The organism is Acidovorax sp. GW458-11-26-14-TSB4, assembly GCF_059423865.1.
In genome coordinates, this window is the sequence record NZ_JBWKYR010000006.1 from 69,162 (window position 1) to 292,737 (window position 223,576).

At 67.5% G+C, this 223,576-nt stretch carries 209 protein-coding genes, 4 tRNA genes and 6 pseudogenes (1 of these 219 running past the window's edge); 127 read left to right on the plus strand and 92 right to left on the minus strand.

Translation table 11 applies throughout. The features are described from left to right. Nucleotides 1-3 precede the first annotated feature (3 nt). The 9 genes from AC07X5_RS14580 to paoC all read left to right on the plus strand — a co-directional run bounded on the left by AC07X5_RS14580 (nt 4) and on the right by paoC (nt 6,200). Nucleotides 4-79, plus strand: a tRNA-Ala gene (locus tag AC07X5_RS14580). A gap of 28 nt (nt 80-107) precedes the next feature. After that, nucleotides 108-183: transfer RNA gene (locus AC07X5_RS14585), tRNA-Glu, on the plus strand. Between the two features lie 51 nt (nt 184-234). After that, nucleotides 235-311: transfer RNA gene (locus AC07X5_RS14590), tRNA-Asp, on the plus strand. Between the two features lie 498 nt (nt 312-809). Beyond that, nucleotides 810-1,445 (plus strand): YbhB/YbcL family Raf kinase inhibitor-like protein, encoded by a 636-nt coding sequence (locus AC07X5_RS14595; RefSeq protein WP_494770739.1) that lies wholly within the window; start codon nt 810-812, stop codon nt 1,443-1,445. 29 nt (nt 1,446-1,474) lie between these two features. Continuing rightward, nucleotides 1,475-2,122, plus strand: a complete 648-nt coding sequence (locus AC07X5_RS14600) for a hypothetical protein (RefSeq protein WP_494770740.1) — start codon at nt 1,475-1,477, stop codon at nt 2,120-2,122. Then, on the plus strand, nt 2,107-2,226 hold the full coding sequence (locus AC07X5_RS14605; protein ID WP_494770741.1) for a helix-turn-helix transcriptional regulator: 120 nt from the start codon (nt 2,107-2,109) through the stop codon (nt 2,224-2,226). Before AC07X5_RS14600 ends, AC07X5_RS14605 begins: the two co-directional genes overlap by 16 nt. 159 nt (nt 2,227-2,385) lie before the next feature. After that, nucleotides 2,386-3,042: an aldehyde dehydrogenase iron-sulfur subunit PaoA gene (gene paoA, locus AC07X5_RS14610; protein ID WP_494770742.1), complete on the plus strand. Its 657-nt coding sequence runs from the start codon at nt 2,386-2,388 to the stop codon at nt 3,040-3,042. Next, entirely contained in the window at nt 3,039-3,989 is a 951-nt protein-coding gene (locus AC07X5_RS14615; RefSeq protein WP_494770743.1) for an FAD binding domain-containing protein, read from the plus strand. Before paoA ends, AC07X5_RS14615 begins: the two co-directional genes overlap by 4 nt. Before the next feature lie 3 nt (nt 3,990-3,992). After that, entirely contained in the window at nt 3,993-6,200 is a 2,208-nt protein-coding gene (gene paoC / locus AC07X5_RS14620) for an aldehyde oxidoreductase molybdenum-binding subunit PaoC (protein ID WP_494770744.1), read from the plus strand. A 3-nt stretch (nt 6,201-6,203) separates the two neighbouring features. Here the strand turns inward: paoC and AC07X5_RS14625 are convergent, their stop codons facing one another. Both AC07X5_RS14625 and map read right to left on the minus strand, forming a co-directional pair. Then, the gene (locus tag AC07X5_RS14625; protein WP_494770957.1) at nt 6,204-8,795 is read right to left on the minus strand and encodes a [protein-PII] uridylyltransferase; all 2,592 of its coding nucleotides are present in this window, start codon (nt 8,793-8,795) and stop codon (nt 6,204-6,206) included. 81 nt (nt 8,796-8,876) lie between these two features. Further along, on the minus strand, nt 8,877-9,692 hold the full coding sequence (gene map / locus AC07X5_RS14630; protein WP_409962899.1) for a type I methionyl aminopeptidase: 816 nt from the start codon (nt 9,690-9,692) through the stop codon (nt 8,877-8,879). 414 nt (nt 9,693-10,106) lie between these two features. On the opposite strand from map, the gene purL reads away from it, so the two are divergent. Beyond that, a complete protein-coding gene (purL, locus tag AC07X5_RS14635) occupies nt 10,107-14,102 on the plus strand; it encodes a phosphoribosylformylglycinamidine synthase (protein ID WP_494770745.1) in 3,996 nt (1,331 codons plus the stop codon). Nucleotides 14,103-14,179: 77 nt separating this feature from the next. On the opposite strand, the gene AC07X5_RS14640 is transcribed toward purL, so the two are convergent. After that, on the minus strand, nt 14,180-14,884 hold the full coding sequence (locus AC07X5_RS14640; RefSeq protein ID WP_494770746.1) for a class I SAM-dependent methyltransferase: 705 nt from the start codon (nt 14,882-14,884) through the stop codon (nt 14,180-14,182). Nucleotides 14,885-15,090: 206 nt separating this feature from the next. Here AC07X5_RS14640 and AC07X5_RS14645 point away from each other — a divergent pair, with 206 nt between their 5' ends. Then, the gene (locus AC07X5_RS14645) at nt 15,091-16,083 is read left to right on the plus strand and encodes a DUF808 domain-containing protein (RefSeq protein WP_494770747.1); all 993 of its coding nucleotides are present in this window, start codon (nt 15,091-15,093) and stop codon (nt 16,081-16,083) included. Nucleotides 16,084-16,389: 306 nt separating this feature from the next. Next, nucleotides 16,390-17,004 (plus strand): OmpW/AlkL family protein, encoded by a 615-nt coding sequence (locus tag AC07X5_RS14650; RefSeq protein WP_494770748.1) that lies wholly within the window; start codon nt 16,390-16,392, stop codon nt 17,002-17,004. Here the strand turns inward: AC07X5_RS14650 and AC07X5_RS14655 are convergent. From AC07X5_RS14655 to AC07X5_RS14665, 3 genes are all read right to left on the minus strand, one after another. Then, a complete protein-coding gene (locus tag AC07X5_RS14655) occupies nt 16,992-17,627 on the minus strand; it encodes a LysE family translocator (protein ID WP_409957447.1) in 636 nt (211 codons plus the stop codon). The genes AC07X5_RS14650 and AC07X5_RS14655 overlap by 13 nt on opposite strands. Further along, entirely contained in the window at nt 17,624-17,875 is a 252-nt protein-coding gene (locus AC07X5_RS14660) for a DUF1272 domain-containing protein (protein WP_409957448.1), read from the minus strand. The genes AC07X5_RS14655 and AC07X5_RS14660 overlap by 4 nt, the downstream gene beginning before the upstream one ends. A gap of 107 nt (nt 17,876-17,982) precedes the next feature. Beyond that, a complete protein-coding gene (locus AC07X5_RS14665) occupies nt 17,983-19,053 on the minus strand; it encodes a metal-dependent hydrolase (protein WP_494770749.1) in 1,071 nt (356 codons plus the stop codon). Nucleotides 19,054-19,263: 210 nt separating this feature from the next. Here AC07X5_RS14665 and egtD point away from each other — a divergent pair, with 210 nt between their 5' ends. Together egtD and egtB are read left to right on the plus strand one after the other, a co-directional pair. Continuing rightward, entirely contained in the window at nt 19,264-20,367 is a 1,104-nt protein-coding gene (egtD, locus tag AC07X5_RS14670) for an L-histidine N(alpha)-methyltransferase (protein ID WP_494770750.1), read from the plus strand. 82 nt (nt 20,368-20,449) lie between these two features. Next, nucleotides 20,450-21,703 (plus strand): ergothioneine biosynthesis protein EgtB, encoded by a 1,254-nt coding sequence (gene egtB, locus AC07X5_RS14675; protein WP_494770751.1) that lies wholly within the window; start codon nt 20,450-20,452, stop codon nt 21,701-21,703. A gap of 22 nt (nt 21,704-21,725) precedes the next feature. Here egtB and AC07X5_RS14680 read toward each other — a convergent pair whose 3' ends face one another. Together AC07X5_RS14680 and AC07X5_RS14685 are read right to left on the minus strand one after the other, a co-directional pair. Continuing rightward, nucleotides 21,726-23,009, minus strand: a complete 1,284-nt coding sequence (locus AC07X5_RS14680; RefSeq protein WP_494770752.1) for an O-acetylhomoserine aminocarboxypropyltransferase/cysteine synthase family protein — start codon at nt 23,007-23,009, stop codon at nt 21,726-21,728. A 150-nt stretch (nt 23,010-23,159) separates the two neighbouring features. Continuing rightward, nucleotides 23,160-25,163 (minus strand): peptidase U32 family protein, encoded by a 2,004-nt coding sequence (locus AC07X5_RS14685; protein WP_494770753.1) that lies wholly within the window; start codon nt 25,161-25,163, stop codon nt 23,160-23,162. A gap of 256 nt (nt 25,164-25,419) precedes the next feature. Here AC07X5_RS14685 and AC07X5_RS14690 point away from each other — a divergent pair, with 256 nt between their 5' ends. Continuing rightward, on the plus strand, nt 25,420-26,493 hold the full coding sequence (locus AC07X5_RS14690; RefSeq protein WP_494770958.1) for a branched-chain amino acid ABC transporter substrate-binding protein: 1,074 nt from the start codon (nt 25,420-25,422) through the stop codon (nt 26,491-26,493). A gap of 18 nt (nt 26,494-26,511) precedes the next feature. Here AC07X5_RS14690 and AC07X5_RS14695 read toward each other — a convergent pair whose 3' ends face one another. The 3 genes from AC07X5_RS14695 to AC07X5_RS14705 are packed head-to-tail and all read right to left on the minus strand — an operon-like array spanning nt 26,512 to nt 29,662. Next, on the minus strand, nt 26,512-26,937 hold the full coding sequence (locus AC07X5_RS14695; protein ID WP_494770754.1) for a DUF3703 domain-containing protein: 426 nt from the start codon (nt 26,935-26,937) through the stop codon (nt 26,512-26,514). After that, the gene (locus tag AC07X5_RS14700) at nt 26,904-27,494 is read right to left on the minus strand and encodes an Rv1443c family protein (protein WP_494770755.1); all 591 of its coding nucleotides are present in this window, start codon (nt 27,492-27,494) and stop codon (nt 26,904-26,906) included. The genes AC07X5_RS14695 and AC07X5_RS14700 overlap by 34 nt, the downstream gene beginning before the upstream one ends. Then, complete coding sequence (locus AC07X5_RS14705; RefSeq protein WP_494770756.1) at nt 27,491-29,662, minus strand: heavy metal translocating P-type ATPase; 2,172 nt, start codon at nt 29,660-29,662, stop codon at nt 27,491-27,493. Before AC07X5_RS14705 ends, AC07X5_RS14700 begins: the two co-directional genes overlap by 4 nt. Before the next feature lie 79 nt (nt 29,663-29,741). Between AC07X5_RS14705 and AC07X5_RS14710 the strand changes: the two genes are divergently transcribed. The 4 genes and pseudogenes from AC07X5_RS14710 (at nt 29,742) to AC07X5_RS14725 (ending at nt 32,825) form a co-directional block, all read left to right on the plus strand. Then, nucleotides 29,742-30,203, plus strand: coding sequence for a MerR family transcriptional regulator (locus tag AC07X5_RS14710; RefSeq protein WP_494770757.1), 462 nt, complete (start codon nt 29,742-29,744; stop codon nt 30,201-30,203). Between the two features lie 35 nt (nt 30,204-30,238). After that, on the plus strand, nt 30,239-30,844 hold the full coding sequence (locus AC07X5_RS14715; protein ID WP_494770758.1) for a TetR/AcrR family transcriptional regulator: 606 nt from the start codon (nt 30,239-30,241) through the stop codon (nt 30,842-30,844). Between the two features lie 84 nt (nt 30,845-30,928). Beyond that, entirely contained in the window at nt 30,929-31,930 is a 1,002-nt protein-coding gene (locus AC07X5_RS14720; RefSeq protein ID WP_494770759.1) for an NADP-dependent oxidoreductase, read from the plus strand. A gap of 134 nt (nt 31,931-32,064) precedes the next feature. Beyond that, a pseudogene (locus tag AC07X5_RS14725) lies at nt 32,065-32,825 on the plus strand (SDR family oxidoreductase). Between the two features lie 24 nt (nt 32,826-32,849). Here the strand turns inward: AC07X5_RS14725 and AC07X5_RS14730 are convergent. Continuing rightward, the gene (locus AC07X5_RS14730; protein ID WP_494770760.1) at nt 32,850-33,311 is read right to left on the minus strand and encodes a winged helix-turn-helix transcriptional regulator; all 462 of its coding nucleotides are present in this window, start codon (nt 33,309-33,311) and stop codon (nt 32,850-32,852) included. A gap of 123 nt (nt 33,312-33,434) precedes the next feature. Between AC07X5_RS14730 and AC07X5_RS14735 the strand changes: the two genes are divergently transcribed. The 5 genes from AC07X5_RS14735 to AC07X5_RS14755 all read left to right on the plus strand — a co-directional run bounded on the left by AC07X5_RS14735 (nt 33,435) and on the right by AC07X5_RS14755 (nt 37,542). Next, the gene (locus AC07X5_RS14735; RefSeq protein WP_492231203.1) at nt 33,435-34,169 is read left to right on the plus strand and encodes an SDR family oxidoreductase; all 735 of its coding nucleotides are present in this window, start codon (nt 33,435-33,437) and stop codon (nt 34,167-34,169) included. Between the two features lie 39 nt (nt 34,170-34,208). Further along, the gene (locus AC07X5_RS14740) at nt 34,209-34,823 is read left to right on the plus strand and encodes a 2-hydroxychromene-2-carboxylate isomerase (protein WP_494770761.1); all 615 of its coding nucleotides are present in this window, start codon (nt 34,209-34,211) and stop codon (nt 34,821-34,823) included. A 197-nt stretch (nt 34,824-35,020) separates the two neighbouring features. Then, a complete protein-coding gene (locus AC07X5_RS14745; protein WP_494770959.1) occupies nt 35,021-35,821 on the plus strand; it encodes an MlaE family ABC transporter permease in 801 nt (266 codons plus the stop codon). A gap of 24 nt (nt 35,822-35,845) precedes the next feature. Further along, entirely contained in the window at nt 35,846-36,862 is a 1,017-nt protein-coding gene (locus tag AC07X5_RS14750) for an MlaD family protein (RefSeq protein ID WP_494770762.1), read from the plus strand. After that, nucleotides 36,859-37,542, plus strand: coding sequence for a hypothetical protein (locus AC07X5_RS14755; protein WP_494770763.1), 684 nt, complete (start codon nt 36,859-36,861; stop codon nt 37,540-37,542). Before AC07X5_RS14750 ends, AC07X5_RS14755 begins: the two co-directional genes overlap by 4 nt. On the opposite strand, the gene AC07X5_RS14760 is transcribed toward AC07X5_RS14755, so the two are convergent. Next, nucleotides 37,528-38,886: an arsenic transporter gene (locus AC07X5_RS14760; RefSeq protein WP_494770764.1), complete on the minus strand. Its 1,359-nt coding sequence runs from the start codon at nt 38,884-38,886 to the stop codon at nt 37,528-37,530. The two genes, AC07X5_RS14755 and AC07X5_RS14760, sit on opposite strands and share 15 nt — an antisense overlap. Before the next feature lie 42 nt (nt 38,887-38,928). On the opposite strand from AC07X5_RS14760, the gene arsC reads away from it, so the two are divergent. The 6 genes from arsC (at nt 38,929) to AC07X5_RS14790 (ending at nt 42,984) form a co-directional block, all read left to right on the plus strand. Then, the gene (arsC, locus tag AC07X5_RS14765) at nt 38,929-39,360 is read left to right on the plus strand and encodes an arsenate reductase (glutaredoxin) (RefSeq protein WP_494770765.1); all 432 of its coding nucleotides are present in this window, start codon (nt 38,929-38,931) and stop codon (nt 39,358-39,360) included. A 48-nt stretch (nt 39,361-39,408) separates the two neighbouring features. Further along, nucleotides 39,409-39,786 (plus strand): ArsR/SmtB family transcription factor, encoded by a 378-nt coding sequence (locus AC07X5_RS14770; RefSeq protein WP_494770766.1) that lies wholly within the window; start codon nt 39,409-39,411, stop codon nt 39,784-39,786. Between the two features lie 110 nt (nt 39,787-39,896). After that, on the plus strand, nt 39,897-40,394 hold the full coding sequence (locus tag AC07X5_RS14775; RefSeq protein WP_494770767.1) for an arsenate reductase ArsC: 498 nt from the start codon (nt 39,897-39,899) through the stop codon (nt 40,392-40,394). Between the two features lie 38 nt (nt 40,395-40,432). Further along, the gene (locus AC07X5_RS14780) at nt 40,433-40,927 is read left to right on the plus strand and encodes an arsenate reductase ArsC (protein WP_494770768.1); all 495 of its coding nucleotides are present in this window, start codon (nt 40,433-40,435) and stop codon (nt 40,925-40,927) included. 55 nt (nt 40,928-40,982) lie between these two features. Beyond that, on the plus strand, nt 40,983-41,780 hold the full coding sequence (arsH, locus tag AC07X5_RS14785) for an arsenical resistance protein ArsH (protein WP_494770769.1): 798 nt from the start codon (nt 40,983-40,985) through the stop codon (nt 41,778-41,780). A 25-nt stretch (nt 41,781-41,805) separates the two neighbouring features. Continuing rightward, complete coding sequence (locus tag AC07X5_RS14790) at nt 41,806-42,984, plus strand: MFS transporter (protein ID WP_409963522.1); 1,179 nt, start codon at nt 41,806-41,808, stop codon at nt 42,982-42,984. On the opposite strand, the gene AC07X5_RS14795 is transcribed toward AC07X5_RS14790, so the two are convergent. From AC07X5_RS14795 to AC07X5_RS14805, 3 genes are all read right to left on the minus strand, one after another. Further along, a complete protein-coding gene (locus tag AC07X5_RS14795) occupies nt 42,981-43,382 on the minus strand; it encodes a VOC family protein (protein WP_494770770.1) in 402 nt (133 codons plus the stop codon). The two genes, AC07X5_RS14790 and AC07X5_RS14795, sit on opposite strands and share 4 nt — an antisense overlap. A gap of 90 nt (nt 43,383-43,472) precedes the next feature. Further along, nucleotides 43,473-43,841, minus strand: a complete 369-nt coding sequence (locus AC07X5_RS14800; RefSeq protein WP_494770771.1) for a hypothetical protein — start codon at nt 43,839-43,841, stop codon at nt 43,473-43,475. A gap of 300 nt (nt 43,842-44,141) precedes the next feature. Continuing rightward, the gene (locus tag AC07X5_RS14805) at nt 44,142-44,324 is read right to left on the minus strand and encodes a hypothetical protein (RefSeq protein WP_409963518.1); all 183 of its coding nucleotides are present in this window, start codon (nt 44,322-44,324) and stop codon (nt 44,142-44,144) included. A 473-nt stretch (nt 44,325-44,797) separates the two neighbouring features. Between AC07X5_RS14805 and AC07X5_RS14810 the strand changes: the two genes are divergently transcribed. After that, complete coding sequence (locus AC07X5_RS14810) at nt 44,798-45,811, plus strand: hypothetical protein (RefSeq protein ID WP_409963516.1); 1,014 nt, start codon at nt 44,798-44,800, stop codon at nt 45,809-45,811. Here the strand turns inward: AC07X5_RS14810 and AC07X5_RS14815 are convergent. The 3 genes from AC07X5_RS14815 to AC07X5_RS14825 all read right to left on the minus strand — a co-directional run bounded on the left by AC07X5_RS14815 (nt 45,796) and on the right by AC07X5_RS14825 (nt 49,077). Then, nucleotides 45,796-46,290: a Fur family transcriptional regulator gene (locus AC07X5_RS14815; protein WP_494770772.1), complete on the minus strand. Its 495-nt coding sequence runs from the start codon at nt 46,288-46,290 to the stop codon at nt 45,796-45,798. The genes AC07X5_RS14810 and AC07X5_RS14815 overlap by 16 nt on opposite strands. 144 nt (nt 46,291-46,434) lie before the next feature. Beyond that, entirely contained in the window at nt 46,435-46,692 is a 258-nt protein-coding gene (hemP, locus tag AC07X5_RS14820; RefSeq protein WP_494770773.1) for a hemin uptake protein HemP, read from the minus strand. A gap of 162 nt (nt 46,693-46,854) precedes the next feature. Continuing rightward, nucleotides 46,855-49,077: a putative bifunctional diguanylate cyclase/phosphodiesterase gene (locus tag AC07X5_RS14825; RefSeq protein ID WP_494770774.1), complete on the minus strand. Its 2,223-nt coding sequence runs from the start codon at nt 49,075-49,077 to the stop codon at nt 46,855-46,857. 297 nt (nt 49,078-49,374) lie between these two features. Between AC07X5_RS14825 and AC07X5_RS14830 the strand changes: the two genes are divergently transcribed. Continuing rightward, the gene (locus AC07X5_RS14830) at nt 49,375-50,481 is read left to right on the plus strand and encodes a YihY/virulence factor BrkB family protein (protein ID WP_494770775.1); all 1,107 of its coding nucleotides are present in this window, start codon (nt 49,375-49,377) and stop codon (nt 50,479-50,481) included. Here AC07X5_RS14830 and treF read toward each other — a convergent pair. The 3 genes from treF to AC07X5_RS14845 form a co-directional block, all read right to left on the minus strand. Then, nucleotides 50,467-52,119: an alpha,alpha-trehalase TreF gene (gene treF / locus AC07X5_RS14835; protein ID WP_494770776.1), complete on the minus strand. Its 1,653-nt coding sequence runs from the start codon at nt 52,117-52,119 to the stop codon at nt 50,467-50,469. The genes AC07X5_RS14830 and treF overlap by 15 nt on opposite strands. Before the next feature lie 78 nt (nt 52,120-52,197). Then, nucleotides 52,198-53,052, minus strand: a complete 855-nt coding sequence (locus AC07X5_RS14840; protein WP_494770777.1) for a glucose 1-dehydrogenase — start codon at nt 53,050-53,052, stop codon at nt 52,198-52,200. A 101-nt stretch (nt 53,053-53,153) separates the two neighbouring features. Then, on the minus strand, nt 53,154-53,651 hold the full coding sequence (locus AC07X5_RS14845; protein WP_409963502.1) for a hemerythrin domain-containing protein: 498 nt from the start codon (nt 53,649-53,651) through the stop codon (nt 53,154-53,156). 350 nt (nt 53,652-54,001) lie between these two features. Here AC07X5_RS14845 and AC07X5_RS14850 point away from each other — a divergent pair, with 350 nt between their 5' ends. Both AC07X5_RS14850 and AC07X5_RS14855 read left to right on the plus strand, forming a co-directional pair. Then, a complete protein-coding gene (locus AC07X5_RS14850; protein ID WP_409963500.1) occupies nt 54,002-54,553 on the plus strand; it encodes an ATP-dependent Clp protease proteolytic subunit in 552 nt (183 codons plus the stop codon). A 139-nt stretch (nt 54,554-54,692) separates the two neighbouring features. Beyond that, on the plus strand, nt 54,693-54,917 hold the full coding sequence (locus tag AC07X5_RS14855; protein ID WP_494770778.1) for a hypothetical protein: 225 nt from the start codon (nt 54,693-54,695) through the stop codon (nt 54,915-54,917). Nucleotides 54,918-55,048: 131 nt separating this feature from the next. Here the strand turns inward: AC07X5_RS14855 and rbp are convergent, their stop codons facing one another. Then, nucleotides 55,049-55,402, minus strand: a complete 354-nt coding sequence (rbp, locus tag AC07X5_RS14860; protein ID WP_409963496.1) for an RNA-binding regulator — start codon at nt 55,400-55,402, stop codon at nt 55,049-55,051. A 117-nt stretch (nt 55,403-55,519) separates the two neighbouring features. Then, nucleotides 55,520-55,729, minus strand: a complete 210-nt coding sequence (locus tag AC07X5_RS14865) for a hypothetical protein (RefSeq protein ID WP_409963494.1) — start codon at nt 55,727-55,729, stop codon at nt 55,520-55,522. Between the two features lie 492 nt (nt 55,730-56,221). Between AC07X5_RS14865 and AC07X5_RS14870 the strand changes: the two genes are divergently transcribed. Genes AC07X5_RS14870 through AC07X5_RS14895 form a run of 6 tightly spaced genes read left to right on the plus strand, consistent with a single transcriptional unit; the run spans nt 56,222 to nt 61,673 of the window. Continuing rightward, complete coding sequence (locus AC07X5_RS14870) at nt 56,222-57,073, plus strand: STAS domain-containing protein (protein ID WP_409963490.1); 852 nt, start codon at nt 56,222-56,224, stop codon at nt 57,071-57,073. Nucleotides 57,074-57,085: 12 nt separating this feature from the next. Then, entirely contained in the window at nt 57,086-57,460 is a 375-nt protein-coding gene (locus tag AC07X5_RS14875; protein ID WP_409963488.1) for an STAS domain-containing protein, read from the plus strand. Continuing rightward, nucleotides 57,450-57,854 (plus strand): anti-sigma regulatory factor, encoded by a 405-nt coding sequence (locus AC07X5_RS14880; protein WP_494770779.1) that lies wholly within the window; start codon nt 57,450-57,452, stop codon nt 57,852-57,854. The genes AC07X5_RS14875 and AC07X5_RS14880 overlap by 11 nt, the downstream gene beginning before the upstream one ends. Nucleotides 57,855-57,883: 29 nt before the next feature. Next, nucleotides 57,884-58,858, plus strand: a complete 975-nt coding sequence (locus AC07X5_RS14885) for an ATP-binding protein (RefSeq protein ID WP_494770780.1) — start codon at nt 57,884-57,886, stop codon at nt 58,856-58,858. A gap of 4 nt (nt 58,859-58,862) precedes the next feature. Further along, nucleotides 58,863-59,720, plus strand: coding sequence for a sensor histidine kinase (locus tag AC07X5_RS14890; protein WP_494770781.1), 858 nt, complete (start codon nt 58,863-58,865; stop codon nt 59,718-59,720). Nucleotides 59,721-59,723: 3 nt separating this feature from the next. Further along, complete coding sequence (locus AC07X5_RS14895; RefSeq protein ID WP_494770782.1) at nt 59,724-61,673, plus strand: hybrid sensor histidine kinase/response regulator; 1,950 nt, start codon at nt 59,724-59,726, stop codon at nt 61,671-61,673. Nucleotides 61,674-61,682: 9 nt separating this feature from the next. On the opposite strand, the gene AC07X5_RS14900 is transcribed toward AC07X5_RS14895, so the two are convergent. The 4 genes from AC07X5_RS14900 to AC07X5_RS14915 all read right to left on the minus strand — a co-directional run bounded on the left by AC07X5_RS14900 (nt 61,683) and on the right by AC07X5_RS14915 (nt 65,704). Further along, on the minus strand, nt 61,683-63,104 hold the full coding sequence (locus tag AC07X5_RS14900) for a patatin-like phospholipase family protein (protein ID WP_494770783.1): 1,422 nt from the start codon (nt 63,102-63,104) through the stop codon (nt 61,683-61,685). A gap of 133 nt (nt 63,105-63,237) precedes the next feature. Next, nucleotides 63,238-63,855, minus strand: a complete 618-nt coding sequence (locus AC07X5_RS14905; RefSeq protein WP_494770784.1) for an SAM-dependent methyltransferase — start codon at nt 63,853-63,855, stop codon at nt 63,238-63,240. After that, entirely contained in the window at nt 63,852-64,646 is a 795-nt protein-coding gene (locus AC07X5_RS14910; protein ID WP_494770785.1) for a PIG-L deacetylase family protein, read from the minus strand. The genes AC07X5_RS14905 and AC07X5_RS14910 overlap by 4 nt, the downstream gene beginning before the upstream one ends. Beyond that, on the minus strand, nt 64,634-65,704 hold the full coding sequence (locus AC07X5_RS14915; RefSeq protein WP_494770786.1) for an acyl-CoA dehydrogenase family protein: 1,071 nt from the start codon (nt 65,702-65,704) through the stop codon (nt 64,634-64,636). Before AC07X5_RS14915 ends, AC07X5_RS14910 begins: the two co-directional genes overlap by 13 nt. Before the next feature lie 222 nt (nt 65,705-65,926). Between AC07X5_RS14915 and AC07X5_RS14920 the strand changes: the two genes are divergently transcribed. From AC07X5_RS14920 to AC07X5_RS14940, 5 genes are all read left to right on the plus strand, one after another. After that, complete coding sequence (locus AC07X5_RS14920; protein ID WP_494770787.1) at nt 65,927-66,169, plus strand: hypothetical protein; 243 nt, start codon at nt 65,927-65,929, stop codon at nt 66,167-66,169. Nucleotides 66,170-66,197: 28 nt separating this feature from the next. Continuing rightward, complete coding sequence (locus AC07X5_RS14925) at nt 66,198-66,875, plus strand: glycosyltransferase family 2 protein (RefSeq protein WP_494770788.1); 678 nt, start codon at nt 66,198-66,200, stop codon at nt 66,873-66,875. 23 nt (nt 66,876-66,898) lie between these two features. Beyond that, nucleotides 66,899-67,156 carry a hypothetical protein gene (locus AC07X5_RS14930; RefSeq protein ID WP_494770789.1) on the plus strand — a complete coding sequence of 86 codons (258 nt, stop codon included), beginning with the start codon at nt 66,899-66,901 and terminating at the stop codon, nt 67,154-67,156. Between the two features lie 165 nt (nt 67,157-67,321). After that, entirely contained in the window at nt 67,322-67,534 is a 213-nt protein-coding gene (locus AC07X5_RS14935) for a hypothetical protein (RefSeq protein WP_494770790.1), read from the plus strand. Nucleotides 67,535-67,717: 183 nt separating this feature from the next. After that, nucleotides 67,718-67,978: a hypothetical protein gene (locus tag AC07X5_RS14940; RefSeq protein ID WP_409962332.1), complete on the plus strand. Its 261-nt coding sequence runs from the start codon at nt 67,718-67,720 to the stop codon at nt 67,976-67,978. Nucleotides 67,979-68,008: 30 nt separating this feature from the next. Here the strand turns inward: AC07X5_RS14940 and AC07X5_RS14945 are convergent, their stop codons facing one another. The 5 genes from AC07X5_RS14945 to kaiC are packed head-to-tail and all read right to left on the minus strand — an operon-like array spanning nt 68,009 to nt 73,805. Next, the gene (locus AC07X5_RS14945; RefSeq protein WP_494770791.1) at nt 68,009-68,992 is read right to left on the minus strand and encodes an acyl-CoA dehydrogenase family protein; all 984 of its coding nucleotides are present in this window, start codon (nt 68,990-68,992) and stop codon (nt 68,009-68,011) included. A gap of 44 nt (nt 68,993-69,036) precedes the next feature. Further along, nucleotides 69,037-71,346, minus strand: coding sequence for an ATP-binding protein (locus tag AC07X5_RS14950; RefSeq protein ID WP_494770792.1), 2,310 nt, complete (start codon nt 71,344-71,346; stop codon nt 69,037-69,039). Then, entirely contained in the window at nt 71,343-71,684 is a 342-nt protein-coding gene (locus AC07X5_RS14955; RefSeq protein ID WP_494770793.1) for a circadian clock KaiB family protein, read from the minus strand. Before AC07X5_RS14955 ends, AC07X5_RS14950 begins: the two co-directional genes overlap by 4 nt. Before the next feature lie 5 nt (nt 71,685-71,689). Then, nucleotides 71,690-72,040, minus strand: coding sequence for a circadian clock KaiB family protein (locus AC07X5_RS14960; protein WP_494770794.1), 351 nt, complete (start codon nt 72,038-72,040; stop codon nt 71,690-71,692). Nucleotides 72,041-72,044: 4 nt separating this feature from the next. Continuing rightward, a complete protein-coding gene (gene kaiC, locus AC07X5_RS14965) occupies nt 72,045-73,805 on the minus strand; it encodes a circadian clock protein KaiC (RefSeq protein WP_494770795.1) in 1,761 nt (586 codons plus the stop codon). A gap of 324 nt (nt 73,806-74,129) precedes the next feature. Between kaiC and AC07X5_RS14970 the strand changes: the two genes are divergently transcribed. The 5 genes from AC07X5_RS14970 (at nt 74,130) to AC07X5_RS14990 (ending at nt 79,050) form a co-directional block, all read left to right on the plus strand. Further along, nucleotides 74,130-74,522 carry a hypothetical protein gene (locus AC07X5_RS14970; RefSeq protein ID WP_409962986.1) on the plus strand — a complete coding sequence of 131 codons (393 nt, stop codon included), beginning with the start codon at nt 74,130-74,132 and terminating at the stop codon, nt 74,520-74,522. Between the two features lie 118 nt (nt 74,523-74,640). Continuing rightward, entirely contained in the window at nt 74,641-74,820 is a 180-nt protein-coding gene (locus tag AC07X5_RS14975) for a DUF3606 domain-containing protein (RefSeq protein ID WP_409962988.1), read from the plus strand. A gap of 13 nt (nt 74,821-74,833) precedes the next feature. After that, a complete protein-coding gene (ku, locus tag AC07X5_RS14980; RefSeq protein WP_494770796.1) occupies nt 74,834-75,817 on the plus strand; it encodes a non-homologous end joining protein Ku in 984 nt (327 codons plus the stop codon). 21 nt (nt 75,818-75,838) lie between these two features. After that, nucleotides 75,839-78,367 (plus strand): DNA ligase D, encoded by a 2,529-nt coding sequence (gene ligD / locus AC07X5_RS14985; RefSeq protein ID WP_494770797.1) that lies wholly within the window; start codon nt 75,839-75,841, stop codon nt 78,365-78,367. 50 nt (nt 78,368-78,417) lie between these two features. Next, a complete protein-coding gene (locus AC07X5_RS14990) occupies nt 78,418-79,050 on the plus strand; it encodes a response regulator (RefSeq protein WP_007857152.1) in 633 nt (210 codons plus the stop codon). Nucleotides 79,051-79,117: 67 nt separating this feature from the next. On the opposite strand, the gene AC07X5_RS14995 is transcribed toward AC07X5_RS14990, so the two are convergent. Then, a complete protein-coding gene (locus AC07X5_RS14995; protein ID WP_409962994.1) occupies nt 79,118-79,339 on the minus strand; it encodes a hypothetical protein in 222 nt (73 codons plus the stop codon). 268 nt (nt 79,340-79,607) lie between these two features. Between AC07X5_RS14995 and AC07X5_RS15000 the strand changes: the two genes are divergently transcribed. The 9 genes from AC07X5_RS15000 to AC07X5_RS15040 all read left to right on the plus strand — a co-directional run bounded on the left by AC07X5_RS15000 (nt 79,608) and on the right by AC07X5_RS15040 (nt 90,455). Next, entirely contained in the window at nt 79,608-79,820 is a 213-nt protein-coding gene (locus tag AC07X5_RS15000) for a hypothetical protein (protein ID WP_494770798.1), read from the plus strand. A gap of 149 nt (nt 79,821-79,969) precedes the next feature. After that, complete coding sequence (locus AC07X5_RS15005; protein WP_494770799.1) at nt 79,970-80,398, plus strand: hypothetical protein; 429 nt, start codon at nt 79,970-79,972, stop codon at nt 80,396-80,398. Nucleotides 80,399-80,548: 150 nt separating this feature from the next. Then, entirely contained in the window at nt 80,549-81,937 is a 1,389-nt protein-coding gene (locus tag AC07X5_RS15010) for an iron-containing redox enzyme family protein (protein WP_494770800.1), read from the plus strand. Between the two features lie 83 nt (nt 81,938-82,020). Then, nucleotides 82,021-82,860, plus strand: a complete 840-nt coding sequence (locus tag AC07X5_RS15015; RefSeq protein WP_494770801.1) for a hypothetical protein — start codon at nt 82,021-82,023, stop codon at nt 82,858-82,860. Beyond that, complete coding sequence (locus AC07X5_RS15020; protein WP_494770802.1) at nt 82,857-83,648, plus strand: DUF72 domain-containing protein; 792 nt, start codon at nt 82,857-82,859, stop codon at nt 83,646-83,648. Before AC07X5_RS15015 ends, AC07X5_RS15020 begins: the two co-directional genes overlap by 4 nt. A 159-nt stretch (nt 83,649-83,807) precedes the next feature. Beyond that, complete coding sequence (locus AC07X5_RS15025; protein WP_494770803.1) at nt 83,808-84,293, plus strand: CZB domain-containing protein; 486 nt, start codon at nt 83,808-83,810, stop codon at nt 84,291-84,293. A 312-nt stretch (nt 84,294-84,605) separates the two neighbouring features. After that, on the plus strand, nt 84,606-85,409 hold the full coding sequence (locus AC07X5_RS15030) for an SDR family NAD(P)-dependent oxidoreductase (RefSeq protein WP_494770804.1): 804 nt from the start codon (nt 84,606-84,608) through the stop codon (nt 85,407-85,409). Between the two features lie 80 nt (nt 85,410-85,489). After that, complete coding sequence (locus AC07X5_RS15035) at nt 85,490-88,147, plus strand: excinuclease ABC subunit UvrA (RefSeq protein ID WP_494770805.1); 2,658 nt, start codon at nt 85,490-85,492, stop codon at nt 88,145-88,147. Nucleotides 88,148-88,367: 220 nt separating this feature from the next. Further along, complete coding sequence (locus tag AC07X5_RS15040) at nt 88,368-90,455, plus strand: hybrid sensor histidine kinase/response regulator family protein (RefSeq protein WP_494770806.1); 2,088 nt, start codon at nt 88,368-88,370, stop codon at nt 90,453-90,455. Nucleotides 90,456-90,467: 12 nt separating this feature from the next. On the opposite strand, the gene AC07X5_RS15045 is transcribed toward AC07X5_RS15040, so the two are convergent. Further along, nucleotides 90,468-91,370 carry a LysR family transcriptional regulator gene (locus tag AC07X5_RS15045; protein ID WP_494770807.1) on the minus strand — a complete coding sequence of 301 codons (903 nt, stop codon included), beginning with the start codon at nt 91,368-91,370 and terminating at the stop codon, nt 90,468-90,470. A 133-nt stretch (nt 91,371-91,503) separates the two neighbouring features. Here AC07X5_RS15045 and AC07X5_RS15050 point away from each other — a divergent pair, with 133 nt between their 5' ends. From AC07X5_RS15050 to AC07X5_RS15065, 4 genes are all read left to right on the plus strand, one after another. After that, the gene (locus AC07X5_RS15050) at nt 91,504-92,148 is read left to right on the plus strand and encodes an FMN-dependent NADH-azoreductase (RefSeq protein ID WP_494770808.1); all 645 of its coding nucleotides are present in this window, start codon (nt 91,504-91,506) and stop codon (nt 92,146-92,148) included. Next, nucleotides 92,145-93,005, plus strand: a complete 861-nt coding sequence (locus tag AC07X5_RS15055; protein WP_494770809.1) for a fumarylacetoacetate hydrolase family protein — start codon at nt 92,145-92,147, stop codon at nt 93,003-93,005. The genes AC07X5_RS15050 and AC07X5_RS15055 overlap by 4 nt, the downstream gene beginning before the upstream one ends. A gap of 16 nt (nt 93,006-93,021) precedes the next feature. Next, entirely contained in the window at nt 93,022-93,615 is a 594-nt protein-coding gene (locus AC07X5_RS15060) for a VOC family protein (protein WP_494770810.1), read from the plus strand. Nucleotides 93,616-94,069: 454 nt separating this feature from the next. Next, nucleotides 94,070-95,149 carry a mechanosensitive ion channel family protein gene (locus AC07X5_RS15065; protein WP_494770811.1) on the plus strand — a complete coding sequence of 360 codons (1,080 nt, stop codon included), beginning with the start codon at nt 94,070-94,072 and terminating at the stop codon, nt 95,147-95,149. 9 nt (nt 95,150-95,158) lie between these two features. On the opposite strand, the gene AC07X5_RS15070 is transcribed toward AC07X5_RS15065, so the two are convergent. The 3 genes from AC07X5_RS15070 to AC07X5_RS15080 are packed head-to-tail and all read right to left on the minus strand — an operon-like array spanning nt 95,159 to nt 98,025. Then, a complete protein-coding gene (locus tag AC07X5_RS15070) occupies nt 95,159-96,106 on the minus strand; it encodes a VOC family protein (protein ID WP_494770812.1) in 948 nt (315 codons plus the stop codon). Between the two features lie 35 nt (nt 96,107-96,141). Then, nucleotides 96,142-97,119 carry a tripartite tricarboxylate transporter substrate binding protein gene (locus tag AC07X5_RS15075; protein WP_494770813.1) on the minus strand — a complete coding sequence of 326 codons (978 nt, stop codon included), beginning with the start codon at nt 97,117-97,119 and terminating at the stop codon, nt 96,142-96,144. 36 nt (nt 97,120-97,155) lie between these two features. Beyond that, nucleotides 97,156-98,025 carry a fumarylacetoacetate hydrolase family protein gene (locus AC07X5_RS15080; protein ID WP_494770814.1) on the minus strand — a complete coding sequence of 290 codons (870 nt, stop codon included), beginning with the start codon at nt 98,023-98,025 and terminating at the stop codon, nt 97,156-97,158. A 112-nt stretch (nt 98,026-98,137) separates the two neighbouring features. On the opposite strand from AC07X5_RS15080, the gene AC07X5_RS15085 reads away from it, so the two are divergent. After that, the gene (locus AC07X5_RS15085; protein ID WP_494770815.1) at nt 98,138-98,881 is read left to right on the plus strand and encodes a GntR family transcriptional regulator; all 744 of its coding nucleotides are present in this window, start codon (nt 98,138-98,140) and stop codon (nt 98,879-98,881) included. 176 nt (nt 98,882-99,057) lie between these two features. Here the strand turns inward: AC07X5_RS15085 and AC07X5_RS15090 are convergent, their stop codons facing one another. Continuing rightward, complete coding sequence (locus AC07X5_RS15090) at nt 99,058-99,633, minus strand: flavin reductase family protein (protein WP_494770816.1); 576 nt, start codon at nt 99,631-99,633, stop codon at nt 99,058-99,060. 57 nt (nt 99,634-99,690) lie between these two features. Further along, on the minus strand, nt 99,691-100,038 hold the full coding sequence (locus AC07X5_RS15095; protein ID WP_494770817.1) for a helix-turn-helix domain-containing protein: 348 nt from the start codon (nt 100,036-100,038) through the stop codon (nt 99,691-99,693). Between AC07X5_RS15095 and AC07X5_RS15100 the strand changes: the two are divergent. Next, nucleotides 99,940-100,152 (plus strand): annotated as a pseudogene (locus tag AC07X5_RS15100) (acyl-CoA dehydrogenase family protein); the annotation flags it as partial. The gene AC07X5_RS15095 and the pseudogene AC07X5_RS15100 overlap by 99 nt on opposite strands. Before the next feature lie 180 nt (nt 100,153-100,332). Next, nucleotides 100,333-101,349 (plus strand): sensor domain-containing diguanylate cyclase, encoded by a 1,017-nt coding sequence (locus AC07X5_RS15105; RefSeq protein ID WP_494770818.1) that lies wholly within the window; start codon nt 100,333-100,335, stop codon nt 101,347-101,349. 35 nt (nt 101,350-101,384) lie between these two features. Here the strand turns inward: AC07X5_RS15105 and AC07X5_RS15110 are convergent, their stop codons facing one another. From AC07X5_RS15110 to AC07X5_RS15135, 6 genes are all read right to left on the minus strand, one after another. After that, nucleotides 101,385-102,464 (minus strand): alpha/beta hydrolase family protein, encoded by a 1,080-nt coding sequence (locus AC07X5_RS15110; protein ID WP_494770819.1) that lies wholly within the window; start codon nt 102,462-102,464, stop codon nt 101,385-101,387. Nucleotides 102,465-102,657: 193 nt separating this feature from the next. Further along, the gene (locus AC07X5_RS15115) at nt 102,658-103,611 is read right to left on the minus strand and encodes a LysR substrate-binding domain-containing protein (RefSeq protein WP_494770820.1); all 954 of its coding nucleotides are present in this window, start codon (nt 103,609-103,611) and stop codon (nt 102,658-102,660) included. Between the two features lie 91 nt (nt 103,612-103,702). Continuing rightward, nucleotides 103,703-105,265, minus strand: a complete 1,563-nt coding sequence (locus tag AC07X5_RS15120; RefSeq protein ID WP_494770821.1) for a tannase/feruloyl esterase family alpha/beta hydrolase — start codon at nt 105,263-105,265, stop codon at nt 103,703-103,705. Nucleotides 105,266-105,276: 11 nt separating this feature from the next. Continuing rightward, nucleotides 105,277-106,716, minus strand: a complete 1,440-nt coding sequence (locus AC07X5_RS15125) for an FAD-binding oxidoreductase (protein ID WP_494770822.1) — start codon at nt 106,714-106,716, stop codon at nt 105,277-105,279. A 53-nt stretch (nt 106,717-106,769) separates the two neighbouring features. Then, the gene (locus AC07X5_RS15130) at nt 106,770-108,089 is read right to left on the minus strand and encodes an MFS transporter (protein WP_494770823.1); all 1,320 of its coding nucleotides are present in this window, start codon (nt 108,087-108,089) and stop codon (nt 106,770-106,772) included. A gap of 228 nt (nt 108,090-108,317) precedes the next feature. Continuing rightward, nucleotides 108,318-108,740, minus strand: coding sequence for a hypothetical protein (locus AC07X5_RS15135; RefSeq protein ID WP_494770824.1), 423 nt, complete (start codon nt 108,738-108,740; stop codon nt 108,318-108,320). Between AC07X5_RS15135 and AC07X5_RS15140 the strand changes: the two genes are divergently transcribed. Beyond that, nucleotides 108,712-109,158: an SDR family NAD(P)-dependent oxidoreductase gene (locus AC07X5_RS15140; RefSeq protein WP_494770825.1), complete on the plus strand. Its 447-nt coding sequence runs from the start codon at nt 108,712-108,714 to the stop codon at nt 109,156-109,158. The two genes, AC07X5_RS15135 and AC07X5_RS15140, sit on opposite strands and share 29 nt — an antisense overlap. Nucleotides 109,159-109,651: 493 nt before the next feature. Further along, entirely contained in the window at nt 109,652-122,515 is a 12,864-nt protein-coding gene (locus tag AC07X5_RS15145; protein WP_494770826.1) for an Ig-like domain-containing protein, read from the plus strand. 59 nt (nt 122,516-122,574) lie between these two features. On the opposite strand, the gene AC07X5_RS15150 is transcribed toward AC07X5_RS15145, so the two are convergent. The 3 genes from AC07X5_RS15150 to AC07X5_RS15160 all read right to left on the minus strand — a co-directional run bounded on the left by AC07X5_RS15150 (nt 122,575) and on the right by AC07X5_RS15160 (nt 124,219). Beyond that, nucleotides 122,575-122,664, minus strand: a tRNA-Ser gene (locus tag AC07X5_RS15150). 104 nt (nt 122,665-122,768) lie between these two features. Further along, the gene (locus AC07X5_RS15155; RefSeq protein ID WP_494770827.1) at nt 122,769-123,686 is read right to left on the minus strand and encodes an SPFH domain-containing protein; all 918 of its coding nucleotides are present in this window, start codon (nt 123,684-123,686) and stop codon (nt 122,769-122,771) included. Nucleotides 123,687-123,793: 107 nt separating this feature from the next. Continuing rightward, a complete protein-coding gene (locus AC07X5_RS15160) occupies nt 123,794-124,219 on the minus strand; it encodes an NfeD family protein (protein ID WP_409955857.1) in 426 nt (141 codons plus the stop codon). Between the two features lie 185 nt (nt 124,220-124,404). Here AC07X5_RS15160 and AC07X5_RS15165 point away from each other — a divergent pair, with 185 nt between their 5' ends. From AC07X5_RS15165 to AC07X5_RS15195, 7 genes are all read left to right on the plus strand, one after another. Continuing rightward, nucleotides 124,405-126,786: an Orn/Lys/Arg family decarboxylase gene (locus tag AC07X5_RS15165; RefSeq protein ID WP_494770828.1), complete on the plus strand. Its 2,382-nt coding sequence runs from the start codon at nt 124,405-124,407 to the stop codon at nt 126,784-126,786. A gap of 205 nt (nt 126,787-126,991) precedes the next feature. Further along, nucleotides 126,992-127,558 (plus strand): fasciclin domain-containing protein, encoded by a 567-nt coding sequence (locus AC07X5_RS15170; protein ID WP_494770829.1) that lies wholly within the window; start codon nt 126,992-126,994, stop codon nt 127,556-127,558. 241 nt (nt 127,559-127,799) lie between these two features. Continuing rightward, on the plus strand, nt 127,800-128,183 hold the full coding sequence (gene cutA, locus AC07X5_RS15175; protein WP_409955851.1) for a divalent-cation tolerance protein CutA: 384 nt from the start codon (nt 127,800-127,802) through the stop codon (nt 128,181-128,183). Between the two features lie 204 nt (nt 128,184-128,387). Next, the gene (locus tag AC07X5_RS15180; RefSeq protein WP_494770830.1) at nt 128,388-130,901 is read left to right on the plus strand and encodes a TonB-dependent siderophore receptor; all 2,514 of its coding nucleotides are present in this window, start codon (nt 128,388-128,390) and stop codon (nt 130,899-130,901) included. A gap of 71 nt (nt 130,902-130,972) precedes the next feature. Continuing rightward, nucleotides 130,973-132,172 carry a PepSY-associated TM helix domain-containing protein gene (locus AC07X5_RS15185; protein ID WP_494770831.1) on the plus strand — a complete coding sequence of 400 codons (1,200 nt, stop codon included), beginning with the start codon at nt 130,973-130,975 and terminating at the stop codon, nt 132,170-132,172. Between the two features lie 491 nt (nt 132,173-132,663). Beyond that, nucleotides 132,664-133,212, plus strand: a complete 549-nt coding sequence (locus AC07X5_RS15190) for a hypothetical protein (RefSeq protein ID WP_494770832.1) — start codon at nt 132,664-132,666, stop codon at nt 133,210-133,212. 126 nt (nt 133,213-133,338) lie between these two features. Then, nucleotides 133,339-134,445 (plus strand): TonB-dependent siderophore receptor, encoded by a 1,107-nt coding sequence (locus AC07X5_RS15195; protein WP_494770833.1) that lies wholly within the window; start codon nt 133,339-133,341, stop codon nt 134,443-134,445. A 12-nt stretch (nt 134,446-134,457) separates the two neighbouring features. Here the strand turns inward: AC07X5_RS15195 and AC07X5_RS15200 are convergent, their stop codons facing one another. Continuing rightward, a complete protein-coding gene (locus tag AC07X5_RS15200; protein WP_494770834.1) occupies nt 134,458-136,074 on the minus strand; it encodes a tannase/feruloyl esterase family alpha/beta hydrolase in 1,617 nt (538 codons plus the stop codon). Nucleotides 136,075-136,207: 133 nt separating this feature from the next. Further along, nucleotides 136,208-137,263, minus strand: coding sequence for a helix-turn-helix transcriptional regulator (locus AC07X5_RS15205; RefSeq protein ID WP_494770835.1), 1,056 nt, complete (start codon nt 137,261-137,263; stop codon nt 136,208-136,210). Between the two features lie 193 nt (nt 137,264-137,456). On the opposite strand from AC07X5_RS15205, the gene AC07X5_RS15210 reads away from it, so the two are divergent. From AC07X5_RS15210 to AC07X5_RS15225, 4 genes and pseudogenes are all read left to right on the plus strand, one after another. Continuing rightward, on the plus strand, nt 137,457-137,849 hold the full coding sequence (locus AC07X5_RS15210) for a hypothetical protein (RefSeq protein WP_494770836.1): 393 nt from the start codon (nt 137,457-137,459) through the stop codon (nt 137,847-137,849). Between the two features lie 62 nt (nt 137,850-137,911). Continuing rightward, nucleotides 137,912-138,049 (plus strand): annotated as a pseudogene (locus tag AC07X5_RS15215) (HTH domain-containing protein); the annotation flags it as partial. A 276-nt stretch (nt 138,050-138,325) separates the two neighbouring features. Then, on the plus strand, nt 138,326-138,904 hold the full coding sequence (locus AC07X5_RS15220; RefSeq protein WP_494770837.1) for a helix-turn-helix transcriptional regulator: 579 nt from the start codon (nt 138,326-138,328) through the stop codon (nt 138,902-138,904). A 38-nt stretch (nt 138,905-138,942) separates the two neighbouring features. Next, a complete protein-coding gene (locus AC07X5_RS15225; RefSeq protein WP_409957993.1) occupies nt 138,943-139,338 on the plus strand; it encodes a VOC family protein in 396 nt (131 codons plus the stop codon). Nucleotides 139,339-139,372: 34 nt separating this feature from the next. On the opposite strand, the gene AC07X5_RS15230 is transcribed toward AC07X5_RS15225, so the two are convergent. Then, the gene (locus AC07X5_RS15230) at nt 139,373-139,774 is read right to left on the minus strand and encodes a DUF1398 domain-containing protein (protein ID WP_409957995.1); all 402 of its coding nucleotides are present in this window, start codon (nt 139,772-139,774) and stop codon (nt 139,373-139,375) included. A 28-nt stretch (nt 139,775-139,802) separates the two neighbouring features. Then, the gene (locus AC07X5_RS15235) at nt 139,803-140,279 is read right to left on the minus strand and encodes a MarR family winged helix-turn-helix transcriptional regulator (RefSeq protein WP_409957997.1); all 477 of its coding nucleotides are present in this window, start codon (nt 140,277-140,279) and stop codon (nt 139,803-139,805) included. A gap of 89 nt (nt 140,280-140,368) precedes the next feature. On the opposite strand from AC07X5_RS15235, the gene AC07X5_RS15240 reads away from it, so the two are divergent. From AC07X5_RS15240 to AC07X5_RS15255, 4 genes are all read left to right on the plus strand, one after another. After that, nucleotides 140,369-141,637: a helix-turn-helix domain-containing protein gene (locus AC07X5_RS15240; RefSeq protein ID WP_494770838.1), complete on the plus strand. Its 1,269-nt coding sequence runs from the start codon at nt 140,369-140,371 to the stop codon at nt 141,635-141,637. Nucleotides 141,638-141,683: 46 nt separating this feature from the next. Continuing rightward, a complete protein-coding gene (locus tag AC07X5_RS15245) occupies nt 141,684-142,385 on the plus strand; it encodes a Vgb family protein (protein ID WP_494770839.1) in 702 nt (233 codons plus the stop codon). A 130-nt stretch (nt 142,386-142,515) separates the two neighbouring features. Then, complete coding sequence (locus AC07X5_RS15250) at nt 142,516-143,340, plus strand: DUF899 domain-containing protein (protein WP_494770840.1); 825 nt, start codon at nt 142,516-142,518, stop codon at nt 143,338-143,340. Nucleotides 143,341-143,353: 13 nt separating this feature from the next. Next, entirely contained in the window at nt 143,354-143,881 is a 528-nt protein-coding gene (locus AC07X5_RS15255) for a hypothetical protein (RefSeq protein WP_494770841.1), read from the plus strand. Between the two features lie 3 nt (nt 143,882-143,884). On the opposite strand, the gene AC07X5_RS15260 is transcribed toward AC07X5_RS15255, so the two are convergent. Continuing rightward, nucleotides 143,885-144,805 carry a LysR substrate-binding domain-containing protein gene (locus AC07X5_RS15260; protein ID WP_494770842.1) on the minus strand — a complete coding sequence of 307 codons (921 nt, stop codon included), beginning with the start codon at nt 144,803-144,805 and terminating at the stop codon, nt 143,885-143,887. A gap of 106 nt (nt 144,806-144,911) precedes the next feature. Here AC07X5_RS15260 and AC07X5_RS15265 point away from each other — a divergent pair, with 106 nt between their 5' ends. Next, nucleotides 144,912-146,141: an MFS transporter gene (locus tag AC07X5_RS15265; RefSeq protein WP_494770843.1), complete on the plus strand. Its 1,230-nt coding sequence runs from the start codon at nt 144,912-144,914 to the stop codon at nt 146,139-146,141. Between the two features lies 1 nt (nt 146,142). Here AC07X5_RS15265 and AC07X5_RS15270 read toward each other — a convergent pair whose 3' ends face one another. Together AC07X5_RS15270 and AC07X5_RS15275 are read right to left on the minus strand one after the other, a co-directional pair. Continuing rightward, nucleotides 146,143-147,000: a pirin family protein gene (locus AC07X5_RS15270; protein ID WP_494770844.1), complete on the minus strand. Its 858-nt coding sequence runs from the start codon at nt 146,998-147,000 to the stop codon at nt 146,143-146,145. Then, nucleotides 146,997-147,584 carry an NADPH-dependent FMN reductase gene (locus AC07X5_RS15275; protein WP_494770845.1) on the minus strand — a complete coding sequence of 196 codons (588 nt, stop codon included), beginning with the start codon at nt 147,582-147,584 and terminating at the stop codon, nt 146,997-146,999. Before AC07X5_RS15275 ends, AC07X5_RS15270 begins: the two co-directional genes overlap by 4 nt. A 129-nt stretch (nt 147,585-147,713) precedes the next feature. On the opposite strand from AC07X5_RS15275, the gene AC07X5_RS15280 reads away from it, so the two are divergent. Then, nucleotides 147,714-148,664, plus strand: coding sequence for a LysR family transcriptional regulator (locus AC07X5_RS15280; protein WP_494770846.1), 951 nt, complete (start codon nt 147,714-147,716; stop codon nt 148,662-148,664). A 23-nt stretch (nt 148,665-148,687) separates the two neighbouring features. Here AC07X5_RS15280 and AC07X5_RS15285 read toward each other — a convergent pair whose 3' ends face one another. The 5 genes from AC07X5_RS15285 to AC07X5_RS15305 all read right to left on the minus strand — a co-directional run bounded on the left by AC07X5_RS15285 (nt 148,688) and on the right by AC07X5_RS15305 (nt 151,752). Continuing rightward, nucleotides 148,688-148,837, minus strand: coding sequence for a hypothetical protein (locus tag AC07X5_RS15285; protein ID WP_494770847.1), 150 nt, complete (start codon nt 148,835-148,837; stop codon nt 148,688-148,690). A 46-nt stretch (nt 148,838-148,883) separates the two neighbouring features. Then, entirely contained in the window at nt 148,884-149,153 is a 270-nt protein-coding gene (locus tag AC07X5_RS15290) for a hypothetical protein (protein ID WP_494770848.1), read from the minus strand. A 119-nt stretch (nt 149,154-149,272) separates the two neighbouring features. Beyond that, nucleotides 149,273-150,241, minus strand: coding sequence for a porin (locus AC07X5_RS15295; protein ID WP_409958019.1), 969 nt, complete (start codon nt 150,239-150,241; stop codon nt 149,273-149,275). 444 nt (nt 150,242-150,685) lie between these two features. Next, entirely contained in the window at nt 150,686-151,243 is a 558-nt protein-coding gene (locus AC07X5_RS15300) for a tetratricopeptide repeat protein (RefSeq protein WP_494770849.1), read from the minus strand. A 116-nt stretch (nt 151,244-151,359) separates the two neighbouring features. Continuing rightward, on the minus strand, nt 151,360-151,752 hold the full coding sequence (locus tag AC07X5_RS15305; RefSeq protein WP_409958023.1) for a RidA family protein: 393 nt from the start codon (nt 151,750-151,752) through the stop codon (nt 151,360-151,362). Between the two features lie 115 nt (nt 151,753-151,867). Between AC07X5_RS15305 and AC07X5_RS15310 the strand changes: the two genes are divergently transcribed. Then, on the plus strand, nt 151,868-152,791 hold the full coding sequence (locus tag AC07X5_RS15310) for a LysR family transcriptional regulator (protein ID WP_494770850.1): 924 nt from the start codon (nt 151,868-151,870) through the stop codon (nt 152,789-152,791). 22 nt (nt 152,792-152,813) lie between these two features. Here the strand turns inward: AC07X5_RS15310 and AC07X5_RS15315 are convergent, their stop codons facing one another. Continuing rightward, nucleotides 152,814-153,044, minus strand: coding sequence for a hypothetical protein (locus AC07X5_RS15315; protein WP_409958027.1), 231 nt, complete (start codon nt 153,042-153,044; stop codon nt 152,814-152,816). A 407-nt stretch (nt 153,045-153,451) separates the two neighbouring features. Here AC07X5_RS15315 and AC07X5_RS15320 point away from each other — a divergent pair, with 407 nt between their 5' ends. Next, nucleotides 153,452-154,993 (plus strand): hypothetical protein, encoded by a 1,542-nt coding sequence (locus AC07X5_RS15320; RefSeq protein WP_494770851.1) that lies wholly within the window; start codon nt 153,452-153,454, stop codon nt 154,991-154,993. A 108-nt stretch (nt 154,994-155,101) separates the two neighbouring features. Here AC07X5_RS15320 and AC07X5_RS15325 read toward each other — a convergent pair whose 3' ends face one another. Then, complete coding sequence (locus tag AC07X5_RS15325) at nt 155,102-155,560, minus strand: Rrf2 family transcriptional regulator (RefSeq protein WP_494770852.1); 459 nt, start codon at nt 155,558-155,560, stop codon at nt 155,102-155,104. Between the two features lie 104 nt (nt 155,561-155,664). On the opposite strand from AC07X5_RS15325, the pseudogene AC07X5_RS15330 reads away from it, so the two are divergent. From AC07X5_RS15330 to AC07X5_RS15340, 3 genes and pseudogenes are all read left to right on the plus strand, one after another. Beyond that, nucleotides 155,665-156,562: pseudogene (locus AC07X5_RS15330) on the plus strand (NAD(P)/FAD-dependent oxidoreductase). A gap of 137 nt (nt 156,563-156,699) precedes the next feature. Next, nucleotides 156,700-157,155, plus strand: a complete 456-nt coding sequence (locus AC07X5_RS15335) for a fasciclin domain-containing protein (RefSeq protein ID WP_409958035.1) — start codon at nt 156,700-156,702, stop codon at nt 157,153-157,155. A 130-nt stretch (nt 157,156-157,285) separates the two neighbouring features. Continuing rightward, a complete protein-coding gene (locus tag AC07X5_RS15340; RefSeq protein ID WP_494770853.1) occupies nt 157,286-158,224 on the plus strand; it encodes a fasciclin domain-containing protein in 939 nt (312 codons plus the stop codon). Nucleotides 158,225-158,346: 122 nt separating this feature from the next. Here the strand turns inward: AC07X5_RS15340 and AC07X5_RS15345 are convergent, their stop codons facing one another. Further along, on the minus strand, nt 158,347-159,267 hold the full coding sequence (locus AC07X5_RS15345) for an SDR family NAD(P)-dependent oxidoreductase (protein WP_494770854.1): 921 nt from the start codon (nt 159,265-159,267) through the stop codon (nt 158,347-158,349). 160 nt (nt 159,268-159,427) lie between these two features. Between AC07X5_RS15345 and AC07X5_RS15350 the strand changes: the two genes are divergently transcribed. From AC07X5_RS15350 to AC07X5_RS15375, 6 genes are all read left to right on the plus strand, one after another. Next, nucleotides 159,428-160,345 carry a LysR family transcriptional regulator gene (locus AC07X5_RS15350; protein ID WP_494770855.1) on the plus strand — a complete coding sequence of 306 codons (918 nt, stop codon included), beginning with the start codon at nt 159,428-159,430 and terminating at the stop codon, nt 160,343-160,345. An 81-nt stretch (nt 160,346-160,426) separates the two neighbouring features. After that, on the plus strand, nt 160,427-161,005 hold the full coding sequence (locus AC07X5_RS15355) for a lipocalin family protein (protein WP_494770856.1): 579 nt from the start codon (nt 160,427-160,429) through the stop codon (nt 161,003-161,005). After that, on the plus strand, nt 161,002-162,024 hold the full coding sequence (locus AC07X5_RS15360) for an NAD(P)/FAD-dependent oxidoreductase (protein WP_494770857.1): 1,023 nt from the start codon (nt 161,002-161,004) through the stop codon (nt 162,022-162,024). Before AC07X5_RS15355 ends, AC07X5_RS15360 begins: the two co-directional genes overlap by 4 nt. A gap of 27 nt (nt 162,025-162,051) precedes the next feature. Continuing rightward, nucleotides 162,052-162,210 (plus strand): DUF2256 domain-containing protein, encoded by a 159-nt coding sequence (locus AC07X5_RS15365; protein ID WP_305743180.1) that lies wholly within the window; start codon nt 162,052-162,054, stop codon nt 162,208-162,210. Continuing rightward, nucleotides 162,207-163,556 carry a DASH family cryptochrome gene (locus AC07X5_RS15370; RefSeq protein ID WP_494770858.1) on the plus strand — a complete coding sequence of 450 codons (1,350 nt, stop codon included), beginning with the start codon at nt 162,207-162,209 and terminating at the stop codon, nt 163,554-163,556. The genes AC07X5_RS15365 and AC07X5_RS15370 overlap by 4 nt, the downstream gene beginning before the upstream one ends. A 2-nt stretch (nt 163,557-163,558) precedes the next feature. After that, nucleotides 163,559-165,097: a cryptochrome/photolyase family protein gene (locus AC07X5_RS15375; protein WP_494770960.1), complete on the plus strand. Its 1,539-nt coding sequence runs from the start codon at nt 163,559-163,561 to the stop codon at nt 165,095-165,097. A gap of 149 nt (nt 165,098-165,246) precedes the next feature. Here the strand turns inward: AC07X5_RS15375 and AC07X5_RS15380 are convergent, their stop codons facing one another. Next, the gene (locus tag AC07X5_RS15380) at nt 165,247-165,942 is read right to left on the minus strand and encodes a chlorite dismutase family protein (protein WP_494770859.1); all 696 of its coding nucleotides are present in this window, start codon (nt 165,940-165,942) and stop codon (nt 165,247-165,249) included. Between the two features lie 65 nt (nt 165,943-166,007). After that, nucleotides 166,008-166,652, minus strand: a complete 645-nt coding sequence (locus AC07X5_RS15385; RefSeq protein ID WP_494770860.1) for a TetR/AcrR family transcriptional regulator — start codon at nt 166,650-166,652, stop codon at nt 166,008-166,010. Between the two features lie 77 nt (nt 166,653-166,729). Here AC07X5_RS15385 and AC07X5_RS15390 point away from each other — a divergent pair, with 77 nt between their 5' ends. Further along, nucleotides 166,730-167,842: an aldo/keto reductase gene (locus AC07X5_RS15390; protein WP_494770861.1), complete on the plus strand. Its 1,113-nt coding sequence runs from the start codon at nt 166,730-166,732 to the stop codon at nt 167,840-167,842. A 19-nt stretch (nt 167,843-167,861) separates the two neighbouring features. On the opposite strand, the gene AC07X5_RS15395 is transcribed toward AC07X5_RS15390, so the two are convergent. Next, nucleotides 167,862-168,752 (minus strand): LysR family transcriptional regulator, encoded by an 891-nt coding sequence (locus tag AC07X5_RS15395; protein ID WP_494770862.1) that lies wholly within the window; start codon nt 168,750-168,752, stop codon nt 167,862-167,864. A gap of 122 nt (nt 168,753-168,874) precedes the next feature. Between AC07X5_RS15395 and AC07X5_RS15400 the strand changes: the two genes are divergently transcribed. The 5 genes from AC07X5_RS15400 to AC07X5_RS15420 all read left to right on the plus strand — a co-directional run bounded on the left by AC07X5_RS15400 (nt 168,875) and on the right by AC07X5_RS15420 (nt 173,170). Next, nucleotides 168,875-170,329: an MFS transporter gene (locus AC07X5_RS15400; RefSeq protein ID WP_494770863.1), complete on the plus strand. Its 1,455-nt coding sequence runs from the start codon at nt 168,875-168,877 to the stop codon at nt 170,327-170,329. Between the two features lie 34 nt (nt 170,330-170,363). After that, the gene (locus AC07X5_RS15405; protein WP_494770864.1) at nt 170,364-170,852 is read left to right on the plus strand and encodes a hypothetical protein; all 489 of its coding nucleotides are present in this window, start codon (nt 170,364-170,366) and stop codon (nt 170,850-170,852) included. After that, nucleotides 170,788-171,087: a copper-binding protein gene (locus tag AC07X5_RS15410; protein WP_494770865.1), complete on the plus strand. Its 300-nt coding sequence runs from the start codon at nt 170,788-170,790 to the stop codon at nt 171,085-171,087. Before AC07X5_RS15405 ends, AC07X5_RS15410 begins: the two co-directional genes overlap by 65 nt. A gap of 227 nt (nt 171,088-171,314) precedes the next feature. Beyond that, nucleotides 171,315-172,406: a sensor domain-containing diguanylate cyclase gene (locus AC07X5_RS15415; protein WP_494770866.1), complete on the plus strand. Its 1,092-nt coding sequence runs from the start codon at nt 171,315-171,317 to the stop codon at nt 172,404-172,406. After that, complete coding sequence (locus tag AC07X5_RS15420; RefSeq protein WP_494770867.1) at nt 172,406-173,170, plus strand: CPBP family intramembrane glutamic endopeptidase; 765 nt, start codon at nt 172,406-172,408, stop codon at nt 173,168-173,170. Before AC07X5_RS15415 ends, AC07X5_RS15420 begins: the two co-directional genes overlap by 1 nt. A 9-nt stretch (nt 173,171-173,179) precedes the next feature. Here the strand turns inward: AC07X5_RS15420 and AC07X5_RS15425 are convergent, their stop codons facing one another. After that, entirely contained in the window at nt 173,180-173,623 is a 444-nt protein-coding gene (locus tag AC07X5_RS15425) for a hypothetical protein (RefSeq protein ID WP_409958068.1), read from the minus strand. 197 nt (nt 173,624-173,820) lie between these two features. Between AC07X5_RS15425 and AC07X5_RS15430 the strand changes: the two genes are divergently transcribed. Both AC07X5_RS15430 and gor read left to right on the plus strand, forming a co-directional pair. Continuing rightward, nucleotides 173,821-175,485: an ankyrin repeat domain-containing protein gene (locus AC07X5_RS15430; protein ID WP_494770868.1), complete on the plus strand. Its 1,665-nt coding sequence runs from the start codon at nt 173,821-173,823 to the stop codon at nt 175,483-175,485. 107 nt (nt 175,486-175,592) lie between these two features. Next, complete coding sequence (gene gor, locus AC07X5_RS15435) at nt 175,593-176,987, plus strand: glutathione-disulfide reductase (RefSeq protein WP_494770961.1); 1,395 nt, start codon at nt 175,593-175,595, stop codon at nt 176,985-176,987. A gap of 25 nt (nt 176,988-177,012) precedes the next feature. Here gor and AC07X5_RS15440 read toward each other — a convergent pair whose 3' ends face one another. The 4 genes from AC07X5_RS15440 to AC07X5_RS15455 form a co-directional block, all read right to left on the minus strand. Further along, a complete protein-coding gene (locus AC07X5_RS15440; RefSeq protein ID WP_494770869.1) occupies nt 177,013-178,431 on the minus strand; it encodes a hypothetical protein in 1,419 nt (472 codons plus the stop codon). A 275-nt stretch (nt 178,432-178,706) separates the two neighbouring features. After that, on the minus strand, nt 178,707-179,201 hold the full coding sequence (locus AC07X5_RS15445) for a type III secretion system chaperone (protein WP_494770870.1): 495 nt from the start codon (nt 179,199-179,201) through the stop codon (nt 178,707-178,709). A gap of 293 nt (nt 179,202-179,494) precedes the next feature. Next, nucleotides 179,495-180,319, minus strand: a complete 825-nt coding sequence (locus tag AC07X5_RS15450; RefSeq protein ID WP_494770871.1) for an EAL domain-containing protein — start codon at nt 180,317-180,319, stop codon at nt 179,495-179,497. Nucleotides 180,320-180,433: 114 nt separating this feature from the next. Then, nucleotides 180,434-180,814 (minus strand): tautomerase family protein, encoded by a 381-nt coding sequence (locus AC07X5_RS15455; RefSeq protein WP_494770872.1) that lies wholly within the window; start codon nt 180,812-180,814, stop codon nt 180,434-180,436. Nucleotides 180,815-180,900: 86 nt separating this feature from the next. Between AC07X5_RS15455 and AC07X5_RS15460 the strand changes: the two genes are divergently transcribed. From AC07X5_RS15460 to AC07X5_RS15485, 6 genes are all read left to right on the plus strand, one after another. Then, nucleotides 180,901-181,827, plus strand: coding sequence for a LysR family transcriptional regulator (locus tag AC07X5_RS15460; RefSeq protein ID WP_494770873.1), 927 nt, complete (start codon nt 180,901-180,903; stop codon nt 181,825-181,827). Between the two features lie 94 nt (nt 181,828-181,921). Continuing rightward, complete coding sequence (locus AC07X5_RS15465; RefSeq protein ID WP_494770874.1) at nt 181,922-182,335, plus strand: hypothetical protein; 414 nt, start codon at nt 181,922-181,924, stop codon at nt 182,333-182,335. Between the two features lie 10 nt (nt 182,336-182,345). Further along, nucleotides 182,346-182,555 carry a hypothetical protein gene (locus AC07X5_RS15470; RefSeq protein ID WP_494770875.1) on the plus strand — a complete coding sequence of 70 codons (210 nt, stop codon included), beginning with the start codon at nt 182,346-182,348 and terminating at the stop codon, nt 182,553-182,555. Nucleotides 182,556-183,199: 644 nt separating this feature from the next. Then, nucleotides 183,200-183,769 carry a hypothetical protein gene (locus AC07X5_RS15475; RefSeq protein WP_494770876.1) on the plus strand — a complete coding sequence of 190 codons (570 nt, stop codon included), beginning with the start codon at nt 183,200-183,202 and terminating at the stop codon, nt 183,767-183,769. 582 nt (nt 183,770-184,351) lie between these two features. Further along, nucleotides 184,352-184,762, plus strand: coding sequence for a hypothetical protein (locus AC07X5_RS15480; protein ID WP_494770877.1), 411 nt, complete (start codon nt 184,352-184,354; stop codon nt 184,760-184,762). Between the two features lie 227 nt (nt 184,763-184,989). Beyond that, nucleotides 184,990-185,319, plus strand: a complete 330-nt coding sequence (locus AC07X5_RS15485; protein ID WP_494770878.1) for a 1-deoxy-D-xylulose-5-phosphate synthase — start codon at nt 184,990-184,992, stop codon at nt 185,317-185,319. Between the two features lie 62 nt (nt 185,320-185,381). On the opposite strand, the gene AC07X5_RS15490 is transcribed toward AC07X5_RS15485, so the two are convergent. Genes AC07X5_RS15490 through AC07X5_RS15515 form a run of 6 tightly spaced genes read right to left on the minus strand, consistent with a single transcriptional unit; the run spans nt 185,382 to nt 191,324 of the window. After that, the gene (locus AC07X5_RS15490; protein ID WP_494770879.1) at nt 185,382-186,317 is read right to left on the minus strand and encodes a DUF6910 family protein; all 936 of its coding nucleotides are present in this window, start codon (nt 186,315-186,317) and stop codon (nt 185,382-185,384) included. A gap of 37 nt (nt 186,318-186,354) precedes the next feature. Further along, nucleotides 186,355-187,197, minus strand: a complete 843-nt coding sequence (locus AC07X5_RS15495) for an IclR family transcriptional regulator (RefSeq protein ID WP_494770880.1) — start codon at nt 187,195-187,197, stop codon at nt 186,355-186,357. 41 nt (nt 187,198-187,238) lie between these two features. Then, entirely contained in the window at nt 187,239-188,024 is a 786-nt protein-coding gene (locus AC07X5_RS15500) for an enoyl-CoA hydratase/isomerase family protein (RefSeq protein WP_494770881.1), read from the minus strand. Further along, on the minus strand, nt 188,021-188,992 hold the full coding sequence (locus tag AC07X5_RS15505; RefSeq protein WP_494770882.1) for a tripartite tricarboxylate transporter substrate binding protein: 972 nt from the start codon (nt 188,990-188,992) through the stop codon (nt 188,021-188,023). The genes AC07X5_RS15500 and AC07X5_RS15505 overlap by 4 nt, the downstream gene beginning before the upstream one ends. Beyond that, the gene (locus AC07X5_RS15510; RefSeq protein WP_494770883.1) at nt 188,989-190,545 is read right to left on the minus strand and encodes an AMP-binding protein; all 1,557 of its coding nucleotides are present in this window, start codon (nt 190,543-190,545) and stop codon (nt 188,989-188,991) included. The genes AC07X5_RS15505 and AC07X5_RS15510 overlap by 4 nt, the downstream gene beginning before the upstream one ends. Further along, entirely contained in the window at nt 190,542-191,324 is a 783-nt protein-coding gene (locus AC07X5_RS15515) for an enoyl-CoA hydratase/isomerase family protein (protein WP_494770884.1), read from the minus strand. Before AC07X5_RS15515 ends, AC07X5_RS15510 begins: the two co-directional genes overlap by 4 nt. A gap of 512 nt (nt 191,325-191,836) precedes the next feature. On the opposite strand from AC07X5_RS15515, the gene AC07X5_RS15520 reads away from it, so the two are divergent. The 6 genes from AC07X5_RS15520 (at nt 191,837) to AC07X5_RS15545 (ending at nt 197,921) form a co-directional block, all read left to right on the plus strand. Then, nucleotides 191,837-192,040, plus strand: coding sequence for a hypothetical protein (locus AC07X5_RS15520; RefSeq protein ID WP_494770885.1), 204 nt, complete (start codon nt 191,837-191,839; stop codon nt 192,038-192,040). Between the two features lie 14 nt (nt 192,041-192,054). Then, the gene (locus AC07X5_RS15525) at nt 192,055-192,285 is read left to right on the plus strand and encodes a hypothetical protein (RefSeq protein ID WP_494770886.1); all 231 of its coding nucleotides are present in this window, start codon (nt 192,055-192,057) and stop codon (nt 192,283-192,285) included. A gap of 199 nt (nt 192,286-192,484) precedes the next feature. Next, nucleotides 192,485-192,721, plus strand: coding sequence for a hypothetical protein (locus AC07X5_RS15530; RefSeq protein WP_494770887.1), 237 nt, complete (start codon nt 192,485-192,487; stop codon nt 192,719-192,721). A 100-nt stretch (nt 192,722-192,821) separates the two neighbouring features. Then, entirely contained in the window at nt 192,822-193,244 is a 423-nt protein-coding gene (locus AC07X5_RS15535; RefSeq protein WP_494770888.1) for a DUF1810 domain-containing protein, read from the plus strand. A gap of 187 nt (nt 193,245-193,431) precedes the next feature. After that, nucleotides 193,432-195,669: an ATP-binding protein gene (locus AC07X5_RS15540; RefSeq protein WP_494770889.1), complete on the plus strand. Its 2,238-nt coding sequence runs from the start codon at nt 193,432-193,434 to the stop codon at nt 195,667-195,669. Next, nucleotides 195,666-197,921, plus strand: a complete 2,256-nt coding sequence (locus tag AC07X5_RS15545; protein WP_494770890.1) for an EAL domain-containing response regulator — start codon at nt 195,666-195,668, stop codon at nt 197,919-197,921. The genes AC07X5_RS15540 and AC07X5_RS15545 overlap by 4 nt, the downstream gene beginning before the upstream one ends. A gap of 7 nt (nt 197,922-197,928) precedes the next feature. Here AC07X5_RS15545 and AC07X5_RS15550 read toward each other — a convergent pair whose 3' ends face one another. Beyond that, on the minus strand, nt 197,929-198,843 hold the full coding sequence (locus AC07X5_RS15550; RefSeq protein ID WP_494770891.1) for a LysR family transcriptional regulator: 915 nt from the start codon (nt 198,841-198,843) through the stop codon (nt 197,929-197,931). A gap of 138 nt (nt 198,844-198,981) precedes the next feature. Here AC07X5_RS15550 and AC07X5_RS15555 point away from each other — a divergent pair, with 138 nt between their 5' ends. Continuing rightward, nucleotides 198,982-200,115: an alkene reductase gene (locus AC07X5_RS15555; RefSeq protein WP_494770892.1), complete on the plus strand. Its 1,134-nt coding sequence runs from the start codon at nt 198,982-198,984 to the stop codon at nt 200,113-200,115. Between the two features lie 53 nt (nt 200,116-200,168). After that, nucleotides 200,169-201,197, plus strand: a complete 1,029-nt coding sequence (locus AC07X5_RS15560; protein WP_494770893.1) for a zinc-binding alcohol dehydrogenase family protein — start codon at nt 200,169-200,171, stop codon at nt 201,195-201,197. A gap of 37 nt (nt 201,198-201,234) precedes the next feature. Here the strand turns inward: AC07X5_RS15560 and AC07X5_RS15565 are convergent, their stop codons facing one another. Together AC07X5_RS15565 and AC07X5_RS15570 are read right to left on the minus strand one after the other, a co-directional pair. Continuing rightward, the gene (locus AC07X5_RS15565; RefSeq protein WP_494770894.1) at nt 201,235-201,576 is read right to left on the minus strand and encodes a type II toxin-antitoxin system RelE/ParE family toxin; all 342 of its coding nucleotides are present in this window, start codon (nt 201,574-201,576) and stop codon (nt 201,235-201,237) included. Next, a complete protein-coding gene (locus AC07X5_RS15570; protein WP_494770895.1) occupies nt 201,573-201,809 on the minus strand; it encodes a type II toxin-antitoxin system ParD family antitoxin in 237 nt (78 codons plus the stop codon). The genes AC07X5_RS15565 and AC07X5_RS15570 overlap by 4 nt, the downstream gene beginning before the upstream one ends. Before the next feature lie 409 nt (nt 201,810-202,218). On the opposite strand from AC07X5_RS15570, the gene AC07X5_RS15575 reads away from it, so the two are divergent. Continuing rightward, on the plus strand, nt 202,219-202,740 hold the full coding sequence (locus AC07X5_RS15575; RefSeq protein WP_494770896.1) for a DUF1801 domain-containing protein: 522 nt from the start codon (nt 202,219-202,221) through the stop codon (nt 202,738-202,740). Nucleotides 202,741-203,181: 441 nt separating this feature from the next. Here the strand turns inward: AC07X5_RS15575 and AC07X5_RS15580 are convergent, their stop codons facing one another. From AC07X5_RS15580 to AC07X5_RS15595, 4 genes are all read right to left on the minus strand, one after another. Further along, complete coding sequence (locus tag AC07X5_RS15580) at nt 203,182-203,628, minus strand: DUF6691 family protein (RefSeq protein WP_494770897.1); 447 nt, start codon at nt 203,626-203,628, stop codon at nt 203,182-203,184. A 15-nt stretch (nt 203,629-203,643) separates the two neighbouring features. Then, nucleotides 203,644-204,093 (minus strand): YeeE/YedE family protein, encoded by a 450-nt coding sequence (locus AC07X5_RS15585; protein WP_494770898.1) that lies wholly within the window; start codon nt 204,091-204,093, stop codon nt 203,644-203,646. After that, complete coding sequence (locus AC07X5_RS15590) at nt 204,093-204,425, minus strand: ArsR/SmtB family transcription factor (RefSeq protein ID WP_494770899.1); 333 nt, start codon at nt 204,423-204,425, stop codon at nt 204,093-204,095. Before AC07X5_RS15590 ends, AC07X5_RS15585 begins: the two co-directional genes overlap by 1 nt. Before the next feature lie 116 nt (nt 204,426-204,541). Next, nucleotides 204,542-205,150: a TetR/AcrR family transcriptional regulator gene (locus AC07X5_RS15595; protein ID WP_494770900.1), complete on the minus strand. Its 609-nt coding sequence runs from the start codon at nt 205,148-205,150 to the stop codon at nt 204,542-204,544. 88 nt (nt 205,151-205,238) lie between these two features. Here AC07X5_RS15595 and AC07X5_RS15600 point away from each other — a divergent pair, with 88 nt between their 5' ends. Continuing rightward, on the plus strand, nt 205,239-206,297 hold the full coding sequence (locus tag AC07X5_RS15600) for a saccharopine dehydrogenase NADP-binding domain-containing protein (RefSeq protein WP_494770901.1): 1,059 nt from the start codon (nt 205,239-205,241) through the stop codon (nt 206,295-206,297). 46 nt (nt 206,298-206,343) lie between these two features. On the opposite strand, the gene AC07X5_RS15605 is transcribed toward AC07X5_RS15600, so the two are convergent. Next, entirely contained in the window at nt 206,344-207,075 is a 732-nt protein-coding gene (locus tag AC07X5_RS15605; protein WP_494770902.1) for a hypothetical protein, read from the minus strand. Nucleotides 207,076-207,403: 328 nt separating this feature from the next. Here AC07X5_RS15605 and AC07X5_RS15610 point away from each other — a divergent pair, with 328 nt between their 5' ends. After that, a complete protein-coding gene (locus tag AC07X5_RS15610; protein ID WP_494770962.1) occupies nt 207,404-208,594 on the plus strand; it encodes a hypothetical protein in 1,191 nt (396 codons plus the stop codon). A gap of 69 nt (nt 208,595-208,663) precedes the next feature. Here the strand turns inward: AC07X5_RS15610 and AC07X5_RS15615 are convergent, their stop codons facing one another. From AC07X5_RS15615 to AC07X5_RS15630, 4 genes are all read right to left on the minus strand, one after another. Further along, a complete protein-coding gene (locus AC07X5_RS15615; protein ID WP_494770903.1) occupies nt 208,664-213,184 on the minus strand; it encodes a beta strand repeat-containing protein in 4,521 nt (1,506 codons plus the stop codon). A gap of 330 nt (nt 213,185-213,514) precedes the next feature. Further along, a complete protein-coding gene (locus AC07X5_RS15620) occupies nt 213,515-214,189 on the minus strand; it encodes an NADPH-dependent F420 reductase (RefSeq protein WP_494770904.1) in 675 nt (224 codons plus the stop codon). Then, nucleotides 214,186-215,160: an SDR family NAD(P)-dependent oxidoreductase gene (locus tag AC07X5_RS15625; RefSeq protein WP_494770905.1), complete on the minus strand. Its 975-nt coding sequence runs from the start codon at nt 215,158-215,160 to the stop codon at nt 214,186-214,188. The genes AC07X5_RS15620 and AC07X5_RS15625 overlap by 4 nt, the downstream gene beginning before the upstream one ends. A gap of 11 nt (nt 215,161-215,171) precedes the next feature. Next, complete coding sequence (locus AC07X5_RS15630) at nt 215,172-215,930, minus strand: SDR family NAD(P)-dependent oxidoreductase (RefSeq protein WP_494770906.1); 759 nt, start codon at nt 215,928-215,930, stop codon at nt 215,172-215,174. Between the two features lie 157 nt (nt 215,931-216,087). Here AC07X5_RS15630 and AC07X5_RS15635 point away from each other — a divergent pair, with 157 nt between their 5' ends. Continuing rightward, entirely contained in the window at nt 216,088-216,687 is a 600-nt protein-coding gene (locus tag AC07X5_RS15635) for a TetR/AcrR family transcriptional regulator (RefSeq protein ID WP_494770907.1), read from the plus strand. A 6-nt stretch (nt 216,688-216,693) separates the two neighbouring features. On the opposite strand, the pseudogene AC07X5_RS15640 reads toward AC07X5_RS15635, so the two are convergent. Next, a pseudogene (locus tag AC07X5_RS15640) lies at nt 216,694-217,329 on the minus strand (LysE family translocator). 153 nt (nt 217,330-217,482) lie between these two features. Between AC07X5_RS15640 and AC07X5_RS15645 the strand changes: the two are divergent. The 3 genes and pseudogenes from AC07X5_RS15645 to AC07X5_RS15655 form a co-directional block, all read left to right on the plus strand. Further along, nucleotides 217,483-218,079, plus strand: coding sequence for a GNAT family N-acetyltransferase (locus AC07X5_RS15645; RefSeq protein WP_494770908.1), 597 nt, complete (start codon nt 217,483-217,485; stop codon nt 218,077-218,079). A 138-nt stretch (nt 218,080-218,217) separates the two neighbouring features. Beyond that, nucleotides 218,218-219,027, plus strand: a complete 810-nt coding sequence (locus AC07X5_RS15650) for a hypothetical protein (RefSeq protein ID WP_409961917.1) — start codon at nt 218,218-218,220, stop codon at nt 219,025-219,027. Nucleotides 219,028-219,217: 190 nt separating this feature from the next. Then, nucleotides 219,218-219,514: pseudogene (locus tag AC07X5_RS15655) on the plus strand (diguanylate cyclase domain-containing protein); the annotation flags it as partial. A gap of 36 nt (nt 219,515-219,550) precedes the next feature. On the opposite strand, the gene AC07X5_RS15660 reads toward AC07X5_RS15655, so the two are convergent. After that, the gene (locus AC07X5_RS15660) at nt 219,551-220,588 is read right to left on the minus strand and encodes a P1 family peptidase (protein WP_494770909.1); all 1,038 of its coding nucleotides are present in this window, start codon (nt 220,586-220,588) and stop codon (nt 219,551-219,553) included. A gap of 171 nt (nt 220,589-220,759) precedes the next feature. Here AC07X5_RS15660 and AC07X5_RS15665 point away from each other — a divergent pair, with 171 nt between their 5' ends. Together AC07X5_RS15665 and AC07X5_RS15670 are read left to right on the plus strand one after the other, a co-directional pair. Continuing rightward, nucleotides 220,760-223,393, plus strand: coding sequence for an RCC1 domain-containing protein (locus AC07X5_RS15665; protein ID WP_494770910.1), 2,634 nt, complete (start codon nt 220,760-220,762; stop codon nt 223,391-223,393). Between the two features lie 51 nt (nt 223,394-223,444). Next, nucleotides 223,445-223,576: the beginning of a hypothetical protein gene (locus AC07X5_RS15670; RefSeq protein ID WP_494770911.1), read on the plus strand. 387 nt of this gene lie beyond the right edge of the window; 132 of the gene's 519 nt are visible here — the first part of the coding sequence; the start codon lies at nt 223,445-223,447; its stop codon lies off the right edge, out of view.

Genomic DNA, 223,576 nt, shown 5'->3' on the forward strand with positions numbered 1-223,576 from the left:
CGTGGGGGTATAGCTCAGCTGGGAGAGCGCTTGCATGGCATGCAAGAGGTCATCGGTTCGATCCCGTTTACCTCCACCACGTTTTTTTCGGTTAGTTCCAAGGTTTTGACCCTATCGTCTAGAGGCCTAGGACATCACCCTTTCACGGTGAGTACCGGGGTTCGAATCCCCGTAGGGTCGCCAAGTTGTAGCGCTTGGCCTGTGTTGAAAAATGCAGGCGAAAGCTATCTACCAGGAGTGGTAGTTCAGTTGGTTAGAATACCGGCCTGTCACGCCGGGGGTCGCGGGTTCGAGTCCCGTCCACTCCGCCATTATGAAAGCCGATGCAAATTTCTGATTTGCATCGGCTTTTTCATTGGTCATTTTGATTTGCATGCAAGCGCGGACAAATGCGTGCGGCGTTTTTGCATGTGCAATCAGGGAGGGCCGCGTACCAGCGTCCAACACCGTTCTTGCGTCCGGACGGCTGCCGGTACCATCACTGCGCATGCAATGGCTTGCTTCCGTTTATCGCTGCCTGACTGGTTGATGTGGCAGGGGTCGCCTGCCATCGGGTACATCCCTCCAGACGGCTGGGCTTGGGGGCCTTCCTACCTCCGCCCACAGCCCATGTCGCCGTCCAAGTGTTCGACGTGCAGCGCCTGTACCGATACGACATGCCAAGAGCCCTCAGATCGACGCGTTTGGTGGCCAGTTTGATCGGATGAGGAACCCGTGCCGACTGGCCTGTCCCTAGAATCCCGATGCGTTCCGGTGCCTGCCGGTCACCGGATTCCTCTTCACTGCCAACCTCCAAGGATGGGATCACCATGCAACTCACCAGCCACAGCTTCAAAGACGGCCAGGCCATTCCGGGCGAATTTGCCTTTGCCGTCCCCGATGCCGCATCGCATGTCGCGCTGTCGGCCAACCGCAATCCGCACCTCGAGTGGAGCGGCGCGCCCGAGGGCACGCAGTCGTTCGTCGTGGTCTGCCATGACCCCGATGTACCCAGCCGGGGCGACGACGTGAACCAGGAAGGCCGTGAGGTGCCTGCCGCGCTGCCACGTGTGGACTTCTTCCACTGGCTGCTGCTCGACATTCCGGCAGGCACCACGCAAATCGCAGCGGGTGCGCAGTCGAGCGCCGTCACGCCCCGTGGCAAGAGCGGCCCTGCGGCACCCGGCGGCCTGCGCCATGGCATCAACGACTACACCGGCTGGTTCGCGGGCGACGAGCAGATGAAGGGCGACTACTACGGCTATGACGGCCCCTGCCCACCGTGGAACGACACCCTGGTGCACCACTACGTCTTTACGGTGTATGCGCTGGCCGCACCCACCCTGGTCGTGCAGGGGCCGTTGAACGGTGCGAATGTGCGTGCCGCCCTGGCCTCTGCACCCGTGCTGGCGCAGGCCAGCCTGACCGGTCTCTACAGCCTCAACCCCGCGGTACCTGCCGTCTGAGTGCCAGGGGCGCCTTGCCGCCTGCTGCCATGGCGGGCGGCGGCGCGAATCTGGCTTGGTCCCTGCCCGCGGGTGCTCCGGTGTGGCGGCACGGCCTGTGCGGTCTGGCCCAGCCCCGCCTGGAGCCGCCGCAGCACACGCCGCGTTTCCTGTTCCATGAAGCGACGCTGGTGCTGGCCGTGGCCGGACGGTTGCAGCTGGAAGATGGCAGCAGTGGCAGTGCGGTGGTGGCGGAGTCTCCCACCTCGCTGCCGCTCGTCCAGCCGGCCACCTGCGCAGAGCTGGTGAAGACACCGGGTGGTGCAGAGCAGCGCTTTCGTTCCGTGCTGCTCACGCTGTCGGCGGACTCGCCGGACGCCTTTCACCGCATCCGGCCGCCGGCCGAGGTGGAGGCCGCGGCTGCCCCGGCCTTCAGGCAGATGCCGTGGGACGAAGACCTCGCCGCGAGCCTGCGGCATGTGGTGGGCGGCGCGGCCAATGTGCGCATCAGCGACGAGCGCCTGCGCTACCGCCTGATGGACCTGCTGGCCGCCTTGGCGGAGCATGGCCATCTCTTCAGGGCCGAACGCCAGGGCACATCGGGGCGCTTGCGCACCTTGATCGGCGAGGCCACAACGCGCAGGAGCATGTGCGCGTCGATGTTCTGCTGGTCGACATCCGCATGCACCACGCCCTGATGCTGGTGCAGACCACGTCGTGGAGCGTTCCGCGCATTGCGCCGGCCTGCGGGTACCAGTCCCGGGCAGGCTGTGCCGAGCGCTTCCGTGCGCGTTTCGGCTAGCTGCCTTCGGCGGTTCACTAGGGTTTTCCCTCGCTGCGCCTGCTTTGCCGGTGGGGAGGGCTGCGGGCAATCGTCCTACGTGGATTCAGGACGCTGCCGCCATGGCTCGGCATGCGCGTGCGCCCACCATGGACCGATCCGCCCCCACAGGACAACACCATGAATCCAGCGACTGCACTGCCGGCGATCTCCCGGCGCGACCTGCTGATCGCCGGCGCTGCCACCAGCGCCGCAACGGCAACCCCAACTGCCAGTGCCCAGGTGCCGGCGACGCCGCAGCCACCCGGCGTGACTTTTCCCATCCCGGTCGCCAAGGTCACGTTCATCGTGAACAGCCAGCCGCGCGAGCTGGAGCTGGACACGCGCACGACCTTGCTGGATGCGCTGCGCGAACACCTGCAGCTCACGGGCACCAAGAAAGGCTGCGACCATGGCCAGTGCGGTGCCTGCACCGTCATCGCCGATGGCCGGCGCATCAATGCCTGCCTGACCCTGGCCGTGATGCACGAGGGTGCGCAGATCACCACCGTGGAAGGCCTGGGCACGCCGCGCAACCTGCACCCCCTGCAGGCGGCCTTTGTGAAGCACGACGGCTACCAGTGCGGCTACTGCACGCCGGGGCAGATCTGTTCGGCCGTGGGCGTGCTCGACGAGATCCGCAAAGGAATCCCCAGCCATGTGAGCGCCGACCTCACGGCGCGGCCGCTGCTGTCGGCCGAAGAACTGCGCGAGCGCATGAGCGGCAACATCTGCCGCTGCGGCGCCTATTCCAACATCGTGGATGCCATCACCGAAGTGGCGGGAGCAAGAACATGAGGCCCTTTACCTACGAACGGGCGCAGTCGCCCGCCGAAGCCGCTGCCGCCGTGGAGCGGGTGCCGGGTGCCAAGTTCATCGCGGGCGGCACCAACCTGCTGGACCTGATGAAGCTGCAGATCGAGAACCCCGTGCACCTGGTGGACGTGAATGCCTTGCAGCTTGACAAGGTGGAGCCTGCGCTCGACGGTGGCCTGCGCATCGGTGCCCTGGTGCGCAACACCGACCTGGCCGCGCACGAACGCATCCGGCGGGACTACGCCGTGCTCTCGCGTGCCCTGCTGGCGGGCGCCTCGGGTCAACTGCGCAACAAGGCCACCACGGCGGGCAACCTGCTGCAGCGCACACGCTGCCCGTATTTCTACGACACCCACATGCCCTGCAACAAGCGCCAGCCCGGCAGCGGCTGCAGCGCCATCGGCGGTGTCACGCGCCAGCATGCGGTGGTCGGCACCAGCCCGGCCTGCATCGCCACGCACCCGAGCGACATGGCCGTGGCTTTGCGTGTGCTCGACGCCAAGGTGGAAACGGTGCGCGGCGATGGCCGCACGCGCGTGATACCGATTGCAGACTTCCACCGCCTGCCCGGCACCACGCCGCAGGTCGAGACGGTGCTGGCCCCGGGGGAGCTCATCACTGCCGTGACCCTGCCCCGGCCCGTGGGTGGCACGCACCTCTACCGCAAGGTGCGCGACCGCGCCTCGTATGCGTTTGCGCTGGTCTCGGTGGCGGCCATCGTGCAGCGCAATGGCACGGGGCGCATCGCGCTGGGTGGCGTGGCCCACAAGCCCTGGCGCGTGGAGGCGGCAGAGGCCGAGCTGCCCAATGGCGCCAAGGCCACTGCGGCCAGGCTCCTGGCTGGCGCCCAGCCGGGGCACGACAACGCCTTCAAGCTGGCGCTGGCCGAGCGCACCATCGCCGCCGTGCTGGCGCAAGCCAGGAGCTGAAGCATGAAATTCGACACCCCCGCCACCACCAACCCCATCGACCAATTGCGCTTCATCGGCCAAGCCACGGACCGCATCGACGGGCCCATGAAGACCAGCGGCACGGCCCCTTACGCCTACGAGCGCCACGACGCAGTCGCCCGCCCTGCCTATGGCGTGGTGGTCGGCGCCGCCATTGCCAAGGGCCGCATCGAGTCCATGGACCTGCGCGCCGCGCAGGGTGCGCCTGGCGTGATCGCCATTGTCACCGCCAAAACGGCGGGTGCCCTGGGCAAGGGCCAGTTCAACACCGCCCATCTGCTTGCCGGCCCCGAGGTGCAGCACTACCACCAGGCCGTGGCCCTGGTCGTGGCCCACACCTTCGAGCAGGCGCGGGCGGCTGCGCAGCTGGTGAAGGTGCAGTACGTGCGCACGCCGGGCCAGTTCGACCTGGCTGCGGCCCGCCATGGGGCGCAGAAACCGCCCGAGCAGGACGGATCGCCGGCCGACACCCGCAAGGGCCAGTTCGACAAGGCCTTCGATGCCGCGCCCGTGCAGCACGATGCCACCTACACCACGCCCGACCAGTCGCACGCGATGATGGAGCCGCATGCCACCACGGCGGCGTGGAATGGCGACAAACTCACCGTCTGGACCGCCAACCAGATGGTCAACTGGAGCGTGGGCGACCTGGCCAAGACCCTCGGTATCCCCAAGGAAAACGTGCGCCTGGTCTCGCCCTTCGTGGGCGGTGGCTTTGGCGGCAAACTCTTCATCCGGGCCGATGTGCTGCTGGCCGCGTTGGGGGCCAAGGCGGCGCGCCAGCCCGTGAAGGTGGCGCTGCAGCGGGCTTTGATTGCCAACAACACCACGCACCGGCCCGCGACCATCCAGCGCATCCGCATCGGTGCCGCGAAGAACGGCCGGATCAGCGCCATTGCGCACGAAAGCTGGTCGGGCGACCTGCCCGAGGGCAAGCCCGAGACGGCCGTGAACCAGACGCGACTGCTCTACGCCGGTGCCCACCGCCTGACCGCCACGCGCCTGGCCGTGCTCGACCTGCCCGAAGGCAATGCGATGCGGGCCCCGGGCGAGGCTCCCGGCATGATGGCGCTGGAGATCGCCATGGACGAGATGGCGATCAAACTGGGCATCGACCCGGTGGAGTTCCGCTTGATCAACGACACCCAGGTCGACCCCGAAAATCCCGAGCGCCGGTTTTCGCAAAGGCAACTGGTGGAATGCCTGCGCACCGGAGCCGAGCGCTTTGGCTGGGGCCAGCGCCGGGCGGAGCCCGGCCAGGTGCGCGATGGCCGCTGGCTCGTGGGCATGGGCGTGGCGGCGGCGTTTCGCAACAACCTGGTGATGAAGTCGGGCGCGCGCGTGCGGCTCAGCCAGCGCGGCACGGTCACGGTGGAGACCGACATGACCGACATCGGCACCGGTTCGTACACCATCATCGCCCAGACCGCGGCCGAGATGCTGGGCGTGCCGGTCAACAAGGTCATGGTGCGCCTGGGGGATTCGGCCTTTCCCGTGTCGGCTGGCTCGGGCGGGCAGTGGGGCGGCAACTCGTCCACCGCGGGTGTGTATGCAGCCTGCGTGAAGCTGCGCGAAGCCATCGCCCAGAAGCTGGGCCTGCCGTCCGAAACAGCCCAATTCGCCGATGGCATGGTGCGCGCGGGCGAGCGCTCCGTGCCTCTGGCAGAGGCGGCCGCCGAGGGCGAACTGGTGGTGGAAGACACCATGGAGTATGGCGACCTGCAGAAGAAATTCCAGCAGTCCACCTTCGGTGCCCACTTCGTCGAGGTGGGGGTGGACGTGGCCACGGGCGAGATCCGCGTGCGCCGCATGCTGGCCGTGTGCGCGGCGGGCCGCATCCTCAACCCCAAGACGGCGCGCAGCCAGGTCATCGGCGCCATGACCATGGGGGTGGGCGCCGCGCTCATGGAAGATCTGGCCGTGGACAAGCGCCAAGGCTTCTTCGTGAACCACGACCTGGCCAGCTACGAGGTGCCGGTGCATGCCGACATTCCGCACCAGGAGGTGGTCTTCCTGGACGAGACCGATCCCACTTCCTCGCCCATGAAGGCCAAGGGCGTGGGCGAGCTGGGTCTGTGCGGCGTGGGCGCGGCCATTGCCAACGCCGTGTTCAACGCCATGGGCGCGCGCGTGCGCGACTATCCGGTCACGCTGGACAAGCTGCTCGACAAGCTGCCGCCCATGCCTTGACCGTCATGACGAGAGTTCTTTGAGGAGTTCTGTCTCGATCTGGATCTGCCGCGCGTTGTTTTGCAGCTCGGGTCCCTGCACCAGAAAGGTGTCTTCCACCCGCTCACCCAGGGTGCTGACCTTGGCCAGTTGCACGCTCAGGTGGTGCTGGGCCAGCACGCGGGCCACCAGGTAGAGCAGGCCGGCGCGGTCGCTGGCCGAGATCGCCAGCAGCCAGCGCTGGGCCTTTTCGTCCGGGCGCAGGGTGACGCGCGGCGCAAACGGGAAGCTCTTGACCCGGCGCGAGACGCGCTTGCGCGTGGGCTCGGGCAGGGGGCCGCCTTCCTCGATCACGCGCACCAGGTCGCTCTCCACCATGTGGGTCAGCTCGCGGTAGTGGCCGGCCTGGTCATCGGCCACGATCTGGAAGGTGTCGAGCGCATGCTGGTTGTTGGCCGTGTGCACGCGCGCGTCCAGGATGCTGAAGCCTGCGCGGTCGAAATAGCCGCAGATGCGTGCGAACAGGTCTTCCTGATCGGGGGCGTAGACCATTACCTGCAGGCCATCGCCGGCCAGTGACTGGCGCGCGCGCACCACGGGCTTCGGTGCGCCCACGTGGCGCGACAGGTGGCGCGTGTGCCAGGCGATGTCGGCCGCCTCGTGGCGCATGAAGTAGCTCACGTCCAGCGTGGCCCACAGCGCCTTGTGGGCTTCGAAGGGCAGGGCGCTCAGGGCCAGCAGCACCAGGGCCTCGCGCTTCCTGGCCTCGACCTCGGCCGCGGCATCGGGTGCCCGCCCGCCCAGGGCGCGCAGCGTGGCGCGGTACAGGTCTTCCAGCAGCTTGCCTTTCCAGGCGTTCCACACCTTGGGGCTGGTGCCGCGGATGTCGGCCACCGTCAGCAGGTACAGAGCCGTCAGGTAGCGCTCGTTGCCCACGCGCCTGGCGAAGGCGGCGATCACGTCGGGGTCGCTCAGGTCTTCCTTCTGCGCGATGCGGCTCATGGCCAGGTGCTCGGTCACCAGGAATTCGACGAGTGCGGCGTCCTCGCGCTCCACCTTGTGCTGGCGGCAAAAACGCCGCACTTCCATGGCGCCGATCTGCGAATGGTCGCCGCCCCGGCCCTTGCCGATGTCGTGGAACAGTGCCGCCAGGTACAGGAGCCAGGGCTTGTCCCAGCCGCCGGCCAGCTGCGAGCAGAAGGGGTACTCGTGCGCATGCTCGGCCATGAAGAAGCGGCGCACATTGCGCAGCACCATCAGGATGTGCTGGTCCACCGTGTAGACGTGGAACAGGTCGTGCTGCATCTGCCCCACGATGCCGCGGAACGCCCACAGGTAGCGCCCCAGCACCGAGGTCTGGTTCATGAGCCGCATGGCATGCGTGATGCCGGCCGGCTGCTGCAGGATGCGCATGAATGCGGCGCGGTTCACCGGGTCGCTGCGGAAGGCCCCGTCCATCACGCTGCGGGCGTTGTACAGCGCCCGCAGCGTGCGCGCCGACAGGTCCTTGAGCCCCACCGTGGTCTGGTAGAGCAGAAAGGTCTCCAGGATGGCGTGCGGGTCCTTGAGGTACAGGTCGTCGCTGGCCACCTCGATCAGGCCGGATTTCTCGAAGAAGCGCTCGTTGATGGGGCGGGGCTCGTGCGCCGAGGGGTTGAGTGCTTCCTCGATGTTGAGCAGCAGGATCTGGCTGAGCTGCGAGACCGCCTTGGCCGCCCAGTAGTAGCGGCGCATCATGGCCTCGCTGGCGCGCATGGGCAGGCGCGAGCCGTCGGGCGCCTGCGAGCGGTAGCCAAAGGACTCGGCCACGGCGGTCTGCAGGTCGAACACCAGCCGGTCTTCATGCCTGCCGGCCGCCGCGTGCAGGCGCGCGCGGATCAGGCACAGCACGGCCTCGTTGCGCTCGATCTGGCGCACCTCGAAGGCCGTGGCCATGCCGTTGGCGGCCAGCTCCTTCCAGGTGCTGCCCAGGCCCGCGGCGCGGGCCACCCACAAAATCATCTGCAGGTCGCGCAGGCCGCCGGGCGACTCCTTGCAGTTGGGCTCCAGCGAATAGGGAGTGTTCTCGTACTTGTTGTGGCGCTGGCGCATCTCCAGCGTCTTGGCGACCAGGAAGGCCTGCGGGTCCATCTGCGCGCGGTACTGTTCCTGGAACCGGGCGAAAAGTTCGGTGCTGCCGCAGATTTGCCTTGCTTCGAGCAGCGAGGTCTGTACCGTCACGTCGGCGGCCGCCTCGGCCAGGCATTCGGCAATGGTGCGCACGCTGGAGCCGATCTCCAGCCCCGCGTCCCAGCAGCTGCCGATGAAGCCTTCGAGCTGCGCGCGCAGCACGCTGCAGCCATCGGCCGCGCGGTCGTCTGGCAGCAGCAGCAGCACGTCCACGTCGGAGTAGGGAAACAGCTGGTCGCGGCCGAAGCCGCCCACGGCCACCAGCGCCAGGTCGGGCGGCAGCTCGGCGCGCTGCCACAGCTGCTGCAGCAATTCACCCGCGAGGGTGGAGAGCTTGCGCAGCAGCACCCGGATGCCGCGCGTGGACGCACCCGTGGCCTGGATGGAGGCCATCAGGGCCGCCTTGTCGCGGCGGTAGGCGTCCCGCAGGGCGTGGATTTCGGTCATGGACGGAGAGAGCGATGCAGTCGATGTGGCCATGCAGTGTTCCACGCAAAAGTCGTGCGCAGCGGGTTTCCCGCTGGCTTTTTATGTCTTTGTGGAAGTCACAAAGGACGGCAGTGGCGGCGAGCCGGCCGAGATGGTCATCACCTCGTAGCCGGTTTCGGTGACCAGCACCGTGTGCTCCCACTGGGCCGAGAGGCTGTGGTCCTTGGTCACGATGGTCCAGCCGTCGTTGCCGTGTTCCTTCACCTCGCGGCGGCCGGCGTTGATCATGGGCTCGATGGTGAACACCATGCCGGGCTTGAGCTCTTCGAGCGTACCGGGCTTGCCGTAGTGCAGCACCTGGGGCTCTTCGTGGAAGCGCTGGCCGATGCCGTGACCGCAGAACTCGCGCACGACGGAAAAACCGTGGCCCTCGGCAAACTTCTGGATCGCGTGGCCGATGTCGCCCAGGTGGGCGCCGGGCTTGACCTGCACGATGCCGTGCCACATGGCATCGAAAGTCATGGCGCACAGGCGCTTGGCGGCGATGGATGCCTCGCCGATGAGGTACATGCGGCTGTTGTCGCCGTACCAGCCGTCCTTGGTGATCACGGTGACGTCCACGTTCACGATGTCGCCCTTCTTCAGGGGCTTGTCGTTGGGGATGCCATGGCACACCACATGGTTCACCGAGGTGCACAGCGACGCGGGGTAGGGCGGGTAGCCCGGGGGCTGGTAGCCCACCGTGGCCGAGATGGTGCCCTGCTGGGCCATGCATTCGGCGGCCAGCCGGTCGATCTCGTTCGTGGTGATGCCGGGTTTGATGTGGGGGGCGATGTAGTCCAGCACTTCAGACGCCAGGCGGCACGCCACGCGCATGCCCTCGATGTCCTGTGCACTTTTGATGTTGATCGTCATAGGGGGATTATCCCATTGCGGTGAAGAACCTGTTCACGATCTCGCAGGGGATCGCGTTGGAGCGCAATCGGGATGAGTGGATGCTTCGGGGGCGCCGCATGGGCTCATGCCCATGCAAGCAGCCGGGGCGTCCAATCGCCCGATTTCGCTCCAACCCGAAGGGCAGTGGCCTTGGCGGGCGGTCTGCGGCGTTGCGGCGCTTGTTGATAGCGGGGCTATCAACTGCGCACCGCGCCTAGCATCCCATCCCGCCAAGGCCGCTGCGCGACCCCTGGGAGATCGTGAACAGGTTCTGACGCTGCATGCGCTTGCACACGGCCGGTTAAAATGGGAGGCTAACCGCTGCCTGCGCAGACTTTTTACGGGGCGGCGGTTGTGCCCACGTACCCCTCACACCCCCAACAGGCCGCTACCGTGACCTTGCACATGACCACGCTGGCGGGCGGCAACGCCCTCAGCACCTTCCGCGCCCAGCAACTCCAGCCCGCCCTCGAGGCCATCCACCCCAAGATCACCGGCATCGCTGCGCGCTTCGTGCACCTGGTTGCCACCGATACGGCTCCCTCGGCGGCCGATCAGGAGCGCCTGGCCGCCCTGCTGACCTACGGCGACCCCTACGCCGGGCCGGACAGCGGCGCCGTCATCGTCGTCACCCCGCGCCTGGGAACGCTGTCGCCCTGGGCCTCCAAGGCCACCGACATCGCTCGCAACTGCGGCATCGCCATCCGCCGCGTGGAGCGCATCACCGAATACCGCGTTTCCCTCAAACCCGGCCTGCTGGGCGGCACGCCCGAGCTGAATGCCGAGCAGGTGGCCCAGGTCGCCGCGCTGCTGCACGACCGCATGACCGAATCGGTGGTGGCCGACCGCAGCGGCGCCGCTGCCCTGTTCACCGAGCTGCAGCCCGCGCCCATGGAGCATGTGGATCTGCTGGGCGGCGGCCGCGCCGCGCTGGAGGCGGCCAACACCCGCTTCGGCCTGGCGCTGGCCGAGGACGAGATCGAATACCTGGTCAACGCCTTCACCGGCCTGGCGCGCAACCCGAGCGACGTCGAGCTGATGATGTTCGCCCAGGCCAACAGCGAGCACTGCCGCCACAAGATCTTCAACGCCGAGTTCACCATCGACGGCGTGGCGCAGGACAAGAGCCTGTTCGGCATGATCCGCAACACCCATCAGTTGGCGCCCCAGCACACGGTGATCGCGTATTCGGACAACGCCTCGGTGATGGAAGGCCACCAGGTCGAGCGCTTCATCGCCCGCATGGGCGAGGCCGGTGCGCCCGGCTATGCCAAGAGCGAGGCCACCCAGCACGTGCTGATGAAGGTGGAAACGCACAACCACCCCACGGCGATCTCGCCCTTCCCCGGTGCCTCCACCGGCGCGGGCGGCGAGATCCGTGACGAAGGCGCCACAGGCCGCGGCTCCAAGCCCAAGGCCGGCCTGACGGGCTTCACCGTGTCCAAGCTCTGGGGCAGCGAAGTGGGCAAGCCCGAGCACATCGCCAGCCCGCTGCAGATCATGGTCGAAGGCCCCCTGGGCGGCGCGGCGTTCAATAACGAATTCGGCCGTCCCAATCTGGCGGGCTACTTTCGCGAGTACGAGCAGAACGTCGGTGGCGTGCAGCGCGGCTACCACAAGCCCATCATGATCGCGGGCGGCGTGGGCGTGATCGACGCAGGCCTGACCAAGAAGATCGAATTCCCCGCTGGCTCGCTGCTGATCCAGCTGGGTGGCCCCGGCATGCGCATCGGCATGGGCGGCAGCGCGGCCAGCTCCATGGCCACCGGCACCAATGCGGCCGAGCTCGACTTCGACTCCGTGCAGCGCGGCAACCCCGAGATCGAGCGCCGCGCACAGGAAGTCATCAACCACTGCTGGGCGCAGGGCGACGCCAACCCCATCCTGGCCATCCACGACGTGGGCGCGGGCGGCCTGTCCAACGCCTTCCCCGAGCTGACCAACGACGCCGGCCGCGGTGCACGCTTCGACCTGCGCGCCGTGCCCCTCGAAGAATCGGGCATGGCGCCCAAGGAAATCTGGAGCAACGAGAGCCAGGAACGCTACGTGCTGGCCATCGCCCCCGGTTCGCTGGCCCAGTTCCAGGCCTTCTGCGAGCGCGAGCGCTGCCCCTTCGCCGTGATCGGCACCGCCACCGAAGAGCGCCAGTTGGTGCTGGACGACACGGCCGTGGCCGGCGGCGACCAGAAGCTGCCCGTGGACATGCCCATGAACGTGCTTCTGGGCAAGCCGCCCAAGATGCACCGCGACGTGGCCACCGTAGAGCGCGAGTTCGCGCCCATGGACCTCACGGGCGTGCCCCTGCAAAAGGCCGTGATCGACGTGCTGGCCCACCCCACGGTGGCCTCCAAGCGCTTTCTCATCACCATCGGCGACCGCACGGTGGGCGGCCTGTCGCACCGCGACCAGATGGTCGGCCCCTGGCAGGTGCCAGTGGCCGACTGCGCCGTGACCCTGGCCGACTACAAGGGCTTTGCCGGCGAGGCCATGAGCATGGGCGAGCGCACGCCGCTGGCCGCCATCAATGCTCCCGCCTCGGGCCGCATGGCCGTGGCCGAGGCCATCACCAACCTGCTGGCCGCGCCCATCGAGCTGCCGCGCGTCAAGCTCAGCGCCAACTGGATGGCCGCCTGCGGCGAGCCCGGTGAAGACGCGGCGCTCTACGCCACGGTGAAGGCCGTGGGCATGGAACTGTGCCCGGCGCTGGGTGTCTCCATCCCCGTGGGCAAGGATTCGCTGTCCATGCGCACCCAGTGGAAGGACGAGGGCGCGACCAAGAAAGTCACTTCGCCCGTGAGCCTGATCGTGAGCGCCTTCGCCTCGCTGGCCGACGTGCGCGGCACGCTCACCCCGCAGCTCAATGCGACCGAGGAAGACACCACCCTGGTGCTGATCGACCTGGGCAAGGGCCAGAGCCGCATGGGCGGCAGCATCCTGGGCCAGACGCTGGAGCAAAGCGGCGACACGGTACCCGACCTGGACGACCCGCAGGACCTGGTGAACCTGGTCAACGCCGTGAATGCGCTGCGCGCCAAGGGCCAGATCCTGGCCTACCACGACCGCAGCGACGGCGGCCTGCTGGCCGCTGCCGCCGAAATGGCCTTTGCCGGCCATGTGGGCGTTGCGCTCAACGTGGACCTGCTGGTCACCGAAGGCGACGGCATCAGCGACAGCCGCATGGAAACCGGCGACGCCAAGAACTGGGCCAGCCAGGTCAGCGCCCGCCGCGAGGAACTCACGCTCAAGGCCTTGTTCAACGAGGAGCTGGGCGTGCTGCTGCAGGTGCGCACGTCGGAGCGCAACGAAGTGATGCAGCTGCTGCGTGAGCACCACCTGTCGCGCTTCAGCCACTTCGTGGGCAAGACGCGTCCGGCCTCGTCGACCATCGACGCGGGCAAGGGCGAGCTGCAGGTCTGGCGCGATGCCAAGGCCGTTTTCAGCGCGCCCCTGTCCGACCTGCACCAGGTGTGGGATGCCGTGAGCTGGAAGATCTGCCAGCAGCGCGACAACCCTGCCAATGCCGATGCCGAGCACGCCGCTGCCGGCGCCCCGGCCGACCCGGGCATGCACGTGCACCTGACATTCGACACGGCCGACAACGTGGCCGCGCCGTACATCAACCTCGCGCGCCCCAAGGTCGCCATCCTGCGTGAGCAGGGCGTGAACTCGCACATCGAGATGGCCTACGCCTTCACCGAAGCGGGTTTCGAGGCCTACGATGTGCACATGACCGACCTGCAGACCGGCCGTGCCCAGCTGGCCGACTTCAAGGGCGTGGTCGCCTGCGGTGGATTCAGCTATGGCGACACGCTGGGTGCCGGCATCGGCTGGGCGCGCAGCATCACCTTCAACCCGGTGCTGGCCGCGCAGTTCCAGGGCTTCTTCGGCCGCGCGGACACCTTCGGCCTGGGCGTATGCAACGGCTGCCAGATGTTTGCCGAGCTGGCCGACATCATCCCCGGCGCGCAGGACTGGCCGCGCTTCACCACCAACCAGAGCGAGCGTTTCGAGGCCCGCCTGTCGATGGTGGAGGTGCTGGAATCGCCCAGCCTGTTCCTGCAGGGCATGGCCGGCAGCCGCCTGCCGATCGCCGTGGCGCACGGCGAGGGCTATGCCAACTTCCGCTACCGCGGCAATGCCGACAAGGCCATCGCCGCCATGCGCTTCGTGGACAACCATGGCGCGGCGACCGAGCAGTACCCCTTCAACCCCAACGGCAGCGCTGCCGGCCTCACGGCCGTGACCACGGCCGACGGCCGCTTCACGGCCATGATGCCGCACCCCGAGCGCGTGTTCCGCAACGTGCAGATGAGCTGGACCAGCGGCGACCGGAGCCAGCTGAGCCCGTGGATGCGAATCTGGCGCAATGCGCGGAAATGGGTGGGGTGACGGTGTCGGGATTGCCACCGCGGTGGCAATGAAGATCCAACGGGGCTTCGGCCCCGTTTTTCATGGACGGTGAGAACCTACCGGGCGAGATCAGGCCGCTGGTACACCAGCAGCCGGCCCTTGTAGGCGGGGCGGTCGTCCAGGGCCGGGTGGTCCAGGCGTTCTTCCACCACCTCGAAGCGGTGCACGGCCATCTGCCTGTGGAAGGAGCGGCGGTTGCCGCGGTCGGGGTCCACGATCCAGATCTGTGCGCCCACCTCGGCATGGCGGTCGATGAAGCCGGCCAGTGTGGCGCGTGCGTCGCGTTCGTAGAGCACGTCGCTGCCCATGATCAGGTCGAAGCGGCCGCTCACGGTGCTGGCAGCGGGGCCGTCGCCTTCGGGGCCTTGCGGTGGATTCCAGTGCCCGGCACGGTACTTCATGGGCGGCAGTGCGTTCAGCCGCAGGTTTTCGAGCAGAAAGCGGTCCGCCAGCGGATGGCCGTCGCTGGCGGTGATGTCCATGCCGCGCCGGTGGCACACCAGGCTGGCCAGGCCCAGGCCGCAGCCGATCTCCAGCACGCGCTCGCCAGCCTGCAGCGGCCGGGTGGCCATGCGCTCGGCCAATTGCTCGCCCGAGGGCCACAGCAGGCCGAACAACGGCCACAGGGCGGACGAGATGCCCAGCCGCTCCGCCTCGCCCAGGGGGTCGGAGAACTGCTGTTTGTCGAGCAGCGAACGGATGGTGAGGTTGGCGGCGCCGGCAATGGCGACGCTGTCTTGCTTGGTGAGGTAGCCTGGCATGGCTCGGGCGAGAAGCCCGTTGTCAAGGGACCCCAAAAGGTTGGTGGTGTGGGCGCCGAGTATGCGCCTTTTGCCAAAGCCACGGCGGGCCGCATCCTCTGCAAGGCCTTTGCGGCGCCGTGCGGTGGCCCCTGGCAGCGTGTGGAATTGACCCAGGTCATTGCTATAGTCGGCGCTTTGACCGAAACACCACCCAAGGACATCCCATGGCCGCTGGCAGCCTTCTAGCCCTGTTGGACGATATCGCCACCATCCTCGACGACGTCGCCCTCATGACCAAGGTGGCGGCCAAGAAGAGTGCCGCCATGGCCGACGACGTGTCGGTCATGACCAAGGTGGCCGCACAGAAGACGGCGGGCGTGCTGGGTGATGACCTGGCGCTCAACGCCCAGCAGGTCACCGGCGTGCGCGCCGAGCGGGAGATCCCCGTGGTCTGGGCCGTCGCCAAGGGCTCCATGGTCAACAAGGCCATCCTGGTGCCGGCGGCGCTGCTGATCAGCGCCTTCGCCCCCTGGGCCGTCACGCCGCTGCTGATGATCGGCGGCGCCTTCCTGTGCTTCGAGGGCTTCGAGAAGATCGCCCACAAGTTCCTGCACAGCGAGAGCAAGGACGAGGCCGAGCACGAAAGCCGTGCCCAGGCCAATGCCAACCCGGCCGTGGACCTGGTGGCCATGGAAAAGGACAAGATCAAGGGCGCCGTGCGCACCGACTTCATCCTGTCGGCAGAAATCATCGCCATCACGCTGGGCACGGTGGCGACGGCCTCGTTTGCGCAGCAGGTGGCCGTGCTGGTGGGCATTGCCGCGATCATGACGGTGGGGGTGTATGGCCTGGTGGCGGGCATCGTCAAGCTCGACGACCTGGGCCTGTGGCTCAACAACAAGCGCAGCGCCGTGGCCAAGGCACTGGGCACGGGCATCGTCAATGCGGCCCCCTGGCTCATGAAATTTTTGTCCATTGCCGGCACGGCCGCGATGTTCCTGGTGGGCGGCGGCATCCTGGTGCACGGCATTCCGGCGCTGCACCATGCCGTGGAAGGGGCGGGCGCTGCAGCCGGCACCTGGCCTGCGGGCGCTCTTTGGGGCGGGCTGATCTCCAATCTGCTGAATGCGGTGGTGGGCATCGTCGCGGGTGGCCTGGTGGTGGCCGTGGTGACCGTCGTGCAAAAAATGCGTGGCAAGGGCGCGACCGCGCACTGAAGTGAAGCACCCCCTGAGGCGCTGCGCGCCTTCACCCCTCTCTCGACTCGCTACGCGATTCGGGAGGGGGACGCCCCCAGCGCGGCGGGGCGGACCTTGCGCGGGGGCGCTGGCTTAGGCCGCGCCAGTTTCATGCGCCGCGGGTGACGCACAGATTGTTGATCCGGATCGAAGCCTGGGCGCTGGGTCGGTGGCGCGCCGCGCCAGCGGTGCCGATGGTTGATCTGTGGCAAGGCGCATCGGCGCGCGCGGGGGCCCAATGCCTGCACGGGGGTCGTCCCCGTTCAACCGCATCGAATCGCTTCCATGAACAACAACAAGCTGCTGAAACTGGCCCTGGTGGCCGCCTGTGCGCTGGCATCCGGCGCCACCATGGCACAAGGCGTACAAGACGCCAACGGCCCCTGGCTGGTGCGTGCCCGCGCCGTGCACCTGGACAGCGCCAACAAGGACACCACCGGCCTGGGCCTGTCGATTAACGACAAGGTGATTCCCGAAGTCGATGTCTCCTACTTCTTCACCAGGAACATCGCCGCCGAACTGGTCCTGACCGTGCCGCAGAAGCACGACGTGCGCGCCAGCACGCTCGGCGGCAAGATCGGCACCCTCAAGCACCTGCCGCCCTCGCTGCTGCTGCAGTACCACTTCGATGCCCCCGGCTTCAAGCCCTATGTGGGCGCTGGCCTGAACTACACACGCTTCTCCAGCGTGCACCTGCCCGCCGGCGTGGGCATCGACAAGAACAGCTGGGGCGCAGCGCTGCAGGTGGGCATGGACATTCCGCTGGCCAAGAATCTGTACCTGAACGTGGACGTGAAGAAGGTCTATATCCAGACCGATGTGTCTGCGGGCGGTGTGAAGGCGGGCACTTTCAAGGTCGATCCCGTTCTCTTCGGTATCGGCCTGGGCTACAGGTTCTGAGCGCTGCGGCGGTAAAACGCCAACGAGCCGGCGAGGGCCAGCAGTGCCCCGCCGCAGCACCGGTCCAGCCAGACCACAGCGCTGCGGCGCAGCAGTTGTACGGCCTTGGCGCCGGTGATGGCATAGGCCAGCATCACCGCGAAATCCAGCCCCGCAAACACGACTGCAATCGCCGCGTACTGCGGCCACTGCGGCGCGCTGGCATCGATGAACTGCGGCAGCAGGGCCGAGCAGAACAGATAGCCCTTGGGGTTGGTCACCGCGACCAGGAAGGACTTGGCGAAGATGCTGCGGGCCGTCGCGCCCTCGGCACCGCCGGCCTGCGACAGGTCCAGCCCGCCCTGCGAGCGCAGCAGGCGCAGCCCCAGCCACGCCAGGTAGGCGGCGCCCACCCATTTGACGACCGAGAACCAGAACTCCGAGGCCGCGAGCAGCGCGCCCAGGCCCAGCGCCACGGCGCCCACCAGCACGAAATCGGACGCCACCGCACCCAGCATGCCCGGCAGCGAACGCCGCACACCGTAGCGCGAGCCATTGGCCAGCGCCAGCAGCACCGTGGGCCCCGGGGTGGCAATGGCCACCAAGGCGACCAGGGAGAAGACGAAGAGGGTAGTAGCGTTCATGCCAGCACCGGCCCGCAGCCCTGGGGCTTGTGCACGCGCTCGGTCGAGGCCGGGAACTTCGCGAGCCTGGATGCCGGCCGGCGTGGGCGCTGCAGCAGCTCACCGCCGCAGTTGGGGCAGATGCCGCCCAGTTTGCCGCCCGCGCAGGTGCTGCAAAAGGTGCACTCGAAGGTGCAGATGCGTGCCTCGGTGGTGTCGGGCGGCAGGTCTTTGTCGCAGCATTCGCAACTGGGGCGCATCTGGAGCATGGCGGGGTCTCAAGGTGGTCTTTGACCCGGCCACTCTATGCGCATCGGCCTGGTACTGCAAGGTACAGACGGCTGCTGGCAGAGCGGCTGTCTGTACTGGCCTCAACTCAATTTGTCGCGGCCGCAGGTACCTGTGTGGGGGGTTCCGTGCCTGGCGGTGGCTGCAGGGGTGCATTGTCCAGCGACCACATCCGCCGCCACAGCCAGGGCAGGGCGGTCTCCAGGTCAGGCCGCTGCCATTCCTGGCGTGCCTTGGCGGTGCCGGTCAGCACCTGCTGCGGCGTGCCGATGTCGAAGTGGAACGAGTATGCGGGCTCCATGCCCATGCGCAGGTCGGTGATGTACACCTGCCCGCCCGCCTCGCTCATGCGGTAGAAGCCGTGCGTGAAGCGCGACAGACGCTGTACATGCGCATTGGCCTGGTAGGTGGCGTGCAGCTCGGCACCGCGCTCGTGGCGCGTCCAGCGCATGGCCTGCTGCCCGCCATCGGCCAATGAGCGAAAACCCTCCAGGTAGTGCGTGGGCGTCATGGCGACCACGCGCCACAGCACGGTGCTGAAGGGCGCAGGAGTCACCAGCACGCGTTCGGCCGTGATGCCCTGCGACTGCAGCGAGGCCCGCGCAATTGCCTCCACATGCTGCTGGGCCAGCACGCTCCATCCCAGGTAGGCGGTGCTGAACACCAGCGCCCAGGCGTTCCAGCGCAGGCCGCGCATGCCGTCGCGCCCGCGTGCCACCAGCGCGGCCAGCACGCCGATGAGCAGCGGCACCGTGTACAGCGGGTCGATGATGAACACGCTGCCCACGCCGTACGGGTAATTGGTGTACGGGTAGAGCAACTGTGTGCCGTAAATCGTCATGGCATCGAGCAGCGGGTGCGTGACCAGCGCAAGCCACAGGGCCAGCCACCAGCGCAGCATGTGTGGCATCTCGCCATGCAGGCGTGCCACCAGCCAGGCCAGCGGGCCTGACAAAAGCGTCAGGTAGAGCAGGGCATGGCTGCTGCTGCGGTGCAGCACCATGTTGAGCATGGCGTCGCCATGGTCGATGAAGGCATCCAGGTCGGGCAGGGTGCCGGCCACGGCGCCCCAGAAGACAGCCTTCCAGGCCGCGGTGCGCCGGCCCATGGTGGCGAGGGTGACGGCGGAGCCCAGGGCGATCTGGGTCAGTGAATCCATGGGGCGGGGGTGTCCTTGTTCAACAGGGGTTGTGTCAACGAGATGTCTGCAAGCGAAATGTGGGCCAGCAGAGACAACACGGCTTGCATCGCATGCGCCTGGGGCCCATGATTGTGGCTTGCCCGGATGACAGGACCGGCGGACGCTGGCTCTGCACATGCGCGTTCGTCCTACTTGGCTCCCAGAGGGGCCCCGCTAACCTTCGGAACCATGGCCCACGCACTCCTCCAGAACCCCTCGCCCTTGCTTCCAACCCGGGGCGCAGCGCGCCAGGGGGCATGGAATGCCAAACCACCCCACCTGGCCTTCGAGGCCTTCGAGGGGCTGGCATCCGATTCCGAAATCTCCGATGCCCCTGTGGCTGCCCAGCCTCTGGCCAGCCCATCGGTGTTCGACGAGATCGCTGCGGGCCTGCTGCAGCAGCCGGCCACCATCTCGCCCAAGTACTTTTATGACCAGCTGGGCTCGGAGCTGTTCGAATCCATCACCCGGCTGCCCGAGTACTACCCCACGCGCACCGAGCATGCCGTGATGCAGCAGCACGCGGCCGAGATCGCCGCCGCCGTGGGCCGGGGCCGCACGCTGATCGAGCTGGGCGCGGGCAACTGCGAAAAGGCGCGCACCCTGTGCCGCACGCTGGACCCGGCCTGCTTCGTGGGTGTGGACATCTCTGCCGACTTTCTGCAGGACGCCGTGGCCCGCATGCGCGAAGAGTTTCCGCACATGGACGTGCGCGCCGTCGGCGCGGACATGACGCGCGGCGTCACCCTGCCGGCCGACATTCCGCGCACCGGGCGCCTGGTGTTCTACCCCGGTTCGTCCATCGGCAACTTCGACCCGCCGCACGCGCTGATGCTGCTGGAGCAGATGCGCGAGCTGGTCGATGGCGAGGGCGAGCCCGATGCCGACGGCGGCCTCCTCATCGGCATCGACCTGCCCAAGGACGTGGACGTATTGGAGGCCGCGTACGACGACGCGGCTGGCGTCACCGCCGCCTTCAACCTCAACGTGCTCACGCATGTGAACCGCCTCATCGGCAGCAATTTCGACCCGACGCAGTGGCGCCACCTGGCCTTCTTCAACACCCTGCAGTCGCGCATCGAGATGCACCTGCAGGCCATGGCGCCGCTGCAGGTGCACTGGGCCGGCGGTGGTGTGCGCGACTTCGCCGTGGGGGAGTGCATCCACACCGAGAACAGCTACAAGTACACGTTGCCCGTCTTCACCGACATGCTGGCGCGCGCAGGTTTCTCGCGTGCCCAGGCCTGGACCGACCCGCGCGGCTGGTTTGCGGTGGTCCATGCGCAGCCTTGACGCGCGCCTGCAGCCGCCCGGCGCACGCCCTGTTTTCCCGGCAACGCATGCGCATGCAGCCCCGCTGGGGCACACTGCGCTGATGACCGCGGCCCCCACGCCTGCCGACTATGCCGCCGTGCGCCAGCGCTCGGTGGACCTGGTGGCGCCCTTGTCGCCTGAAGATGCCTGCGCCCAGTCCATGCCCGACGCCAGCCCCGCCAAGTGGCATCTGGCGCACACCACCTGGTTCTTCGAGACCTTCGTGCTGGAGCCGAACGAGGCGGCATTCGCGCCGTTCCACCCCGCGTTCCGCGTGCTGTTCAATTCGTACTACAACGGCGTGGGGGCCAAGCACCCGCGCCCGCAGCGCGGCCTGCTCACCCGGCCCTCGCTGGCGGAGGTGCTGGCCTACCGTGCCAATGTGGACGAACGCCTGCAACGCTTGCTGGCCCAGCGGGGCGACGACGCCCAGCTCATGGCGCTGGTGGAATTGGGCCTGCACCATGAGCAGCAGCACCAGGAACTGCTCGTCACCGACATCAAGCACCTGCTGTCGTGCAATCCGCTGTTCCCGGCCTACCACGCGCTTCAGCCCGACGCCAGCAGCAGCCCGGCCCAGCCCCTGGCCTGGCACGAGAGCGATGGTGGCGTGGTGGAGATTGGCCATGCCGGCGATGGCACGTTTGCCTTCGACAACGAACTGCCGCGCCACCGCGTCTACGTGCAGCCCCACGCCCTGGCATCGCGCTTGGTGAGCAATGGCGAGTACGCCGCCTTCATCGAAGACGGGGGCTATCGCAACCCTGCGCTGTGGCTGGCCGAAGGCTGGGATTGGCGCACTGCGCAGGGCCTCGTGCAGCCGATCTACTGGCACCGCGAAGGGCCGGGTGGAGCTGCCTGGCACGAGTTCACCCTGGCAGGCTTGGTACCCCTGGCCAGCGAGCTGCCCGCCGTGCACCTGTCGTACTACGAAGCCGATGCCTATGCCCGCTGGGTGGGTGCCCGCCTGCCCACCGAAGCCGAGTGGGAGCACGCAGCCACACAGCAGCCCCTGCAGGGCCGCACAGCGGAAGGCAGGCTGCTGCATCCCCAGGCTGCACAGGGCGATGGCATGGCGCAGATGTTCAACGACGCCTGGCAGTGGACCCAATCGAGCTACGCCCCATACCCCGGCTTTCGCACAGCCGAGGGCGCCGTGGGCGAGTACAACGGCAAGTTCATGGTCAACCAGTATGTGCTGCGGGGCGGCTCATGCGCCACGCCGGCAGGGCACACGAGCGCCACCTACCGCAATTTCTTTCCGGCGACTGCGCGGTGGCAGTTTTCCGGCGTGCGCCTGGCGCGCGACGTGTGAGGCGTCGCCAGGCCGCAGGGCGTCAAACCTTGCCCAGTGCCTGTTCCAGATCCGCCTTCAGATCACTGATGTGCTCGATCCCCACTGACAAGCGCACCATCCCCTCGCTCACCCCCGCCTTGGCCAGTTCCTCGGGATTGAGCTGGCGGTGCGTGGTCGATGCCGGGTGGGTCGCCAATGACTTCGCATCGCCGATGTTCACCAGGCGGGTGAACAGCTGCAGCGCATCGAGGAACCGCGCGCCCGCCGCACGCGGATCGGCATCGCTGTTCTTTACGCCAAAGCTCAGGATGCCCGATGCCCGCCCGCCCAACTGGCGCTGCACCAGCGCGTGGTCCGGGTGCTCGGGCAGGCCGGCGTAGCGCACCCATTCGACCTTGGGGTGGGCCTGCAGGTACTCGGCGATGGCCAGGGTGTTGTCGCAGATGCGGTCCAGGCGCAGGGCCAGGGTCTCGATGCCTTGCAGGATGAGAAAGGCGTTCTGCGGCGCCAGCGCGGCACCCGTGTTGCGCAGGGGCACGACGCGGGCGCGGCCGATGAAGGCGGCGGGGCCCAGGGCCTCGGTGTAGACCACCCCGTGGTAGCTCACGTCGGGCTCGTTCAGGCGGGGGAAGCGCACCTTGTGCTGGCCCCACGGGAACTTGCCGCTGTCCACGATGGCGCCGCCCACGCTGTTGCCGTGGCCGCCCAGGTACTTGGTGAGCGAGTGCACGACGATGTCGGCACCGTGTTCAATCGGCCGCAGCAGGTAGGGGCTGGGCACGGTGTTGTCAACGATCAGCGGCACGCCATGGTCGTGCGCCACCTTGGCCAGCGCGGCGATGTCGGTCACGTTGCCCAGGGGGTTGCCGATGCTCTCGATGAAGATGGCCTTGGTGCGCGCGTCGATGTGCTGGGCAAAGCTGGCCGGGTCGCGCGGGTCGGCAAAGCGGGTGGTGATGCCCTGCTGGGGCAGGGTGTGGGCGAACAGGTTGTAGGTGCCGCCGTAGAGCGTGCTGGCCGAGACGATGTTGTCACCCGCCTCTGCAATGGTCTGGATGGCGTAGGTGATGGCCGCCATGCCCGATGCGACGGCCAGCGCGGCGATGCCGCCTTCGAGCGCCGCGACGCGCTTTTCAAGCACGTCGTTGGTCGGGTTCATGATGCGGCTGTAGATGTTGCCCGGCACCTTGAGGTCGAACAGGTCGGCGCCATGCTGCGCGCTGTCGAAGGCGTAAGCCACCGTCTGGTAGATGGGTACGGCGACTGCTTTTGTCGTTGGGTCGGGGCTGTAGCCGGCGTGGACTGCGAGGGTTTCGATCTGCATCAGGGCTTGTCTCTTGGAAGGGGTTGGTACGAGGGGGCCAAGCACCCCAATGGAGTGCCCGCCCCATTCTTCCACCGCCCCTCCCGAGGCAGATCGAATCGTTTCGTATGTGCTTATGCGGCCAGTGATGGCAGGCCGGCGCAGGCCCGCTTAGTTGCCCTGCTGCGGCCGCGTGCGGTAAAAGTTCATCGGCGCCTCGCGCGTCTGGTTGAGCACCTGGCGCTTGATCTTGCCCACCACGTGCATCTCGCAGGGCTTGCAGTCAAAGCGCAGGGTCAGCTTTTCCTTGCCGTTGATGAGCATCAGCGGCTCGGCCTTGATGGTGCCCTGCACGCCGGTGACGCCCTTGGCCTGCTTGGGGCACAGGCTCATCGAAAAGCGCACGCAGTGCTTGGTGATCATGAGGCTGACTTCGCCTTCTTCCTCGTGCGCCTCGTAGGTCGCATCGATCACCTTCACGCCATGGCGCACGTAGAAGTCGTGCGCCTTGTGGTTGAACACGTTGCCCAGAAAGCTCAGCGTGTCTTCGGGGTACTGGGCCGGGGGCTCCACCGGGGTGGCGCGCTGCAGGCGCAGAAAGCCCTTGGCGCGGTTGGCCTCCAGGTCGGCCAGGGCGTCGCGCCGCAGGGCGTTCACGGCCGATGCCGGGATGAACCAGGGCTGCGACAGCTGCAGGCCCACGTCGTTCACCGCGAAGATGGTGGCGCCGAAGCGGGCCAGGTGCTCGCGCAGGCTGGCCTCTGATTTGGCAGCGTCGGTCGCGGGTTGGTGGGCGTGGTCCAACTGGGCGCCGCCGGCAAAGCCGTCTTCGTCGGTCAGCGTGAGGGCAAAGCCCTTTGGCGTCTCGGACAGGTAGACCCACAGGCCGATGCGGCGGTCGCTCGACTTCTTGTCCAGCGTGCGCACCCAGTCCATGTCGCGGTTGCGGTTGATCTCGGTGCCCTTGCGCAGGTCCTTGAAGCCTTCCATCGGGTCCTTGGGGAACACGCGCCACTGTGTGGTGCTGCGCGGCGACACGGGCTCGGCCCGGTTGATGGCCATGCCCACCAGTTCCTTGTGCAGGTCGTAGTAGCACAGGCCGTCGCCGTTGTGCAGCACGGTGGCGGGGCTGCTCACTTCCAGCTCCACGAAATCGGCGCCCACCTTGGTCACCCAGCCGATGGCCTGGCCGGGGTTCTTGGGCGTGTCGAAGGCGCCGATGTCCTGCTTGCGGCCGGTGACGAAATAGTCGGTGAACTCGCGGTTGAAGTTCTGCAGCGGGTCGGGCGTGAAGTTGAACGTGGTGCGCCCGCTGGACGAGCGCGACAGCGGGTGGCCCGAGGACTCGCGCTCTTCCATGATGCCATCGATGATGGTGCGGTAGTGGGCCGTGATGTTCTTCACGTAGCCCATGTCCTTGTAGCGGCCTTCGATCTTGAAGCTGCGCACGCCGGCATCGATCAGCGCGCGCATGTTGTCGCTCTGGTTGTTGTCCTTCATGCTGAGCACGTGCTTGTCGTGCGCGATGAAGCGGCCCTGCGCATCGGTCACCTGGTAGGGCAGGCGGCAGGCCTGGCTGCAGTCGCCGCGGTTGGCGCTGCGCCCGGTCTGTGCATGGCTGATGTTGCACTGGCCGCTGTAGGCCACGCACAGCGCGCCGTGGATGAAGAACTCGATGTTGGCGCGCCCCGGCGCATCCACCGGGCCCAGGGCCCTGTGCACGGCAGCGATCTGCTGCACCGTGAGCTCGCGCGCCAGAACGATCTGCGAGAGGCCTGCGTCCTGCAGAAAGCGCGCCTTCTCGGGCGTGCGGATGTCGGTCTGTGTGCTCGCATGCAACTGGATGGGCGGCATGTCGATTTCGAGCAGGCCCATGTCCTGGATGATCAGTGCGTCGGCCCCGGCCTCGTAGACCTGCCAGGCCATCTTGCGCGCGTCTTCGAGTTCGTCGTCGCGCAGGATGGTGTTGAGCGTGATGAAGATGCGGCTGTTGAAGCGGTGGGCGTGCTTGACCAGGCGCTCCAGGTCCCGGATGTCGTTGCCCGCACCCACGCGGGCACCGAAGGCCGGGCCGCCGATGTAGACGGCATCGGCACCGTGGTTGATGGCTTCGATGCCGATATCTGCGTCGCGCGCAGGCGCAAGCAGTTCGAGCTGGTGGGGCAGGAGGGACATGGCCCTGATTATCCCAGCACCGGGCTTTCCCAGCGAATGGGAATACCAATTAGCTCGACTAATACTGTATGCAATTCTGTTGTGCAAGTCTGGTGTACCGATGAAGGGTTAGGATGCCTGCGCTGGCCCCGTGCCGGCACCGGCTTCTTTCATTTGTTTGTCTGTCTTCATTGGAGTTCTGCCCGTGTCCGTTGCTTCCCGTTCGCGCTTCGCCCTGTCCCTGATCGCTGCCGCAGCGTTTGCCTCCACCGCCGTCATGGCGCAAGATGTGCAGGCCGTCAGGATCGCCCATGCAGGCCCGCTGTCGGGCGGCATCGCCCACATCGGCAAGGACACCGAGAACGGCGTGCGGCTGGCGCTCGATGATCTGAACGCGCAGAACCTGGTGATCGGCGGCAAGAAGATCAAGTTCGAGCTCGCCGCCGAAGACGATGCGGGCGACCCGCGCCAGGCCACCGCCGTGGCGCAGAAGCTCTGCGACCTGAAGGTGGCCGGCGTGGTGGGCCACCTGCAGTCGGGCACCTCCATCCCCGCCGCTGCGGTGTACGACAAGTGCGGCATTCCCCACATCACGGCCGCCGCCACCAACCCCGACCTGACCAAGCCCGGCTACAAGACCACCTACCGCCTGATCGCCAACGACAGCGCGCTGGGTGCGGCGCTGGCCATCTTCTCGGCCGACCACCTGAAGCTCAAGTCCGTGGCCATCATCGATGACCGCACGGCCTACGGCCAGGGCGTGGCCTCGGTGTTCAAGGCCACGGCCCAGCAAAAGGGCCTCACCGTGGTGGGCGAGGAATTCACCACCGACAAGGCGACCGACTTCATGGCCATCCTGACCGCCATCAAGAACAAGAAGCCCGACGCCATCTTCTACGGCGGCCTAGACGCTCAGGCCGGCCCCATGCTGCGCCAGATGGAGCAACTGGGCCTGGGCAACGTGAAGTTCTTCGGCGGCGATGCGCTGTGCACCGAAAAGCTGCCCGAGCTGGCCGGCAAGACGCCTGCCCTGAAGAACGTGACCTGCGCCACCGGCGGCGCCTCGGTCGCCAGGATGCAGGGCGGTGCCGACTGGAAGAAGCGCTACGACGCCAAGTTCCCAGGCCAGTTCCAGATCTACAGCCCCTATGCCTACGACGCCGCCATGGTGCTGGCCGACTCCATGAAGCGCGCCAACTCGGTGGACCCCAAGGTCTACATCCCCTTCATCGGCAAGACCGAGTACAAGGGCGTGACGGCGAACATCGCCTTCACCAACAAGGGCGAGCTGACGACCCCTGCGGTCACCCTGTATACCTACAAGGACGGCAGCCGCGTTGCGCTGAACTGATCCACGGGGTTCCGGCGGCTATTGCGCCGCCAGGGCCGACTCTGCCGCGCGCAGGGCGGCCTGGATGCGCGTGGTGGTATCCGCCCCTGGCACCATGGGCCTGAGCGCGGGCACATGCGCACGCCCGATGTTGCCCAGGGGCAGCCGCTGCAGCAGATGGCCCAGCGGCACCAGCGCCAGGCGCAGCAGCTGCCCCCGGACTTCACGCCCGTCGCGCAACTGCAGCGCGTAGCGCAGCATGGCGGTGTGCGAGCGCCAATGCAGGCCCAGCGTGGTCTGGCCCAGCACATGGGCCGCCTCCAGCCAGGGCCAGCGCGCGGCCGGCGGCTCGCCCGCGCTGGCCTCGAAGCGCACCAGGAGGTGCGCGAACGCCTGGTATTGCAGTGCGGACGTTCCGGGCATGGCGGCGCTCACGCCGATGCCGCCGAATGCTCGCGCGCCCATCGCACCCAGCGCCGTTGCCGGTGGCGGTAGAACACCCAGGCAAAGGCCGCGCTGACCGGGGTCATGAGCCAGGGCAGGTAGCGTGCGCGCACGAACACCTCGTCGGTGTAGCAGGTGCGTTCGGGCGTGCCCGGCAGGCTGTGCACGGTGATGCGGTGGTCCCATGCGCGCATGAGCTGGCCCGTGCCGTTGTCGCGCAGCATGGGCCAGGCACCGGGGATCTCGTTTGCATGCACGCTGATGCGCGCGGTCTGGCGGCCCATGGGCAGCAGGCCGAACAGTGCAAAGCGCAGCTCCGTGTCGCCCATCGGCCAGTGTGCAGGCCAGGGGCCGTGCACGGTGCCAAAGCGCAGCAGCGGCGCGGTGATGTGACGGAACAGCGCCGTGGTCTGCAGCTCCCTGGCCACCCATCCGGCAGGGGCGTCCAGGGTGGTGGTCAGGCAGATGCGCAGGCTGCCGGGCGGGCGCTCCAGGGTGGCCGCAGGGGGGCCCATCTCGGCGCTGCCCAAGGCGGCGGCCACCGCCGTCTGCGGGTCGATGGGCGCAGTACTGCTCATGCCGAAGCCTCCTTTGCAGCCGGTGTACCACCTTCCGGCCGCAGCATGCGCAGGCCGTTGGCCACCACCAGCAGGCTGGCACCCATGTCGGCGAACACCGCCATCCACATGGTGGCCTGGCCCGCAAGCGCCAGGCCGAAGAACACCGCCTTGATGCCCAGCGCCAGGCTGATGTTCTGCACCAGCACACGGTGCGTGCGGCGCGACAGGCGCACCGTCTCGGCCACGCGGCGCAGGTCGTCGTTCATGATGACCACGTCGGCCGTTTCCATGGCCACGTCGGTGCCGGCCGCGCCCATGGCAAAGCCGATGTCGGCCTTGGCCAGGGCCGGGGCGTCGTTGATGCCGTCGCCCGCCATGGCCGTCATGCCGTGCTTGTGCTGCAGGGCGGCGATGGCAGTGAGCTTTTGCTCGGGCAGCAGGCTGGCCTGCACCTGGTCGATGCCGGCCTCCTTGGCGGCCGCCTGGGCAGCGGCGGCATGGTCGCCAGTCAGCATGACAGGCACCACGCCCAGGGCCTTGAGGTCGGCCACGGCCTGCACGGCCTGCGGGCGCAGGGTGTCGGCCACGGCGAACAGGGCGCGCACGGCATCGGTGTCGGCCAGCAGCGTCACGCTGCGGCCCTGGGCCTCATGCTCCGCAGCGGCGGCCTCGACGGCGTCGGTCCAGAGCTTGCGCTCCTGCATGAGCCGGCGGTTGCCCAGCTGCCAGGTGGCGCCGGCGATGCGGCCCTGCACGCCGCGCCCCGCCAGCGCGGTGAAGTCCTCCACTTCGGGCAGGTCGGCACCCCCAGCGTCCCCCAGCCCGGCAGCGATGGCCTTGGAAACGGGGTGGTCCGAACGGCCGGCGAGGGCACGCGCCACATCGGTGGCGGCATCGCCGCCAAACTGGGCCTGGCCCACCAGCATGGGCTTGCCGGCGGTGATGGTGCCGGTCTTGTCGAAGGCCACGGCGCGGATGCCGCGTGCCTGCTCCAGCCAGGCCCCGCCCTTGACCAGGATGCCGCGCCGTGCCGCCGCGGCCAGACCGCTGACCACCGTGACGGGCGTGGAGATCACCAGCGCGCACGGGCAGGCGATGACCAGCAGCACCAGCGCGCGGTAGATGGCATCGAGCCAGGCCCAGCCCAGCGCCAGCGGCGCGCCCACGGCCACCACCACGGCCAGCACGAACACGGCGGGGGTGTAGACGGCTGCAAAGCGGTCCACGAAGCGCTGCGTGGGCGCGCGGCTGGCCTGGGCTTCTTCCACCGCGCGGATGATGCGGTCCAGCGTGGTGTTGCCTGCTGCCGAGGTCACTTGCATCACCAGCTCGGCCTGGGCGTTCAGGGTGCCGGCGTAGAGCTTGTCGCCCGGCACCTTGTCCACGGCCAGGCTTTCGCCGGTGACGCTGGATTCGTCTACCGCGCTGCGGCCGGTGGCCACGGTGCCATCCAGCGGCACGCGGCCGCCAGGGCGCACGCGCACCGTGGCGCCCACGGCCACCTCGGCGGCGGGCAGGGTCTGCCACTGGCCGCCGGGCTGCTGGACCTCGGCCTGGTCCGGGCTCAGCGCCAGCAGCGCGCCGATGGCGTTGCGCGCCCGGCCCACGGCCCCTTCCTCGATGCGCTCGGCCAGGGCGTACAGGGCCATCACCATGGCCGCCTCGGGCCACTGGCCGATGGCGAAGGCGCCGGTCACGGCCACGGCCATCAGCGTGTTGATGCCCAACTGCCCGCGCAGCAGCGACTTCAGGCCCGCCTTGTAGATACCCAGGCCTGCCAGCAGGATGGCCACCGCCGCCAGCGCCATGCCGGCGTAGTGCCACACAGGCGTGTCGGGCCCCAGCAGATGGGCCAGCTCGGCCGCCAAGGCTGCTGCCAGCGATGCACCGATGCGGCCCCAGCCGGGCAGGGCGCCGTGGTCGTGGCCTTCATGGCCGTCTTCGGCGCCGTGGCCATGGCCATCGTGGTCCTGGTGGTCGTGGCCCTCGGCACCATGTTTGTGCGCATGTGGTGTGGCCGCTGCCTTGGCAGGTGGCGCATCGGCCGAGCAACTGCTGCCGGGGGCGCAGCAGGAGACGTTGATCTGCGGTGCACGGCGCGCGCCCTGTGATGCCTTGGGCATGGGCAGGGCCACGGCCTCGGGCGGGCCCTGCGGGGTGGTGGTTCGGCTCGACTCGGTTGTCATGGTTTTTCCTTGTGCAGGGGCGGATTGCAATCCGCCATGCCATGATTGGAATCCTTGAAGTCACTTGAAGGTCAAGCCCATGCCAACAGACGCAGCCAGATTTCGCATCGGCGAGGCCGCCCAGCGCTCCGGGGTCTCCACCGCCAACATCCGCTACTACGAAAAGGAAGCCCTGCTCGCGGCCGGCCCGCGCAGCGAAAGCAGCTACCGCTTGTACAGCGATGCCGACATCCACCAGCTGCGCTTCATCCGCCTGTGCCGCGCCATGGACATGTCGCTCGACGAGGTGCGCACCCTGCTGGCGCTGGACCGGGACAGCACCGCCGCCGACCACACCGCCTGCGACACGCTGGACGAGCACCTGAGCCACGTGCGCATCCGCCTGCAGGAACTGAAGACCCTGGAGCGCGACCTGATCGCGCTGCGCCGGCGCTGTGACGGCACCGATGGGCATTGCCATGTGATCGAGGCGCTGCATGAAAGGGCCGATGCCGAGCCCGTGGCGCCGCCAGGGCCTGCGCCGGCCAAGCGGCATGTGTGAGCCGGGCTTCCTTGCGCCCTGCATCCGAAGATTATATGATTAGCATCATGCGAAATAACAAGACCACTGCCAGAAGCGCTGCCAAGGAAGCCACGCACGAGCGCATCGTGTCCGTGGCGGCCCGCGCCATTCGCCGCAGTGGCTACGACGGGACCGGGGTTGCGGACATCATGAAGGAGGCGGGTCTCACGCATGGGGCCTTCTACGCCCATTTCGATTCGCGTGAGGCCATGCTGGCCGAAGCGGCGGCGAAGGCATGCGCGGAGTCCGCAGCCGCTGCCGCCCAGGTGGTGGCCAGCGTGCCGCCGGGCACGGCTCTGGCGTCCATGCTGGGCAGCTACCTCTCCCGGGGGCACGTCGAACAGGTGGAGTTGGGGTGCCCCCTGGCCGCGCTGGGCTCCGAAACCATGCGCCAGGCCCCCGAGGTGCGGCGGGTCGCCACCCGGCACATCAAGGAAATGGTCGATCTGATCGCCCGCCAGTCCCCGGACTGGGGGCAGCCCGCCGCCCACGAGCGCGCTCTGGTCACCGTGGCCACCATGGTGGGGGCCTTGCTGCTGGCGCGTGCGGTGGACGAGCCCGCACTGTCGGACGGCCTGCGCGAGGCTGCGCTCAAGCACCTGGCGCCTTCCGCACCCTGAACCACCGGCACAGGCGGTGCGCTTTTTTTTGCCTTTCAATATGATGGTCATCATTCGAAATTTGCCAACCCGCAAGGAAACACCATGAAAGCCTTCATCCTTGAGCGCTACGGCAAGACGCGTGCATTGCGCCTGGCCGACCTGCCCCGGCCCGAACTGCGCGATGGCGAGGTGCTGGTGGAGGTGCATGCGGCGGGCGTGAACCTGCTGGACGCCAAGATCCGCAACGGAGAGTTCAAGCCCATCCTGCCCTACCGCCTGCCCCTTGTCCTGGGCCACGACGTGGCCGGGGTGGTGGTGCAGGTCGGCCCCCAGGTGCGCCAGTTCAAGATCGGCGACGAGGTCTATGCCCGGGCAGACGATTTCCGCATTGGCACCTTTGCCGAGTTCGTGCCGGTCAGGGAGTCCTCGCTGGCGCCCAAGCCCCGTGGACTTTCCATGGTCGAGGCGGCCTCGATCCCCCTGGTGGGACTCACCGCCTGGCAGGCCCTGGTAGAGCAGGGCGGGCTCAGGCAGGGGCAGAAGGTCTTCATCCAGGCCGGCTCCGGCGGGGTGGGCAGCTTTGCCATCCAACTGGCCAAACACCTGGGTGCGAGCGTCGCGACCACCGCAGGCGCGGCCAGTGCCCAGGCCATGCGCACGCTGGGAGCCGACCTCGCCATTGACTACCGCACGCAGGACTTCGAGACCCAGCTGCGCGGCTACGACCTGGTCCTGCACAGCCAGGACAGCAAGGCGCTCGAAAAGTCCCTGCGGGTGCTCAAGCCGGGTGGCAAGCTCATTTCCATCTCGGGCCCGCCGGACCCTGCATTCGCCGAGGGCAGCAAGGCGCCCGGCATCGTACGGCTGCTGCTGCGCTTGATCAGTGCAGGCGTGCGGCGGCGGGCGAAAGGCCTGGGCGTCGGCTATTCCTTCCTGTTCATGCGGGCCGAGGGCAGTCAACTGCGTGAAATCACCCGCCTCATGGACGCCCGAGCCATCCGCCCGGTGGTCGACAAGGTGTTTCCCTTCGAGGCTACCAACGAGGCGCTGGCGTATGTGGAATCCGGCCGTGCCAAAGGCAAGGTCGTCATCCAGCTCAAGTGATACGGATTCGCCTTCAACCGTACAACGTCGTTGTTTCGCCTTGCCGTGCCGCAGCACTGTCTGCGGCTCCCGCCTAGTTCTACGCTCGAATGCAAATCCGTATGAGCCCTTTCGCATCCATCCCTGGAGTTACCATGAAGATCGAAGACGCTGTTGTCCTCATCACCGGTGCCAATCGCGGCATCGGCCTGGCCTTTGCCCGCGAGTTGCTCGCCCGCGGTGCGCGCAAGGTCTACGCTGGCGCGCGCGATCCCGCCAGCATCACCCCCCAGGCTGGCGTGCAGGCCCTGCGGCTGGACGTCAACCACCCCGGCGACGTGGCCGCGGCCGCAGCGCAGGCGCAGGACGTCACCCTGGTCATCAACAATGCCGGCATCGCCCAGCCCGGCGGCTTTCTGGCGCCCGACAGCGAAGAGCTCGCGCGGCGCATCTTCGAGACTAGGGCCTGTTAACACTAATTTCGCGATCCCCGAAATTAGTGTTAACAGGCCCTAATGTCTTCGGCGTGCTGCGTGTGAGTCAGGCCTTCGCTCCCATTCTTGCGGCCAACGGCGGCGGCGCCTTGCTCAATGTGCTGTCGGTGGCCTCCTGGGTGAATGGCGGCGAGCTGGCCGCCTACTCGGCCAGCAAGTCGGCTGCCTGGTCGCTGACCAATGCCCTGCGCAACGAGCTCTCAGCGCAGAAAACGCAGGTGCTGGGACTGCACATGGCCTATGTCGACACCGACCTCACACGCGGCTTCGACGTGCCCAAGACCAGTCCCGAGCAGATCGTCAAGCGGGCGCTGAACGGGCTGGAGTCGGGTCTGGAAGAAGTGCTGGCCGATGGGCTCACCCAGCACGTCAAGATCGGGCTGAGGGCACCCCGGCCAAGCTACCTGCCGCAGGTCGCCTGAGCCTGGAGCCGGGCCTTTCCGCTCTCAAACCATCGGAAAGGCCCCAGGCCCTCTCTCCACCGAAACATCCCTGGCACGCAGCTCCGCCTGGCATTCCGAGCAGGTGGTGACCGGGTCGAACAGGTGGCCGCAGCCGGTGTGCCGGTGCAGCAGGGGGCGGCCGGCCTTGCCGGCCATGTGCACATCGCCCCAGTGCACGATGGCCATGATGACGGGGTGCAGGTCCAGGCCCTTCGGGGTCAGGCGGTACTCGTAGCGGGCGGGCGACTCCTGGTAGGCGGCCTTGCGCAGCACGCCAGCCTCCACCAGCTTGGCCAGGCGGTCCGCCAGCATGGGGCGGGAGATGCCCAGGCGCTGCTGGAACTCGTCGAACCGGCGCACGCCGAGAAAGCAGTCGCGCAACACCAGCAAGGTCCAGCGGTCGCCGATCACGGAGACGGTGCGGGCCACCGAGCAAGCTTCCTGTTCCAGGTCGTTCCACTTCATGTCCGCAACTCTACCCTTGACGGGTTCAATTTTCAAACTTATCGTGCAGTCAGTTCAAAAATAGAACTTTGAAAGCTTGGGCGCAGCGCCCGTCCCCGTTCCATTGCAACCTCAGGAGACCCCATGGCAGACGGAAAGAAGAAAGCAATATTGGTCATCGGCGCGGGCGACGCCACGGGCGGCGCCATTGCCCAGCGCTTCGCCCGCGAGGGCTATATCGCCTGCGTGACCCGGCGCAGCGCGGACAAGCTGCAGCCCCTGGTGGACCAGATCCGCGCCGCGGGGGGCGAGGCGCATGGCTTTGGCTCGGACGCGCGCAAGGAAGAGGAGATGGTAGCGCTCATCGCCAGGATCGAAGCAGAGATCGCCCCGATCGAAGTCGCGGTGTTCAACATCGGGGCCAATGTGCGCTTCGGCATCACCGAGACGACCTCGCGTGTGTACTTCAAGGTGTGGGAGATGGCCTGCTTCGCCGGCTTCCTCATGGGGCGCGAGGCGGCCAAGGTGATGCTGCCGCGGGGTCGGGGCACCATTCTCTTCACCGGGGCCACGGCCAGCCTGCGCGGCCGCGAGGGCTTCGCGGCCTTTGCGGGCGCCAAGCACGCGCTGCGTGCGCTGGCCCAGAGCATGGCGCGGGAGCTGTGGCCCCAGGGCATTCACGTGGCCCACCCCGTGATCGACGGGGCGATCGATACCGAGTTCATCCGCAGCAACTTCCCCGAGCGCTACGCCACCAAGGAGCAGGGCGGCATCGTCAGCCCCGAGAGCATTGCCGAGGTGTACTGGCAGCTGCACAACCAGCCCCGCGACGCCTGGACCCACGAGACGGAAATCCGCCCATGGATGGAGACCTGGTGACTGCGCCCGACCACCACAACCACCAAGGAGACAAAAACCATGAACGACCTGACAGTGCAGTTCCTGTTCGACTTCGGCAGCCCGAACGCCTACCTCAGCCACAAGGTGCTGCCCGGCATCGAGGCCCGTACGGGCGTGGCATTCGAGTATGTCCCCGTGCTGCTGGGCGGCCTGTTCAAGCTGGCGAACAACCGCTCGCCGGCCGAGAGCAACGCCAGCATCCCGACCAAGCGGGCCTATGAGCAACGGGAGATGGACCGCTTCGTGCAGCGGCATGGCCTGTCGAAGTTCGCGCACAACCCGCACTTTCCGGTAAACACCCTGGCGCTGATGCGCGGCGCGGTCGCCGCGCGCAGGCTGGGCTGTTTCGAGCCGTATGTCGATGCCGTCTACGCCAGCATGTGGGAGCGCGGCCAGAAGATGGACGACCCGCAGGTGATCGCCGCCGAGCTGCACGCGGCCGGGCTCGACCCCGCGGCGCTGCTGGCCGCCAGCCAGGAGCCCGAGGTGAAGAACGCCCTGTTGCTGAGCACCCAGGACGCCTTTGCCCGCGGTGCCTTTGGTTCGCCTGTCTTCTTCGTCGGGGACGAGATGTTCTTCGGCAAGGATCGGCTGCGCGAGGTGGAGGAAGAGATTGTGCGTGCGCAGGGCTAGTGCCCTGAACAGCAGGCTCAGGCCTTTGCATTCCCTGGATCGCCTGTAAATAGGCAGGGTGTGAGCGCATGTATCGTCTGCTATGCAATGTGTAGCTGCCAATTCATGCCACATAAGCGGTACGCGGCGTAAATGCCCGATGGCTGGCGCGGGCCATCTTCTTGGGAAGTGGTACCCCCGCCGCTATCATGTCCGCCATGATCAACCGCCTGCCCGGCCTGTCCCTGCCCGATCGTGCCTGGAGCACGGTGCGCCGCTGGGCTGTGGCGTGGTGGCGCATCCTCTACCTGGGGGCGGTGGTGCTGGTGCTGGTGCTGTCGCCGTCGAGCTACGGGCGTGCCACGCGCCGCTCGCTGGCGCGCCACCTGTACCTGGACACGGCGCCCGTGCTGCTGGGCTTCACGGTGCTGGCGGCCCTCATCAGCCTGGTGCTCACGCGCATCGTGGTGGTCACGGCGCTGAGTTACGGCCTGTCGCGCTACGCCATGGAGATGGTGATCCGCGTGCTGGTGCTGGAGCTGATCCCGCTCACGGCGGCGCTGTTCGTGGCCATGCGCGCCACCATCCCCAACGGCACGCAACTGGCCCTGCTGCGCCAGTCGGGGCGTTTCGACGAACTGCGCCGCCAAGGCTCGGACCCGGTGCGCGTGGAACTGTTGCCGCGCGTGGTGGCCGGCGTGTTCGCCAGCATCACGCTGGCCGCTCTCAGCTGCGTGGTGGCCCTGGTCATGGGCTACCTGGGTGTCTACGGCTTCAACCTGGCCGAGGCCGAGGGCTACACCCGCATGTTCGGCCGCGTGTTCACGCCCAGCGTGACCACCTTGTTCGCGCTCAAGACGCTGTTCTTCAGCCTCACCGTGGCGCTGATCCCCATGGCCGCGGGCCTGTACGACGCCGAGGGCCGGGGCCAGCCCGATTCGGAGCTCGGTGGCCTGGCGCGCATGTTCGCCGTGCTCCTGCTGATCGAGGTGGCCTCGCTGATGGGCAACTACTACTGACCCCCGACAAGAACAACACCCACCATGACCGATCGCAAACCACCGCCCGCACCGCCGCCGCCGACTACCGAAGGCTCCACGCCGGAAACGCTGCGCCCCGTGGCCTACCTGGAGATCAAGGCCGCGGCGCTGCTGATGTTCACGCTGTCGCTGATCATCGGCTCGGGCCTGTTCCTGATGTATGCGCGCGGCGTGTTCGAGCCCACGCAGACCCTGGTGCTCACGGCCGACGATTCCGAGGGCGTGGTGGTGGGCATGGACATGACCTTCTCGGGCTTTCCCATCGGGCGCGTGCGGCGCATCGAGCTGGCCAACGAGGGCAATGCCCGCATCACCGTCGAGGTGCCGAGCAAGGACGCGCACTGGCTGCGCTCCTCCAGCGTGTTCACCCTGGTGCGCGGCATCGTGGGCGGCACCAACATCCGCGCCTACAGCGGCATCCTCACCGACCCGCCGCTCGAAGACGGTGCCGTGCGCCCGGTGCTGCGCGGCGATGCCACGGCCGAGATCCCGCAGCTCATGGCCTCGGCGCGCGAGCTGCTGGGCAACCTGAACGCCCTTACCGCGCAGGACGCGGCGCTAGGCGGCACCCTGTCCAACGTGCGCGAGCTGACCGAGCGCCTGAACGGCCCGGGTGGCGTGCTGGGCGCGCTCACGGGCAACGCGGACGATGCCAAGAAGATTGCCACCACGCTGGACCGCACCAACACCCTGCTGGCGCGCCTGGACACCCTGGCCGCGCGCGCCGACCGCCAGGTCTTTGGCGCCGATGGCAACAGCAAGGACGCCCTGGTGCCCGAACTGCGCGCTGCCGTCGGCCAGGTCAACGACCTGCTGGCCGACACGCGCACCAGCCTGAAGAAGGTGGACGCCGTGCTGGTCGAGGCCCAGGCCGTGGGCGCGAATGCGCGCGAGGCCACGAACGACCTCGGCGCCCTGCGCGCCGAGGTGGAGAGCAACCTGCGCAAGATCGACAGCCTGGTGACCGAGATCAACCGCAAATGGCCGTTTGCACGCGACCGGGAGATCAAGCTGCCATGAAGCACAAGTCGAAGACGGCATGGGCCGTGATCACTCTGGGCCTGCTGCTGGCCGGCTGCGCCAGCAAGCCGCCCGAGCCCGAGTGGGAGATGAATGCCCAGGGCTCCTCCCAGAAGGCGCTCGACGCCTACCTGTCGGGCAACGCCCGCGTGGAAAAGCTCGAATGGGAGCGCGCCCGCGCCGAGGTGGCCCGCACCGGCCGCCCGGACCTGCTGGCCCGGGTGGAGCTGTTGCGCTGCGCCGCCCAGGTGGCCAGCCTGGTGGTGGAGCCGTGCACCGCCTTCGAGGCCCTGCGCCAGGATGCCGCCGCGCCCGAGCGCGCCTATGCCGACTACCTGGCCGGCAAGCCGCTGGCCGCCCCCGACGTGGCCCTGCTGCCGCCCGCCCAGCGCGCCGTGGCCACGGCCGGGGCGGGCAGCGCTGCACTGGCCGGCATTGAGGACCCGCTCTCGCGCCTGGTGGCGGCCGGCGTGCTGTTGCAGTCCGGCCGGGCCGACCCCGCGTCAATTGCCACGGCCACCGACACTGCGTCCGCCCAGGGCTGGCGCCGCCCGCTCATGGCCTGGCTGCTGCTGCAGGTGCAGCGCGCCGAGGGCGCCGGCGACAAGGAGGCCGCCGACCGGCTGCGCCGGCGCGTGGCCGTGGTGGAGCAGGGCGGCGGGGCCTCACCGAACCGATAGCCGCAACGCCAGTGCCGCCAGCGTGACCAGCAATACGGGCACGGTGAGCACCACCCCGACCCGGAAGTAGGTGCCCCAGCCGATGCGGATGCCCTTGCGCTCCAGCACATGCAGCCACAGCAGCGTGGCGAGCGAGCCGATGGGTGTGATCTTGGGGCCCAGGTCACTGCCGATGACATTGGCATAAATCATCGCCTCCTTCACCACGCCGCTGGCGCTGGAGGCATCGATGGACAGCGCGCCCACCAGCACCGTGGGCATGTTGTTCATGAGGGAAGACAGCACGGCAGTCAGCATGCCGGTGCCGATGGCGGCACCCCAGATGCCGTAGCCAGCGAAGGTGTCGAGCCACTGGCTGATGTACGCGGTGAGTCCCTGGTTGCGCAGCCCGTAGACCACCAGGTACATGCCCAGCGAGAACACCACGATCTGCCACGGCGCCCCGCGCAGCACCTTCTTCGTGCTTATCACGGGGCCCCTGCCGGCTACGGCCAGCAGCAGCGCGGCGCCTGCGGCTGCCGTGGCGCTGACGGGCACGCCCAGCGGCTCCAGCCCGAAAAATCCCACCAGCAGCAGTACCAGCACTGCCCACCCCGCCTTGAAGGTGGCCGCATCACGGATGGCTGCGGCCGGCAGCTTGAGCTGGGCCGGGTCGTAGGCTGCGGGGATCTCCTTGCGAAAGAACAGCAGCAACACCACCAGCGAAGCGGTGACCGAGGCGATGTTCACCGGCACCATGACGGCCGCATAGTCGTTGAAGCCGATGCGAAAGAAGTCGGCCGAGACGATGTTCACCAGGTTGGACACCACCAGCGGCAGACTGGCCGCGTCGGCGATGAAGCCCGCCGCCATCACAAAGGCCAATGTGGCGCCCGGGCCAAAGCCCAGGGCCGCGAGCATGGCGACCACGATGGGGGTGAGGATCAGCGCCGCACCATCGTTGGCAAACACCGCCGCCACGGCCGCGCCCAGCAGCACGATGAGGGCGAACAGCATGCGCCCGCTGCCGCGCCCCCAGCGCGCCACGTGCAGGGCCGCCCACTCGAAGAAGCCCGCCTCGTCGAGCAGCAGGCTGACGATGATGATGGCGATGAAGGCGGCGGTGGCGTTCCATACGATCTGCCAGACCACCGCAATGTCTGACCAGTGCACGACCCCGGTGGCAAGGGCCACGGCGGCGCCCGCGCTGGCACTCCAGCCGATGCCCAATCCGCGCGGTTGCCAGATGACCAGCGCAATGGTGGCGACGAATATCGTCAGAGCCAGAAGCATCTGTTCTCTCTTTCTACACGGGGTTTCAGGGATAGGACCGGCAGTAGCAAGCCTCGAAGCCAGGCTGCGCATGCGGCACTTGAATATTTCAATAATAGTTGTATTATTGAGTGCATGCAAGCCTCAACCGCCTACACCATCTTCCACAATCCGGCCTGTGGAACCTCACGCAACGTGCTCGCGATGATCCGCCACGCGGGCATCGAGCCTACGGTTGTCGAATACCTCAAGACGCCCCCCAGCCGTGAAAAGCTCATGGAGCTTATCGCCGCCATGGGCATTCCGGTGCGGGCGGTGCTGCGCCAAAAGGGCACACCCTACGACGAGTTGGGCCTGCAGAACCCCGAGCTGTCGGACGCGCAACTACTGGATGCCATGAAGTCCCACCCCATCCTGATCAATCGCCCCATCGTCGTGGCGCCTGGTGGAACGCAACTCTGCCGCCCATCCGAGGTAGTGCTGGACCTGCTGCCCCCGCTGCCCGGCCCCTTCGCCAAGGAAGACGGCGAACTGGTCATCGACGCCCAGGGCCAGAGGGTGGCGTGAGGCCAGCCAGACTGCGCCGTATTTCAACCATTCTTGTATAGTCAGCCTGTGCAAAAAGATACCGCCACCTCCGTCTTCGAATCGCTGTCCTCGCCCGTGCGGCTGGACGTGTTCCGTCTGCTCGTGCGGCAAGGGCCGGAAGGCATGGTGGCCGGCGAGATTTCGGCGGCGCTGGACGTGCCGCCCACCAACCTGTCATTCCACCTGAAGGGCATGACGCACGCGTCCCTGCTCACGGTGGAGCAGGAGGGGCGCTACCAGCGCTACCGGGCCAACCTGGCGCTGATGGTGGAGTTGATCGGCTACCTGACCGAAGAGTGTTGCGCGGGCAATCCGGAGCTGTGTGTCGAGTTGCCTGGCAAAGTGAGTTGCACGCCAGCACCTGCGGCGTCCAAGAAGCGTTCCAAGGCTGCCGTTACGGCGTGATCGCCGTGGTGCTTCCCCGAATGTCGCTTTGCGGTCATCAATTCAATATTCAATGAATCATTGAAATTACATCCCAGATCCTCCTTCACCCTTCATCCTGGAGCTCCCCAATGTCTGAAAAAATCTACAACGTCCTGTTCATCTGCACCCACAACTCCGCCCGCTCGATCCTGGCAGAGGCCTTGCTGAACCACTTCGGCGGTGGACGGTTCAAGGGCTATTCCGCGGGCAGCTTCCCCTCGGGCACGGTGAACCCGATGGCCCTGGCCACGCTGGAGCGTCTGCGCGTGCCCGTGGTGGATGCGCGCAGCAAGAACTGGGAAGAGTTCGCCGCGCCCGGCGCCCCCGCGCTGGACTTTGTGTTCACTGTGTGCGACAACGCGGCGGGCGAGGTCTGCCCCATCTGGCCCGGCCAGCCCATGAGCGCTCACTGGGGTGTGGCCGACCCGTCGGCCGTGGAAGGTACGGAGGAAGAAGTGGAACGCGCTTTCCGCGACACTGCCCTGATCCTCAAGCGGCGCATCGAGTTGCTGCTGGCCCTGCCACTGCACAAGCTCGACACGTTGGCCATCAAGCGCCAGGTCGAAGACATCGGCCGCACCGCCTGAGCGGGCCATTGCAAACACCCCTTGCCTCTTGCAAGACCATGACCACCAACATCCTCATCCTGTGCACCCACAATTCGGCACGCAGTGTGCTGGCCGAGGGCATGCTCAACCACTTGGCCAAGGTGCGCGGCCTCGATGTGCGGGCCTTCAGCGCCGGCAGTGCACCGAGTGGCCGCATCAATCCACTGGCGCTGGAGGCGCTGGCTGCCGTTGGTGTCACGACCGACACTTTTCGCAGCAAGAGCTGGGACGAGTTCACCGGCACCGAAGCGCCGGTGATGCGCATCGTCATCACTGTTTGCGACAGTGCCGCCAATGAGGTGTGCCCCTACTGGCCGGGCACACCCATCCAGATGCATTGGGGCTACCCCGATCCTTCCAATGCCCAGGGGGGTGAGGAAGGCCAGCGCCAAGCCTTCGAGATCACCCGCCAGGCCATCGGCTACCGCATGCTTCAATTGCTGGAGTTGCCCTTGGCCGACATGAGCGACACCGATCTGATCGTCCAGCTCAACCGCATCGCGCACAGCTGAGAACCTACCAATTCACCACGTGCTGTAAATCGTGGCCTTTCCATTGCACTGCTCCATGCCACCTGACCTTCCCAACATCGATCCCCAACTGCTGCAGTGGCCCGATACTGCCCGCCTGGCCGTTCCGCTGGTGTCCACCCACGCTCCACGCATCCTGATGCTCTATGGCTCGCTGCGCGAGCGCTCGTTCAGCCGCCTGGCCACCGAAGAGGCGGCGCGCATCCTGCAAGCACTGGGCGCCGAGGTGAAAATCTTCGACCCCACCGGCCTGCCGCTGGCCGATGGCGCGCCTGATACCCATCCCAAGGTGGTGGAGTTGCGCGCGCTGGCCGCCTGGTCCGAGGGCATGGTCTGGTGCTCGCCCGAACGCCATGGCGCCATGACCGGGATCCTGAAAACCCAGATCGACTGGATACCGCTGGCCCAGGGCGCGGTGCGCCCCACGCAGGGCAAGACGCTGGCGCTGATGCAGGTCTGCGGCGGCTCCCAGTCGTTCAACGCCGTGAACCAGATGCGCGTGCTCGGCCGCTGGATGCGCATGCTCACCATCCCCAACCAGTCCTCGGTGGCCAAGGCCTTCCAGGAGTTCGGCGACGACAACCGCATGAAGCCCTCGGCCTACTACGACCGCATCGTGGACGTGATGGAAGAACTCATGAAGTTCACCCTGCTCACGCGCGACGTGTCGCCGTACCTGGTGGACCGCTACAGCGAGCGCAAGGAGTCTGCAGGCGCGCTGGAGCGCCGGGCCCTATTGCCGCAAGCAGTGCCGACAGCACAGGGCGGCGGCTGCACGCCCCCCGTGGGCGATGCCAGGGATGCGGCCACCGCACCCGTATGCTGCGCCCGATGAGGGCCGCGTCGCGGAGGGCGCTGCGTTGAAAAGCCACCACCCCGCAACCACCGTCGCCCGCCTGGGCACGGCCCAGACGCTGGCCTGGGCCTCGACCTACTACCTGCCGGCCATCCTGGCCGTGCCCATGGCACGGGACATGGGGATTTCGGTGGCCATGGTGTTCGCGGCCTTCTCCTGCGCACTCGTTGTCTCGGCGCTCCTGGGGCCGTATGCGGGCCGCAGCATCGACCGCTGGGGTGGCCGGCCGGTGCTGATGGCCACGAGTGGCGTATTTGCGTTCGGGCTGGCCGCTCTGGCCATGGCCCAGGGCCCGTGGAGCCTGTTTGCCGCCTGGGTGCTGCTCGGCATCGGCATGGGCAGCGGGCTGTACGAGGCCGCGTTTGCCGCACTGGTGCACCTGCACGGCAAGAACGCGCGCAACTCGATCACCGGCATCACCTTGATCGCCGGCTTCGCCAGCACGGTGGGCTGGCCGCTGTCGATGTGGATGGAGTCGCAGTGGGGCTGGCGTGGCGCCTGCTGGGCCTGGGCTGCGCTGCATCTGGTGGTGGGGCTGCCGCTCAATGCGTGGACGCCGCGCATGGCGGAGGCCGAGGCAGCCACCATGGGCACGGCAGCGCCTGTGGCCGATGTGGCGCCTGCACATGCCCGGCGCGCCACGGTGCTGCTGGCCTTTGTCTTTGCCGCCACCTGGTTCACCAGCACCGCCATGGCGGCGCACCTGCCGCGCCTGCTGCAGGAGGGCGGCGCCACGCTGGCCACCGCCGTGGCCGTGGGCGCGCTGGTGGGGCCGGCGCAGGTGGCGGGTCGCCTGCTGGAGTTTGGCTTGCTGCGCCATGTGCACCCGCTGCTGTCCGCGCGCCTGGCGGCGCTGATGCACCCGCTGGGCGCCGGGTTGCTGGCCGTGGCCGGCGCACCGATGGCAGCGGTGTTCGCGCTGTTCCATGGCGCGGGCAACGGCATCCTGACGATTGCCAAGGGCACGTTGCCGCTGGTGCTGTTTGGGCCGGCGGGCTATGGGCACCGGCAGGGGCTGCTGATGGTGCCGGCGCGCATCGCTCAAGCTGCGTCCCCATGGCTGTTCGGCCTGTGCCTGGATCGGCTGGGGGTGGGGGCGCTGTGGGTGTCGGCGGGGCTGGGACTGGCGGCCTTCCTCGCACTGCTGGTGGTGGCTGCGCCGGCCAATGGCGGAACGCGCTAAGTCGCGCTGCCGCCGTCCCATGCAGCGCACTGGATGACCACGCGGTAACCATCGGGGTCTTCGAAGCTGCGGCCTGATTGCGCCCAGTAGGGGTTCAACGATTGGACCTCGGCGAACCCGGCGGTAAGCATGGCATCGCAGCGTGCCTGCCAAGCCTCTTGTTCCGGCACATAGAAGACCAGCAGATCCTCTGGCGTGGGTGCCGGCGCCACGGGATGGCTGGTGCAGTGGGTGAACTCCCAATGGAAGCCGGCACCGGGTGAGCCCAGCATGGCGCCATCAAAGCCTGCATGGTCCTTGAAACTGCCCAGTTGCACAATGCCCAGGCCTTGCGTGTACTGGGCCACCGAGCGCGCCAGATCGCTGACGGGGCGTGCTATTCGAAGATGTGTGTGCATGGAGGGAGGCCAGGGATCAGGCTGGCATCGCCGTCGCATGCCATGGACCGCCGCGCTTCATCTTCGCGGGGCCTGGGTGAGCCGCCTTGATCAGCGCAGTCGCGCTTCGAGCTGGGTTTCGATGTGCTCACGTTCAGTGTTGAACTGCAGCGCGGTGATCTCGCTGGCCTCGTACTTGCGCGCGGTGGACAGCAGCAGCACCGTGTTTTCCAGCCGCGTGTCTTGTTGGATGGAGGGGGGCAGGGCGGTGAGGCGGTCGAAGCTCTGCTTGTAGAACTCGCTCCACATCAGCGCGCCGGCCTGGGCCTGGGCCTTGGCGCTGTCGTGCCAACGGGTGAATTCGTCGAGCGAGCTTTCGCCGGGGCTGGAGCAGGCCACGGCCAGTGCAGCGAGGGCCAGTGCCATGGCTGCGGCAGCAGCCGGGCCCTTGCGATCAAGGTTCAGGAAACGTGGGTTCACGGTATTCCTCCTACGGTTATGCGCACCGTTTGCACTGCACGCAAGGCCAGATGGTACTCCGGTGCTCCTCTTTTTGCCAGTGCCTGCCGCGCCAGCGTTGCGTTTGCGTTCTGTTGGCGGGGTGTGAGGCATGCAAGCTGGCCAGCCAGGGCGGCCTGCGGGACGGCAAAGAGGGAAATGCACCTGCAGCGAATGCGCAGGACAGGCCGGAAAAGGAGGGGATGGGAAAGGGAGAGGGGCGAACGCCCGGGCCGCAGAACACATGCGGGCGCGCCTGCATGCTGCCGTGGTGCGGCATCCTTACTCGGGGAATCCTTGCGTGAGGATCTGCTCCACGCCACCAGGCAGTCGGACCATGGAGTCCACCGACTGCACCATGATGTCAGGCATGAGCAGGGCTGCGGCCGCCAGGACGGCCAGCACGACAGTCACCACGAAGGCAGCCAGGGGGTGCTTGCGGCGGGGAAGCGGATGGTACTTCATGGTGCTGCTCCTTGGTGGTGGGTGGACAGGTGGATTGCGACAACGATCAACAGTTGGAATTTGGCGAATGGGGAGGGGCCTCAATGACCCCCGGACCAGCCTCAATGGCCAGTGGGTAGATTTCAGCAAAGTGTCTCAGTTCCGCGTGTAAGACAACAGCGATTCATGACCTCTGTGACTGCTGTTACGGGTGGTTGCGCGCCCGGCCTGGCGGTCCCGCCTCGGAGACATGCCGTGTCTCTTGGAAACCTTGGAGGCAGCGAGAAATGGCTGTTGCATGCGCTTGCAACATGGCACGCAATGCCTTGCGCGAGCGCGCAAATGGACCGGGAAAAACGGGGGGGCAGGCGCGCCTTGTAACGAGATGTGTCGAGTCGCTCAAGCGGTTGCACCGTGGGAGGGCGCGCAAGTGCAATGCGAGGGCTGGGGCACAATTCTGCGCCCGCCATCGGGCTGCCATTCCTGCCAAATCCATGAACCGTTTCTTGTGCGTGCTTGTTTTTCTATGCGCCTGTGTGCCGTCGCTGGCCAGAGACCTGAACCTGGGCCAGATCCGGGAAAAGTTTCTGGACACCGACATCGTGGTGTCGGGACCTTCCTTTGCCGACTCTGGTTCGCTGGCCAATCTGCTGGCCGATTGGATATGGATGGAACCCGACAGCGCCGGTGGTTTCAAGCGGCAGAGCAATTTGAATCTCAACGTTCCCAACAGCTTCCGGGGGGCACGCGGAAAAATCGTTGCGATCGAGCCGACCAAGGAGAGTGTGAACGTCGGTGGGGGACAGGTCGACGCCTTTGGCAGGCCCATCGACTACTCCAGGCTCGTCAATCCCGAAGTGCTGGTGGTGGTCAAGCTGGCCGGCCGGGAAGACCATATAGGCACCCGAGGCGTCATCACCGCCATGGCGCCTTCACGGTTCTTCCCTGCGGAAGATTTCGCCAGCACGCGTGCTGCCATGGAAAAAGTGCTGGAGGCCTTGCAGGGCAAGACGATCTACAACAACGGCAACACCGTTTTGCTGGATGTGACGATCAGCCTGGCCGATCTGGAGCAGCCGGGCCGGCGTGATGGCGCGCGCGACCGGTCCAGCCCGAACCTCATGCCGCTGCAGGTGCTGGAGTCCAGGATTCTTGACGCCCAGAACGCGGTCATTCTCAAGGTCCGCATGGCAGACGGCCAGGAGCGGGTGGTCTTCGGTGATCTGACTTACTACGAACTCAGGAAAGGTCCGGAATTCACGCCGCTTGAGCGCATGGGCCTGCATGTGCATACCTCCATTCCCAAGCGATTTTCTGCCCAGGAGATGAAGGCCATCCGCGACAAGACCATTTTCACGGGCATGTCCGAGGCAGGTCTTTTCTGGTCCTGGGGCTACCCCGACAAGATCAACGACTATGGTCGCGGCGGTAAGCAATACGTGTACGGAACAGGCCAATATGTCTATGTGAGCAATAAACTTGTCCGCAACTTTCAGGCCATACGGTAGCCGTTGGTGGCCGCCTTGTAAGCAGAGCGACCGTCAGCTGCCTGACGGGTGTTCTGCGGGTGCTGCAGCGGCGCCTGCGTACCCGATCCAAATACCGTGATCACATAGTCCGTCATGTCGAAGCCCATGCGCGCGGCAATCGACTTCAGGCGCTCGTCGATCTCCTGGTCGAAGAACTCGTGCACCGCCTGGGTGCGGTTGCATACCAGGTGCCCGTGGCGGTCGCGGTTCTCGGTGAGTTCGTAGACGGCGCGATTGCTGCCCAACTGGTTGCGGCGCAGCAGGCCGGTCTGTTCGAACTGGGCGAGTACGCGGTAGACAGTGGCCATGCCCAGGTCTGCGTCGTCCAGCAGCAGCATCTTGTAGACGTCTTCCGCCGAGAGGTGGCGCTGGGCGCTCTCGCGGAACAGGCGCAGGATCCGGATGCGATGCAGGGTGGCCTTGAGGCCGGAATGCTTCAGGTCAGCGAGATCGTCCATGGAGGTTACGCCCTTTTCAAGCCCTGCGGGCGGGTGCGGTGGGGGCTGTTCGCGGGGAAAAAAAGCATGGCTGCCGGGTTACGGGTGGCTAGCAAAAAAAGACCCTTCGAGACCGAGGTCCCGGGAGTCTCCCCACGATGAAACCTATTTCGTCAGAATCAGCTTTCCGAGCTTGGTGGTCTTGAGCTGGTAGACCGAGCCGTTGTGCAGGATGTTCACGACCTTGGCCGTGCCGAGCATGGTGGCGCTGTTGATGCTGCGCAGGAAGCCCGCGGCTGGCGACTTCGTGACCGGCGCCTGCACCACCGCTGCCGTCGCTGCGTCATCGGCAGCTGCCGACGCGCGCGGCGCCACGGGGCGCTGCAGTCGAAGGACGGGGCGGGGCATGGCAAGTGTCGACATGGTGTGCAGGAGTTCGGTTGGTTGGTAACTGGTGCTTTTCTGCGGTATGGGTGAAGTATAGGGCATCAAATGAGAATGTGTCTCATTAGCCTTTGAAACAATAGGTAATTCTGCTGAGCCGCGCTTGGCGGTACCGAGGCGCCAGGCCCCTGCAGCAGTGTGTCAGGCCTTTGCTTTGCGAAGCGGCCCGAGCCCATACGCCTCGCCAAATTGCTGGGCGGACAGGGGCCGTGAGAACAGGTAGCCCTGGCCTTCGCCGCAGCGTTCACTGCACAGGCGTTCGCGCTGGGCCTCGGTTTCCACGCCTTCGGCAATGGTCTTGAGGTCGAAGCTGCGCGCCATGTCCAGGATGGCACGCACCACCGATGCCTCGCGCCGCGATTCGAGCATGCCCTGCACGAAGGCGCGGTCGATCTTGATGCGCGTGAGCGGGTAGCTGGTGAGCAGGCTCAGCGATGCATAGCCTGTGCCGAAGTCGTCGAAGGCAATGCCCACCCCTTGGTCGCGCAGGCGGCGCAGCATGCCGGGCACTACGTCGTCGTTGTCGAGCACGATGTTCTCGGTGATCTCCAGCTCCAGCGCGTCGGGTGGCAGGCCGTGGCGCGCCAGGGTGTCCATGACCTCGGTGACGAGGTCGCCCACGCGGAACTGCACTCCGAACAGGTTCACGCCCATGCGCAGCCCCGGGGCGCCATGGCGGCGCCAGTAGGCGGCCTGCGCGCATGCCTCGTCCAGGATCCAAGAGCCCACGCTGGCGGCCAGAGGCCCGCCTTCCAGCGCCGGCAGGAAGGCGGCGGGCAAGAGCAGGCCGCGCTGCGGGTGCTGCCAGCGGATCAGGGCCTCGGCACCCGAGAGCGAGCCGTCCTCCAGGTGCACCTGCGGCTGGTAGAACAGCACCAGCTCGCCCTTGTCCACGGCCCGGTCGAGTTCCATGCCGTACAGGCGCCGCGCCACCGCCGCCATGCGCAGCGCGGGCACGAACACATAGCTGCGCCCGCGCCCCTCGTTCTTGGCCTGGGACAGGGCCAGGTCGGCATTGCCCACCAGCTCCAGCGCCTCGTGGGCCTGCAGCGGCGCCACAGAGACGCCGCAGCTGGCGCCCACGCGCACCTCGTGCCCGGTGATGGCGATCGGCTGGTGGATGGCGCTGATGGCGCGCTGCGCGAACTGGTTGGCGGCAGCGGGCTCGCCTACGCCGGGCAGCAGCAGGGCGAATTCGTCGCCGCCCAGTCGGGCTGCGATGGCCCCCCGGCTCTGGTGGGCCTCGAACAGCCCATGGCCGGCCAGCGTGGCCAGCCGCCGCGCAACCTCCTGCAGCAGGCCATCGCCCACGCCATGGCCCAGGGTGTCGTTCACGTCCTTGAAGCCGTCGAGGTCCAGCATCAGCACTGCGGCGGCCGCCTCCGGCGAAGGGGTGAGCAGGGCATCCTGCACCCGGCGGTAGAAGCAGGCGCGGTTGGCCAGCCCAGTCAGCGGGTCGCTGCTGGCCTGGCGGCGCAGTTCATCCTCTTCGCGCCGCTGGGCCGTCAGGTCCTTGAGTACCGCTTCGAAGCGCAGGCGGCCTTGGTGTCGCCAGCAGAACAGCGAGAAGCCAAGCAGGAACTGCGTGCCATCCTTGCGCCGGCCATGCACCTCGGTGGGGATCTTCAGGTCCTGCAGCGAGTTGGCAGCCACCGCGCGCGCGATGCCCTCGCGCAGGGTGCCGTGTTCCTGGTCGGCCAGCAGCAGATCCAGCGGCTGGCCCACGCATTCGGCCGGGTGGTAGCCATGCAGCGCGGCGGCCGAGGTGTTGATCGCCACGATGCGCCGCTGCCCGTCGAACCAGACCACCGGCGTGGTGGAACTGCCGGCATACTCGTCGAACGAGGGCCGCGTGCGCTCCGTCGAGGTCTCGATGCGGTGCAGCTCCAGGCGGTCGGAGGCCATGCGCGCCAGTTCGCGCAGGCGCTCCTGGTCGTCCGCGCCGAAGTCGTCGTGCGGCCGGTCATCGAGCACGCACAAGGCGCCCATGGCATGGCCGTCTGGTGACAGCAGGGGCACACCCGCATAGAAGCGCACGTTGGACGGGCCGGTGACCAGGGGGTTGTCGTGAAAGCGCTCGTCCTGCAAGGTGTCGGGTACCACCATCACGCCGTTCTGTGCGAGGGCATGGGCGCAGAACGACACATCGCGGCCCATATCCAGTTCGCCCACCCCGACGCTCGCGGCAAAAAACACGTGGTCGCTGCCGACCATGTTCACTGCCGACACGGGCATGCCGAACATGCGGGCCGCAATGCGCACCACGGGGTCCAGGCTGGGCAGCACCTGTTCGTCTTCCAGCCCGTGGTCTGCCAGAGCCTGCAGCCGCGCTTCCTCGGCCGGCAGGTTAGGGGGGCACTTCATGTGAGCCTCCATAAAGGGTGGCCAGGTCTCCGCCCCCGGAAACGCACGCACCACCTCCCAAAAATAGCCGTTTGCCCTGGCTTGCGCTGTAAGACAGCGCTGACAGAGCCGGCTGGTTCCGGGTCAAGGTTTCGATCCGAGCCCTTTTCTACCACGAGCGGTTCAAAATGCCGCCATGTTTATTGCCGGGCAAAGGCCGTGCCAGCGAGGGGCGGTTGGGGCGGGGTACCGGCCTACACGCCAGTGACCGGTACAGCGGTACAACGGAGTGCGCCGCACCTCACTACCGCCATAACGATGAAGCTGTCCACCCTGTTCGAGATCTGCAAGAAAACCGCCTATGCCTGGGTGGACGACTATGCCCCCAGCATGGGGGCGGCCATCTCCTACTACACGGCCTTCTCGATCGCGCCGCTGCTGGTCATCGTGATCGCCATCGCAGGGTACGTGTTCGGCGACGAGGCGGTGCGCGGGGCCCTACAGGGCCAGATATCGGGCTTGGTGGGCAGCGATGGCGCGGCCGCCATCCAGGGGCTGGTAAGCAGCGCGCGCGAGCCCGCCGAGGGCGTCGTGGCCAGCGGCATCAGCATCGCCTTCCTGGTGGTGGGTGCGACCACGGTGTTCGCCGAGATCCAGAGTGCGCTCGACCGCATCTGGCATGTGCCCGAAAAGGCCAAGCCCAGCGGGCTGTGGGGCCTGCTGCGGGCACGGTTCCTGTCGTTCGGGTTGATCCTGGGCCTGGCCTTCCTGCTCATCGCCTCGCTCGCCGTGAGCGCCGCTGTGGCGGCGCTGGGCACCTGGTTTTCGGCCCTGCTGCCGGGCTGGGAGGTGCTGCTGCAGGGGCTGAACATGGCGCTCTCGGTGGTGGTGGAGACCCTGCTGTTCGCCATGATCTTCAAGCTCATGCCCTCGACCAAAATCGCCTGGAGCGATGTGTGGGTGGGCGCCGCCGTCACGGCCGCGCTGTTCGAGCTGGGCAAGGTGCTCATCGGCCTGTATGTCGGCAAGGCCGGCATAAGTTCCACCTATGCCGCAGCCGGCTCGATTGCCATCATCCTGATCTGGGTGTACTACGCCGCGCAGATCTTCCTGCTGGGTGCCGAGTTCACCAAGGTCTATGCCACGGAGTACGGGTCGCACCGGAACGAAGTGGCCACAGAAGCGCCCGAGACCCCGGTCAAGAGCGAAGACCCCCGGCCCGTGGCCGCGCCGCCGGGGCCGATGTTCCCCGCCATCACCAGCGTGCGTGCCGCCCATGCTACCGGGGGCGCGCGGCAGGAAGATGCGGCCCTGGCCTCGGGCTTGGCCGCCGTGGTGGTGCTGGGCGGATTGTTCGCGGTGCGCGCAGCCGCGGTTTCGTGGTTCGAAGGGCGCAGGAAGCGACCGGCCTCAGCCGGCCAATGACAGCGCGGCCTCGAACTGCCCCTGCTTCTGCGCTTCCAGCGCCAGCACCTCGGCCTCGGGCAGCCAGCGCCACACGACCCCGTTGGTCCAGCCAAAGCCGTCCTGCAAGGGATACTCGCCACCGCCGCCGCCCTGGGCCGATGCACGGTGGGTGGGGCGCAGTGCGTATTTCTCGACCAGCTTGCCGTCGCGCGCGTACAGGTCGCGCACTGTCTTGAGCCAGCGCTCGCGGATGGTCTCGGCCAGCTCGCGGTGTCCATACTCGGCCAGGCCGCTGGCCGCCATCCACTGCAGCGGCGCCCAGCCGTTGGGCCGGTCCCACTGCTCGCCGGTGTCGAGCTGCGTGGTGGAAAAGCCGCCGGGGCACAGCAGTTCCCGCTCCACCGTGGCGGCCAGCGCATCGGCCTGTGCCTGGCTGGCGGTGCCCGTGAACAGCGGGGCCACGGTGGCGGCGTTGAGCAGGGTGCGCGGCGCCTGCTGCGTCCAGTCCCAGTCGAGGAAGGCGCCCGCCGCCTCGTTCCACAGGTAGTCGTCCATGGCCTGGCGGCGCCTCCGTGCATGGTCTTCGTAGCGCTCGGCCGTGGCCAGGTCGCCCGTATCGCGGCTGAGCTGGGCGATCTTGGTCTCCAGCTTGTGCAGGAAGGCGTTCAGGTCCACCGGCACGATGTGGGTGGTGCGGATGCTGGCCAGCGCCTGGGTGCGGTCTTCGCCCGTGTGCGACTCCTCGCTGAGCCAGCGCGAGCTGAAGTCCCAGCCCGACTCGGCCGCCGCCCGCAGGTCGCGGTACACCTCTGCCGCGGGGCGGTGCGACAGCGCGGCCGTGGCCACGTCCTCGCGCCAGGATTCTTCGCGCGGCGTGTCGCGGTCGTCCCAGTAGCGGTTGAGCACCCCACCATCCGGCAAAGCGACCACGCGGCGCCAGGCATCGCCCGGTGCCAGCGTGTCGGCGCCGTCCATCCAGAATGCGTGCTCGCGCTGCAGTTGCGGCAGGTAGCGCGCCGCGCCCTGGCCATGGCAGTTCTCGCACAGCTCGGCCATCAGCACGAACAGCGGGGGCTGCGAGCGGCTCAGGTAGTAGGTGCGCGTGCCATTGGGAACATGGCCGTAGGTGTCGATCAGGTAGGCGAAGTTGTCGGTCATTGCGTGCAGCAGGTGCTCGCGGTCAGGGCCGGTCAGGCCCAGCATGGTGAAGTACGAATCCCAGTAGTACAGCTCCACGAAACGCCCGCCGGGTACCACGTAGGGGTGGGGCAGGCGCAGTGCCGAGCCGGCCTGCGGGTGCTGCGCCGGGTGGCGCGTGAGTTCGTCCCACAGCCCGTCGATGTGCGCTGCCAGCGGCAGGGCTGGGCGCGCGCAGCCGCGCTCGCCGACATGGGGCTGGGGCTCGAAGTGGCGCTGCACGAACTCGCGCAGGTCAAAGCCCGCCGCCGATCGCTCGCGCCGGTAGGCGCTCAGGATGGTTGCCGGGTCGGCCAGCGGTGCGCAGTCGACGAAGGTCTTGCAGTCGTCGAACACGCCTTCGCGTTGCACGTCGATGAACAGCTCCTGGTAGCGGTCGGCAGGAGAGAGGGTATCGGGTGGCGCTGCCGCCGCAGCTGCGGCGTGGCGCGCATGGGTGTCAGTGTGCAGGCCGCTCATCTCGGCGAGCCTTTCTGCCGGGCGGGCGTGGTGCTGTGCATGGGGAAAATGGTCAGGGTCATCAGAAGGAAAAGGGGCTCAGCCGCCGTGGGCAAACTCCGGGTACAGCGCCATGCCCCCGTCCACGAAGAGCGAGGTGCCGGTCACGTAGTCCGACGCGTCGCTGGCCAGCCATACGGCGGCTTGGCCCACATCTTCGGGCTCGCCGATGCGCTGGTAGGGTACGAGTTTGAGCAGTTCGGCCAGGGCCTCGGGTGTGTGCCACGCGGCCCGGTTGATGGGCGTGCGGATGGCTCCGGGCGCGATCGCGTTCACGCGGATGCGCTGGGGCGCCACTTCCTGCGCCAGGCTTTTCATGAGCATCGCCACGCCGCCTTTGGATGCGGCATAGTTGGCGTGGCCCGCCCAGGGAATGACCTCGTGCACCGAACCCATGTGGATGATCTTGCCGGTCGCGCGCGACACCGCGGCATCGAGGCCCCGGCGCATGAACTCGCGCACGGCGGCCCGCGCACACAGGAATTGGCCCGTCAGGTTCACGCCGATGACGGTGTTCCATTGTTCCAGGGTCATGGTGTGCAAGGGGGCATCGCGCTGCAGGCCGGCATTGCAGACCACGATGTGCAGCGTGCCGAACGCCTCGACGGCCTGCGCGAACAGGGCTTGCACTTCATCCTCGCGCGCCACATCGCCCTGCACGGCGATGGCCCGCCGGCCCAGTTGCCGGATCTCGGCCACCACCGCATCGGCCGCCTCGGCGTTGGCGGCATAGTTGACCACCACGTCGGCACCGGCGCGTGCCAGGGCCAGCGCCACGGCCCGGCCGATGCCGGAGCTGGCACCCGTTACAAGGGCCGGCTGGCCGCGCAGTGCGTCCGGCGTGAGCCACTGGCGCTCCGCAGGAGGGTTGGTGTTGGCAGCGGGCTGGTTCATTGCGGGTGGGACAGGACGAGGGAGCGAAGGTTCCGCAGCGGGCTCGGACCGCCCCCAAAAAAGAAAAGCCCCGAAGGGCTTGCTGCCTGGCGAGGCGGTGGTCAGGCCAGGGCCAGCTCGGAGTCCATGAGTTCGGCCTTGCGCGCCTCGAGTTCATCGCGCAGAGCGATGAGATCGAGCTTCTTCGCGGCACGGGCTTTGGGGAACATCTCGTTGCGCTCTTCCTTCACGTGGTGATCGATGTACTCGCCCAGCACGATGACTTTGGCGTCGTATTGTTCGTCCACCTCGGTGGCAGCCTCGATCTGTGCGATCAGGTCCTTGGCGGTCTGGTGTTCCACCTCGGCTTCGGCCAGCAGATCGGTTTCCTTGATGGCGGCGCGCACGGCGGGGTAGAAGATCTCTTCCTCGATCTGGGCGTGCACCGTCAGTTCCTTGCAGATCCGCGTGGCAAGATCCATGCGCTTTTGCTTGGCAGGCCGTGCCTTGGACTCCATGAGCTCCTCGTACTCCTTGAACATCTTCTTGACGGCCTTGTGGTCTGCGTCGAGCAGATCGCAGGCGTCTTTTTCGCGGCGGGCGTTGGTTGTGGTGGGCATCGTGGGCTCCTTGGGTAGTGGGGCCTTCATGATTGGGCGGCAAGCGCGTGGGCAATGTAGGCAGACCATCGCAGCCGGCGTAGGCGCAGCAGCAGGATCATGCCTGAGGGCGCGAAATTTCCTGGGGCCGGTGCGTTCGGGAGTGCGTCCTACAGCGTGCCTGGCACGGGCCTTTACTCTTGGAACCTGTTCAAGATCTTTTTGAAGCCCGGCTGCTTGCATGGGCGTCAGCCCATGCGGCGCATCCGCAGCATCCACCCATCCCGATTGCATTCCAGCGCGGCTGCAAAAAGATCTTGAACAGGTTCTTAGGCTGCCTTCTGTGGCTCCATCCCATTCATCCCGCCTGCATGAAATCACTACCTTCTCTCGCACCCGATGTCCGCCTGTTCGGCAACGTCAATGAATCCATGCTGTCCGAGTTCTTTCGGCAGCAGTCCGAAGCCCGCACCGATGTCCCTATCGTGTTCGAGCTGAGCACCTCTGGCGGCGATGCCGAGTCCGGCCGGCGCATCGCCGAAGAACTGCGCCTGTGGCAGAAGGCGGGCCGCGAGATCTACTTCCTGGGCAAGACCTATGTGTTCTCCGCCGGCATCACCATCATGTCGGCGATACCCCGCAGCCAGCGGTTTTTGACCCGCGACTGCGAACTGCTCATCCACGAGCGCAAGATGACCAAGCAGATCACCCTTGATGGAGCGCTGCGCAGTTGCCGCGCCAAGATCAACGACGTGCTCGCCGAGATCGAGTCGGGCCAGCGGCTGCAGACCGAAGGCTTTGCCAAGCTGGTGGAGGGCAGCACCCTGAAGGTCCAGGACATCGAGCGCAGGGTGCTGGAGAAAGACTGGTATCTCACGGCACAGGAAGCGCTCGACCACGGCCTTGTCGCTGCAGTGGTGTGACCAGTTGGCCGAAGCGCAGCGCAGGGCGCGCACCAGCCGTCCGATCTTGAAATACCGCCGCACCTTTCCTATCATTTGCATGGCATTGGGCCATCTTCCACGAGCATCGCGCTCATCTACCAGAGAAAGGAGCTTGATCATGAATTCGCATTCCCCATCTCCCTCTTCGGGAAGAAGCCGCGCCGCCCGTGGCGCGGATGCACGCAGCGGCACGCTGCGCTACATGTCGCCGCTGCAGGCGGATGCCTACCTTATGGCGCGCGATGCTGTGCGGCGCATCCAGCGCAGTTCCGCGCTTCTCGACGCGGGCCTGCGCCTGCCTGCGGGAAAAGGCGCCCAAGGCGACCGGCATAGCTTGCACTGAAAACGTCGGACCAGCGTCCTGCCGAATGGCCTACCTCGTGACAGGGTTCATGCCTTTTCTGGCAAGGCCATTAAGCCGGACGAAAAAAAACCGGCTCCGAAGAGCCGGTCATTCACTGCAATCTACTTGATTCAGTACCGGCCGCCGCCGTAGCCGCCCGTGCCGTAGCCGGTGTCCTGGCGATTGCCTGCCTTGTAGCCGGCCGCGCCATAGCCGTCCGAGCCGCCACTGCGCTCCTCACGCGGGCGGGCCAGGTTGACCACGATGGACCGGCCATCTACGGACATGCCGTGCAGGCCGGTGATGGCTGCCTGGGCCGCGTCGGACGAGCCCATTTCCACAAAGCCGAAGCCTTTGGAGCGTCCGGTCTCGCGATCCATCATGACCTTGGCGGAGTTGACGGAGCCGAACTCGGAGAAATTGCTTTCCAGGCTGGAGTCGGTCACGGAGTAGGGCAGGTTGCCCACATAGATCTTGCTGCTCATGAGAAGAGCCTTTCTGAAGGGTGGTGCGCAACGAGGGCGCGCCGTTGGACATGGCTTGCGGGCCGATTGGCCGCAGCGAAGGGGAAGAGGTGTATAGGGCCTGCGGTTCGCAGACCGTCAGCACACGGGCGGGTGCGGCATGCAGGTCTGCAGCCAGCCCTGGGTGACGGCAAAGATCCGTGCCGCTTCACGTGAGGCAAAGGCTCTGTCGAAACGGAACACACGGCAGTAGCTGCCGTTGCCCTGGGATCGGCGGACCGAAAAGGAGGCGCGGTAGTTGCCGCATTCGGTCTGGTGTGTCGCGGGCGAGACGACGAACTGGCCCATGGAAATGGCGGTGTTGGAAATTGGATTCAGTCAATATCGCAGGCTTGGAACAGCCTGCGTGAGCATCAACAAAACGCGTTGGCTGCAGCTCTACAGACCAGCACGCGCGACGAGCGTCGCAAAAGGCCATGTGCGGGTGGTGGGTCGCCACGCTGCACATGTGTTGCGGAGATGGCTTGTTTCAAGGGCGATCACCTGCAAGCCTTGATTATATTCGCTTTTAGAATAAAAATGCAAATTAATATTTCTCGTTGTTTTGATGGCTTTGAAATGCACGGCGGCACCGTCACTGTGTAGGCCATGCGTAGGTTGGTGGACTCCCTTCATGCGCCGCGTCTCGGTGCAACCGGCAACGTTGCGTAGGACAAAGGCGCAAAATGGCTTGAACGGCTTTGTCCGCGCGGGAGTCCGCCGGAGCGCCACCTACAATGATTTACAACCCCGTCAACGAACGCAGGCAGGTAGTGGCGGCTTTTTCACCGTGAGAATTGCATGAATACTCTGAGCACCCAGATCCTTGACGCACTGCAGGAAGACAAAAGGGCCACACTGGTTCAGGACTGGATCGAGGAAGCCAAGGCCCGCAATGGCGGCCTTCCCCGGTCAGCCGCCGCAGATGCGGGGGAGGTTGTGTCGGCGATGGCCCATGCTCTGCGCGATGGCGCCAACGTCGATTCGTTCAACGACCCCAAGTGGTCGGCACTGCAGCAGGTGCTGTCGGACCTCTCCCGCTCCGGTGCTGCGCAAGGGCAGAGCGTAGGGCAGACCAGCGTTTTTGTGCTGGCGATCAAAAAGCCGCTGCTCAGTGCCCTGCAGCAGCGCAATGGCTCCGATGGCGTGCAGCTGGCATCCGCGTTCTGGGCGCTGACGACCCTGGTGGACAGCATGGCCCAGTACATGGCCACCACCTTCCAGCGTGCACGCGAGGAAATCATCACCCGCCAGCAGGAAGAATTGCTCGAGCTGTCGACCCCGGTGGTCAAGCTCTGGGAAGGCGTGCTCGCCGTGCCCATGATCGGTACGCTGGACAGCAACCGCACCCAGGTCGTGATGGAGACGCTGCTGCAGAAGATTGTGGACACGGGCTCCGAGCTCGCCATCATCGACATCACCGGTGTGCCCACCGTGGACACGCTGGTCGCCCAGCATCTGCTCAAGACCGTGACGGCGATCCGCCTCATGGGGGCCGACTGCATCATCAGCGGCATCCGCCCGCAGATCGCGCAGACCATCGTGCACCTGGGCATCGACCTGCAGGGCATCAGCACCAAGGCAAGCCTGGCGGACGCGCTGTCGCTGGCGCTGCAGCGCACGGGCTGGCGCATCACCCGCCAGGCAAGCTGAGCGGTACAGCACATGGAACGCATACCGATTCTGCGCATGGGCGCAACCCTGCTGGTCACCATCCAGGTGGACATGCAGGACCAGACCGCCCTGGCGCTGCAGGACGACCTGGCCGACCGCATCGCCAAGACGGGGGCCAGTGGCGTCATGATCGACATCTCGGCGCTGGAGATCGTGGACTCCTTTGTGGGCCGCATGCTCGCCAGCATCTCGGGCATCGCCCGCATCCTCTCGGCCACTACCGTGGTGGTGGGCATGCAGCCGGCCGTGGCCATCACGCTGGTGGAGCTGGGCCTGTCGCTCGAAGGCGTGAAGACCGCGCTCAACGTGGAGCGCGGCCTGGCCTTGCTGCAGCGCGCACGCGAGGAGAGCGGCCTTGTCGATTGAACGCACCGGCACGCTGCCGCTTCAGACGGAGCAGCACATCGTGGCCAGCCGGCAGGCCGTGCGCTCGCTGTGCCAACTGCTCAAGTTCTCGCTGGTGGAACAGACCAAGATGATCACGGCCGCAAGCGAACTATCGCGCAACACCCTCATCCATGGCGGCGGTGGCCGCATGCGCTGGGAAGTGGTGGAAGCCGGCTCCAGGACGGGTCTGGCACTGCATTTCGAGGATGAAGGCCCCGGCATTGCCGACATGAAGCTGGCCATGACGGACGGCTGGACCTCGGGCGGGGGCATGGGCCTGGGATTGCCCGGCAGCAAGCGGCTGGTCAGCGATTTCGAGGTGGACTCGGCACCGGGCAAGGGCACACGCGTGAGCATCACCAAGTGGAAGTGACACGTGGATGGAGCCACCGGGCCTTTCGCATGACCGACGCCAGCTGCGTCGGCGAGGTGCGGCGCTTTTGTGCCAAGGCGGTGGATGACTGGGGCTGGAGCGAGGTGGATGCGGGACGCCTGTCCCTCATTGCCACCGAGCTGGGCACCAACCTCCTGCGCCACGCGGTGCAGGGCGAGCTGTGGATCGCTGCGCCGCCCGCGTATCGGGAGGTGGAGATCCTGGCGCTGGACAAGGGCCCCGGCATGGTGGATGTGCAGCGCTCCAGCCAGGATGGTGTGTCCACAGGGACAGGTTCTCCGGGCACGGGGCTGGGGGCCATTCGCCGGCTGGCGAGCGACTTCGACATCCATTCCACCCCCCAGGGCACGCTGTGCCTGGTGCGCGTGCGCGCCACAGGGCGCACGGCGCCGCCCGAGCGCTACTGGGGCGCCGTGAGCATTGCGGCCCCGGGCGAGATCGTGTGCGGCGATGGCTGGGCCGTGGCGACCGATGGCAGCCAGGTGGCTGCCGTGGTGGCGGATGGCCTGGGCCACGGTCCGCATGCGGCCAGTGCGTCCGGTGCAGCGCTGGACGTGTTCGCCGCCGCGCCCTTCGCGCCGCTTGCCACTTTGGTTCAGGACATCCACACTGGGCTGCAGACCACGCGTGGAGCGGCCTTGTTTGCGTTGCGCATGGAAGGTTCTGCCCGGCTGCAGTACGCTGGCGCTGGCAATGTGATGGGGCGCATCATCTCTGGCGTGTTTGACCGGTCCATGCTTACCCAGCATGGCACCGTGGGCGTGCAGGTGCGCAAGACCGAAGTGGCGGCGCTGGAGCTGCCCGACCATGCCATGGCGGTGGTGTACAGCGATGGCATCGCTTCGCGCTGGAAGGCCGAGGAAGTGGTGCCGCTGCTGCAGCGCGACCCCACGCTGATCGCCGCGGCCCTGCTGTGGCAGCAGAGCCGGGGACGCGATGACGCCACCGTGCTGGTGATAAAACAGGGAGAGACCTTTGAGTGACGCCTTGAGTGACGATTTGAAAGCCCAGCTCGAGCGGAGCCAGGCCGAAGTCGAGGCCCTTCGCTCCGAGCTGGAGGAGACCAACCGCGGCGTGGTTGCGCTGTATGCCGAGCTCGACGAACAGGCCGAGCAGCTCAAGCACGCCACCCAGCTCAAGAGCCGCTTCCTGTCGTACATGAGCCATGAGTTCCGCACGCCCATCGGTGCCACCCTGAGCCTGGTGCGCTTGCTGCTCGACCGCGTGGACGGCCCGCTCACTTCCGAGCAGGAGCGCCAGGTGCGTTTCATCCAGACCACCTGCGAAGAGTTCTCGAGCATGGTCGACGACCTGCTCGACCTGGCCAAGATCGAGTCCGGCCGGTTGGATGTGTCGCCCGCCTGGTTCGAGATGATGGATTTGTTCGCCGCCCTGCGCGGCATGTTCAAGCCCATTTTGGACAACCAGGAACTGAACCTGGTGTTCGAAGAGCCGGTCGGCCTGACCCGGCTGTACACCGATGACCGCAAGCTCGCGCAGATCCTGCGCAACTTCATCTCCAACGCGCTCAAGTTCACCGCGCAGGGCGAGGTGCGGGTGTCTGCACGGGTCGAGGGTGAGGGCATGATCCGTTTTGCTGTGGCCGACACGGGCATCGGCATTCCGGCGGAAAACCTGCCTGCGCTGTTCAATGACTTTTCCCAGGTCAAGGCGCCGATCCAGAAGCGCCTGCGCGGTACCGGCCTGGGGCTCGCGCTGTCAAGGCAACTGGCCACACTGCTCGGGGGCTCGGTCGAGGTCCAGAGCGTGGTCGGACAGGGCTCTGTGTTCTCCGTCATCGTCCCGGTGCAGATGCACCCGGTACAGGAAGCCAATTCGGACTGAACCATGGCTACATCGGAAATGATCGCGCCCAGCATCGACCGCAGCCTGCACACGGTGCTGGTGGTGGACGACAACCCGGTCACCCGCTATGCCACGGCCCGGGTCATCCGCGCCGCAGGCTTCCGCACGGAAGAGGCGGCAACGGGCGGCGCTGCCATCGAAGCCGCCAAGCTCAACGTGTCGGCCGTGGTGCTCGACGTGCACCTGCCGGACATGGACGGCTTCGAGGTGTGCCGGGTGCTGCGCGCGGATGCGCGCACCCAGTTGACGCCCATCATCCACCTGTCCGCCACCTACATGCATAGCGAGCACAAGGTGGCCGGACTCAATGCGGGTGCCGACGCCTACATGGTGCATCCGGCCGAGCCGCCGCTGATGGTGGCCACGCTGCAGGCCCTGATCCGTGCGCGCACCGCCGAGGAAGACCTTCGGCGCAGCGAAACGCGGTTTCGCGCCATTTACGATCAGGCTCCCGTGGCCATGATGCTCATCGACTCGCTGGGCCGCTTTGCCGACGTGAATCCGGCTGCAGAAAAATTGATGCAACGCAGCCGCAATGAACTCGTTGGCATAACTGTGACTTCGCTTGCCCCCGCGCTTTGGAAAGACTTCGTACAGGCCCGCATGCATGGCTCCGCCGACGTCAACTGGCAGGGCGAGTTTCCCCTGATCCGCGGCGACGGCAAAGAGATCCTGCTGGATTGGGGCATGTCCGACCACGTGGAGCCGGGCATCCGCATCGGCATCGCCACCGACCTGTCGGAGCGCATCGATTTCGAGCGCCGGCGCGAAGAACTGCTCGAGCGCGAGCAGGCGGCGCGTGTGCTGGCCGAGCGCCACAGCCGCACCAAGGACGATTTCGTGGCCGTGCTCTCGCACGAACTGCGCACGCCGCTCACGCTGATCACCGGCTGGGTGCACATGCTCAAGCGCCCGAACACCAACGCCGATACCCTGGCGCGCGGCATCGATGCCATCGAGCGCGGCGCCAAGGCGCAGGGGCGCATCATTTCGGACATCCTGGACGTCTCGCGCATCGCATCGGGCAAGCTGCGCCTGCACCGCGAGTGGGCGAACCCGGTGGAACTGGTGCGCATTTCACTCGATGCCCTGCGCGACCTGGCGCTGGCCAAGAAGATCACCCTCGAAGTGGCCTGCGACGAGATCGACGAGCCTGCCTGGCTCGACGTCACGCGCTTCCAGCAGATCGTGTGGAACCTGGTGACCAATGCCATCAAGTTCTCTGAAAAAGACGGCACGGTGCAGTTGCGCCTCAGGCGCGAGGCGGACGAGCTCATCCTCGTCGTGCAGGACCATGGCGTGGGCATCGAGGCGGGGTTTTTGCCCTACCTGTTCCAGCGCTTCACACAGAGCGGTACGCCGGGCAACCGCGCCCATGGTGGTCTGGGGCTAGGCCTTTCCATCGTCAAGCACCTGGTGGACCTGCACGGAGGAACCATTTCGGCCAGCAGCGCCGGTGCCGGCAAGGGTACGGCCATGACGGCACGCCTGCTGGTCGGCTATGAAGAATCGCCGGTGGTTGACGATGATGCTCTGGCCGTGCCGCAGGCCCGTGAGGTTCGCTTGCTGCAGGGCAAGGACATCCTGGTGGTGGACGACAATGCCGATACCAGCGAGATGCTGAGCATCGTGCTCTCCGACGAAGGCGCCCGTGTGCGGGTGGCCGACAGCTACGAGACTGCCATCGCCCAGTTCGAGCAGGCCTGGCCTGACCTTTTCGTGAGCGACATCGGCTTGCCGGGCAAGGATGGCTACGACCTTATCGCCCGGGTGCGCGAAATGGAAGCCGCTGCAGGGCACCCGCGCCTGCGCGCCATCGCCCTCACGGCCTTCGCCCGACCGCAGGACCGCGAGCGCGCCCTCGCTGCCGGATTCGACCAGCACCTGGGCAAGCCGCTGCAGCCGCACCTGCTGCTGCAGGCGCTGACCTGAGCCCAGGCCCTAGTTGCCAGCCGCCTCTTCTGGCCAAGCCTGCTTGTACGCTCCTACCAAATGCTCCCGGGTGGTCTTGTAGCCCATCCAGTCAAACTTGCTGAGGAACTCGTAGGCAGCTTCGGCGCCACGTCGAAAGAGGTCCTGTTTGTCGGCGGTATTCATCTCGAAATTGAGCCAGTCGTGCTTTCCCGTGTCGATATAGGTGAGGAGTTGCTTGAAGTCGGGATTCTTGCGGATGAATTCATAGTCAAGGCAATGGCGGGCCGAATTGAAGGTCTGGGTGACGAGCTTGGACAGCTTGTTGATTGCATGGCTGCGTTCGTCCCATTCCAGCTTCACACCGAAAGTGGGGCGTGTCGGCACTTTTCTGGTGTTGTGAAATGCATCGATGGGAAAGTTCGACAGCACGCCGCCATCGACGAAGCAGGCCTCGGGAGGGGGGAAGGCCGGCTCGCGTCCCTGGGCCATGTCGCGCTCGTTCATTCCAGCCTTGTCGCGCCACTGTTTACGGTGCTGGGCGTCCCGGATCTTGAGGGGAACCCGGTAGGGCTTGAAAAACACCGGAATGGACATGGAGCAGCGCACGAAGTCCGCGGGGTTCACCGCACCTTCATTGTCCCAATAGATATCTGCCATGCGGGGAAACTCGACCTTGGTTTCCGTGGCGATGTCTGCCGTCACGATGCAGAGGTAGTCCTTGGACGGATCCAGTGCCGGAAGGCTGGCCTGGCCGTCCAACTGGGACAGGTGGTGCGGGCTGTCCGCGCGAAGACGCCAGCCCGGGGGAGTCGTGGCCATGCGCTGCTTCAGGGCCCGGGTCGTATGGATGCCAACATCGCCGAGCGTCGCGATCAGCCATTGATGGAATCGCTCGCCCCGGTTGAGCCCCTGCATTTCTTCCAGGTTGTCGAGAACCTGCATTCCCTTCCAGAAACCTTTTCCAACCCCTGGTCTCTTGAGCATCGCGTTGATGAAGTCTGGTGCATCGAAGTCGCCATCCTCCTTGCCATCAATGAAGCTGACCATGGGGATGTCGGCGAGCATCTGCACCAGTCTTTCGCTTTTGGCCTGTCCAGGCGCATCGATGGCGGCCAATACCAGCGCGGTGATGGAGCCTGCCGAGGCTCCCCCCAGCCCGACGAAGCGTAATCCCGCCTTTTCCAGGATATAGATGTATCCGGCAAAGGCGATGCCAAGCACTCCCCCACCTTCCATCACCAGATCGACGTACTGATGTCCTTCCCCATCCAGCACATCGCTGTAGTGCCGCTGGTGCAGCTTTTTTGTTTCCACCTTCCTGACCACGTGCTCCGCGACTGCAAAAAATTCGTCAGCCTGTCCCATACGTATCCCCCTCTGTGCGTCGAAAGTTGGTTCACCCGATTGGCGGCGCTGAACCGCCCCGCACCCACTGCGCAGGAAGTTCATGTCCGCAGAGCTGCTTGTACCGGATGCCCAGGCTGAAAGCCATCACTAAAATGCAGGAGATGGCGGGGCTGGATGCGCAGCCATGGTGCGTGGCAGGTGCCGCTCCCGCGGCAGCCCCGCAGGCCAAGCGGCGTCAGAGCCGGCGCCCCTCCCGCTGGGCCACGCTCTGCGGGTCGGTGGACCAGACATCCAGGCAGAAGTCCGCATCGCGCCACTGCGCGATGCGCGGTATCTGCAGATGCTCTTGCAGGAGGTCGTGCACGCGTGCACCGCCCAGCGGAAAGCCCTCGAACGGGTGCAGCCAGTGGCAGGCAGCCAGTGTGGCCCCGGGCGCGGACGCGAGCAGGGTGGCGCGGCAGCGCTGTGCCAGGCGTTCTATGCCGGGCTCGTCGAGGTAGTACAGCAGTTCGCCCAGCACGATCAGGTCGAAAGCGCCCTCGGGCCACTGGTCGGGTACCCAGCCGTGTGCGGCCTGAGCGCCGGGCTGGTTTTGCAGGCGGCGGGCCGCATGGGCCACAGCGCGTGCTGCCCCGTCCCAGGCCAACAGGCGGTCGCAGCGCCGCGCCAAGTGCTCCGAGACGAAGCCACCGGCGCAGCCCGGCTCGAACGCAGATGCATAGCGCAGCCGCGGCAGGCTGGCCAGCAGCAGCCCGCGCTTGCGCGCCTCGTACCAACTGCCCTCGAAGTGCCAGGGGTCGGGGCTCTGGGCGAACAGGGGATCGAACATGCTCTGCGTGGCGGCTGCATTCATGGTGTGAAGAAGTACTCGGTGTCCCAGCCCGCGCGCTCGATGAGTGCCGGGTCCAGCACCGGGGGTAGGGTGGGCGAGCGTGGCAGGAGCTGCGAGCGGTGCGCGGCCAGGGCCTGTAGCTTGAGCGCCTGCACGCCAGCGTCGATGCCCACGCCGCACAGGCGGGTCCAGTCCACCTGCGTGTCCCAGGGTTCGGCCCAATGCCACATCCACACTGGTGCCTCGAGCAGGCTGGCGCCCTGCGCTTCGCACACGGCGGCGCAGGCGCGGCCACAGGTTTCGTGGTCCGGGTGTCCGTCCAGGCGCCAGGTGGTCAGCACCACGTCGCCAGGCTGGACCGATGCCGCCAGCCGGGCACGCAATTCCTCGGTGGCAGCCTGCAGCCGGCCGTCAGGCAGGCCCAGCCGCTGCACGGCCTGCTCCGGCACGCCCAGGCGCTGCAGGCCGGCGGCGCTCTCATCGCGGCGCTGCCGGGCCAGTGCCAGGGCGTCGTGCCCGGCAGTGCCGGCGTGGCTGGCCTCGCCGTCGGTCACCGCCACCACCAGGCAGGCGCCGCCATGGGCCACATGGTGCTGCAGCAGGGCGCCGCAGGCCAGCACCTCGTCATCGGGGTGTGGCGCTACCACCACCAGGCGTTGCCATCTGCCCACGAGCTCGCTGGCGTCGACACGGGCAATCCCCTCCTGGAGCAGCCAGGATTCCCAGAACCGCGTGGCCACGCGCGGTGTGCTGATGAAACGGGGTGCGGGGTCCAGGCCTGGGGCCGTGGCCCCAGGGATCACCATGCCCATGGGTAGTCCTCCTGCGCCAGTACTGCGCTGGCCAGCGCCGCGTCGTCGCGTACACCATGGCTTTGCCGGATGAAGACCGGTAGGTCGGCCGCCGCGCGGGCAAACACGGCATCGCGGCAGTATGGTGTGGCCCCCAGGGCGCGCCCGGTTTCCTCCAGCACGGCAAGCGCTGCGACCTCGGCCGTCTGGCGCAGGCGCAGCGCCAGCGCCATGGCATCGGCGCGTGGATGCGCGTCGATCCAGGCAGCCGCCTGCTGCAGCAGCGCCGCCGTTCCTGCCAGCACCCGGTCCACCCTGCCGAAGGCCGCTGCACGCCCAGCGAAGCCGGGGTGGTTGGGGGCCACGCTGCGCATGCCGTGGTACAGCGCATCGGCCACGGCCAGCGTGCCGCCGTGCCAGCAGGCCGCAATGCCGGCGCCGCCGTGCCAGAAGCCCGGGCGGCGCAGGTAGTCGCCGGTCCCGCCCACCAGTTTGGCCGGGGTGCCGTCGAACGTGACCTCGGCGCTCAAGGTGTCGGCCATGCCCACGGCCTGCCAGGCGCCGGTGTCCATGTGCAGGCTGGGATGGTCCAGTCGTACCGCCACCAGTTGGCTTTGCTCCTGCCCTGGCAGCCAGGCGGTGAGCAGCGCATGGCTGAGCCCTTGCGCGCCCGAGCACCAGGCCTTGGTGCCCGACAACGTAGCCCACCCGCCATGGCCCTGTGGAACCACGCGCACACGCTGGCCCGGCGCCTCGGCGGCCCACACCGCCCACGTTGCGGTCTCCTCGTCGCCCGACTGAAAGCGGCCGTCCCCGAGTGCGTGCAGGATCGCCAGCGCATCGGTATGCCCTTCGTACAGCTTGGCCAGCGACAGGTCGTGCTGCGCCACGCGGCCCAGTGCCCGCCAGCGCTGCAAGGTCTGGCCCGCACCTGGCGGCGGCAGGTGGGCCAGGCCCTGGCCCGCCAACTGCCGCAACTGCGCCGCGACGGGCAGCGCAGCCAGAGCGGGCAAGGCCTGGGCGAGGGCGGACAGGGCGAACGGCATGTGGGGCTGGCGGATGGGGGATACGGCGGACATGCGAACAGCCTTTTCTTTGCGGATCAGCCCACTGTGGCGGCGGCACGCGGGCTGGCCGGTCGGCAGGCAGCGGCCCGTGCTGTGGGACAGTTGCCCGAGCCGTTTGCACACCCACGTGGCGTGGCGTTGCTGACCGCAACGACAGCGCTTGGGCATGCTGTCTGACAAATGGGCCCGGTGGCGCCGGTTAGCTTTCAGGCACCCATCCACAAGGAGCATGCCGTGACCACCCAGCCCCCCCCCGCCACGCCTGGCCGCCGCCCTGCCGGCGAATTTCCGCAGCCTGTTTCGCCATGGGAAAGCCCTGGACTTCTGTATGCCGAGGTGGCGGGCGCCCTGGTGGTGCTGGCACTGGTGCTGGCCAACAGCATGGAACCGGGTTTCTGGTCAGGAGCGGGCAGCGAAGCGGTGGTACAGGCCACCCCTGCCGCGACGCTGGCAGCAAACACCGATTCGTCGGAATGACGCCCCAAGGCCGCGCGGCGTTTGGCCCATGATTGCCGTCATCGTCCCTGCGCACAACGAAGAGGCGCAGCTTGCAGCGTGCCTGCAGTCGCTGGCGCGCGCGGCGGCCTGCCCGGCGCTCGCGGGCGAGGCAGTGCGGGTCATCGTGGTGCTCGACGACTGCAGCGATGGCACCGCACAGGTGGCTGCTGCGCAGAGAGCCCACACCATGGAATGCAAGGCGCGCAACGTGGGCACTGCACGTGCCCTCGGCGCCCAGCAGGCACTTGCAGCCGGCGCGCGCTGGCTTGCCTTCACCGACGCCGACAGCGAGGTGGCGCCCAACTGGCTTTCCCAGCAGCTGTGCCAGCAGGCCGATGCCGTCTGCGGCACGGTGCAGGTGCGCGACTGGAGCCCGCATGGCGATGCCGTGCGCGCACAGTTCGACGCGCTCTACCAGGACCGCGATGGCCACCGCCACATCCACGGCGCCAACCTCGGGCTCACCGCGCAGGCCTACAGCGCAGCCGGGGGCTTCCCGCCCCTGGCCACCGGCGAGGACGTGGCGCTGGTGCAGCGCCTTGAGGAACGCGGTCTGTCCATCGCCTGGACCGCGGGTGCCCGCGTGACCACCAGCGCACGTAAGCACTTCCGGGCACCGGCCGGCTTCGGTGCCACGCTGCTGCAGCTGGGCGGCGCGCTGGCCGTGCTGCCCGCCGTTCTCTAACAAGCGGCGATGGAGCGCGATCCATGAACGAATGGATGGACTGGGTGCAGTGGCCGGCGTTTGCGGCATCGGTGCTGGCGGCTTGGCTGGTGGGATCGAAAGCGCCCGCGCGCCGCAACATCGGCTTCTGGGTGTTCCTGGGCAGCAATGTGCTGTGGGTGGCATGGGGCCTGCATTCGCACGCCGCGGCGCTGGTGGCCCTGCAGGTGTGCCTGGCAGCCATGAACATCCGAGGCCTGTCCAAGACGGACGACCAGGTCCGCGACGAGCAGGAGCGCTAGTGTTCTGAGTTGGAAGTTCGTTGAAGAAAGAAATCTGCCGAAATCGCTGCCAGGCTAAGCGCAAAGCACAGCCATGCCGGGTGGCATGGCGCGCATTTGTAACGACGCATGGCGGCGATTGTCAGGAGATTTATTCAACGAATTCGAACTCGGGACACTAGTGCCATGGCAAGGGTAGCGGGCTCTTTCCTGCGGGCGAAACGACCGCAGCCCAAGCCCAGCCTTACCGTGCTGCTGCTGGTGGACTTCATCAACCCGATGCGCTTTCCGCAGGCAGTGAACCTGCTGCCCGGCGCGCTGCAAGCCGCACAGGCCGAGGCGCGCTTCAAGAAACGGCTGGCCGCGCGCTGTGTGACCGCCATCTTTCATACGGGATAGGCAACAGCGCCGACTGTCTCAGGCCGTGCCGTATCAGCGAGGATCTGCGGGACCGTTGGGGTTGGCGCTAGTGGCCTTGGCTGCGTTTCTTTTCTTGCCTGCCCGACACCGTTGGGCATCCCGTCCGACAAGCCCGGGGCCTGTGACCGGTTACCTTCAAGCACCTACTTTCAGGAGTATGCCGTGACCACCCAGCCCGCGCCCGCCACCTCCGGCCACCGCCCCGCCGGCGAGTTTCCTCAACCCGTTTCTCCGTGGGAGAGCCGTGGCCTGCTGTACGCCGAGGTGGCAGCCGCCCTGGTCGTGCTGGCCATGGTGCTGGCCAACAGCATGGACCCTGGCTTCTGGCGGGGCCCGGCCAAGGAGGTGCAGGTGCAGGCGGTTCCGGCCGCGACGCTGGCCACGGTCGCTGCTCCGCATTCCCCTTCCGACTCGTCCGAGTAGCCGCAGCGCCAACCATGGCGCGGGCGGTCCTTACTCGAAGTCGTCCACCTGGATCACCCGGTCCGCAGCATGCAGGTAGGCCAGCGCCGCCGCGGGATCGGCTGCAGCCCCCGCCGCTTGCTCCAGTGAGCGGGTGCGCCGCAGCACCTTGTTCAAGGCCTCCAGTTCACCCGCGAGGGGCCTGGACAGCTCCAGTGCCTGGATCAGGTCCTTGAGTCCCCCGACTTGGGCACACCGACATCCGGGCACAGAGCCTGCACCAGCTGTTGGTCCTGTTGCAGCGCGCGGGCCAGCTCCAGCAGGCGGGTGTCGCCGGGCAGCACGATGCCGCGCGAGCCTGCGAGCAGCAGGCGGTACGGCATGTTGCGGTGCAGGTCCTGCAGCGCACGCGTGGCGCGCGCCAGTTGAGTCTGCATGGCCACGCGCGCCACGGGCAGCAGTTGGGGTTGTGCCTTCGGGGATGTACGCGGCGTCCGATCCCGCGTACGGGGAGGTGAGCGCAAAACACGGCAGTTCCCGGCCGTCGGCCAGGCGCGGCAGGTAGTGCGCCTTCTGCTCTGGCGTGCCGTCACTCAGCAGCAGATCGGCCGGCCCCAGCGAGTTGGGCACCATCACCGTCACGGCGGCGGCGACGTTGACGCTGGCGATGCGGGCCACCACGGTGGCATGGGCATGGTGGCCGAAGCCCAGGCCGCCATGCTCCTCGGGAATGATCATGCCGAAGAACCTGCGCTTGCGCAGGAACTGCCAGACCTCGGGCTGCAGGTCACGCGCCTCGTCGATCTCGAACTCGTCGAGCATGGCGTTGAGGGTGCGCACCTCCCCGTCCAGGAAGGTCTGCTCACGGGTGCTCAGAGCATTGGCGCCACGGGCCAGCAGCGCATCGAAATCCGGCCGGCCCGCGAACAGCTCGCCTTCGAAGCCCACCGTGCCGGCCTCCAGCGCGGCCTGCTGGTTTCGCCCCTGGCGGGCAAGGCCTTCTGCATGGTCTTCATGGCCATCCGGCCAAGCCAACGGGTGGGCGTCGTCATGCGGTCTGTCTCCAGGGGGGTGGTTTTTCAGGAAGGGGGCTGGGGCCGGGTGCGCTCGGTCTGGCCGTCCATCATGTCGCGCACCTTGCGGGCCAGTGCCGTGAGCTCGAAGGGCTTGGTCATGACCTCCATGCCGGCGTTCAGCAGGCCGTTGCCCACGGCGGCGTTCTGGGCAAAGCCGGTGATGAACAGCACCTTGAGCTGCGGCCGGTCATGCCGTGCCGCGTCCGCCACCTGGCGGCCGTTGAGCCCGCCGGGCAGGCCCACGTCAGTGATAAGCAGGTCTACGCGGCGCACGGCCTCCAGCGTGCGCAGGGCGCTGCTGCCATCTTGCGCCTCGACCACCACGTAGCCGGCCTCCTTGAGCACCTCCACGGTCAGGGCGCGGATCGTGCTCTCGTCCTCCACCACCAGGATGGTTTCGCCCTCGCCCTGCTGCACGGTGTCGGCGGGGCCATCGGCCGCATCTTCCTGCACCTGGCCGTCGTGGCGCGGCAGGTACAGGCGCATGGTGGTGCCCACGCCGACTTCGGAGTGCACGCGCACGTGTCCGCCTGACTGGCGCACAAAGCCATACACCATCGACAGGCCCAGGCCCGTGCCCTGGCCGGTGGGCTTGGTGGTGAAGAAGGGGTCGAAGATCTGTTCGATCAGCTCCGCCGGCATGCCCGAGCCGGTGTCGGTGACCGACAGGCACACGTAGTCGGCCGCAGGCAGTCCCTGGCTCTGCAACGCGCTGTCCGTTGCCGCGACGTTGGCCGTGGCGATGGCCAGGCGCCCGCCACTGGGAAGCATGGCGTCGCGTGCATTGATGCACAGATTGAGCAGCGAATTCTCGAGCTGCGACGGGTCCACCCGCGTGGTCCAAAGCCCCTGGGCGGCCGTGCACTCGACCTGCACGTCCGGCCCCACGGTGCGGCGCACCAGTTCCTCGAGCCCGGCCACCAGGCGGTTGAGGTCGGTGGCCTTGGGGTCCAGCGTCTGGCGCCGGGCAAAGGCCAGCAGGCGCTGGGTCAGCGCGGCAGCGCGCTTGACCGAGTCCTGCCCCATGGCGATGTAGCGCTCAGCCTGGTCGAGCTTGCCCTGCTGCATGCGCACCTTGAGCACCTGCAGGCTGGCACTCACGGCGCCCAGCAGGTTGTTGAAGTCGTGCGCGATGCCGCCCGTGAGCTGGCCGACGGCCTCCATCTTCTGCGACTGGCGCAGCGCTTCCTCTACCGCCATCAGCTCGCCCGTGCGGGCGGCCACGGCGGCCTCCAGGTTCTCGTTCGCGTCGCGCAGACGGGCCTCGCTGAGCGCCAGCGCATGGGCACTGCGCACCCGCTCGGAGACAGAGCGGATGCGCTCGGCGAATTCGCGCACCAAGTGGATCTCCTCCCGCGTCCACGCCCGCGTGCCACCGTGGTGCAGGAAGACGATGGCCACGAGCTGGCCCTGCTCGATCAGCGGCACGCTGAGCAGGGCGCCCACCCCCTGGGTATCGAGCGTGCCCTGCGGGTAGCGCGCCGGATCCGCCGCAGTGTCGGCCACCGCCAGGGGTTCACCGCGCCACAGCACATCGGAGGCAGAGGCCAGATCGCTCAGGCGCCAGGTGCCCGCCAGCGTGCCCAAGCCATGGGTGCTGAAGTCCTGGTCGATGGTGCACAGCTCGCCCGTGGCATCGACGCTGCCGTAGCTGACCCGGTCCACGCGCAACGTCTCGCCGAGCAGGCGCGCGCCTTCGGCCGCGATGGCCGGCAGCGCGCCCACCTCGCGCAGCCGCTCGGGCAGGCGCGCCAGCATGTTGCGCCAGTGCTCGGCGCGCCGGCGGTGGGTGACGTCGCGCACCACGGCCAGCGAGCCCAGGGGCTGGCCCAGCGGGCCGCGCAGGGGCGAGACCACGGCCTCCACGTCGATCAGCCGGCCGCTGTTCAAACGGTGCACGGTGCCCAGAGTAGACAGGGCGCCGGGGTCGGCCGGCACCGCGCTTTGCTCGCCGCTGCCCGGCATTTCGGTGAAGATGAACTGCCTGGGCTGGCCCAACACGTCGGAGGCGCGCACACCGTAGAGCCGCTCCGCGGCGGTGTTGACGTACATCACCAGCCCATCGCTGTCGAAGGCGAAGACGGCATCCTCCATTTGGCCCAGCACGTCCTGGCGCAGCTGGTCGGTAGCCGCGTGCGCGCTTTCCAGCGTGAAGATGGCATTGTTGACCACCAGCGCGTCCACATCGCCGGTGTGGATGGCGTGCAGGGTCTCTTCGAGTTCCTGCAGGCGCAGCCGCAGCTCGGCGTTCTCGGCCGCCAGGCTGGCGTCGCCGCCCAGGGTGGGCAAGGAGCCGTAGTCGCTGGCCGTCATGCGGCCTCCCGCGGCGCCAGGCGCACGCCGAAGGCGCGGCGCAGCCGGTCCAGGTCCGACAGGTCGCCGATGAAGCGGCGCTGGGGCAGGGGCGCCAGGCGCAGCAGCGTGGGCGAGACGATGATCTGGTCGGCCCGTGCCAGCGCCACATGCTCGGCGATGTTCAGTACCGTGAGCTGGTGGTTGCCCGGGTACGCCTCCTGCAGGATGCGGCGCGCATTGGCAATCGCGCGCAGCGAGATCGGCGAGGTGGTGCTCACGTAGAGCCGAAAGCTGTGCTGGTGCGAAACCTTCGCTGGCTGGTCATGGCGCGCTGGCGCGGCTGCGGTGTGTGCCATGGCCATCAGCCCAGGGGTTTCACGTCCAGGCCCACGAGCACGCGTTCCTCGTTCGACAGGTCGCCGATGATCTTGCGGATGGGCTCGGGGAATTTGCGCACCAGGGTGGGCACGGCCAGGATCTGGTCACCGGCCGCCAGCTGCGGGTTGACCAGCAGATCCACCACATCGATGCTGTAGCGCCCGGCCAGGTGGGTCTCGCACAGGCGCTTGAGATTGTGGAGTGCGGCGGCGGAGCGGGGTGTGGAGCCGGCGACATAGAGTCGCAGCTGCCATTCGGTTCTGGAGGATGCCGCAGCGGAGCTGCCTGGGGCGGCAGGCGCCGGGCTTTTGCGGGAGGTGCTGGTCGGGGCCATTCCATCAGCCCTTGCGCGAAGCGGTGTTTTTCGAACGCGTGCCGGTGCCGGCGCCCCGCCGGGCCGCGATGCTGCGGGCCCGGTCCTGCACGCCCTGGGCCTCCAGCCGCTCGCGTTCGATCTCGAACTGCACCTCGCCGGCGCGCTCCTGGGCATCCACGTTGAGCGCCTCGATCTGCGCGTCCAGCGCCTTGCGCCGGTTGGCCAGGTCTCGTAGCCGGCGTGCATGGTCGCGCCCGCGCAGGTCGTTGGCGGCCAGCACCTGCGCCTCATGGGCAATGCGCGCCGTGCCGGTGAGCACCTGGTCGCCAAAGAGGTAGACGTCCACCAGGTCCACGCCATGGTCCGAAAAGACGAACTCGCGCACCTGGTTGGAGTGCGGCATGCCGCGCGACTTGAGCACCTGCAGCGTGCGCGTGCGCTCGCCGTTGACGGCCACGTTGGCCAGCAGCAGCCAGCTGTCCATGAGCGAGGACACTCCCACCTCCGAGGTGGCTACCGGCGTGTTGGCCACGTCTGCAGTGAGGCTGGTGAAAAGGGCCGTGATGCCCTGGGTCTTGAGGAAGTCAATGAGCCGCATCAGCGTGATCTTGAGGCCGGTATCGTCGCCTTGCGAGGTCAGGTTGCTGATGGGGTCCACCGCGACCACGGTGGGGCCGAAGGCGCGCACCAGTTCGTACATGTGCACCAGGTGCTGCTCCAGCCCCTGAAGGGTCGGGCGGGTGGACTCGATCCTGAGCAGGCCCCTGCCCACCCAGCGGCGCAGGTTCAGGCCGATGGACTCCATGTTGCGCAGCAGTTGGCTCTCGGACTCCTCATAGGCGAAGAGCACGGCCTTTTCGCCACGCGCGCAGGCGGCGTCCACGAAGCTGGCGGCGATGCTGCTCTTGCCAGTGCCCGGCGCACCCGACACCAGCAGGCTGCTGCCCCGGAAGATGCCCCGGCCCCCCAGCATGTCGTCGAGCCCGGCGATGCCGATGGAAACGCGCTCGCGCGACGCGTGGTGGTTCAGCGACAGCGAGGTGATGGGCAGCACCGACAAGCCGGTGCGCCCGATCAGGAAGGGGTACTCGTTGGTGCCATGCGCCGAGCCGCGGTACTTCACCACGCGCAGGCGCCGGGTGGAAACCTGCTCGGCGATGCGGTGGTCCAGCAGGATCACGCAGTCGGCCACATATTCTTCCAGGCCATAGCGGGTGAGGGCGCTCTCGCCGCGCTCGGCGGTGATGATGGCCGTCACGCCCCTGTCCTTGAGCCAGCGGAACAGGCGCCGCAGCTCGCTGCGCAGGATGGCGTGGTTGGGAACGCCCGCGAACAGCGCTTCGATGGTGTCGAGCACCACGCGCTTGGCCTTGATGGAATCGATGGCATAGCCCAGGCGGATGAACAGGCCTTCGAGGTCGTACTCGCCGGTTTCTTCGATCTCGCTGCGTTCCACGCGCACGAAGTCCAGCGCCAGCTTCTTTTGCCGTTGCAGCGCGTCCAGGTCGAAGCCCAGCGAGCGCATGTTCACGGCCAGTTCGTCGGCCGATTCCTCGAACATCATGAAGACGCCGGGTTCGCCGTAGACGGTGGCTCCCCGCACCAGGAACTCAGCTGCCAGCATGGTCTTGCCGCAGCCTGCAGCGCCGCAGACCAGGGTGGGGCGCCCGGTGGGAAGCCCGCCCTCGGTGATCTCGTCAAGGCCGGAAATGCCGGTGGGCGTCTTGGCAATGCCGAAGACCGGCGGGGGGCTTCGTTTCTTGCGGCGGGTGGTGGTAGCCATCTTGGCGGGATCAAGAAATCGATGGAACGAAAGGGAACCAGGTTGCCAATGTGGAAACCGGCACTTCAGGTGCATGCAGCGCGAGCCGCCCGCCTGTGGCGTTGCCACCGATGCACGGGATCGTAAGAAATTGCAGTGCGCGCCGCTGTAGGACGCAGCCGGATAGAGCGGCGCGACAGCGCTGGCGATGAGGCCCGAAGGAGGCTGGTACCCACAGTGCGAGAAGAGTGCCAACTGCACATCGATGTAGGACATCAGCCCATGTGCATGCAGGACGCGGGCACTTGCGCGCATGCACGGCAAGCCGCAGAATTTGCCGCATGGTTGGCTGCCATCGTCGGCATCCATGCCTATCAAGCCGCCCGCGGCAAGGAGATCGCCATCGCCCACGCACCCGGCCACGACCAGCTGCAGAAAGTGCGGTGCTACACCCTCTTTTTTCCCGGAGGCCGGGTGTACGCGGGCGATACCGAAGGGCACTTGGTCGCTCTGGCGCTCGTCACCCACCGCAATGGGCGTTACGGCTACACGCTGGAGGGCAACGGCTTCACTGCTGGCGGCCTGGACAGCGCCCATGCCCTGCTGGAGTCCATTGCCGGCCGGCTCACGGCGGAATACGTCGAAACGCAATTCCAGCACAGCCCCGACCTGGCGCGTGCCGATGTGTTCGACCTCACGGCCGGACCGCACCTGAACATACGCCTGCAGTCCGCCTGAGCCCCGTGCCACGGGCCGAGGCGGGCAATTTGCCGGGAGGCGGAGCGGCTGCTGTCCTACAAGGGCGATCGTAGCCGGGTGTTACTTTCCAGACCACCCTCTGGAAAGGACAAGCGCCATGAGCGACGACAAGGACAAGACCGTTCAGGACCGCCATTTCATCAACCTCAGCGAGCAGTACGAAGTGCGCGACTGGAGCAACAGCCTGGGCGTGACCGAGGCGCAGCTGCGCGAGGCCGTGGCGGCCGTCGGCTCCTCGGCCGACAAGGTGCGCGAGTATCTGAGCCACGCCCGCTGACAAGGGTAGCCCGATGGCCCGTGCGAAAGAAGACGAAGGCAAGGCACCCACCTCCACGCGCACGATGTGGAAGGGGGCGATCAGCTTTGGCCTGGTGCACATTCCCGTGGGCCTGTACTCGGCCACGGTGAGCTCGGGGGTCGACTTCGACTGGCTGGACAAGCGCTCCATGGAGCCCGTGGGCTACAAGCGCGTGAACAAGGTCACGGGCAAGGAGATCGCCACGGCCGATATCGTCAAGGGCATCGAGTACGAGGACGGGCACTACGTGGTGCTCACGCCCGAGGAAATCGCCGCGGCCTACCCCAAGATCACCCAGACCATCGAGATCGAGACCTTTCTCGACGCCGACGAGATCCCCTTCGTGTACCTGGAGCGGCCCTACTACACAGCCCCGCTCAAGCGTGGCGAGAAGGTCTATGCGCTGCTGCGCGAGGCCCTGCGCCAGAGCAACAAGGTGGGCGTGGCCAAGGTGGTGATCCAGACCAGGCAGCACCTGGCGGTGCTGATCCCGTGCGGGCCCGCGCTGATCCTGAACCTGCTGCGCTGGGGCGGCGAGATCCGCTCGTTCGAGCAGCTCAACCTGCCGCCGCTCGACGCCAAGGCCGCGGGCATCAAGCCGGCCGAGATGGACATGGCGCTGCAGCTCATCGAGGACATGACCCAGGCCTGGGATGCCGATGCGTTCCGCAACTCGTTCGCGCTGGAGATACACAAGCTCGTCGAGAGCAAGGTGGCCGCGGGCGAGACCGCCACGGTCGTCAAGGTGGACAGCGCCAGGGAAGGCGCCCCGGCAGGTGCCGACGTGCTGGACCTGACCGCATTGCTCAAGCGCAGCCTGGAAGGCAAGGGCGCAGGGGCGGCACCCAGAGGCAAGGCGGCGGCCTCGGTGACCCCGCTGCCGGCCGCACGCAAGGTGACCGCCAAGGCCTCGGCGAAGAAGATCCCGGCCAAAAAGACCGCCACTCGGAAGGCGCCTGGACGCCGCGCGGCCTGAACCATGGCCAAAGACCCGCACATGACCGACTCGCTCGCGCTCTACAAAAAGAAGCGCAACTTCGCCGTCACGCCCGAGCCAGCCGATGGTGGCGAAGTGGGCGCGGAGGCGCTGCAGTACGTGATCCAGAAACACTGGGCCAGCCGCCTGCACTACGACCTGCGCCTGGAACTCGATGGCACCATGAAGAGCTGGGCCGTGCCCAAGGGCCCGAGCCTGGATCCGGCCGACAAGCGCATGGCCGTGCAGGTGGAAGACCACCCGATCTCGTACAACAGCTTCGAGGGCCAGATACCGCCCAAGCAGTATGGCGCTGGCAAGGTCATCGTCTGGGACCGCGGCTGGTGGGTGCCGGTAGGTGACGCGGCCGAGGGTTACCGCAAGGGCAAGCTCAAGTTCGAACTGCACGGCCACAAGCTGCAAGGCCACTGGACGTTGGTGCGCATGCACGGCAAGGGCGGCGAGAAGCAAACGCCCTGGCTGCTGATCAAGGAGCATGACCACTTCGAGCGGCCCGCAGCCGAGTTCAGCATCGTCGAGGAAATGCCCGACAGCGTGACCGCGCTCGCGCCCCTGGCGCCGCCCGGGCCTGCCGGCATCGCCCGCGCCGACGCTCCGCCCGCCAAGCTGGCCAAGGTGCCGCTGCCCGACACCCTGGCGCCCCAACTGGCGACACTGGTGGACAAACCGCCGGCCGACACCAGCGACTGGCTGTGGGAGCTCAAGTTCGACGGCTACCGCCTGCTGGCCCGTGTGCACAACCGCTCCGTGCGCTTGTTCACGCGCAACGGCAACGACTGGACGCACCGCATGCCCCAGCTGGCCCGGGCCATTGCCGAGCTGCCGCTGCAATCGGGCTGGGTCGATGGCGAGGTGGTGGCGGTGGACGCCCATGGCACCCCCGACTTCCAGGCACTGCAGAACGCCTTCGATACCAACATGGCCAAGGACCTGGTGTACTACGTGTTCGACCTGCCCTATGCCGACGGGCACGACCTGCGCAGCATGCCGGTGGTGGAGCGGCGCGAGCGCCTGCGCGCCCTGGTGGACCAGGTGAAGACCGGGCGCGTGCGCTTCAGCGAAGGCTTCGAGGCCAAGCCCTCCGATCTCGTGTCCTCGGCCTGCCACCTGGGCTTCGAGGGCGTGATCGGCAAGCGCAAGTCCGCGCCCTATGCCTCGCGGCGCAATGCCGACTGGATCAAGCTCAAGTGCAGCCACCGCCAGGAGTTCGTGATCGCCGGCTTCACCGACCCGCAGGGCTCGCGCACCGGCATCGGCTCGCTGCTGCTGGGCGTGCATGGCGACGACGGCGCGCTGCGCTATGCCGGCAACGTGGGCACGGGCTTCAGCGAGCGCACCCTGCAGGAGCTGGCCACGCGGCTCACTGCGCTGTACACCACCAAGAGCCCGTTCCCCGAGGGCGCTGCCACCGGAAAGAAGGCGCACTGGGTCAAGCCGCGCCTGCTGGCCGAGGTGTCGTTCGCCGAGTGGACCAAGGAAGGGCGCATCCGCCATTCGGTGTTCCACGGCCTTAGGGCAGACAAGCCGCCCCGGGCCATCGTCCAGGAGAAGCCCGAGGCCATGGCTGCCATCGAAAATAAGCAGGCGAAGAAGACCGCGGCGCCCAAGGCCGGCACGAAGGCCAAGGCCGCTGTGGGCTTGCACGGTGCGCTGCGCATCTCGCACCCTGACCGCGTGATCGACCCCGCGTCCGGCATCACCAAGATCGAACTGGTGCGCCACTACGCGACCGTGGCGCCGCTGATGCTGGAGCACCTCAAGGGTCGGCCCGTCTCGCTGGTGCGCGCGCCCGATGGCGTTGGTGGGGAGCTGTTCTTTCAGAAGCACATCGACAGGGGCACGATGGACGGCGTGGCGCTGCTGGACCCGGCTCTCGATGAAGGCCATGCGCCGCTGCTCGAAGTGGCCAAGCCCGAAGGCCTGCTGTCGGCTGCGCAGATGAACGTGCTGGAGTTCCACACCTGGAATGCGCGCAAGGACCGCATCGAGCGGCCCGACCGCATCACCTTCGACCTGGACCCGGGCGAGGGCGTGCCCTGGGAGGACGTACAGGAGGCCGCGCAACTGGTGCAGGTGCTTCTCAAGGAGCTGCACCTGCCGGCCTTTCTCAAGACCAGCGGTGGCAAGGGCCTGCATGTGGTGGTGCCCATCAAGCGCCTGCAGGGCTGGGCCGCGGTCAAGGGCTTCTCGCAGGCCGTGGTGCAGCACCTGGCCGAGACCATTCCGGCACGCTTCGTGGCCAAGAGCGGCCCGCGCAACCGCGTCGGCAAGATCTTCGTGGACTACCTGCGCAACGGGCGCGGCGCCACCACCGTGAGCGCCTGGTCCGCGCGCTCGCGCGAGGGCATGGGCATCTCGGTGCCCGTGGCCTGGAAGGAACTGGACATGCTCACCAGCGGGGCGCACTGGACCGTTCGCACCGTGGGCGAGCGCCTGCGCCAGGGCAATGCCCCCTGGGACGGCTATGCAGCGGCCGCGGTATCCCTGTCGGGCGCGATGCGCCTGCTGGGCTACAGCGCCAAGGACTGAACCGAATTCACCCCATTTCAGCTTTCTCATCAACCATAGAAAAAACCAAAATGATCAAGATCGGCATCGTGGATGACCACAAAATCGTTCGTGCAGGCCTGCGCCAGTTCCTGGCCGACCATGTGGACCTGCGGGTGGAAGGAGAAGCCGGCAACGGGCGCGAAGCCATCGACCTGATCCGCGAGCACGACATCGACGTGCTCGTGATGGACCTGGCCATGCCCGGGCAAAGTGGGCTCGACGCCATGTCCATGCTGCGCGCCAAGGCGCCGGACATGGGCATCCTCATCCTCAGCGGCTACCCCGAGGAGCACTACGCCATCAACCTCATCCGCCAGGGCGCGAGCGGCTACCTCAACAAGGAGTGCAAGCCCTCCGAGATCGTCGAGGCGATCCGCGTCATCGCGCTGGGCAAGCGCTACCTCACGCCCACCGTGGCCGAGCTGCTGGCCCAGCAGCTCAATCGCCCCGGCGAGCGGCCAGCGCACGAGCACCTGTCGGAACGCGAGTTCCAGGTGTTCCTCAAGCTTGCCCAGGGCGCCAACGTCGGCGAGATCGCCGAAGACCTGTCGCTGAGCGTCAAGACCGTGAGCACCTACCGCACGCGCCTGATGGAAAAGCTGCACCTCGATTCCAACAGCGACCTGACCTATTACGCACTGAAGAACAATCTGATCCAGTGAGCGCGGTCGGCGGGGCAGGGGCTTCACTGCCTCCGCCGCCGCGCCCCTGCGTGGACCGCGGGCGCCTTCACTGTGGGGCGCTGCGGCCGGGAATCTTGCTGTCCACGGCCCGCGAGGCGTTTCGGTCGCGTTCGAGTTGCTCGTCCACGAGCTCCTGCTCCACATGGTCCGGGGTGTCGTCCTGTTCCTCATGTTCGGGCTCCGGGCGTGTGGTGGCGGCTTGGCGTCTGAAATGATCGGCAGCCGGGAACGGCCACGAGGAAGGGGACGGGGTGGTATGGGTGTTCATGGCTTGCTCCTGCTTGGCGGGCGATATCCGCCGGACGCATCCATTCTTTCAGCGCGCCACGGTACGCGGGGTAAGACAATGGCGGTGATGCCGGCCAGGGTGGAGGCCAGGAGGCCGCCCCGTCCAGCGCTCACCAGCTCCCGCGTTGACGATGAAAGAGGGGGATGAACGTCCTCCCCTGATGACTGGTGCTCTGCCACTTCTCCTACAGGTCAGCGCCTGTTGGCCAGGGAACATGATGCTCTCTCGAAACCGCTTGGAGGTCACCATGTTCCAGCAACGCCGCCCTGCGGCCAGCGCCGTGTCTTTTATCGGTGCAGGTTTGGCCATGGTCGCCCATGGCGCTTCTGCCGCCGTGGGTCTGGTGGAGGGGGACGAAATTCCTGCCAAGGTACTCTCCACCACCGCAGATATTCCGCAAAGCGAACTCGGGCAATGCCTGGGTAACCGCTTCGAGGCCTGGCTGTACCGGGGATGCTGACCACGCCATGGATGAACAACGCATGGCTGCACTGGTTGAGTTGGGCGTCTAGCTGCAAGCCCACAACAATGAATTCACGACGGTCACGCCCTTGACCCACCAGCGCGTGCTGCGCAACCGGGGTGACATGCCTGTATGCGGCATGCGCGATGACCTGGGAGGCCATCTTCCTGAAGATGCTGCACCCCTCGGCCACTGGCTTTGAGACAGCGCCGGATTTTACCGTGGGCATCGTGCTGACGGTGCCGCCGTTCCCCTATACCCAAGGGTACGAGGAAATCTCCAAAGGCATTCCCGTGATCCTGGATGAGGGCCTGTCGACAGGTGATCGCGCTGCAATCGCCTTTGCCGAGGTGGAGCTGCGCCAGAGCGCCCCCATCACCAGCGGTACCAGCGGTTACGTGGGCGTGGCCACCGGCTGCGCAGCCACCGTGGAGACCGCCCGCCTGCGCGCGCTGGAGCTGGCGCGCAAGGTCTACGTGCCCAACCTGCGCTACCGACATCGGTATACGGGTGTCGAACGAGCACATCGGCCTTCTGCAGCAGTGGGGCTGTCTGTAATTGCGCGAGGGCCGTAGGAGGCCGCTCACGAGGATGGGAGCTTTGTCCCGATAGTGGGGGAAGTAGCGATGGCCCACCCTCAGGGCCATACCTACCCATAACACGCCATGCACCTCCATTTGCAGGAACGTCCCCGTTCCGAACCGACCATCGCCCGCCCCGTTTCCATGGCATCCGTCCCAGCCGCGCTCCATGCGCCTCTCTACGACCGTTTGGCGAACCACATTCCGACGTTGAAGGAACGCGGGCAAGCAGCCGACTTCCTGAGCCGCACGTTGCAGGAAGTGGCGCTTGACGATGACGATCTACCCGAGAACCCCGCCGATCTGACGGCCTGGATGGAGGCCAATATCCAAAAGGTCCATGGCCAGTACCAGGCCTATCTGGACGAGCGCAAGGCCGGCGCGCCGCGCCGCTACTTTACGAACCGTGCGCACGCCCTGTACTTTCTGCGCAATGTCGCGCCCACCAAGCTGGTCGATGGCTCCTGGCTTTATGGCCTGTGCGCGCATGCGGACAATTCCCGGCTTTCCGACCTGCTCACCACCTACGTGGAGGAACTGGGTGACGGCCTGGCCGACAAGAACCACGTGAAGCTCTACCGCGCCTTGCTGGCCCAGTATGGACTGGACCCTGTGGACGACCTGCCCGATGCGCTGTACAAGCAAGGGCTGCTTCAAGTGGCCCTGGGCTGGAATGCGCAGGATTTCCTGCCCGAGATCGTGGGCTTCAACCTGGGCTACGAGCAGTTGCCCCTGCACCTGCTCATCACCGCCTACGAACTCAATGAACTTGGCATCGACCCCTACTATTTCACGCTGCACGTCACGGTCGACAATGCCGACACGGGGCATGCCAAGCGCGCCTGCGTGGCAGCGCTGGAGGCCGCACCGCGCATCGACGACGGTGGCGACTACTGGCGCCGGGTGCGTGCAGGTGCCAAGCTGGGCAACGTGGGGGTCAGCACGCTGGACGTGATCGACGGCTTCGACATCGACAGGGAGGTGCTGGCCATCCTGGCGCGCAAGGCGCCGTCAGGCCATGGCGCGCATTCCGACTTCTGCAAGGTGGCCGGCCGCAGCGTGAACGACTGGCTGTCCAACGCCGATGACCTGCCTGCGTTTCTGGCTGCGCTGGAGCAAGCCCACTGGATCAAGCGCAACCAGCCCGTGACCGACAGCCGCTTCTGGCACCTGCTGCAGGGCGAGCGTGCCGAGATGTTCGGTGTGTTCTCCCCCTACGAACTGCAGGTGATCCACGACTGGATCCGTGGCGCGGCAAGTGCCGATGGTGCGCCCTTCGAGACCGGCGCCATCCCGGCCACGGGCAAGCGGCAGATGAGCTTTCGCGTGGCCGAACGGCTCAAGGCCGCCAAGGGTGGGCGCTCCGAGCCTGCGCCAGCGGCCCTGGACACGGACCTCGAGATCTTCGAGCAGCGCTATCCCGCGCTGGACGCCGTCGAGCAACGGGAGCTGCTGGTCCAGGCCATGTCGCCAGCGCTGCACTGGACGCCCGTGGGGCTCAAGGCCACGCGGATGTTCCTGAACCGGGCGTGAGCTCCTGGCAAGTATCACAAGGTGCTTGCCCGACATTGGGTGGACAGCGTAAGAACGCTCCGACCCCAACTGGGGGATAAATGGTGCATCGCACCGGCATTGGTGGCCGCACCATGGAGGCCATTCACATCGGAGCCTTCATGCACAGATCGACCTCGCCCATCCGCCGCCCTTCGTATGCGTTGCTTGCGCTGGAACCCGTGCGCGCCGCATTGGAGTTTGCGGGGCACCATGTGATGGGGGAAGCCGCCTTGCCCAGAGGCGACCGGCATGCGGTCGTGGTATTTCCCGGACTGGCCACCAACGCCACCGTGGTACGCCCATTGCATGCATTTTGCGAGCGCCTGGGTTACAGCGCCCTTGACTGGGGGCAGGGGCTCAACACCGGCCCCAAGGGCGAGATCGATGGCTGGCTTGACGCGCTGGCGCAACGCGTTCGGGAGCGCACCGCTGGCCACACCGCTCCCATCAGCCTGGTGGGCTGGAGTCTGGGTGGCATCTATGCGCGTGAGGTTGCCAAGCGGCTGCGCTCGCGCGTGCGGCAGGTGATCACCATCGGAACGCCCTTTGCGGGATCCGCGGAGCACACGAATGCCGGGCTGGTCTACCGCCTTCTGAACGGCAGCATGCCACCAGCGCACCCGGCGTTGCTGGAAAGGTTGCGCCAGGCGCCCCCCGTTCCCACCACGTCGATTTACAGCCGCAGCGATGGCGTGGTGGCATGGCAAGCATGCAGGGACATGAAGCGCACGGGGCGGTCCGAATCCATCGAGATCGAAGGCAGCCATTGCGGGATGCCCTGGAATCCGGCTGTGCTGAGGGTGGTGGCGGACCGCCTTGCCCAGCCGCTGCATGCATGGCGCCCCTATGCCCACAGTGCGAAGCCCAGTCCCAAGTTTGGCGCGTCCGTGGTTCCCGGATGATGCCCTCCGAAGCTGGACGCAGCCCGTTGCCTTCGGGGAATCCCCCTGCGGCCCCGCTGTTCGTAGGCACCGCCGGCTGGGGCCTGCCGCGCAGCAGCCAGCACCGTTTTGCCACGGCAGACCCGCTCGCAACCCACCTGCAGCGCTACGCCCAGCACCTTTCGGCCGTCGAGATCAACTCCTCTTTCTACCGGCCGCACCAGCGCACCACCTACGAGCGCTGGGCCGCGGCCACGCCGCCTGCGTTCCGCTTTTGCGCCAAGTTGCCGCGCAGCATTACGCACACGGCGCGCCTCAAGGACACTGAACCCCTGCTGCAGGCCTTCCTGGGCCAGGCGGCTGGACTGGGCGATCGCCTGGGTTGCCTGCTGGTGCAGCTACCGCCCAGCCTGGCGCTCGACCGGCCGGTGACCGATGCATTCTTTCGCAGCCTGCGGCACCTGCATGGCAAGGGCGGGGTTGCCGTCGAGCCGCGCCATGCCAGCTGGTTCACGCCCGAAGGCAACGCACTGCTGGCCCACTGGCACGCGGCCCGCGTGCTGGCCGACCCGGTACTTCACGATCCGGGGCGGGCGCCCGGCGGCTGGCCTGGCTTGGTGTACTGCCGCTTGCACGGATCGCCACGCGTGTACTACTCGGCCTACAACGCCGCACTCATCGGCGCCTTGGCCGCACGGCTGCAGGCCGCCACCCATGAAGCCGGCAGTGTGTGGTGCATCTTCGACAACACGGCCAGCGGCGCCGCGACGGACAACGCCCTCGATCTGCACGGGGCGTTGCGGGCCTGAATCCGCGTGCGGCTAGATCATTTGGGTTATGGATTACGGGAGGCGCTTGCCTCAGCATCCACACCGCGCTCTCGACACCAGGTGGATGGGGCGCGCGGATCGACAGGCTACCTGTTTGGCCGGCAGTCCACCGGCGCCACAAGAACAAGAGGAATGCAGATGGGATTTTTCAGCCGGCTGCTCAGGGTCCGCGAGCAGGTCCGATCCAGCCCGGAAGCGGCATGGAACGCAGAGGACAACGCCAGCGAACTCGTGCTCGATGCCGAGTACGCCGACCACCTGGCGATGGAGATGGAGATCGATGCCGGCATTGCCCTGCACGAAAACTGGCGCGCCCGCCTGGAGGACATGGTCCACGGCCGCAGCACCGAGGTGATGCGCCTGGAGCGGGTCTGCCAGGACCACCGCTGCCAGCTGGGCCGCTGGCTGCAGGGGGCCGGGCGCGCACGCCTGGGCCAGCACACTGCCTTTGGCATGCTGGTGGCGCGGCACAAGTACTTTCACCAGCAGGCGGCCGCCGTGGTCACGCTGTTCCAGGCAGGCGATCTGCAGCAGTCGCAGAAGGTGCTCAAGACCAGCTGCCGACACGCCTCCAACCAGGTGGTGCTGTTGCTCAAGGAGCTCAAGAACCATGCGGGGCGCTGAGCCGCAGCCTGTGGACCGGCCCCACCCTCCGAAAGACAAAACTTCCCCAAGTTTGCGCCTGGCGGAGTTTGCACCGTGCATGCATTGCGGCGCTGAACGCAATGTATGCACGGCAGGTGCATTGCAATCACGGTAGCCGGGCGAAAGAGGCCGTTTCCCGCTTTCGGGCTGTTGTCCTGCACCGCGGTCGTGTTGCCCCAGGTCTGCTGCCGCAAGGTGCGGCGTAGGACGGTGCACCCCGGGCATCGCGCCAGCCGCTGACGGCCCGGGCCGGTGGGGCATTCCAGAATGGAGCGTTTGAGGAGCGCCGCCATGACCACCACCACCCCCACCACCACCCGTCCCCTCGCGGTCGTCACCGGAGCCTCGTCGGGCATCGGCTACCACCTGGCACGCTGCTGTGCCCAGAACGGATTTGACCTGGTGATCGCGGCCGATCAGGCGCTCGACCAGGCGGCCAGCGACCTGCGCATGCTCGGCGCCACGGTGGAGGTGGTACAGGCCGAATTGGCCAGCCGCCAGGGAGTGGACCAGTTGGTCGACGCCATCGCCGGGCGGCCGGTGGATGCACTGCTGGCCAACGCCGGGCACGGCCTGGGCAAAGGATTCCTGGAGCAGGAGTTCGGAGACATCCAGCACGTGATCGATACCAACATCACCGGCACCCTGTACCTGCTGCACAAGCTCGGACACCCGATGCGCCGGCGCGGCCGGGGGCGCATTCTCATCACGGGCTCCATTGCCGGTTTTACGCCAGGCAGCTTCCAGGCGGTCTACAACGGCAGCAAGGCCTTCATCGATTCGTTCGCGGCGGCGCTGCGCAATGAACTCAAGGATTCGGGCGTCACCGTCACCTGCCTGATGCCAGGTGCCACCGACACGGAGTTCTTCGCCCGTGCGGACATGCTCGATACCCAGGTGGGCGCCGACGACGGCAAGGCCGACCCGGCCGATGTGGCCAGGGTGGGCTTTGCCGCCATGATGGACGGCGAGGCCGATGTGGTGCATGGCCTCAAGAACAAGCTGCAGGCCATCATGGCCAAGGTCATGCCTTCGCAGGTGCTGGCCGAGCAGCACCGCAAGATGGCTGAGCCGGGCTCAGCGCTCAAGGACTGATGTGGCCGGGCTGTGGAGGCCACGCTGCCGTGGTTAGGATATCCGCTGCCGACCCGACGGACCACCACGCACCTTCACCGATGCCTTCCATTTCCCCGGACGATTCCTCCCCATCCTCCCAGCACGGCATGGTGCGCGTGCGCGGCGCCCGCGAGCACAACCTGAAGGATGTGGACGTGGACATTCCGCGCGATGCGCTGGTGGTGTTCACGGGCGTCTCCGGCTCAGGCAAGTCGTCCCTCGCCTTCGGCACGCTGTTCGCAGAGGCGCAGCGGCGCTACCTGGAGTCGGTGGCGCCCTATGCGCGCCGCCTCATCGTGCAGGCTGGCGCGCCCAAGGTGGACAGCATCGACGGCCTGCCGCCCGCGGTGGCGCTGCAGCAGCAGCGCGGCACGCCGAGCACGCGCTCCTCGGTGGGCAGCGTGACGGCCATATCGAGTCCGCTGCGCATGCTGTACTCGCGCGCCGGACATTACCCCGGCGGCCAGCCCATGCTGTATGCCGAGGACTTTTCGCCCAACACGCCGCAGGGCGCCTGCCCGCACTGCCATGGCCAGGGCCGGGTGTACGAGGTGACCGAACAATCGATGGTGCCCGACGATACGCTCACCATCCGCGAGCGCGCCGTGGCGGCCTGGCCCCTGGCCTGGCAGGGGCAGAACCTGCGCGACATCCTCACCACGCTGGGCCACGACGTGGACGTGCCCTGGCGCAAGCTGCCCAAAAAGCTGCGCGACTGGATCCTCTTCACCGACGAGCAGCCCACGGTGCCGGTGTATGCGGGCTTCAGCGTGGCCGAGGTCAAGGACGCCATCCGGCGCAAGCTCCCCCCGAGCTACATGGGCACCTTCACCGGCGCGCGGCGCCACGTGCTGCACACCTTTGCCCACAGCCAGAGCGCACTCATGAAAAAGCGCGTGGCCCAGTACATGGTGGGCACGCTGTGCCCGGTGTGCCAGGGCAAGCGGCTCAAGCGCGAGGCGCTGTCGGTCACCTTTGCCGGGCACGACATCGGCAGCCTGTCGCAGCTGCCGCTCACCGTGCTGGCCGAATTGCTGCGGCCGGCCGCCGAGGGTCGGCTGGGCGAGGGCGATCCCGCCCCCGATGCGCCCGCGGGCCGCACCCGCAGCAAGCGGCCCGCGGCACATGCCGCCGCGCCCGATGTGCACCGCACGCCCTGGCTGTCCGAAGAGAAGGTGATCGCCGCCCAGCGCCTGGCCGGCGACCTGCGCAAGCGCGTGCTGGCGCTGATCGAACTGGGCCTGGGCTACCTCTCGCTGGACCGCAGCACGCCCACCCTCTCACCCGGCGAGCTGCAGCGGCTGCGCCTGGCCTCGCAGCTCTCGTCGCAGCTGTTCGGCGTGGTCTATGTGCTCGACGAGCCATCGGCCGGCTTGCACCCGGCCGACGGCGAGGCGCTGCTGGCAGCGCTGCAAGGCCTCAAGGCGGCGGGCAATTCGCTCTTCGTGGTGGAGCACGACCTGGCCACCATGCGCCGCGCCGACTGGCTGGTGGATGTGGGCCCGGCGGCAGGCGAGCAGGGCGGCGAGGTGCTCTACAGCGGCCCGCCGGCCGGCCTGGCGCAGGTGCAGCGTTCGCAGACGCGGCACTACCTGTTCGGTTCGGCGAAGAGTGCTGTACCTGCACGCGCGCCGCGCCCGCCGCAGGGCTGGTTGCGGCTGGAAGGCATCACGCGCAACAACCTGCATGGGCTCGATGCGGCCTTTCCGCTCGGGTGCATGACAGCGGTGACCGGCGTGTCGGGCTCGGGCAAGTCCAGCCTGGTGAGCCAGGCGTTGCTGGAGTTGGTGTCCGCACACCTGGGCCGGCCGCTGGTGGCCGGCGACGACGACGAGGGCCTCCCCCTGCCCGACGATGGGGAGGCTCCGGCGGGCGATGCCGCTCCCCTGGGCGGGCGCATTGCCGCGGGCGGTGAGCACCTACGCCGCCTGGTGCAGGTGGACCAGAAGCCCATCGGCCGCACGCCACGCTCCAACCTGGCCACCTACACGGGCCTGTTCGACGGGGTGCGCAAGCTCTTTGCCGCCACCCCGGCCGCACGCAAGCGGCGGTATGACGCGGGGCGCTTTTCGTTCAATGTGGCCAAGGGCCGTTGCGCCACCTGCGAGGGCGAGGGCTTCGTGAGCGTGGAACTGCTGTTCATGCCCAGCGTGTATGCGCCATGCCCCGCCTGCCATGGGGCACGCTACAACGCCGAGACCCTGGAAATCCGCTGGAACGGCCTGACGGTTGCCGACGTGCTGGGCCTCACGGTGGATGCGGCCTGCGACGCCTTTGCTGATGAACCCCAGGTGCTGCGCCCGCTCGCTGTGCTGCGCGACATCGGCCTCGGATACCTGCGCCTGGGCCAGCCGGCCACGGAACTGAGCGGCGGTGAGGCCCAGCGCATCAAGCTGGCCACCGAGCTGCAGCGGCCCACCCAGCGCGGCGGCACCCTCTACGTGCTGGACGAGCCCACCACCGGCCTGCACCCGGCCGACGTGGACCGCCTGCTGGCCCAGCTCGACGGCCTGGTGGCCGCAGGCAATACCGTGGTGGTGGTCGAGCACGAGATGCGCGTGGTGGCCGCCTGCGACTGGGTGATGGACATCGGGCCCGGCGCGGGCGAGGAGGGTGGGCGCATCGTGGCCCAGGGTATGCCTGCCGTGGTGGCGGTGGCCGGCAGCAGCCGCACTGCCCCCTATCTGTCGCGGGCCCTGGGACTGGTGGCACCCTGACCGGGGCCGGGGCCGGGGACGCCAGCCATGTTGCACGCCTGCCCAGAAAAATTGTGCCGCCGGGCTCGGCAGGCGCGCACGCCGGAAGATTTGAATGATACTTTGGGGATTCCGAGCGCAGCGCTGCCTGCGCCGGCCCCTCCTGGACGCTCCATTCCCGACACGATGAAGGATGCACCCGTTGGTCCGTGAAGATTCTCGCTCCAGGGCCCATGCCTCGGTGAAGTGGCTTCGCCTGCTCGTGATCCTGAGCATCGCGGTGCCGCTGTTCATTTACCTGGTGGTGGGAGCGGTGGCCCTGGTGGGCGCGCAGGACGAGGCCGGACTGCGCGTGAGCCGCTCGCTGCGCGTGGCGCACGAGCATGCGTCCAAGGTGATGGCCGCGTCCGAGGCGATGCACGACCGGGTGCTCGCCGTGGTCAAGGGCCGCAGCCCGCAGGAGCTGCGTGTGCATGGCGCCGACCTGCATGCCGACCTGGCGGCCTGGTCCAGGGACCAGCCGCAGGTGCAGTCGATCTGGATCTTCGACAGCAAGGGCGACCCCATTGCCAGCAGCCGCTTTGCACAAGTGCCGCAGTTCAACGTGGCCGACCGCGACTACTTCCAGTTCCACCGCCTGCGGCCACCGGGCCCGCGCTACCTGTCGGGGCCACTGGTCACCCGGACCACGCGCGAGCGCATCCTGGACATCAGCCTGGCCTTCGAGGACCACAACGGCCAGTTCGGCGGCGTGATCAACGTGAGCCTGCTTGCCTCGTACTTCCAGGACTTCTACGGCGACCTGGTGGCCGACGAGCCGGGCCTGGCGGTCAACCTGTTCCGCGAGGACGGCGCCATCTACACCCGCTGGCCCAGCCTGGACAAGGCCCCCGAGCAACTGGCGCCCGACAGCCCGGTGATGGCCCGGCTGCTCCAGGGCGAGACCGGGGCGCAGATGCGCGGCATCTCTTCGGTGGACCGGCAGGACCGCATCATCGCCTTCCGCAAGGTCGGCCCCTACCCGCTGTTCGTGGGCACGGGCATGAACCTTTCGGCCGCGCGCAACGGCGTGCTGCGCCAGTTGGCGGCGCTGTTCGCGCTGGGGGCCCTTCCCATTGCCGGGCTGTTCTTTGCCGCGCGCATGGCGCTGCGCAATGCGCGCACCGCGCTGTCCACCATGGAGAGCCTGGAAAAGGAGGTCGCCACGCGCCGCCGCGCGGAAGAGGCGCTGCTGCAGGCGCAGAAGCTCGAGGCCCTGGGCCGGCTGACGGGCGGGGTGGCGCACGACTTCAACAATGCGCTGATGGTCATCAGCAACAACCTGCACCTGCTCAAGCGCACCGCGCCCGATGTGGGCACCCGGCAGATCGACTCCATGGCGCGTGCCGTCAAGTCGGCCACCAACCTCACGCGCCAACTGCTGGCCTTCTCGCGCCGCCAGCCGCTGGTGGCCGAGCATGTGGTGCTGCAGGACAAGTTGCCGCCCACCAAGGACCTGATCGCACCGGTGCTGGGCAGCCAGATCCAGCTGGACGTGCAGGTGGACCCCGCCACCGCCCCCGTGGTGCTCGACCTGGCGGAGCTGGAACTGGCGCTGCTGAACCTGTCCATCAACGCGCGCGATGCCATGCCCAAGGGCGGCAGCCTGGTGATCAGTGCGCGCAACGCGAGTGAGAGCGAGGCCGGGCAGGGCATGCCCGCCATGGTGCTCATCGAGGTGAGCGACACGGGCAGCGGCATTCCGCCGGAGCTGCTCGGCAAGGTGTTCGAGCCCTTCTTCACCACCAAGGCCGTGGGCGAGGGCACGGGCCTGGGACTCAGCCAGGTGTATGGCATGTGCCAGCGCGTGGGCGGGCGGGCGGAGATCGCCAGCACCCTGGGCACGGGCACCCGCATCCGCCTGTTCTTTCCGAGCGCCGGTCCGCAGGCGGCGCGCGAGGATGCCGCCGGCCCCGCACCGGCCCTGGCACCGCTGGACAAGAGCCTGCTGGTGGTGGAGGACAACGACGAAGTGGCCGCCTCCCTGGTCCCCATCCTCGAATCGCTGGGCTGCCGCGTGACGCGTGTGGACCGCGCCGCCAAGGCCCGCACCCTGCTGGAGCAGGGCGAGCGGCCCGACCTGGTGCTGTCGGACGTGGTGATGCCCGGCGAGATCGACGGCGTGGGCCTGGCCCGGCACATCCGTGAGACCTGGCCCGCGCAGAAACTGCTGCTGATGACGGGCTACGCCGAGCAACTGGACCACATCCAGCAGATGGGCTTCGACGTGCTGCCCAAACCCTGCACGCCGCAGATGCTGCATGTGGCGATTGCGCGCATCGCCCAGTGAGCGGGCGCGGCCTCAGGCATCCGTGTCGTCCTCGCGGTTCTGGTCCAGGTAGTCCAGCAGCGCGCGCACCGCGGGCAGCATGCTGCGCCGGCTGGTGAACACGGCCAGCACATCGGCGCGCGGCGAGGCCCAGCGCGGCAGCACCTGCACGAGCCGCCCCGCGCGGATGTCGGCCTGGCAGATGCGCCGCGGCAGCAGGGCGATGCCCATGCCGGCGCGCGCCGCCTCGCGCAGTGCGAACATGTCGTCCGTCACCAGCCGCGGCACATGCTGCAGCTCCAGCGCGCGTTCGGCGCTGGCCAGGCTCCAGCTGACGCGCTCGCCCCGGCCGGGCCAGGACAGCGTGGGCAGGCGGGCAATGTCCTCGGGCTCCTGCGGCACGGCCACCGTATCGAACAGCCGGGCGCTGGCCACCAGCACATCGGTCGATGCGCCTAGCTTGCGCACCACCTGGTCCGAATCGGGCAGGGGCGGGCGGCGCACGCGGATCACCACGTCCATGCGCTCCTCAATGGGGTCCACGCGGCGGTTGGTGGCCGCCACATGCAGGCGCACCAGCGGATACGCCTGCATGAAGCACGGCAGTAGGGGCGTGAGCCACACCTGCGCCAGCGTGATCGGGCAGCTGATGCGCACCTCGCCTTGCGGCGTGGCCGAGGCCTGCCGCGCCAGCTCGTGGGTGGACTCGGCCAGTTCCACCAGCGTGCGGCAACGCTCGTAGACGCTCTGGCCCGCGCCGGTCAGGGTGATGCGCCGGGGCGAGCGCTGCAGCAGGCGCAAGCCCATGCGCTCTTCCAGCACCGCCATGCGCCGGCTCAGGCGCGACTTGGGCACGCCCAGGCGCCGGCCGGCCTCGCTGAAGCCGCCGTGCTCCACGATCTTGGCAAAGAACATCAGGTCGTTCAGGTCTTCCATGCGCGTGCACTCCGGGCCAATGGTGGTGCCGATTGTCGTTCCATCAGAGGAACGATGCGTTTTACCAGACCCTATTGAGTGGAACGAGGTCGGCACCCATCATCGGGCCTCCATCGCTCGTGCAACGACCAACATGACCCCAGCCTTCCACATCCTGCACCTGGATTCGAGCCTCACCGGCCCGGCCTCCGTCTCGCGCCTCCTGAGCCGCGAAACGGTGGACGCCTGGCGCGCGGCCGACCCCGCCGTGCGCGTCACCTACCGCGACCTGGCCGTGACCGTGCCGCCCCAGCTCACGCCCGAGACCGTGGCCGCCCTGCGGCAGCGCAGCCAGCCGGCCAGCGCGCAGGGCCGTGCCGACCTGGCCCACCTCAACACCCTGCTCGACGAGTTCCTGGCGGCCGATGCCATCGTGATCGGAGCGCCCATGTACAACTTCGGTGTGCCCACCCAGCTCAAGGCCTGGATCGATGCCCTGGCCCAGGCCGGCCGCACCTTCGAATACACTCCGCAGGGCCCGCGCGGCCTGGCGGGCCGCAAGCGCGTGGTCATCGCGTCCTCGCGCGGCAACATCTACAGCACCCCGCCGCAGATGCAGGACAAGGACTTCCAGGAGCGCTATCTCGTGGCAGCGCTGCAGTTCATGGGCATAACCCGCTTCGACGTGGTGCGTGCCGAGGGCGTGAACCGCGGGCCCGAAGTGCGCGATACCGCGCTGGCCTCGGCCCGTGCCGCCATCGCCCAGCTGTTTGCGGCGCATGAGGCAGTGGCACCATGAAGCTCGCCAGTTTCACCGCCGTTGGCAGCGCCAGCTATGGCGTGGTCGAAGGCGCCACGTTGGCCGACCTGGGCGCCATCGCCGGCGCGCCCGCGGACCTGATGGCGCTCATCGCCCTGGGCCAGCCCGGGCTGGACTGGGCCCGCACCACCGCCGCCAGCGCACCGCGCCGGGACCTGGCCGCCGTGCGCCTGCTCGCGCCCATTCCCGCGCCGCGCAAGTACCTGGGCCTGGGCGGCAACTACCCCTCGCACCTGGAGGAGGCGCGCAAGGTCAACCTGGTGCGCGCACCGGGCCAGGCCTGGTTCAACAAGCAGGTGAGCTGCGTCAACGGCCCGTATGACCCGGTGCACCTGCCACGCGTATCGGTCCAGTTCGACTACGAGGGCGAGCTGGGTGTGGTGATCGGCCGGCGCTGCCGCCATGTGCGCCGCGAAGACGCCATGGACATGGTGGCCGGCTTCGTGGTGGCCAACGACCTGAGCGTACGCGACTGGCAGATGCGCGCGCCCACGCACACCCTGGGCAAGTCGTTCGACACGCATGGCCCTTTCGGCCCCTGGATCGTGACGCGCGACGAACTGTCCGACCCCCACGCCCTGCGCCTGCGCACCTGGGTCAACGGCGATCTGCGCCAGGACGGCAACACCCGCGAGATGACCCACCGCGTGGAAGACATGATCGTGGAGCTGAGCACCGCCTTCACCCTGGAGCCGGGCGACGTGCTCACCACCGGCAGCCCCGCCGGCGTAGGCGGCCTGATGGACCCGCCGCGCTACCTGCAGGTGGGCGATGTGGTGCGGGTCGAGATCGAGGGCATCGGCGCCATCGAGAACCGCGTCATCGCAGAACCTTAGTACAGGAGACAAACCCATGCAACCCCGCACCCTTCCCGACGCCGCCGCGCATCCCATCCGCCCTGCCAAGCTGGCCCACATGGTGCTGCGCGTCACCGATCTGCCACGCTCGCGCGCCTGGTACCTCACGGTGCTGCAGGGCTGGCCCGCGTTCGAGAACGCCATGCTGTGCTTTCTGACCTATGACGATGAGCACCACCGCATCGGCCTGATCGGCCGGCCCGAACTCGCGCCGGCTGACGACGGGGCAGGGGGTCTGGAGCACCTGGCCTTCACCTACCCCACGCTGCCTGCGCTGCTCGCCACCTTCCGCCGGCTCAAGGCGGCCGGCATCCTGCCGTACTGGACCATCAACCACGGCCCCACCGTGTCGCTGTACTACAAGGACCCCGATGGCAACCGGGTGGAGCTGCAGTACGACGTGTTCACCGCCAACGCGGACCTCGACGCCTTCTTCGCCTCAGGCGCCTACGAGGAGAACTTCATGGGCATCCTGTTCGACCCGGAGGCATTGATCGCGCGCTACGAGGCCGGCGAACCGCTGGCTGCGCTCACGGCGCGGCCACCGCTGCCGCCGGGGAAGACGCCCTGGGACATGCACGTGCCCTGACACCTCTGACAGCAAGATCGCGCCCGAGGTGCCCACGCTGGCGGAAACCCTGCCGGGGCTGGAGCTCAATACCTGGGTCGGCGTGTGGGGCCCTGCCGGCCTGCCCTGTGCGCTGGTGGCGCGCCTCCATGGCACCTTCCAGGCCGTGACGGCGGAGCCGGCGCTGGCCCAGATGCTCCACGGCACAGCACCGAGCCCATCGCCACGCCGCAGGCGCAGATCGCCGCCGTGGTGGAGCGCGAGGCCAGGGCCACGGTGCAACCGATCAAGAGCAACCACATCCGGCTCGACTGAGCGTTGCTACCTTGGCATTGTCGGCGTTGGCTGACATGTTGCTGTGCAGCAATTTTCCACAATGGGGCCTTCCATGATCTTCGCGGAGCCCCCTTTTGCCGGACAGCAGCCGACCGATCCTCGCCTTCTTCGCTGACACCCAGCCCCTGGGGGCGGGCGCATGATGGACTGGTTCGACCCCACCTCCTGGACACACACCGGCATCGTGGCCGTGGCCGCAGTCATCGTGGCGGGCATCGTGCACCGCATCGCTGCGGTGGTGCTGCGGCGTGCCACGGGCCATGTGCTGGTGCTGCGCTCGGTGTTCGAGGCCTGCGTGCCCGTGGTGCGCATCCTGCTGCCGCTGATCGCTCTGCAACTGGTGTGGCAGGCCGCCAGCGACGACCTGCGCCATATCGGCACGGTGCGCCATTTCAACGGCCTGGCCGTTATCGCCGGCACTTGCTGGCTGCTGATCGCGGCCATCGGCGGCCTCGCGGACGGGGTGATCGCCAAGCACCCGGCCGATGTCGAGGACAACCTTACCGCGCGCCGCATCGCCACGCAGGCGCGCGTGCTCTCGCGCACCGCCATGACCGCGGTGGTGATGGCCGGTGTCGCCATGATGCTCATGACCTTTCCCGGCGCACGCCAGGTGGGCGCGAGCCTGCTGGCCTCGGCCGGGGTGGTGGGCATCGTCGCCGGTATCGCCGCGCGGCCGGTGTTCAGCAACATGATCGCGGGCCTGCAGATCGCCCTGGCCCAGCCGTTTCGCATCGACGACGTGCTCATCATCGAAGGCGAGTGGGGCCGCGTGGAGGAAATCACGGGCACCTACGTGGTGCTCAAGATCTGGGACGAGCGGCGACTCATCATCCCGCTGCAGTGGTTCATCGAGCACCCGTTCCAGAACTGGACGCGCACCAGCTCCGAGATCCTGGGCACGGTATTCCTGTATGCCGACTATTCGCTGCCGCTCGACCCGCTGCGCGCAGAACTCAAGCGCGTGCTCGATACCGCGCCCGAATGGGACAAGCGCGTGAGCGTGCTGCAGCTCACCGAGGCGACGGACCGCGCCATCCAGATCCGCGTGCTGGTCTCGGCCCGCTCATCGGGCCTGGCCTTCGACCTACGCTGCCGGGTGCGCGAGGCGCTGGTGACTTTCATCCAGCGCGAGTACCCCGATTGCCTGCCGCAGGTGCGCACACCCCAGGTGACAACACCCGCGCCGGGCGTTCTGCAGCCACCGCAGGGCGTATGACTTCCTTGCCTAGCCGCGGGGAGTTTCGTGGTTCACGATGAAGTCTTCGGGGACATGGGGGCCCCAGACGTACAGAGAATCCTCGGGCGGGTGGTCCGCCGCAGGCCACTGGGCGTGCGGCGCCACGTAATCAATGTCGTACGAGTATTCGGCAAAGCTGCCCCAGGGGTCGCGCACGTAACGGAAGTAGTTCGAACCCAGCACATGCCGGCCCAGGCCCCAGCCGTCCGGGTAGCCGGCGTTGGCCATCTGCTGCGCACCCATGCCCACGGCATCCAGCGAGGGCACGCACCAGCTGCTGTGGTGCAGGCCTGCGGCGTTGGACTTGGCGAAGGCGATCAGATGGTGGTCGCTGCCATGCGGCGTGTGCAGAAAAGCGATGATGCCGGCCGACTGGTCCGACACCTTGAGGCCGAGCACGCCGGTGTAGAAGTCGAGCGCCTGCGTCACGTCGGCCGTGAACAGCAGGATGTGCGAGAGGTACAGTGGCCGTGTGGCCTGGGCCTTGCTGCGGCTGGGCGCACGGCCATGGTTGGCGGGCTCGGGCGTCGATTCGCGCGGGCCCGGGGCATTGGGTGAGACCTTGGCCGCCACGCGCAGCTGAATGGGCAGCCCGTCCGGGCCCCGCAGCCACAGGCCCGCCGGGTCGGCACCTTTGGGTACAGGCACGCCGGGCACACCGCGTTCGCGCAGCAGCGCTGCAAAGCGGTCCAGGTCCGGTGCATGGATGCCCAGGCTGATCCATTCGAGCCGCTTGGGGCCGCCCCCACCCTGGAGCACGCGTGCCCAGCGGTGCGGGAGGCCATGGGTGTACAGGGCCAGCGCGCCTGCCTCGTCGCGTACATCGAGGCCGAAGCTGGTGTAGAAGTGGCGCGCCTTCTCCAGGTCGGGCACGCTCAGCACGAACTCGTCGACGGAATGGATGGCGGGGCGGTCCTGGGGCTGCGGATTCGTCACGGTCTGTCTCCTGTTTTTTTCTGCGGCAGCTGCGCTCACTCGGCGGTCACGCCGATTTCCCTGGCCAAGCCCTGGTACAGCTGGATCTCCGCAGCATAGAACCCGTCCAGGTCGCGCAGGGTGCTGACGTTGGCCGGCTCCATGCCGCTCGTGGTCACGTAGGTCTGGAAGTCGCTGTCCTTCATCACTGTCGTAAGCGCCTTGTTCAGCCGTTCGACCACGTCGGCCGGAGTCTTGGTGGGCACGAGCAGGGCGATCCAGGTGCCGTAGACGAAGCTGGAGAGGGCCTTGTCCGACCCTGCGATGGTCGCCACCTGCGGCAGCTGCGGGTGCACGGCGCCGGCCGAGTTGCCGATGGCCTTGACCTTGCCCGACTGGATCATCGACAGCGTGGCGCCGCCCAGCGGCAGGAAGCTCAGGTCGATCTGCTCGCCCATGAGGTCCTGGCTGATGGGGGGAACGCCCCGGTAGGAGATCTGGTTGAGCTTGACGCCGTTCTTGCGCGCCCACTGCTCGCCCAGCAGGTGGATCATCGAGCCGGGGCCGATGTCGCCCAGGCTCAGGGGCGCAGGCGACTTCTTGGCCAGTGCAGCCAGCTCCCTGGGGTTGGCCGCCGCCAGTCCCGGCCGGGCCACCAGGATGTAGGGCAGGCGCGCCACCAGCGCGATGGCGCGGAAGTCCTCGGGCTTGTAGCGCGCCGCCTTGATGGTGAAGGGCGTGAGGATGGGCTCCGTCTGCGAGGCGATCAGCACCGGCACGGTGCTGGGCGGGCTGCCCAGCACCTTCTGCACGCCGATGGAACCGCCCGCGCCGGGCGCGTTTTCCACGATCACGGTCTGCTCCAGCTCCTTTTGCAACAGCGGCTGGAGCTTGCGTGCCACGCCGTCGGTGGGGTTGCCGGCGGGCTGCGGCACGATGATGCTGACGGTGCGGCCCGCCAACTGGGCGTGCACGGTGGTGGCGGCCAGCAGGGTGGCGGCGGCGAGGGCCAGGGGGGCAAGCAGGCGGTTCATGGCGTTGGTCTTCTGTGGTTCTTGAGTGGGCTTGCCTTATGCGGCGACGGTGCCGGCAAGCACCTCGTCCACGATGGGGTTGCGCAGCGTGCCGATGCGCTCGATGGAGACCTCGCACACATCCCCCTCGCGCATCAGCAGGCGAGGGTTGCGCGCCCAGCCGATGCCCGCCGGCGTGCCGGCCACGATCACGTCGCCCGGGGCCAGGGTGATGGCCTCGCTGATCACCTGCACCAGCATGGCCACGTCGAACACCATATCGCTGGTGTTGGCCGATTGCACGGTCTGGCCGTTCAGGCGCGTCTCCAGCTTCAGGCCGCGGGCGCCGGGTGGCAGTTCGTCGGCGGTGACCACAGCGGGGCCGAAGCCTCCGGTGGCGTCGAAGGTCTTGCCGACCGTCCACTGCGGGGTCTTGAACTGGTACTCGCGCACCGAGCCGTCGTTGAACACCGAATAGCCGAACACATGGTCCAGCGCCTTGTCCAGCGGGATATGGCGGCCCCCGGTGCCGATCACCACGGCCAGCTCGCCCTCGTAGTCCAGGCTGTCGCTGCAGGCGGGGCGCACGATGGGTGCGTCGTGCGCGCACAGGCTGGTGGTCAGCCGCAGGAACAGCGTGGGGTAGTCGGGCTGGGCGTAGGCGCTTTCCTTGGTGTGGTCGTGGTAGTTCAGGCCCACGCAGATGATCTTTTCGGGCGCGACCACCGGTGGCAGGAACTGCACCTCGGCCAGCGGCACGGGGGCGCTTGCGCGGGCGACCAGTTCATCGCGGCTCGCGCCCGCGGCCAGTTGGCGCACGAAATCGCCGACATCGCGTGCCACGTCGGCGGGCAGGGGGCGCACCTGCTCGCCGTCGAGCAGGCCGAGGCGACGGGAACCTTGGAGGGTGAATGTGCAGAGCTTCATGGGGAGGTCCAGGTTGGGTGAATGAATAAAATATATATATTTTAATAAAAAGTATATGTTAGTATAAACCCTATAATTTCCCAGACAATCCCCATTACCCTGGCGGCACCCCATGACCACAGCCACCGAAGCGCTCCCAGGCGCGCCCACCACACGCACCTCTTCACTGGTGGCGCAGTTGCGCCTGGACATCGTCGGCGGCCTGTTCGCCCCCGGCTCCAAGCTGCTCATCAAGGATTTGTGCACGCGCTATGGCGCCAGCCCCATCCCCATGCGCGAGGCACTCTCGCGCCTGACCAGCAGCGGCTTCGTGCAGGCCGAGGACCAGCGCGGTTTCAAGGTCGCCAGCGCTTCGGCGCAGGATCTGATGGAGATTTCGGGTGCCCGGGTGCTGGTGGAAACCGAGGCGCTGCGCCTGTCGCTGCTGCAGGGCGACGTGGCCTGGGAGGCGCGCGTGGTGGCCGCCCACCACCAGCTCAGCCGCCTGGCCCTGCGCGAGGCTGGCATGCCCGCGGCCCTGTCCGCCCAATGGGACGAGGCGCACATGGCCTTCCACGATGCGCTGCTCTCGGCCTGCGGCTCGCGCGTGCTGCTGGAGCTGGCCGCCAACCTGCGCGAGCGCTTCACCCGCTACCGCTACATCTCGGCCGTGGCCGCCAGCGATTCAGGCCTGCCGCCTGCTGCCGCCCGATCCGCGCACCGCGACATCCCGGCCGAGCACACGGCCATCGTCGAAGCCGCGCTGACGCGCGACGTGGCGCGCGCCACGGCCTTGCTGCAGCAGCATTTCCAGCAGACGACGGAGCTGGCGCTGCAGGCGAGCGGAATGGAGCGGGGGCAGCGCAAGGCGGCGTGAACCGCAGCCAGGGGGCGCAGGTGCAGCACTGCGCTGCCCGCGTCATAGGCCAGGGCCAGGAAGCAGGGGGCATTGACTCCATCCTTCCTGGCCGCTTGCTGCCATGGCTCGACGGCCCGGCAAGGAAATGGGCCAGGTCCCCCGGAGCGTTGCCGCAAGGCTTATCCCCCCTGGGGCTACGTGCGCGCCACCAGCGATTCCCCGATCGCATAGAACTGCCCGCCCGCCACATAGTGCAGGCTGCGCCACTCGGGCCCGGCGGTCTCGAAATGCCAGTGCCCGTCGGCAAACACGCGGGTATCGGCCCAGGCACCCACCACCTCGCCGATGAAAAGATCGTAGGCCTGCTGGTTGTGCGCTTCGGGGATGAGCTTGCACGCCAGCCAGGCCGAGCACCCCGCGACGAAGGGCAGATCGTGCCCCTCGATGCCGAACAGCTCCACACCATGGCGCTGCAGCTTGGCCGGGTCCTGGTGCAGGCTGGCGGTGCCCACATCGTGGGTCAGCTGCATCTGCGCGGCCGTGGGCACCTGGATCACGAAGCGGCCGCTGCCCTCGACCAGAGCGCGCGTGCGCGTGGCCTTGTCCAGCACCACCGTGAGCTTGGGCGGCGCGAAGTCCAGCGCGCAGGCCCAGGCGGCGGACATCACGTTGTCCACCCCTGCATGGCGCGCCGATACCAGCACCGTGGGGCCATGGTTGAGGAGGCGGTAGGCCTTGGAGAGTTCGACGGGTGCCAGGTGGCTGTTCATGCAAATCCTTGATGGGTCGAGGTGCTGCCCGCGAGCCAGTCAACGCGGGACACCCCACTATCGCCGATAGGCGCCCGGCGGGCTGCCGGTCCAGTTCTTGAAGGCCCACTCGAACGCCGGGCTGTCGTTGAAGCCCAGCCCGGCGGCCAGCTCCGCCAATGAGACGCTGCTCGTGTTGAGCCGCCAGATCGCCGTGTCGCGCCGCAGTTCGGCCTTGAGCGCCTGGTTAGGCGATGCCTTGGTTGGCCAGTCGCCGCTGCGGTGTGATGGGCGCCATGCGCAGGGCCCGGGCCATGCCGCCCAGGTCTGGGCCACGAGGCCGCCTACATGGCCAAGCACTGGTGCACCGAGCAGCAGGGCCGGGTGATCGACGAATGCCTGCAGCTGTCTGGCGGCTATGGCCACATGGCCGGGTACCCGATCGCACGCATGTACGCCGATGCCCGCATCCAGCGCATCTACGGCGGCACCAGCGAGATCATGGAGGACCTGATTGCGCGCAGACTGGGCATGTCATGACAGGTTGTTGAGTCCGCCTTCGAAACAGCTTTGGTGGGACTTCGGCAACAGAAGGCAGCCCTACCCTAGATATATTGATATGGCAATAAATTAATTGCCGAAATTGTCGTACATTGCCACGATGGGATGCGTCCGCAGTGGATTGGCATGCCAACCGTGTACCCCATCGTTGCTGCTGCCATGGACCCGCTTCTCGCCCGACTTTCCGACTCCGTCGTACACGCCAAGACGCTTGAAGAGCTGACCCGCCCGCTGCTGGAGATGCTGGAAAAGGTCACGCGGCTGGAGTCCACCTACCTCACCACCATCGATTTCAAGCGCGCACTGCAGCATGTGCTGTACTCGCGCAATACGCGCAGAATGGAGATCCCCGAGGGCCTGACCGTGCCCTGGGGCGACACGCTGTGCTACCGCGCCCTCAATGAAAACCGCATGTTCACGGCCGACGTGCAGGGCTGCTGGGGCGACTCGCAGGCGGCGGCCGCCCTGGGCATCCAGACCTATGTGAGCATGCCGGTACGGCTGTCCGATGGCGCCATCTACGGCACGCTGTGCGCGGCCAGCGCCGAGCGCGCCGAACTCCCGCCCGAGACCGGGAAGATACTGCAGCTGTTTGCCGGCCTGATCGCCCAGCAGGTCGAGCGCGAGCAACTGCTGGAGGAGCTGCAGCGCAAGAACGAGCAGCTCACCAGCATGGCCCTCTTGGACCCGCTCACCGGCGTGCCCAATCGCCGGGCCCTGTTCGAAGAGCTGGAGCGGCTGCAGGCGCGTTCGCGGCGCTCGGGCAGCACGGTGATGGTGGCTTTTCTCGACCTCGACGGCTTCAAGAACGTCAATGACAGCCACGGCCACGAGGCCGGCGATGCCCTGCTGTGCGCCATTGCCAACCAGTTGCGCGCCGCCATGCGCGAAAGCGACTACCTGAGCCGCTTCGGTGGTGATGAGTTCGTGTTCGTGGGCCCCGGTCCGCAGCGCGATCAGGACCCCGCCGAAGCCATCCACAGCCTGCGCCAGCGCCTGCAGCAAGCCACGGTGTGCCGCATTCCCCTGGCTGGCCAGCGGACCCTGAAATACCCGGGTGCCAGCGTGGGCGTGGTCTGCTCCGACCCCGGGCTGAGCACGGCCGATGCGGCCATCCGCCATGCGGACGAGGCCATGTACCAGGCCAAGCACGAGCGCCGCGCACTGCACCATTGACAAGCGCTCCCCTGGGCGGGGGCCGGCCCGCTTGCTCAGCGGTCGTCGGCCGCGCAATCGCCCGCCGGGCGCAGGTTGGTCATGCACTGCGCGAACGTGCGCGCCTTGGCCCACATCGCCGCATTGACCTCATGGCCGGCGCCTGGCGCCACATAGGTGTAGAACGAGGCGGGTCGCTTGGCCGCGTCGGGGATGGCCGTCAGGATGCGGGCGCGGGCGCCGGATGCGCCATAGCCTGAACTGCCCAGCCCCACCGGCGGGAACAGCTGGTCGGCGCTGCCCGAGACTGCGGCCACACGGATGGCCGCGCCGTTGACCCGGAAGTCATTGGGCTGCTCGTAGGTCGTGCCGGTGGCGTTGCAATCGTAGTCGCAGCCTCCGGCGAGTGCGATGGCGCCCTGCAAGCGGTGCTTGGTGGCCACCGTGAAGATGAGGTTGCTCGAGAACGAGGTGCCGGCCACGACGATGCGGCTGGTGTCGATGGGCAGGTTGCGTTCGGCGACGGCCGCCTTGATCGCCGCCAGGCCCAGCCCGAAATCCGAGCTGGCGATGTCGAAGGTTTCGTTCACGTTCGTGCGCGCGATCAGCGGGCTGCTCCAGTTGTCGCAGCCGCGGTACTCGAAGGTGGCAGAGGCCATGCCGGCCGCGGCGAACTGCTCCAGCCCGGCCGCGTCCTGCGGCACGGGAGCCGGCGGATTGCCGCTTGGCGCCCAGCCAGCGAGACTGATCACCAGAGGCACCTTGGCCTGGGCCGTGGCCCCGGCCGGAACCTTAAGGGTGATGGCGGCCTGGGGAAGGTTCGAGCACGCCGCCACGACCCGGCCCTGGGCCGTGTACCAGTACTGGGTGTTGGGCTGGGGTGCGTAGGCCAACTGCAGGGTCTGGGCCCCGCCACCACCGCCACCCGGGTTGCCGGCGGGCGGCGTGGCGGCCTCCAGACCAAAGCGTCCATCGGCGCCAAAGCGCAGGATCACATTGGTGTAGACATCGCTCCCCACCGTCACGCTGGGGATGCGCATCACACCGTCGTTCAGGTTCAGCGTGGCCTGGGCGCTCGCAAGCGGACTGTGGGCCGCGATCGCTGCAGGGATGGCAAGAAGGCACAGATGCTTCATGGGAGGACTCCGGTTGTACGAACGGCAAGTAAGGGGCGGCGGGCATTCCGGTGCCCGCACATGTAGTCCCTGGGCTGCGCGCCGGGCGGCGATGAATCGGTCCAGGTGCACCGAGGTTAGTTCCTCGCCGCCCGGGCAACAAGCCCTGTGCCTGCCGTGCGTGCCAACTAGTTCTCGATCCGGCGATACAGGTTCAGGCTTTGGAGTCGACGGGCAGGCGCGTGCCCTGCCACTGCCCGCTCGTGCACAGGTCGCGGATCACCTCGCCGATGAGCCGGCAGATCGCGCGCTTGGCGTTGGTGGTGGGCAGGTGGACCGAAAGGCACAGGCCGAGCGTGCGGAACATCGCCGGCGAGTCGATGCGGTGCGCGCGCAGGCTGCCCTCGCTCACCTCGCGCTGTGCCAGGCCCAGGGGCATGATGGTGGGGCCGAGCCCCGCCTCCACCGCGGCCTTGAGCGTGTAGACGGAATTGATTTCCGCCGCCACGCGCGCCGCCGGGTAGCCCGCATTGCCGAGAGCAGCATCCACCAGCCAACGCGTGCAGTGGCCATGCGTGTTGGCGGGCCACACCAGCGGGCGGGCGATGGCCTGCGCCAGGCCCACGTCCCCGGGCGGCACGGCCAGTGGGTCCTGCGGTGATTCGAGAAAGACGAACTCCTCTTCGACCAGGGGCGTGAAGGTGGTGTCTTCCGACGGCATGGTGGGCGAGAAGATCGCCATGTCCACCCGCCCGCGCAGCAACTGGTCGACCATGTTGCCGGTCAGCTCCTCGTTGAGGTGCAGCACCACCTCGGGGTAGCGGCGCGCGGCGGCGCGCATCAGCGGCAGCGCGATCATCGGCGACACGCTCTGCGGCACGGCGGCCACCACGGTGCCCACCACCGAATCGGCGGCCACGTGCACGGCGGCCCGGGCGTCCTGGACCTGCTTGGTGATGCCCTGGGCATATTCGTAGAACACCTTGCCGGCCTCGGTCATGGCCACGCCGTTGCGCCCACGCAGCAGGAGCTGGGTACCCAGCTCGCCTTCGAGCTCGGTCATCTGCTTGCTCAGCGCCGACTGCGCCACATAGAGCTGCTGGGCCGCGCGCGACAGGCTGCCGCAATCCACGATGGCCACGAAATACTTGAACTGGCGCAATTCCATCGGCAAATCTCCGGCCGCCCTCCCTGCAGGCCAGGGGCGGCAGGCCATTGTAGGGAGGGCGCCGCCGGCCGCCGCGCCCCCGCTCGGTCAGTCAGTCGGTCACACAGTCGAAACTGGCCGCCTCGCTGGCGTTGCCCGTGCCCTTGTAGCGCGGGTAGGCCGGGTACCTGCACATCGGCCGGGACATGGTGGTCGCACCCGAGGCCTCGACCTTGCGCAGCACCAGCTTCTGCCGCGAGGCGGGCACGCCTTGCTCGACCCAGGTGGACATGGCCTGCAGCAGGTCCACCTTGTCAGGCCCGGCACCGCCGAAGCAGTGACCCACCCCCGGCGCGAGGAACAGTTCGACCGCTTCATCGGCCTTGCGCTGGCCCAGGGTGGAGACCACACTATCGTAGTAGCGGGCCGTGTCCAGCGCGCTCACCGAGGTGTCGGTCGTGCCGTTCCACAGGATCAGCCTGGCGCCCTGCGCGTGCAGCGGGGCGATGTTGGGGTCCGTCGAGCCGAACAGGCCGCCGATGGTGTCCATGCGCGCCAGCCACTGCTCGGGGTTCCAGGTGGTGGTGTCGAAGGAGGCATCGCGCGCGATGAAGGAGCGGATGAAGCCGTCCGAGAACAGGCCCTGCGCCGAGGCGCCGCCCAGGCTGGCCTGGGGCCAGATGTACTCGCCCCAGCCCTTGGGCGAGTTCTCGGCGCCGAACGGGTAGCCGGGGTGCGACCAGGCACCGTTGGCCGTGGCGATGGGCGAGGTGACGGTCTGCACGGTGGCGATCTGCGCATCCGATAGGCAGCTGTCGCCGGTATCGCCGCCGCCGGTGCAGCGCAAGGCCTTGGCGTCGAAGCGACAGGCAGCGGGCCGGGCAATGATGCCGTCGCTCAGCCCATCGAGGCCGTCGCACTGCGCCAGCACCGCAGTGGCCAACAGGCTCTGCTTGGCCGGGTTCAGCGCGCCGCCAGGGCTCTGGACCTGGCGGGCGATGCGGTTGAACTGCATGAACAGCCCCATCACATTGCCTGCTGGCGCCCGCGCGACGATGCCGTCGAAATCCTCCGGGAAGCGCTGCGCCTGCATCAGCGCGTCGTGGCCACCCATGGAGCAGCCCTCGAAGTAGCTGCGCGCAGGCGGCTTGCCGAAGAACTGCGCCATGACCTCCTTGCCCGGATGCAGGGCCCGGTGCTCCGACTGCTGGGCGAAGTCGAGCAGCTTGGCGGCATCGAGCGCGAACTCGCCTTTGAAGTAGCCCAGGTCGCGCGGTGGTGGATAGTCGTAGCCGCCATTGGTGCCGATGGTCGCGTAGCGCTCGGTGAGTATGGATTCGCTGAACTGCGCCGCGGCGGCCGTGGGCATGGCGCCGTCGAAGCCGCCACCGCCCAGGAAGGCGAGCTTTCCGTTCCAGCCCGTGGTGGGCAGGCGGGCCTCGAAGCGCAGGGCCGAGTCCTTGAAGCGCGCTGTCACCACGCAGTACTCGGGCTGGGGCGGTGCCGCAGCGGCCAGCCGGGCGTCGTCGATGACCACGCTGCCGCCGCTCAGCATCTTGCCCTGCAGGGTGGGGCATTTCTCGGCCAGTTGCATCGGCGGATCCCCGTCTCCGCCGCAGCCGGCCAGGGTAGCGAGTGCGGCGGCGGGCAGCAGCCATTGCATCCATTTCGTCATGGTGGGTCTCCTCATTGGGGGTGGTGATCCGGGCCGGCCGCCGCAACGACCTTGCCGGGGTTGAAGATGTTGTGCGGGTCCAGCGCCTGCTTGATGGCACGCATCAGCGCCACGCCGTGCGGGCCGTGTTCTTCGGCCAGGTAGTGCTGCTTGTGCAGGCCCACGCCGTGCTCGCCCGTGCAGGTGCCGCCATGGCGCAGCGCGCGCTGCACCAGGCGGTGGCTGAAGGCCTCGGCGGCGGCGTTCTCTGCGGCGCTCTCGGGGTTCACCAGCACCAGGCAGTGGAAGTTGCCGTCCCCCACATGGCCGAACACCGGCGCCAGCAGGCCATGCTGCGCCACGTCGGCCTGGGTTTCGGCAATGCACTGCGCCAGGGCGGACAGCGGCACGCAGGCATCGGTGGTCAGGCTGCGGCTGCCGGGCTTGAGCTGCAGGCAGGCGAAGTAGGCATGGTGGCGCGGCGTCCACAGGCGTGAGCGTTCTTCGGGCCGGAGCGCCCACTCGAAGGAACCGCCACCGTGGTTGGCGGCGATCTCGCGCACGGTGTCCGACTGCGCGTCGATCTGCGCTTGGCTGCCGACGAACTCCAGGAACAGCGTGGGGTTCTCGCTCAGCGTGGTGCGGCTGTGGGCGTTGACGGCGCGCAGGGTCAGCGCATCGAGCATTTCCGCGCGCGCCAGCGGCACGCCCATCTGGATCGAATCGATCACGCAATCGACCGCCGCCCGCACCGTGGGGAAGTGCACCACCGCCGCGGCGCAGGCCTCGGGGTGCGGGTGCAGGCGCACCGTGGCCTCGGTGATCAGGCCCAGAGTGCCTTCCGATCCGCAGTACAGCTGCGTGAGGTTGTAGCCCGCCGCGCTCTTGCGTGCCTGCGAGGCGGTGCGCACCACCTCGCCGCTGGCCGTGACCACCGTCAGGTTCACCAGGTTGTCGCGCATGGTGCCGTAGCGCACGGTGTTGGTGCCCGAGGCCGCCGTGGCCACCATGCCGCCGATGGAGGCATCGGCTCCCGGATCCACCGAGAAGAAGAAGCCAGAGCCCGCCAGCGCGGCGTTGAGCTGCCCGCGCGTGACGCCGGCCTGCACGGTGGCCGTGAGGTCGCCGGGCCGGATCGCGAGCACCTGGTTCATCTGCGAGAAATCCACGCAGACGCCGCCCTCGACGGCCAGCAGGTGCCCTTCGACCGAGGAGCCCACGCCGAAGCCGATGATGGGCACGCGCTCGCGCGCACAGGCCCGCACGACAAAGGCCACTTCCTCGGTGCTGTGCACGTAGACCACGGCGTCGGGCGGCAGGGGCAGATAGGCCGATTCGTCCGTGCCGTGCTGCAGCAGCACGGCCTGGCTGGTGGAGCAGCGATCACCAAAGCGCTGGCGCAAGCGCGCGATCAGGTCCGAGGAGGGCGCGCGGCGTTGCGCGCGCGCAGGGGGGCTCAGTTCCGCAAGCATGGGAAGTCTCTTTCTGGATGGGGGGGAAGGGCGCTGCGGGCAGCGCCGAGGGGTCAGCGCGTGGGCGAGGGCTTCTCGGGCCTGACGAACAGCACCAGCACCGCGCCGAGCACCAGCAGGGCGGCCAGCATGTGCAGGCCCGCGTCGGTGCTCTGGGTCGCGTCCTTGATCACGCCGATCAGGTAGGGCGCGGAAAAGCCCGAAAGGTTGCCGAAGGAGTTGATGAAGGCAATGCCCGCCGCAGCCGCCGCACCGCCCAGAAAGGCCGTGGGCATGCCCCAGAACACGGGCAGGGTGGCCATGATGCCCATGGTGGCCAGCGTGATTCCCGCCATCGCCCACACAGCGTTGCCATGGAAAGCCACGCTCAGGATCAGCCCGGCCGCGCCCACCACCGCAGCAATCGCGCTGTGCCAGCGGTATTCAAGCCGCCGGTCCGCACTGCGGGCGGCCAGGTACATGGCCACGACGCCGAAGGTCCAGGGGATGGCGCTGACCAGGCCGATGTCCAGCGCGCCGCTGATCCCCATGGCCTTGATGATGCTGGGCAGCCAGAACGAGATGCCGTAGAGGCCCGAGACAAAAACAAAGTACACCAGTGCCAGCAGCCAGACGCGCGGGTTGGAGAGCACGGCCAGGACCTTGGGCTCGGGCTTGCCGGCATCCTCGGCCGCGATCTCGCGGGCGATCAGCGAGCGCTCGGCCGGGGTGAGCCAGCGCGCGTCCTTCACGCGGTCGTCGAGGTAGCGCCACACCACCAGGCCCAGCGCCACGGTAGGCAGCCCCTGCAGCAGGAACAGCCACTGCCACCCGGCCCAGCCGTTCACGCCGCCCATGCCCTGCAGGATCCAGCCAGACACCGGCCCGCCCAGGATGCCCGCGAACGGGATCGCCGCGAGGAACAGCGAGGTCGCCTTGCCGCGTCGTGCCGCGGGGTACCAGTAGGTGAGGTACAGGATGATGCCGGGAAAGAAACCCGCCTCGGCAGCGCCCAGCAGGAAGCGGACCGCGTAGAACGAGGTGGGCGAGCTCACGAACATGGTGCCCGCCGACAGCAGGCCCCAGGTGACCATGATGCGTGCGATCCAGCGGCGCGCGCCCACGCGGTGCAGCACCACGTTGCTGGGCACCTCGAAGAGGAAATAGCCGAGGAAGAAGATACCGGCGCCCAGACCGTAGACCGCCTCGCTGAACTGCAGGTCGCTTTGCATCTGCAGCTTGGCAAAGCCCACGTTCACACGGTCCAGGTAGGCCACGATGTAGCACAGGAAGAGCAGCGGCAGCAGGCGCCAGCCGACCTTGCGGTAGGTCGCGTCCGCGAGGCTGCCGGTCGTGCCGGCGGGGCAGGGCTGCGTGATGGCGGGGGAACCCATGGATGTCTCGCTTTCGTTGTGGGGGTGGCGAGATGGTTGCACCGCTGCCGGCCTGCACCGCCGGGGGTTACTACGCAAAATGCATATGGATTGGCGAGCTTCATATCTCCGAAAGAGATGGTCGCCCGGGCCTGCCCACGCAGGCTCAGCAGCGAACAGGGCGCGGTTTTCGCGGAAGGTGTCGAGCAGGTGCTGCACCACGGCGTGGATCGGACCCGCGTGCCGGTCCTACCCGCGAAACAGCACGAAGATTTCGCGCGCCGGTGGCACCGGGGCAAGTGGGCACGGCTGCAGTTCGGGCACCTGCCTGCCGATGTGGTGCGGCAGCAGGGCGATGCCCGTACCGGCCCACGCGGCGGTGGCCTGCAGCACCTGGTTCTTGGCCCGCAAGGCCAGGCGCGCACGCGGAAACTGCTGCACCAGCCAGCTCGATTCGGGCATGCCCGCATGCTGCTCGTCGAAGCTGATGAACACCGGTGGCAGGCCCTCTTCGACCTCCTTGCAGCGTTGGCTCGTGCCATGGAAGCCAAAGGCCATGCGGCCTGCGCGCTTGGCGATCAGGTCGCCATCGCCGGGCCGGGCCGGCCCAGGCGCACGGCGATAGGCGGGCTGGTGCGCATCAATGCACCGCCGGCCCTGGAAAGTCGCCATCGTCAAGGGCGCATCGCAAGGCATCGGTGCCGGCATCGTCGCCGCCTACCGCCGGCACGGCCATGCCGTGGTCGCCACTTCGCGCAGCATGGCGCCGGCCATGGACTCAGGCGTGCTATCCATCGCGGGCGATGTGCGCGATCGATCGGCCGCCGAGCGCCTGGTGGCCGCCGCGCTTGCGCGCTTCGGCCGCATCGACACGCTGGTCCACAACGCCGGCCTTTTCCTGGGCAAGCCGTTCACCGAGTACACCGCCGAAGAGTTCACTAACGTGGTGGACGCCAACCTGGCTGGTTTCTTCCACACCATGCAGCATGTTCCCTGGTGCACCCAGGCGATAGCCGGAGCACCCTCGGGCCTGGCCCTGCTGAACAAGGGCGGCCTCGATGCCGTGACCCGTGGTCCTGGTGCGCGCTGAGAACGGCAGGGCAGATGTAAGGGTTGGCAACGCGGGGCCAGGTGGCAATTTGATCTTTGACATTCGCAACCCGTTTCGATTAATTTAAAAACGTGACACACAGTCACCTCTCTGGTGGGCGCAAGGCCAGCACCAGTGTTTGGCATGAGCGCTCGAAATCCCCCGCCCGCGCGCTTGCAAATCTCCTCTTCCAGCGCCTGGATGTAACGGTGCGCCGCACCCGCCGCGCATGGCAATTTCACCTTTGACAGTTGTCTTGGGTTTCCTCTATTTTTAAAAAAAGTGACGGTGATCAGTCACAGGGAGCAGGTGGGTGCAAGAGCCCGGCATCCGCATCTGCGCACGTTCATCCGCACCTCGGTGTGCGCTGATCACAGCGCAGGGAGGCCATCCGGGCCAGGGCAGTTTCTTTGTTCAACAACACAGGGCTGGTGTCCGCACCGCCCTGCCCACTGCAATGACTACAGATACCACCCGTTGTGCGCCTTCCGCCTTGTCCTCTTCCATCCGCAACGTCGTCTTCATCGACAGCGGCGTACCCGATGCACAGGCCCTGGCGGCCTCTGTGCAGTCCGACACCCGGGTGGTATGGCTGGATGCATCCGCGGATGGGGTCGAGCAGATCGCCGCGGTGCTGCGCCAGTACGAGGGGCTGGACAGCGTGCAGATCGTGTCCCATGGCGCCGAGGGCGCGATCCGCGTGGGCAGCACGGTTCTGGACGGCGCCACGGTGGAACGCTACCGGGGTGCGTTGAAGGACTGGGGCACGGCGCTGGGCCCCGACGGCGACCTGCTGCTCTATGGCTGCGACGTGGCCGCCGGTGGCCGCGGGCAGGCCTTCATCGATGCGCTGGCGCTGGCCACGGGTGCCGACGTGGCTGCGTCCACCGACACCACCGGCAGCCTGCTGCTGGGTGCCGACTGGGACCTGGAGCGCAGCACCGGCAGCATCGAAGCCGCGAGCGCGCTGGGCGCACAGGCGCAACTGGACTATGCCCACACGCTGCCGCTGGTGAACAACGGCGCCGCCGGCACCATCAATTTCAGCACCAGCAGCAACGTCACGCTGATCAACACCACGGGCCTGGCGGCCGGTGCCGTGGTGAATGCAGCCAACATCCTGGGGACGGGGCTCGACCTCTACGCCCGAAGCAGCAACGGCGGCGGCATTTCGGCGGTCAACGTCAATGGGGCCGGCCTGGCCGGCATTCCGCTCAGCGACGACCGGCTCACCGTCAACGGTTCGCTTCTTTCGCCGGTCAGCTATGTGGACCTGCGCGCGAACAGCGGCGTGTTCGACATGGTCAGCCTCAAGCTGGGCAGCGGCAGCCTGGTCGGCAACCTGCTGGGTACCGTGGTGTTCACGGTGTATGCGCTGGACGCGAACTACCAGCCCACCGGCGTCGGCGTGTCGCTGACCAGTCTGCTGGTCAACGAGTACGGCCTGCTCAACTTCGCTTCGATGGCCAACTTCAAGGGCATCTACGGCGTGCGCATCGTCAATCCGCTGGGCTTCGAGGTGGCCATCGACGACGTGCAGGTGGCCAATGGCCGGGCCACGCCGTCCGTCACCTCGGCTGCCTACAACGCCGGCACGGGCACGCTGACCATCAGCGCAGCGAACCTGGTCAACGGCGAACCCATCGACCCGACCAAGATCACCCTCAGCGGCCAGGGCGGCAGCTACACGCTGACCACGGCAGTCGCTGCCGCCGCCGGCACGTCATCGGTGGAGATCACGCTGAACGCGGCCGACAAGCAGGCCTTGAGCGGCCTGCTCAACAAGGCGGGCACCAGCGCCGTGGACGGTACCACCTTCAACCTGGCTGCGGCCGCCGGCTGGGTCACCAACACCAGCGCCCCGGTGGACCTGACCGGCAACCCGATCACGGTCGGCAACCTGCTGCTGCCGACCATCACCTCGGCCACCTACGACTCCAGCACCCACGTGCTGACGGTGACGGGCAGCAACCTGGTGAGCATGCCCGGCGCGGGCAACGACATCACCGTCTCCAAGCTGGTCCTGCGCGGGGAGGGCGGGGCGACGCGCACCCTGAGCACCACCGGCAACGTCGAAGTCACCAGCGCCACCTCGTTCTCGGTCACGCTGTCGGGCGCCGACGTGGCAGCGGTCGCGGCCCTGCTCAACAAGAGTGGCGCGGCCTCGGCCGGGGGCACCACCTACCAGCTCTCGGCCGGTGACGACTGGAACAGCGTCGTCGGCAACGCCGATACCTCCGTGGCGGGTGCTGCGGTGGTGGTGACCAATGCCGCCAATGCCGCGCCCACCATCACCGGGACGGCCACGGCCAGCACTGGCGACAATGCGGCCATCACGCCCTTCTCCGGCGTCACCGTGGCCGATGTCAACGGCGACAATGTCAGCCTGGCCATCGGCTTCAACGGCGCCAACGGCACGCTCAGCGGTGCCGGCCTGTCGGGCAGCAATGGCAGCTACACGTTGAGCGCCGCCACGCCGGCGGCGCTCACGGCCCAGCTGCGCGCGCTCACGTTCACGCCCACGGCCAACCAGGCGGCAGTGGGCGTCAACGTCGCCACCACCTTCTCGCTGACGGCCACCGACAGCAACGGCGCGGCCAGCGCGGCCAACACCGCCACCGTGGTCACGGCCACCTCGGTCAACGATGCACCGGTGCTGGGCGGCACCGCTGCGGCCCAGAGCGTGACCGCCGGCGGCACTTTGCATCCGTTCAGCGGCGTCACGCTGAGCGATCCGGATGTCGGGGCATCGGTCATCGTCACCATCACGCTGGACAGTGCCTCCAAGGGGGCTTTCACCGCGGCCTCGCTCAGCGCCTCGGGCTTCTCCACCTCCGATGGCGGCCTGAGCTACTCCCATGCGGCGACGGCACCCGGTGCCGCCCAGGCGGCGCTGCAGGCGCTGGTGTTCCAGGCCGCCGCCGGGCAGAACGCCACCACCACCTTCACGGTCAGCATCAACGACGGCAGCACCATCGTCAACAACAGCGCTACCACGGTGGTGGCGGCCACCCCCAGCAGCACGACCGCGGTGACGGTGGCGTTCTCGGCCGACACCGGCGTCAGCGCCACCGACCTGGTCACCAACGTGGCCGCGCAGACGATCTCCGGCACGCTCAGCTCCGGCCTGGCCAGCGGGGAGCGGGTCGAAGTCTCGCTGGACAACGGCACCACCTGGACCACCGCCACGGCGGCTGTCGGTGCCACCACCTGGCAACTCGCCGGCCAGACCCTGAGCGGCACCGGCACCCTGCAGGTGCGCGTAGCCAACGCGGGCGGCAGCAGCGCGCCGCTCACCAAGAACTATGCGCTCGATACCACCGCGCCCACCACCACCGGGGGCAGCGTTGCCTTCTCCGGCGATTCGGGCGCCAGCGGCAGCGACCTGGTCACCAACGTGGCTGCGCAGACCATCAGCGGGACGCTCGGCGCCAACCTGGCAGCAAGCGAGCACGTGGAGGTGTCGCTCAACAACGGCAGCACCTGGACCACGGCCAGCGCCAGCGTCGGCAGCAATGCCTGGAGCCTGGCCGGGCAGACCCTCACCGGCAGCGGCACCCTGCAGGTGCGCGTGGTCGATGCCGCGGGCAATGCCGGCACCGCGGCCGGCAGCGCCTTCGTGCTCGATACCACCGCCCCCACGGCCTCGCTGAGCAGCAACACCAGCACGCTCAAGAGCGGTGAGCTGGCGCTGGTCACCGTCACCTTCAGCGAGGCGCCCAGCGGGTTTGCACTGGGCGACCTGAGTGCCGTGGGCGGCACGCTGGGCAACCTCAAGGCCACGGCCGACCCCCACATCTACACCGTGGAGCTGACACCGGGCGCCGGACAGAGCGGCGTGCCGGGCGGCGTCTCGCTCACGGCGGGCAGCTACACCGACCTGGCGGGCAACAGCGGTGGCGGGGCTGCCTCGGGCACCATCACCATCAGCACGGTGGGCCCGAGCGTATTGATCACCAGCGATGTGGGCACGCTCAAGAGCGGCGAAACGGCCAACATCAGCTTCACCTTCAGCAGTGCGCCCACCGGCTTCACCGCCAGCGACGTCGTGGCCACCGGGGGCAGCATCAGCGGCCTCACCAGCACCGGCAATCCCTTGGTGTACACGGCCGTCTTCACCCCGGCCGCCGACGTGAGTGCCGCGGCCTCGATCACCGTGACCGGCGGCAGCTACACCGATGCCGCCAGCCTGCCGGGCGGTGCCGGTGCCACCCCGGTGATCCAGATCGACACCCGCGCGCCCACGGTGGCGATCACCAGCAGCACCCCGGCGCTGAAGATCGGCGAGACCGCCACCATCAGCTTCACCTTCAGCGAGGTGCCAGTCGGCTTCACCGCTGCCGACGTCAACGTCACGGGCGGCAGCCTGAGCGGCCTTGCCGTCACCGGCGATCCGTTGGTGTACACCGGCGTCTTCACTCCGACCGCCGGTGTGCCCAACGGCACGGCCAGCATCACGGTCGCGGCGGGCAGCTACACCGACACCATCGGCAACAGCGGCCAGGCCGGCACCACCCCGGCGATCAGCATCGGCACGCTGGCGCCCACCACCACCGGAGCCACGGTCGCGTTCTCGGCCGACTCCGGCGCCAGCAGCTCCGACCTGGTCACCAACATCGCCACCCAGAACCTCAGCGGCTCGCTCAGCGCCGCGCTGGCGACGGGCGAAGTGGTCCAGGTCTCGCTGGACAACGGCAGCACCTGGGTGAATGCCAGCGCTTCTGCCGGCAGCACCAGCTGGGCCCTGGCAGGCGCCACCCTGGCCGGCAACAACACCTTGCAGGTGCGCGTGGGCGATGCCGCCGGCAACCATGGCCCCGCCTTCAGCGCTCTCTACGCGCTCGACACCACGGCGCCCTCCGTGGCGGTGGCCAGCAACGTCGCCGCGGTGAATGCGGGCCAGACCGCGACCCTGACCTTCACCTTCAGCGAGGCACCGAGCAACTTCACCACATCTTCGCTCAGCGTCACCGGCGGGAGCGTGAGCGGGATCACGGCCACCGCCAACCCGCTGGTCTACACCGCCACATTCACGCCCACCATCGGCCAGGCGGGCGTCACCGCCAGCATTGCGGTCAACAGCGCAGGCTTCACCGACAGCGCCGGGAACAATGGCCAGGCCAGCACGCCGGCGACGATCGCCGTCAACACCACCGCGCCCACGCTGGCCATCACCAGCAACGACAGCACATTGACCGCGGGCGAGACCGCGCTCATCACCTTCACCTTCAGCGCTCCGCCCACCGGCTTCACGGCTGCTGACGTGACCTACGCCAACGGCACGCTGAGCGGCTTCACCGTCACCTCCGACCCGATGGTGTACACGGCCAGCTTCACCCCCACCGCCGGCCTGGCCAATGCCAGCGCCACCATCGGGGTGGGCAATGGCACATACACCGACGTGTTCGGCAACAGCGGCTCTGGTGCCATCTCGCTGCCCATCGCCATCGACACGGTGGCGCTGACGGTGGACATCACCAGCAGCACGCCCGCGGTCAAGGCCGACGAGACGGCGTTGATCACCTTCACCTTCAGCAAGCCGCCGATCGACTTCACCAGCAGCGACGTGCTCACCACCGGCGGCACCCTGAGCGGCCTGGCGGTCACCGGCAATCCGCTGGTCTACACGGCCACCTTCACGCCCACGCCCGGCATCCAGAACATCAGTGCCGGCATCTCCATCGCCGCGGGCGCCTTCACCGATGCCGCCGGCAACACCTCCGCCGCAGCGCAGACCCCGGCGCTGGCCATCGACACCCGGGCCCCGACGGCAGCCGCCAGCACCGTGGTGTTTTCCAACGACAACGGCGCGAGCCCCACCGACCTGGTCACCAGCTCGGCCTCCCAGACCATCACCGGCACCCTGGCCGCGGCACCTGGCAGCGGCGAGTACGTCGAAGTGTCGCTCGATGGCGGCATGAACTGGACCACGGCCAATCTGGTCGGCACCGCCTGGACGCTGGCCGGCCACAACCTGCTGCCCGGCAACAATGTGCTGCAGGTGCGCGTGACCGATGCCGCTGGCAACCACGGACCGACCCTGTCGCAGGCCTATGTGCTGGACACCACGTCGCCCACGGCCGCCGTCAGCGCGAACACCCCCGCGCTCAAGGCCGGCGAGACGGCGCTCATCACCTTCACCTTCAACGAGGCGCCGCTAGGCTTCGCCATCGGCGACCTCAGCGCCAGCGGCGGCACGCTCAGCAGTTTTGCCGCTACGGCCAACCCGCTGGTCTACACCGTCGTGTTCACGCCCAACACCGGGGTGAGCGGCGGCAGCGGCGTGGTGACCCTGAACGCCGGCAGCTACACCGACAGCGCCGGCAACAGCGGCCTGGCTGCATCGCTGCCGGCCATCAGTGTCGACACCCTGGTTCCCACCACCGGCGGCGCGACGGTGGCGTTCTCCAGCGACAGCGGCAGCACCACGGACCTGGTCACCAACGTCGCGGCGCAGACCATCAGCGGCACGCTGAGCGCCAACCTCGCGGCCGGTGAGACGGTGCAGGTCTCGTTCGACAGCGGCACCACCTGGATCTTGGCGACCTCCCTGGCGGGCAGCAACGGCTGGACGCTGACCGGCCAGACCCTCACCCCCGGCACCGGCCAGCAAGTCCAGGTGCGCGTGAGCGATGCGGCCGGAAACCACGGCCCTGCCACGGGCTTTGCCTACACGCTGGACCAGAGCACGCCCACGTTGCAGATCAGCAGCAGCAAGTCCACGCTCAACAGCGCCGAGACGGCGCTCATCACCTTCACCTTCAGCGAGGCGCCCGCGGGCTTTTCTGCAGCCAGCGTCAGTGCCAGCGGCGGCATCCTGTCAGGCCTTGTCGCGACGGCCAACCCGCTGGTCTACACGGCCGTGTTCACGCCCACGGCGGGCCAGGCGGCCGGCACCGGCACCGTGACGGTGGCGGCCGGTGCCTACACCGACATCGCCGGCAACCTCGGCGGTGCGGCCGCGGTGCCGGCCATCAGCTATGCCACGGTGGCGCCGGGCATCTCCATCACCAGCGATGTCGGCATGCTCAAGGCCGGCCAGACGGCCAGCATCACCTTCCGGTTCAGCAGCGCGCCGACCGGCTTTGCCACGAACGACATCGTGGTCGGTGGCGGCACGCTGAGCGGCTTCGGCGTCACTGCCGATCCGCTGGTCTACACCGCCCTGTTCACACCGGGCGCGGGCGTCACCCAGGACAGCGGGACCATCAGCGTGGCGTCCGGCCTGTTCACCGACTCGCTGGGCAACCCGGGGGTAGGGGGCAGCCTGGTGCCCATCACCATCGACACCGTGGCGCCTACCCTGGCCATCACCAGCAGCGTCAGCTCGCTCAACGCCAGCGCGACGGCGCTGATCACCTTCACCTTCAGCGAGGCGCCCGCATCGTTCACGCTGGGCGACATCAGTGCCACCAACGGCAGCCTGGGCAACCTGGTGCAGACGGCCAACCCGCTGGTCTATACCGCCGTGCTCACGCCGGCGCCCAACGTGGCCAGCGGAACTGCCGTGGTCAGCGTGGCGGCAGGCGCCTTTGCCGACCTGGTCGGCAATGCCGGCGTCGCCGCCATGGGCCCATCGATCGATGTCGATACGCAGGCCCCGAGCGTGGTCAGCGGCAGCCTGCAGTTCTCGGCTGACACGGGCAGCAGCAGCACCGACCTGATCACGCGCACTGCAACCCAGACCATCGCCGGCACCTTGAGCGGCGGCACGCTGGGGGCGGGCGAGGTGGTGGAGGTCTCGCTCGACAACGGCAGCACCTGGCAGGCAGCCACTGCTCCCGCGGGCGGCACCAGCTGGTCGCTGGCGGACCAGACCCTGGTTGCCGGCAGCGGCAACGTGCAGGTACGCGTGCGCGTGAGCGACAACGCCAGCAACCACGGACCCATCACCAACTACACCTACGTGCTGGACACCACGGCGCCCACGGTGACCATGGCCAGCGACGCATCCAGCCTGCGCGCCGGCCAGTCGGCCACCATCACCTTCACCTTCACCGAGGCGCCGGCCGGCTTCACCCTGGGCGACCTCATCGCCACCGGCGGCACGCTGAGCGGCTTCACCGCCACCGCCAATCCGCTGGTCTACACCGTGGTGCTGACGCCGACGCCGGGCTTTGGCGGCAACGCCAGCGTCACCCTCGGCAATGTGCTGTACGCGGACGCCGCGGGCAACGCCGGCACCGGCGGCCAGGTCATGGGCATCGGCGTCGACACCCAGGCGCCGACGCTGGCCATCACCAGCAACGCCAGCACGCTGGGCGTGGGGCAGAGCGCCACCATCACTTTCACCTTCAGCGACGTACCGACCGGGTTCACGCTGGGGGACGTCACGGCCACCAATGGCACGCTGAGCAACCTCGTCGCCAGTGCCGACCAACTGGTCTACACCGCCACCTTCACCCCGGCGGCGGGCGTCGCTGGCGCGAATGCGCAGGTCAGCGTGGCCGCGGGCCTGTACCTGGACGCGGCCGGCAACGCCGGCGCGGCGGTCAGCAGCTCGCCCATTGTCGTCAACACCGTGGCGCCGACCACCAGTGGCGCCTCGGTGTCGTTCTCGGCCGACTATGGCGCGAGCAGCACGGACCTGGTCACCAACGCGGCAACGCAGGTGGTCAGCGGCACGCTCGACGCACCGCTGACCGCCGGGCAGCATGTGGAGGTGTCGCTCAACAACGGCGGCACCTGGCTGACCGCGCAGACGGCCAGCCCCACCCAATGGACGCTCGCACCGCAATCGCTCTCGGGCAGCGGCTCCGTGCAGGTGCGCGTGGTCGATACCGCCAACAATGCCGGCCCGGTGTTCTCGGCCGGCTTTGTGCTGGACCTGCTGGCGCCGACGATGGCCGTCACCAGCAGCGCCGCCGAGCTCAAGGCCGGCGATTCGGCCACGCTGACCTTCACCTTCAGCGAGGCGCCGAGCGGCTTCACGGTGGGCGACCTGGTGGCCGTCAACGGCACGCTGAGTGGATTCACCCCCACCGCCAACCCGCTGGTGTACACCGTGGTGCTGACACCCACCGCGGGCCTGTCCGGTGCCAGCGCCAGCGTGACACTGGCGCAGGGCATGTACACCGACCTCGCCGGCAATGCGGGCAGCGCTGTCAGCTCGCCGCTGATCACGGTGGACACTATGGCCCCCAGCCTGCAGATCACCAGCAGCGCGGCCAGCCTGCGGGTAGGGGAGCAGGCCACCATCAGCTTCACCTTCAGCGAAGCGCCGTCCGGTTTCGGCATCGGCGACGTCAGCGTCACCGGCGGCGTGCTCAGCGGTTTCGGCCAGACCGCCAACCCGCTGGTGTACACCGCCATCTTCACCCCCACTGCGGGCAGCAGCGGCAGCGCCACCATCAGCGTGGCAAGCGGCGCCTACTTCGATGCGACCGGCAACCCCGGCCCGGCGGCCGCGGTCACGCCGATCACCTACAGCACCCAGGCGCCCACCACCACGGGTGCGACGGTGGTGTTTTCCGCCGACACCGGCATTGCCGGCGACCTGATCACCAGCACCGCGCTGCAGACCATCACCGGCACGCTGAGCGCCAACCTGGTGGCCGGCGAGTCGGTGCAGGTGTCGCTGGACAATGGCTCCACCTGGATCGGCGCCACCGCAGTGGCCGGCAGCAATGCCTGGGCCCTGGCGCCGCGCACGCTGACCGGCGGCGGCACGCTGCAGGTGCGCGTGACCGACGCCGCCGGCAACATCGGCCCGGCGTCATCGTCCCTGTATGCGCTGGACACCACGGCGCCCGGCGTCAGCATCACCAGCAACCCGACGGCGCTCAAGGCCGGCGACAGTGCCACGCTCACCTTCACCTTCACCGAGGCGCCGCAGGGTTTCACCCAGGCCGACCTGGCGTTGACCGGCGGCACCATCTCGGGTTTCGGCGTGACGGCCAACCCGCTCGTCTACAGCGCCTTGTTCACACCGACCGCGGGCTTCAACGGTGCCAGCGGCGTGACGCTGGCGGCCGGGGCGTTCACCGACGCCGCCGGCAACGCCGGGCCGGGCGCCAGCTCTCCGACCATCACCATCGACGCCCAGGCGCCGACGCTGGCCATCACCAGCGACAAGACGCAGATCGGCATGGGCGACACCGCGCTGATCACCTTCACCTTCAGCGAGGCACCCGTCGGCTTCGCGGTGGGTGACGTGGCGGTGACCGGCGGCACCCTGAGCGGCTTCACCGTCACCTCCAACCAACTGGTGTACACGGCCGTGTTCACGCCCACGCCAGGCACCGCCTCCGGCAGCGCCAGCATCACCGTGGCACCCGGCCTGTACAGCGATGCCGCCGGCAATGGCGGCGGTACCGACACGCTGTCGGGCATCAGCTTCAACACGCTGAGCCCGGTCGCCGCCCCGGTGGGCACGCCGACGTTCTCCAACGACAACGGGGCCAGCAACACCGACCTGATTACGTCGATTGCGGCGCAGACCGTGAGCGGCAACCTGTCGCAGTCGCTGGCGGCCGGCGAGTCGGTGGAGGTCTCCTTCGACGACGGTGCCAACTGGATGCCTGCGGCCACCATAGGCACCACCTGGTCGCTGGGCCATACTCTGACCGGCAGCGGCGTGCTGCGCGTGCGGGTCGTCGATGGCGGGGGCTTCCACAGTCCGGAAACGGCCAATGCCTACGCCTACCAGCAGACCACGCCGACGGTGACCATCACCAGCAACGTCACCACCGCCAGCAGCGTGGCGCCGGCGGTCATCACCTTCGCCTTCTCGGAGGCGCCGAGCGGGTTCACGGCCTCGGACATTGCGTTCACGGGCGGCACCCTCGGACCGCTGACCGCCACGAGCGACCCCAAGATCTACACCGCCACCTTCACACCGACCGCCGGGGTTGCGTCCGGCAATGCGACCATTTCCGTGACTGGCGCTTACACCGATCTTGCGGGCAATGCCGGCGCTCCCGGCAGCATTCCCTCGCTCCAGGTCGACACCGTGGCACCTGTCACCACCGCCAACGGCGGGGTGCAGTTCTCCAACGACGGTGGCACCAGCACGTCGGACCTGGTCACCAACAACCCGTCACAGGCCCTCAGCGGCACGCTGAGCGCGCCACTGGCCGCCGACGAACTGGTCAACGTGTCGGTCGACAACGGCACCTCCTGGAACACTGCCAACGTCAGCGGTACCACCTGGACCATGCCCGGGCTGTCTCTTCAGAGCGGTACCCACAGCTTGCGCGTGCGGGTGGCGGACCTGGCGGGCAACTTCAGCACCGAGCACACGCAGACCTACACCCTGGACACGACGGCACCGACGGTCACCATCACCAGCAACAGCAGCACGGTGGCTCCGGGCCAGAGCGTGACGGTGACCTTCACCCTCAGCGATCCAGGCGTGCTGAGCCTGGGCGACATCGCGGTCACCGGCGGCACGCTGGGCAACTTCAGCGGCAGCGGCACCACCTACACGGCGACCCTCACGCCCCTGGCGAACAGCACCACACCGATCAACGTCACGGTGGCTGCCAACCTGCTCACCGATGCTGCCGGCAACACCAGTGCGGCCGCCACCCCGCTGGTGGTGGCGGTGGGCTCCTCGCCATCCCCCGGCGGTGGCGGGGGAGGCGGCGGGGGCGGGGGCACCCCGAGCACCGTCGACGGTGTGCCCATCACCACCGCCCCGGGAGAGAGCGGCGCCACCGTCCTCACCGTGCCCGTGGTGGAGCCCGGGCGCGTCGATACCCCCGGTACCTCCACCCTGCTGGCCGACATCCCCATCGTCAAGGCGGCGGATGGGCATCCCATCCTGTCGGTGAGCGTGCCCACCGGTGTGGGGCTGAAGGCCGAAGGCCTGGGCTCGGCGACCTCCGGGGCCGCTGCGCTGGCCGAGCTGGGCTTGCGCATCGAGCGTGTCTCGGGCGCCAACGGGCAGCTCACCAATGCCGGCAAGGTGTTCTATGCCAGCATGGCCCCTGGCGAGGCGCTGACCGTGCACGTCATCACCCCCACGGCAGGAGCGGGCTTCAATCCCAACGTGCCGCTCGTGATCAACGGCAGCGCGTTTTCCGGCGACGGCAAGCAGGCCGTCATCATCGACGCGCGCGCGCTGCCCTCGGGCGCCACCATCCGGGTGGACAACGTCGACTTCATTGCCGTGGCGGGCAAGGTGCGCCTGACCGGCGGTGCCGGCCAGAACTTTGCCAGTGGCGACGACGAAGACCAGTGGATCGTGCTGGGCCCGGACGACGACGTCATCCACGGCAGCGGCGGCCAGGACATCATCGGCAGCGAGGGCGGCGATGACCAGGTCTTCGGCGATGCCGGTGACGACGTGGTCTTTGGCGGCGATGGCAACGACCTCATCTCCGGCGGCAGCGGCAGCGACCGCCTGAACGGCGGTACCGGTTTCGACGTGGCACTGCAGGAGGGCAAGCGGAGCGACTACACCGCCGTGCTGGACGGCGCCGGCATCCGGCTCACGCACACCGCCAGCGGTGTCTCCGATTGGCTGGTGGACATCGAGCAGGTGCACTTCGACACCGGCCCCATCCTCACCGTGGCGCACAGCGCCGCCGAAGAGGCCGTCGCCTACCTGGCCGCCAAGTGGGTCGGGCGTGACCTCACGCAAAGCGAAGGCGCCTACGTGCAGACCCTGGCGGGCAAGAGCGCCCTCGAAGTGGCCACCATGTTCGCCAACTTCTTCCCGCAGCTCGCGGCGGGCCGTACGCCTGCGCAACTGCTTGAGGGCATGGCCAGCGCCGGGGCGATCCGGGTGGATGCCGTGCGCGAGGAGACCGTCACGGGCGATGCGGGCGACAACACCATCCACCCCATCATGGGCCTGGCCCGGTATGTGGATGGCGGCGCGGGCATCGACACGGTGGTCTTCCCTGCCACCTTGGCAAACACCTATGTGCTGGCCAACCCGGGCGGCAGCTTCACGCTGCAGCGCCTGACGGAGGGCTCCATGCTCGACCTCACCCACGTGGAGCGGGTGACCTTCAACGACACCCGGCTCGCGCTGGACGTTGCCGGCAACGGCCACGCCGGCCAGGCCGCCAAACTGGTCGGCGCACTGGCCAACCCCAGCCTGCTGGCCAACAAGGGGCTGATGGGAGAAGCCATCCGCCTGCTGGATGCCGGCGTCAGCACCCAGCAGCTGGCAGGCCTGGGTCTGCAGATACTGGGCCTGCAGACACCGGCCCAGGTGGCGCAGCTGCTGTGGACCAACCTCGTGGGCCGCGCGGGAACCGCCCAGGAAATCAAGGGCATCACGGACTACGTGGAGCTCAACAGCCTTACGAACAACGACTTGGTCGTGCTGGCAAGCAACCTGGATCTCAACGCTACGCGCATCGACCTGGTGGGGCTGGCGAGCAGGGGGATCGAGTTCGCCTGAGTCAGCGCACCGGCCAAGAAAAAACCCCAAGCAGCGTGAGCCACTTGGGGTTGTATCTTTGGCGGAGAGGGCGGGATTCGAACCCGCGGTGGGGATTAGCCCACACACGCTTTCCAGGCGTGCGACTTAAACCGCTCATCCACCTCTCCGAAGCCCTCGATTATAGCCATGGCTTTGGGCGGTTTTGGGCAGATCGGGGCAGGGCGGTGCAAAAAAATTGCCCGACTCCGCATTTCTCACACCTCTCTGGCCATCACAGGGGCTTTTGCGCCGTCTGCACCATCTTCATGGCCGAGCCGATCAGGGCCGAGACCTCGCTCATGTTGCTGGGCACGATGAGGGTGGTGTTGGCGTCGGCGGCCACCTTGCCGTAGGCCTCCACGGCCTTCTCGGCGACCTTGAGCTGCACGGCCTGTTCGCCGCCGGGCTGGCGAATGGCTGCAGCCACGCGCTCGATGGCCTGGGCCGTGGCTTCGGCCACGGCGGTGATGGAGGCGGCCTCGCCCTGGGCGTTGTTGATCTGGGCCTGCTTTTCACCCTCGGAGCGGGCGATGTACGCCTCGCGCTCGCCGGTGGCGATATTGATCTGCTCCTGGCGGCGGCCTTCCGAGGCCGCGATCAGCGCGCGCTTCTCGCGCTCTGCCGTGATCTGGGCCTGCATGGAGCGCAGGATCTCGGCCGGCGGCGTCAGGTCCTTGATCTCGTAGCGCAGCACCTTCACGCCCCAGTTCAGGGCCGCTTCGTCGATGGCCTGCACCACCTGGGCGTTGATGATGTCGCGCTCCTCGAAGGTCTTGTCCAGTTCGAGCTTGCCGATCACGGAGCGCAGCGAGGTCTGCGCCAGCTGCGTCACCGCCATGATGTAGTTGGACGAGCCGTAGCTCGCACGCATGGGGTCGGTCACCTGGAAGTACAGGATGCCGTCCACCTGCAGCTGGGTGTTGTCGCGCGTGATGCAGACCTGGCTGGGCACGTCGAGCGGGATTTCCTTCAAGCTGTGCTTGTAGGCGACCTTGTCGACGAAGGGCACCAGAAAGTTCAGCCCCGGGGTAAGGGTGCCTGCATACTTGCCCAGGCGTTCCTTGACCCAGGCGTTCTGCTGGGGCACGACCTTGACCGAGCGCGCGATGAAGATCACGGCGATGATGAAGATGACGATGGCGATTTCCATGGGAAGCCTTCCTTTCTGGTTTACGGAGAATCTGTGGCCGGACGGCCGCCTACGACGGTGTCGATGGCAGGGGCAGGGGGCGCCGAAAGGCGTCGGGCAGACGGGGATTAGACGGGATCAACCAGCAGGCGGTTGCCCACCAGTTCCGATACGCGGTGCATGCCGGTGGAAGGGGTGACGCCGGGGCGGTGGATGGCGGTCCAGGTGGCGCCCCGGTATTTCACGAGGCTGGTGCCATCAGGGTTCCAGCTGTCGATCATGAGGGTCTCGCCCACGTCCAGGTTCACGCTGCGGTCGGCACGGGCCGATGGGTCGCCGGGGCGCCTGCGCTTGGCGTAGTGCCAGGCCACCACGGCACCGCCGCCCACCAGGGCGGCTGTCACGATCTGCAGCGCCATGGCCAGCCCCAAGTGCGCGGCAAGGGCCGCCGCGCACAGCCCCACGGCCAGCATGAGCAGGTAGAACGTGCCGGTGAGCAGTTCTGCCACCACCACACCGCCTGCCAACAGCCACCAGATGGTGGATTCCGCCATACCGACCTCCTCCTGTGTTGTTTGTTGTTCGGATCCTGAACAACCTGTGTGCCAGTTGTTCCTAATCCACCACATTCTGGGTCAAAAGACCCCCAGTTCAAAGGCCTGACAAGCTTATTCCTTACACTTCGCGCCTATTTCGTTTTTTGGCTCGCCGGCAGGGCACGGTTTCACGGAGGCTGCGCATGAAGTTTCGTTTTCCCATCATCATCATCGACGAGGACTATCGTTCCGAGAACACCTCGGGCCTGGGCATTCGCGCCCTGGCGCAGGCCATCGAGGCCGAGGGTTTCGAGGTGGTGGGTGTCACCAGCTATGGTGACCTGTCTCAGTTCGCGCAGCAGCAAAGCCGCGCCAGCGCGTTCATCCTGTCCATCGACGACGAGGAGTTCACGCTGGGCGAGGGGCTGGACCCCATCGTGCTGAGCCTGCGCAACTTCATCGGCGAAGTGCGCCGCAAGAACGCCGAGGTGCCGATCTACGTGCACGGCGAGACCAAGACCAGCCGCCACCTGCCCAACGACATCCTGCGCGAGCTGCACGGCTTCATCCACATGTTCGAGGACACGCCGGAGTTCGTGGCGCGCCACATCATCCGCGAGGCCAAGAGCTACCTGGAGGGCGTGCAGCCGCCGTTCTTCAAGGCGCTGCTGGACTATGCCGAAGACGGCTCCTACAGCTGGCACTGCCCCGGCCACTCGGGTGGCGTGGCCTTCCTCAAGAGCCCGGTGGGCCAGATGTACCACCAGTTCTACGGCGAGAACATGCTGCGCGCCGACGTGTGCAATGCGGTGGAAGAACTCGGCCAGCTGCTGGACCACAACGGCGCCATTGGCGAGAGCGAGCGCAACGCCGCGCGCATTTTCAATGCCGACCACTGCTTCTTCGTGACCAACGGCACTTCCACCTCCAACAAGATGGTGTGGCACCACACCGTGGCCCCGGGCGACGTGGTGGTGGTGGACCGCAACTGCCACAAGTCCATCCTGCACAGCATCATCATGACCGGGGCCATCCCGGTGTTCATGAAGCCCACGCGCAACCACTTCGGCATCATCGGCCCCATCCCGCAAAGCGAGTTCGAGCCCGAGGCGATCCAGGCCAAGATCAAGGCCAATCCGCTGCTCAAGGGCGTGGATGCCAAGAAGGTCAAGCCGCGCGTGCTCACGCTCACGCAATCGACCTACGACGGCGTGCTCTACAACACCGAAACCATCAAGGGCATGCTCGATGGCTATGTGGACAACCTGCACTTCGACGAAGCCTGGCTGCCGCACGCCGCCTTCCATCCCTTCTACGGCACCTACCATGCCATGGGCAAGAAGCGCACGCGCCCCAAGCATTCGGTGACCTACGCCACGCAGTCCATCCACAAGCTGCTGGCCGGCATCAGCCAGGCCAGCCACGTGCTGGTGCAGGACTCGCAGACCGCCAAGCTGGACCGCCACCTCTTCAACGAGGCCTACCTGATGCACACCAGCACCAGCCCGCAGTACAGCATCATCGCCAGCTGCGATGTGGCCGCTGCGATGATGGAGCCGCCCGGCGGCACCGCGCTGGTGGAAGAAAGCATCCTGGAGGCGCTGGACTTCCGCCGCGCCATGCGCCAGATCGAGGACGACTTCGGCAAGAACGACTGGTGGTTCAAGGTCTGGGGCCCGGACAAGCTGGTCGATGAAGGCATCGGCCGCGCCGAGGACTGGATCATCCGCAGCGACGCCAAGGGGAAGAAGGCCGGCACCAAGTGGCACGGCTTCGGCCAGCTGGCCGACGGCTTCAACATGCTGGACCCGATCAAGTCCACCATCGTCACGCCTGGCCTGAACCTGGACGGCAAGTTCGACAAGAAGGGCATCCCCGCGTCCATCGTCACCAAGTACCTGGCCGAGCACGGCGTGGTGGTCGAGAAGACCGGCCTGTACAGCTTCTTCGTGATGTTCACCATCGGCATCACCAAGGGGCGCTGGAACACGCTGCTCACCGCGCTGCAGCAGTTCAAGGACGACTACGAGAAGAACCAGCCCATGTGGCGCATCCTTCCCGAGTTCTGCCAGCAGCACAAGCGCTATGAGCGCATGGGCCTGCAGGACCTGTGCCAGCACGTGCACGAGATGTACGCCAAGTACGACATCGCACGCCTGACGACCGAGATGTATCTGTCGGACCTCACGCCCGCGATGAAGCCCTCGGACGCGTATGCGCACATTGCGCACCGCAAGACCGACCGCGTGGAGATCGACCAGCTCGAAGGCCGCATTACCGTGGGCCTGGTCACGCCGTACCCGCCGGGCATTCCGCTCTTGATCCCCGGTGAGGTGTTCAACAAGAAGATCGTGGACTACCTCAAGTTCGCCCGCGAATTCGCCAAGCTGTGCCCGGGCTTCGAGACCGACATCCACGGCCTGGTGGAGGTGGAGGACGAGAACGGCAACGTGCGCTACTACGCGGACTGCGTGGCCGAGGAAGTGCCGGCCAAGCCTGCGGCCAAGAAGAATCCGAAGCCATTGGCGACCGAGAAGAACCTGGTGCAGGTGGGATCGGACGGACCGTTTGGCCGCACCATCTAGCCATGAACGGCTGGGCCTGGCAGCGCCCGGCCCCCACAGATCGATCGCCCTGCGGCCCACGCCGCAGGGCGATTTTTTGTATTCGCGGTCATTTTTTTCTGCTGCTGCATCCGATGCCGGGCAAGCGCCGTATTGATTGACAGCCGCGTGGCATTTCTCATGCGGTAAAGACAGTCAGTCCATCAATCGACTTCAGGAGATTCTCATGACCGCCATCCGTTTCAATGCCCGCTTCGCTTCCATCGGCCTGGCCGCAGCTCTTGCTGCCGCGGCCGTCCCCTCCATGGCCGCTGACGTCATGGTGGGTGGCGCTCCCATGCTGCCCAGCAAGGACATCATCGACAACGCCGTGAACTCCAAGGACCACACCACGCTGGTGGCCGCGGTCAAGGCCGCGGGCCTGGTCGATACGCTCAAGGGCCCGGGCCCGTTCACCGTGTTCGCGCCGACCAACGCAGCCTTTGCGGCACTGCCCGCCGGCACCGTGGACAACTTGCTCAAGCCCGAGAACAAGGCCACGCTGACCACTGTGCTCACCTACCACGTGGTGGCGGGCAAATGGGATGCTGCGGCCTTGTCCAAGATGATTGCCGATGGCAAGGGCATGGCCAGCATCAAGACGGTAGCCGGCGGCACACTCAGTGCCAAGGCCAGCGGCAAGACCATCATGCTCACCGACGAAAAGGGCGGCACGGCGAATGTGACGATTGCCGACGTGTACCAGTCCAACGGCGTGATCCACGTGGTGGACAAGGTCCTGCTCCCCAAGTGATCGGCGCCGGCCTGGGGGCGGTGTGGCTGTTGACGCGATAGGTTCGCGGCCATTCCGTCTGGCGCCTGCGCCTGCGCCTGCTGCGCGAGGGGGGCCTTGCGGCCTCCGCTCCCAGCCAGGGCATGCCGCACCTGTCTTGTCCCCCGGCGCGGGGCTGCCTACTGGACCTGGACGCTTGCCTGTGGCAGACTGCCCGACCCAGCTCCATCACAGCGCCCCACGGGAGACAAGCATGTTGATGATGACGACCGATCCAGGCACCGCCGCGGCCGCCCCCCGCGAAATCCTCATGGTCACGACCACGGTCGCCACCGAAGCCGAGGCCAAGCGGCTCGCGCATGCGGTGCTGCACGCGCGCCTGGCCGCCTGTGTGCAGGTGGAGCCCATCACGGCCTACTTCCACTGGGAAGGTGCCCTGGAGGAATGCCGCGAGCTGCGCGTGGCCTGCAAGACCGCGCACAGCGCCATGCCCGCGCTGATGGCCTTGCTCAGAAAGCAGCACCCCTACACGCTGCCCCAACTGGTGGTGCAGCCAGTGCAGGCATCGGCCGAATACGGCTGCTGGGTGGACGAGCAACTGGCGCCAGCCCCCCAGCGCCAGGAACCCGCGATGGCCGTGGCCTGACGACGTACGCCCGCCCCCATGCCGCACCGGCGGGGCGGCGCAGCGCATGCGTCCCTGCATGCCCTGAAAGAAGAAATCACAGAATATCGTCAAGAAGGCGTGTCCCTTTTTCGGGAACCGTTCGGCATGGTCTGGAAGGCGCTGAAGTTCAACCCCAGCGCCCGCAATTCCAACCCTAGCCGAACGAACCCGAGGAGGACGCGCATGGCGCCCGTTGACGACCACCTGCTGCGCAGCAGCAAGCCGCTGAGCATCCGTACCACCCCGCTGGCCCATGCCGCGCAGGTACTGTGCGTGGGCATTGCCATCGCCGCGGCGGCAACAACAACGGCGCCGGCCGCCTGGGCGCAGTCCGCTGCCGCGGGCAGCACCACCGCCCAGGCACCGCGCAGCTACGACATCCCGGCCGGCGCACTGGGCCCCACGCTCTCGCGCTATGCCGGCGCGGCGGGCGTCACGCTGTCGTTCGAGCCGGCGCTCACCGAAGGCCTGCGCAGCCCCGGCCTGCAGGGCAGCGTGGCGGCGGTGGAAGAGGGCTTTGCGCGCCTGCTGGAGGGCAGCGGGCTTGAAGCCGTGCCCCGCAGCGGCGGCGGCTACACGCTGCGCCGAGGCGCGCCTGCGCCAGCATCCGCGGTGGGCCGCACGTCGTCCACAGACACCGAGATGCCCACCGTGCGCGTGACCGCCGAGCGCGAGGCCGCCTGGGGCCCGGTGGAAGGCTACCGCGCCACGCGCGGCGCCAGCGCCACCAAGATGGACGTGCCCGTGCTCGAAACGCCGCAGCAGGTCTCCACCATCGGCGCCGCGCAGATCCGCGACCAGGCCATATCGAGCGTGGCCGAGGCCGTGCGCTACAGCGCGGGCGTGCGCCCGGCGGACTACGGTATCACCGACGACGATGTCTCCATCCGCGGCTTCTACCTCACCGGCACCGGCCTGTACCGCGACGGCATGCGCCTCATCCACAACGGCTTCATGACCAACCTGGAGCCCTATGGATTGGAGCGGCTGGAGGTGGTGCACGGCCCGGCCTCGGTGCTCTACGGCCAGTCAGCACCGGGCGGCCTGGTCAACGCCGTGACCAAGCGCCCGCGCGCCGGATTGCAGCGCGAAGTGGGGCTGGAGCTGGGCAGCTATGACCGGCGCCAGGTGACGGCCGACATCGGCGGCGCCTTCAACGAGCAGGGCACCGTGCTCGGCCGCCTCACCGTGCTCAAGCGCGAGGCCGGCACCCAGTGGGACGAGCTGCGCAACGACCGCACCTACGTGGCCCCCGCCATCACCCTGCAGGGCGACCGCACCACGCTCACGCTGCTGGCGCACCACCAGCAGGATGACACTGGCTACATCATTCCCTACTACCGCAATACGCCCACCGGCCCGGCCAGCGAGACCATCAACGTCAATGGCCCGGGCTCGGGCCACCACAAGGAGGCCTGGTCGCTCGGCTACCTGCTGGAGCATTCGTTCAGCGACAGCCTGAGCCTGCGCCACAACCTGCGCTACCTTGACGGCAGCAACCACCGCCTGGAGATGCGCAACCGCGGTCTCATGGCCGACCAACGCAGCATGGTGCGCCTGGCCATGGTGCGACCCGACGCGGAGAAGACCCTGGTGATCGACACCCATGTGGAGGCGCGCCTCAAGACCGGTGACGTCTCGCACCAGCTGTTGGCCGGCATCGACTACTACCACTCCAAGCTCGACTGGCGCATCCACTCGCTCAACGGCGCGGTGGCGCCCATCGACCTGGTTAACCCCGTGTACGTGCAGCCCGACTGGGGCAACAACTTCCTGAGCGACCGGGCCCTGGCGCGCAACACCCAGGTGGGCCTGTACCTGCAGGACCAGATCAAGCTGGGTGAGCGCTGGGTTGTGAGCCTGGGCGGCCGCTACGACACGGCCCGCATCGACACCAAGTACGATGCGCGCCTGACCGGCGACACGCCTTTTGCCACCACCCTCGTGGACCGGCGCGACAACGCCTTCACGGGCCGTGCGGGCGCCATCTACCTGGCATCCAACGGCCTGGCGCCCTACGTGAGCTTCAACACCGCCTTCCAGCCGCCGCTGACCACCGTGACGGCCGTGGACGCCAACGGTACACCGTACGAGCCCGAAACCGCCAAACAGGCCGAGGTGGGCCTGCGCTACGCACCGCAGGGCGCCGGCTACACGCTGAGCGCCGCCGTGTTCGACCTGCGCAAGCGCAATGTGCGCACGCCGTCCACCATCAACCCGCGCTTTGACGTACAGACCGGCGAGGTGCGCAGCCGCGGGCTGGAGGTGCAGGGCACGGGCGAGGTGGGCGGGGGATTCTCGGTCATCGGCGCCTACACCTACCTCAACGCCAAGGTCACGCGCAGCAACAATGCACTCGAAGTGGGCGAGCGCCCTGGCGCCACGCCCGAGCATGTGGCATCGCTCTGGGGCAAGTACCAGCGCGGCCCGCTGGAGCTGGGCCTGGGCGTGCGCCACATCAGCGCCACGGTGGGCGAGCTGCGCGTCGCCACCGGCCCCATTCCCACCAACGACGGCTACACCCTGTTCGACGCCATGGCCGCCTACGACATAGGCGCCTGGCGCCTGTCGCTCAACGTGACCAACCTCGGCGACAAGCGCTACCGCACGCAGTGCAACACCTTCCGCGGCGGGGCGGAGTTCTGCGCGCTGGGCTTTGGGCGCGAAGTGAAGGTCGCCGCTGCATACCGGTTCTGACGGTTGTGGTGACGGCGCAGCCTTCGCTGTGAAGTACTGCTGCATCATGGGCGTGTGCAGGTAAGCAGGCCATGCGCAAGCTGTTGGTACTCCTGCACCGCTGGGCCGGCCTGTTCATGGCCGTGTTCCTCGCCGTGGCCGGGCTCACGGGCTCCGTGATCGCGTGGGAGCACGAGCTCGACCGCTGGCTCAACCCGGGCTTCCACTACGCGGTGCCGACGGATGCGCCGCTGCTGCCCGCCACCGAGGTCGCGCGCCGTGTGGAGACGGCGCACCCCGCCTTGCAGGTCAGCTACATGCCGCTGGCGGCGGCACCCGGCCAGACCCTGGTGATGATGGTGGTGCCGCGCATGGACCCTGCCACCGGCCGGCCCCATGTGCTGGGCTTCGACCAGATGGCCGTGCACCCCGCCACGGCCGAGGTGCAGGGCACGCGCACCTGGGGCCAGGCCTCGCTGGCGCGACTGGACCTCGTGCCCTTCCTGTACAAGCTGCACCACACCCTGTTCCTGCCGCGCGCCTGGGGGGTGGACTGGGCCGTATGGTTCCTGGGCGCGGTGGCCATGCTCTGGGTGGTGGACTGCTTCATCGCGCTGTGGCTGGCCTTTCCGCGCTGGCGTGCCTGGCGCAAATCATTGGCCTTCCGCTGGTCGCGCGGCGCGCGCACCGTCAATTTCGACCTGCACCGCTCGGGCGGCGTGTGGACCTGGGTGCTCATGCTCGTGCTGGCCGTCACCTCGGTGGCCATGAACCTGCATGACGAGGTCATGGAGCCCGTGGTCAACGTCTTCTCGCGCACCAGCCCGAGCCCCTTCGACGAGCGCCCGCGCCGCTCGCCCGCCGAGCAGGTGGCGCCACCCCTGGTCGGCCGGGCCGACATCGTAGAGCGCGCCCGTGCCGAAGGCCTGCGCCGCGCCTGGCCCGATCCGCCGGGCTTTCTCACCTACCGCCCGGCCTTCGACCTCTATGGCGTGGACTTCTACGTGCCCGGCACCAGCCGCCCCGGCCTGGGCCCGCCGCGCCTGTACTTCGATGGTGCCACCGGCGCCCTGGCCGGCCAGCGCGTGCCGGGCGAGGGCACGGCCGGCGATCTGTTCATGCGCCTGCAGTTCCCCCTGCACTCGGGCCGCATCGCGGGCGTGCCGGGGCGCATCCTGGTCACCGCGCTGGGCCTGGCCGTGGCCGTGCTCAGTGTGACCGGGGTGGTGATCTGGTGGGGAAGAAGGACGGCGCGAACGACCTCGACGGCCGGCGCCGTGGCGGCGCGGTGATGGAAGGGAGCAGGCCCTAACCGGCTTCCTGCCCAACTGCTTATAGGCCCAACCTTTCCCCCGGGCGGCTGCCGGGAGGTTGTTATTACAACAGTGCGGCGAAAACGTATCCGTCTGTCAAATTTCTCTTAGCTTACGCGGCATGTTGTTGTAGGCTTTTTCCTACACGGTGGCGGAAAAATGGCTTACAGGCGACTGGTCATTTACCGGTGAGCCTATAGGGCGACAGAGGGGAGAGAGCGTAACGGCGCGCCGCCATCCATGCATGGAAAGGCGCGCGCGGGCACGGCCCGGAGATACGCGCCATTTCCGCGATTCCAATAAAGAGCGGCTGACAAACTCAACCAGGCGTTTCTGCCCAGGCGCTGTGCCGAATGCACCACCGGCAGTGCGGCCAGACGCAGCAAAGAAGCGAAAAGAGTTTGGTGAGCCGCTCCAGACAAAGAGGTGCTGGCAACATGGGTTCAGGCGGGCAGGGGGACGAGAACGCTATGTCGGGGGGGCAGGCCGCCGCCGGCACAGGTGTCGGCGGCAACAGCATTGCGCAAATATTGGCCGAAAGCAGTCCCCAGCATGCGGCGGCCGCCGGCATCGTCATCGCGCGGCTGGATGCACGGGCCGGCATCTGGCAATACTCGGTGGACAACGGTGCCAACTGGCGCGATGTGCGCACCGACCTCATCAACCGGCCCGGCACCATGGGCCTGGCGCTGGACCGTGAGGCGCGCCTGCGGCTGCTGCCTCGCCTCGGCGAGCGGGTGATGCAGATCCACATGGTCGTGCATGTGGTGCACCACAGCCTGCATGCCCGCAACGGTAGCCACAGCGCCTACGTGCCGGACCCCAGCGAGGGTGATTCGAGCGCGGTCAACCTGCTGCTGGACATCAACCACATCAACGGCATGCCGCCCCAGGTGCATGTGCCCCGGCTGCGCAACAAGCGGGCCATGGCCAGTGCGGCAGCACAGGCGAAATCTCAGTCCCGGCCCGGTGAAGCGCCTGATGCAGCGCCCCCCAAGCCGGGCGGCGATGGCAACTGACGGCAGCCCGCCGGCTACCAGGCTCGTTTGCCAGTACAGATGTCCATCTCCATGGGAATGATAAGCATTCATTGTGTTATGGAATGAAATGATGGTCGTTACGGCCCGTGTCGTATCGCCGCCAGCTTGGCTCTGGCCGTGGTGGCCCTCACGGCGGGCATGGCTGCCACGGCCGCCCGCGCGCAAACCGCAGAGGCCCCCGCCGGTGGCAACACCACCAACCTGCCACCGGTCACCGTGCGTGCCCAGCAGAACCGCACCAGCACCGAAGGCACCGAGCGCTACAACAGCACCCAGGCCACGGTGGGTAAGGCCGCGGCGGACTTGAAGGAGATCCCCCAGTCCATCAGCGTGGTCACCCAGCAGCGCATGGACGACCAGAACATGCGCAATGTGGAAGAAGTGCTGGAGCAGACGGTCGGCTACGTCTCCGAGCGTTTCGACAGCGAGTCGGCGTCGTACTCGTCGCGCGGGTTTGCCATCAACAACTACATGATCGACGGTGTGCCTGCCCCCGGCACCGCCGCCGCGTGGGACTCCGTGCTGTTCGACCGCGTGGAACTGCTGCGCGGCCCCTCGGCGCTGTTCAGCGGCGTCTCCAGCTCGGGCGGCGCCGTCAACCTGGTGCGCAAGCGCCCGCAGGACACTTTCCAGGCGCGCGGGGCGGTGCAGCTGGGCTCGTGGTCCACCAAGGGGGCCGAGGTCGACGTGACCGGCCCGCTCAACCAATCCGGCACCATCCTGGGCCGCCTCTCGGCCGCCAAGCAGGAGGGCGGCACCTACCAGAGCGGCGCGCAGCGCGACCGCTATGCGATTGCCGGCTCGCTCGACTGCAAGCTCGCGCCCACCACCAGCCTGCTGGTCGGCTCGCATGCGCAAAAGGTCGATGGCTGGCTCACCGGCGGCCTGCCTTCGTACACCACCGGCGCGCTGCTCGACGTGCCGCGCTCCACCTGGCTGGGCGCCGACTGCAGCCGCTCCGAGCAGGACGAGAAATACCTCTACGCCGAGCTGACCCACCGCTTCAACGACGACTGGCGCGCCAAGCTCCACTGGAGCGGCTACCGCAACGACCAGGCCACCGACTACCTGTACCTGCCGCGCTGGAGCGTGGCGCTCAACATCAACAACCTGACCGACAAGGTCTACTGGCAGCGTGTGTACACCACGGGCCGCAGCAACTTCTTCGGCGAGCCGCGCAATGCCAGCGTGACGTTGCGCGTGAGCTACTGACCGCCGCCGGTATCACACGGCAGAGCAGCTGAAGCTCTCCGCCTTGGCCGGGTCGCCCTTGCCGTCGTAGCGCGGGAACTTCGGGTACTCGCACACCGGGCGCTGCAGCACCGGGGTCTGCTTGCCGGCGCGCGGGTCGGCGGGTTCGTAGCGGGTGGCCACCAGCCTGTCGGGCGCGGTGCCGCGCTCCACCCAGGCGTCCATGGCGGCCAGCAGGTCGATGCTCACCGGGTCGGTGCCCGGGCCATCGAGGTTGTGGCCGATGGAGGGCGAGGTCAGCATGCGCGCAAAGCCTTGCACCTTGCTGGCACCCATGCGCTGGCGCACGCTGTCCAGGTACTCGGCCGTGCGGTACACCGACACGCAGGCATCGCCCATGCCGTACCAGATGAGCAGCTTGCCGCCGTTGTCGGCAAAGGCCGAGAGGTCGGGGTTGGTCGCATCGATCTGGTGGGCCAGGCGCAGGTACTGGGCCTGGTACCGCGTGGGATCGTGGGCCAGCAGGTCGGCGCTCGGGTTGCCTTCGACCAGGCGCGCGGCAGCCAGCGCGGCCATGTAGTTGAACGAGTCGCGCGCCGCGAAGCTGGGGCCGAACACATAGGCCTCCCAGTCGGACGTGGCCGCGCCGCCGCGGCCAAAGCCCGGGTAGCCGCGCGCACCCTGCGACAGTGTCACGGGCACGTCCTTGTTCGCGTAGATCAGGCGAATGGATTCGATCTGTCCGGCCGTCAGGCAGCTGTCGCTGTCCGCACCCTTGCACAGCAGCTCCGTGGGTACGTAGTTGCACGCGGCCACGTTGCCGATGATGCCGTCCGCCAGGCCGTCCAGTGCGTCGCAGGCCGCGGTCTCGGCCTTGGCGTACAAGGCGATCTTGGCCGGGCTCAGCCAGTTCTCGGGTTTCGAGAACACATGGCGCAGCAGCGTGGGCCCCAGGTTGGTCTGGTGCGCTTGCTGGCTGATGGCCGGCTCCATGGCCACCACGCCGTCATAGTCCTTGGGGTAGTTCTGCGTGGCGGCCAGGGCCGAGCGCCCGCCGTTGGAATGACCGATGTGGTAGCGGCGCGTGGGCCACTTGCCATAGAAGTCGGCGGCAATGGCCGTACCCACCTCCAGCACGAAGTGGTTGGCGTCGAAGGCATGGTTGCGCAGCGCCACGTCGCTGGCGCCCCAGGCAAAGCCCGGTGCCAGGTGGCCCGAGTCAGAACTCATCTTCACGTACGTGTGGGCCGATGCGCCGATGATGTGCTGGTACCACGGGTCATCGGTGGGGATGAAGCCGTCGAACGCGCCGCCGCCCACCGTCAGCGTCTTGCCGTTCCACACAGTGCCTGCGGGCAGCTCCACCGCCCAGTGGATGGTGGATTGGGGCGAGGAGACGATCTCGCCGCGCACGATGCACACCTCGGGCAGCAGGCCCTCGGCCGCGCGCAGCTCCGTGCGGGTGATGCTGGCGCCATGGGGCAGGGTGGCCGTGCGGTAGCCGGGGCAGGCCTGGGCCAGCGGCTGGCTGGCAGCGGGGGCGCTGCTGTCGCTGCCGCCGCAGGCGGTGAGTGCCAGGGCGGCCAGGGTGGCTACGAGCAGGGCCGGGCGGCCGCTGGTCATGCCGGCGGTCGGTGAGGTTGAAAACATGGAAAGCGTCTCCTGTTGTTGCTTGGGTCTTGCGAAGCCTTTTGGCTCCGGGCGCAACAATAGGGACGGGCAGGCGCGCTACAGCCTCTGCAAATGCAGAGGGACAGGGAAAACACCCAGCCAGCCGTCCAGGCTACTGCCGGCGCAGCGCGGCCACCAGCTCCACCTTGTTGCGCACCCCCAACTGCGCATAGGCGCTGCGCAGGTAGGTGCGCACCGTGGCCGGTGTCAGGCCCAGCGTGGTGGCGATATCCTTGTACGACTGGCCATGCGCGTACAGCGTGGCCGCGCTCAGCTCGCGCGGGGCCAGCGGCGGCTTGCCGTCGTGCGGCGAAGGCAGGCTGATCGCCACCAGCGGCCCGCAGGCCGAAAGCCGCAGCTTGCAGTGTTTGCCTAGCACCAGGTTGCTCGGCAGCGTAGAGGGCAGGGCGCCGAGCAGCGGCGCCGGCAGGGCCGTGCCGGACCAATTCGGGTAGACCGCCTGCAGCGCCTGCCCCACGCGCAGGCCCACGAAAAGCAGGGCGCCGTCGGGGCCGGCCAGTGCATGGCTGTCCCAGGGGCCATCGGCTGCGGGCATGGTCTGCAACTGCTCCAGCCGGTGCTGCCAGTGGCCCAGCAGGTGCGGCACGAACTCGCCGAACAGCGCCGCCTCCTGGTCCGTGAAGTTGGCCCGGCCCGGGTCGCGGTACAGGCTCACGAAGAACATCAGCCCGCTGCGCGGCATGGCCACGGTGATCGCCATGCAGTGGTACAGGCCGTGGCGCCGGCAGAAGGCATCGATATCGGGCGGTATCGCCATGCCCGGCAGGGCAGGCAGGTCATCGGCGCTCTCGCGCAGCACCACGCCCAGTTGGTCCATGGACTGCTGCGCGAAGAGGTCGGCCATGGCCAGGGCATTCCACTCCGCCGCAAAGTTTTTGGCCAGGCCGATGCTGCCGTGCAGCCAGTTGCGCGGCGGCGCATCGCCCTGGCTGGCCGACACCTCGCCCCACCAGGCGGTGTCGAAGTCCACCAGCGTGCTGCGCATCATTTCCAGCGCCTGCAGCAGCATGGCCTCTGGCGGTGCGGCGCGGGCCAGCGCGGCCAACTGCAGCAGGCTGGCGCTCAGCGCGCGCAGGGGCGCGAAGGCCAGCGCGGCAGCCACGGCGCTGCCCGAAACCTGGGTTGTCGTGGTGGGGTGGGCCGGCATGGTGGCGACTGTCTCCTGGGTTGTCGTTGCGTTCGCTTGATCGGCTCTTTGGCAGGCCGCATGGTACGCAGATTCGCCCCGCAGAGGTCGAGGGGCATGGCCAGAATCCGGTTTGCGGGGTCATGCCCTGGTGGTAGGCTGGCCCAGTCATCGGACTGGTGCCTGGCCCGTCCTATTGCCAATCAGTTCGCCCATGGAACCCGCCATCCACTTCCACACCCGGCTCTTCGACGTCTCGCTGGAGCCCGAGAACCCCATCAACCCCATCCGGGGCCATTCGCTGCTCGAATGGCTGCGGGAGCGCGTGCCGGCCCAGCTCGACATGACCGACCCCGACGCCGAAGACTGGGGGTGGTACGCGCACGTGAACTGGGAGGGCCGCACCTACATGGTCGGCGCCGCCGCCAACGAGAGCGAGGACGGCAACCACGAATGGGTGCTGTCGCTGACCAAGCACCGCTCGCTCAAGGAGCGGGTGCTGGGCAAGGCGAGGATGCTGGGCGATGATCCGTGCCTGGTGTTCTTCCGAAGGCTCATCGCGGGGGAGCCGGATTTTCAGCAGGTGTCTGTGCAGGGGCTCAGCTGAGGCCACGCGCCTGAAGCTGTATCCCGCCCTGCTGGGCCCGCCGGGCTGGCTACCATCGGCCCATGTCCCGATCCGAACGCCTTCTCGCCCTGCTGCAGGTCCTGCGCCGCCACAGCCGACCCATGAGCGGCCAGGCGCTGGCCGCGGCCCTGGACATCAGCCTGCGCACGCTGTACCGCGATATCGCCACCCTGCAGGCTTAGTCCACTGAAGCTGAGAAATCGGCTGTGCGTGAGGGCCTGGCAGGGCCGCAATCTAGGCGGCGGGCGCAGCCGGGTTGTACACCCGGCGAGCACGGCAACGACGAGTGCGGCCCTGCCAGGCCCTCACCCTTCGGGCCGGGGTGGCGGCGGGCGCATCGCCGCGTTGCGGGCTTTGCCAAGGCGGCCAGCCTTGGCTGCAGCCCGCCCTTGCGCTGCATCCCGCTGCCACCCCGGCGCACAGCCGATTTCTCAGTTTCAGTGGACTATGGCGCCATGATCGAGGGCGCGCCGGGCGTGGGCTATGTGATGCAGCCCGGCTACATGCTGCCACCGCTGATGTTCACGCCCGAAGAGATCGAGGCCCTGGCCCTGGGCCTGCGCTGGGTGGCCGACCGGGGCGACGTGGGCTTGGCCGGTGGCGCCCGCGATGCCATGGCCAAGATCGGTGCAGTGCTGCCCGCCCCCTTGCGCCGGGAGTTGGAAGCCTCTGCCGTGCTGGTGGGCGCGCGCACCAGGCCTGCGCCCGCCACGGCAGTCGCGCAGGACCGCTTGCGTGCCGCCATCCGGGCCGAGCACAAGCTGCGCATCGTGTACCGCGACCCCCAGGGTGCCCAGTCAGAGCGCGTGACCTGGCCGTTCGCGCTGGTGTACTTCGAGGAGTCGCGTGTTCTGTCGGCCTGGTGCGAGCTGCGCGGCGATTTCCGCAACTTCCGCTGTGATCGGATCGCAGAGGCCGAGATGCTCGACGCACGCTATCCCCAGCGCCGCCAGGCATTGCTCAAGACCTGGCACCAGCGTATACGCGACAGCGGCCGAACGATACTGCCAGAATTTGGCAACATGTCCCCATAACCTCGCTCCTTTCTTTTCCAACCCAGGAGCTTGTTGTCATGAAGTTTGCATCCGTCCGCCTCGTCACCCAGCAGTTCGAAGCGCTGCTCTCTTTCTATTCCCTGCTGTCTGGCACCGCCGCCACCCGCCTGGCCGATGGCTTTGCCGAGGTGCGCCTGGAAGGCGTCACGCTGGCCATCTCCGAAGAGCGGCTCGTAAAGCTGTTCAACCAGGGCGCCGCCACGGCAGCGTCGAACCGCTCTGCGATCCTGGAGTTCGAGGTGGCCGATGTGGATGGCACCCTGGCGCGCATGCGCGACGAGGGCCGCGCCGAGGTCGTCATGCCCGCCACGGTGATGCCCTGGGGCAACCGTTCGGCGCTGCTGCGCGATCCTGATGGCAGCCTGGTGAATGTGTTTTCCAGGCCTGTGGCACCCCCTGCACAGGCTGCGTGACCACCTTGCGGGCGGGTGAGCGGGCTGGTTCCGCTCAGGGAGTGTCCGGGAACCGCTCCACATGCACCTCGCCCCTGCGGCCGAAGTAGCTCACATGCCGCCCGGCGATCCACACCATGTAACCCACGCAGCCGGCTGCACGAGAGAGCTTCAGGAACTCGGGGTACATCACCTCGCCCCGCTGCGCACCGCGGATGGCTGCTTGCACCTGGGCCGCGCCAAAGTCCTGAGCGATAGGCGTGGCGGGCGGTTGCAGGGGGACCTGATGGGTTTCCCCGCTGGGCAGGTAGTAGGTGGTGGCATTGCTGCGGTAGTCGGCGAAATAGGCCTCCACGCCGGCCTCGATGAGGGCCTGCACGATGGCGCCGAAATGGGCCGTGCCGTCCTTGGAGGCCTGGGCGCAGCGTTCGATGGTGGCGATGGTGGTTTCGTTCATGGGCATGGTTTCGTGATGGGGTTTGGGATCAGCTGCGCGGCACTTCCTGCCACTGGTGCCGGCGCACCATCTCCTGCAGCAGGCGCGCGAGGCGCTGGCGTTCGGCCGCCGACAGGTGGCCGAAGAACTTCTCGTCGTTGGCATCGGCCTTGGCGGCCAGCTCTGGCACCAGGGCGCGGCCGGCGGGTGTGAGCGACAGGGTGTGGCTGCGCGCGTCCGTCGGCGCGCCCGCGCGTGCCACCAGGCCCTTGGCCTCCAGCCGGGCCACGACCTTGGAGACGGCACCCTTGGTCATCCCCAGGGCCTGTGTCAGCGTGGCATGCGTGGCGGTGCTTTCCTCGCTACCCTCTGCGTCGAACAGCGTGCGCAGCGCCACCCAGTCGGTGACGGACACGCCCGAGGCCTCCACCGCCTGCTGGAACTCGGCCGACACCTGGTTGGAGACAAAGCGCATCCAGTAGCCCAGATGGGCGTCGAGGGGGCTGGGCTGCCTGGTGTTTTTCATATGTTGTTTCTTTGGAAACTATCTGGATTGGCAGTGTAGTTTCCTTGGAAACTTATTGCAAGTCCGGGTCTCGTGTAGCCTGCCATCCCATGGATTCCCTCATCACCGCCGCCGCCCGTGCGCTTGCCTCAGGCGATGCGCTGGGCGCGCTGCAGTGCGTGGCCCTGCGCGAAGACCCGCCGGCCCTGGCCCTGTGCGGCATTGCCATGGCGCAACTGGGCGAGCACCCCCGGGCGCGCGAGTTGCTGCGCCGTGCGGCCAAGGGCTTTGGCGTGCACGAAGTGCTGGCCCGTGCCCGCTGCGTGGTAGCCGAGGCCGAGGTCGCCCTGGCCCAGCGCGACCTGAATGGCCCGCCGCACGCGCTGGTAGCTGCCGCTGATGCATTGTCCGAGCGGGGCGACCGCGCCAACGCGCTGCAGGCCCGGCTCATCGCCGCACGCCAGTGGCTGCTGATGGGCCGGCTCTTGGAGGCCGGCGCAGTGCTCGCACCCGTCAACGTGGAGGAAGAGGGCATGCCACCCGCGCTGGCTGCCGTGGCGGGCCTCACCCTGGCCGAGTTGGCGCAGCGCTCTTTGCGCGTGGATGCCGCACGACAGGCATTGCTCGGAGCGCAACGGGCCGCAGCGCGCGCCCGTGTGCCTGCGCTGGCGGCCGAGGTCGCCGAGGCCCTGGCCGCATTGCAGCGGCCTGCGGCACGGCGCCTGCTGCCGGGCGATGGCAGGCCCGCGCGGGAGCAGCCGCTGCGCCTGGACGAAGTGGCCGCGCTGCTGGCCTCGGACATGCTGGTGCTCGATGCCTGCCGGCACCGGCTGGGCTCGGGGGCGGTGGGGGAGGGGAGCGATGCGGCCCCCGCCTGGCTGTCGCTTGCACGCCGCCCCATCCTGTTCGCGCTGGCGCGTGCCCTGGCCCAGTCCTGGCCCGGTGATGCCGAGCGCGATGCGCTGATCGCCACCACCTTTCGCACCCACCAGCCCGACGAGACCCACCGCGCCCGCCTGCGCGTGGAACTGGGCCGTCTGCGTGCGCTGATGAAGCCGTGGGCGCGCATCGAGGCCACGGCACGCGGCTTTGCGCTGCGCCCGCTGGCCGGGCGTGCGGTGGCCGTGCTGGCCCCGCCCATCGATGGCGAGCAGGCCTCGCTGCAGGCCCTGCTGGCCGATGGCGCCGCATGGTCCACCTCGGCCCTGGCCCTGGCGCTGGGCGACAGCCAGCGCACGGTGCAGCGCGCGCTGGCCGAGCTGCAGCAGCAAGGCCGCGTGCGCTCCATCGGTCAGGGCCGCACGCAGCGCTGGCTGGCCCCGCCCCTGGCCGGATTCACGACAATCTTGTTACTCCCCGCTGCGCTGCCGATTGACTAGAGTGGACCCATGCCTCTCCACAAGGCACCCACCAAAGGAGTCCTTCATGTCCTGCAACACCGACTGCCACCCCGGCAGTACCACCCCGCTGGCACCGGCCGGCGTCCCGACGCGCTTCGCCGAGATCGTGCGCGAGTACGGCCCCTTCAACGGATCGGAGCGCGTGCACGGCGTCACGCACGACGGCCAGCGCGTCTGGGCTGCCACCGATGCCGGCCTGGTCGCCTTCGACCCCGCCAACGGCGCCACCGCGCGCATGCTGAACCTGCCCTGCGATGCGGGCACGGCCTTCGACGGCACGCACCTGTACCAGATCGCCGAGTCGCGCATCGACAAGATCGACCCGGCCACGGGCGCCGTGGTGGCCTCCATCCCCGCGCCCGGCAAGGGCGCCGACTCGGGCCTCACCTGGGCCGAGGGCAGCCTGTGGGTGGGCCAGTACCGCGACCGCAAGATCCACCAGATCGACCCCGCCACCGGCGCCATCCGCCGCACCATCGAATCCAACGCCTTCGTGACCGGCGTGACCTGGGTCGATGGCGAGCTGTGGCACGGCACCTGGGAGGGCGACGCCAGCGACATACGCCGCATCGACCCGCAAAGCGGCGCCGTCATCGAGCGCCTGCAGATGCCCGCCGGCACAGGCGTGAGCGGGCTCGAATCCGATGGCGCCGACCTGTTCTATGCCGGTGGCGGCGGAGCCGGCAAGGTGCGCGCCGTGCGCCGGCCCAAGACGGCACGGGCCTGACGCCCTGCGGGTGACCAGCACCCGCCATCTCCTCCCCACCCAACGCCCTGTGCGCCATCCGCTTGCCCAGGTGGCGGTTGAAGCCGCCGCATGGGCGCCCCTGTTCGACAACACTTTCAAGGAGCACCGCATGACCGCTACCCACGCAACCCCCAAGCACCACCCCATCGTCCCGCGCAGCGACTGGCTCGCCGCACGCCAGGCTCTGCTGGCGCGAGAAAAAGAACTCTCGCACCAGCAGGACCAACTGGCCGCCGAGCGCCGCGCGCTGCCCTGGGTGCGGGTGGACAAGCCCTACACCTTCGACACCACCGCCGGCCCGCGCACCCTGGCCCAGCTGTTCGACGGCCGGCGCCAGTTGCTGGTGCAGCACTTCATGTTCGGCCCCGGGTGGGAGCAGGGCTGCCCCAGCTGTTCCTACATGGCCGACCACATCGACGGCATGAACATCCACCTGGCGAATCGCGACATCACTCTGGTGGTGGTGTCCCGCGCGCCACTCGATCAGATCGAGCGCTTTCGCCAGCGCATGGGCTGGCGCTTCCAGTGGGTGTCGTCTCTCGGCAGCGACTTCAACCACGACTATGGCGTGAGCTTCACCACCGAGCAGGTGGCGCGTGGCGAGGTGCCCTACAACTACACGGCGCAGCGCTTTCCGGCCGAAGAGGCGCCGGGCATCAGCGTGTTCTACAAGGAGCCGGGCGAGGTGAGCGAGGTGTTCCACACCTACTCCACCTACGGCCGCGGGGTGGAGGTGATGATGGGCACCTATCCCCTGATCGACCTGACCCCCGTGGGCCGCAACGAGCCCAACCCCGAGTACACCATGGACTGGGTGCGCCACCACGACCGCTACGAAGGCGCGGCACCCTTCCAGCCCGCGCCATCGCCGCTGGCGGCACCCGCACAGGCTTCGGGAGCCACGGCGGGCGGCTGCTGCCACGCCAAGGCCTGACGGGGGCGTCGCCATGGACGCACTGTGGCCCTGGCTTGCTATGGCGGGCATGGGCGCCCTGCATGGGTGCCTCGCCGCCACGCGCGGGGTGCATGCCCATGCCTTGCAGATGCTGCTGCCCCTGGCGGCCGGGCATGCGGCCGCCGTGGCCTGGGTGCTGGCGGGCGCGCTGGGCGGGCTGGCGCTGCCGCATGCCCTGGCCTGGGCGCTGTGCCTTGCCTTCATCGGGCTGGCGGCACGGCCATGGTGGCGACGGCATGCCGGCCTGGCGCTGGGCTGCTTTCTCGTCTCGCTCCTGCACGGTGCGGGGCTCGTGCTGGTGCCCGCGCTGGCGCCCTTGTGCCTGGGCGGCCCGGTACCGGGGCAGGGTGCTGCGTTGTCGGCCAGCCCCGTGCTGCTGGATGTGCTGGCCGCGATGGCTGCGCACCTGGCAGCCATGCTGGCGGTGGCGACGGCGGCCGGCACCGTGGCGGGCCTGGCCCGCCGGGGCGCGAGAGTCCGTCTGCGCACGATCTGCAGCGAGACCATGCACGGGCGCTGAGGGTCAGTGACCGCGCTCTGCGGCCCACAGCGCCTCGGGCGCCCGCATCGCCTCCGCCAGGTAGCCCACCATCGAGGCGATGCGGCCCGACACGGCCGACTGCTTGTAGTACACGGCGTTCACCGGCTTGGTCTTGAGAATGGTCACCTGGGGCAGCACCTGCACCAGCCGGCCCTCGGCAATGTCTTGCGCGGTCATGAAGTCCGACAGGCAGGCGATGCCCATGCCGTTGATGGCCAGTTCTCGGATCGTCTCGCCATTGCACGCCATCAGCGTCGGATCGATGTGCAAGGGCTCGCCGTTGCCGGCCAACACGGGCCAGACGTTCAGGGTCTCGGGCTGGGTGAAGCCGATGGTCTCGTGCCGCCGCAGGGCCTCGGCGTCCTCGGGCACCCCCTGGCGGGTGAGGTAGCGCGGGCTGGCCACCAGGCGCACACGGGTGTGCCCTAGCAGCCGGCTGTGCAGGGTGGAGTCCTTGAGCTCGCCAATGCGGATGGCCAGGTCCACCCGGCGCTCCAGCAGGTCGATGAAGCCTTCGTTGTTGTGCAGCACCAGCTCCACCTCGGGGTGCTGCGCGCGGTAGCCCGGCATCAGCGGCGCCAGCACATGCAGCATGAAGGGCGAGGCCGCGTCCACATGCAAGGGGCCGGACGCGCGGCCGCGCCGCTCCATGAGCCGGTCTTCGGCGATGCGCACCGATTCCAGGATGCGCCGGGCGTCCTTGGCATAGCCGCAGCCCTCGTCCGTGAGGTGCAGGCGGCGCGTCGTGCGCTGCAGCAGGGTGGTCTGCAGCTTGTCTTCCAGCCGGGCCAGCAGCCGGCTGGTGGTGGACACCGGCTGGCCCAGGTGCTCGGCGGCCGAGGTCAGCGACCCCGTGTCCACCACCGCGAGGAACACCTCCACCTCTTCGAGCGTTGCCTTCATATTCCTGAAATTGCGAAAAGTATTTTCTTGATTATCCACTTTACTGCAAAAGATTGCTTTCCCACAATCGCCCCATACGGGAAAACCCGCAAACCTCAAGACACCCATGCACGTCCAACCATCCTCCGCCGCCGAGCCCACGCCAGGCACATCACCCACATCCTCCGCCTGGCCGCTGGCCGCGCTTTCCATCGGCGCCTTCGGCATCGGCACCACCGAGTTCGGCCCCATGGGCATGCTGCTCGACATCGCCAAGGGCGTGGAGGTGTCCATCCCCTCTGCCGGCCTGTTGGTGTCCGCCTACGCCATCGGCGTGACCCTGGGCGCTCCGTTCATGACGCTGCTGCTCGGCCGCTGGCCGCGGCGCCGGGCACTGGTTCTGCTCATGGCCATCTTCACGCTGGGCAATTTGCTGTCGGCCATGGCGCCCGGCTATGCCAGCCTGATGGTGGCGCGCGTGGTCACCAGCCTCACGCACGGGGCCTTCTTCGGCATCGGTGCCGTGGTGGCGGCCAGCCTGGTGCCGCGCGAGAAGCAGGCGAGTGCGGTGGCCACCATGTTCCTGGGGCTCACCCTGGCCAACATCGGCGGCGTGCCGGCGGCCACCTGGCTGTCCGACAGCCTGGGCTGGCGCGCATCGTTTGCGGTGATCGCCACGCTGGGCGTGCTGGCCATGGCCGCGGTGCGGCTGGCCCTGCCGCCCGGCCAGACCCTGCAGGCGCCCATCGACATCCGCGGCGAGCTGCGCGTGCTGCGCCGGCCGGTCGTCGTCTACGGGCTGCTGACCACGGTGCTCAGCTCGGCCGCGATGTTCGCGCTGTACACCTACATCAACCCCGTGCTCAAGACTTTCGCTGGCGCCACGCCGGGCGAGATCACGGGCCTGCTCGCCCTGGTCGGCGTGGGCTTCACGGTCGGTAACACCGTGGGCGGCAAGCTGGCGGACCGCTCGGTGGACAAGACCCTGGTGGGCTTTCTGCTGCTGGTGGCCGCCAGCATGGTGGCCTTCCCGTGGCTGGCGACCAGCAAGCTGGGCGCGGCCATCGGCCTGGTGGTCTGGGGCACGGCTGCCTTCGCGCTGGTGCCCCCGGTGCAGATGAAGGTGATGCGCGCCGCGGCCGAGGCGCCCAGTCTGGCGTCGTCGATCAACATCGGCGCCTTCAACCTGGGCAATGCCATCGGGGCGGCTGCGGGCGCCATCGTGCTGAGCAGCGGCCTGGGTTACCAGAGCGTGATGCTGGCGGGGGCCGGCCTGGCCGCCCTGGCGCTGGCCCTGGTGGTGTGGTCGGCGCGCAGCCCGGCGGCCGCGCCCCGGCCGGTTGCCGAATGCGCTTGAGCTAACCCAGCCGGCGTTCTTGCCGCAGCTGCGTACCGATGCGTCGGATCTCCGCCTCGCCCTGCGCCAGCGCGGCCTGGCTGGTATGCACCGAGTAGCGGCCCATCACCAGATCGTGCGGGTGCTTCACGGCCGAACCCAGCACGAAGTGCGTATCGCCCCGGGCCGTGAAGTCGATGGCACCTGCCGATTCCTCGAACATGGCGAATTCTTCGGCAACCACGGCACCGCCCGGCGCATCCAGCGCGCCCGTCGCCACCGCCACCCAGGCCACGCTGTGGCCGGCGGGCGGCACATAGCGCCAATGCTCGCCATCGCGCAGTTGCACCGCCAGGTAGGTCATGGGAGAGGGCGCCTCGATGGGGCTGGTCGCGCCCCCGTGGCTGCCCAGCAGCACGCGCGCCGGGCCGGCCTGCGGCACCTCGTCTGCCGCCAGGTACTGGCTCAGCGCGGGCGCGTTCTCCAGCGCAGGGGGCAACGCCACCCACAGCTGAAAGCCCAGCGACGGTGCATTTCCCACCGGCGCGCCGGTGTGCCACACGCCATTGCCCGCGCGCATCCATTCCACGCTGCCGGCGTGTAGCTCGCCGCTTTTGCCGGTGGTGTCTTCGTACGACAAGTCGCCCGCGATCAGGTAGGTCAGCGTGGCAATGCCCGAATGCGGGTGCATGCCGAAGCCGCGGAATGCATCGGGCGAGTCCGACGCGAACAGGTCCAGGAACACGAAGGGCTTGATCCACTCGCCCACATCCCCAGGGCTCACCAGCCGGGTGATGGGCCCGTGCATGCTGCCGCGCGTGCGGTAGGCAATGGCACGGCTTGCATTGGTGACGGGTGCTTCGGCCAGTGCGGTGCTCATGCTGCCTCCCTGGCGGTCTTGAGGGCCTTGGCCCACCAGGCCATGTCGTCCAGCAGGCCCTTGGCCGACTGGGCCAGGTGCGGGTAATCGGCAAAGGCCTTGCCCTCGCGCCACAGGCCCAGAAACTCCACCATGCCGATGTGCACCGCATTGCGCACGGGCGCCATCTGTACCTCCGTGGCCACCAGGCGCAGCTGCTCCACGGCGCGCGCCGCACCCACGCCGCCATAGCCCACAAAGCCGATGGGCTTGCGCGCGAACTCCTTGTACGCATAGTCGAACGCATTCTTGAGCACGGCCGTGGGGCCGTGGTTGTATTCGGCGGTGATCACCACCAGGCCGTCGAGCGTGGTCAGCTTGGCCGCCCAGCGCTGCGCAGCCTCGTTCTTCACCGGCGCCCAGGCGGGCGACAGCGGTTCGTCGAAGAAGGGCATGGGGTAGTCGCGCAGGTCCACCAGCTCGGCCGTGAGGTCGGTGCGCTCGCCAGCGATGCCGTGGAACCACTGCGCGGGCTTGTCGGCAAAGCGACCCTCGCGCGTGGAGCCGATCACGATGCCGATATGGGGCAATTTCGAAATTGTCATGGGTGCTTTCCTTCCTGATGGGTTCGTTTAAGGCGCTCTGCGCCCCGATGCCATGAAGATTAGGGCGCACCCCATTGATTGACTAGATGGCACAATTTGATTTCACTCGTCCATATTTATGGTGAATTCATGGCATCGGACACGACCACCGCTTCAGCCGCGCTCGACCTCAACGACATCGCCCTGTTCGTGCAGGTGGTGCGCAGCGGCAGCTTTGCCGAGGCTGCGCGCCGCCTGGGCCAGCCGCCCAACACGGTGAGCCGGCGCGTGCAGCAGCTGGAGACGCAATTGGGCACCCGGCTCTTGCAGCGCTCCACGCGCAAGCTCACCCTCACCAGCGCGGGCGAAGCCTTCCACGGGCGCTGCGCGGGCGCGGTCGACGGCCTGCAGGAGGCCGGGCAGGAGCTGCGCCTGGGCAGCGGCGAGCCCACCGGCTCCGTGCGCGTGGCGGTGCCGGCGGATTTCTTCGACTTCTTTCCCATGGAATGGATCGCCGGCTTCCTGGCCGCGCACCCGCGTGTGCGGCTCGACTTCGTGCTCAGCGACGCCCGATCGGACCTGATCGCCGAGCGCATTGACGTGGCGTTTCGCGGCGGGGATGTGGGCGACTCGGGCTACGTGGGACGCCAGCTCTTTGCGGCCCGGGGCGACTGCCTGGTGGCCAGCCCGGCCTACCTGGCCGCACGCGGCATGCCCACCTCGCTGGCCGATCTGGCCGGACACGACGCCATCGTGGCCAGCCACGCGGGCAGCAACAGCGCGTGGCGCCTGGTGGGGCCCGATGGTGCCGTGCACGAGGTGCCGCACACCACCGGCCGCTTCGGCGCCAACACCGCCCAGGCCCTGCGCCGCGCTGCCGTGGCCGGCTTGGGCATTGCGCTGCTGCCTGCCGGCATGTCCCGGCTCGATGTACAGGCCGGCGTGCTCGTGCCCGTGCTGCCCCAGTACCAGCGCAAGGGCCAGGGGCTCACCGTGCTGTACCCCAGCCGCAGGCACCTGCCGTTGGCGGTGTCGGCCTTCATCGCGCTGGTGGTGGACAAGCTCAGTGAGTTGGAGAAGACGCCGGAAGGCCGGTGCTGAAGCGCAAGGCCTTTACCAAGCCGTTACCAGGCCGTTGGCACGTACCTGGTGCGCGCCGCCTTGTAGCGCTCGATTGCTTCCTGCAGCTGCGCCTGCTGCGGGCAGCCGCTGACACCACATCCGCTGCCCAGTGTGACCAGGCGTGCCTGTGCATTGTCGAGCTGGCCCTTCATCAGGTACAGCTCGCCCGAGTACGCGAGCGCGTTGCGGTGGCGTGGATCAGATGTTCACGTAAGCCTTTTGCGGCACGTCGTCTGCCCAGTTCTCATTGCGCAAAGTCCGCAAGGCCACCGCAAACAGACTCCCGCAGGTGGCCTGGTACAGGGATTTGAAGGCCGCGCGGTCCTGCAGCGCGACGCGCGCCATCAGCTCGGGCAAGTTGGCGTCTGTGGCAATGGGTGGGGCGGTCGGGTGTGCTGAAGCGCAGTGGTCCGTGCGCAGAATTCCAGCGCGGCCGAAGGGAGCAAACTGGGTGACGTCGGCCTGCAAGCGGGGCGGCCCGCCATCGCCCAGGCGTAAAAAAACCCGCACTCCGCGGGGGAGTGCGGGATCAATGGCGCTGTGTCTCTGCCCTCCCACCAGTCAGGGCAGCAGCAGGTGCGATGCCATCAGAAGTTGTGGCGCACCCCCATGGCAAAGGAGCTGAAGTCGTTGCCCGCGGCCGATACGCCGTAGTTGGCGGCCCGGTTGTTGTTGATGCGGGTGTAGTAGGTGTAGATCTTGGTGCGCTTGCTCAGGTGGTAGTTGTAGCCCAGCGTGTATTGGGTGGCAGCGCTGTCGTTCACGCGGGAGTAGTCGCCCGCGCGGCCCACGTTCACGTGAAACTCGGACACGTCCACGATGTAGGCCGCCGACAGGCGCACGTTGGTGCGGTTGCCGCCGTTGGCGATGTACGCGTTCTTGTCCCGTTGCACGTAGGCGCCCAGCACGAACGGGCCGGTCGAGTACGAGGCGCGCACGGCAAACTGGCTCTGGTCATCGAGCTTGGAGTAGCCGGCGCCCAGGCCCAGTGCGCCGATGGCGTAGTTGGCCGCCAGGTCGATGCTGTTCTTGCCCCCCGTGCCGTTGACCCTCTCGTGCATGGCCCAGCCAGCTTCGAACGTGGCGCCGCCAAAGCTGGGGGTGCGGTAGGCGATCTTGTTCACGTCGCGGGCAGGGTAGGCGTACAGTGCGTCTGCCGACGAGCCGGTGTCGTGGTTGTGGTTGCTGATGAAGTCCGCCGTGGCGTAGTACGACTCCGACGTGAAGTTGCCCAGGCGCACCATGCCGAAGCCGCCCGAGAGGTTCACCTCGCTCTGGCGTGCGAACACACCGCGCGAATCCGTGGCGCCGGTGCTGGAGTCAAAGCCGCTTTCCAGCTGGAAGCCCGCCTTCAGCCCGCCGCCCAGGTCTTCCTGGCCCTTGAAGCCGAAGCGGGAGGAGTTGTTGAACAGGCCGGTCCGGGATGCATCGCCGTCCTTCTGGTGCTCGACCGTGGTGTTGATGCGGCCGTACAAAGTCAGGCTGCTCTGGGCCAGGGCGGCAGAAGTACCCACCAGGGCCAATGCTGCAATAGCGCAGCGGTTCATCGTTTTCATGGGCAAAGATCCCTCCATCAAATTGTGTTTGATAACAAATGGTCACAAGCCGGAGATGGGGGTACCCATTTTCCGACCGTCGCTATAAGCAAATGGTGTGCCTACAGCGTTGTGGCGTTGCACAGCGCAACGGAGGGGGATGCTATGGGGCCAGGGCGCGGGCCGCCACGCGGGTAAATACCGCTGGTCCAAAGGGTTTGTTGCTGAAAACAACAGAAAGCGGAAGTTTTTGGCCGGATGTGCCGAAGATAGGGCTTTCTCAGGCGCGCGAAGCTGGTGGAGTCTTCGCGTCATGGTGGCGTCATCGATATGTTCTTGCGCCGATATGGCCTTTGGCAGGGCAGGCCGGTGGCTGCGCCGGCCGGGCAATCGGCGCAGAGGTGGGGTGCGGCTCCCCCTGGCCGGGAGCACCTGTCGGCCGGCTGGTGGGCGAGCCTGCCCAGACTACCAAGTCGTCGGCACGAACTTGTTGCCCGCTGCCTTGTAGCGGTCGATGGCAGCCTGCAGCTGCGCATGCTGCTGGCAGCCGGTGGCGCCACATTCGCCGGACAGGGCGGCCAGGCGCGATTGTGCCTTGCCGAGCTGGCCCTTCATCAGGTACAGCTCGCCCGAGTACTCCAGTGTGTTGCGGTGGCGCGGGTCGATGCGCAGGGCTTGGTCGTAGTGCTTGCCGGCCGCAACCAGGTCCGGCACCTTGCCGTGGCGCAGCGTGTAGCCCATGAGGTTGTGCCAGTCGGCGCTGCCCGTGGCGTTGACGCGCTTGAGTTCGTCAAGCGCTGCAGACCATTGCAGCGACCGGGTGAGGTAACGCGCCTGGGCCAGCGGATCTGCCACCGGCGCCTGCGCTGCCGGCTGGCTTGCGGGGCGGGTGGGGGCGGGTGCTGGCGGTGGCACCGGAGGCAGGTCGGCCGCCTGGGCGGTGGTGGCGGCCAACTGGATCAACAGGGCCGCGGCGGCGGACAGGGGCATCAGGGTGCGCGTGGTCGGGGTGGTCGTCGTCATGGCGTGTCGTCCCTTGGGTTGTTGGTGCCGCTGCGGTGCAGCGGCGCGCCAGCATGCCCCGCCCCGGGGCTTTGCGCAAGGCCTGAAGCCAGGGCTGCGCGTAACGACCTGTTTGTTCAACCGGGAATGCGGGCGATCACCTTGATCTCGAAGTCAAACCCCGCCAGCCAGTTGACGCCGACCGCCGTCCAGTTGGGGTAGGGCGCGCTCGGGAAGATCTCGTTCTTCACCGCCATCATGGTCTCGAACTGGCTTTGCGGATCGGTGTGGAAGGTGGTCACGTCCACAATGTCGTCCAGAGTGCAGCCGCCGGCCTTGAGGGTGGCCTGCAGGTTGGCGAAGGCCAGCCGCACCTGGGCCTCGAAGCCGGGCTCGGGCGATCCGTCGCCGCGGCTGCCGACCTGGCCGGAGACGAACAGCAGGTCGCCGGACTGGATGGCCGCCGAGTACCTGTGGTTGGCATACAGGTCATGGCGGTCGGCGGGAAAAACGGGCTTGCGTTGGCTCATTGGGGGCTCCATGGGTTGGTTGATGGAGCGACTGTAGTCCGGGGTATTGTTTGGATAAAGCGATCATCTCCTGCATCACTGTTTGTAAAATGAGGACAATCAGGAGGATCTCCCAGTGGACAGGTTTGACGGCATGCGGGCCTTTGTGCGGGTGGTCGAGTCGGGCAGCTTCACCAAGGCGGCCGACAACCTGGGCTGGAGCCGCACCACAGTGACCCAGCAGGTACAGCAGCTGGAGGCACGCGTGCAAGTCAAGCTTTTGCACCGCACGACGCGCCGGGTCAACGTCACCAACGACGGCGCGGTGTACTACGAGCGCGTGGTGCGCCTGCTGGCCGAGCTCGACGACATCGAAGGCAACCTGCCCGGCGCCCCCACGGTGCCGCGCGGCCTGCTGCGGGTGGACGTGCCCAGCCCGCTGGCCAACATCCTCCTGGTGCCGGCGCTGCCAGCGTTCTACGCGCGCTACCCCGACATCCAGCTCGACATGGGCGCCAGCGACCGCAAGGTCGACCTGATCGGCGACAACGTGGACTGCGTGGTGCGCGGCGGCACCATCAAGGACCAGGGCCTCGTTGCGCGCCATGTGGGTGACCTGCAGTTGGGCGTGTACGCCGCGCCCGCCTACCTGGCGCAAACGGGCACGCCCGCGCACCCCGAGGAACTGCGCGATCCACGCCATCGCATCGTGCGCTACCGCTGGGATGGGGACCTGCCTTACGCCATGCGCAGGGGGCGCGAGACGGCCAAGGTCGGAGGGCGCTACGCGCTCGCCATCGACGACGGCAACGCCTACCTCACTGCCGGGCTGTCAGGCCTGGGCGCGCTGTGGCTGCCCCACTACATGGCCAGGCAGCATGTCGCCAGCGGCGCGCTGGTGCCGCTGTTTACCGACTGGCGCATCGATGCCATGCCGATGTACGTGGCCTACCCGCCCAACCGCTATGTGAGCAAGCAGCTGCGCGTGTTCATCGACTGGATCGTGGAGCTGATGGCGGTGCATGCGCCGCGCCAGCGGGCGCCATCGCCGCTGGCTTGACCGACTGCCGATGCAGGGAGCTTCACCCGCTGCGCGCGGTGCCTGCGGCGCGCTGTTGCTGGCAGATGTTGGTTCCAACCTGGGTCAAATTGAGATGACCCCCAAACCATTCCAGCCATGACAGGTGGACGAGGTCTTCGATGGCTGCATCGGCGATTTCGCTGGCCCGCCTCGCCCGCAAAAGATCGGCAATGAACGGCAGCTCCAGTCGAAGGGCATTTTGTCGGGCCAGTGAAAGCGGCGAATGGGGCATGGATTCTCTCGTCAGTTGCCAATGGAAGAACTGCGTCCGCATTGCGTGGCTGGATTTCCCAGCCACTGGCAGCCATCTTGGCCTACTTCCGTGAATTTGGGGCGTAACCCCAGGAATAATTTCGCTGGCGGGAGATCTTGAACAGGTTCCAAGCTCCTGCAAGGCCTTGGCAGTGGACACTTTGTCCAGCGCTGGCGGGTCCGCGAGGGCTTTCTGCGGGCTAGGGCCTTCCCTTCGGGTTGCCCTGCCTGGGGGCCGTCTGCGGCGTTGCCCGCGCTTGCGAGGCGCAAGCCTTGCTGCGCACGGGCGCCTTGCATCCAGCCCCCAGGCCGGGCAACGCGATCCCCGAAAACAGTGTTAACACGCCCTAGACTTTTGCGAATCTGCAGTAAGGAGAACCTTCTACCGTGACGAAGATGACCGACGCCCCGCCCAGCCCCGAAGAACTTGCCGCACTGGAGGCGCTGTTCAAGGGGGCCGACGCCTACTCCAGCGAGAGCGGCGAGCGCCGCCGCTTCATGCAGACGGCCAATGGACTGAACGAAAGTGACCAGCACCTGCTGCAGTCCGTGCTGGCCGGCAAGCTCGCGCATGGCGAGGCGCTGGCGGGCGCTGAGGCGGCGCACAGCCCTTTGCGCATCGCCAATGCGCTGCTCGAACTCGAAACCAAGGTCAAGAAGAGCAAGGACAAAGTCCTGCTGGACTTCATTTTTGCCCTGTTGCAATCCGGGCGCGTGGCCGAAGGTCTGAACCGGACCTGGTTCTTCGCCTGGGAGCTGTCGCTGGTGCTGAACAAGCACCTCACGCCCGAGCAGGTGCGCTTCATCTGGCTGAGCCGCAAGGACCACTACGCCAAGGAACTGGTGCCGACCTCTGCGCGCGTGCTGATCAAGCACCCCCAATGCCCGCCTGACGTGCTCGAGGCCTTGCTGCCCTTGGACGACGCCATGCTGCGCAAGGGCATCGCCATGCATGCCAACACCTCGCCAGAGATCACCCGCTTCTTTTTGAACAGCCCGCGCAAGTCCGAGCGCCTGAATTTGGCCATGTCGCGCCATGCCGGCAGCGACGTGCTTCTCAGCCTGCTGCAGGACAAGCACGACGAGGTCAGCCGCGCTGCGAAGAAGAATCTGGCCCAGCGCTTTCCGGCGCTGCAGGTCACCGACGCGGCCGTGCAGGCCGCCATCGGCACCCACATCGCCAAGCCCTATGCCAAACCGGCCGTCCCCAAGCCTGCCTTCAACCCGTGGGAGGCCGCGAATGCAGGCCACGAGCGCATTCTTGCAATGGACAGCGGCCAGCGCAAACGCGTGGCGGACGCCACCACCGACCCCGAGCTGCTGCGCCTGCTGGCCGCCGACAGCAGCAAGGCCGTGCGCAGGGCGGTGGCAAAAAGGGGGATGACCGGGTTGGATGTGCTCAAGACCCTGGCCCAGGACGCGGACACCGAAACCTCGAACAGCGCGCTGAGGAGGTTTTCCAAAGAGGTCCCAGGCGTTGCCGCCGAAGAGTTGCTGGGCGCCGAAGCCCTGGATGCAGCCTATCGGGATATCGCCCTGCACGTGGCGCAGAACAGCCATGCGTCCTACGATGAAGAAAAATTCAGTCCGCAACAGAAACTGGAGGTTGCCCGCGCACTGCTGGTGGCCGAGCATACGCACAACCCGTTGATCCAGCGCATGCTGGTCAAGGACCTGGACGCGATTCCCCCGGCCGGCACGGTGCGCTGGGATCTGCTCGCGGCCGCCTCGGCGAACCGGCATCTGTGCGAGGCCGTCAGCCGCCGCATCGTGGTCGATCTCGGGTTCGGCGGCTTCGAGCCCATCGAGCGTTGCAACAGTGCCGCGTTGTTGAGGGAGTGGCTGGTGCCAGGGGCGTTGGAGCCGCACTACCGCTCGACGGCGCAGGCGCGGCTGGCCGAGCTGGTGGCGAAGGGCGTGGGCGCGTAGGCACCGTTCTTCTGCGGCCGAGCCCGTCGATCAGCGGACACTTTGTCCAACGCGGCTGCAAAAAGATCTTGAACAGGTTCTTACACAGTGATCGACTTGCGTCGCGGTTCAGTGCACTGGACCTCCATGCACCGTCCACCCCTTGGCAGTGCACTCCGCATCGAACTGCTTGGCCAGGTCCGCCAATGAAATCGCCCCCAGCCGCGCAATCAGCAGCGCCTCCGCTTGGCGCAGCGCGTCGTCCAGCGCCGCATTGACCACACGCTCCACCGCGCATTCGGGGTTGTCGCTGCCATTGCCGATGGCGAACAGGTGCGGCCCGCCCACGGCATTGTGGATGTCCAGCAGCGTCACCTGGGCCAGGTCGCACGCCATCGTCCAGCCGCCGCCATGGCCTTTTTCCGAGCGCACATAGCCCGCCTCGCGCAGGCCCGCCATGGTGCGGCGAACCACCACGGGGTTGGTGCCCAGCATGGTGGCGATCTGCTCGGAGGTGAAGGGGGCATCGTGCCGTGCCATGTGCAGCAAGACATGAAGCATGCGCGAGAGTCTGCTGTCGCTTCTCATGAAAGTTGGTTCCGGTGTGGTCTTGAATCATTGTAAGTTGCATGAAAAGCTGTGCCACGCTATCATGAAACTTCAAAAGTATCATGAATGAAAGGGCTCACACCATGCATTACGACGCCATCGTGATCGGCGGCAGCTATGCCGGCCTGGCCGCTGCCACCCAACTGGCGCGGGCGCGCCGGCGCGTGCTGGTGGTGGATGCCGGCCAGCGCCGCAACCGCTTTGCCGAGCACTCGCACGGCTTTCTCACGCAGGACGGCACGCCCGCGGCCGACATCGCAGCCCAGGGGCGTGCGCAGCTCATGGCCTACCCGACGGCCGATTGGCGCGAGGGCAAGGTGACCGCTGCCGAGCGGGCAGGGCTTTCGCATCGAGGTGGATGGGGCGGCATCAACACCCGAGCCAATCGAGGCCCGCCGCCTGGTGCTGGCCACCGGCGTCATCGACCATTTGCCCGAGGTGCCCGGCCTGGCCGAGCGCTGGGGGCGCCACGTCTTCCACTGCCCGTACTGCCACGGCTACGAGCTGAACCAGGGCCGCATCGGCGCCCTGGGCGTGTCGCCGTTTTCCATGCATGTCGCGCTGATGCTGCCCGACTGGGGCCAGGCCACCTTCTTCCTGAACGGCGCCTTCGAGCCCGATGCCGACCAACTGGCGCAGCTGCAGGCACGCGGCGTGGCGCTGGAGCGGGGCCTCATAGCCCGCATCCAAGGCGCCATCGACATCGTGATGCGTGACGGCCGCGTGATCCCGCAAGACGGCCTGTTCACCCTGACCCGTGTGGAGGTGGCCAGCCCCATTGCCCAGGCGCTGGGCTGCGAGTTCGAAGACGGGCCCCTGGGCCGCACCATCAAGACCGACGCCATGAAGGCCACCACCGTGCCCGGCGTGTACGCCTGCGGCGACGCGGCGTGCCAAGGCGGCTCGCTGCCGCTGGTGGTGGGCGACGGCACGCTGGCGGGCGCGGCCACGCACCAGTCGCTGATCTTTGGCGGGCACTGAAAAACGCGCTCATGTATCTGGAAGAAACCAATTGGTCTTAATAAAACTAATTGGTAGAAATAATTACCAAACGGTCATACAATCCGGTCGCGCCCATCTTGGCGTGTGAGTGCATCCCCAAATCGAGGAATGAAATCATGAAGAAGACCCTGGTTGCTCTGGCCCTGACCGCAGGCGCCACCTTCGGCGCAATGGCGCAAGACATCGTCGACACCGCCGTGAAGGCCGGTAACTTCAAGACCCTGGTGGCTGCAGTGCAGGCCGCCGGCCTGGTGGACACGCTCAAGGGCCCCGGCCCGTTCACCGTGTTCGCGCCCACCGATGAAGCCTTTGCCAAGATCCCCAAGGCCACGCTCGACGGCCTGCTCAAGGACAAGGCGGCGCTCACCAAGGTGCTCACCTACCACGTGGTGCCGGGCAAGGTCATGGCCAAGGACGTCAAGGCCGGCAAGGTCAAGACCGTGCAGGGCCAGGAGATCACCGTGTCCACCAACATGGGCGTGATGGTCGACCAGTCCAAGGTCATCGCAACGGACGTCGCCGCCAGCAACGGCGTCATCCATGCCATCGACACGGTGATGATGCCCAAATAAGCATCCAGTTGCGTGCGCGCCTGCCCGTGCATAGCCTGTGCAAAGGCACCGGGCGGCGCAGATTCAAGGGGGCCCGTTCGGAAGGTCCCCTGTCTTTTCATCCACTGTCTGACAGCGAGGAGAGATTCCCATGAATACTGCATTCAACCGCCGTACCGTCCTTCTGGCCGCCGCCCTGGGGGCCAGCACCACCGTGCTCCAGGCCTGCGGGGGCAGCGACGACGAACCCCAGCGCAACATCGTCGAGCTGGCGCAGAACACCCCGGAGCTGAGCATCCTGGTCGAGGCCGTGGTGGCCGCGGGGTTGGCGCCCACGTTGAGCACGGGCAGCCTCACCGTCTTTGCCCCCACCAACGCCGCCTTTGCCGCACTGCTGTCCGAGCTGGGCTTGAGCAAGGAGGCGCTGCTGGCCAACAAGCCCCTGCTCACCGCCGTGCTCACCTACCATGTGCTCGGCAGCCGGGTGGTGCGTGCCGATGTGCCTCTGGGCAAGGCCATCACGCCGGTGTCGGGCGGCTTCTTCAAGATCGAGTCTGCCAACGGCCTCAAGATCACCGATGGCCGCAACCGCGTCACCAGCATCACCAGCACCGACATACAGGCCAGCAACGGCGTGGTGCACCTGGTGGACCGCGTGCTGCTGCCGGCGGACAAGGACATCGTGGCCACCGCCATGGCCGTGCCTGACTTCAGCATCCTGGTCGAGGCCGTGGCTGCGGCCGGCCTGGTGGCCACGCTGAAAGGCCCAGGCCCGTTCACCGTGTTCGCACCCACCAATGCCGCCTTTGCGGCGCTGCTGGGCGAGCTCGGCATGACCAAGGAGGCGCTGCTGGTCAACACCGCCTTGCTGACCCGCGTGCTCACCTACCACGTGGTGCCGGCGCGGGTGCTGAAAGCAGAGGTGCCCGTCAACACGGCCATCGCCACCGTGCAGGGCCAGAGCTTCACGGTCAACCCCAGCCTTGTGATCACCGACCAGAGCCTGCGCACCAGCCGCATCACCGCCACCGATGTGTTTGCCAGCAATGGCGTGGTGCATACGGTGGACCGGGTGCTTTTGCCCAAGTAACCGGCGGCTGGGCAGGTGGGCGCTCGGCACGGCCCACCTGCGCCGCAGGGTGTGGGCATCGCGGTTGGCGTTGGCAGGCCATCGGCACAGGTGATGCAGCTGGTCCGCTGCGGCCCCGCATGTCATGGCTGCATTTTCACCAGATGGCTTGCCATTTCCCACAGGCGATGCGCGTTGGCCGGGTCGACGGCGTAGGGCGCCACCCCGGTGAAGTCCGCAGTGCGCTGGTCCACGACCAGGGCCTCGTTGCAATCCTCGAAGTAGCGGCCACCGATGCCTTGCAGCAACGGTGATGCCGCCAGCAGCACCGACGTAGCGGCCCCTTGCTGCGCCGTCTTGCGGCGCTCGACCGGCGTCTTGAGCCCGCCGGTGTGCTTTTGCAGATTGGTGGCAATGGCACCCGGGTGCAGCGCATTCGCCAGGATGCCCTGGTGCCGCCAGCGGCGCGTCGCTTCAACGGCCATCAGCACGCATGCGGTCTTGGCCTGGGCATAGGCCGCGAGGGGCTCGTACGCGCGAAACCTGAAGTGCAGATCATCGAACACCACAGGCCCCAGCAGTTGCGCGCTGGAGCTGAGCGACACGATGCGCGCCCCCTGGGCTGCCTTGAGCGCTTCATGCAAACCATTGGCCAGCACGAAATGCCCCATAAAGTTGGTCGCAAGCTGCAGCTCCCAACCCTGTGCAGTGACTTCCAGGTCAGGGATGGCCATGACGCCCGCGTTGTTCACCAGCATGTGAAGCGGGCCGCTCCACTGCGCAGCGAACCGGTGCACCGAACCCAGCTCGCTCAGGTCCAGTGCCGCGACATGCACGCTGCCCCGGCCGCCCGCGCGCAGGCCTTGCGCAATCTCCTGCACGGCATCGGGCCGCCTGACGGCCAGCGTCACCTCTGCGCCGGCGTTGACCAGTGCCCGGGAGGTCTCCAGGCCAATGCCCGATGCGCCGCCCGTGACGATGGCGCGTTTTCCTGAAAGATCCACGCCCGCGAGCACCTCGCTTGCGGTGGACTGAAAGCCGAAGGGTGTCGTGGTGCGTGCCATGAATGAGCGCCTTGGTGAAAACATGGCGCGAGCTTAGGTGCAGCGCATTGATTTGATAAGTAGCACAATGCTGCATGCCGAAGTGAAGTGAATTCATCAATTGCCCGGACTCGTACGGACGTGCGCTGGCTCACATTGGCATCAAGGCACACCAACATCCATGAAACGTACCGAGCTATCAGGCCTGCAGGCCGTAGTCGCCGTGGCCAGGCACCACAACTTCCGGGCTGCCGCAGCCGACCTGGGGCTGTCCGCATCCGCCGTCAGCCACGCCGTTTCTGCGCTGGAGGAGCGCATGGGCGTGCGCCTTTTCAATCGGACCACGCGCAGCGTCGCGCTGTCTGAGGCGGGGCGCGAGTTCCTGGGCCGCATAGCGCCTGCGCTGCGCGAGATCGAGGGGGCCATCGATGCCACCAGTGCCCAGAGCCCACGGCCCACCGGCACGCTGCGCATCAACAGTTCCGAGGCGGCCGCACACCAATTGTTCACCTCCTACCTGCCCGCTTACCTCAAGCGCTACCCCGAGATGCAGGTGGATCTGGTCACGGAAGGGCGGCTCGTCGACATCGTGGCCGACGGGTTCGATGCAGGGGTGCGCTTGGCCGACTCTGTGCCCCAGGACATGGTGGCCGCGCAGTTCGGTCCCGAGCAGGGCTTTGCCGTGGTCGGTGCGCCAGCGTATTTCAAGGGCAGGGCCATTCCCGCCACCCCGCACGAGCTCAGCGCCCATCGCTGTGTCCGCAATCGCCTGGCCAGCGGCGCCATCTGGCGTTGGGACTTCAGCAGGCAAGGCCAGGCCATGTCGCTGGACGTGCAGGGGCCCGTGGCACTCGACAGCAACAGCCTGCGGCTGGAGGCAGCGCTCTCAGGCGTGGGCTTGGTCTACATGAACGAGTGGTCGGCCCGCAGGCAGATCAATGCCGGGCGCCTGCTGCGGGTGCTGCACGACTGGACCCCGTCCATCGGGCGGCTGAGCCTCTACTACCCCGGCCACCGGCATGTGCCGGCTGGACTGAGGGCATTGGTCGATCTGATGCGCGAGCTGGATGCAAAGGCGGTCAAGACCCCGCAGCTGTGAAGCCCCCGGTAGAGAGCTGCCTGACCGCTGGCCATCGGTATTTGATATACCATTCAGTATGTTTTGTGACTGATTGGTTTTATGGCCTCCCAATTCCCCTGGCTTCGCCGCGCCGCACTCGCTCTGCTTGCCTCCATGGCACTGGCTCTGGCCGCCTGCTCATCCACCGCCCCGCCGCCGGGCATCACCCCTGTCACGCCGTTTGACCTGGCGCGCTACGAGGGCCGCTGGTACGAGGTGGCGCGGCTCGACCACTCCTTCGAGCGCGGCATGACGGACGTGAGCGCCACGTACCAGCGCCAGGCGGACGGCAGCGTGCGTGTGCTCAACCGGGGCTTTGACACCACCAAGGGCAGCCAGGGCGGCGAATGGCGCCAGGCCGTGGGCAAGGCGCTGTTCACGGGCGATGCGCAGACCGCCTCGCTCAAGGTGTCTTTCTTCGGGCCGTTCTACGGCGGCTACCACGTCGCTGCGCTCGATGCCGACTACGGCTGGGCCCTGGTGGTGGGACCCGACCGCAGCTACTGCTGGATCCTGTCGCGCAGCAAGCAGCTGGAGCCGGGCGTGCGCGAGCAGCTCATCGCCCGCGCCAGCGCGCTGGGCATCGACACCCAGGCGCTGATCTGGGTAAGCCAGCAACGCACCGACCCGCAGCCATGACTGCAGCAACCCGCACCCGCCTGCAGATTGCCGTGGTCGGTGCCGGCCTGGCCGGCCTGTCGTGCGCGCAGGCACTGCTGCAGGTCGGCCACGCCGTGCATCTGCTGGACAAGAGCCGGGGCCCCTCGGGCCGCATGGCCACCCGGCGGGCCCAAGACGATGCCACCGCTGCCTGGCAATGCGACCATGGCGCCCAGTATTTCACCGCGCGCGACCCTGCCTTTCGCGCCGAGGTGGCACGCTGGCAGGCAGCCGGCGTGGCTGCGCCATGGCCTGCACGCCTGGCCAGCTTTGACGGCATGGCCTGGACCACGCCGCACACCCCGCTGGAGCGCTTTGTGGGCACGCCGCGCATGACCGCGCCGGCCGCCTGGCTGGTGCAGGGCTTTGGTCACCACGCGGCCACGCAGTGGCAGACCACCGTGCAGCGGCTGCAGCGCACCGGCGATGGCTGGGCCATCGCCTCGGCAGAGCAGGGCCTGCGCGCGGCGCGCTATGACCGCGTGGTGCTGGCCATGCCGGCGCCGCAAGCTGCGGCCTTGCTCGCACCGGTGGCGCCCGATGGCGCTGCCCTGGCCGCCAGCGCCCGCATGCGCGGCAGTTGGGCGGTGATGCTGCGCTATGCCGCGCCCGTGGCCATGCCCTGGGATGGCGCCTTCGTCAACGCCGGCCCGCTGCGCTGGGTGGCCCGCGACAGCAGCAAGCCCGGTCGCACCGGGCCCGAGACCTGGCTGCTGCACGCCAGCCCCGAGTGGAGCGAGGCGCACATCGAAGACAGCGCCGAGTCGGTCACCGCAGCCCTGCTGGCTGCATTCACCGCACTGGGCGGGACGCCGCCCGTGGCCGCCACGGCCCACCGCTGGCGCTATGCCGACACCGAGCCCGCACTGCAGCAAGGCTGCTGGTGGAGCAGCACCCTGGGCCTGGGTGTTTGCGGCGACTGGCTGCACGGCGGCAAGGTCGAAGGCGCCTGGCTCAGCGGCCGCGCGCTGGCGCAGCAGATGTTGCTGCCCGCCTGAACCATAGACCCCTCCATCGAGCCCGCCATGCGCATGCGCAAGAAGCACGACCTGCCGCAGAAAACCTGCCTGCACTGCGGCCTGCCCTTCACCTGGCGCAAGAAGTGGGAGAAGGTGTGGGACGAGGTCAAATACTGCTCCGACCGCTGCCGCAACGAGCGCAAGCGCGCCGGGGGCACGCCATGACCACCCCCTGCACCGCGATCTTCTGGTTTCGCAGCGACCTGCGCCTGCACGACCAGCGCGCACTGGCCGCAGCCCTGGGCAGCGGCGCCACCCACCTGGTGCCCGTGCACTGCCAGCCCCCGGCCGACGAGGCCACGCCCTGGGGCTTTGCCCGCAAGGGCCCGCACCGCCGCGCCTTCGAGGGCGCTGCACTGCGCGACCTGGCGGCCAGCATGGCGCGGCTGGGCAACCCCTTGCTGCAGTGCCAGGGCCAGCCCGCTGCCGTGCTGCCCGCGCTGGCCCGCGCCGTGGGCGCCACCACCGTGGTGTGTGAAGAGATTGCCGCCCCCCATGAGCAGGCCGAGGTGGCCGCCCTGCGCGCAGCCGGCCTGCAGGTGCAGACCGTGTGGCACAGCAGCCTGCTGCAGCCCTGCGATCTGCCCTGGCCCGTGGGCGACCTGCCTGGCGTGTTCACTACCTTTCGGCAGGCGGTGGAGCAGGCCGGCATCCAGCCGCCGCAGCCGCTGCCGGCGCCCGCGGCCTTGTTGCCGCCACCTCCGGCGTTGACCGATGCGGTGTGGCGTGAAGCCTTGCACACCGCCGGTGCCGCAAGCGCGGGGCCGGGCGGGCAGGGCGACGGGGTGGTGGACGAGGGCACAGGCTGCGACATGCGCTCTTCCTTCCCCTATGGCACCCCCGCCTGCGATGGGGGCGAGGCCGCGGCACTGGCCCATGTGCAGCAGTACCTTGCCAGCGGGCAAGCCCACACCTACAAGGCCACTCGCAACGGGCTCACGGGCTTGGGCTACTCCAGCAAGTTCTCGCCCTGGCTGGCCACGGGCGCGCTCTCGGCCCGGCATGCGATGGCCGCGCTGCGCCGGTTCGAGGCCGCGCATGGCGCCAACGAGGGCACCTACTGGCTGTGGTTCGAGCTGCTGTGGCGCGACTATTTTCGGCTGCTGCACCTGCAGCACGGGCGCACCCTGTACCGCGCGCGCGGCCTCTCGGCCCAGCCGCTGGCGCCCCACAATGCGGCCGGCTTTGCGCGCTGGTGCGCTGGGCAGACCGGCGAGCCGCTGGTGGACGCCGCCCTGCGCGAGCTGGCCGCCACCGGATACCTGAGCAACCGCCTGCGCCAGGTGGCGGCCAGCTACCTCATCCACGACCTGCAGGGCGACTGGCGCGCGGGCGCCGCCTGGTTCGAATCGCAACTGCTGGATTACGACCCGTACAGCAACCAGGGCAACTGGCTGTACATCGCCGGGCGCGGCACCGACCCGCGCGGTGGCCGCCGCTTCAACCCCGCCAGGCAGGCGCAAGAGCACGACGCCGACGGCAGCTACCGCCGCATGTGGGGCACGGCGTGAGCATTGCACAAGCCCACACCCTGCGCCTGGTGCTGGGCGACCAGCTCAACCCGCAGCACAGCTGGTTTGCCACGCGCGATGCCGGCGTGGTCTATGTGCTGATGGAGGTGCGGCAAGAGACCGATTACGTGCTGCATCATGCGCAAAAAATCCTCGCCATCTTTGCCGCCATGCGCGATCTGGCGCGCCACCTGCGCAGCGACGGGCACCGTGTGCGCCACGTGGCCATCGACGACGCCAGCAACCGCCAGTCCGTGCCCGGCAACCTGGCCGCCCTCATGGCGCACTATGGCGCCCAGCGGCTGGAGTACCAGCACCCCGATGAGTGGCGGCTCGATGCGCAACTGCACCAGTGGTGCGCAGAGCAGCCCTTTGCCACGCAGGCGGTTGGCAGCGAACACTTCTACACCAGCCGCAGCGAGGTGGCCGAGGTGTTTGCGGGCCGCAAGCAGTGGCTCATGGAGCACTTCTATCGCCGCATGCGCCACCAGCATGGCGTGCTGATCGACGAGGCCGGCGAGCCCGAGGGCGGCCAGTGGAACTACGACCACGACAACCGCAAGCCCTGGCCCGGTACCCCGGCCACGCCGCCCGATGCGCGGCCCGTGCACGACCACAGCGCCCTGTGGGCCACCATCGTGGCCGCCGGCGTGCAGAGCTTTGGCAACCCGCAGGCCGCGCAGCTGCGCTGGCCGCTGAACCGGGCCGAGGCCCTGGCCGCGCTCGACCACTTCATTGCCACCACCTTGCCGCACTTTGGCGAGTACGAAGACGCCATGAGCACGCGCAGCCCGCACCTGTTCCACTCGCTGCTGTCGTTCGCCCTCAACACCAAGATGCTGCACCCGCGCGAGGTGGTGCAGCGCGCCCAGGCCGCATGGCAGGCAGGCACCGTGCCACTGGCGGCGGTGGAAGGCTTCATCCGCCAGATCCTGGGTTGGCGCGAGTACGTGCGCGGCATCTACTGGGCCCACATGCCCGGCTACGACGGGCGCAACGCCCTGGGCCACACCGCGCCGCTGCCGCAGTGGTTCTGGAGCGGCGACACCCGTATGCGCTGCCTGCAGCATGCCGTGGGGCAATCGCTCGATGGTGCCTACGCCCACCATATCCAGCGCCTCATGGTCATCGGCAACTTTGCCCTGCTGGCCGGGCTGGACCCTGCAGCCGTGCACCGCTGGTACCTCGGGGTCTACATCGACGCCTTCGAGTGGGTGGAGCTACCGAACACGGTAGGCATGAGCCAGTTTGCCGACGGCGGTTTGCTGGCCACCAAGCCCTATGTCAGCAGCGCCGCCTACATCGACCGCATGGGCGACTACTGCAAGGGCTGCCACTACGACAAGAAGCTGAAGGTGGGCGAGCGCGCCTGCCCCTACAACGCCTTGTACTGGGACTTCTTTGCCCGCCACGAAGCCAACTTGGGCAGCAACTTTCGCCTCGGCATGGTGTACCGCCAGTTGCAGAAGATGCAGGGCCCGCAGTTGCAGGCCCTGCGTGCGCATGCCAGCCAATTGCGCGCGGATCTGGACGCGCTGTGAACGTGCAGTGTGGTGCGACTCGCCAGTGCGATGTCCCGTAAACAGATGCCATCCATAAAACCGATGGATTTCGCGCCAGGGAGAGGCGCAAACTGCAGCGATCGCCATAGACGGCCTTGAGCAAGCACTCGGCGCACATGGATTTCCAGTCAGCGACGACCCTGGGCCGTCACCAGACGAAGCTCCAGCTCACGCTCCACATAGTCCCACTCATGCGTGGACCGAAGGCGATGGAGCAATTCGTCGAAAGCACTTTCTTGATCCGGTGCAAACTCAAACCAAGTCAGAAAATCGAAAGGCTGCTCGCCAGGGAGGTCGCGGCAGTGATGAAGTCGGCGCGCCACCGCTGGAAGGTACTCCATGCCGATCGCGATGTGTCGCGAGTCTTCTTCGATGATGGCCCGGCGCTGGTCTTGCGCCAAGGACCACCACTTCGCAGACTTGCGAATGGGGATGAGCACGGCATGGGATGCGTCGGCACGACCGAGTGGCGCCTGCCGTGCAACAAGCCCGGCCCGCTCCTCTTCGGTCACATATCGCTCGTTGCTGACCACACCACGAAGCTGCCAGGAGGTCTGCGCTGCGACAACGGAGTCATCCACCCTGACATCCAGGTAATTGGCCTTTGCAAGCGGCTCGCCACGCACTGGCACCATCCGTTCAATCCGCCAGTTGCCTTGCGCGCCCCCATTGAAGATGTAATGCCGGTTCAAGGATTTCCTCTTGCCTGAAGTTGTTCCATAGCCAAGCAAAATTCGAGCCATGGCCCCTGCAGGGAGGCTGTCGGACTTGGTAGAGGGCAACCCTTCCTCATCTGCGATCACTTCGCGCAGAGGGTCGACCACAGCGACGACCTTGCTTGGGTTCTGCGGCTAGACCGCATGAGAGTTCCCCAAGAGGCAACGCGGGCTCAATGGTCCGCCGCCTCAGCCCCCGCGCGACCCGGCCACGCCTGCATCGCCGTGGCGGCCACGCGCAGCAGTTTCTCGCGCGGCGCGCCGTCGCGTGCCAGGGTCGATATGCCCTGTATCACCGCCATCACATGCCCGGCCAGGGCATTGGCGTCGGCGCTGCTCGGGAGTTCGCCGCTGGCGATGGCCTTGGCAATGCGCTGCTCCAGCATGGCCTCGATGCCGCGGCGCATGCCGGCCAGGGTTTCCTTGACCTCGCTGGCTGCGTCCGAGCAGCTGATGGCCGAGCTGGCCAGCAGGCAGCCGGCCGGCGTGTCCGCACCGCTGGAGCCGATGGCTGCCGCCTGCAGCAGGCCCCAGGCGGCATCGCGCGCCGTGGCCGCGCCGTCGATGATGGTCTGCGAGGTGACCGGGCCGCCGGACACATAGCGCTCCACGGCCTCCAGAAACAGCCCCTTCTTGTCGCCGAACACCGTGTAGATGCTGGACGGCGTGACCCCCAGCGCAGTGGTCAGGTCGTTGAGCGAGGTGGCCTCGTAGCCATGCTGCCAGAACAGCAGCATGGCCTGGTTCAGCGCCACGTCCCGGTCGAACGACAGGGGGCGGCCTTTGCGGCGCCGGGCCGTGGGTTTCTTTATTTTCATAGTGAGCACTATGAAATCGATTGCCCGGTTTGGCAAGGGCTGCTATATTTTCCTATCAACCACTAGGAAATTCATCCATGTCCCTCACCGACTACCGAACGCTGGGCCGTTCGGGCCTGGCCGTCAGCCCCCTGGCGCTGGGCACCATGACCTTTGGCGCGCCGCGCTGGGGTTCGGGCGAGGACGCCTCGCGCAGGGTGTTCGACGCCTATGTGGAGGCTGGCGGCAACTTTGTGGACACGGCCGACGTGTACTCCAGCGGTGCCAGCGAGGAGATGCTGGGCGGCTTCATCGCCGGGCGCGGCCTGCGCGAGCGCATCGTCATTGCCACCAAGGCGGGCTTTTCGGCAGGGCAGGGGCCGCATGCCGGGGGCAACGGCGCCAAGCACGTGCATGCCGCGCTGCACGGCTCGCTGCGCCGCCTGCAGACCGACCATGTGGACCTGTACTGGGTGCATGTGTGGGACTCGGCCACCCCGGCCGAGGAACTGCTGGAGACCATGGCCGCCCTGGTGCGCAGCGGCAAGGTGCGCTATTGGGGCGTCTCCAACGCACCTGCCTGGTACGCCGCCCAGTTGGCCACGCTGGCTGCCGTGCGGGGCCTGCCCCGGCCCATCGGCCTGCAGTATTTCTACTCGCTGGTCAACCGCGACATCGAAGACGAGCACGTGCCCCTGGCCGGCGAATTCGGCATGGGCATCGTGCCCTGGAGCCCGCTGGCCTTCGGCTTTCTGGCGGGCAAGTACGACCGGGCCACGGTGGAGGCCGGCACACCCCGCGCAGGCGGCCTGCCGCGCGAAGTGGCTGCGGCCAGTGAAGAGCGCCCGGCCGGCGACAAGCGGCTGGACGGCGCCAATCCGTTCGGCGATTCCCTCTTCACCGAGCGCAACTGGGCCATTGTCGATGTGCTGCGCCGCGTGGCCGCCGAAGTCGGGCAAACCCCCGCGCGCGTGGCCCTGGCCTGGGTCACCGGGCGGCCTGGAATCACCTCCACCCTCATGGGCGTGAGCCGGGTGGAGCAGGTGGCCGACAACATGGCCGCGCTGGATATGGTGCTGTCCCCAGAGCACCGCGCGGCGCTCGACGAGGTGAGCGCATCGCCGCCGCGCATGCTCTACCACCTGTTCACCCCGGCGGCGCGCCAGCAACTGGTGTCGGGCGGCAATACGGTCGCGCCCTGGCGCCCTTGAGCCGCAGCGCGCCGGCTCGCTACGCTGCGCAGACCTCCTGCACCAGCCCCCGCAACCACTGGTGCACCGGGTCCGCATGCAGGCGCGGGTGCCACAGCAGCGACACGGTGATGGGCGGCACCGCCACCGGCAGAGCAAAGGTGTGCAGGCCCGCGCGCAGGCCGGCGGTGTGCCGCTCGGGCACGGTGGCGACCAAATCCGTGGCGCGGGCCAGCGCCAGTGCGGTGGCAAATCCGCTCACGATGGTGGCGATGTCGCGCTCCAGGCCCAGCGGGCCCATCACCTGCTCGATGGGCCCTTGCTCCAGCCCGCGGCGTGATACGGCGATGTGCCGGCCGGCCGCGTAGCGCTTCGTGGTCACCTTGCCCTTGCCCAGCGGGTGCCCTGCGCGCACCACGCCCACGAAGCGGTCGCGCAGCAGCGCCTGCACCCGCACCTCGGGCCCCATGGCGGGGCCGAGCACGCCGGTCTCCAGGTCCACCTCGCCATCGCGCAGCGGGGTGCTGTCCTTGTCGGGCTTTTGCACGAAGCGCAGGCGCACACCGGGGGCCTCGGCCGCCACGCGCGCGAGCAGCGCAGGGCCGAAGGTTTCCACAAAGCCATCGCTGGTGCGCAGGGTTAAGGTGCGCGCGATCTGCGCCAGGTCTGGCGCCTCGATGGGGCGCAGCACGGCCTCGGCGTCGTGCACCAGCTGGGCCACACGCTCGCGCAGTTCCAGCGCCCGGGGCGTGGGCACCAGGCCGCGGCCGGCGCGCACCAGCAGCGGATCGCCGACCGTTTCGCGCAGGCGCGCCAGCGCCCGGCTCATGGCCGAGGAGCTCAGGTGCAGGCGCCTGGCGGCGCGTGCCACATTGCCTTCGGCCAGCAGCACATCCAGGGTGACGAGCAGGTTCAGGTCGGGGCGGGTCATGCACCCATTATCTGATTTTGGCATGGCGTCTGGTGCACTGATGCAATGCAAATGCTGCGCCTTCCGCCATGGCTGGCAAATGCCTACGCTCGGTTTACCGATCCGATGTCTGCCACCGCACCATGACCACCGCCACAGCCAAGCCCCTTGCTTCTCCCGCTGTACCGCGCGGCGTACTGGCCGCCCTGGGTCTGGCCACGCTGCTGGCCTCGCTGGGCACCAGCATCGCCAATGTGGGCCTGCCCACGCTGGCGCAGGCCTTTGGCGCCAGCTTCCAGCAGGTGCAGTGGGTGGTGCTGGCCTACCTGCTCGCGACCACCACGGCCGTGGTCGGTGTGGGGCGGCTGGGCGATGTGCTGGGGCGCCGGCGCCTGCTGCTGGAGGGGCTGGCGTTGTTCAGCGGCGCATCGCTGCTGTGCGCGCTGGCGCCATCGCTGCCCTGGCTGGTGGCTGCGCGCGCCCTGCAGGGCCTGGGCGCCGCGGCGATGATGGCACTCAGCATGGCCCTGGTGGCCGATGCCGTTGCGCCAGAGCGCACGGGCCGCGCCATGGGCCTCTTGGGCACTTTGTCGGCCGTGGGCACGGCGCTGGGGCCCACGCTGGGCGGGGCGCTGATTGCGGGCTGGGGCTGGCCAGGGCTGTTTGCCGTGAACCTGCCGCTGGGGGCCGCGGCCTGGTGGCTGGCGCGCCGCACACTGCCTGCAGACCGCATCGGCGCAGGCACACAGCGCCCTCGCTTCGACATCGCGGGCATGATGCTGCTGGCGGCCACGCTGGCTGCCTATGCCCTGGCCATGACGTTGGGGCAGGGCCGCTTCGGCATGCTCAATGGCGCATTGCTGGCGGGGGCCTTGCTGGGCCTGGTGCTGTTCATCCATCTGCAGCGCGGGGCAGGGCGGCGCGGTGTGGCAGCCATGGTTCCGCTGGCCCTGTTCCAGGGGCCGGCCCTGGGTGCGGGCTTTGCGATGAGCGCGCTGGTCACCACCGTGGTCATGGCCACGCTGGTGGTGGGCCCGTTCTACCTGGCAGGGGCTCTGGGGCTGGCCCCGGCCCAGGTGGGGCTGGCCATGTCGTGCGGGCCCCTGGTCTCGGCCCTGGCGGGTGTGCCGGCGGGCCGGCTGGTGGATCGGTTGGGTACGCAGGGTACCGTGGTGGCGGGGATCCTGGCAATGGCCGCGGGGGCGGTGCTGATGGTGCTGCTGCCCGGAGTGTGGCCGGCACTCGGTGTCTCGGGCTATGTGGCGCCGCTGGTGGTCCTCACCGCCGGGTATGCGCTGTTCCAGGCGGCCAACAACACAGCGGTCATGGCCGGTGTCGGTGCACCGCGCGGCGTGGTGTCCGGCCTGCTCAACCTCTCGCGCAACCTGGGGCTGGTCACTGGCGCCTCGGCCATGGGGGCCGTGTTCGCCTGGGGGGCTGGTGTGCAGGCCGGGCAGGGCGCTGCCATGGCGCAGCCCGGTGCGGTACTGGCCGGGCTGCAAGCCACCTTCGGCATGGCCGCGGTGCTGGTGATGGGGGCGCTGGCGATTGCGCTGGTGGCGGCCCGTTCGCAGCGGGAGCCTCGCGCCGTGCGATGAGTCCGTGCGTGCACTGGCTCTTCAAAATCCTTTCGTGACATCCATACAGCGCCTTCCTGTGATCGCCTTCATGGCCCTGGCCTGCGATTACGCCATGGCGGCCGACAAGCTCTCAGGCTGCCTGGCCGTGGGGCCTGGCCGGTTCGACCTGCGCACCGCGCCGGACCAGATCTACTTCGTCGAAGTCGCCCGCGCGGTGATGGAACAGATCAAGGCCTTGCAGGGCGAGGTGCCGCTGTGGGTGACGCCCGTGCAGGTCAAGGCATCCCTGCGCAAGCACCCCCAGGCCGGCCCCGCCGGCAAGTACGGTGCCATCGCCAAGGTCACGGAGCTGGCGGTATCGGACGACCGAACGCTGTGCCATTGCGTGGGCATTGCCCGCTTGGTGCCACGGGTCGCCATGCAGTATGCTTTTGCGCATGACTACATGCCCCACGCTACGCTCCCTGGCCGCTTCCGTGCTGCTGCTGTGCTGCCTGCCGGGGGCTGCATCGGCCCAGACGGCTACCACCGCCGGGGCTGAATCGGTCTACACCCAGGGCGAGTTCCGCGCTGTCTCGCAAGAGCAGGGCAGCCGCGATACCTTCGCGCACATCAAGGTGGCGCCCGGCACCAAGATCCCGTTCTCCACCATCACCTACCGCGTGCGCGACGCGGCGCTACTCAAGGGCCTGCAGCCCGGCACGCGCGTGGAGTTCCGCGCCGAGCGGGTGGAGGGCGAGAACGTGCTGGTGGCCATCAAGCCCCGGCAGCCGTAAGCGGCATTTCGGTCGGCCGATCGCAATGGTCGGCAAACGGCGCAAAGGCCAAGGCGGTAAGGAGAGAAAGACCTCGTCCTTGCAGCGGCTCATCGCACGCATTCTTCCGGGTTGGCTGTGTCTGGTGACCAAATGCCGCCGGTTAGAGGGGATTCCCGATGCGGCCACCTGGCACGCGCGCCAATAATGCAGGCAGGCCAACACCACCATCCCCCACGCCCCACGCCATGGACCTTGCGCTTTCCCCACCGCCGGACGACGCCAGCATCCACATCGCCCTGTCCGACCCGCGGCGCCTCGAAGCCGTGCAGCGCACCGGCCTGCTCGACAGCGCGCCCGAGGAAACCTTCGACCGCCTCACCCGCCTGGCGTCGCGGCTCACCGGGGCCCCCGTTGTCTTTGTCTCGCTGCTCGACCGGGGTCGCGACTTCCACATGAGCACGGCCCTGGGCCCCGGCGTGGCCGCGCCCGGGGGCAGCCGCGATCAGATGGGGCGCACCTTTTGCCACTATGTGGCAGTCTCCAAGGTACCGCTGGTGATCGAAGACGCCACCTTGCTGCCCGTGTTCCGCGACCTGCCCGGCGTGAAGGCAGGGCGCGTGCGCGCCTACGCCGGCATACCTCTGCTCACGGAAGACGGCGATGCCCTGGGCACCTTTTGCGCGCTCGACTTCGCGCCCCGGCACTGGACCGAGCAGGACCTGGACGTGCTCACCGAACTGGGCCAGTCCGCCCTGCGCGAGATCCGCCTGCGCATCGCCCTGCAGCAGGCTGCCAGCATCAACCTGCAACTGGTCGAACAGATTCAGCGCGTGGACGAGCTGAACATGCGGCTCGAAGACCTGGCCACCACCGACCCCCTCACGGGCCTGCGCAACCGCCGCGCGTTCGACGCCCTCATGGCCCAGGAACTGGCCGTGGTGCAGCGCCGCGGCACACCGCTGAGCCTGCTCATGCTCGACGTGGACCACTTCAAGCGCGTCAACGACACCATCGGCCACGATGGCGGCGACCGCGTGCTGCAGGCCATTGCCGGCCACATGAAGGCCTGCGCCCGCACGGTGGACGTGGTAGCCCGCGTTGGCGGCGAAGAGTTCGCCGTCATCCTGCCCAGCACCGGCGAGGCTGGCGCGCTGGAGGTGGGCGAGCGCATCCGCAAGATGGTGGAGGCCGGCCCCTGGCCCGAGATGCCTGTGACCATCAGCGTGGGCGCCGCCACCCTGGTGGAGGGCGAGAACGCCGAGCGCATTTACGGGCGTGCCGACGCGGCCCTGTACGCAGCCAAGCAGGCGGGGCGCAACCGGGTGCAGCAGGGCTGATGGCGGGGGGCGCAGCGCCGCCGCTGCCCGCACAGGGCACGGATTTCCCGTTCTACGACGGCCGCCCCGTGGCACTGGGCGCCCGCCAGTGGCTCGCCGTGCTCCTGGTCGCCATGGCAGCCTATGGCGCGCTGCACATCCCCTCCGTGGCGGCCATGCGGGTCTCGGGCGGCTGGCCGGCGCTGATTCCGGCGCTGGCCTTCCCGGCGCTGCCGCTGCTGGCCCTGCGCGCGGTGGCGGGGCCGCAGTGGCAGCAGCTGTTTCGGCCCGTGGGTTGGCGCGATGTGCGGCTGGCGGTCGGCCTGGTGCTGCTCAACATCGTGGTGACGGTGGCCGTGGCGCTGCTGGTTTCCCAATTCTTCGGCGCCGTGCCCAACCCCGTGGTCAAGGCGCTGGCCGCCATGGGCACGGCCGAGAAAATTGTGTTCCTGGCATGCACCATCCCGCATCTTATCGGCGAGGAAATCCTCACAGTGCTGCCCTTCCTGGCCCTGCTCACCTGGCTGGCGGGCCCGCTGGCCTGGCCCCGGCGCCGGGCCATCGTGGGGGCGTGGGTGGTGTCGGCGGTGCTGTTCGGTGCCTTGCACTTGCCGACCTACGGCTGGAATGTGGCGCAGAGCCTGGTCATCATCAGCGTATCGCGCATGGTGCTCTGGCTGGCCTACCTGCGCACCAAAAACCTGTCGGTGGCATCGCTGGCGCACATCCTCAACGATGGATTGTTGTTGGGGCTGGCCTTTCTGCTGGGCGCCCTTATCAACTGAGCACGGTGCTCAGCGTGGCCGGGCCGTTCGTGCCACGCACCACGTAGCCAGCCACGACGACAGCGCAGAAGCCACGCCCACGCCCACCAGCAGGCTGGCAGGCCGCAGGTGGTGCGAGCCACCCAGCAGGTACAGCAGCGCCAGGGCGCAGATGGCCATGGCGGCGATGCACGCCGCTGCCTTCCTGTCCGCGGGCGGTGCCACGGCGGCGCACAACAGTACGGGCAGGGCGGCCGTGACGGCGGCACCACCCATGTCCTTGGCCAGGTAGACCGGCAGTGGCCAGCTGCATTTCTTGTCGCCACTTGCCAGGCCGTACCAGACCAGGTCTGCAGGGCAGTGGGCGAGCGAAATGTCGCCGATGCTCAGCCACAGCCGGACACCCAGATAGACGGCGGCGATGAAGGCAAAGGGCAGGGCGGCTTGGCGGATCTGGCTGTGAAAGGCTGTCATCTGTTCTTGGGGGCATGCCCAGGGCAAGGTGCGCAGCAGTGTCGCCCGCCAGCGTGAGGCCTGTGTGAAGAGCCCGCAGTCCCTGGTGACCGCATTCGTTGCACCAGCGGGGTGGACAACTTGTCCAGCAGACCGCGCTCCAGCCTCGCCACAATCGGGCAATGGCCCTTGCGGCCGACTCAGCCCTGTTGTATTCCATGTCAGAAAACCGTTTGCACTACACCCTGTACTTCCAGTCGCGCGCCGAGGCCCGCCGCTGGGTCGACGAAGCCGAGGCCACGGAGCGCCTGCCGCTGGATGCCCAGGCCCAGGCGCTGGAGGCGTTGCTTGGCCTGCCCGAAGGCTCGGGCGCCAGCTTCGAGTTTGCCAGCTGCGTGGGCCTGCTGGCCGAACTGGCCGTGCTCGGCCCCTGGTCCCTGCTGCCGGGCGATGGCTGGCCTGCCGGCCTTGCGGAGCGAGGTGGCAAGCTCTTTGGCTGCGAGTGGGACGATGGCGCAGGCGACGGCCAACTCCAGGGCCTGTGGTTCAACGGCCCGGGCAGGGAGGTGAGCAAGAAGCAGTTCGAGGCCGCCGCGCGCAAGATGGACCCGATGGAAGAGGTGCGCCAGTTGCTCGCCGGCGATGACCACGAGGCCCTGATCGACCTGGTGCGCCACCATGGGCTGGACCCCAACACCCTGGTGGGCCACTTGCCGCTGATGGTGCACCTGTTCACCGTCAAGGATGGACGCAACGACACGCTCTTGCCCACCGACGCCATCATCGCGCTGCTGCAGGCCGGCGCGCGCCCCGACCCGGTGGCCCTGGTCACGCGCATGCCCGAGTACTCCACGATGCCGGTGTTCCCCTTGCTGCGCGCAGCCCATGCCTTCGACAGCCGGTTGATGCAGGCCTTGCTCGACGCCGGTGCCGAGGTCAACGGCATCGATGACGAGGGCGCTACCGCCCTGCATGCGCTGGTCAGCTCATCCGAGCACCTGAGCGAGCCGCCCGAGCGCTGCCTGCAGGCCGCGCAGCTGCTGCTGGATGCGGGTGCCGATGTCAATGCCTACAGCCCGATCCACGGCTCGCCTCTGGCCCAGGGCTGCCACCAGCGTGTGCGCGAACTCCTCATGGCGCGTGGCGCCCGCATCGCCTGGCCCGAGTCCACCCTGCAGGGCGAGATGAAGTTGCGCCAGACCCATGCCGTGTGGGCGCATGACCATGCCTGGCTCGATACCCTGCTGGAGCAGGCGCCACCCGACGAGGAGACGCGCCGCAGCCTGCTGGTACATGCCCTCAAGGACGGCAACCACCATGCACTGGACCGGCTGTGGCGCGAGGGTGTCGACCATGCCCTGGTGCTGGTGCCCGGGGTTTTTCCGAACCTGCTGGTGGAGTCGGTCACCGAGCAGCCGGAGATGGATGCCGCGATGCTGAACGACCTGGTGGCCCGCAGTGCCGGCAAGCCCGTGCCCGGGCAGGACGATCCGCAGTGGGCCGATGCCGCCGCCTCCACGCTGCGCCACTGGGTGCGCCGCGACAAGCTGCGGCCGCCCCTGGCGTTGCTGCAGCAACTGCTGGACCTGGGCCTGCCCGCGACTGCGCCGCCCGGGCGTTCCTGCGCACTGGCTGCGGCCATCGCCGCCAAACGGACCGATGCCGTGGCCCTGCTGCTGGCCCACGGCGCCGACCCCAACCACACCATGCACGACGGCGGCAACGCCCTGCACGAAGCCCTGTACTGGAAGGCCACCGACTGCATCCCCCTGCTGCTGCAGGCCGGTGTGGACCGCGACCGGCGTGACCAGCAGGGAAGAACGGCCATGGAGCGTGCAGTCACCAAGCGCAACAAGGCTGCGCAGAAGTACCTGGCGGGGTAAGTTCAGTGCCGCCTGCAGCGAAAGCCTGGCCGGATTAACATCCGGGCGCCGCAGTGATGGCGCAGACACTGGAGATGCGCGCTGCGGCTGACAAGGAAAACCAGGCGATGAGCGGCTATAACTATGATTTGTTCGTGATCGGTGGCGGGTCGGGCGGGGTACGCGCGGGGCGCGTCGCGGCCTCGCTGGGCAAGCGCGTGGCGGTGGCCGAGGAACACCGCTTTGGTGGCACCTGCGTGATCCGCGGCTGCGTGCCCAAGAAGCTGTTCGTCTATGCCTCGCAGTTCCATGAACACTTCGAAGACGCCGCGGGCTATGGCTGGACGGTGGGTACGCCCACGTTCGACTGGAAGGCGCTGATCGCAGCCAAGGACAAGGAGATCGCCCGCCTGGAGGGCCTGTACCGCCGCGGCCTGGAGACCAACCAGGCCGAAGTGATCGACAGCCGCGCCGAGCTGGTCGACGCGCACACCGTGCGCATCATGGCCACCGGCAAGACGGTGACGGCCGAGCGCATCGTCATCGCCACGGGCGGCGCGCCCAACCCGCATGCTGCGCTGCCGGGGCACGAGCTGTGCATCAGCTCCAACGAGGCCTTCGACCTGCCTGAGCTGCCGCGCTCCATCCTGATCGCCGGCGGCGGCTACATCGCGGTCGAATTCGCCAATGTGTTCCACGGCCTGGGCGTCCAGGTCACACTGATCTACCGCGGCAAGGAAATCCTCTCGCGCTTCGACCACGACATGCGCCAGGGCCTGCACAAGGCCATGGTGGACAAGGGCATCCGCATCCTGCTCACGGACGTGATCGAGAACGTAGCCCAGGTGGAAGGTGAGGGCGGCGGGCTCATTGCCTCCACCAAGAACGGCGAGACCATCGCCGTCGACACCATCATGCTGGCACTGGGCCGCGACCCCAACACCAGGGGCCTGGGTCTGGAGGCAGCCGGTGTGGCCCTGGACGAACGCGGCGCCATCGTCGTGGACGCGTACTCGCGCACCAGCGTGCCCAGCATCTGGGCGCTGGGCGACGTGACCAACCGCGTGCAGCTCACGCCCGTGGCCATCCACGAGGCCATGTGCTTCATCGACACCGAGTACCGGGGCCAACCCACCGTGCCCGACCACGACCTGATCGCCACCGCCGTGTTCTCGCAGCCCGAGATCGGCACCGTGGGCCTGTCGGAGGAGGACGCCGCAAAGCGCTATGCCGAACTGGAGGTCTACCGCGCCGAGTTCCGCCCCATGAAGGCCACGTTGTCGGGCCGTGCGGAAAAGATGGTCCTGAAGCTCATCGTCGATGCCGCCAGCCGCAAGGTGCTGGGCGCCCACGTGCTGGGCCACGATGCGGGCGAGATGGTGCAATTGCTGGGCATCTCCCTCAAGGCCGGTGCCACCAAGGACGATTTCGACCGCACCATGGCCGTGCACCCCACCGCGGCGGAAGAGTTCGTGACCATGTACCAGCCGAGCTACCGCATCAGGGATGGGCAGCGCGTCTGATCGATTGGCAACCGCTTTCCCGGTATTACACCGTGTCTCCGACAATCCGTGCCAGTTCGTCCAGCAGGTCTGCGTCATCAAGCGGTTCAGCTTCACTGAGCAGTCCTACTGCAGTCTGACCCTGGCGCATCAGTTCAACAATCTCGTCAGTGGAGTGCATGTCGATGGCATTCGGGTTCATGAACATGGTGGGGCTCATCTCGTTTTGAATGAGCAGCTTGTTCATGAGCAGGAACGCCACCGTTCTGATGTTCCCGTCCGAGAAGAGGTGGTGTTGATCCAGGTCCTTGCAGCACTTGGCGATGGCGCGAAGTATGGCGGTCTCGCGCTGGGGGTTGTCTTGCGGGGCGGCTTCAACCTCGCGGTGGTACTGCGCGATGATCTGGCCTGCCTTCGCCTTGCATTGCTCTGGCGTATGGACAGCGGTGCGCAATCCGGGAACAGGCCCCGATGGTCCCGTTTTGAATTTTTTCCTGTAAATGCACCATTGTTCCTGGCGCTGAGGCGAGCGCGCAAACTCCAGCAGGCCCGCTCGACTCATGTTGGAGCCTTCGACCAAACCAAATCCTACGGAGCCGTCTCGAAAACCCTGCTTCATCAGACCAGCGGGACCCACGTGGTTTCGTTCGTGGACGCCACCGACCGCGATGTCATGCAGCTCGCCATAGCTTTCCGCTGTCACCGGGTCTTGTACGTGTGCCAGCATGTGATTCAAGGCCTTCAGCATGCCGTGCATGTAACCGCATTCGTTCTCAAAATGGACGATGCCTGTCAATTCTCCGTGGGCACTTCCATCCATCACCAGCTTCCAGCACTCACCCGGGAGCGCCATGTTCCGCAGTTCTGGACTTGGCGAGTTCGCGATGTCTCGTTCGAAAATGGCCTGCTCACGCGCCATTCCCGTGTAGGCGATAAAGCGATCCTTGACCGCTTCTCCCACCACGGGGGCTGTCCTGATTTCATCCAACATCGCATCCAGCACCACCAGCCTGTCGGCGGGTGTCACTGCATCGGCAGCCAGCAAGCGGTCGCCCAAATGCGTTTGAAAGTCAAAATAGGCCTCCAGGCCCTCCACTTCGCGTGGCGAAAGATTGATGGAGTTGGCCGCAACGTCCCACTTGTCGCACAGTTGGGCTGCGGACTGTTCAACCATGTGCATCGCCATCTGCACCAGCCGGCCCGTCAGGGGCAGACCAGCGTCGAGATGGCCTTCCAACAGCTCGCGAACCGCAGGTGCGGCTTCCGGAGAGCTTCCGTGGATCGAAGTGAAGAGGTTGTCAAACGCGGCCTGGTTCTCTTCGGTGGAGTTCCCGCCCAGCGGAAGCAGGCTCGCGTTCTGCGCCCGGCTCTGTTCGTTCAGGGTGATGCGGGTTGCGTCGCCCGCCATTTCACGCCATGCGGCAAGGCCGGCAGGATTGGGGGCGGTCGTACTCAGCGGCGGCATGGTTACCAGGCCGTGTCATCCATCATTTCGCACCCGCGAAAGCCTGCAGCGCGGTGCAGTGCAAGGCGCCCTGAGTGCCGCGTAGCACGGCTACGCAAGCGAAGGGCAATGCCGCAATGCGCCGCGCTGCAGGCTTTCCCTTCGGGCTGGCCGCGGCATGCGGCGTCTGCTTTGTCGCACGGTTTGCCAATAGCCGTGGTATTGGCTGCGCCGTGCTTTGCGCAGCCATCCGCATGCCGGGGCCAGCGCGGGGGCGAAATGATGGATGACACGCCCTAGACCCTGTTGTTCAGGAAGATGGCGGCATCGGAGACCTCGCCGTGGAATTCAACGGCGGTCGACCTTGCGCTCTGCTCCTGCGTGCGCGCCAGCGCCTTGGCCAACCGCGTCTTCCAAAATTCGATGACTCCAACAAAGGAGTCCGTGGCCTCCAGGAACCGCTGGGTATGCAGGCCAGCCATGGATTCGTGGTAGCGCAAGACAAGCGTTTGGGAGGTGTCTTCCAAGGCGAAGAAGCAGCCTTTGGTACGCAATTGGTCCAGGTTTGCGCTGAGCACCCCTTGCAGGATTTTGCTGCTGTCGCGTCCGGTCAGATTGGCCACGGCAGCCGTCCAATGGACACGGTCATCCTCTGGTCGATGGCTGATGTGCACCCAGATCCCGTCGTTACCGGCCATGCTCACCACCCCGTGTGCATTGGGTACCAGGCCATCGATCCCCAGATGCTGTGCCAGTTCCCGAACCCGGTCTCGAAACAACTCGGCGCTCATGCAGTCTCCCGTACTTGCTTGGTTGCGTGGACACCCTTCGGCAACAGACCCCATGCCAGAAGTGAAGTCACCCGGATCAACGCGTGACCGGAGTTCCGTGCAAATTATGGGAAGGCACCCGTCGCGCTGCAAATCATTTTTGGCAAGCAAGCTCAGCGTGGCGAAGAATGGCTTGCCAGTGGGGCGGGAAGCCTTGGCATGCCCCGGCGTATCAGCAGCCGCCGCCTGCACTGCAGGCGGCGGGGCTGGAAAAACCTGGCAAAGCCCTGCCGCAGCCGGATCGCGCCATCCTCCTACGGGGTCGGGGTGCCAAACGCCGCCGCATCCACCGGCGCGATGGCCCGGAACGCCGGGCGTGCAAACAGGTAGCCCTGCATCAGGCGGATGCCTGCATCGCGCAGAAGATCGCGTTCTGCCGGGGTCTCTATGCCCTCGGCAATCACCTCGATGCCCATCTCCTCGCACAGCCGCACCAGGTTGCGCACGATGGCCTGGCGGGCCCGGTTCGTGTCGACATGGCGGACGATGTCCATGTCGATCTTGATGATATCGGGCTGAAAATCCGCCAGCAGCTTCATGCCCGCATACCCGGCGCCAAAATCGTCGATGGCCGTCCTGAAACCCAGGCGCCGGTACTCGCGCAGGATCTTGGCGAACCAGGGCCCATCTTCGATGCGCTCACCTTCGGTCACCTCGAAGATGATGTTGGTGACCGGAAACCCGTGCACCCGCGCTGCCTCCAGCGTCGTGCGTATGCACAGCTCGGGCTTGTAGATCGCATTGGGCAAAAAGTTGATGGACACCGGCACCGCCATGCCCAGCTCGCTTGCGCCCTTGATGGCCTTGACCCTGCAAGCCTGGTCGAAACGGTAGCGGTTGGCCTCGGTCACCTGCGACAGCACCGTCATGGCGCCTTCGCCCGCCGGCCCGCGCACCAGCGCCTCATGGGCGTATACCGCCCGGGCCTGCACGTCCACGATGGGCTGGTAGGCGTATGTGAACTGAAAGCCCAAGCGCTCACCCCGTGCGCATGCGTCGCAATCCTCGCGGGTACCGGCCAGGGGAATGAATCCCGTCGGAAAAGCCGGGCCCGCGGCTGACAGTTGCTGTGCATGCATAGCAATGATTGTCTCAGCATTGCTGTGCTGCGCTGTCAGGGCTTGCCGATACCCCTCGTCGGCAACGCGCGCCGCCGCGCAATTGTGCTGGTTGGTCGCGCGCTTGATTTCGCTTCAGGCGTACTGCGCCAGCCCGTGGCCAAACGACCAGTTCTCCTTGGCCACTTCCACCAGGCTGATGAACACATCCTCGGGCCGCACACCCGGGTTTTCTCCCAGCAGCTGCGTGATGCGCTGGTACAGCGCTTTTTTCTGCTCCAGCGTGCGCGTGTTGTTGGCGGTGATCTGGACAAATACCAGGTCATCGCTGCGCGCCACGCCCATGTACGTGGGGCTGTAGCGGAAGTTGGCGGCATCGTGCTCGGTGATGAGCATGAACTCGTCGTCCTCGGGCACATTGAAGGTCTCGCGCATGGCGCGGTACAGGCTGTCGCAAAGGGCCTGGCGGTAGGCCTCGGGCTTGCCGGCGCGCAGGGCGATGTGGAGCAGGGGCATGGGAAACGGTCCATGAAAGTTGAGGTGGCCCCATGCTAATCATCACCGTTTGTTATTGCAATTGATAGCAGTGATAATGGTTGCATATGGAAAAGGCCCCTCAGCACCATCAAGCGCTACAGGAGCAGCGCCCCCTCGACCTCGACGCCATCGAAGCCTTTGTGCGCATTGCCGAGCTGGGCAGTTTTACCCGCGCGGCCGACGCCATGCAGACCACCCAGGCGGCGGTGAGCCTGAAACTCAAGCGCCTGGAAGACCGCCTGGGCTGCCGCCTCATCAATCGCACGCCGCGCCATGTGGAGCTGTCGGCCCGCGGCGCGGCATTCCTCGAGCCTGCACGCGAACTGCTGGCCGTGCACCAGCGCACCCTGGCCACGTTTGCCGAACAGGCCGAGCGCGAGCGCATCGCCATCGGCATCAGCGACCACGTGGCCGGGCCCGATTTGCCTGCCCTCATCGCCCGCATGAAGGCACACGACCTAGGCTTGGTGATCGAGATCCGCATCGGCTCATCGGGCGACCTGCTCCAGGCCTACGACCGGCGCGAGCTCGATGTGGCCATTCTGCGCTTCAGCGCGGGCCGCAGCGACGGCCAGGTGCTGTCCGAAGAAGCCTTTGGCTGGTATGCCGCGCCCACCTGGCAGCACCGCGCGGGCGAGCCCTTGCCCATCGTGACCTTGGCCGAACCGTGTGGTGTGCGCGTGGTGGCCAGCCAACTGCTCGACCAGGCCGGCGTGCCCTGGCGCGAGGCATTTGTGGGGGGAGGGGTGGCCGCGGTGTCTGCGGCCGTCATTGCCGGGCTGGGCGTGGCGGCCCTCGCACCTCGCATGCTGCCGCTGGGGGCTGTGGACGTGGGCGCCCGGCTGGGGCTGCCGGCGTTGCCACGGCTGCCGGTGGTTCTGCATTCGCGGGTGCGGGGTGGGCGGGGCAGGGAGGCTGTGGGGGTGTTGGGGGCGGCGTTTGGGGGTAGTGCTGCGGTGGCTGAACGCGCCGCTGGCAAGGGGCCACGCTGAAGCCTGGTTCGAAAATCGCGAGCGGGCTTTGGGTCGTGATGGGGGATAATTGGGCTCTTGTCACTGTGGCTTATTGAATCACTAGGAAAACAACGTGCTGTTAACTGATATCGCCGTCGAGCACACGCTGGCGTCTAAAAATGGAGGACCTCGCGAGACGGTTTTTGTGCATCCATTTACGAATACCCAACGGGATTCTCTGGGTAAATTTGAGATCGTCCGTAGCGTTCGTAAGCTTGGGGATAAAGAAGTAAAGTGCTCAACATTCGTTTCGTTTCAGCATTTGGCGGAGCTGTACGCAAAAGGGGTACTCGACGAATTCGGGTTTTCCGTTCGCATGTGTGCTGCTGGTGGCAAGCACCCCAGTACGAATCCCGTAAAAAAAATACTTCCAGCCAGTATCAAACCTGGCTCACCGTTCGACCTGGCGGTTCAAGGCATCGATGTTTCAAAACCAGCGACCCGCGAATTGAGAACAGCGTTGCTTCGCACTGACATCAAGCTTTAAGGGCACACCTGTGAATCAATCTGTTGCCGATGTCGAAATCATCGCCACTTTCAAGCGAGCGGAGGCAGATGCTGCTCACAAGTCCGGATTGATCAAAGCTGCTGCGAAAAAGGGGCCGAAGGCCATCCAAGCAGCCATTGACGCAGCTGCAAAGGCGGCAAAACGCCGGGACGCATACGCAAAGAGGCTGGATGCCTTGGGCGTGAGTCTCGAGGATTGAGGCGCCATTCGCCGATTTCCGGGACCAGCCGCTGGTCGGAACGGTCGTCGGGCTCGCCCTGCGGACCGCCGAAAGGCGGGGGAGCCGTCGTCCGCCACCGGCAGTACCTGGCCGATTTTGCTCTTTCGAGATTCATGGCGCCATATCGTGGCGACGTCCGTCAACACGAGACGGCGCCGTCGCGCCTTCGATAGGAGCACATCATGGAGCATGATAAATCGACTGTCGCATCCCGGACGGTCATATGGCCCCTTGTGGAACAGATCCGGGTGCTCTTGGTACCACTCTTTCATGGCCTGCATCGGCGTCCGCTCTGTCCAGACGTTGAGCGACCGCTTTCTGGACGAGGTGACCGGCAGCTTTGGGCCCGAAGGCGACATTGAGCGCAACTCTCCAATCCGGGCATTTTTTCTGCTTGCGGCGCAAACTTGAGCGCCGTCACCCCTGCCTTTGCACGTACGCAGGCTATAGTTTGCCCAACTGAAGCTTGCGGGGTTTGCAGGAATCTTTGTACCTTGATGTTCCCACAGCCCTGCGCTTGCAAACCCAGGCTTCAAGCCGCTTTCAGGAGGAAACAGTGCCCAGAATATTCCGCACGGTCCAGCTTATCCCGCAAATCCTGCGGATGCATCGCGTCATGCCTCATGAGTGCTGATCAGTTGCAGGCGCTTGAAGACAGAGCCTACGCCTGTTGGGAACTTGGCGAATTCATGGAGGCCGCCGAACTGTTCTTTGCAGCTGGGCGTCTCGAGAGCGAACTCGCCTCCGCAAGAGGTCCATTCGCAAAGGCAGATCAGAGCATCCTACAGAGGGCTCGTGGAGCGTACTGCCTCTGGGATGCTGGAGAGTTCGAGCGTGCTCGCCCCATCCTGTGCGAGGTCACGCTCTTCGATTGGCAGAAAGGGCGGCTGTGGGCCGACCGTCATGATTCTGAAAAGGCTTACTCGAGACTAATCTTGGAGGCAGCGGCCAGTGGAAACGAGGATCTGTTCAGCGAGCTTTGGGTCGCCGCCTCTGCCCGCGGTCGGGAGCTTGCCTATCCCTTCCCGACCATCGTTCCAGAGCAGAAGAAACTTTTGGCAGCTGCGTTGGCCCTTGGGAGGAAGGACGTGTGTCGAGATATTCTGGCGAATCTGAATGCAAAACTCTTGGCGAAGCATCACGACCTTCAGTTGTTGAAGGCTCAGGCGGAAGCGTTGTGCAGTGAGGCATAACAAGCTAGTCAGCGCCGACGCCAAGGGAGTTCCGCCGCTGCGCGGCGCCCTCCAGTGCACGGCGACATGAAAAGCGTCGAGGAAATCGTTGAAGCCGCGAATCGCCTACGCGAAGGTGCGCCAGAAGTGCCCCCTCACGACCTCCCCCCTGGAAAACATACACCGGGGGAACCTGACTGGCATCCGATTGAACACTCGGCGTGGGCACTCGGGGAGAGAATTCGCCAAGCGCTTGGCGCAAATCCCAGATTGAAGAAGGCCCCCGAAGTACTTGAGGCCATCATTGCGGTGGTCGAGTGTCGAAGTCTTCGCCGAGGTAGGCAGTCATTTCTGCTATGCCTTGCGTTCAAAGGGGCTGCGCCTCTTGCTGGAAAGATTGCGCCTTTCCTGGAAGACAAGGATGTATGTGGGCATACCCTGAGCGCGCTGGCAAGAATGCGAGTGCCAGGTTATTCGATCGAGGTAGAGCCGTTGCTGGAGGCGAGACATGCATGGGTACGAAAGTTGGCCAAGCAATACCTTGATCGCTATCCCGCGGATGTCTGACCCTCATGGCAAACGTTGGACTCCAAGGAATCTCCGATGACTTTTCCAGAGCAGGTCCATTATTCCCGCGCTGATGGATCAGGCTGGACCATTAAGGATTGGGATACCGCCAACAAGCTACTGAGTTACGTAAGCCTGAAAGACAATCCCTTTGTCACATTCACCCTCCCCGACAACAGCTATATTCAGTGCCTTGGCAGCAAGGTAGCTCTAACTGTTGAGTGCAGGGAGATCAGAGCCTGTGGCGCATTCCGTCATGTAGTCTTCGGCAAGAGTGCGCTGTCCGGAACAACTACCAAAGTTGGCCCTGAATCTGCACCCGTCCCGGTTGATGCCAGCCAGGTTCTGACAATGCGAGATGCGAGGATACTGATCCGTCAATTTCTCGAAACCCGCACGTTTTCAGAGCGCTACACCGCTACAGATGTCTCGGCCAACTTCTTGTAGCCAACGCGTGGCGCCCAACACTTCCGTCGAGAGGGACCGCCCACAAGCTGGGCTGGTGGGTTCCCTTCGCGGCTTCGCCGCTACGGCGGCCCCTCACGTCAAACGTTGAGCGACCGCTTTTACTCGAAGCTTTTGGCGGCTCCTGGCCGATTGCAGTCATCGTAGCCTATCTGTTCGAGGTCAATCGAGCCTTGGGGATGAGGCGTGCAAATGACAAAATAACCCGCATGAAACCCCGCATCATGTACATCGAATCCAAGGCCGGCGGCCTCACCGGCCCTGCGCGCATTGGCCGGGTGCGCTTTTCCAAGACGGGCGCCACCCTTTACTACGCGGGGCAATCCTTTCAGAGCCAGAAGGGCAGTGGCTTCAAGTCGAACTATTTCGATGAGGCAACGGGCGACCCGTACTGGATCTCCGGCCCGCGCAAGGACGGGCGCGATGCGCTGTATGCGACCCACATCGCACCCGCTGTGGATGCCGATGTGCACAGCGAGTACTGGACCAAGGTCCGTGGCCTCGCGGTGCCTCCACCGATGAAGACAGGCGCCGAGTGACTGGCGCAGCCACGCACTGGGGCCGGGCCCTCGCCTTCATAGGGCTTGTGCTTGCTCATCCGTCAATCCAGAGCAACCGCCAATAGCCGCGACGCTCGCTCCGGATCATCCGCATCCGTGACCATCAACAACCGCCCTTTCCCATCCAGCGCAATCCCCTCCACCTTGGGAGCACCTTCCAGAGCCACCATGCGCTGCAGCACCCCGTCCGCACCGACCCAGCCGATGGCCGATGCCACGCACTCGCCATCGGCATAGCTGTCGTCCGTGTTCTCGGCCACGGCGCTGAAGATCCATCCGCTGTCACCATCGCCGCTGGGCAGCGCCGCACCGTCGGTGAAGCCCAGGGGCACGCCGTCCACGGTACCCAGGTCGAACAGGGTGGTGCGCAGCGGCGCCGGTGGCTCTACACGCTTGCCAGCCAACCAGTCCAGCAGCGGGGCCAGCGGGTAGGTGATGCAGGCATTGCGCGCATCGCCCTTGTTGCCGCGCTGCAGCAGGTGCACCACGCCGTTGGCGACAAAGGCGCCTTCGATGTTCAGGTCGGCAAACTCCGCGCGCAGGGGGGCGTAGAGGGCAGACAAGTCCACCACCTGTGCCACGCCATCGGGGCGCCCGGTGGCATCGAGCGCCATGACAAGGCCGCGCTGCCGGTTGGGCTTGGAGCCGGATCCCAGTGCCAGCAGCGCCCCGCTTGGATGCGTGGGCGATGCGGGCAGCAGGGCCAGGGCTTCCAGGTCGGGCTTGCGCTTTTTGCGGGCCTTTGGCTCGGGTGGGAGGTCGCCTGGCAGGATGCGGTGCAACTGCACCAGCGGTGCTTGCGGCAGCACGGCTGCGCCGGCGGGCAGCAGGCCCAGGTGGTGTTCGTCGTCGGCCACCAGGTACAGCCATGCGCCGGCCCGCACCAGCCCGCTGGCAGCGCTCAGGTGCGGCTGGCCACGCGGGTGGCTCGCGGGGTCGAGCATCAGGTCTTGCAGGTGCGTGGGCGTGAGGGGCATGGCAGGCCGCAGGTCTGGGGGAGAAGGGGGCGGGCCGCTACGTCCTGTGGGGCAGACGTGGTGCAGAGATCGACTGGGCCGCTTCGCGCAGCAGGTTCGCGTAGCGCGGTTCGTCGCCCGCGGACCAGCGTGTACGTGCCACCGAGATGTTGAGCGCGCCGATGGGCCGGCCCTGGCCATCAATGACGGGAGCAGCGGTGGAGATGTCGTCCGGGTACAGCTCGCTCTCGGTGTGCGCGTACCCTGCCGCTCGGATCTTTGCCAGCCGTGCCTTGATCTTGCGCGGGTCGGTCACGGTCTGGGGTGTGTGCTTGATCAGCTCGCTGGCGTCCAGTACGGCATCGATCTCTTCGGCCGTGGCATGCGCGAGCATGGCCAGCCCCGGCGCCGTGCAGTAGGCGGGCAGCCGTGTGCCGACGATGACGTTGGGGTTTATGACGTTGCGGCTCACGAAGCGCGCCACGAAAACGATGTCGCGGCCATCGGCCACCGTGAGGTTGCAGACCTCCTCGGTTTCGCGCGCCAGTTGCTGCAGCACCGGCATCGCCCGCTGCACCAGCTCGCTGGAGGCCAGGTAGTGGTAGGTGAAGTCGAGCAGGCGCGGCGACAGCTCGTACATGCGCGTCGCAGGGTTCTTGACCAGGTAGCCCAGGGCTGTCCAGGTGTGGGTGAAGCGCTGGGCAGCGCTATTGTCCAGCCCGGTCAGCGCGGCGATTTCCGACAGGGACAGGTGCCGCTTGGTTCCATCGAAGGCCGTGAGCACGCGCATGGCCTTTTCGACCGACTGCACGTACAAGGGCGATTCGGTATCGGGGCGCTGGGTGATGCGATGGCTGCTGCTACTGCTATGGTTGCGGGTTTCATTGCGGCTGTCGGTCATCGACCCATGATAACCACTCACAACCGCTGTTTCGCCCGCATTCAACGGCCCTGGAAGACGGGCTTGCGCTTCTCGGCAAACGCCCGGGTGGCCTCGCGGAAGTCCTCGCTCTCGTCAGCCGCGCGCACCATGGCGTCAAGCCCTGCACGTTGCTGCTCCACCTGCCCGGCCAGCACGGCGTTGAGCTGAGCCTTGGAGCCGGCAATGGACAGCGGGGCGGCGTCCATCATCCCCGCGCCGAAGGCCACTGCGGCCTCGACCGGGTCGCCATCGGCCGCCGAGTCGATGAAGCCGCTGTCCAGGGCTTCGGCCGTGCCGTGCAGGCTGCCTTCGTAGAGCCAGCGCCGGGCGCGCGAGACGCCGATCAGCCAGGCCAGCCGCTGCAGCTGCACCGTGGGGTAGGCCAGCCCGATCCTGGCGACCGGCACGCCGATGCGCGCGCTGCCATCGGCCACGCGAAAATCGCAGCACATGGCCAGGCTCAGGCCGCCGCCCACGCACACGCCGCTGATGGCGGCGATGACGGGCTTGGGGGCCGACTGCACTGCGGCGTAGCACTCCTGGATCCGCGCGCGGTAGATGGCCGCCTGTGCCGGGTCGCTGTCGCGCACTGCGGAGAAGGCGACCAGGTCGTCGCCCGAGCAAAAATGGCCACCGGCACCGGTGAGCACCACCAGCCTGACGGCCGGGTCGCGCCCCAGGGACTCGAAGCCGTGCTTGAGGTCCGTCCAGGCCTGGAAATCGCATGCGTTGCGGCGATGCGGGCGGTTGATGGTGAGCACTGCGACCCCGTCGCGGGGCCGGCTGCATTGGATATCGGAGTTCATTCTGGCTTGATGTTGGCGTCCTTGATCGCCTTGCCCCACTTGCCTGCCTCGGCGGTCAGCCGCTTGCTGGCCTCCTCCGGGGTCGAGCCCATCACTTCCACCCCCAGGGTCTGAAAGCGCGCACGCACGTCGGGCGATTGCAGGATTTTGCCCATGGCGGCGTTCAGGCGTTGCACCACGGGGGCGGGGGTGCCTGCCGGGGCCAGCACCGCGTAGGTGGAGGCCACTTCGAAGTCGGCTACCCCAGCCTCCTTTGCGGTGGGCACATCGGGCAGGGCGCTGATGCGCGTGGGCGAGGCCAGCATCAGCGCCTTGGCGCGCCCGCTCTTGAGGTTGGCCAGAGCGGTGGCGCTGGTGGCGAACATCAGCTCCACCTGGCCGGCCATCAGGTCGGTCATGGCGGGCGCCGCGCCGCGGTAGGGAATGTGCACCAGGCTCACGCCCATCTGGCGCTTGAACATCTCTCCCGCCACATGCTCGATGGAGCCGTTGCCCGAGGATCCGTAGTTGAACTTGCCTGGCTTGGCCTTGGCCATCTTCACCACATCGGCCGCGCTGGCGGCGGGCAGATCCTGGTTGGCCACCAGCACCAGGGGCAGGTAGCCGACCAGGGATACGCCGGCAAAGTCCTTGTCGAGCTGGAAGCCGACCGTGCTGGGGTACAGCGCCGAGTTCATCGCGTAGCTCGTGAGGGGCGCCATCAGCAGCGTGTAGCCGTCGGCGGGCGCCTTGGCCACGAACTGGGCGCCGATGCTGCCGGATGCACCCGCCTTGTTGTCCACCACCACCGGCTTGCCCAACAGGTCGCCGAGCTTCTGGGACACGAGCCGGCCAATGACGTCAACGGCACCGCCTGCGGGGTAGCTCACCACCATGGTGACAGGCTTGGCGGGGTAGTCCTGCGCGAGCGCAGCAAAGCTGGCAAGGGCGGCGCAGACAGCGGTCAGAACATGCTTGAAAGGGCTCATTGGCTACTCCTGGTTGGGGCAAACTGTTCGGCGTCCCACGCCTCTGCCACGGTACGCGGCAGCGCGTTCTTGCGAATGCGTTGCGTAGGGGTTTTGGGAAACTCATCGACCCAGGCCACGTAGCGCGGCAGCTGGAAGGCCGGCATCCTTGGGGCGCACCAGGCCAGCAGGTCCTGCGGCAGCAGCGTGCTGCCATCCACCCGGCGCGCAAAGAGCTTGAGCTCTTCGTCGCCCAGATCACTGGGAACCCCCACGATCGCGCATTCGGCGATGTCGGGGTGCTCGCCGATCACGCGCTCCACCTCCCAGGCGGAGATGTTGATGCCACGGCGGCGCACCGTGTCCTTCTTGCGGCCGGCGAAGTAGTAAAAGCCCTGTGCGTCGCGGCGCGCCAGATCGCCCGAGCAGAACCAGTCGCCGCGCATGGTGTTGCGCGAGGCCTCCTCGTTGCGGAAGTAGCCCAGAAAACCGAGGCCGGGTGCCAGCGCGCGCACGCAGATCTCGCCTGGCAGCCCCTCGGGCACCGGGTTGCCGGCATCGTCCGCCAGGCATATTTCGAAGTAGGGCAGCGGCTTGCCGATGGAGAACTTGGGGCCGTCGGGGTTGACGGTCACGAAGGTGATCAGCTCCGACAGGCCATAGCCCTCGCGCATCTCCACGCCAAAGCGTGTGGCGAACACGTCCCACACCTCTGGCGGGCAGCCGCCGCCCCAGGCGATGCGCACGCCGTGCTCCCGATCATCGGGGCGGGCCGGCTGCTTGAGCAGCATGGGCAGCACGCCGCCCAGGTAGTGGATGTGGGTCACGCCATAGGTGCGGCACTGGTCCCAGAAGCGAGAGGCGCTGAACTTCTCGACCATGGCCAGGGTGATCTTCTCGAGCACGGCGGCGATGACCACGGCCACACCCGCGCCGTGGTGCAGCGACTCCCACAACAGGAACACATCCCCGGGCTGCGCGCCCGTCAGGCGCAGCGTGCCCATGGGGCCTGCCCGCAGCGTACGGTCGGACTTGTTCACGCCCTTGGGCGCGCCCGTGGTGCCCGAGCTGGGCGTGAGGGCGATGATGTCGTCGGCCCGCGGTGCCACCTGGGGCGGCGTGGCGTCTGCATGGGCCAGCAATTGCTCAAAACCGCCCGCGTCCTGGCCCCGCCAGATGGTGAATTCCACACCCGGCTGGGGCACTGCGGCCAGCGCGTCGGCATAGGCCGCGTCGGCAATCAGCGCGCGCGGCTCGAAGGCGTCGAAGGGGTGCGCCAGCGACGCACCCACGAGGGCCGTATTGACCGGCACGCGCACAAGCCCCACCTTGGCCAGGGCCAGGATGGCGACGATGTGGTCCGGGTGGCTGGGCAGCATGAGGGCCACGCGGTCGCCCGGCCGTAGGCCCATGGCCAGCAGGCCATTGGCCATGCGGTTGATCTGCGCGTCGATCTCGCCGAAGCGGTAGTCGCGGTCCTGAAAGCGCAGGAACACGTGGTCCGGGTCTTCGCTGGCGCGCCGGTCCATGATGTCGCGCAGCGTGGCGTCGCCCACGGCAGGCATCTGCGTCATTGCACGCTCCCGGTCAGGGCATGGCCGCGGCGGGCCATGAAGTCCTCCATCTTGCGGGCCGGCTCGCCGGATGCGTACGAGATGCGGTGCGAGCCGATGGCGGCGTCGATCGCAGCGCGAAAGCCTGGCTCCGTCATGTCGGCGAACCAGGCCCGGTCCAGGCGCATGGCGAGCGGCGCCTTGCCGGCCAGCTCCAGGGCAATCTCCATCGCACGGGGCAGCACCTCGGCGCGCGGCACGACATGGTGCAACAGCCCGATGCGCTCGCATTCGTCGGCTTTCATCATGCGCCCCGTCAGCGTCAGCTCGATGGTGCGGGACATGCCCAGCATCTCCCTCATGATCCACGGCCCGGTGATGCTGGCAATGCCGGAGTTGATCTCTGGCTGGCCCATCATCACGTCGGCATGGCCTACGCGGATGTCGCCCAGCAGCGTCACCTGGAAGGCGGAGCCCGCTGCGGTGCCGTTCAGGGCCATCACCACAGGCTTGGTGAGGCGGCGCAAGGCGCCATAGAAGGCCTCCCACTCGCGGATCCACGCCTGCGCACGATCACCATCGAAGTCATGCGCCTCGTTGAAGTCCTGGCCGGCCGAGAAGGCCCGCTCGCCGGCACCGGTCATGACGACGGCGCGGATCTCGGGCTCGGTATCGAAGGCCTTGAGCGTGGCCACGATGTCGTCGCGCATGGGCTTGTCCCAGGCGTTGAGGCGTTGCGGTTTGTTGAGCGTGATGAGGCCCACGGGCCCTCGGCGCTCCACCAGGATGTGATCGTTCATACAGCAAATACCCAAGAGGTTGAACCAACAGTCCGGAGGCTGTGAAAGCCAAGGCACCGAACCAAAATAACTATTGCAATGCAATAGTCAAAACTATATAGAAATATTTTGATGTGTCAACAGGGTGTCGTGCACAGGGTGCCAAGAGTCCATGGGCAACGCGTGCCATCGCGAAAAGCAGCAGGCGATGCCCCGGCCCCGGCCATGGTGGCGGGGCGGCACTGCCAGACCTTCACGACAGCCAAGCTCTCGGGTTTCAGCGGGACTGGCCGTCCATGCCGGTGCGCTGCGTTGGGTATGCTGGCCACCACAGGGACCCTCTGCACCAGTCCCTGCGGCCGTTGGCAGCGCGGCCTGGGGCGGTCCGCTGCGTTGCTTCTCTTGCCAATAGCCCTGCTGTTGGCTGCAAGAAGACGCCTTGCGGCCCATCCCGATCCGCACTACCACCGATCCGCGAGGTTTCTGCAGAGGGTCCTTAGAATCCGGGGTCTGACATCAAAGGAGGAGGGTGCATGAAATTCCCAACCATGGCGTTCCTGGCCGTGGCGGCCGTGCTGGCTCTGCAGGCATGCAGTTCGACCGAGGTGGTGCGCGCGCCGGTCGAGGCGACCATCGGCCAGCAGCTGATCGACCTCAAGAGCGCCTTCAACAACGGCGCATTGAGCAGCCGCGAGTACGACAGCCAGCGCCGCCGGCTGATCGACAGCGTGAAGTGAGTGAGAACAGCGCCATGAACAAGCACAACCACCATCGGATTGCCACCATCACCCTCGTCTGCGCATGCCTGGCATCGCTGGCCGGCTGCGTGAGCAGCAGCACCTCGCGCGTGACCGTGCAGGAGGGCGTCAAGTTCTCCAAGGGCCGTGAGCTCGACGACCTGGTGCGTGCTTACGACGCCCAGGCCATGACGCGCAGCGAGTACGAGGAGCTGCGCCAGGTGATCATGAAGCGCCCGAACTGAGCGGCGCGCCACGTGGTCCGGCCGCAGGCCACCCACCCCTGGCCAACGCTCCCATGCAGCCCCGCCTGAGCCTGGAACATCGGGTCGTCATGCTGGCACGGGCCGGCGATCTGGACTTGGTGGATGGTGCGCGCGTGTTCTCCCCGTCGGAAAACCGGCGGCAAGGTGCCTGGGTGAACTGCTTCGGGATTTCGACTACATGGCTTCGGTGGAGTTCGAGGCCGCGTGTGCGGGAAAGTCTGCCGCATACCGGAACGTGCTTGCGCGCAAGCTGTCTGGCGCCGAGGCGAAGGCACAGAAGCGCTCAGAGTTCTACGACGCGGTGCAGGATTTCCGGCGTTCGGACCGGGTGCTCGCATTGCTTCCCGAGGCGGCGCAAGCCACGCTTCTTGCCCTGCGGCATGAACTGGAGCAGGTCGCCGGGCGGGCATCCTGAGCCTGCGTCCTCAGCGGCCCGCCATGCGGTTGGGGCCATTTGGCGTGGGTCTTGCTACCATGCAAGCAAGACCCCCAACTTGCGCAAGGCGTACCACTCTATGCCGCTACCGCCCGTCCTCGACCGTTTTCTGGCTGCCCAGGAGCCCGTGTGGGACCGGGTGCTGGCCGAGCTCAAGGCCGGCAAGAAGCGTTCGCACTGGATGTGGTTCGTGTTTCCCCAGATCAAGGGCCTGGGCCATAGCGACATGGCCACGCGCTATGCGATCCAGTCCCGTGCGGAGGCGGTGTCCTACCTCGCGCACCCCGTGCTCGGCACCCGTCTGCGCGAGTGTTGCACGCTTCTTTTGGGGCTGGGCACCTCATCTGCCCATGAGGTCTTCGGAACGCCTGACGACCTCAAGCTGCGCTCCAGCATGACGCTGTTTGCCGAGGTGGCGGGGGCTGGCAGTGTCTTCGAGGACATCCTGGCCAGGTACTTCGACGGGGAGAAGGACAGCCGTACGCTGGAATTGCTCGGCTGAGCGGCGTCCCTGTTTCTGTTGCACCCGTGCTGCCCAGGGGCGCGCGTCCTCAGGGGCGCAACGGGTCCGTTCCCCGGTAGAACAGCCGAGTGGGTTCCTGGGCCATCGGCAATTTCTGCTGCCCCAAAGTAACAATTCGTTATAGGATATTCCCAACCGCCCATTCCACCGTTTTGATTGCTCCCCCATGGGCACCCCCAGCGGTACCCCCCGCACCTCTGAGGACGCCGCGCCCACGCTGCGTCTGCGGGTGCTGCTGCGCTTCGAGCCGGCCGAGGTCGAACGCGCCTTCGGCGCGCATTACCTGTCGTTCTACCACCGCTATGCCCAGGGCGCGCTGGTGCTGGGCCTGCTGCTGGTGCTGGGCGATTTCCTGGTCGACTGGATCGCCTACCCCTCGGTCGCGGGCAATGCGCTCAGGCTGCAGGTGGCCGCGCCCATTTTGTTGGCGGGCCTGGCCTATACCTTCCTGCCGCAGGCGCGCCGGCACTGGCAGCCGGTGCTGGCGGGCTTCATCGTGGCGGTATCGCTGTGCCTGTTCTGGATACTGCTGCGCATCGATGCGGCAGGCGGCGAGGGGCTGAATTCCTGGGTCGGCATCCTGAACTTCACCTTCCTGGAGTTCTACTGCTTCATCGTGCTGGGCCTGCAGTTCCGCTGGGCGCTGATGGCGGGTCTGGCCATCCTGGCGGCCTTTTGCGCCACGCTGTGGCGGCACCCCGGCCATTCGCCGGCCGAAGTGGCCTACTGGGCCTACCACGTGGTCACGCTGTTCCTGCTGGCGGTGGGTATAGGCTGGTGGCGCGAGTTCATCGTGCGCAAGGACTATGCGGCCCAGTGGGCGCTGGAGCGCGCACGCCTGGCGGCCGAGCAACTGGCCCTGGTCAAGAGCGAGTTCCTGGCCACCATCAGCCACGAGATCCGCACACCGCTCAATGGTGTGCTGGGCATGAACGAGCTGCTGCTCTCCAGCGGCCTGAGCCGCGAGCAGCGCGAGTGGGCGGGCGCGGTGCAGGCCTCGGGCCGCCACCTGCTGGCGCTGATCGACGACGTGCTCGATGTCTCCAAGATCGAGGCCGGGCAGTTGCAGCTGGAGCAGGCTGATTTCGACCTGCGGCGCGAGATCGGCGAGGCCCAGTCCATGTTCGCGCAGGCCGCGCTGGCCAAGGGGCTGGAGCTGCAGGCCCAGGTGAAGTGGCAGATGCCCGAGTGCCAACTGGTGGGAGACCCGCTGCGCCTGCGCCAGATCGTGGCCAATCTCATCGGCAACGCGATCAAATTTACCGACCAGGGCCGGGTGGGCGTGCAGGTGTGGGTGGCGCCGGCGCAGGTGGCCGGGCGTGCCCAGGTGGACATCGTGGTGCAGGACTCGGGCATCGGCATACCGGTCGAGGCGCAGGAGCGCATCTTCGAGCGCTTTGCCCAGGCCGACGGCTCGACCACGCGCCGCTTTGGCGGCTCGGGCCTGGGGCTGGCGATCTGCCGCGACCTGGCCCGCGCCATGGGCGGCGACATCGCGGTGCAGAGTCAGCGGGGCGCCGGATCGCGCTTCACGGTGCAGCTGGAGCTGCCGGTTGCCGGCGCATTGCCCGCGCGTACCGACAACGGTGGGGAAGCCGCTGCAGGGGTGGTTGCAGACGCCGTGCCGCGCCTGCAGGGCACCGTGCTGCTGGTGGAGGACCACCCGGTCAACCGCGCCGTGGCGGCGGGCATGCTGCGCAAGCTGGGCTTGGCCTGGCGCGAGGCGCACGACGGCGCGCAGGCCATCGAGCAGGTTCGCGCACACGAATTCGATGCCGTGCTCATGGACTGCCAGATGCCCGTGGTGGACGGCTACGCTGCCAGCCGCGCTATACGCGGCCTGCCCGATGGGCGCGGCGCCGGCCTGCCCATCATCGCGCTCACGGCCAATGCCGGCGCCAACGATGCCGCCCGCTGCCGCGCCAGCGGGATGGACGGCTTCATCGCCAAGCCCTACGGCATTGGCACCCTGGCCGCGGCGCTGGCGCCCTGGCTGCAGGTTGTGCCGCAGGCGCTGCCCGAGGCGCCCGTGGTGCCTGCCGACGACCGCGCAGCCATCGACGCGCGCGCGGTCGAGACCCTGCTGTACCTGGACGAGCATGGCGGCACCGGGCTGCTGCGCGAGGTGGTGACGGGTTTCCTCGATGCCGCCGCGCAGGGCCTGGCCGGCATGGAGCAGGCCCTGGCCGATGGCCGGCTGGCCCAGGCCGCGCGCATTGCCCACGGCCTCAAGTCCTCGGCCGCGCATGCCGGCGCGCTGGAGATGGCTGAAGGCATGCGCAGCGTGGAGCGCCACGCGCTCGCCGATGATGCCCATGGGGTGCGCCAGGGGCTGGCGCGCATGCACGATGCCCGCCGCCGCACCGCGGCTGCCCTGCACGCCGTGCTGGAGGCGCACCCATGAGTGCCGTGCCCCTGGCAGTGCTGGCAGGGCAGTCACCCGCGCAGGAGCCTGCAGCCGCCACCAGGGTGCTGATTGCAGACGACGACCCCGGCATGCGCGCCATGCTGCGCGCCGCCGTACGCAAGCTCGGCCTCGAGCCCGTGCTGGCCGAAGACGGGGCTTCGGCGCTGCTCGCGTTCCGCGCGGCGCCGTGTTCGCTGGTGCTGCTGGACGTGGAGATGCCGGGCCTCAACGGCTACGAGCTGTGCAGCATTCTGCGCAGCGAGGCCGGTCCGTTCGTGCCCATTGTGCTGGTCACGGGCAATGACGACGTGGCATCGGTCGAGAACGCCTATGCCGCCGGGGCCACGGACTTCATCTCCAAGCCGGTGAACTGGCCCATCCTGGGCCACCGGCTGCTGCACCTGCTCAAGAACTTCGGTATCCAGCGCGACCTGCAGCACGCGCAGGCGCGCAATGCGGCCATCCTGGATGCGCTGCCCGACCTGCTGTTCGAACTCGATGCCCAGGGCCGGTTCATCCAGTGCAATGCACCCGCCAGCGACGAGCTGGCCACGCACCACCGTGCGCTGATGGGCCGCACGGTCAGCGAGGCCCTGTCGCCCAAGCTTAGCGAACTGGCCATGGCGGCCATTGCCGAGGCGCGCACGCTGGGCCATGCCAGCCCGCGCACCTACCGCCTGCACCTGCCCAACGGCGAGCGCTGGTTCGAGCTGTCGGTGGCGCGCAAGGCGGCCGATGGCCTGCAGGAAGCCAAGGAGGGGCAGGGCGGCCCCACCTTCATCGCCCTGTCGCGCGATGTCACCGCGCGCAAGGACGCCGAGCGCCGCATCTCCGACCTGGCCGATTCGCTGCGCCAGGCCAATGCCGACCTGCGGCGGGCCAACGAGCTGCTGCAGCGCCATGCCTTCGAAGACCCGCTCAGCGGCCTGCCCAACCGCGCCCTGTTCAACGAACGCCTGGACCTGGCCCTGCGGCGCATTGCCGCGCAGGGTGTGGCCGCGGACGCGGGCGGGCCCGTCGAGCTGGGCGTGATGTTCATCGACCTCGATGGCTTCAAGCCCATCAACGACAGCTTTGGCCACGCCGCGGGCGATGCCGTGCTCAAGGAGGTGGCGCGGCGCCTGCAGTCCGTGGTGCGCGGCGTCGAGCTGCTGGCCCGGCTGGGCGGGGACGAGTTCGTGGCGCTGATCGAATCGCCCACGGCGGGCGAAGACGCCATGCGCGTGGGCAGCCGCATCATCGAGGTGCTGCGCCGCCCGTATGCCGTGGGCCGCCACCGGGTGTCGCTGTCGTGCTCCATCGGCGTGGTGCTGCACCCTGCGCAGGAGCCCTCGGGCGACCGCCTGCTGGCCTGCGCGGATGCCGCCATGTACGAGGCCAAGCGCGCCGGCGGCAGCTGCTGCGTGCTGTACGAAAAGTCCATGTCCGACGAGGGCGCCGAAGAGGTGCTGATGCGCCAGGCGCTGCGCGAGTCGCTGGAGCGGGGTGACCTGGTGCTGCACTACCAGCCTAAGGTGGACTGCAATCAGGGCCGCGTGCAAGGCCTGGAAGCCCTGCTGCGCTGGGAGCACGCGCAGTTCGGCCAGGTCAGCCCCGAGATCTTCATCCCGCTGGCCGAGCGCTATGGCCTCATCGGCGCCATCGGCCACTGGGTGATCGACACGGCCTGCGCCCAGCTGGCGCAATGGCAGGCGCAGGGGTTGCGCTGCCGCATTGCGGTGAACCTGTCGCCGCACCAGCTGCGCCAGCCTGACCTGGTGGAGCGCATTGCGCAGGCCCTGGCGGCGCACCGGCTGCGGCCTTCGCAGCTGGAGTGCGAGATCACCGAATCGACCATGATGGAACACTCGGTCCAGGAGCGCGCCACGCTCGAACGCATCAGCGCCCTGGGCGTGCGCCTGTCCATCGACGACTTCGGCACCGGCTACTCGTCGCTGGCGCACCTGCGCCATATTCCCGCGCAGCAGCTCAAGATCGACCGCAGCTTCGTCACCGACCTGGCCAGCAGCGAGCAGGCCCGCCATGTGGTGCGGGCCGTCATCCAGCTCGCGCACGGGCTGGGCATGGAGGTCGTCGCCGAAGGCGTGGAAACGCCAGCGCAGATGCAGGTGCTGAGCGAGCAGGGCTGCGACCTGGTGCAAGGCTTTCACGTTGCGCCCCCCATGGCTGCGGCAGAGGTGCCCGGCTGGATGCGCCACCGCGAGCACACGCCCAGCCTGTGGAGCCCGCTGAGGGACCCGGCTGCCTGAACAGGCCCTATGGCGCCGAAGCGGGCAGTGCTGCCGTCCGCTGCGCCACAAAATCCCTGAGCACCCGCACCAGCGGCGTGAGCTGGCGGCGGCTGGGCACCACCAGGAAGAGGGGCGTGGGCTCGGTCGTCCACGCAGGGCACAGCGCCTGCAGCCGGCCCGCGGCCAGGTCGGCGGCCACGTCCAGACCGGCCTTGTAGGCAATGCCCTTGCCCAGCAGGGCCCAGCGGCGCACGGCGTCGCCGTCGTTGGACACATTGACGCTGCGCACGCGCACGGTCACCTCGGGGCCATCGTTCGGGGGCGCAAAGCGCCAGCGGTCATGCACCTCGTCGCCCAGCATGAAGCACAGGCAGTCGTGCCCCGTGAGTTCGTGCGGCGTGGCGGGTGCGCCGTGCCGTGCGACGTAGGCCGGCGATGCGCACAGCACGCGGCGCACGGCGGGCGCCAGGGGCAGGGCGACCAGGCCCGAATCGGGCGGCTTGCCGTAGCGAAAGGCCGCGTCCACCGGGTCGCTGTAGACGTTGGCCACGCGGTCCGATAGCTGCAGGCGGATGTCCACCTCGGGGTGCTGTTCCTGGAACTCGTGCAGCCAGGGCAGCAGCACGTTGCGCCCCAGGTCCGACGGGGCCGACAGCTGCAGCACGCCGCGCAGTGCCTGCTCGCCCGCGGCCAGCTGTTGGCCGGCCTGCTGCAGTGCGGCCAATGCCGGGCGGCACTGCTCCAGGAACTGCTCGCCCTGCTGTGTGAGCCGCAGGCTGCGCGTGGAGCGCACGAAGAGCTGCACGCCCAACTCGGCCTCCAGACGCTTCAGGGCCGCGCTGGTAGCAGCGGGCGTGAGGTCCAGCGCGCGGGCCGTGGCCGACAGGCTGCCGTTGTCGGCCGTGCGTACAAAAATGTCCAGATCTTGCAGGGATTTCATGGAAAGGGCAGGGCGACTTGATCTTCAATATTTTATTGAAGGTGGCTTCAATGCATGGGTGGTTTTTCAATCAACATGAAATGAAGACCATAGCGGCATGCAAACGGCAAAGCGCCGACCCTACCTGGAGCCACCCGCATGACCGCCACTTCTTCGTCCCCCTTGTTCCGCCCCCTGCAGCTGGGCCCGCTGGCCCTGCCCAGCCGCATCGTGATGGCGCCCATGACGCGCGCCCGCAGCAGCCAGCCGGGCGACGTGCCCAACGCGCTGATGGCGCAGTACTACGCCCAGCGCGCGAGCGCCGGCCTGATCGTGACCGAGGCCACGCAGATCTCGCGCCAGGGCCAGGGCTACAGCTTCACGCCCGGTATCTACAGCGATGCGCACGTGGACGGCTGGCGCCGCGTGACCGATGCGGTGCATGCCGAGGGCGGGCGCATGGTGCTGCAGCTGTGGCACGTGGGCCGCATGTCGCACGCCAGCTTCCACGCCGATGGGCTGCCCGTGGCGCCCTCGGCCATTGCGCCGCAAGCCCAGGTCTGGGTGGCAGGCGATGACGGCGTGGGCCGCATGGTCGACAGCCCCGTGCCGCGTGCGCTGAGCGTGCAGGATATCCAGGGCGTGATCGGCGACTTCCGCCGCGCAGCGGCCAACGCCATGCGCGCCGGCTTCGATGGCGTGGAGATCCACGGCGCCAATGGCTACCTGGTGGACCAGTTCCTGCGCACCACCTCGAACCAGCGCACCGATGCCTACACCGGCGCTACGCTGGAAGGGCGCACGCGCTTTGCGCTGGAAGTGGCTACCGCCGTGGCCAGCGAGGCCGGTGCCGAGCGCACCGGCATGCGGCTGGCGCCCTTCATCACCCAGCGCGGCATGGACTGCCCCGAGATCATTCCCACCATATTGCACCTGGCGCGCCAGCTTGACGCCACGGGGCTGGCCTACCTGCACCTGGTGGAGGCCGACTGGGCCGATGCGCCGCAGATCCCCGACGCCTTTCGCACCGCGCTGCGCCAGGCCTACCAGGGCCGCGTGATCGTGGCCGGTGGCTACGACGCCGCACGCGCCAGCCAGGTGCTGAGCGATGGCTTTGCCGACCTGGTGGCGTTTGGCCGCCCCTTCATCGCCAACCCGGACCTGCCCCGCCGCCTGGCCGAGGGGCTGCCCCTGGCCGCGTTCGATGCCAAGGCGCTGTTCGGCGGCGATGCGCGTGGCTACAGCGACTACGCGGCGTACGAGGCAACTGCCGTCGATCTGGAAATCGCCTGACCCGTTCAACTGTCTTCTTTTTTGCTTACGCTCTCCCCTGAAAGGACTTCTCCATGAAAGCCGTTGGTTACCAGCAATCCCAGCCCATCACCCACCCCGATGCGCTGCTCGACATCACCCTGCCCGAACCCGTGGCCACTGGACGCGACCTGCTGGTGGAGGTCAAGGCCGTCTCCGTGAACCCCGTGGACACCAAGGTGCGTGGCAGCAGCTCGCGCAGCACCCCGGTCGAAGGGCAGGACTACAACGTGCTGGGCTGGGACGCCAGCGGCATCGTCAAGGCCGTGGGCCCCGAGGTCACGCTGTTCCAGCCCGGCGACCGCGTGTGGTACGCCGGCTCCATTGCCCGCCCCGGCACCAATGCCGAGCTGCACTTGGTGGACGAGCGCATCGTAGGCCATGCACCGAAGAGCCTCGACTTTGCCCAGGCCGCTGCGCTGCCCCTCACGGCCATCACCGCGTGGGAGATGCTGTTCGACCGCTTGGGGCTGCAGCCCGGCAAAAAGCCCGAGGGCAAGACGCTCTTGATCATCGGCGCATCGGGTGGCGTGGGTTCCATCATGGCGCAACTGGCTTCACGGCTCACCAGCCTCACGGTGATCGGCACCGCATCGCGCCCCGAAACCCAGGCCTGGGTGAAGGAGCTGGGCGCCCACCACGTCATCGACCACAGCAAGCCGCTGGCCGAGGAGCTCAAGGCCATCGGCTTCCCCACGGTGGACTACATCGTCAGCCTGACCCAAACCGACGCGCACCTGGCGCAGATCATCGAAGCCATCGCCCCGCAAGGCAAATTCGGCCTGATCGACGACCCCAAGGCGCTGGACGTGATGCCCTTCAAGCGCAAGTCCGTCTCCATCCACTGGGAGCTGATGTTCACCCGCTCGCTGTTTGGCACCGCCGACATGGTTGGCCAGCATCAACTGCTCAACGAGGTGGCCGCCCTGGTCGATGCCGGCCTGGTGCGCACCACGCTGGCCGAGCGCTTTGGCAGCATCAATGCCGACAACCTGAAGAAGGCGCATGCCCTGATCGAGTCGGGCAAGGCGCGGGGCAAGGTGGTTTTGGAAGGCTGGGCCTGACAGGGTACGCAGCCCGGGCGGGGCAGGCACTGCCTTGTTAGCCTGCGGCCGGATCCTCGTCCCCGCCTTGCAGCCAGGCCGGAATATCTCTCATGCCGTGCAGCACGCGCCAGACGTCGATGTGGTCCTCGCGCTCGATGAAAAGCACGATGTAAGGGTAGCGCCTTAGCGGGCAGCTGCGCAAGCCGGGAAGGTCCAACTCGTGCGCGTAGCGGGGAGAGCCCGTGGCTGGATGCCGGCCGAGGTGCAGATAGGCCTGTTCCAGCGCGTCGATGAAGCCGAGGGTCGCCTGCTCGGCTTGTTCGCTCAGGCAGTAGGCGATGGCGTCATCCACGTCCTGCGCGGCCAGCGCTCGTGGAACGACCGGCTTGGCCTTCATCCCTGCGCGCTTCGCACGCGGGCCCGAAGAGCGTCGAAATAGCTGCCGTCGACAGGCGTGGTGGGAGCGGAAGCCGCTCCGGCCAACAACAGTGCTTTCAACTGCTGGCGGCCTTGGTCCTTGCGAACGAGGTCGCGCATGTACTCGCTGCTCGTTCCATAACCACGCTGCTTGACTTGCTCATCGACAAAGTCCCGAAGCGAATCCGGCAGCGAGATGTTCATGGTGCCCATGGCTTCATGCTAGCAGGCTTTGGCAAAATTTGGCAAGCAGCTTAACCCCGGTCGCCTGCGCAGGCATGGGGCCCTCAGCGGCTGTGACGGGCCAAGGGTGCCTTCCCATCCAGTTTCCAACTTTGCTCAAAGCAAAATCGTCGTACAACTTCACACAAGGCTGGTAACCTTCGCACTCTTTTTCAAAGGCAGGCAATCCCCCATAGGGGTGAATTGACCTGCCATTCACAGGGAGTGAATGCACATGGCCACCAGCAAGCCAGAGACGAAGCCGCCTGCGCGCAAGGTACCCGCCAAAAAGGCAGTCGCAGCAGCGGCGAAGTCTTCGCCTTCCACAACAAAGGCCAAAGCGCCCACCAAGGCGCCTGTGAAAGACCCATCTCCCCCGAAGAACCGGACGACGGCGGCCTTGGCCAAGCCAGCGCCGGCAGCCACCCGCAGCGTGGCCGCCCCGGCCAAGAAGGCGGCAGCACCCGCCCAAAAGGCCGCCGCGCCTGCGAGAAAGCAACCCGCTGCCCAACCCACGGCCAAGCCCGTGCTGCTGTCCGGCGACAACCCCCAGATCGCCAAAGCCGACGGCGATGCGCCGGTGCAGGACTATATCGCCGCCATCCCCGACGACTGGCGCCGCGGCCTGTGCGCCCGGCTCGATGCGCTCATCGAAGCCAACGTGCCCCACGTGGTCAAGGCCGTGCGCTGGAACTCGCCTTTCTACGGCATTGCGGGGCAGGGCTGGTTCCTGGGCTACCACGTGTTCGCCAAGTTCATTAAGGTGAGCTTCTTCAAGGGCGCCTCGCTGAACCCACCGCCCGACGGCGGCTCGGGCGAGGATGCGCGCTGGATCAATATCCAGGAAGGTGGGCTGGATGAGAATCAGATGGTGGAGTGGATCCAGCAGGCCGCGGCGCTACCTGGGTGGGGCAAAAATTGATCCAGCCCGGCTGGTGAGTGAGAGTCCTACCTAGAACCCCTTGTCGTGCCTTCAAATTCTGGAGTAGAAGCTGGGGATGCAAGATCTTGTCGCTGCACATCGTCGTTCATCCAGACACCGCGCGGAACTGCTGGCGAGCGACCTCTGCGGCTGCTTCCATTGTTTGGCTATCTTTGCTCCATCAGCTATCGTTGACTGGGTAGTACCGTGGGGCGAGGAGTACCTTAGGGGAAGCACGGCCCTCTTCCCTCAATGCGACGTTGACTCGGTTATCGGCTCCACGTCGGGATATCCGATAACGACCTCTTTTCTGCAAGCTATGCATGAGCGTTGGTTCCCGGTTCGTGGCCCTGTCACTTGATCCGCTTCGATAGCTTCTAGGGCCTGTTAACACTAATTTCGCGATCCCCGAAATTAGTGTTAACAGGCCCTGGTTACGTGTCAGGCCTTCGGCGTTGAGGCACGAACTACCCGGCGCCGCTCCAGCCACTCGAAGATTCCCATGCCCGCCAGCATGGCCAGCACGAACACCACGGCCTTGGGCTCGCCTGCGCCCAGCGACACGATGGCCGGCCCGGGGCAAAAGCCCGCGATGCCCCAGCCGGCACCGAACACCAGGCTGCCCAGCACCAGGCGCCGGTCGATGTGCCGTGCGGTGGCCAACTGCATGGCGCCGCCCAGCACGCTGGTGCTGCGCTTGCGGGCCACGGCGAAGGCGAACGCGCCCACCAGGATGGCGCCGCCCATCACCACGGCGAGCGATGGGTCCCACGGGCCGGCCAGGTCCAGGAAGCCCAGCACCTTGCCCGGGTCGGTCATGCCCGAGATGATGAGACCCAGGCCAAAGACCAGGCCGATGCCGAATTCAGAGATGCGTCGAAGCAGCATGGTCTATCCTCCTTGTCATGCCAGCACGTGGCGGATCACGTACACCGTGGCAAAGCCCGCCGCCATGAAGGCCAGCGTGGCCACCAGCGAGCGCGGCGACAGGCGCGACAGCCCGCACACGCCGTGGCCGCTGGTGCAGCCCGAGGCGTAGCGCGTGCCCACGCCCACCAGCAGCCCTGCCAGCACCAGCAGGCCCCAGCCGGCGTCGATGCGCACCTCCCGCACGCCCACGGCCAGCCGGTAGAGCAGGGGCGCGGCCAGCAGGCCGAGCACGATGGCCACGCGCCAGGCGATGTTGTTGTCCTGACCGTCCTTGCTTTGCTGTGGGTGCAAGAGCCCGCCCACGATACCGCTGATGCCCAGGATGCGGCCGTGCAGCAGCACGAAGGCAGCGGCCGCGAGGCCCAGGACCAGGCCGCCGGCCAGGGCCGCCCAGGGGGTGAAGTGGGTCCAGTCGATGTGCATCAGCGGGTCTCCTTGGGGGGGCAGAATTGGTCGTACAGCGTCTGCATCACGGCAAGAGCCTGGACGCTGGCGATCTGGTAGTAGATGTGCTTGCCTTCGCGGCGGGTGGTGACCAGGGCCTCGTCGCGCAGCACGCCCAATTGCTGCGACAGGGTGGGCTGGGCGATGCCCAGCAGGGCCTCCAGCTCACCCACGCGTTGCTCGCCCTGCGACAGCTGGCACAGCAGCAGCAGGCGGTCGGGGTTGGCCAGGGCCTTCATGAGCCGGCTTGCGCCTTCGGCCGAGCGGCGCAGGCGATTCATGTCGATGACGGCGGGGGGCTTGCTGGGCATGGGCGGGCAGGATCTGCCAGAAATTCTATATTTTTATAGATTGTCAGTCAATAGAATATCAATTGATTAATTGATGGGGGTGTCTCTGCCGGTACTTCGTTGCGGTGGTGGCGCCATCAGGGGCTGGCTTCGACCAGCGCCCGCCCTGCAGCCCGCAGCACCTTGCCGGCACCATCGCCCAGCAGCAGCGCGCCGCTGCTGAATGCGCCATCGACCAGCAGCGAGAGCTGCGATGCCGTGCCCTCGGGCTTCTTCAGCCCCATGCGCTTGCACAGCGCGGCCAGTCGTTTGCGCTGCTCCAGCCGGTGCGCGGCCGATATGGCGCGGGCCGGGTGGGTGGGGTCTGCAAACTCCGCCGCCACGTTGAGCTGCGGGCAGCCGCGGTAGCCGGGGCGGGCCACGCGCTCGCCCACCCAGGCGAGCAGGGCGTCGAGTTCGGCTTTAGCGTCGGGCGCATGGGGGGCTGCCGCCTCGTCCCACTGCTGCCAGAACTCCTTGTCCTCGCGCTCCAGGAAGGCGGCGACCAGGTCGTCCTTGGTGCGGTAGTAGCGGTACAGGCTGGTCTTGGCGATCTGCGCGCGCTCGATGATGAGGTCGATCCCCACGGCGCGCACGCCCTCGGCGTAGAACAGCTGGCAGGCCGTGTCGAGGATGCGCTGCTGTACGTCGCCGGCAGGGGCGGGGGGCAAGGGGGCGGCGGTCTTGCGGGGGGCGGTGGGGCTCATGGCGTCATTGTCCCACGGATTGCGTTGACACAATACAGACCTGTATGTAGCATCGCGCCATCTTCAACAAAACGTACAGGTCTGTATCGTGAGTGCAAACGCCTCCATCCCTTCGTCTTCTTCCAACACTTCTGCCCGCCCCGTGCTGGTATACGGCGCCGCCGGGCACACGGGCCGCTTCGTGGTACAGGCACTGCACGAACAGGGCCATGCCGTGCTGCTGGCCGGGCGCGACCTGGGCAGGCTGCGGGCGGCCTTCCCCGATGCACCGGCGGACCAACTGCGGGTGCAGAGGCTAGACGGCGATGCCGCCGCTCTTGTGCGCCTGCTGGCCGAGAGTTCGCTGGTCGTGAACTGCGCCGGCCCCTTTGCCGACAGCGCACCCCAGCTGCTGCAGGCCGCCCTGCAAGCCGGCGTGCACTATGTGGACGTGTCGGCCGAGCAGCCCACGGCGCGCGAGGTCTTCGAGCAGTGGGGCGAGCGCTTTGCGGCCGCCGGCCTGTGCGCCGCGCCCGCCGTGGCTTTCTATGGCGCCGTGGGCGATCTGCTGGCCACCAGCGCCATCGGCGACTGGCCTGATGCCGATGCCATCGACATCCACATCGCGCTGGACAGCTGGCACCCCACCGCGGGCACGCGCAAGACCGGGGTGCGCAATGCGGGCCGGCACATCGTGTACCGCAATGGCCAGTTCCAGATGCCACCCGCCGTGCCGCCGCGCAAGAACTGGGCTTTTGCCGCGCCCTTTGGCGAGCAGGATGTCGTGGGATTTTCGAGCGCCGATGCGGTGACCATTGCCCACCACATCCGCGTGCCCGACGTGCCGGCGTGGATGAACGAAACCCCGCTCACCGAGTTGCGCGCACCCGGCACGCCTGCGCCCGTGGCGGTGGACGCGTCGGGTCGTTCGGCCCAGCGCTTCCTGGTCGAGGTGGTGGTGCGCCGGGGCAGTGAGGAACGCCACGCCAGCGCCAGCGGGCAGGACATCTATGCCATCACCGGCCCGCTGGCTGCGCAGGCGGTGGGGCGCATCCTGGCGGCCGATGGGGCGCTGACCGGGGCCCTGTCGGCGGGGCAACTGGGGGACGCGCGCTCGTTCCTGCAGGCACTGGCGCCTGGGTACCTGCAGCTGGTGTTCGCGGGCTGATCTGGCTGATTCCCTGGCCGCATGCACGCGGCGGCCCGCAGCCTGCTCAGCGGGAGCTTGGCCCCGTCAGCGCGCCGGGCAAGCGGCCCAGTGACGCAAAGACATGCTGCTGCGCCAGGACGAGTGCCATGTAGCCCACCAGCTCCATCCATTCTTCAAAGACCACATCGTGGCCCAGGAACACCTGCTCGATGGGCAGTCCCAGCAGGTGGCCGTCGGCATAGGTGCTGCCCAGCGCGGCGATCAGCAGGATGGTGCATTCCGCCGAGGGGACATTGCGATGGCGCACCAGCTGCCAGACCAGGCGGTCCAGGCGAAAGCGCACGATGAGGAACAGCGCAAAGGTGGCGCACAGGCCCACCAGCGGCCGGATGGCATCGTGGTACCACAGCACGGAGGACGAATAGAAAGGCCCGTCGGGCATGACCACCACGGCAGTGCCGAGCGCCGCGCCCCAGCTCAGCTCGCGCGCGATCATCAGGAACCAGGTGAGCGCCGCGAGAATGCCAAAGGCGTGGGTGGCGGATGTGCGGCGCTTGCGCCCGCCGGCCATTGCAAAGCACATGGCCGCCAGCCCGCCGCCCAGAAGCACCAGGGCCTGGCTGTTCTCGATCCAGCTGTTCTCCCAGCCCGCCGACACGGGCAGGCGGATCGCAATGGAGTACCCCAGCACCAGGGCCAGGCACAGACTGGCCAGCAGCACGCGCCGTTGCCAGGATGCGCCCACGCTCCAGCCTGCGTGCCGCCCCGGCACGACCACCCCGTGTCCATCCGTCACAGGCCGCTCCTGCAGGGAAGGGGGTTCATCGTGAAAAATACTTTTGTAATAAATAGGGTGTAAGCGCATTCCATCAAGCCAAGTCTCGCACGTTCGCTGGCGAAGTGCATTGCAAGGGGCTTGGCTTAGAACAGGCTCTTCGGTCATGGGCTGTGGGTTGGCCGCAACGGCCAGCCCGTGCGCGGCCACGCCTTGATCGGCCGTTGAGCGCCCCAGTGGAGCGCCCCAGTGTCCCTGCGGCGTGCCGTGGAACTGGGCTTGGTTTCTGGGGCCGGCCCATGCGATCATTCCGCGCGATGACTACCAATGGAGTTACAGCGTGAACGAGATGGTCAAGGTGGAACCCCAGGCTGTGCCGCAGGCCGCTTCGGGCCTGGACGGTATTGAATGCGTCGTGGCCGAGCCGCTGCGCTTCAAGGCCAAGCTGGCCATCGGCGAGAACGCATACGCATCGCTGCGCATGGTGAACCGCGGGCGTGAGCTGTGGGATGTGCTGGGCGCGGCCGGTGCCGGGGCCGCCATCGCCAAGTCCAGCATGGTGGCGTCAGGGTTCTTTGCGCCTTCGGGCGTGGTCGGGGCGCTGGGGGTGGGCGCAGCGGCCACGCCGGTGGGCTGGGTGGCTCTGGCGGCGCTGGCCTCCGGTGGGGCGTGCTACGGCATGTACCGCTGGCTGGGGGCTTCCAAGGGCAGCCGGGTCATCGAGATCCCGCGCTGCCTGAACACCCCGCTCGACACGCTGGGCCTGGCGCTGTTCGACCTGATCGCGCCGCTGTCGCTGCGGCTGGCCGCCGGGCCCGATGGCGTGGTACCTCCGCAGCGCCATGCCTTCCTGGCCGCGCACCTGGTGGACGAATGGGGGCTGGACGAGCGCTTTGTGGCGCGCGCCATGGCCGTGGTCGAGCCCGGCCTGGCCGATGCCTCGCCCCAGGAACTGGCGCGCGAGCTGGCCGCCTTTCTGCACGCCAACCCGGACTGCAACCACCAGGTCATCGCGGCCGAGATGGGCGCCTTCCTGGCGCAGATGCTGGAGGCCGGCGGAGCGGCGCTGGCCGAGCCCGAACAACAATTGCTGGCCCAGGTGCAGCAGACCCTGCAGACCCCGCCGCCGGGAGAGGTTGCCAAGGTGTGGACCCAGGCCAAGGGCCATGCGAACCACTATGGCGGCCAGGTGGCAGGGGCTGCAGGCAAGGCGGCGGCATGGACCAAGGAACAGCTGCGGACAGCGCAGCAGATAGGGGAACTCACGATGCGTGGTACGGAACTGCCCGGACAGATTGCGGGTGCGGTGGGCAAGGCAGCGTCCTGGACGAAGGAGCAGATGCCCACCCCCCAGCAGGTGGAAGAGCTGAAAAAGCGCGGTGAGGCGCTGACGGGCCAGGCGGTGGACGGCCTGCGCAGCGCCACCCAGGCCGCGCAGGAGGCGCTGCCCACGGCAGAGCAAGTCCAGCAGGGCGCTCGGCGCACGGGTGTGCTGGCGCGCCAGGGTCTGGACCTGCTCAAGGCCAAGCTGGGGCGCTGAGCGGGCAGGCGCTGGCGCTGTTGCATGCACCCCTCTGGCTGCGAGAACGTGCAGGGGGCGAGGTCTCGGTCAGATGTAGTAAGCCGCCGTCGCCATGCTCGCCGCAGACATGGTTCCGAAGGTGAGGGTGCCGACTACCGATACCTGAAAATCCGTCGCTGCGCTGGAATCAGCGTCCCAGACGTAGTAGACCTTGCCATTGGAACCAACCATGGCGTCAGCGGTGGCAGAGTTGAATGCAAGCACCACCGCCTTGCCGTCGTTGGCTAAGCTGATCTTGCCGGCTTCATTGGCGGTGGATGTGTTGATGTCGCCGACCGATACCGTGGTGCTTCCGAAACGCACTCCGATGTTGTTGGCGCCATTGAGCAGGAGGGTCGTTGGGTCGTTGGCATGCACCGCCGAAGCGGCCACCGAACCAGCACCTCCCAGGAAGAAGGTGAAGTCGAGCTTGCCGCCGCCCGCCAGCGTGCTGATCGTGTCCTGGCCGTTGATTGCCGCTGTGGCCTCAAACTGAATAATGCAGCCTTGTCCTTGCAAGGTGTCATTGCCGCCACCACCCCGCAGCACGTCGGCACCGCCATTGCTGATGATGTTGTCGTGCCCCACGCCGCCCGTGATCTTGTTGTTGCCGGCGCTGCCATTCAAAACAAGGCTACTCAGCGTGAAGGCGCTGGCATCAATGTTCTCGCTGGTGGTCCCAGTGACAAAGCCTGGACCCCGGGTGTCCGTGGTAATCCAATACGAGGTGATGCCGATGAAGTTGTTGGTGATCTGCAGCGTCTCGCCTGCGGTGGATGCAAAGAACGCGTAGTCGGTGCCACCGCCGCTGGTCACGATGTCGCCCGCCGCATGCGCTGCGCTGTTGAAGAAGAAGTAGTCCGTACCGGATCCACCCTGGAGAATGTCCGCACCCTGTCCGGCGAAGATTTTGTTCGTGCCGTTCTTCACCCCGTTCACGGTCATCGCACGGGTGGCGCCCGAGATGTCGATTGAAGCAGCAGAGCCGCTGCCCTTGTCGAATGACAGGTTGATCTCACTGAGGGAGCCCAGGTTGGCGTCGGACAGGAAGGTCAGCGCATAGGCCCGGTTGCTGGTCTGGTCCTGGACGCGCAAAACCTCCACATTGGTGATGCGATCGAGCGACTGCGTGCTGGATATGCTGAATGCGCTGTTGATCTGGACGATATCAGTGCCGCCGCCGCCATCGATGCTGTCCACCACCCCGGAGCCGGAGATGAACGATGCCGCGTCGTAGTAGTAGAAGGAATCCGCGCCGTTGCCGCCGACCAAGGTGTCCACGCCCGAGCCTCCGGTGATGCTGTTCGTGCCCGCGCCCACGCCCTTGAGCGCCATACTCTGGGTCACGCCCCGCAGGTCGAAGTTGCCGGACGAGCTGCCGTTCTTGTCGCCCGACAAGTCGATGGCGGTGACGCCGCTGAGCAAAGCGTCGGAGTTGGCCACTATGCTGTGGGACCGCGTGGTCGCCGACTGCGCCGGTGCATTGATCTGCTCTACCGAGGTCATGCGGCGCAGGTCGCTGGCGGTCGTGAGCGTGATTGCGCTGGTGATGACCACCGCGTCCGTGCCGCTGCCGCCATCGATCAGGTCCACCACCGCATTGCCGGTGATGAATTCGCCCAGCGATGCGTAGAGAAAGCTGTCGTCGCCACCTTCGCCATTGAGCGTGTCGACACCCGCGCCACCGGTGATGACGTCGTTGCCCTCGCCTGCGTTGACGGTGTCGTTGCCATTGCCCAGTGTGATGGTGTTGGCGCCGGCGCCGCCGGTCACCGTAAGCTTGCCCGCCGCGCTGTACGACAGGTTGCCGTTGGCCAGCGCCACGGTGGCGGCGAAGGCGCCTGCCAGGTTCAGCGTCTGGCCGGCCGTGAGGGCCTGTGCATCGATCGACTGCGCCGCACCCAGTGTGACCGAGTTGCTGGCGGCGGCCAGGGTGAAATTCTCCACCGCGGCGTTCAGGGTCTCACCGCTGGTGAGCGCCGTGGTCAGGATGATCTTGTCGTTGCCACCCGAGGCCGTGATGCCACCGGTATTGAAGGTGTTGTACTGGGCCGCCGTCATGGTGATGGCGCCGGCCAGCGCCAGGCGTTCGACCGTGTTGGTGCTGGCGCTGGCGATGTTGGCGCCGTCGGTGGCGGCCAGCACGTCGGCCGCATTGGCCAGGGTGTAGATGCCGGTGACCGTGTTGCCCCCTACGTTCACGGTTGTGGTGTTGCTTACCACGCCATTGACGTGCGTGCCAGCCAGTACCGTGACGCTGTTCGCACCGCCACCGGAGACGGTGTAGGTTTCGACCCCCGCACGTGCGGTGACCGCGCCGCCATCGGTGATCGTCACGAAATCCGATGCCCCAGCTGCCGTGATGCTGGTGATCCCCTCGTGCTGCGCCTGCGCCATGATGATGCCGCCGGTCAGCGTGAGGTTTTCCGCCGTGGTGGTCGCGCCCCCGTTGACACCGGAGATGTTCGCGCCGGTGCTGGCGACGATGGTGTCGGCGGTGTTGCCCAGCGCCCAGGTGCCGGTGACGGTGTTGCCACCGATCGTCACTGTCGCCGATGCGCCCGCACCGCCGTTCGCCGCGCTGAGGTTCGCACCGGCGCTGCCGGCAGGCAGTGTCACATCGTTGGCGCCGGCACCGAAGAGAATGTAGTTCTCGATGCTGCTCTGGGCGGTGAAGTTGCCGGCGGATGCGATCTGTACCGTGTTCGATGTGCTGGCGGCCGAAAAGACCATAGCCTTGTGCTGCTCAACGGTCATCGTCATCGTTCCGGCACCGGTGAACACCAGGTTCTCGGCGGTGGTCGCCAGGCCGCCATTGACGGCGGCAAAGTCGGCGCCGTCCGTGACCCGCAGTACGTCCCCGGCGGCGCCCAGGCTCCAGGTGCCGCTGGCGGTGTTGCCGCCCAGGTTGACCGTGGTCGTGTTGGTGTTGGCGCCAGTCAGGTTCACGCCGGGCTTGTTGGCGGCCACGACAAAGGCGTTGGAGGCGATGCTGGACAGGTGGTAGCCGGCAACGCTGGCGGCATCGTTCTTGCCGTTGACCGTACCGCCGGAGGTGATGCGCACCACGCCCGTGGCACCAGTGACGGCGGAAAGCGCCTGATGCTGGATCTGCGTCATGCTGACGGTACCCGTGATGTCAAGGGCCTCTGCGGTGGTCGCCAGGCCGCTGTTGACCCCCGTGATGTTCGCGCCATTGGTTGCGACGATTATGTCTGCGCCATGGGCCAGCGCCCAGGTGCCGGTGGGCGCAAAGCCGCCAATGGCCAGCGTGGTTGCGCTGCCGGCCGGGCCGCTGAGGTTCTGCGTTGCCGCGCCCAGGCTCACGCTATTGGCGAAGTCGCCGAGCACGAAACTTTCAACGCTGGCCGCCAGCACGCCGGAGGCCTGCGTGGTCAGGGTCAGCGTCTGGCTACCGGTGCTGGCATCGACCAGCGCGGCCTGCGCGGCCGTCAGGGTGTAGCTGCCGGCGGCCAGCACGATGCTGTCGATGCCAGCGACATCGATGGCCGAAATATCGCTGGGCGAGGCGCTGGCGATCACGCTGTCCACGCCGAGCGCCTTCAAGGTGGTGGCTACGCCGCTGCCCAGGGCGGCCAATGTGTCGCGCACGGTGGTGGTGCCCGCATCCGTGAGGGTGCCCGCAGCGCCGGTGCTGCCGATGCGGCCGATGGCCGCCTGCGCGGCGGTGAGGGTGTAGTTCTGCCCGCTGGTCAGTACAAAGCCGCCGGCACCGCTGCCGGTGAAGGCGGTGAGGTCTTCACCGGCGGGATTGGCCACCACCAGGGTGGTGCCCGCGCCGGAGAAGGCCTTGCCGTCCGCCAGTGCACTGTCGATGGCCAGGGTCGAGCCCCCGGGCACGGCAATGCCGGCCAGCGGTCCGGCTACCGTGGCGGTGCCGGTGACGCCGCCGCTGCTGGTGAAGGTGAAGGTACCGCCCGCTTCGGCCACGCTGATCTGGGTGCCTGCGCCGGTGATCGATGCGATGTCGCCCACGCCCTTGGTCGCGGCGAAGGGCAGGGGCCCGCCGTCACCGCCACCCGATGCCGGCGGCTGGCTCAGCACCAGCTTGGCCGCCTCCACCGAGGCCGGGTCCTGGGTCACCTTGTCCAGCACCTTGGCCAGGGCTGCGAAGTCGGTTTCTGCACGGCCCAGGATCTGGGCGTGGTAATAGGCCACCTGCGCCTTGTTCTCCAGCAACCCGCGTGCTGGGGCGTACTGCGGCGGCAGCGTGGGTGATTCCAGGGCCTGCACGGCTGCAAGGATGATCTGCTGCGGCGACGTGCCCGCGTTGAAAAGGTCCGCTGCCAGGCGGTGGAGCCCGGCATCGGACTGCAGGCCCATGCCGGCGAGGAAGTGGGTTGCGAAGGCCTCGCCGCTCATGCCGACCGGGTACAGCGCCTTGAACTGCGGCAGGCCTGCCAGCGCCGAGGCCGTATCGGAAAGATTGCGGCCCAGGTCCTCGAAGCCCTTTTCCACCACGGGCAGGTAGGCACTGCCTGGGGCAATGCCCAGCATGCTGATGACGAGCTTGATGAGCAGCGCTTGCTCTTGTCTGGCGACGGCCATAGGTTCTCCGCAAATGAGGGGTGGCATGCACCGCGCAGCTGCGGAACAACGCGGCGATCATAGGGGCGGCACTGTGCATTGCGCAGCCAGAAAGGCCATATGACGCCATCTTTCGTGCGGAATGAGACACTGCGCCGCTACTGAAAATGCACGTTAACTCCCCACGCCAGCCCACGGGATGGCTGCTGGGAAAACGGCGTGTGCCCAGCGCCTGCCGAGCACCCCCTGCGCACAGGCTGGAACTTGCCGCCTGTGCGTGTTGCTGGAGATGGTTGGGCATTCATTCGCGGCATGCAAGGCGCCGGCCGGCAGCGCATGCATGCTGCCGACCTATTTCACAGCGAGGCCTGTCCCTGCAGGGCCGCTTGGGCGCTGCGCCCTGGCGAGGTTGGCCACCAGCTCCGCCCGCGTCTGGCGCTCCTGCTTCCACGCCGGCTGGCCTGGCGCGATGCGCCACGATGCGCTGAGCGGGCTGTTGTCCACGGTGTCGAAGCCGAATTGGTCGTACAGCCGCTGCACCCACTGCACTGCATCGGGGTGGTCGCTCGACACCGCCAGCGCCAGGCGGCCGGATGTGCCCGCAGGCTGACCCCAGGTGAGGATGCGCGGGGCCTGGATGTGCGTAAAGGCCTTGACCACGCGGGATGTGGGCAGGTGCTCCTGGCGCAGTTCGTGCACCGTCTTTTCGCCGGAATCGACCACCGCAAAATGGCCGTCGCGCCAGGGCATGTAGTTGTTCGTGTCGACCACGATCTTGCCTGCCAGGGCCTGCACCGGCATGTCGTTCACCAGCCGCAGCGGCACGGCCACGACCACCACGTCGCCGGCCTCGGCCGCCTGGGCCGCTGTGGCGGCGCGTGCCGATGGGCCCAGCGCATCGATCAGCTCCCGCAGCGTCTCGGGCCCGCGCGAGTTGGCGATGACGACCCGGTAGCCGTTGGCAATCGCCGCCCGCGCGATGTGGCTGCCGACCTCGCCGGCCCCGATGATGCCGAGGGTGGTCATCGGCCCGCCACCAGCGCTTCGCTGGCGTCCCACAGTTGCCGGGCGCGCTCAGCGTCGAGCGCATACGAGCGCGCGCCGTCGGCAAACGGGTTGGGCGTGTCGTTGACGGGGGCGACCGCGCAGTCCTCCAGGTAGCGCCCGCCGATGGCGTCCTTGTCGGCCACCACGGCGGCCCACACCGTTGTGGCGGCGGCCTGTTCGATGGTCTTCAGTTCCCCCGGGGGCAGGCCCGCATCGGCTCGCGCCTTGCCCACGGTTTCCATCAGGCCCTGCAGCTCATCTTGCGAGAAATGGCGCGGCAGGTTGGTGAAGCTGTTGCCCGGCATCACGGAAGCGGCGCGCACGCCGCGCCCACGGTGGCGCCGGTCGAACTCCACCGCGAAGAGGGCATTGGCCGTCTTGGAGCGGCCGTAAGCCACGAACGGGTCGTAGGGCTGGCGCTCGAAGTTCGGGTCGGCGAGGTCCACGTCGGCCACGCGGTGCGCCTGGGACGACAGCACCACCACGCGCCCGCCATCGACGAGAAGCGGCTCGGTGCGGCGCAGCAGCTCGAAATGGCCGAGGTGGTTGCTGGCGAACTGCAGTTCCAGGCCGTCAGCCGTGCGGCCGAACGGCGTGGCCATCACGCCGGCGTTGGCGATGAGGGCGTCGAATCTCGCACCGGCGCTCAGCAGCGCGTCGGCACCGGCGCGCACGCTGTGCAGGGATGCCAGGTCCAGTTCCACCCAGGTGAGGCGGTTGCCGCCTTGCAGGGTGCTGGCGGCGGCCTCGGCCCGGGCGATGCCGCGCACCGCGCCGACGACGCTGGCACCGTGGGCCAGCAGCGCCCGCGCCGTTTCCAGGCCGATGCCCGAGGCAGCGCCGGTGATGAGGAAGCGCCGGCCCGTGAGGTCGCGGCCTGCGAGCACGTCATCGGCAGTGGATTGGGCGCCGAACGTCCGGGCCAGGGAGGGGGTTGTGGTGGCTGTCATGTGCGCCCCCTTCAGATCGCCAGTCCGCCCGACACGTCGATCACGCTGCCCGTGATGTAGCCCCCGTTCGGCCCTGCCAGGTGGCAGACCAGCGCGGCTACCTCTTCAAGCGTGGCGATGCGGCGGATGGGGTGCAGGTCCATCAGCGCATCGGGCACGCCGTTGCCCAGCACCTCGGCCGCCATGTCGGTGGGCATGACGCCGGGTTGCACGGTGTTGACCGTGATGTTGCGCCCGCCCAGGTCGCGCGCCACGCCCTTGGCATAGCCGGCAATGGCGGCCTTGGTGCCCGCATAGTCGGCCGCACCGGCGAAGGGCACATGCCCGCCGAGCAGCGAGCCGATGAAGACGATGCGCCCTCCGTCTGCCAGCACCGGTGCGGCGGCGCGCGTGGTCGCCACCGTGCCCATGACGTTGACCTGCCACTGGCGGTCCAGGTTCACCGTGTCCAGCGCGGGGTCGTCCACCGTCTTGCCCTGCACGGCAATCGCCGCGTTGTTCACCAGGATGTCGAGTTGGCCCAATTGGGCCAGCACCTGGGCGACAAGCGGCTTGGCGGCTGCCATGTCGGCCTGGTCGCTCTGGATGGCGATGGCCCGCACGCCCTTGGCCTGGAGTTGCGCGACCACCGCCTGCGCCTTGTCGGCCGATGCCACGTAACTGATCGCCACGTCGGCCCCCTGGTCTGCCAGCGCCAGTGCAGTCGCCGCCCCCAGCCCGCGCGAACCGCCCGTTACCAACGCGACCTTGCCTGCCAATGCCTTGCCCATGATGAAAACCTTTCTGTGGATGGATGGGTTCCTGCCCGTATGGAAGGGCTGGTTGTATTCATAACAATCGTTACTATAACGAATGTTATGGAATTGGACAGAGGAGGTCAAGCGGTTTAATATCGATCATTATGAAAAAACAGGAAGCGGTCAGCTGATGGGGCGCCACCGCGAATTCGATGTGGAGAAGGCGCTCGATGCGGCGCTGTGCGTCTTCTGGCGCAAGGGCTACGAGGGCGCGTCGTACACCGACCTGGTGGAGGCCACCGGTGTGGAGCGGCCGGCGCTGTACTCGGCTTTCGGCAACAAGGAGGCGCTGTTTCTGCGCGCGCTCGATCGCTACTACGAGCACTACCTGGACTACATCCCCGTGGCCCTGGAGCAGCCCACCTCGCGCGCCGTGGCCGAGTACGTGCTGCGCCACGCGGTGGACCTGAACACCCGCTACCCCGACCACACGGGCTGCCTGGGCATCAACGGCGTGCTGGCGGGGTCGGACGATGCTGAGCCCGTGCGGCGCGCGCTGATCAAGGCGCGCGCAGATGGCGAAACCCTGTTGCGCGAGCGCTTCGAGCAGGCGCAGCGCGACGGCGACCTGCCCGCCAGCGCCAACAGCGCCGCGCTGGCCGCCTATGTGTGCGCCGTGCTGCACGGCATGGCCGTGCAGGCAAAGGCGGGGTTCAGCCGTGAGGTGCTCGACGCCGTGGTAGACCAGGCGCTGGCCGGCTGGCCTGCGCAGCCCGGGGCGGGGGGGTAGGGCAGACTACCGCTGCTGCGCCGCCAGCCGCAATCCCAGCGCGATCAGGATCACGCCCGATATGCACGATTGCCAGGCCATGAAGCGCTGGTTGCGCACCAGCCGGTCGCGCATGCGGTAGAGCACGGACACCAGGGCCAGCTCGTACAGTGTGTCCATCACCGCCATGGTTGCGCCCAGGATCAGCATCTGCAGCACCACAGAGCCGCGCGCCGGGTCCACGAACTGGGGCAGGAAGGCCAGGAAGAACAGCGCCACCTTGGGGTTGAGCGTGCCCGCCAGGATGGCCTGCGTGAGCGGTGCCTTGGTGGCGCGTGGAGAAGGGAATGTGGCCGCACTCCCATGGCCTGCCCGCGTGCGCAGCGCCTGGATGCCCAGGTAGATGAAGTAGGCCGCCCCGACTTACTTCACCACCGCGAACGCCAGCGCCGAAGTGGCCAGCAGCGCTGACAGGCCCAGTGCCGCGGCTGCAGCGTGCATGAGCGTGCCGATGTTCAGGCCCACGGCCGTGAGCGCACCGGCGCGCCGCCCGCCGGTGAGCGTGTTGGCCAGCACCAGAGCCTGGGCGGGGCCCGGCACCAGGATCAGGGCCGCGCTGGCGGCGACAAAGGCCGCGTAGGAGAGAGGATCGATGGGCAGCATCGTGGTGCGGATGAGTGCGTGCAGCAGTGGAACCCCAAGGGGCTTTGCAGGGCAGGGCACAGTCGCACCTGCGCGGGTGGATCGGGCGTTGTGTCGCGCCACTGTCGGTAACGCAAGTGTGTTGCGTTTTTATTGTGGGGTTTGTATAAATCGATGGCGAACAGAGAAGAAAACCTGGGGAACGGGCGGGGCGGGATCCGCATCGTGCAGGTGGCACCGCACGAAGTGCCCGCATGGACCTCCGAGGACCGCAGCTTCGTCGTGGACAGCGAGCTGGTCCTGCAGCTCACGGAGGGCCGCCTTGGCTATGCGGTGGTCCCCGTGCCCCTCTATGTCAAGACCTATGCCGACGGGCCGCACGGCGCAGGGCCGGGAGACAGCGCATCTGACGGTGCGCTGGCCGGTGAGGCGGTGCACAGCTTCGTCGCCTACCTGGACGGCCAGCCCGCGGGTGGGATGGACCTGTCGCGCCACTGGAGCGGCCATGCCTCCATCGACGATGTGCTGGTTGCCCAGGCGTTCCGGCGCAAGGGGGTTGCCCGGGCGCTGGTGGTGCACGCCATCGCCTGGTCGCGTGCGCGGCAACTGGCGGGCGTGGTGCTGGAGACGCAGAACAACAATGTGGCGGCCTGCCGCCTGTACGCCGCCTGCGGGTTCGAGCTCAGGGGCTTCGACGCGGACCTGTACCGGGGCTTGGCGCCGGGCACACGCGAGGTGGCCTTGTTCTGGTACTGGCGCGCGCGGCGCTGATTGTGCGGCCATGGGCATGGGGCCAAGGTCATCGAGGGCGGCTATAGTGCCTGCGCGGCGCCGGGCTTGGCGACGGCGGGGCCTGTGCGTGCTCCAACGAACCACCGGCCAAGGCCCGCCGCGAAAGGAACACCCCCGATGCCCGGATCCCACCTCGACGCCCCGCTGTTCATCAAGGACATCTACGAAACCCAGGTCGATACCGCCATAACTCCGTTCTTCTTCAACGATGGTGGCATGCCGGTCTACCTGACAGAGCCGCCCGAGGGCCTCAAGCCGCTGGTGCCGGCTGCCACCGATCCAGCCCTGGCCGTAGGCAACGAGTACCTGGTGGCCGATGTGCTGGGCGTCAAGCCCACACCGCCCTATGGTGTCGAGACGCAACTGGGCTTTGCGGCCGAGGAGGTGGTGTTCGCACCCCTGTGGGCCACGCGCAGCATCGCGGCGGCGTTCGGCATTACGCTGGTGGAGCCCGGGCAGGCCGTCCAGATCGAGAGCCCGGTGACCGAGCTGCAGCAGGTGGAGTACGAATACGGTGCCTTCGCCGGCCACTGGTCGCCCTACCAGGGCACGGGCAATGCCCTGCTCAGCGTGGTCTGCACCGACCTGGAGCACCATGATTTCCCGCACGTGTTCGCCTCCACCGACCCGACCAAGCCGCTGGTGATTTCGGTGGGCCGCTACTGGCCGGCGCTGGGAAAGATACGCCTGGCCGACCTGTGGGTGCCGCGCGGCAGTGCGCTCTATGTGCCGCCCAAGCCGGCCAGCAGCGACCCGGCGGCTGTGATCGACCTGCACAACAACCGCAACTCGGCCCGTGCCTGCTGGGGCGACATCCACCAGAACAGCATCACCACGCACACGCTGCTGCGGACGCAGGGGGGATTCTTCTACTGGTACTGGAACGCGGTTGCCACAGTACACAGCCAGCCAGTGGCCGTCCGCTGACACTCGGATACGCATCATCCAGCAGAAAAGCCGAAGAGAGAACGCAGATGGACATGTCCGACGTGAAGGGGCTCGGCGACGACGACAGCGATGGCCTGGTCTACAAGACCCTGCTGGAATCGACCCGCGCCATCCCCTGGAAGGCCGATTGGGCGACGATGAAGTTCGCCTATATCGGGCCGCAGATCAAGCCCTGGAGAACCCGCGCGACCTGGTGGCCCGCTTTGGCGGCGAGGAGTTCATCATCCTGCTGCCCGGCGCCGATGCCGCTGCCGCCCTCAAGGTGGCCGAGCGCTGCCAGCGCCTGATCCAGAAGCAGGCCATCGCCCACGCCCAGTCGCCGCACGGCCAGCGCGTGACGCTGAGCATCGGCGCGGGCACGGCCACACCGGCCGACTATGCCACCCCGTCGGAGTTCATCGAGGCGGTGGACCGGCAGCTGTATGCGGCCAAGAAGAATGGGCGCAACCGCATCGAAGTGGTGTGAGTGCGCAGCCTGGCTGCTGAACCAGGCCCCTGGCGCTTACTTCAGATCACCTGCACACGGCAGGTGCAAGCCCTCGGCCGTGGTGATCGACCGCGCCGCACGCACGGCGCGCGCCGTGGCAATCGCAGTCGCCTCGGCCGCCATGGTCGACAGCACCATCATCCCCGGGTTCTTGCCCGAGACGCCCGTGCCCAGCGTGAACAAGGTGTCGCCATCGGACATGGTGTGCACCGGGTTGATGCTGCGCGCCAGCCCATCGTGCGCGGCCACGGCCAGGCGGTGGGCCTGCACCTTGGTGATGGTGGCATCGGTCGCGATCACGCCGATGGTGGTGTTGGTGCCGGCCAGCAGGGGTTTGGGAAGCTCGCCGCGCAGCAGGGCGCGGCGTGTGTCGCGCAGTTGTTTGCCATCGTCGGTGCGGGCGCCGGCGATGACCTGGGCGGTGTCGGGGTCGACTACGTCACCCAAGGCATTGCAGGCGATGAGCGCGCCCACGGTGACGCCATCCACGGTGACCGATGCCGTGCCGATGCCGCCCTTCATCGCATTCTGGATGCCGAAGATCTTGCCCACGGCCGCCCCCGTGCCCCCGCCCACATTGCCCTCGGCCGGGTCGGCGCGCGAGGCGGCCTCGCACGCGGCGTAGCCGGCCGCCGCATCGGGGCGTATGCGCATGTCGCCCACCAGCAGGTCGAACAACACGGCGCTGGGCACCAGCGGCAGGCGGCCCACCACCACGTCGAAGCCGATGCCGCGCTCTTCCAGCCAGCGCACCGCGCCGCTGGCCGCGTCCAGCCCCCACGAGCTGCCGCCCGCCAGCATGATGCCGTGCACTTTTTCCACCAGGTTGGACGGGTCGAGCAGGTCCGTCTCGCGCGTGCCCGGGGCCGCGCCGCGCACATCCACGCCACCGACTGCGCCGTCGCGCGCCAGGATCACGGTACAACCCGTGGGCCGGCGCGTGTCGGTGAAATGGCCCACCTCGATGCCGGGCACGCGGGTGATGCTGCCGGCGTCGTGGTGGCTAGCGTGGAGGCTGGAAGAGGGGGGGGTAGTTGTCTTTGGGGTCGTCATGCCCTGTGATTATGGGCGGTGCAAAACCGCAGTCGGCCGGTCCGGCAGATCGACTTGTTTCGGCCCCGATGTAACGGTGCGTCTAAGGGCGGTTGAACGTGACGGGTATCACCTCTCTTGCGAAGACGGAGCAGCACAATGGGGCGATAAAACAAGAGAGGAAGGATCACCATGACGACACCCCACTGGCGTCGGGCTTTGGCCTGTCTGCTGCCTGCCCTGCTGGCGGGCCTGGGTTCATCGGGCGCCGTGCAGGCGCAGAGCATTGCCACGGGTTCGCGACATGGGCTGGCGCTGCAGCCCGATGGCAGCGTGCTGGCCTGGGGCGACAACCGGCAGGCGCAGCTGGGCTTTGGCAAGGTTGTGTATTCGGAGGTGGCGGGTGAGATCGCGCTGCCGTCCAGGGCCGTTGCCGTGCGGGCCAGCAGCGCTGGTGTGCTGGTCCTCGATGCCGATGGCAACGTGTGGAGCTGGGGCACCAACCGCAAAGGGCAGTTGGGCGATGGCACGCTTGCGGACCGGAGCACACCGAAGGTCATTTTTCGCGGCGCCACTGCCATCACCAATGGCGACGAATACCTGCCCTCGTTCCTGATCGACAAGGACGGGCAGCCTTGGTGGTGGGGCCCGTTGCCTTCCGGGGAGGACGCAGCGCTGCCACGTCGGGCTGCGCAGGTGCCAGCGCGGCTCACGCGGGTTGAGCAAGGCGGGAAGACCACGATTGCGCTGGATGAGCAAGGCAGGGTGTGGTCCTGGGGCGAGGGAGTGGCTTGCGCGGCCTCGCCCGAATTCACAGGCCCTGTCGCCATGGCGGACCTGCCTCCCATCACGGACATTGCCATCGCCGCGAATCCGTCCAGCCGGGCAACTCCTTTGAACCAGTATCCGCAGTTTCCACGGTCGCTGGTGTACGGAATGGACCGTGACGGACGTGTCTGGAAATGGGGGACCGAGCCCGGCTTCCCCAGCCAGCAAAGTTTACCCCCGCCGCCGCAAACCTTTTGCCCGCCCGTGCAGACGCCGCAGAACCTCAGCGGCTTCTTTTACCGGCTGCGGATCCATCCGGATCTGGCGCGCTCCGGGGTGGTTATCCAGCGCACGATTCCAGCCGCATGGAGCACACTGGGGCTGACTGCGGGCGGAGACCTCTGGCAATGGAAGGACGTGATTGAAGGGGAAGCTCCCGGCGTGCGCCTGACTTTGCGACGCGTCGCCACCGATGTGATCGATGCGAGTGGCTATGCCAGCGAGGGGATCTACCTGCGCCCTGGTCTCTTGTACATCACGCGCGATGGCAAGCTCTACGGCATGGGCTCCAATACCAGCGGACACTTGGCCACACCTGCAAGCCAGATCAATGGCCTGTCCAGCCCGGGACGCGTGGCCTTGCCTGCGGGCGCCGCGAGCGTGCATGCGCAGCCTACAGGGAGCTATGCGCTGCTCAACGACGGAAGAATTTTTGCCTGGGGCCTGGGCGCTGCCGTGTTCGATCTGGCCAGGTACTTCGACATGGGGCGCTATTCGCAGACGCCCACCCACTTCCCATTGCCTGCACCGGTCGTGAAGCTGGCCGTCGGGTTGGACCAATGGCTTGCGGTGGATGCATCGGGAAGCGTCTGGAGCTCCAACGGCTGGGGCAGTGAAATAAGGCCCGGCAATGCCTACCAGGCGGCCATGGTGAGCCGATCCACCGGCATGCCGCTGGCGAGGGATGCCGCAGTAGGCAGCTATGACTACGGTGCGATCCTCGGAGTCGACGGGTCCGTGTGGACCATCGGCAGCGGTGCAGGCATTGCCCCGCCCCCACCCGGGATTGGCATGGCGGAGTTCTTTGCCTGGCAGGCGCTTCCGCGCAAGGTGCTGGGCCTGCCGCCCTCCATCGTTCAGGTGGCCTCTATCGGAGATGTGAGCGCCAAGGCGTCGTATGCCCTGGACGCCTCGGGCGGAGTGTGGTTCTGGGGTGACCGCACTTTTTATGGAATCGCCGGCCAGGATGGCGCGGCCCTTCCATTCGTCGAGCGCACTGTCAACACCCCCATGCTGCTGCCCCTGGGGCAGAAGGCCACTGCCATCCGCACCCATGACCTGAGCTTCTGCGCGGTGCTGGAAGATGGCTCTGCGCAGTGCTACGGCAAATTCTTCAACGAGCATCTCGGCCAGCAGTTGCGGCTGCATGCGCCAATCAGGGAGCTGTCCATCGGCGCGGATGAGCAGACGCTGGGGTTGGCGCGCGGCAAGCGCAGCGGCACGGTGCACCTGCGTCTGGCCGACGGCACAGTCTGGGCCTGGGGGCAGGGCCGTTACGGGCAATTGGGCTCGGGCACCTTTGCCAATGCCGCAGAGCCTGTGCCCGTACTCAACGAGGCTGGCACCGGCGACCTGGATCTGGACCCTGTCACGCCCAACGTGGCCACCGCCAGCCGCCCGCCATTCCGTGTGAAGACCCGCCTGGTGGGCAACCTGCGCACGCTGTCGTTCGACGCGGATGTGTTTGGCACCGCAGCAGGGAGTGGCGCTGGCAACGGCACCACCAACCTCTACGCCTTCGCCACCGCCGACCTCGACACCTGGATGCAGCTGGACGGGCAGGGCCAATGGAGCCTGCTGCGCGCGCCGGTGCCTGCCGCCGCCGGCAACGTGCCGCTTGCCGGCGAAGGCCAGTCGGTGCCGCTGCCCATCCTGCCGCAGTTCGTGGGCACGGGGCTGGCGGGTGTGCGGGTTTTCGTAGGGCAGGGGCGCGATGCGCAGGAGATGCTGCAGGCGCAGCGCTTTCGCGAGGTACTGGAGCTCGCGCCCGAAGACTGAACACACAGCGCTCTCCAGGCACAACGGCCATCCCCTTGTCAGGACCACCGCATGCGACTCCGTGCTCTGCAACCCGTCTCCTGCCTGCTGTTGGCGCTGGGCGCCACGGCTGCACCGGCTCAGACCATCGCCACCGGCGCACGCCATGCCCTGGCCGTTGCCGCCGATGGCAGCGTGCTCGCC

What these genes read in the sequence shown, in the direction of transcription:
- AC07X5_RS14755 (WP_494770763.1), top strand. Translation starts at nt 36,859, where the DNA reads ATGAAGCACAAGTCGAAGACGGCATGGGCCGTGATCACTCTGGGCCTG.
- AC07X5_RS15055 (WP_494770809.1), top strand. Translation starts at nt 92,145, where the DNA reads ATGAAGCTCGCCAGTTTCACCGCCGTTGGCAGCGCCAGCTATGGCGTG.
- gor (WP_494770961.1), top strand. Translation starts at nt 175,593, where the DNA reads ATGAGCGGCTATAACTATGATTTGTTCGTGATCGGTGGCGGGTCGGGC.
- AC07X5_RS15085 (WP_494770815.1), top strand. Translation starts at nt 98,138, where the DNA reads ATGACCACAGCCACCGAAGCGCTCCCAGGCGCGCCCACCACACGCACC.
- AC07X5_RS15130 (WP_494770823.1), bottom strand. Translation starts at nt 108,089, where the DNA reads ATGGGTTCCCCCGCCATCACGCAGCCCTGCCCCGCCGGCACGACCGGC.
- AC07X5_RS15280 (WP_494770846.1), top strand. Translation starts at nt 147,714, where the DNA reads ATGGCATCGGACACGACCACCGCTTCAGCCGCGCTCGACCTCAACGAC.
- AC07X5_RS15620 (WP_494770904.1), bottom strand. Translation starts at nt 214,189, where the DNA reads ATGACCACCCTCGGCATCATCGGGGCCGGCGAGGTCGGCAGCCACATC.
- AC07X5_RS14930 (WP_494770789.1), top strand. Translation starts at nt 66,899, where the DNA reads ATGAACGAATGGATGGACTGGGTGCAGTGGCCGGCGTTTGCGGCATCG.
- AC07X5_RS15295 (WP_409958019.1), bottom strand. Translation starts at nt 150,241, where the DNA reads ATGAAAACGATGAACCGCTGCGCTATTGCAGCATTGGCCCTGGTGGGT.
- AC07X5_RS15460 (WP_494770873.1), top strand. Translation starts at nt 180,901, where the DNA reads ATGGAAAAGGCCCCTCAGCACCATCAAGCGCTACAGGAGCAGCGCCCC.
- arsH (WP_494770769.1), top strand. Translation starts at nt 40,983, where the DNA reads ATGCCACCTGACCTTCCCAACATCGATCCCCAACTGCTGCAGTGGCCC.
- AC07X5_RS14655 (WP_409957447.1), bottom strand. Translation starts at nt 17,627, where the DNA reads ATGAACGCTACTACCCTCTTCGTCTTCTCCCTGGTCGCCTTGGTGGCC.
- AC07X5_RS15650 (WP_409961917.1), top strand. Translation starts at nt 218,218, where the DNA reads ATGCCCGGATCCCACCTCGACGCCCCGCTGTTCATCAAGGACATCTAC.
- AC07X5_RS15060 (WP_494770810.1), top strand. Translation starts at nt 93,022, where the DNA reads ATGCAACCCCGCACCCTTCCCGACGCCGCCGCGCATCCCATCCGCCCT.
- AC07X5_RS15455 (WP_494770872.1), bottom strand. Translation starts at nt 180,814, where the DNA reads ATGCCCCTGCTCCACATCGCCCTGCGCGCCGGCAAGCCCGAGGCCTAC.
- AC07X5_RS15635 (WP_494770907.1), top strand. Translation starts at nt 216,088, where the DNA reads ATGGGGCGCCACCGCGAATTCGATGTGGAGAAGGCGCTCGATGCGGCG.
- AC07X5_RS14955 (WP_494770793.1), bottom strand. Translation starts at nt 71,684, where the DNA reads ATGGCACACACCGCAGCCGCGCCAGCGCGCCATGACCAGCCAGCGAAG.
- AC07X5_RS15135 (WP_494770824.1), bottom strand. Translation starts at nt 108,740, where the DNA reads ATGGCGACTTTCCAGGGCCGGCGGTGCATTGATGCGCACCAGCCCGCC.
- egtD (WP_494770750.1), top strand. Translation starts at nt 19,264, where the DNA reads ATGGCCCACGCACTCCTCCAGAACCCCTCGCCCTTGCTTCCAACCCGG.
- AC07X5_RS15315 (WP_409958027.1), bottom strand. Translation starts at nt 153,044, where the DNA reads ATGCCCCATTCGCCGCTTTCACTGGCCCGACAAAATGCCCTTCGACTG.
- AC07X5_RS15430 (WP_494770868.1), top strand. Translation starts at nt 173,821, where the DNA reads ATGTCAGAAAACCGTTTGCACTACACCCTGTACTTCCAGTCGCGCGCC.
- AC07X5_RS14825 (WP_494770774.1), bottom strand. Translation starts at nt 49,077, where the DNA reads ATGAAGTGCCCCCCTAACCTGCCGGCCGAGGAAGCGCGGCTGCAGGCT.
- AC07X5_RS15530 (WP_494770887.1), top strand. Translation starts at nt 192,485, where the DNA reads ATGGCTTCGGTGGAGTTCGAGGCCGCGTGTGCGGGAAAGTCTGCCGCA.
- AC07X5_RS14870 (WP_409963490.1), top strand. Translation starts at nt 56,222, where the DNA reads ATGAATACTCTGAGCACCCAGATCCTTGACGCACTGCAGGAAGACAAA.
- AC07X5_RS14600 (WP_494770740.1), top strand. Translation starts at nt 1,475, where the DNA reads ATGGCGGGCGGCGGCGCGAATCTGGCTTGGTCCCTGCCCGCGGGTGCT.
- AC07X5_RS15565 (WP_494770894.1), bottom strand. Translation starts at nt 201,576, where the DNA reads ATGAAGGCCAAGCCGGTCGTTCCACGAGCGCTGGCCGCGCAGGACGTG.
- AC07X5_RS15625 (WP_494770905.1), bottom strand. Translation starts at nt 215,160, where the DNA reads ATGACAGCCACCACAACCCCCTCCCTGGCCCGGACGTTCGGCGCCCAA.
- AC07X5_RS15415 (WP_494770866.1), top strand. Translation starts at nt 171,315, where the DNA reads ATGGACCTTGCGCTTTCCCCACCGCCGGACGACGCCAGCATCCACATC.
- AC07X5_RS15200 (WP_494770834.1), bottom strand. Translation starts at nt 136,074, where the DNA reads ATGTTTTCAACCTCACCGACCGCCGGCATGACCAGCGGCCGCCCGGCC.
- map (WP_409962899.1), bottom strand. Translation starts at nt 9,692, where the DNA reads ATGACGATCAACATCAAAAGTGCACAGGACATCGAGGGCATGCGCGTG.
- AC07X5_RS15385 (WP_494770860.1), bottom strand. Translation starts at nt 166,652, where the DNA reads ATGAAAATAAAGAAACCCACGGCCCGGCGCCGCAAAGGCCGCCCCCTG.
- AC07X5_RS15615 (WP_494770903.1), bottom strand. Translation starts at nt 213,184, where the DNA reads ATGGCCGTCGCCAGACAAGAGCAAGCGCTGCTCATCAAGCTCGTCATC.
- AC07X5_RS15490 (WP_494770879.1), bottom strand. Translation starts at nt 186,317, where the DNA reads ATGCCCCTCACGCCCACGCACCTGCAAGACCTGATGCTCGACCCCGCG.
- AC07X5_RS15340 (WP_494770853.1), top strand. Translation starts at nt 157,286, where the DNA reads ATGAATACTGCATTCAACCGCCGTACCGTCCTTCTGGCCGCCGCCCTG.
- AC07X5_RS14855 (WP_494770778.1), top strand. Translation starts at nt 54,693, where the DNA reads ATGAATTCGCATTCCCCATCTCCCTCTTCGGGAAGAAGCCGCGCCGCC.
- AC07X5_RS15190 (WP_494770832.1), top strand. Translation starts at nt 132,664, where the DNA reads ATGTCGGGGGGGCAGGCCGCCGCCGGCACAGGTGTCGGCGGCAACAGC.
- AC07X5_RS15495 (WP_494770880.1), bottom strand. Translation starts at nt 187,197, where the DNA reads ATGACCGACAGCCGCAATGAAACCCGCAACCATAGCAGTAGCAGCAGC.
- AC07X5_RS15390 (WP_494770861.1), top strand. Translation starts at nt 166,730, where the DNA reads ATGTCCCTCACCGACTACCGAACGCTGGGCCGTTCGGGCCTGGCCGTC.
- AC07X5_RS14805 (WP_409963518.1), bottom strand. Translation starts at nt 44,324, where the DNA reads ATGAAGTACCATCCGCTTCCCCGCCGCAAGCACCCCCTGGCTGCCTTC.
- AC07X5_RS15180 (WP_494770830.1), top strand. Translation starts at nt 128,388, where the DNA reads ATGGCGCCCGTTGACGACCACCTGCTGCGCAGCAGCAAGCCGCTGAGC.
- AC07X5_RS14975 (WP_409962988.1), top strand. Translation starts at nt 74,641, where the DNA reads ATGAGCGACGACAAGGACAAGACCGTTCAGGACCGCCATTTCATCAAC.
- AC07X5_RS15000 (WP_494770798.1), top strand. Translation starts at nt 79,608, where the DNA reads ATGTTCCAGCAACGCCGCCCTGCGGCCAGCGCCGTGTCTTTTATCGGT.
- AC07X5_RS14795 (WP_494770770.1), bottom strand. Translation starts at nt 43,382, where the DNA reads ATGCACACACATCTTCGAATAGCACGCCCCGTCAGCGATCTGGCGCGC.
- AC07X5_RS15275 (WP_494770845.1), bottom strand. Translation starts at nt 147,584, where the DNA reads ATGACAATTTCGAAATTGCCCCATATCGGCATCGTGATCGGCTCCACG.
- AC07X5_RS15400 (WP_494770863.1), top strand. Translation starts at nt 168,875, where the DNA reads ATGACCACCGCCACAGCCAAGCCCCTTGCTTCTCCCGCTGTACCGCGC.
- AC07X5_RS14950 (WP_494770792.1), bottom strand. Translation starts at nt 71,346, where the DNA reads ATGACGGCCAGCGACTACGGCTCCTTGCCCACCCTGGGCGGCGACGCC.
- AC07X5_RS15165 (WP_494770828.1), top strand. Translation starts at nt 124,405, where the DNA reads ATGAAGTTTCGTTTTCCCATCATCATCATCGACGAGGACTATCGTTCC.
- AC07X5_RS15480 (WP_494770877.1), top strand. Translation starts at nt 184,352, where the DNA reads ATGACTTTTCCAGAGCAGGTCCATTATTCCCGCGCTGATGGATCAGGC.
- AC07X5_RS14875 (WP_409963488.1), top strand. Translation starts at nt 57,086, where the DNA reads ATGGAACGCATACCGATTCTGCGCATGGGCGCAACCCTGCTGGTCACC.
- AC07X5_RS15645 (WP_494770908.1), top strand. Translation starts at nt 217,483, where the DNA reads ATGGCGAACAGAGAAGAAAACCTGGGGAACGGGCGGGGCGGGATCCGC.
- AC07X5_RS15370 (WP_494770858.1), top strand. Translation starts at nt 162,207, where the DNA reads ATGACCACCCCCTGCACCGCGATCTTCTGGTTTCGCAGCGACCTGCGC.
- AC07X5_RS14810 (WP_409963516.1), top strand. Translation starts at nt 44,798, where the DNA reads ATGAACCGTTTCTTGTGCGTGCTTGTTTTTCTATGCGCCTGTGTGCCG.
- ligD (WP_494770797.1), top strand. Translation starts at nt 75,839, where the DNA reads ATGACCGACTCGCTCGCGCTCTACAAAAAGAAGCGCAACTTCGCCGTC.
- AC07X5_RS15500 (WP_494770881.1), bottom strand. Translation starts at nt 188,024, where the DNA reads ATGAACTCCGATATCCAATGCAGCCGGCCCCGCGACGGGGTCGCAGTG.
- AC07X5_RS15355 (WP_494770856.1), top strand. Translation starts at nt 160,427, where the DNA reads ATGGCCTCCCAATTCCCCTGGCTTCGCCGCGCCGCACTCGCTCTGCTT.
- AC07X5_RS15160 (WP_409955857.1), bottom strand. Translation starts at nt 124,219, where the DNA reads ATGGCGGAATCCACCATCTGGTGGCTGTTGGCAGGCGGTGTGGTGGTG.
- AC07X5_RS14830 (WP_494770775.1), top strand. Translation starts at nt 49,375, where the DNA reads ATGAAGCTGTCCACCCTGTTCGAGATCTGCAAGAAAACCGCCTATGCC.
- AC07X5_RS15325 (WP_494770852.1), bottom strand. Translation starts at nt 155,560, where the DNA reads ATGAGAAGCGACAGCAGACTCTCGCGCATGCTTCATGTCTTGCTGCAC.
- AC07X5_RS14845 (WP_409963502.1), bottom strand. Translation starts at nt 53,651, where the DNA reads ATGCCCACCACAACCAACGCCCGCCGCGAAAAAGACGCCTGCGATCTG.
- AC07X5_RS15220 (WP_494770837.1), top strand. Translation starts at nt 138,326, where the DNA reads ATGATCGAGGGCGCGCCGGGCGTGGGCTATGTGATGCAGCCCGGCTAC.
- AC07X5_RS15540 (WP_494770889.1), top strand. Translation starts at nt 193,432, where the DNA reads ATGGGCACCCCCAGCGGTACCCCCCGCACCTCTGAGGACGCCGCGCCC.
- AC07X5_RS14900 (WP_494770783.1), bottom strand. Translation starts at nt 63,104, where the DNA reads ATGAACTTCCTGCGCAGTGGGTGCGGGGCGGTTCAGCGCCGCCAATCG.
- AC07X5_RS15025 (WP_494770803.1), top strand. Translation starts at nt 83,808, where the DNA reads ATGGGATTTTTCAGCCGGCTGCTCAGGGTCCGCGAGCAGGTCCGATCC.
- AC07X5_RS15210 (WP_494770836.1), top strand. Translation starts at nt 137,457, where the DNA reads ATGGAACCCGCCATCCACTTCCACACCCGGCTCTTCGACGTCTCGCTG.
- AC07X5_RS15125 (WP_494770822.1), bottom strand. Translation starts at nt 106,716, where the DNA reads ATGCTTGCGGAACTGAGCCCCCCTGCGCGCGCGCAACGCCGCGCGCCC.
- AC07X5_RS15010 (WP_494770800.1), top strand. Translation starts at nt 80,549, where the DNA reads ATGGCATCCGTCCCAGCCGCGCTCCATGCGCCTCTCTACGACCGTTTG.
- AC07X5_RS15660 (WP_494770909.1), bottom strand. Translation starts at nt 220,588, where the DNA reads ATGACGACCCCAAAGACAACTACCCCCCCCTCTTCCAGCCTCCACGCT.
- AC07X5_RS15505 (WP_494770882.1), bottom strand. Translation starts at nt 188,992, where the DNA reads ATGAGCCCTTTCAAGCATGTTCTGACCGCTGTCTGCGCCGCCCTTGCC.
- AC07X5_RS15005 (WP_494770799.1), top strand. Translation starts at nt 79,970, where the DNA reads ATGACCTGGGAGGCCATCTTCCTGAAGATGCTGCACCCCTCGGCCACT.
- AC07X5_RS15350 (WP_494770855.1), top strand. Translation starts at nt 159,428, where the DNA reads ATGAAACGTACCGAGCTATCAGGCCTGCAGGCCGTAGTCGCCGTGGCC.
- AC07X5_RS15245 (WP_494770839.1), top strand. Translation starts at nt 141,684, where the DNA reads ATGTCCTGCAACACCGACTGCCACCCCGGCAGTACCACCCCGCTGGCA.
- AC07X5_RS14905 (WP_494770784.1), bottom strand. Translation starts at nt 63,855, where the DNA reads ATGAATGCAGCCGCCACGCAGAGCATGTTCGATCCCCTGTTCGCCCAG.
- AC07X5_RS14695 (WP_494770754.1), bottom strand. Translation starts at nt 26,937, where the DNA reads ATGGGCGCGCGAGCATTCGGCGGCATCGGCGTGAGCGCCGCCATGCCC.
- AC07X5_RS15065 (WP_494770811.1), top strand. Translation starts at nt 94,070, where the DNA reads ATGATGGACTGGTTCGACCCCACCTCCTGGACACACACCGGCATCGTG.
- arsC (WP_494770765.1), top strand. Translation starts at nt 38,929, where the DNA reads ATGCAAGCCTCAACCGCCTACACCATCTTCCACAATCCGGCCTGTGGA.
- rbp (WP_409963496.1), bottom strand. Translation starts at nt 55,402, where the DNA reads ATGAGCAGCAAGATCTATGTGGGCAACCTGCCCTACTCCGTGACCGAC.
- AC07X5_RS14680 (WP_494770752.1), bottom strand. Translation starts at nt 23,009, where the DNA reads ATGCAGATCGAAACCCTCGCAGTCCACGCCGGCTACAGCCCCGACCCA.
- AC07X5_RS14605 (WP_494770741.1), top strand. Translation starts at nt 2,107, where the DNA reads ATGCACCACGCCCTGATGCTGGTGCAGACCACGTCGTGGAGCGTTCCG.
- AC07X5_RS14685 (WP_494770753.1), bottom strand. Translation starts at nt 25,163, where the DNA reads ATGTCCCTCCTGCCCCACCAGCTCGAACTGCTTGCGCCTGCGCGCGAC.
- AC07X5_RS14660 (WP_409957448.1), bottom strand. Translation starts at nt 17,875, where the DNA reads ATGCTCCAGATGCGCCCCAGTTGCGAATGCTGCGACAAAGACCTGCCG.
- AC07X5_RS14865 (WP_409963494.1), bottom strand. Translation starts at nt 55,729, where the DNA reads ATGGGCCAGTTCGTCGTCTCGCCCGCGACACACCAGACCGAATGCGGC.
- AC07X5_RS15475 (WP_494770876.1), top strand. Translation starts at nt 183,200, where the DNA reads ATGAGTGCTGATCAGTTGCAGGCGCTTGAAGACAGAGCCTACGCCTGT.
- AC07X5_RS15120 (WP_494770821.1), bottom strand. Translation starts at nt 105,265, where the DNA reads ATGACGAAATGGATGCAATGGCTGCTGCCCGCCGCCGCACTCGCTACC.
- AC07X5_RS15300 (WP_494770849.1), bottom strand. Translation starts at nt 151,243, where the DNA reads ATGACGACGACCACCCCGACCACGCGCACCCTGATGCCCCTGTCCGCC.
- AC07X5_RS15265 (WP_494770843.1), top strand. Translation starts at nt 144,912, where the DNA reads ATGCACGTCCAACCATCCTCCGCCGCCGAGCCCACGCCAGGCACATCA.
- hemP (WP_494770773.1), bottom strand. Translation starts at nt 46,692, where the DNA reads ATGTCGACACTTGCCATGCCCCGCCCCGTCCTTCGACTGCAGCGCCCC.
- AC07X5_RS15485 (WP_494770878.1), top strand. Translation starts at nt 184,990, where the DNA reads ATGAAACCCCGCATCATGTACATCGAATCCAAGGCCGGCGGCCTCACC.
- AC07X5_RS15440 (WP_494770869.1), bottom strand. Translation starts at nt 178,431, where the DNA reads ATGCCGCCGCTGAGTACGACCGCCCCCAATCCTGCCGGCCTTGCCGCA.
- AC07X5_RS14665 (WP_494770749.1), bottom strand. Translation starts at nt 19,053, where the DNA reads ATGGATTCACTGACCCAGATCGCCCTGGGCTCCGCCGTCACCCTCGCC.
- AC07X5_RS14935 (WP_494770790.1), top strand. Translation starts at nt 67,322, where the DNA reads ATGGCAAGGGTAGCGGGCTCTTTCCTGCGGGCGAAACGACCGCAGCCC.
- paoA (WP_494770742.1), top strand. Translation starts at nt 2,386, where the DNA reads ATGAATCCAGCGACTGCACTGCCGGCGATCTCCCGGCGCGACCTGCTG.
- AC07X5_RS15610 (WP_494770962.1), top strand. Translation starts at nt 207,404, where the DNA reads ATGGTCAAGGTGGAACCCCAGGCTGTGCCGCAGGCCGCTTCGGGCCTG.
- AC07X5_RS15360 (WP_494770857.1), top strand. Translation starts at nt 161,002, where the DNA reads ATGACTGCAGCAACCCGCACCCGCCTGCAGATTGCCGTGGTCGGTGCC.
- AC07X5_RS15270 (WP_494770844.1), bottom strand. Translation starts at nt 147,000, where the DNA reads ATGAGCACCGCACTGGCCGAAGCACCCGTCACCAATGCAAGCCGTGCC.
- AC07X5_RS14720 (WP_494770759.1), top strand. Translation starts at nt 30,929, where the DNA reads ATGAAAGCCTTCATCCTTGAGCGCTACGGCAAGACGCGTGCATTGCGC.
- AC07X5_RS15525 (WP_494770886.1), top strand. Translation starts at nt 192,055, where the DNA reads ATGAACAAGCACAACCACCATCGGATTGCCACCATCACCCTCGTCTGC.
- AC07X5_RS15450 (WP_494770871.1), bottom strand. Translation starts at nt 180,319, where the DNA reads ATGCATGCACAGCAACTGTCAGCCGCGGGCCCGGCTTTTCCGACGGGA.
- AC07X5_RS15115 (WP_494770820.1), bottom strand. Translation starts at nt 103,611, where the DNA reads ATGGAATTGCGCCAGTTCAAGTATTTCGTGGCCATCGTGGATTGCGGC.
- AC07X5_RS15090 (WP_494770816.1), bottom strand. Translation starts at nt 99,633, where the DNA reads ATGAACAGCCACCTGGCACCCGTCGAACTCTCCAAGGCCTACCGCCTC.
- AC07X5_RS15590 (WP_494770899.1), bottom strand. Translation starts at nt 204,425, where the DNA reads ATGCCCAGCAAGCCCCCCGCCGTCATCGACATGAATCGCCTGCGCCGC.
- AC07X5_RS15235 (WP_409957997.1), bottom strand. Translation starts at nt 140,279, where the DNA reads ATGAAAAACACCAGGCAGCCCAGCCCCCTCGACGCCCATCTGGGCTAC.
- AC07X5_RS15155 (WP_494770827.1), bottom strand. Translation starts at nt 123,686, where the DNA reads ATGGAAATCGCCATCGTCATCTTCATCATCGCCGTGATCTTCATCGCG.
- AC07X5_RS15170 (WP_494770829.1), top strand. Translation starts at nt 126,992, where the DNA reads ATGACCGCCATCCGTTTCAATGCCCGCTTCGCTTCCATCGGCCTGGCC.
- AC07X5_RS15140 (WP_494770825.1), top strand. Translation starts at nt 108,712, where the DNA reads ATGCACCGCCGGCCCTGGAAAGTCGCCATCGTCAAGGGCGCATCGCAA.
- AC07X5_RS15105 (WP_494770818.1), top strand. Translation starts at nt 100,333, where the DNA reads ATGGACCCGCTTCTCGCCCGACTTTCCGACTCCGTCGTACACGCCAAG.
- AC07X5_RS15110 (WP_494770819.1), bottom strand. Translation starts at nt 102,464, where the DNA reads ATGAAGCATCTGTGCCTTCTTGCCATCCCTGCAGCGATCGCGGCCCAC.
- AC07X5_RS15185 (WP_494770831.1), top strand. Translation starts at nt 130,973, where the DNA reads ATGCGCAAGCTGTTGGTACTCCTGCACCGCTGGGCCGGCCTGTTCATG.
- paoC (WP_494770744.1), top strand. Translation starts at nt 3,993, where the DNA reads ATGAAATTCGACACCCCCGCCACCACCAACCCCATCGACCAATTGCGC.
- AC07X5_RS14700 (WP_494770755.1), bottom strand. Translation starts at nt 27,494, where the DNA reads ATGAGCAGTACTGCGCCCATCGACCCGCAGACGGCGGTGGCCGCCGCC.
- AC07X5_RS14850 (WP_409963500.1), top strand. Translation starts at nt 54,002, where the DNA reads ATGAAATCACTACCTTCTCTCGCACCCGATGTCCGCCTGTTCGGCAAC.
- AC07X5_RS15420 (WP_494770867.1), top strand. Translation starts at nt 172,406, where the DNA reads ATGGCGGGGGGCGCAGCGCCGCCGCTGCCCGCACAGGGCACGGATTTC.
- AC07X5_RS14995 (WP_409962994.1), bottom strand. Translation starts at nt 79,339, where the DNA reads ATGAACACCCATACCACCCCGTCCCCTTCCTCGTGGCCGTTCCCGGCT.
- AC07X5_RS15665 (WP_494770910.1), top strand. Translation starts at nt 220,760, where the DNA reads ATGACGACACCCCACTGGCGTCGGGCTTTGGCCTGTCTGCTGCCTGCC.
- AC07X5_RS14915 (WP_494770786.1), bottom strand. Translation starts at nt 65,704, where the DNA reads ATGTCCGCCGTATCCCCCATCCGCCAGCCCCACATGCCGTTCGCCCTG.
- AC07X5_RS14840 (WP_494770777.1), bottom strand. Translation starts at nt 53,052, where the DNA reads ATGAACCAGCCCGCTGCCAACACCAACCCTCCTGCGGAGCGCCAGTGG.
- AC07X5_RS14910 (WP_494770785.1), bottom strand. Translation starts at nt 64,646, where the DNA reads ATGGGCATGGTGATCCCTGGGGCCACGGCCCCAGGCCTGGACCCCGCA.
- AC07X5_RS14710 (WP_494770757.1), top strand. Translation starts at nt 29,742, where the DNA reads ATGCCAACAGACGCAGCCAGATTTCGCATCGGCGAGGCCGCCCAGCGC.
- AC07X5_RS15365 (WP_305743180.1), top strand. Translation starts at nt 162,052, where the DNA reads ATGCGCATGCGCAAGAAGCACGACCTGCCGCAGAAAACCTGCCTGCAC.
- AC07X5_RS15520 (WP_494770885.1), top strand. Translation starts at nt 191,837, where the DNA reads ATGAAATTCCCAACCATGGCGTTCCTGGCCGTGGCGGCCGTGCTGGCT.
- AC07X5_RS15545 (WP_494770890.1), top strand. Translation starts at nt 195,666, where the DNA reads ATGAGTGCCGTGCCCCTGGCAGTGCTGGCAGGGCAGTCACCCGCGCAG.
- AC07X5_RS14595 (WP_494770739.1), top strand. Translation starts at nt 810, where the DNA reads ATGCAACTCACCAGCCACAGCTTCAAAGACGGCCAGGCCATTCCGGGC.
- AC07X5_RS14735 (WP_492231203.1), top strand. Translation starts at nt 33,435, where the DNA reads ATGGCAGACGGAAAGAAGAAAGCAATATTGGTCATCGGCGCGGGCGAC.
- AC07X5_RS15260 (WP_494770842.1), bottom strand. Translation starts at nt 144,805, where the DNA reads ATGAAGGCAACGCTCGAAGAGGTGGAGGTGTTCCTCGCGGTGGTGGAC.
- AC07X5_RS15595 (WP_494770900.1), bottom strand. Translation starts at nt 205,150, where the DNA reads ATGAGCCCCACCGCCCCCCGCAAGACCGCCGCCCCCTTGCCCCCCGCC.
- AC07X5_RS15555 (WP_494770892.1), top strand. Translation starts at nt 198,982, where the DNA reads ATGACCGCCACTTCTTCGTCCCCCTTGTTCCGCCCCCTGCAGCTGGGC.
- AC07X5_RS14780 (WP_494770768.1), top strand. Translation starts at nt 40,433, where the DNA reads ATGACCACCAACATCCTCATCCTGTGCACCCACAATTCGGCACGCAGT.
- AC07X5_RS15345 (WP_494770854.1), bottom strand. Translation starts at nt 159,267, where the DNA reads ATGGCACGCACCACGACACCCTTCGGCTTTCAGTCCACCGCAAGCGAG.
- AC07X5_RS15395 (WP_494770862.1), bottom strand. Translation starts at nt 168,752, where the DNA reads ATGACCCGCCCCGACCTGAACCTGCTCGTCACCCTGGATGTGCTGCTG.
- AC07X5_RS14745 (WP_494770959.1), top strand. Translation starts at nt 35,021, where the DNA reads ATGATCAACCGCCTGCCCGGCCTGTCCCTGCCCGATCGTGCCTGGAGC.
- AC07X5_RS14615 (WP_494770743.1), top strand. Translation starts at nt 3,039, where the DNA reads ATGAGGCCCTTTACCTACGAACGGGCGCAGTCGCCCGCCGAAGCCGCT.
- AC07X5_RS14925 (WP_494770788.1), top strand. Translation starts at nt 66,198, where the DNA reads ATGATTGCCGTCATCGTCCCTGCGCACAACGAAGAGGCGCAGCTTGCA.
- AC07X5_RS14690 (WP_494770958.1), top strand. Translation starts at nt 25,420, where the DNA reads ATGGCGCAAGATGTGCAGGCCGTCAGGATCGCCCATGCAGGCCCGCTG.
- AC07X5_RS14740 (WP_494770761.1), top strand. Translation starts at nt 34,209, where the DNA reads ATGAACGACCTGACAGTGCAGTTCCTGTTCGACTTCGGCAGCCCGAAC.
- treF (WP_494770776.1), bottom strand. Translation starts at nt 52,119, where the DNA reads ATGAGCGGCCTGCACACTGACACCCATGCGCGCCACGCCGCAGCTGCG.
- AC07X5_RS15250 (WP_494770840.1), top strand. Translation starts at nt 142,516, where the DNA reads ATGACCGCTACCCACGCAACCCCCAAGCACCACCCCATCGTCCCGCGC.
- AC07X5_RS15050 (WP_494770808.1), top strand. Translation starts at nt 91,504, where the DNA reads ATGACCCCAGCCTTCCACATCCTGCACCTGGATTCGAGCCTCACCGGC.
- AC07X5_RS15550 (WP_494770891.1), bottom strand. Translation starts at nt 198,843, where the DNA reads ATGAAATCCCTGCAAGATCTGGACATTTTTGTACGCACGGCCGACAAC.
- cutA (WP_409955851.1), top strand. Translation starts at nt 127,800, where the DNA reads ATGACGACCGATCCAGGCACCGCCGCGGCCGCCCCCCGCGAAATCCTC.
- AC07X5_RS14640 (WP_494770746.1), bottom strand. Translation starts at nt 14,884, where the DNA reads ATGCCAGGCTACCTCACCAAGCAAGACAGCGTCGCCATTGCCGGCGCC.
- AC07X5_RS15075 (WP_494770813.1), bottom strand. Translation starts at nt 97,119, where the DNA reads ATGAACCGCCTGCTTGCCCCCCTGGCCCTCGCCGCCGCCACCCTGCTG.
- AC07X5_RS15425 (WP_409958068.1), bottom strand. Translation starts at nt 173,623, where the DNA reads ATGACAGCCTTTCACAGCCAGATCCGCCAAGCCGCCCTGCCCTTTGCC.
- AC07X5_RS14885 (WP_494770780.1), top strand. Translation starts at nt 57,884, where the DNA reads ATGACCGACGCCAGCTGCGTCGGCGAGGTGCGGCGCTTTTGTGCCAAG.
- AC07X5_RS15080 (WP_494770814.1), bottom strand. Translation starts at nt 98,025, where the DNA reads ATGAAGCTCTGCACATTCACCCTCCAAGGTTCCCGTCGCCTCGGCCTG.
- AC07X5_RS14990 (WP_007857152.1), top strand. Translation starts at nt 78,418, where the DNA reads ATGATCAAGATCGGCATCGTGGATGACCACAAAATCGTTCGTGCAGGC.
- AC07X5_RS15305 (WP_409958023.1), bottom strand. Translation starts at nt 151,752, where the DNA reads ATGAGCCAACGCAAGCCCGTTTTTCCCGCCGACCGCCATGACCTGTAT.
- AC07X5_RS14625 (WP_494770957.1), bottom strand. Translation starts at nt 8,795, where the DNA reads ATGACCGAAATCCACGCCCTGCGGGACGCCTACCGCCGCGACAAGGCG.
- kaiC (WP_494770795.1), bottom strand. Translation starts at nt 73,805, where the DNA reads ATGGCTACCACCACCCGCCGCAAGAAACGAAGCCCCCCGCCGGTCTTC.
- AC07X5_RS15020 (WP_494770802.1), top strand. Translation starts at nt 82,857, where the DNA reads ATGATGCCCTCCGAAGCTGGACGCAGCCCGTTGCCTTCGGGGAATCCC.
- AC07X5_RS15045 (WP_494770807.1), bottom strand. Translation starts at nt 91,370, where the DNA reads ATGGAAGACCTGAACGACCTGATGTTCTTTGCCAAGATCGTGGAGCAC.
- AC07X5_RS15515 (WP_494770884.1), bottom strand. Translation starts at nt 191,324, where the DNA reads ATGAACGATCACATCCTGGTGGAGCGCCGAGGGCCCGTGGGCCTCATC.
- AC07X5_RS14750 (WP_494770762.1), top strand. Translation starts at nt 35,846, where the DNA reads ATGACCGATCGCAAACCACCGCCCGCACCGCCGCCGCCGACTACCGAA.
- AC07X5_RS14730 (WP_494770760.1), bottom strand. Translation starts at nt 33,311, where the DNA reads ATGAAGTGGAACGACCTGGAACAGGAAGCTTGCTCGGTGGCCCGCACC.
- AC07X5_RS14650 (WP_494770748.1), top strand. Translation starts at nt 16,390, where the DNA reads ATGAACAACAACAAGCTGCTGAAACTGGCCCTGGTGGCCGCCTGTGCG.
- AC07X5_RS14715 (WP_494770758.1), top strand. Translation starts at nt 30,239, where the DNA reads ATGATTAGCATCATGCGAAATAACAAGACCACTGCCAGAAGCGCTGCC.
- AC07X5_RS15335 (WP_409958035.1), top strand. Translation starts at nt 156,700, where the DNA reads ATGAAGAAGACCCTGGTTGCTCTGGCCCTGACCGCAGGCGCCACCTTC.
- AC07X5_RS15585 (WP_494770898.1), bottom strand. Translation starts at nt 204,093, where the DNA reads ATGCACATCGACTGGACCCACTTCACCCCCTGGGCGGCCCTGGCCGGC.
- AC07X5_RS15225 (WP_409957993.1), top strand. Translation starts at nt 138,943, where the DNA reads ATGAAGTTTGCATCCGTCCGCCTCGTCACCCAGCAGTTCGAAGCGCTG.
- AC07X5_RS14760 (WP_494770764.1), bottom strand. Translation starts at nt 38,886, where the DNA reads ATGCGCAGCCTGGCTTCGAGGCTTGCTACTGCCGGTCCTATCCCTGAA.
- AC07X5_RS15570 (WP_494770895.1), bottom strand. Translation starts at nt 201,809, where the DNA reads ATGGGCACCATGAACATCTCGCTGCCGGATTCGCTTCGGGACTTTGTC.
- AC07X5_RS15255 (WP_494770841.1), top strand. Translation starts at nt 143,354, where the DNA reads ATGGACGCACTGTGGCCCTGGCTTGCTATGGCGGGCATGGGCGCCCTG.
- AC07X5_RS15560 (WP_494770893.1), top strand. Translation starts at nt 200,169, where the DNA reads ATGAAAGCCGTTGGTTACCAGCAATCCCAGCCCATCACCCACCCCGAT.
- ku (WP_494770796.1), top strand. Translation starts at nt 74,834, where the DNA reads ATGGCCCGTGCGAAAGAAGACGAAGGCAAGGCACCCACCTCCACGCGC.
- AC07X5_RS14705 (WP_494770756.1), bottom strand. Translation starts at nt 29,662, where the DNA reads ATGACAACCGAGTCGAGCCGAACCACCACCCCGCAGGGCCCGCCCGAG.
- AC07X5_RS14960 (WP_494770794.1), bottom strand. Translation starts at nt 72,040, where the DNA reads ATGGCCCCGACCAGCACCTCCCGCAAAAGCCCGGCGCCTGCCGCCCCA.
- AC07X5_RS15535 (WP_494770888.1), top strand. Translation starts at nt 192,822, where the DNA reads ATGCCGCTACCGCCCGTCCTCGACCGTTTTCTGGCTGCCCAGGAGCCC.
- AC07X5_RS15630 (WP_494770906.1), bottom strand. Translation starts at nt 215,930, where the DNA reads ATGGGCAAGGCATTGGCAGGCAAGGTCGCGTTGGTAACGGGCGGTTCG.
- egtB (WP_494770751.1), top strand. Translation starts at nt 20,450, where the DNA reads ATGACCGCGGCCCCCACGCCTGCCGACTATGCCGCCGTGCGCCAGCGC.
- AC07X5_RS15580 (WP_494770897.1), bottom strand. Translation starts at nt 203,628, where the DNA reads ATGCTGCTTCGACGCATCTCTGAATTCGGCATCGGCCTGGTCTTTGGC.
- AC07X5_RS15445 (WP_494770870.1), bottom strand. Translation starts at nt 179,201, where the DNA reads ATGAGCGCCGAGTTGTTTCGAGACCGGGTTCGGGAACTGGCACAGCAT.
- AC07X5_RS15205 (WP_494770835.1), bottom strand. Translation starts at nt 137,263, where the DNA reads ATGCCGGCCCACCCCACCACGACAACCCAGGTTTCGGGCAGCGCCGTG.
- AC07X5_RS15230 (WP_409957995.1), bottom strand. Translation starts at nt 139,774, where the DNA reads ATGAACGAAACCACCATCGCCACCATCGAACGCTGCGCCCAGGCCTCC.
- AC07X5_RS15510 (WP_494770883.1), bottom strand. Translation starts at nt 190,545, where the DNA reads ATGACGCAGATGCCTGCCGTGGGCGACGCCACGCTGCGCGACATCATG.
- AC07X5_RS14645 (WP_494770747.1), top strand. Translation starts at nt 15,091, where the DNA reads ATGGCCGCTGGCAGCCTTCTAGCCCTGTTGGACGATATCGCCACCATC.
- AC07X5_RS15285 (WP_494770847.1), bottom strand. Translation starts at nt 148,837, where the DNA reads ATGAAGGGCCAGCTCGACAATGCACAGGCACGCCTGGTCACACTGGGC.
- AC07X5_RS14815 (WP_494770772.1), bottom strand. Translation starts at nt 46,290, where the DNA reads ATGGACGATCTCGCTGACCTGAAGCATTCCGGCCTCAAGGCCACCCTG.
- AC07X5_RS15035 (WP_494770805.1), top strand. Translation starts at nt 85,490, where the DNA reads ATGCCTTCCATTTCCCCGGACGATTCCTCCCCATCCTCCCAGCACGGC.
- AC07X5_RS15240 (WP_494770838.1), top strand. Translation starts at nt 140,369, where the DNA reads ATGGATTCCCTCATCACCGCCGCCGCCCGTGCGCTTGCCTCAGGCGAT.
- AC07X5_RS14775 (WP_494770767.1), top strand. Translation starts at nt 39,897, where the DNA reads ATGTCTGAAAAAATCTACAACGTCCTGTTCATCTGCACCCACAACTCC.
- AC07X5_RS14895 (WP_494770782.1), top strand. Translation starts at nt 59,724, where the DNA reads ATGGCTACATCGGAAATGATCGCGCCCAGCATCGACCGCAGCCTGCAC.
- AC07X5_RS15030 (WP_494770804.1), top strand. Translation starts at nt 84,606, where the DNA reads ATGACCACCACCACCCCCACCACCACCCGTCCCCTCGCGGTCGTCACC.